The 228737-nt window shown below is 73.3% G+C and carries 198 protein-coding genes, 5 tRNA genes, 7 pseudogenes and 2 riboswitches (1 of these 212 only partly in view); of the genes and pseudogenes, 90 read left to right on the plus strand and 120 right to left on the minus strand.

The features are described 5' to 3' along the window. Window positions 1-816 precede the first annotated feature (816 nt). Window positions 817-987, minus strand: a pseudogene (locus tag CFP65_RS40465) (multiprotein-bridging factor 1 family protein); the annotation flags it as partial. Between the two features lie 317 nt (window positions 988-1304). Between CFP65_RS40465 and CFP65_RS02800 the strand changes: the two are divergent. The 5 genes from CFP65_RS02800 to CFP65_RS02820 are packed head-to-tail and all read left to right on the plus strand — an operon-like array spanning window position 1305 to window position 7195. Further along, window positions 1305-2561, plus strand: a complete 1257-nt coding sequence (locus tag CFP65_RS02800) for a helix-turn-helix domain-containing protein (protein ID WP_104814581.1) — start codon at window positions 1305-1307, stop codon at window positions 2559-2561. 57 nt (window positions 2562-2618) lie between these two features. Further along, window positions 2619-3386: a TIR domain-containing protein gene (locus tag CFP65_RS02805; protein ID WP_104814582.1), complete on the plus strand. Its 768-nt coding sequence runs from the start codon at window positions 2619-2621 to the stop codon at window positions 3384-3386. Continuing rightward, window positions 3383-5323 carry a hypothetical protein gene (locus CFP65_RS02810; RefSeq protein WP_104814583.1) on the plus strand — a complete coding sequence of 647 codons (1941 nt, stop codon included), beginning with the start codon at window positions 3383-3385 and terminating at the stop codon, window positions 5321-5323. The genes CFP65_RS02805 and CFP65_RS02810 overlap by 4 nt, the downstream gene beginning before the upstream one ends. Next, window positions 5320-6630 (plus strand): hypothetical protein, encoded by a 1311-nt coding sequence (locus CFP65_RS02815; RefSeq protein WP_158701993.1) that lies wholly within the window; start codon window positions 5320-5322, stop codon window positions 6628-6630. The genes CFP65_RS02810 and CFP65_RS02815 overlap by 4 nt, the downstream gene beginning before the upstream one ends. Window positions 6631-6634: 4 nt before the next feature. Continuing rightward, the gene (locus CFP65_RS02820) at window positions 6635-7195 is read left to right on the plus strand and encodes a zinc-ribbon domain-containing protein (protein ID WP_104814585.1); all 561 of its coding nucleotides are present in this window, start codon (window positions 6635-6637) and stop codon (window positions 7193-7195) included. Between the two features lie 101 nt (window positions 7196-7296). Here CFP65_RS02820 and CFP65_RS02825 read toward each other — a convergent pair whose 3' ends face one another. From CFP65_RS02825 to CFP65_RS02840, 4 genes are all read right to left on the minus strand, one after another. After that, window positions 7297-8934, minus strand: coding sequence for a glycoside hydrolase family 13 protein (locus CFP65_RS02825; RefSeq protein ID WP_104814586.1), 1638 nt, complete (start codon window positions 8932-8934; stop codon window positions 7297-7299). A 169-nt stretch (window positions 8935-9103) separates the two neighbouring features. Then, entirely contained in the window at window positions 9104-9994 is an 891-nt protein-coding gene (locus CFP65_RS02830) for a carbohydrate ABC transporter permease (protein WP_104814587.1), read from the minus strand. Between the two features lies 1 nt (window position 9995). Next, window positions 9996-10946, minus strand: coding sequence for a carbohydrate ABC transporter permease (locus CFP65_RS02835; RefSeq protein ID WP_104814588.1), 951 nt, complete (start codon window positions 10944-10946; stop codon window positions 9996-9998). Then, on the minus strand, window positions 10943-12382 hold the full coding sequence (locus CFP65_RS02840; RefSeq protein ID WP_104814589.1) for an ABC transporter substrate-binding protein: 1440 nt from the start codon (window positions 12380-12382) through the stop codon (window positions 10943-10945). Before CFP65_RS02840 ends, CFP65_RS02835 begins: the two co-directional genes overlap by 4 nt. A 208-nt stretch (window positions 12383-12590) precedes the next feature. Between CFP65_RS02840 and CFP65_RS02845 the strand changes: the two genes are divergently transcribed. Together CFP65_RS02845 and CFP65_RS02850 are read left to right on the plus strand one after the other, a co-directional pair. Beyond that, the gene (locus CFP65_RS02845) at window positions 12591-13604 is read left to right on the plus strand and encodes a LacI family DNA-binding transcriptional regulator (protein ID WP_104814590.1); all 1014 of its coding nucleotides are present in this window, start codon (window positions 12591-12593) and stop codon (window positions 13602-13604) included. A gap of 315 nt (window positions 13605-13919) precedes the next feature. Then, on the plus strand, window positions 13920-18236 hold the full coding sequence (locus CFP65_RS02850) for a discoidin domain-containing protein (RefSeq protein ID WP_104814591.1): 4317 nt from the start codon (window positions 13920-13922) through the stop codon (window positions 18234-18236). A gap of 62 nt (window positions 18237-18298) precedes the next feature. Here the strand turns inward: CFP65_RS02850 and CFP65_RS02855 are convergent, their stop codons facing one another. Together CFP65_RS02855 and CFP65_RS02860 are read right to left on the minus strand one after the other, a co-directional pair. Continuing rightward, on the minus strand, window positions 18299-19261 hold the full coding sequence (locus CFP65_RS02855) for an MBL fold metallo-hydrolase (protein WP_104814592.1): 963 nt from the start codon (window positions 19259-19261) through the stop codon (window positions 18299-18301). Beyond that, window positions 19261-19851, minus strand: coding sequence for a helix-turn-helix transcriptional regulator (locus CFP65_RS02860; protein WP_104814593.1), 591 nt, complete (start codon window positions 19849-19851; stop codon window positions 19261-19263). The genes CFP65_RS02855 and CFP65_RS02860 overlap by 1 nt, the downstream gene beginning before the upstream one ends. A 175-nt stretch (window positions 19852-20026) precedes the next feature. On the opposite strand from CFP65_RS02860, the gene CFP65_RS02865 reads away from it, so the two are divergent. The 9 genes from CFP65_RS02865 to CFP65_RS02905 all read left to right on the plus strand — a co-directional run bounded on the left by CFP65_RS02865 (window position 20027) and on the right by CFP65_RS02905 (window position 33259). Beyond that, the gene (locus CFP65_RS02865) at window positions 20027-23113 is read left to right on the plus strand and encodes an NACHT domain-containing protein (RefSeq protein WP_104814594.1); all 3087 of its coding nucleotides are present in this window, start codon (window positions 20027-20029) and stop codon (window positions 23111-23113) included. Then, window positions 23056-23460 carry a hypothetical protein gene (locus CFP65_RS02870; protein WP_104814595.1) on the plus strand — a complete coding sequence of 135 codons (405 nt, stop codon included), beginning with the start codon at window positions 23056-23058 and terminating at the stop codon, window positions 23458-23460. Before CFP65_RS02865 ends, CFP65_RS02870 begins: the two co-directional genes overlap by 58 nt. 76 nt (window positions 23461-23536) lie before the next feature. Further along, a complete protein-coding gene (locus tag CFP65_RS02875; RefSeq protein WP_104814596.1) occupies window positions 23537-24310 on the plus strand; it encodes a helical backbone metal receptor in 774 nt (257 codons plus the stop codon). A gap of 118 nt (window positions 24311-24428) precedes the next feature. After that, window positions 24429-25652 (plus strand): MFS transporter, encoded by a 1224-nt coding sequence (locus CFP65_RS02880; RefSeq protein WP_104814597.1) that lies wholly within the window; start codon window positions 24429-24431, stop codon window positions 25650-25652. Between the two features lie 17 nt (window positions 25653-25669). After that, complete coding sequence (locus CFP65_RS02885; RefSeq protein ID WP_104814598.1) at window positions 25670-26794, plus strand: aminotransferase class V-fold PLP-dependent enzyme; 1125 nt, start codon at window positions 25670-25672, stop codon at window positions 26792-26794. 436 nt (window positions 26795-27230) lie between these two features. Beyond that, window positions 27231-29717, plus strand: coding sequence for a hypothetical protein (locus CFP65_RS02890; RefSeq protein WP_104814599.1), 2487 nt, complete (start codon window positions 27231-27233; stop codon window positions 29715-29717). Beyond that, window positions 29714-31264: a M17 family metallopeptidase gene (locus tag CFP65_RS02895; protein WP_104814600.1), complete on the plus strand. Its 1551-nt coding sequence runs from the start codon at window positions 29714-29716 to the stop codon at window positions 31262-31264. Before CFP65_RS02890 ends, CFP65_RS02895 begins: the two co-directional genes overlap by 4 nt. A gap of 61 nt (window positions 31265-31325) precedes the next feature. Further along, window positions 31326-31994, plus strand: coding sequence for a transglycosylase SLT domain-containing protein (locus tag CFP65_RS02900; protein WP_254552191.1), 669 nt, complete (start codon window positions 31326-31328; stop codon window positions 31992-31994). Window positions 31995-32139: 145 nt separating this feature from the next. Then, a riboswitch (cyclic di-AMP (ydaO/yuaA leader) is annotated at window positions 32140-32286 on the plus strand. Between the two features lie 4 nt (window positions 32287-32290). After that, window positions 32291-33259, plus strand: a complete 969-nt coding sequence (locus CFP65_RS02905; RefSeq protein WP_104814601.1) for a transglycosylase family protein — start codon at window positions 32291-32293, stop codon at window positions 33257-33259. 9 nt (window positions 33260-33268) lie between these two features. On the opposite strand, the gene CFP65_RS02910 is transcribed toward CFP65_RS02905, so the two are convergent. Further along, the gene (locus tag CFP65_RS02910; RefSeq protein ID WP_104814602.1) at window positions 33269-35917 is read right to left on the minus strand and encodes a SpoIIE family protein phosphatase; all 2649 of its coding nucleotides are present in this window, start codon (window positions 35915-35917) and stop codon (window positions 33269-33271) included. A 198-nt stretch (window positions 35918-36115) separates the two neighbouring features. Between CFP65_RS02910 and CFP65_RS02915 the strand changes: the two genes are divergently transcribed. The 3 genes from CFP65_RS02915 to CFP65_RS02925 all read left to right on the plus strand — a co-directional run bounded on the left by CFP65_RS02915 (window position 36116) and on the right by CFP65_RS02925 (window position 40598). After that, window positions 36116-38182 (plus strand): alpha-galactosidase, encoded by a 2067-nt coding sequence (locus CFP65_RS02915; protein WP_104814603.1) that lies wholly within the window; start codon window positions 36116-36118, stop codon window positions 38180-38182. A gap of 90 nt (window positions 38183-38272) precedes the next feature. Then, window positions 38273-38349, plus strand: a tRNA-Pro gene (locus CFP65_RS02920). Further along, a complete protein-coding gene (locus CFP65_RS02925) occupies window positions 38349-40598 on the plus strand; it encodes a hypothetical protein (RefSeq protein ID WP_104820613.1) in 2250 nt (749 codons plus the stop codon). Before CFP65_RS02920 ends, CFP65_RS02925 begins: the two co-directional genes overlap by 1 nt. On the opposite strand, the gene CFP65_RS02930 is transcribed toward CFP65_RS02925, so the two are convergent. The 4 genes from CFP65_RS02930 to CFP65_RS02945 all read right to left on the minus strand — a co-directional run bounded on the left by CFP65_RS02930 (window position 40595) and on the right by CFP65_RS02945 (window position 43309). Continuing rightward, entirely contained in the window at window positions 40595-40978 is a 384-nt protein-coding gene (locus CFP65_RS02930) for a glyoxalase (RefSeq protein ID WP_104820614.1), read from the minus strand. The genes CFP65_RS02925 and CFP65_RS02930 overlap by 4 nt on opposite strands. A gap of 38 nt (window positions 40979-41016) precedes the next feature. Beyond that, window positions 41017-41502, minus strand: a complete 486-nt coding sequence (locus CFP65_RS02935) for a septum formation family protein (protein ID WP_104814604.1) — start codon at window positions 41500-41502, stop codon at window positions 41017-41019. Window positions 41503-41786: 284 nt separating this feature from the next. Further along, window positions 41787-42305 carry a DinB family protein gene (locus CFP65_RS02940; protein WP_104820615.1) on the minus strand — a complete coding sequence of 173 codons (519 nt, stop codon included), beginning with the start codon at window positions 42303-42305 and terminating at the stop codon, window positions 41787-41789. Next, a complete protein-coding gene (locus CFP65_RS02945; protein WP_104814605.1) occupies window positions 42302-43309 on the minus strand; it encodes a LacI family DNA-binding transcriptional regulator in 1008 nt (335 codons plus the stop codon). Before CFP65_RS02945 ends, CFP65_RS02940 begins: the two co-directional genes overlap by 4 nt. Before the next feature lie 236 nt (window positions 43310-43545). Between CFP65_RS02945 and CFP65_RS02950 the strand changes: the two genes are divergently transcribed. From CFP65_RS02950 to CFP65_RS02975, 6 genes and pseudogenes are all read left to right on the plus strand, one after another. Beyond that, window positions 43546-44313, plus strand: a complete 768-nt coding sequence (locus CFP65_RS02950; protein WP_104814606.1) for an ATP-binding cassette domain-containing protein — start codon at window positions 43546-43548, stop codon at window positions 44311-44313. Further along, a complete protein-coding gene (locus tag CFP65_RS02955; protein ID WP_104814607.1) occupies window positions 44310-45311 on the plus strand; it encodes an ABC transporter permease in 1002 nt (333 codons plus the stop codon). The genes CFP65_RS02950 and CFP65_RS02955 overlap by 4 nt, the downstream gene beginning before the upstream one ends. Window positions 45312-45342: 31 nt before the next feature. After that, complete coding sequence (locus CFP65_RS02960; RefSeq protein ID WP_104814608.1) at window positions 45343-46326, plus strand: ABC transporter substrate-binding protein; 984 nt, start codon at window positions 45343-45345, stop codon at window positions 46324-46326. Between the two features lie 122 nt (window positions 46327-46448). Beyond that, entirely contained in the window at window positions 46449-49907 is a 3459-nt protein-coding gene (locus CFP65_RS02965; protein WP_158701994.1) for a GH92 family glycosyl hydrolase, read from the plus strand. 64 nt (window positions 49908-49971) lie between these two features. Beyond that, window positions 49972-51678 carry a peptide-N4-asparagine amidase gene (locus tag CFP65_RS02970; protein WP_104814610.1) on the plus strand — a complete coding sequence of 569 codons (1707 nt, stop codon included), beginning with the start codon at window positions 49972-49974 and terminating at the stop codon, window positions 51676-51678. A gap of 145 nt (window positions 51679-51823) precedes the next feature. After that, window positions 51824-53052, plus strand: a pseudogene (locus CFP65_RS02975) (glycosyl hydrolase). A 38-nt stretch (window positions 53053-53090) separates the two neighbouring features. Here the strand turns inward: CFP65_RS02975 and CFP65_RS02980 are convergent. The 5 genes and pseudogenes from CFP65_RS02980 to CFP65_RS03000 all read right to left on the minus strand — a co-directional run bounded on the left by CFP65_RS02980 (window position 53091) and on the right by CFP65_RS03000 (window position 58690). Beyond that, complete coding sequence (locus CFP65_RS02980) at window positions 53091-54029, minus strand: NAD-dependent epimerase/dehydratase family protein (RefSeq protein ID WP_104814611.1); 939 nt, start codon at window positions 54027-54029, stop codon at window positions 53091-53093. 36 nt (window positions 54030-54065) lie between these two features. Beyond that, window positions 54066-55796 (minus strand): CocE/NonD family hydrolase, encoded by a 1731-nt coding sequence (locus CFP65_RS02985; protein WP_104814612.1) that lies wholly within the window; start codon window positions 55794-55796, stop codon window positions 54066-54068. Next, complete coding sequence (locus CFP65_RS02990; protein WP_104814613.1) at window positions 55786-56211, minus strand: ester cyclase; 426 nt, start codon at window positions 56209-56211, stop codon at window positions 55786-55788. Before CFP65_RS02990 ends, CFP65_RS02985 begins: the two co-directional genes overlap by 11 nt. Before the next feature lie 32 nt (window positions 56212-56243). Then, window positions 56244-57596, minus strand: a complete 1353-nt coding sequence (locus CFP65_RS02995; RefSeq protein WP_104814614.1) for an NAD(P)/FAD-dependent oxidoreductase — start codon at window positions 57594-57596, stop codon at window positions 56244-56246. 90 nt (window positions 57597-57686) lie between these two features. After that, a pseudogene (locus CFP65_RS03000) lies at window positions 57687-58690 on the minus strand (IS5 family transposase). A gap of 214 nt (window positions 58691-58904) precedes the next feature. Between CFP65_RS03000 and CFP65_RS03005 the strand changes: the two are divergent. Beyond that, the gene (locus CFP65_RS03005) at window positions 58905-60185 is read left to right on the plus strand and encodes an FAD-dependent oxidoreductase (protein WP_174805497.1); all 1281 of its coding nucleotides are present in this window, start codon (window positions 58905-58907) and stop codon (window positions 60183-60185) included. A gap of 73 nt (window positions 60186-60258) precedes the next feature. Here CFP65_RS03005 and CFP65_RS03010 read toward each other — a convergent pair whose 3' ends face one another. Next, window positions 60259-60852 (minus strand): MBL fold metallo-hydrolase, encoded by a 594-nt coding sequence (locus CFP65_RS03010; protein WP_104814616.1) that lies wholly within the window; start codon window positions 60850-60852, stop codon window positions 60259-60261. Window positions 60853-60953: 101 nt separating this feature from the next. Between CFP65_RS03010 and CFP65_RS03015 the strand changes: the two genes are divergently transcribed. Continuing rightward, window positions 60954-62027, plus strand: a complete 1074-nt coding sequence (locus CFP65_RS03015) for a GlxA family transcriptional regulator (RefSeq protein ID WP_254552192.1) — start codon at window positions 60954-60956, stop codon at window positions 62025-62027. Window positions 62028-62074: 47 nt separating this feature from the next. On the opposite strand, the pseudogene CFP65_RS03020 reads toward CFP65_RS03015, so the two are convergent. The 4 genes and pseudogenes from CFP65_RS03020 to CFP65_RS03035 all read right to left on the minus strand — a co-directional run bounded on the left by CFP65_RS03020 (window position 62075) and on the right by CFP65_RS03035 (window position 64571). After that, a pseudogene (locus tag CFP65_RS03020) lies at window positions 62075-62640 on the minus strand (transposase). Window positions 62641-62980: 340 nt separating this feature from the next. Beyond that, complete coding sequence (locus tag CFP65_RS03025) at window positions 62981-63790, minus strand: trans-aconitate 2-methyltransferase (RefSeq protein ID WP_371682350.1); 810 nt, start codon at window positions 63788-63790, stop codon at window positions 62981-62983. Continuing rightward, entirely contained in the window at window positions 63772-64083 is a 312-nt protein-coding gene (locus tag CFP65_RS03030; RefSeq protein ID WP_158701995.1) for a hypothetical protein, read from the minus strand. Before CFP65_RS03030 ends, CFP65_RS03025 begins: the two co-directional genes overlap by 19 nt. Window positions 64084-64232: 149 nt before the next feature. Beyond that, window positions 64233-64571, minus strand: coding sequence for a hypothetical protein (locus tag CFP65_RS03035; protein WP_104814620.1), 339 nt, complete (start codon window positions 64569-64571; stop codon window positions 64233-64235). Between the two features lie 64 nt (window positions 64572-64635). On the opposite strand from CFP65_RS03035, the gene CFP65_RS03040 reads away from it, so the two are divergent. Next, window positions 64636-65259, plus strand: coding sequence for a hypothetical protein (locus CFP65_RS03040; protein WP_104814621.1), 624 nt, complete (start codon window positions 64636-64638; stop codon window positions 65257-65259). Here the strand turns inward: CFP65_RS03040 and CFP65_RS03045 are convergent. From CFP65_RS03045 to CFP65_RS03055, 3 genes are all read right to left on the minus strand, one after another. After that, window positions 65253-66203, minus strand: coding sequence for a carbohydrate kinase family protein (locus CFP65_RS03045; RefSeq protein ID WP_104814622.1), 951 nt, complete (start codon window positions 66201-66203; stop codon window positions 65253-65255). The two genes, CFP65_RS03040 and CFP65_RS03045, sit on opposite strands and share 7 nt — an antisense overlap. After that, window positions 66200-67168, minus strand: coding sequence for a pseudouridine-5'-phosphate glycosidase (locus tag CFP65_RS03050; protein ID WP_104814623.1), 969 nt, complete (start codon window positions 67166-67168; stop codon window positions 66200-66202). Before CFP65_RS03050 ends, CFP65_RS03045 begins: the two co-directional genes overlap by 4 nt. Before the next feature lie 167 nt (window positions 67169-67335). Continuing rightward, window positions 67336-67971, minus strand: coding sequence for a maleylpyruvate isomerase N-terminal domain-containing protein (locus tag CFP65_RS03055; RefSeq protein ID WP_104814624.1), 636 nt, complete (start codon window positions 67969-67971; stop codon window positions 67336-67338). Window positions 67972-68609: 638 nt separating this feature from the next. Between CFP65_RS03055 and CFP65_RS03060 the strand changes: the two genes are divergently transcribed. Together CFP65_RS03060 and CFP65_RS03065 are read left to right on the plus strand one after the other, a co-directional pair. Continuing rightward, window positions 68610-69377: a transglycosylase SLT domain-containing protein gene (locus CFP65_RS03060; protein WP_104814625.1), complete on the plus strand. Its 768-nt coding sequence runs from the start codon at window positions 68610-68612 to the stop codon at window positions 69375-69377. Window positions 69378-69629: 252 nt separating this feature from the next. Then, entirely contained in the window at window positions 69630-70667 is a 1038-nt protein-coding gene (locus CFP65_RS03065) for a glycosyltransferase family A protein (protein ID WP_104814626.1), read from the plus strand. Between the two features lie 100 nt (window positions 70668-70767). On the opposite strand, the gene CFP65_RS03070 is transcribed toward CFP65_RS03065, so the two are convergent. Next, window positions 70768-71400, minus strand: a complete 633-nt coding sequence (locus CFP65_RS03070; RefSeq protein ID WP_104814627.1) for an HIT family protein — start codon at window positions 71398-71400, stop codon at window positions 70768-70770. Between the two features lie 104 nt (window positions 71401-71504). On the opposite strand from CFP65_RS03070, the gene CFP65_RS03075 reads away from it, so the two are divergent. From CFP65_RS03075 to CFP65_RS03090, 4 genes are all read left to right on the plus strand, one after another. Then, window positions 71505-74369 carry an FAD-binding and (Fe-S)-binding domain-containing protein gene (locus CFP65_RS03075; protein ID WP_104814628.1) on the plus strand — a complete coding sequence of 955 codons (2865 nt, stop codon included), beginning with the start codon at window positions 71505-71507 and terminating at the stop codon, window positions 74367-74369. 101 nt (window positions 74370-74470) lie between these two features. Continuing rightward, the gene (locus tag CFP65_RS03080) at window positions 74471-76210 is read left to right on the plus strand and encodes a penicillin-binding transpeptidase domain-containing protein (protein WP_104814629.1); all 1740 of its coding nucleotides are present in this window, start codon (window positions 74471-74473) and stop codon (window positions 76208-76210) included. Window positions 76211-76316: 106 nt separating this feature from the next. Further along, window positions 76317-77834 carry a S8 family peptidase gene (locus CFP65_RS03085; protein ID WP_104814630.1) on the plus strand — a complete coding sequence of 506 codons (1518 nt, stop codon included), beginning with the start codon at window positions 76317-76319 and terminating at the stop codon, window positions 77832-77834. A gap of 39 nt (window positions 77835-77873) precedes the next feature. Further along, window positions 77874-79127: a serine/threonine protein kinase gene (locus CFP65_RS03090; RefSeq protein ID WP_104814631.1), complete on the plus strand. Its 1254-nt coding sequence runs from the start codon at window positions 77874-77876 to the stop codon at window positions 79125-79127. A 158-nt stretch (window positions 79128-79285) separates the two neighbouring features. Here the strand turns inward: CFP65_RS03090 and CFP65_RS03095 are convergent. The 6 genes and pseudogenes from CFP65_RS03095 to CFP65_RS03120 form a co-directional block, all read right to left on the minus strand. Next, window positions 79286-80289: pseudogene (locus CFP65_RS03095) on the minus strand (IS5 family transposase). A gap of 73 nt (window positions 80290-80362) precedes the next feature. After that, the gene (locus tag CFP65_RS03100; protein ID WP_104820617.1) at window positions 80363-82201 is read right to left on the minus strand and encodes a TerD family protein; all 1839 of its coding nucleotides are present in this window, start codon (window positions 82199-82201) and stop codon (window positions 80363-80365) included. 96 nt (window positions 82202-82297) lie between these two features. Next, a complete protein-coding gene (locus CFP65_RS03105) occupies window positions 82298-83566 on the minus strand; it encodes an McrC family protein (RefSeq protein WP_254552193.1) in 1269 nt (422 codons plus the stop codon). Further along, the gene (locus CFP65_RS03110; RefSeq protein ID WP_104814632.1) at window positions 83559-85661 is read right to left on the minus strand and encodes an McrB family protein; all 2103 of its coding nucleotides are present in this window, start codon (window positions 85659-85661) and stop codon (window positions 83559-83561) included. The genes CFP65_RS03105 and CFP65_RS03110 overlap by 8 nt, the downstream gene beginning before the upstream one ends. 186 nt (window positions 85662-85847) lie before the next feature. Next, the gene (locus CFP65_RS03115; RefSeq protein WP_371682351.1) at window positions 85848-87089 is read right to left on the minus strand and encodes a cytochrome P450; all 1242 of its coding nucleotides are present in this window, start codon (window positions 87087-87089) and stop codon (window positions 85848-85850) included. A 120-nt stretch (window positions 87090-87209) separates the two neighbouring features. Next, on the minus strand, window positions 87210-87785 hold the full coding sequence (locus CFP65_RS03120; protein ID WP_254552194.1) for a DinB family protein: 576 nt from the start codon (window positions 87783-87785) through the stop codon (window positions 87210-87212). Between the two features lie 75 nt (window positions 87786-87860). Between CFP65_RS03120 and CFP65_RS03125 the strand changes: the two genes are divergently transcribed. Then, window positions 87861-88280 carry a PaaI family thioesterase gene (locus CFP65_RS03125; RefSeq protein ID WP_104814633.1) on the plus strand — a complete coding sequence of 140 codons (420 nt, stop codon included), beginning with the start codon at window positions 87861-87863 and terminating at the stop codon, window positions 88278-88280. A gap of 132 nt (window positions 88281-88412) precedes the next feature. After that, on the plus strand, window positions 88413-89300 hold the full coding sequence (locus CFP65_RS03130; protein WP_104814634.1) for an SGNH/GDSL hydrolase family protein: 888 nt from the start codon (window positions 88413-88415) through the stop codon (window positions 89298-89300). A gap of 81 nt (window positions 89301-89381) precedes the next feature. On the opposite strand, the gene CFP65_RS03135 is transcribed toward CFP65_RS03130, so the two are convergent. Both CFP65_RS03135 and CFP65_RS03140 read right to left on the minus strand, forming a co-directional pair. After that, window positions 89382-89804 carry a CBS domain-containing protein gene (locus CFP65_RS03135; protein ID WP_104814635.1) on the minus strand — a complete coding sequence of 141 codons (423 nt, stop codon included), beginning with the start codon at window positions 89802-89804 and terminating at the stop codon, window positions 89382-89384. 57 nt (window positions 89805-89861) lie between these two features. Beyond that, the gene (locus CFP65_RS03140) at window positions 89862-90815 is read right to left on the minus strand and encodes a slipin family protein (RefSeq protein ID WP_104814636.1); all 954 of its coding nucleotides are present in this window, start codon (window positions 90813-90815) and stop codon (window positions 89862-89864) included. An 81-nt stretch (window positions 90816-90896) separates the two neighbouring features. Here CFP65_RS03140 and CFP65_RS03145 point away from each other — a divergent pair, with 81 nt between their 5' ends. Further along, window positions 90897-91628: a uracil-DNA glycosylase gene (locus CFP65_RS03145; RefSeq protein WP_104814637.1), complete on the plus strand. Its 732-nt coding sequence runs from the start codon at window positions 90897-90899 to the stop codon at window positions 91626-91628. A gap of 13 nt (window positions 91629-91641) precedes the next feature. Here CFP65_RS03145 and CFP65_RS03150 read toward each other — a convergent pair whose 3' ends face one another. The 3 genes from CFP65_RS03150 to CFP65_RS39915 are packed head-to-tail and all read right to left on the minus strand — an operon-like array spanning window position 91642 to window position 93244. Further along, window positions 91642-92400 (minus strand): CHAD domain-containing protein, encoded by a 759-nt coding sequence (locus CFP65_RS03150; RefSeq protein ID WP_104814638.1) that lies wholly within the window; start codon window positions 92398-92400, stop codon window positions 91642-91644. A 53-nt stretch (window positions 92401-92453) separates the two neighbouring features. After that, entirely contained in the window at window positions 92454-92840 is a 387-nt protein-coding gene (locus CFP65_RS03155; protein ID WP_104814639.1) for a hypothetical protein, read from the minus strand. Beyond that, window positions 92837-93244 (minus strand): hypothetical protein, encoded by a 408-nt coding sequence (locus CFP65_RS39915; RefSeq protein ID WP_158701996.1) that lies wholly within the window; start codon window positions 93242-93244, stop codon window positions 92837-92839. The genes CFP65_RS03155 and CFP65_RS39915 overlap by 4 nt, the downstream gene beginning before the upstream one ends. Window positions 93245-93705: 461 nt before the next feature. Here CFP65_RS39915 and CFP65_RS03165 point away from each other — a divergent pair, with 461 nt between their 5' ends. The 7 genes from CFP65_RS03165 (at window position 93706) to CFP65_RS03195 (ending at window position 99674) form a co-directional block, all read left to right on the plus strand. Next, window positions 93706-94332 carry a hypothetical protein gene (locus CFP65_RS03165; RefSeq protein WP_254552195.1) on the plus strand — a complete coding sequence of 209 codons (627 nt, stop codon included), beginning with the start codon at window positions 93706-93708 and terminating at the stop codon, window positions 94330-94332. A 256-nt stretch (window positions 94333-94588) separates the two neighbouring features. Next, complete coding sequence (locus tag CFP65_RS03170) at window positions 94589-95419, plus strand: thioredoxin domain-containing protein (protein WP_104814641.1); 831 nt, start codon at window positions 94589-94591, stop codon at window positions 95417-95419. A 2-nt stretch (window positions 95420-95421) separates the two neighbouring features. After that, window positions 95422-96012, plus strand: coding sequence for a vitamin K epoxide reductase family protein (locus CFP65_RS03175; RefSeq protein WP_104814642.1), 591 nt, complete (start codon window positions 95422-95424; stop codon window positions 96010-96012). Window positions 96013-96127: 115 nt separating this feature from the next. Next, entirely contained in the window at window positions 96128-96388 is a 261-nt protein-coding gene (locus tag CFP65_RS03180; RefSeq protein ID WP_104814643.1) for a GlsB/YeaQ/YmgE family stress response membrane protein, read from the plus strand. 125 nt (window positions 96389-96513) lie between these two features. Next, on the plus strand, window positions 96514-98145 hold the full coding sequence (locus tag CFP65_RS03185) for a PP2C family protein-serine/threonine phosphatase (protein ID WP_158701997.1): 1632 nt from the start codon (window positions 96514-96516) through the stop codon (window positions 98143-98145). A gap of 158 nt (window positions 98146-98303) precedes the next feature. Then, window positions 98304-99428: a nucleotide disphospho-sugar-binding domain-containing protein gene (locus CFP65_RS03190; RefSeq protein WP_104814644.1), complete on the plus strand. Its 1125-nt coding sequence runs from the start codon at window positions 98304-98306 to the stop codon at window positions 99426-99428. Window positions 99429-99500: 72 nt separating this feature from the next. After that, entirely contained in the window at window positions 99501-99674 is a 174-nt protein-coding gene (locus CFP65_RS03195; RefSeq protein ID WP_104814645.1) for a CsbD family protein, read from the plus strand. Between the two features lie 20 nt (window positions 99675-99694). On the opposite strand, the gene CFP65_RS03200 is transcribed toward CFP65_RS03195, so the two are convergent. The 3 genes from CFP65_RS03200 to CFP65_RS03210 form a co-directional block, all read right to left on the minus strand. After that, window positions 99695-100819: a hypothetical protein gene (locus CFP65_RS03200; RefSeq protein ID WP_254552196.1), complete on the minus strand. Its 1125-nt coding sequence runs from the start codon at window positions 100817-100819 to the stop codon at window positions 99695-99697. A gap of 284 nt (window positions 100820-101103) precedes the next feature. Further along, on the minus strand, window positions 101104-101856 hold the full coding sequence (locus CFP65_RS03205) for a hypothetical protein (protein WP_158701998.1): 753 nt from the start codon (window positions 101854-101856) through the stop codon (window positions 101104-101106). A gap of 29 nt (window positions 101857-101885) precedes the next feature. Further along, a complete protein-coding gene (locus tag CFP65_RS03210) occupies window positions 101886-102251 on the minus strand; it encodes a PRC-barrel domain-containing protein (protein ID WP_104814647.1) in 366 nt (121 codons plus the stop codon). Between the two features lie 197 nt (window positions 102252-102448). On the opposite strand from CFP65_RS03210, the gene CFP65_RS38650 reads away from it, so the two are divergent. Further along, window positions 102449-102589, plus strand: a complete 141-nt coding sequence (locus CFP65_RS38650) for a hypothetical protein (RefSeq protein WP_158701999.1) — start codon at window positions 102449-102451, stop codon at window positions 102587-102589. Here CFP65_RS38650 and CFP65_RS03215 read toward each other — a convergent pair. The 5 genes from CFP65_RS03215 to map all read right to left on the minus strand — a co-directional run bounded on the left by CFP65_RS03215 (window position 102564) and on the right by map (window position 105944). Further along, complete coding sequence (locus CFP65_RS03215; protein WP_104814648.1) at window positions 102564-103715, minus strand: glutamate--cysteine ligase; 1152 nt, start codon at window positions 103713-103715, stop codon at window positions 102564-102566. The genes CFP65_RS38650 and CFP65_RS03215 overlap by 26 nt on opposite strands. A 61-nt stretch (window positions 103716-103776) precedes the next feature. Then, window positions 103777-104157: a hypothetical protein gene (locus tag CFP65_RS03220; protein WP_104814649.1), complete on the minus strand. Its 381-nt coding sequence runs from the start codon at window positions 104155-104157 to the stop codon at window positions 103777-103779. 146 nt (window positions 104158-104303) lie between these two features. Next, window positions 104304-104711, minus strand: coding sequence for a DoxX family membrane protein (locus CFP65_RS03225; RefSeq protein ID WP_371682352.1), 408 nt, complete (start codon window positions 104709-104711; stop codon window positions 104304-104306). 111 nt (window positions 104712-104822) lie between these two features. Beyond that, window positions 104823-105119 carry a helix-turn-helix transcriptional regulator gene (locus CFP65_RS03230; protein WP_104814651.1) on the minus strand — a complete coding sequence of 99 codons (297 nt, stop codon included), beginning with the start codon at window positions 105117-105119 and terminating at the stop codon, window positions 104823-104825. A gap of 9 nt (window positions 105120-105128) precedes the next feature. Then, window positions 105129-105944, minus strand: a complete 816-nt coding sequence (gene map, locus CFP65_RS03235) for a type I methionyl aminopeptidase (protein ID WP_104814652.1) — start codon at window positions 105942-105944, stop codon at window positions 105129-105131. 210 nt (window positions 105945-106154) lie between these two features. Between map and CFP65_RS03240 the strand changes: the two genes are divergently transcribed. Together CFP65_RS03240 and CFP65_RS03245 are read left to right on the plus strand one after the other, a co-directional pair. Further along, window positions 106155-107009 (plus strand): hypothetical protein, encoded by an 855-nt coding sequence (locus CFP65_RS03240; RefSeq protein WP_174805498.1) that lies wholly within the window; start codon window positions 106155-106157, stop codon window positions 107007-107009. After that, window positions 107006-107560 carry a caspase family protein gene (locus CFP65_RS03245; protein ID WP_104814653.1) on the plus strand — a complete coding sequence of 185 codons (555 nt, stop codon included), beginning with the start codon at window positions 107006-107008 and terminating at the stop codon, window positions 107558-107560. Before CFP65_RS03240 ends, CFP65_RS03245 begins: the two co-directional genes overlap by 4 nt. A gap of 104 nt (window positions 107561-107664) precedes the next feature. Here the strand turns inward: CFP65_RS03245 and CFP65_RS42000 are convergent, their stop codons facing one another. The 8 genes from CFP65_RS42000 to CFP65_RS03285 form a co-directional block, all read right to left on the minus strand. Further along, window positions 107665-108549, minus strand: coding sequence for a hypothetical protein (locus tag CFP65_RS42000; RefSeq protein WP_158702000.1), 885 nt, complete (start codon window positions 108547-108549; stop codon window positions 107665-107667). An 83-nt stretch (window positions 108550-108632) separates the two neighbouring features. Beyond that, window positions 108633-109814 (minus strand): DUF2306 domain-containing protein, encoded by a 1182-nt coding sequence (locus tag CFP65_RS03255; RefSeq protein WP_104814655.1) that lies wholly within the window; start codon window positions 109812-109814, stop codon window positions 108633-108635. Window positions 109815-109946: 132 nt separating this feature from the next. After that, on the minus strand, window positions 109947-110462 hold the full coding sequence (locus CFP65_RS03260) for a helix-turn-helix transcriptional regulator (protein WP_104814656.1): 516 nt from the start codon (window positions 110460-110462) through the stop codon (window positions 109947-109949). 48 nt (window positions 110463-110510) lie between these two features. Beyond that, window positions 110511-110996, minus strand: a complete 486-nt coding sequence (locus tag CFP65_RS03265; RefSeq protein WP_104814657.1) for an NUDIX domain-containing protein — start codon at window positions 110994-110996, stop codon at window positions 110511-110513. Then, a complete protein-coding gene (locus CFP65_RS03270) occupies window positions 110986-111495 on the minus strand; it encodes an NUDIX hydrolase (RefSeq protein WP_104814658.1) in 510 nt (169 codons plus the stop codon). Before CFP65_RS03270 ends, CFP65_RS03265 begins: the two co-directional genes overlap by 11 nt. Window positions 111496-111639: 144 nt before the next feature. After that, a complete protein-coding gene (locus CFP65_RS03275; protein ID WP_104814659.1) occupies window positions 111640-113517 on the minus strand; it encodes an Ig domain-containing protein in 1878 nt (625 codons plus the stop codon). Between the two features lie 366 nt (window positions 113518-113883). Beyond that, the gene (locus tag CFP65_RS03280) at window positions 113884-114372 is read right to left on the minus strand and encodes a GNAT family N-acetyltransferase (protein ID WP_104814660.1); all 489 of its coding nucleotides are present in this window, start codon (window positions 114370-114372) and stop codon (window positions 113884-113886) included. Window positions 114373-114446: 74 nt separating this feature from the next. Continuing rightward, window positions 114447-114869 (minus strand): ankyrin repeat domain-containing protein, encoded by a 423-nt coding sequence (locus tag CFP65_RS03285; protein ID WP_104814661.1) that lies wholly within the window; start codon window positions 114867-114869, stop codon window positions 114447-114449. Between the two features lie 366 nt (window positions 114870-115235). Here CFP65_RS03285 and CFP65_RS03290 point away from each other — a divergent pair, with 366 nt between their 5' ends. From CFP65_RS03290 to CFP65_RS03300, 3 genes are all read left to right on the plus strand, one after another. After that, the gene (locus tag CFP65_RS03290; RefSeq protein WP_104814662.1) at window positions 115236-115430 is read left to right on the plus strand and encodes a hypothetical protein; all 195 of its coding nucleotides are present in this window, start codon (window positions 115236-115238) and stop codon (window positions 115428-115430) included. Window positions 115431-115554: 124 nt separating this feature from the next. Continuing rightward, complete coding sequence (locus CFP65_RS03295; protein ID WP_174805499.1) at window positions 115555-117141, plus strand: hypothetical protein; 1587 nt, start codon at window positions 115555-115557, stop codon at window positions 117139-117141. 232 nt (window positions 117142-117373) lie between these two features. Continuing rightward, entirely contained in the window at window positions 117374-117748 is a 375-nt protein-coding gene (locus tag CFP65_RS03300) for an RNA polymerase-binding protein RbpA (RefSeq protein WP_104814663.1), read from the plus strand. 59 nt (window positions 117749-117807) lie between these two features. On the opposite strand, the gene fxsA is transcribed toward CFP65_RS03300, so the two are convergent. From fxsA to CFP65_RS03320, 4 genes are all read right to left on the minus strand, one after another. Then, entirely contained in the window at window positions 117808-118374 is a 567-nt protein-coding gene (gene fxsA, locus CFP65_RS03305) for an FxsA family membrane protein (protein WP_104814664.1), read from the minus strand. A gap of 41 nt (window positions 118375-118415) precedes the next feature. Then, window positions 118416-120044 carry an apolipoprotein N-acyltransferase gene (gene lnt / locus CFP65_RS03310; protein WP_104820625.1) on the minus strand — a complete coding sequence of 543 codons (1629 nt, stop codon included), beginning with the start codon at window positions 120042-120044 and terminating at the stop codon, window positions 118416-118418. Window positions 120045-120270: 226 nt separating this feature from the next. Continuing rightward, window positions 120271-121878, minus strand: coding sequence for an amidohydrolase (locus CFP65_RS03315; protein WP_104814665.1), 1608 nt, complete (start codon window positions 121876-121878; stop codon window positions 120271-120273). A 30-nt stretch (window positions 121879-121908) separates the two neighbouring features. Beyond that, window positions 121909-122349: an Lrp/AsnC family transcriptional regulator gene (locus CFP65_RS03320; protein ID WP_104814666.1), complete on the minus strand. Its 441-nt coding sequence runs from the start codon at window positions 122347-122349 to the stop codon at window positions 121909-121911. Window positions 122350-122574: 225 nt separating this feature from the next. Between CFP65_RS03320 and CFP65_RS03325 the strand changes: the two genes are divergently transcribed. Further along, entirely contained in the window at window positions 122575-122922 is a 348-nt protein-coding gene (locus CFP65_RS03325; RefSeq protein ID WP_254552198.1) for a hypothetical protein, read from the plus strand. A 197-nt stretch (window positions 122923-123119) separates the two neighbouring features. On the opposite strand, the gene CFP65_RS03330 is transcribed toward CFP65_RS03325, so the two are convergent. Next, the gene (locus CFP65_RS03330) at window positions 123120-124280 is read right to left on the minus strand and encodes an acyl-CoA dehydrogenase family protein (RefSeq protein ID WP_104814667.1); all 1161 of its coding nucleotides are present in this window, start codon (window positions 124278-124280) and stop codon (window positions 123120-123122) included. Between the two features lie 226 nt (window positions 124281-124506). Here CFP65_RS03330 and CFP65_RS03335 point away from each other — a divergent pair, with 226 nt between their 5' ends. From CFP65_RS03335 to CFP65_RS03350, 4 genes are all read left to right on the plus strand, one after another. Beyond that, window positions 124507-125112 carry a uridine kinase gene (locus tag CFP65_RS03335; RefSeq protein WP_104814668.1) on the plus strand — a complete coding sequence of 202 codons (606 nt, stop codon included), beginning with the start codon at window positions 124507-124509 and terminating at the stop codon, window positions 125110-125112. Window positions 125113-125616: 504 nt separating this feature from the next. Beyond that, entirely contained in the window at window positions 125617-127470 is a 1854-nt protein-coding gene (locus CFP65_RS03340; RefSeq protein ID WP_254552810.1) for an AAA family ATPase, read from the plus strand. Window positions 127471-127526: 56 nt separating this feature from the next. Then, window positions 127527-128306, plus strand: coding sequence for a MerR family transcriptional regulator (locus CFP65_RS03345; RefSeq protein WP_104814670.1), 780 nt, complete (start codon window positions 127527-127529; stop codon window positions 128304-128306). Beyond that, a complete protein-coding gene (locus CFP65_RS03350) occupies window positions 128303-128488 on the plus strand; it encodes a hypothetical protein (protein ID WP_104814671.1) in 186 nt (61 codons plus the stop codon). The genes CFP65_RS03345 and CFP65_RS03350 overlap by 4 nt, the downstream gene beginning before the upstream one ends. Here CFP65_RS03350 and CFP65_RS03355 read toward each other — a convergent pair. The 6 genes from CFP65_RS03355 to CFP65_RS03380 all read right to left on the minus strand — a co-directional run bounded on the left by CFP65_RS03355 (window position 128485) and on the right by CFP65_RS03380 (window position 137112). Further along, window positions 128485-129735: an alpha/beta hydrolase family protein gene (locus tag CFP65_RS03355; RefSeq protein ID WP_104814672.1), complete on the minus strand. Its 1251-nt coding sequence runs from the start codon at window positions 129733-129735 to the stop codon at window positions 128485-128487. The genes CFP65_RS03350 and CFP65_RS03355 overlap by 4 nt on opposite strands. An 83-nt stretch (window positions 129736-129818) precedes the next feature. Beyond that, the gene (locus CFP65_RS03360; RefSeq protein WP_104814673.1) at window positions 129819-130865 is read right to left on the minus strand and encodes a hemolysin family protein; all 1047 of its coding nucleotides are present in this window, start codon (window positions 130863-130865) and stop codon (window positions 129819-129821) included. Further along, window positions 130862-132253 carry a hemolysin family protein gene (locus tag CFP65_RS03365; protein ID WP_104814674.1) on the minus strand — a complete coding sequence of 464 codons (1392 nt, stop codon included), beginning with the start codon at window positions 132251-132253 and terminating at the stop codon, window positions 130862-130864. Before CFP65_RS03365 ends, CFP65_RS03360 begins: the two co-directional genes overlap by 4 nt. A gap of 236 nt (window positions 132254-132489) precedes the next feature. Continuing rightward, window positions 132490-134784 (minus strand): Geosmin synthase, encoded by a 2295-nt coding sequence (locus CFP65_RS03370; RefSeq protein ID WP_104814675.1) that lies wholly within the window; start codon window positions 134782-134784, stop codon window positions 132490-132492. An 18-nt stretch (window positions 134785-134802) separates the two neighbouring features. After that, complete coding sequence (locus CFP65_RS03375; RefSeq protein WP_104814676.1) at window positions 134803-136212, minus strand: family 2B encapsulin nanocompartment shell protein; 1410 nt, start codon at window positions 136210-136212, stop codon at window positions 134803-134805. Between the two features lie 177 nt (window positions 136213-136389). Beyond that, a complete protein-coding gene (locus tag CFP65_RS03380; RefSeq protein ID WP_104814677.1) occupies window positions 136390-137112 on the minus strand; it encodes an RICIN domain-containing protein in 723 nt (240 codons plus the stop codon). Window positions 137113-137513: 401 nt separating this feature from the next. On the opposite strand from CFP65_RS03380, the gene CFP65_RS03385 reads away from it, so the two are divergent. Next, window positions 137514-138368 carry a class I SAM-dependent methyltransferase gene (locus CFP65_RS03385; RefSeq protein ID WP_104814678.1) on the plus strand — a complete coding sequence of 285 codons (855 nt, stop codon included), beginning with the start codon at window positions 137514-137516 and terminating at the stop codon, window positions 138366-138368. 88 nt (window positions 138369-138456) lie between these two features. Then, the gene (locus CFP65_RS03390) at window positions 138457-139083 is read left to right on the plus strand and encodes a GNAT family N-acetyltransferase (RefSeq protein ID WP_104814679.1); all 627 of its coding nucleotides are present in this window, start codon (window positions 138457-138459) and stop codon (window positions 139081-139083) included. Window positions 139084-139118: 35 nt separating this feature from the next. On the opposite strand, the gene CFP65_RS40095 is transcribed toward CFP65_RS03390, so the two are convergent. From CFP65_RS40095 to CFP65_RS38655, 3 genes are read right to left on the minus strand one after another with little or no spacing between them, the layout of a single operon-like run. Next, window positions 139119-140603: a WD40 repeat domain-containing protein gene (locus CFP65_RS40095; protein WP_217368133.1), complete on the minus strand. Its 1485-nt coding sequence runs from the start codon at window positions 140601-140603 to the stop codon at window positions 139119-139121. Beyond that, complete coding sequence (locus CFP65_RS03400) at window positions 140528-143410, minus strand: serine protease (protein WP_104814680.1); 2883 nt, start codon at window positions 143408-143410, stop codon at window positions 140528-140530. Before CFP65_RS03400 ends, CFP65_RS40095 begins: the two co-directional genes overlap by 76 nt. Next, window positions 143407-143808, minus strand: a complete 402-nt coding sequence (locus CFP65_RS38655; RefSeq protein ID WP_254552199.1) for a CU044_2847 family protein — start codon at window positions 143806-143808, stop codon at window positions 143407-143409. The genes CFP65_RS03400 and CFP65_RS38655 overlap by 4 nt, the downstream gene beginning before the upstream one ends. Window positions 143809-143934: 126 nt before the next feature. Between CFP65_RS38655 and CFP65_RS03410 the strand changes: the two genes are divergently transcribed. Further along, the gene (locus CFP65_RS03410) at window positions 143935-144756 is read left to right on the plus strand and encodes a class I SAM-dependent methyltransferase (protein WP_104814681.1); all 822 of its coding nucleotides are present in this window, start codon (window positions 143935-143937) and stop codon (window positions 144754-144756) included. Window positions 144757-144875: 119 nt separating this feature from the next. On the opposite strand, the gene CFP65_RS03415 is transcribed toward CFP65_RS03410, so the two are convergent. From CFP65_RS03415 to CFP65_RS03440, 6 genes are all read right to left on the minus strand, one after another. Next, on the minus strand, window positions 144876-145883 hold the full coding sequence (locus CFP65_RS03415) for an ABC transporter ATP-binding protein (protein ID WP_104814682.1): 1008 nt from the start codon (window positions 145881-145883) through the stop codon (window positions 144876-144878). Continuing rightward, window positions 145876-146910, minus strand: coding sequence for an ABC transporter ATP-binding protein (locus tag CFP65_RS03420; RefSeq protein ID WP_104814683.1), 1035 nt, complete (start codon window positions 146908-146910; stop codon window positions 145876-145878). Before CFP65_RS03420 ends, CFP65_RS03415 begins: the two co-directional genes overlap by 8 nt. Window positions 146911-146974: 64 nt before the next feature. Further along, window positions 146975-147886 carry an ABC transporter permease gene (locus tag CFP65_RS03425; protein ID WP_104814684.1) on the minus strand — a complete coding sequence of 304 codons (912 nt, stop codon included), beginning with the start codon at window positions 147884-147886 and terminating at the stop codon, window positions 146975-146977. 12 nt (window positions 147887-147898) lie between these two features. Next, the gene (locus tag CFP65_RS03430) at window positions 147899-148828 is read right to left on the minus strand and encodes an ABC transporter permease (protein WP_104814685.1); all 930 of its coding nucleotides are present in this window, start codon (window positions 148826-148828) and stop codon (window positions 147899-147901) included. Between the two features lie 94 nt (window positions 148829-148922). Continuing rightward, a complete protein-coding gene (locus CFP65_RS03435) occupies window positions 148923-150575 on the minus strand; it encodes an ABC transporter substrate-binding protein (protein WP_104814686.1) in 1653 nt (550 codons plus the stop codon). A 339-nt stretch (window positions 150576-150914) separates the two neighbouring features. Continuing rightward, window positions 150915-152381: a hypothetical protein gene (locus CFP65_RS03440; RefSeq protein WP_104814687.1), complete on the minus strand. Its 1467-nt coding sequence runs from the start codon at window positions 152379-152381 to the stop codon at window positions 150915-150917. Window positions 152382-152743: 362 nt separating this feature from the next. On the opposite strand from CFP65_RS03440, the gene CFP65_RS03445 reads away from it, so the two are divergent. The 6 genes from CFP65_RS03445 to CFP65_RS03470 all read left to right on the plus strand — a co-directional run bounded on the left by CFP65_RS03445 (window position 152744) and on the right by CFP65_RS03470 (window position 159156). Next, window positions 152744-153802, plus strand: coding sequence for a polyprenyl synthetase family protein (locus CFP65_RS03445; protein WP_104814688.1), 1059 nt, complete (start codon window positions 152744-152746; stop codon window positions 153800-153802). 150 nt (window positions 153803-153952) lie between these two features. Beyond that, window positions 153953-154903, plus strand: a complete 951-nt coding sequence (gene ispH / locus CFP65_RS03450) for a 4-hydroxy-3-methylbut-2-enyl diphosphate reductase (RefSeq protein ID WP_104814689.1) — start codon at window positions 153953-153955, stop codon at window positions 154901-154903. Then, on the plus strand, window positions 154900-156738 hold the full coding sequence (locus tag CFP65_RS03455; RefSeq protein ID WP_104814690.1) for a 1-deoxy-D-xylulose-5-phosphate synthase: 1839 nt from the start codon (window positions 154900-154902) through the stop codon (window positions 156736-156738). Before ispH ends, CFP65_RS03455 begins: the two co-directional genes overlap by 4 nt. 29 nt (window positions 156739-156767) lie before the next feature. Next, complete coding sequence (ispG, locus tag CFP65_RS03460; RefSeq protein WP_104814691.1) at window positions 156768-157880, plus strand: flavodoxin-dependent (E)-4-hydroxy-3-methylbut-2-enyl-diphosphate synthase; 1113 nt, start codon at window positions 156768-156770, stop codon at window positions 157878-157880. A 59-nt stretch (window positions 157881-157939) separates the two neighbouring features. Continuing rightward, on the plus strand, window positions 157940-158719 hold the full coding sequence (locus CFP65_RS03465; RefSeq protein WP_174805500.1) for an NAD(P)-dependent oxidoreductase: 780 nt from the start codon (window positions 157940-157942) through the stop codon (window positions 158717-158719). Between the two features lie 32 nt (window positions 158720-158751). Continuing rightward, the gene (locus CFP65_RS03470; protein WP_104814693.1) at window positions 158752-159156 is read left to right on the plus strand and encodes a helix-turn-helix transcriptional regulator; all 405 of its coding nucleotides are present in this window, start codon (window positions 158752-158754) and stop codon (window positions 159154-159156) included. A 3-nt stretch (window positions 159157-159159) separates the two neighbouring features. Here CFP65_RS03470 and CFP65_RS03475 read toward each other — a convergent pair whose 3' ends face one another. From CFP65_RS03475 to CFP65_RS03505, 7 genes are all read right to left on the minus strand, one after another. Further along, on the minus strand, window positions 159160-159603 hold the full coding sequence (locus CFP65_RS03475) for a PH domain-containing protein (RefSeq protein WP_104814694.1): 444 nt from the start codon (window positions 159601-159603) through the stop codon (window positions 159160-159162). A gap of 80 nt (window positions 159604-159683) precedes the next feature. Further along, window positions 159684-160532 (minus strand): ATP phosphoribosyltransferase, encoded by an 849-nt coding sequence (gene hisG, locus CFP65_RS03480; protein ID WP_104814695.1) that lies wholly within the window; start codon window positions 160530-160532, stop codon window positions 159684-159686. A gap of 50 nt (window positions 160533-160582) precedes the next feature. Continuing rightward, window positions 160583-160855: a phosphoribosyl-ATP diphosphatase gene (locus CFP65_RS03485; RefSeq protein ID WP_104814696.1), complete on the minus strand. Its 273-nt coding sequence runs from the start codon at window positions 160853-160855 to the stop codon at window positions 160583-160585. Window positions 160856-160952: 97 nt separating this feature from the next. After that, complete coding sequence (gene ribH / locus CFP65_RS03490) at window positions 160953-161438, minus strand: 6,7-dimethyl-8-ribityllumazine synthase (RefSeq protein WP_104814697.1); 486 nt, start codon at window positions 161436-161438, stop codon at window positions 160953-160955. Window positions 161439-161473: 35 nt separating this feature from the next. Next, the gene (locus tag CFP65_RS03495; RefSeq protein WP_104814698.1) at window positions 161474-162760 is read right to left on the minus strand and encodes a bifunctional 3,4-dihydroxy-2-butanone-4-phosphate synthase/GTP cyclohydrolase II; all 1287 of its coding nucleotides are present in this window, start codon (window positions 162758-162760) and stop codon (window positions 161474-161476) included. Further along, window positions 162757-163404, minus strand: a complete 648-nt coding sequence (locus CFP65_RS03500) for a nicotinamide riboside transporter PnuC (protein ID WP_371682355.1) — start codon at window positions 163402-163404, stop codon at window positions 162757-162759. The genes CFP65_RS03495 and CFP65_RS03500 overlap by 4 nt, the downstream gene beginning before the upstream one ends. Continuing rightward, a complete protein-coding gene (locus tag CFP65_RS03505; protein ID WP_104814699.1) occupies window positions 163401-164090 on the minus strand; it encodes a riboflavin synthase in 690 nt (229 codons plus the stop codon). Before CFP65_RS03505 ends, CFP65_RS03500 begins: the two co-directional genes overlap by 4 nt. Window positions 164091-164308: 218 nt before the next feature. Further along, window positions 164309-164436: riboswitch (FMN riboswitch) on the minus strand. Window positions 164437-164612: 176 nt separating this feature from the next. Here CFP65_RS03505 and CFP65_RS03510 point away from each other — a divergent pair. The 3 genes from CFP65_RS03510 to CFP65_RS03520 all read left to right on the plus strand — a co-directional run bounded on the left by CFP65_RS03510 (window position 164613) and on the right by CFP65_RS03520 (window position 167252). Next, window positions 164613-165287 (plus strand): MSMEG_1061 family FMN-dependent PPOX-type flavoprotein, encoded by a 675-nt coding sequence (locus CFP65_RS03510; RefSeq protein WP_254552200.1) that lies wholly within the window; start codon window positions 164613-164615, stop codon window positions 165285-165287. 65 nt (window positions 165288-165352) lie between these two features. Continuing rightward, complete coding sequence (locus tag CFP65_RS03515; protein WP_104814700.1) at window positions 165353-166270, plus strand: helix-turn-helix domain-containing protein; 918 nt, start codon at window positions 165353-165355, stop codon at window positions 166268-166270. A 160-nt stretch (window positions 166271-166430) separates the two neighbouring features. Then, entirely contained in the window at window positions 166431-167252 is an 822-nt protein-coding gene (locus CFP65_RS03520) for a carbohydrate-binding protein (protein ID WP_104814701.1), read from the plus strand. 107 nt (window positions 167253-167359) lie between these two features. Here CFP65_RS03520 and CFP65_RS03525 read toward each other — a convergent pair whose 3' ends face one another. Then, window positions 167360-168052, minus strand: coding sequence for an HAD family phosphatase (locus CFP65_RS03525; protein ID WP_256387261.1), 693 nt, complete (start codon window positions 168050-168052; stop codon window positions 167360-167362). Between the two features lie 51 nt (window positions 168053-168103). On the opposite strand from CFP65_RS03525, the gene CFP65_RS03530 reads away from it, so the two are divergent. Both CFP65_RS03530 and CFP65_RS03535 read left to right on the plus strand, forming a co-directional pair. After that, a complete protein-coding gene (locus tag CFP65_RS03530) occupies window positions 168104-168478 on the plus strand; it encodes a VOC family protein (RefSeq protein ID WP_104814702.1) in 375 nt (124 codons plus the stop codon). A 150-nt stretch (window positions 168479-168628) separates the two neighbouring features. Continuing rightward, window positions 168629-169990: an erythromycin esterase family protein gene (locus CFP65_RS03535; protein WP_104814703.1), complete on the plus strand. Its 1362-nt coding sequence runs from the start codon at window positions 168629-168631 to the stop codon at window positions 169988-169990. 70 nt (window positions 169991-170060) lie between these two features. Here the strand turns inward: CFP65_RS03535 and CFP65_RS03540 are convergent, their stop codons facing one another. Then, window positions 170061-170405, minus strand: coding sequence for a hypothetical protein (locus CFP65_RS03540; RefSeq protein ID WP_104814704.1), 345 nt, complete (start codon window positions 170403-170405; stop codon window positions 170061-170063). Between the two features lie 39 nt (window positions 170406-170444). Next, complete coding sequence (locus CFP65_RS03545; RefSeq protein ID WP_104814705.1) at window positions 170445-172070, minus strand: FAD-dependent monooxygenase; 1626 nt, start codon at window positions 172068-172070, stop codon at window positions 170445-170447. Window positions 172071-172195: 125 nt separating this feature from the next. Between CFP65_RS03545 and CFP65_RS03550 the strand changes: the two genes are divergently transcribed. Beyond that, window positions 172196-172552 (plus strand): PadR family transcriptional regulator, encoded by a 357-nt coding sequence (locus CFP65_RS03550; RefSeq protein WP_104814706.1) that lies wholly within the window; start codon window positions 172196-172198, stop codon window positions 172550-172552. Window position 172553: 1 nt separating this feature from the next. Continuing rightward, on the plus strand, window positions 172554-173114 hold the full coding sequence (locus CFP65_RS03555; protein WP_104814707.1) for a hypothetical protein: 561 nt from the start codon (window positions 172554-172556) through the stop codon (window positions 173112-173114). A gap of 25 nt (window positions 173115-173139) precedes the next feature. On the opposite strand, the gene CFP65_RS03560 is transcribed toward CFP65_RS03555, so the two are convergent. Together CFP65_RS03560 and CFP65_RS03565 are read right to left on the minus strand one after the other, a co-directional pair. Beyond that, the gene (locus CFP65_RS03560) at window positions 173140-173952 is read right to left on the minus strand and encodes a 4'-phosphopantetheinyl transferase superfamily protein (RefSeq protein WP_104814708.1); all 813 of its coding nucleotides are present in this window, start codon (window positions 173950-173952) and stop codon (window positions 173140-173142) included. Window positions 173953-173983: 31 nt separating this feature from the next. Further along, window positions 173984-175654: an acyl-CoA dehydrogenase family protein gene (locus CFP65_RS03565; protein ID WP_104814709.1), complete on the minus strand. Its 1671-nt coding sequence runs from the start codon at window positions 175652-175654 to the stop codon at window positions 173984-173986. 266 nt (window positions 175655-175920) lie between these two features. Here CFP65_RS03565 and CFP65_RS03570 point away from each other — a divergent pair, with 266 nt between their 5' ends. Together CFP65_RS03570 and CFP65_RS03580 are read left to right on the plus strand one after the other, a co-directional pair. Further along, entirely contained in the window at window positions 175921-176634 is a 714-nt protein-coding gene (locus CFP65_RS03570; protein WP_104814710.1) for a G1 family glutamic endopeptidase, read from the plus strand. 290 nt (window positions 176635-176924) lie between these two features. Then, window positions 176925-177686, plus strand: coding sequence for a metallophosphoesterase (locus CFP65_RS03580; RefSeq protein WP_104814712.1), 762 nt, complete (start codon window positions 176925-176927; stop codon window positions 177684-177686). Between the two features lie 16 nt (window positions 177687-177702). On the opposite strand, the gene CFP65_RS03585 is transcribed toward CFP65_RS03580, so the two are convergent. From CFP65_RS03585 to mutA, 5 genes are all read right to left on the minus strand, one after another. Then, entirely contained in the window at window positions 177703-177984 is a 282-nt protein-coding gene (locus CFP65_RS03585) for a hypothetical protein (RefSeq protein ID WP_104814713.1), read from the minus strand. A gap of 6 nt (window positions 177985-177990) precedes the next feature. After that, complete coding sequence (locus CFP65_RS03590; protein ID WP_104814714.1) at window positions 177991-178353, minus strand: hypothetical protein; 363 nt, start codon at window positions 178351-178353, stop codon at window positions 177991-177993. Window positions 178354-178510: 157 nt separating this feature from the next. After that, on the minus strand, window positions 178511-179500 hold the full coding sequence (gene meaB, locus CFP65_RS03595) for a methylmalonyl Co-A mutase-associated GTPase MeaB (protein ID WP_104814715.1): 990 nt from the start codon (window positions 179498-179500) through the stop codon (window positions 178511-178513). Between the two features lie 3 nt (window positions 179501-179503). Beyond that, the gene (gene scpA / locus CFP65_RS03600) at window positions 179504-181702 is read right to left on the minus strand and encodes a methylmalonyl-CoA mutase (RefSeq protein WP_104814716.1); all 2199 of its coding nucleotides are present in this window, start codon (window positions 181700-181702) and stop codon (window positions 179504-179506) included. After that, window positions 181702-183564: a methylmalonyl-CoA mutase small subunit gene (gene mutA / locus CFP65_RS03605; RefSeq protein ID WP_104814717.1), complete on the minus strand. Its 1863-nt coding sequence runs from the start codon at window positions 183562-183564 to the stop codon at window positions 181702-181704. Before mutA ends, scpA begins: the two co-directional genes overlap by 1 nt. Before the next feature lie 432 nt (window positions 183565-183996). Between mutA and CFP65_RS42375 the strand changes: the two are divergent. Both CFP65_RS42375 and CFP65_RS40475 read left to right on the plus strand, forming a co-directional pair. Beyond that, window positions 183997-184266: pseudogene (locus CFP65_RS42375) on the plus strand (cupin domain-containing protein); the annotation flags it as partial. A 288-nt stretch (window positions 184267-184554) separates the two neighbouring features. Next, window positions 184555-185562 (plus strand): SIS domain-containing protein, encoded by a 1008-nt coding sequence (locus CFP65_RS40475; RefSeq protein WP_254552202.1) that lies wholly within the window; start codon window positions 184555-184557, stop codon window positions 185560-185562. A gap of 22 nt (window positions 185563-185584) precedes the next feature. On the opposite strand, the gene CFP65_RS03615 is transcribed toward CFP65_RS40475, so the two are convergent. Next, window positions 185585-186085 carry a hypothetical protein gene (locus CFP65_RS03615; RefSeq protein WP_104814719.1) on the minus strand — a complete coding sequence of 167 codons (501 nt, stop codon included), beginning with the start codon at window positions 186083-186085 and terminating at the stop codon, window positions 185585-185587. A gap of 206 nt (window positions 186086-186291) precedes the next feature. Here CFP65_RS03615 and CFP65_RS03620 point away from each other — a divergent pair, with 206 nt between their 5' ends. Next, window positions 186292-186615, plus strand: a complete 324-nt coding sequence (locus tag CFP65_RS03620; protein ID WP_104814720.1) for a hypothetical protein — start codon at window positions 186292-186294, stop codon at window positions 186613-186615. Here CFP65_RS03620 and CFP65_RS03625 read toward each other — a convergent pair. From CFP65_RS03625 to metG, 4 genes are all read right to left on the minus strand, one after another. Then, a complete protein-coding gene (locus CFP65_RS03625; protein WP_104820631.1) occupies window positions 186582-187091 on the minus strand; it encodes a hypothetical protein in 510 nt (169 codons plus the stop codon). The genes CFP65_RS03620 and CFP65_RS03625 overlap by 34 nt on opposite strands. Before the next feature lie 5 nt (window positions 187092-187096). Next, a complete protein-coding gene (locus tag CFP65_RS38660; RefSeq protein WP_158702001.1) occupies window positions 187097-187312 on the minus strand; it encodes a hypothetical protein in 216 nt (71 codons plus the stop codon). Then, on the minus strand, window positions 187296-188036 hold the full coding sequence (locus CFP65_RS03630) for a hypothetical protein (RefSeq protein ID WP_158702002.1): 741 nt from the start codon (window positions 188034-188036) through the stop codon (window positions 187296-187298). Before CFP65_RS03630 ends, CFP65_RS38660 begins: the two co-directional genes overlap by 17 nt. A 147-nt stretch (window positions 188037-188183) precedes the next feature. Further along, window positions 188184-189908, minus strand: a complete 1725-nt coding sequence (metG, locus tag CFP65_RS03635; protein WP_104814722.1) for a methionine--tRNA ligase — start codon at window positions 189906-189908, stop codon at window positions 188184-188186. A 142-nt stretch (window positions 189909-190050) separates the two neighbouring features. On the opposite strand from metG, the gene CFP65_RS03640 reads away from it, so the two are divergent. The 3 genes and pseudogenes from CFP65_RS03640 to CFP65_RS03650 form a co-directional block, all read left to right on the plus strand. Then, the gene (locus CFP65_RS03640; protein WP_104814723.1) at window positions 190051-191061 is read left to right on the plus strand and encodes a LacI family DNA-binding transcriptional regulator; all 1011 of its coding nucleotides are present in this window, start codon (window positions 190051-190053) and stop codon (window positions 191059-191061) included. An 86-nt stretch (window positions 191062-191147) separates the two neighbouring features. Beyond that, on the plus strand, window positions 191148-192155 hold the full coding sequence (locus CFP65_RS03645) for an endonuclease/exonuclease/phosphatase family protein (RefSeq protein WP_158702003.1): 1008 nt from the start codon (window positions 191148-191150) through the stop codon (window positions 192153-192155). 78 nt (window positions 192156-192233) lie between these two features. After that, window positions 192234-192442: pseudogene (locus tag CFP65_RS03650) on the plus strand (transposase); the annotation flags it as partial. Window positions 192443-192616: 174 nt separating this feature from the next. Here the strand turns inward: CFP65_RS03650 and CFP65_RS03655 are convergent. The 6 genes from CFP65_RS03655 to CFP65_RS03675 all read right to left on the minus strand — a co-directional run bounded on the left by CFP65_RS03655 (window position 192617) and on the right by CFP65_RS03675 (window position 194017). Next, window positions 192617-192698 (minus strand) — tRNA-Tyr (locus CFP65_RS03655). 1 nt (window position 192699) lies between these two features. Then, window positions 192700-192794: transfer RNA gene (locus CFP65_RS38665), tRNA-Ser, on the minus strand. Between the two features lie 20 nt (window positions 192795-192814). Next, window positions 192815-192899, minus strand: a tRNA-Ser gene (locus CFP65_RS03660). Between the two features lie 9 nt (window positions 192900-192908). Further along, window positions 192909-192979 (minus strand) — tRNA-Gln (locus CFP65_RS03665). Between the two features lie 358 nt (window positions 192980-193337). Continuing rightward, window positions 193338-193730: a hypothetical protein gene (locus CFP65_RS03670; protein ID WP_104814724.1), complete on the minus strand. Its 393-nt coding sequence runs from the start codon at window positions 193728-193730 to the stop codon at window positions 193338-193340. After that, a complete protein-coding gene (locus tag CFP65_RS03675; RefSeq protein WP_104814725.1) occupies window positions 193727-194017 on the minus strand; it encodes a hypothetical protein in 291 nt (96 codons plus the stop codon). The genes CFP65_RS03670 and CFP65_RS03675 overlap by 4 nt, the downstream gene beginning before the upstream one ends. 286 nt (window positions 194018-194303) lie before the next feature. On the opposite strand from CFP65_RS03675, the gene CFP65_RS03680 reads away from it, so the two are divergent. From CFP65_RS03680 to CFP65_RS03710, 6 genes are all read left to right on the plus strand, one after another. Further along, on the plus strand, window positions 194304-195695 hold the full coding sequence (locus tag CFP65_RS03680; protein WP_104814726.1) for an NADP-dependent succinic semialdehyde dehydrogenase: 1392 nt from the start codon (window positions 194304-194306) through the stop codon (window positions 195693-195695). Between the two features lie 103 nt (window positions 195696-195798). Then, entirely contained in the window at window positions 195799-196404 is a 606-nt protein-coding gene (locus CFP65_RS03685) for an HdeD family acid-resistance protein (RefSeq protein ID WP_104814727.1), read from the plus strand. Between the two features lie 151 nt (window positions 196405-196555). Then, window positions 196556-197884 (plus strand): NAD(P)/FAD-dependent oxidoreductase, encoded by a 1329-nt coding sequence (locus CFP65_RS03690; RefSeq protein ID WP_104814728.1) that lies wholly within the window; start codon window positions 196556-196558, stop codon window positions 197882-197884. A 225-nt stretch (window positions 197885-198109) separates the two neighbouring features. After that, entirely contained in the window at window positions 198110-199399 is a 1290-nt protein-coding gene (locus CFP65_RS03700) for a cyclopropane-fatty-acyl-phospholipid synthase family protein (protein WP_104814729.1), read from the plus strand. Next, the gene (locus CFP65_RS03705) at window positions 199396-200667 is read left to right on the plus strand and encodes a cyclopropane-fatty-acyl-phospholipid synthase family protein (RefSeq protein ID WP_104814730.1); all 1272 of its coding nucleotides are present in this window, start codon (window positions 199396-199398) and stop codon (window positions 200665-200667) included. Before CFP65_RS03700 ends, CFP65_RS03705 begins: the two co-directional genes overlap by 4 nt. After that, window positions 200664-201449 (plus strand): serine aminopeptidase domain-containing protein, encoded by a 786-nt coding sequence (locus tag CFP65_RS03710; protein ID WP_371682356.1) that lies wholly within the window; start codon window positions 200664-200666, stop codon window positions 201447-201449. Before CFP65_RS03705 ends, CFP65_RS03710 begins: the two co-directional genes overlap by 4 nt. Window positions 201450-201457: 8 nt before the next feature. Here the strand turns inward: CFP65_RS03710 and CFP65_RS03715 are convergent, their stop codons facing one another. From CFP65_RS03715 to CFP65_RS03735, 5 genes are all read right to left on the minus strand, one after another. Continuing rightward, window positions 201458-201691: a CsbD family protein gene (locus CFP65_RS03715; RefSeq protein ID WP_104814731.1), complete on the minus strand. Its 234-nt coding sequence runs from the start codon at window positions 201689-201691 to the stop codon at window positions 201458-201460. A gap of 193 nt (window positions 201692-201884) precedes the next feature. Continuing rightward, the gene (locus CFP65_RS03720; RefSeq protein ID WP_254552203.1) at window positions 201885-202706 is read right to left on the minus strand and encodes a ferritin-like domain-containing protein; all 822 of its coding nucleotides are present in this window, start codon (window positions 202704-202706) and stop codon (window positions 201885-201887) included. Then, on the minus strand, window positions 202703-203509 hold the full coding sequence (locus tag CFP65_RS03725) for a ferritin-like domain-containing protein (RefSeq protein ID WP_254552204.1): 807 nt from the start codon (window positions 203507-203509) through the stop codon (window positions 202703-202705). Before CFP65_RS03725 ends, CFP65_RS03720 begins: the two co-directional genes overlap by 4 nt. Window positions 203510-203657: 148 nt before the next feature. Beyond that, window positions 203658-204974, minus strand: a complete 1317-nt coding sequence (locus CFP65_RS03730; RefSeq protein WP_104820634.1) for a lipopolysaccharide assembly protein LapB — start codon at window positions 204972-204974, stop codon at window positions 203658-203660. Between the two features lie 91 nt (window positions 204975-205065). Beyond that, complete coding sequence (locus CFP65_RS03735) at window positions 205066-206448, minus strand: DUF4331 domain-containing protein (RefSeq protein WP_254552205.1); 1383 nt, start codon at window positions 206446-206448, stop codon at window positions 205066-205068. A gap of 570 nt (window positions 206449-207018) precedes the next feature. Here CFP65_RS03735 and CFP65_RS03740 point away from each other — a divergent pair. After that, complete coding sequence (locus CFP65_RS03740) at window positions 207019-208740, plus strand: high frequency lysogenization protein HflD (protein WP_254552206.1); 1722 nt, start codon at window positions 207019-207021, stop codon at window positions 208738-208740. Between the two features lie 34 nt (window positions 208741-208774). Next, a complete protein-coding gene (locus CFP65_RS03745; protein WP_104814735.1) occupies window positions 208775-209119 on the plus strand; it encodes a hypothetical protein in 345 nt (114 codons plus the stop codon). 20 nt (window positions 209120-209139) lie between these two features. Here CFP65_RS03745 and CFP65_RS03750 read toward each other — a convergent pair whose 3' ends face one another. The 6 genes from CFP65_RS03750 to CFP65_RS03775 all read right to left on the minus strand — a co-directional run bounded on the left by CFP65_RS03750 (window position 209140) and on the right by CFP65_RS03775 (window position 218726). Next, entirely contained in the window at window positions 209140-209598 is a 459-nt protein-coding gene (locus tag CFP65_RS03750) for a TIGR03618 family F420-dependent PPOX class oxidoreductase (protein WP_104814736.1), read from the minus strand. Between the two features lie 120 nt (window positions 209599-209718). After that, window positions 209719-213432, minus strand: a complete 3714-nt coding sequence (locus CFP65_RS03755; RefSeq protein ID WP_104814737.1) for a tetratricopeptide repeat protein — start codon at window positions 213430-213432, stop codon at window positions 209719-209721. A gap of 7 nt (window positions 213433-213439) precedes the next feature. After that, the gene (locus CFP65_RS03760) at window positions 213440-213826 is read right to left on the minus strand and encodes a toll/interleukin-1 receptor domain-containing protein (RefSeq protein ID WP_158702004.1); all 387 of its coding nucleotides are present in this window, start codon (window positions 213824-213826) and stop codon (window positions 213440-213442) included. A 137-nt stretch (window positions 213827-213963) separates the two neighbouring features. After that, window positions 213964-214164 (minus strand): antitoxin, encoded by a 201-nt coding sequence (locus CFP65_RS03765; protein WP_104814739.1) that lies wholly within the window; start codon window positions 214162-214164, stop codon window positions 213964-213966. Window positions 214165-214215: 51 nt separating this feature from the next. Continuing rightward, complete coding sequence (locus CFP65_RS03770; RefSeq protein WP_104814740.1) at window positions 214216-214470, minus strand: MbtH family protein; 255 nt, start codon at window positions 214468-214470, stop codon at window positions 214216-214218. Between the two features lie 158 nt (window positions 214471-214628). Further along, window positions 214629-218726 carry an amino acid adenylation domain-containing protein gene (locus tag CFP65_RS03775; protein ID WP_158702005.1) on the minus strand — a complete coding sequence of 1366 codons (4098 nt, stop codon included), beginning with the start codon at window positions 218724-218726 and terminating at the stop codon, window positions 214629-214631. A gap of 460 nt (window positions 218727-219186) precedes the next feature. Between CFP65_RS03775 and CFP65_RS03780 the strand changes: the two genes are divergently transcribed. Continuing rightward, entirely contained in the window at window positions 219187-220008 is an 822-nt protein-coding gene (locus CFP65_RS03780) for a LuxR C-terminal-related transcriptional regulator (RefSeq protein WP_158702006.1), read from the plus strand. 7 nt (window positions 220009-220015) lie between these two features. Here CFP65_RS03780 and CFP65_RS03785 read toward each other — a convergent pair whose 3' ends face one another. Further along, the gene (locus CFP65_RS03785) at window positions 220016-221260 is read right to left on the minus strand and encodes an MFS transporter (RefSeq protein ID WP_254552207.1); all 1245 of its coding nucleotides are present in this window, start codon (window positions 221258-221260) and stop codon (window positions 220016-220018) included. A gap of 108 nt (window positions 221261-221368) precedes the next feature. Here CFP65_RS03785 and CFP65_RS03790 point away from each other — a divergent pair, with 108 nt between their 5' ends. Beyond that, window positions 221369-222031 (plus strand): transcriptional regulator, encoded by a 663-nt coding sequence (locus CFP65_RS03790; protein ID WP_104814743.1) that lies wholly within the window; start codon window positions 221369-221371, stop codon window positions 222029-222031. Here CFP65_RS03790 and CFP65_RS03795 read toward each other — a convergent pair. The 5 genes from CFP65_RS03795 to CFP65_RS03815 form a co-directional block, all read right to left on the minus strand. Continuing rightward, window positions 222007-222624 carry a 4'-phosphopantetheinyl transferase superfamily protein gene (locus CFP65_RS03795; RefSeq protein WP_104814744.1) on the minus strand — a complete coding sequence of 206 codons (618 nt, stop codon included), beginning with the start codon at window positions 222622-222624 and terminating at the stop codon, window positions 222007-222009. The genes CFP65_RS03790 and CFP65_RS03795 overlap by 25 nt on opposite strands. A gap of 1 nt (window position 222625) precedes the next feature. After that, on the minus strand, window positions 222626-223741 hold the full coding sequence (locus CFP65_RS03800; RefSeq protein WP_254552208.1) for an HAD family hydrolase: 1116 nt from the start codon (window positions 223739-223741) through the stop codon (window positions 222626-222628). Beyond that, complete coding sequence (locus CFP65_RS03805; RefSeq protein ID WP_254552209.1) at window positions 223738-224871, minus strand: acyl-CoA dehydrogenase family protein; 1134 nt, start codon at window positions 224869-224871, stop codon at window positions 223738-223740. Before CFP65_RS03805 ends, CFP65_RS03800 begins: the two co-directional genes overlap by 4 nt. A gap of 3 nt (window positions 224872-224874) precedes the next feature. Further along, window positions 224875-225141: an acyl carrier protein gene (locus tag CFP65_RS03810; protein WP_104814745.1), complete on the minus strand. Its 267-nt coding sequence runs from the start codon at window positions 225139-225141 to the stop codon at window positions 224875-224877. Between the two features lie 74 nt (window positions 225142-225215). Further along, a complete protein-coding gene (locus tag CFP65_RS03815; RefSeq protein WP_104814746.1) occupies window positions 225216-225986 on the minus strand; it encodes a thioesterase II family protein in 771 nt (256 codons plus the stop codon). Window positions 225987-226130: 144 nt separating this feature from the next. Between CFP65_RS03815 and CFP65_RS03820 the strand changes: the two genes are divergently transcribed. Further along, the gene (locus CFP65_RS03820; protein WP_158702007.1) at window positions 226131-227105 is read left to right on the plus strand and encodes a 3-oxoacyl-[acyl-carrier-protein] synthase III C-terminal domain-containing protein; all 975 of its coding nucleotides are present in this window, start codon (window positions 226131-226133) and stop codon (window positions 227103-227105) included. Here the strand turns inward: CFP65_RS03820 and CFP65_RS03825 are convergent. Further along, a complete protein-coding gene (locus CFP65_RS03825; protein WP_104814748.1) occupies window positions 227049-227339 on the minus strand; it encodes an MbtH family NRPS accessory protein in 291 nt (96 codons plus the stop codon). The genes CFP65_RS03820 and CFP65_RS03825 overlap by 57 nt on opposite strands. Before the next feature lie 85 nt (window positions 227340-227424). Continuing rightward, window positions 227425-228737 carry the 3' end of a non-ribosomal peptide synthetase gene (locus CFP65_RS03830; protein WP_104814749.1) on the minus strand. Its footprint extends 6496 nt past the window's final position, so the window shows 1313 of its 7809 coding nt (coding positions 6497-7809); its start codon lies beyond the right edge, outside the window; its stop codon occupies window positions 227425-227427.

Genomic DNA, 228737 nt, shown 5'->3' on the forward strand with positions numbered 1-228737 from the left:
GCGTTCGTTCGGCGGCAGGATCAGGTCCACCGGGGCCCGGTCGGCCGTGGCCACCTCGATCCACTGGCGGGCCCAGTGGGCCTGCTGGTGAGCGGCGGGCATCGCGGCGTAGCCCTCCTCGATCTCCCGCCGGGCGGATTCGGCCCGCCCCTGGGCGAGCATCGCCACACCCCGCTGGAGCGCGAGCCAGCCCGGGGTGTACCAGTACGTGCCGACCGGGAGATCGGCGTAGTCGATCGACTGGGCGAGCCGGTCGGCTGTCAGCAACATCCGGTCCGCTTCCCGGTGTTCACCCGCGTGAGCGAGCGCGCGGGCCTGCTGGACGGTGTCGTAGGCGCGCAGCGCCGGGTGTGCGCCGGTGTCCCGCCGAGCCGCGTCGAACATGCTCGCCGCTGCCGTCGGACTCCCCCAGACCAGCTCCAACACGGCGCGGTAGCTCATCGTCCGCTCCAGCCGCTCGGCGGTCTGGGACTCGTACGCGTAGGCCACCGCCCGGTCCAGCATCTGCTCCGCCTGCGCGTACCGACCGGCCAGGAACTGGCACCACCCGAGGTAGGCGGCGCCCATCGCGGCCACCCCGACCGCTCTGGCCCGCAGCGCGTACGGGACCTCGCGCGCCGCCGCCACGATGCACTCGGTCTGCGCGGCCACCATCGGCGTGACGCCCGCCGAGGAGGAGGCATCCTCGATCCGACGCAACTCCACCAACCCCGACTCGAGTTCGACGATCGTCGCCCGGTCGACGGCCCCCGGCCGCCGAGCCCGGAACTCCGTCCGCTCCGGATCGGCCGGCGCCAGCCCGGCCAACGCCCCGCCCGCCCCGAGCGCCTCGTCCAACAGCCGGGCCAGGGTCGGATCAGGCGACCGCTCCCCCGACTCGAACCGACTGATGGTCGGCTGCGACACGAACACCTGGGCAGCCAGCGCCGGTTGGGAGATCCCCGCCCGCTGCCGCAGCAGTCTCAACGTCCGCCCGAATGAAGTCATGGCCGCCTCCGCGCTCGATCTCCCCCGATGCCGACGGTTCCTACCCAGGCGACCAGCCTCGGGAGCATACGAATCACCTCCCGCAGGGGAACTTGAACTCCCCTTCCCTCGCCTCGGCCCCACCCCGGGTGAACTTGTCGCCAACTCGGTATGTACGCATAGCCATTCGATCGGAAAAGAGGAAACGGGAAACCCGCCCGAACCCCGTTTCACCGGCTCGATCGCATGCCAAGATTCAGGCCGAAGCGAGGGGAGACCGCTTCCGGCCCACCACAAGGCAACCGCCCGGGCCGTCGGACACACCGTGGGGGTTGGCAATGGGCGCGCCCGGATCGCCGTACGAGGAGTTCGGCCCGGAGCTCCGGAGGCGTCGACTGGCCGCCGGCCTGACCCTGACCCGGCTGGCCGAGCTGCTCAGTTACAGCAAGGGCCACCTCAGCAAGATCGAACGCGGCCACAAGGCTCCCCCACCCGAGTTCGCCCGCCGCTGCGACGCCCAACTCGGCGCCGACGGTGCACTCGAACGGCTCCTCACCGCCCCGCACCCCGTCACCGCCTCTCCCTCCGGTGACCAACTCGGCTTCGGACGGCGCCGGTTGCTCACCGTCGGAGCGGGCTCCCTGCTCGGTGTCGGCCTGGCCACCACCTTGCCCCCGGCCTCCGCCACGGCCTCACCAGCAGTTACGGACTCCGCACCGGTCGAGATCTTCCGCGCGCAGTTCGACCAGATGCGGCAACTCGGCCAGGCCGGCGCCCCCGGCACCCTGCTCCCCCTGCTGGACGCCCAGACCCGCACGGTGACCGAACTCGCCGCCCAGGCCGACACCGTGAACCGCGCCCGACTGCTGGCCCTCGCCGCACGCTACGCCGAGTACGCGGGCTGGATGGCCCAGGAGGCGGGCGACGACTTGGCGGCCCTCAGCTGGACGGCCCGGGCCGTCGACCTCGCCGAGGCCGGCGGCGACCGCGACCTCGCCTCGTACGCACTGGTCCGCCGCGCCCTGATCACCTTCTACGCGGGCGACGCCACCGCCACGGTCCAACTCGTCGCCCCGGCCCGTTCCGGCCGCCTGCCACCGCGGATCCGCGGCCTCGCCGCCCAACGCGAAGCCCAGGGCCACGCCTTGGCCGGCGACCGCGACGCCTGCCTGCGCAGCCTCGACCAGGCCGCCGACCTACTGGCCCGGGCCGACCACGAGAACGACGGCGGACCAGTGCTCGGCACCACCCACCTCGCCGATCCGGCCGCCATGGTCACCGGCTGGTGCCTCTACGACCTCGGCCGCCCCCGCGAGGCCGCCGAACTCCTCTCCCGCGAATACCCCAAGATCCCCGCCCGAGCCCTGCGCAGCCGCGCCCGCTACGGCCTCCGGCTCGCCCTCGCCCAGGTCGCCGCCGGCGAACCCGAACTCGGCTGCTCACTCGCCGCCGAACTCCTGCCACTCACACCGGTGTTGCACTCCGCCACCATCCGGCAGGACATCCGGCGACTCGCCCGCCACCTGCACCGCTTCCGGACCAGCCCGGCCGCACAGGCACTCCAGCCGCTGCTCGCCCGCGCCCTACACCCGTAACCCCGCCTCCTCCGCCCGTTCCGCCCTCCACCCTCACCGCCGAAAGGTCGATCCGCCATGCCCGATATCTTCGTCAACTACCGCACCGGCGACGGCGACACCGCCGCCACCCTGATCGAACGCGAGCTCTCCGGCCGCTTCGGCAGCGAACGCGTCTTCCGCGCCAGCAAGTCCATCCGGATCGGCCGGGCCTTCCCTCAGGAGCTGATCACCGCCGTCCGGCGCAGCAGTGCCCTGCTCGCCGTCATCGGCCCGACCTGGGCGGACGCCCGCACCTCCGAGGGCCGCCGCGCCCTCGACGACCCCGAGGACTGGACCCGCCGCGAGATCCTGGAGGCCCGTGACACCAACGCCTTGGTCATCCCGATCCTCCTGGGCCACACCCGCCTCGACCGCCGCCTCCTCCCGACCGAACTCGGCTGGCTCGCCGACTGCCAGTACCGCCGCTTCGACAACCGCGACGCCGAATCCACCCTCCGCCGCATCGGCGACGACCTCGCCGAGTCCATCCCCCAACTCGCCGCCGCAGAACGTGAGATCGCCGCATCATCACGCCCCGAGGCACAGCCCGACTCCTCCCCCGGCGGCATCCGGATCCAGCACCACTACCACGACCAGCACGGTGGCGTAGGCATCGTCGGCGGCGACCTGGGCACGTTCATCAACCACGCCAGCGGCCAGGTGCACACCGGCAGCGGCGACCAGCACAACAACATCCGCAACGGCGGTGTCTCCTTCCACGGCGACGGCAACGGCTACCTCGAACGGGGCGACATCCGCAACGAGTTCGGCGACCGACGCCACCGCGAGGACGGCGGGCGGTGAACACGACCTGGATCGACGACGCCGAGGGCCAGACCCACACCGGCAGCGGCAACCAGTACAACATCAACAACAGCTACTTCTTCGACCGCAACGACCGGTTCTCCCGTGCGGGTGACCCCCTCCGGGTCGCGATCGACGAACGCCGCTGGCTGAGCGAGCGGTTCGTCCCCCCGTCGGGCTACGGCGATGCCGTCGAGCGGTTCGAGGAGGGCGGTACGGCGGTACTGCTGTCCGGCGCCCGAGGCTGTGGCCGTCGTACGGCCGCGGTGGTTCTCCTGCACCACGCCGGCAGACCGGAGGCCCCGTTCCGCGAAGCGGCATTGGACGACCCCCCGGTCAGTCAGATCGAACTCGCCCAGGGAGAGCGAGTCTTCATCGACCTGACCGCCGTGCCTGACCAGCGGTTCGCCGAGGCGCAGCAGCTCGTCCAGTCCTACCGGGAGAAGACCGAGCGCGTCGGCGGCCGACTGGCGGTGGCAGCTCCCCGGGACCGGGACCAGCTCCTGCTGCCGGCTCTACGCGCACTGTCGGTGTCGATCGACCGACCGGACGGCGCCCGGGTACTCGCGAAGCATCTGACCAAGGCCGGCCTCGGAGTCTCACCCGCCGAGCTTCGCCGATCTGCCCTCGACTGGCTCCTCGACCCCTCGCCCATGCGGGACTTGCAACGTCTGGCCGAGCTGGTGCTCCAGGCGAGATCGCGCGGCGGTGCCTTCGAGCAGTGGGCCGAGCGGGCGAGCGAAGCCCTCCAGGACCGTGGCCTGATCGCGGCCCAGAAGATCGCCGCCTTGGAGAGCGGGCACGAGCGAGCCCTGCTGTTCGCCGCAGCAATGCTGGAGGAGACCCCCGCCGACATCGCATTCCTGCTCTACAAGCGGCTACTGACCAGCCTGCGGCATCCCGAGGAGGAGGCCCCACGGCTCGACCGAGCGGACTTGAGCGCGCGCTTGACGAACCTCGGGATCAGCGTGGTGGACGGTCGGATCCGATTCGACGGTCTCGCTTTCGGGGCGGCGGTCCGCTCTCATCTCTGGCTCTATTACCCGGACTTGCGGGGCGGCTTCCGCGCTTGGGTGACCGAAACCGTCCAGACGACCACGTGGTTGGACGGGCCGGACCGAGGAAGGCTGGTGGCCCGGCTGACCGAGCAGTGCCTGCACGCCGGAGAGGTCACGGCCCTCGGCGACCTGGTGGCGGACTGGGCGAAGCACCTCAAACTGCTGCCGCTCGCCATGGCCGTGCTGGAGCAGTCGCTCAGGGACGAACAGCGTGGTGCCGAGGTCCGCGCGCAGGTCTACCTCTGGGCCACCAGCTCCAACACGGAACTCACCTTGGTGCGTGGTCTGGCCCGGGTCTGCGTGGACGTCATCGCGCCGTACCACCCGGACCAAGCCCTGGTCCGCCTCCACCAGTTGGCCCGGCGCGAGCCCGACGGCCCCCGCTACGCCCGTGCCTCGCTCTTCGAGCTGGTCGAAGGGGACCGCCGGCTCTACCGACGTCTGCTCGTCCGGCTCGCCGAAGGCATGGAGCTGGAGCGACCGTGGCGCCGGGACGCACTGATCTTCCTGGCTCTCGTCGCCACTCCCCCTCCCGAACCCTGGTACGCCGAACTGGTCCGCTGCTGGCGCGGCCCCTTCGTCCTGGCCGCCGAATGGTCGGGCGGTGTCGAGTCCTGGCTCGCGGCAGCGCGGCTGACCCCGGCCCGGAGTGACCGGTTGCTGGACGTGTTGATCGAGGCGGCCGACGGGCGCAGCGGTGTGCTCAGCCGCTGCTACCTGATCGCGGAGCGCTGGGCGCGGCAGCCCGAAGTGGAGCCGGGGCTGGTGGGGCGTCGGGAGGTGGCGCGGAGGTTCCGGCAGAAGATCGACCGCGCGCAGGGGATCGAACCGTTCGAACCGACCCCGGCCGGGGCGGCGGAAGAGGAGAGGGCGTCATGATCGTCAGAGGCAGGACCAAGGGAACGGGCAAGGGGCCGTTGGTGGCCCTGGCGCTCGCGGCCGGGGTGGCGACGGTGGTGCTCGGGGTGGCCGGCAAGTGGCCGGCCTGGCTCTGGGCGGTGCCGCTCGGGTTGGCGCTGGTGCTGGCCATGCTGCTGGCGACGGCCCGGCCGCCGGCCCAGGCGGTGGACCCGGACGACCCGCCGTGGGAGGAGACGCGGGTGATCGGGGTGGCGCTGCCGAGCCGGGTACCGGACTACGACTTCCTCTTCTCCGCGACCGTCTGGTGGCGGCCGATCCGCAACTCCACCGGGCTGCTGCACGCGGACCCGGCCGGTCTCGCCGCCGAGGCGGTGCTGGCCCGCGCCAGGGCGGTGACCGAGCGGGCGCACCCGGACCATCCCGATCTGGTACTGCACCGGCTCAACGCGGTGCTGGGCACCCAGGGCACCGACGAGTCCATGCTGGTCGAGGCGATGGGCGGCCGGGTCGAGCTCCGGCTGTCGGAGGAGGACCGGAGCCGGCTGGGTCGGCTCTCCGAGGTGCGCAAGACCGGCGAGGTCTGGGAACACGAACGGCGGCAGGAGCAGAGCAAGCGGGCCTACCTCGGGGAAGACGTGCTCCGCACCCCGGGCAGCGCCGCCGTCTGGTGGCTGGCCCGGCACGAGGACCGGATCCAGGAGACGGTCGACCTGCTCGGGCCGCTGGCCCAACTCTCCGCAGCCGCCAACGACGCTCCCGTGGACGAGCTCTACCACCACCTGGTCTACGAGCAGGAATCCACCCCGGACGGCCAGACCTCGCCGGCCCCGCCCACCCCGCCGTCGCGCGGCCCCCAGTTCATCGGCCCGGTGCGCGACCTGCTGGAGGACAGCGGCCTCGCACCCGACTCCCCGGAGTGGCAGGTGCTCGTCCGCCGGATCGCGAACGCCGCAGCGGCGGCGGGCCGCGCCGATCAGGCCCGGGCCGTCCGAGAGCACTTCCTCGGCGAAACCGACGACCCCGACGACCCGACCGGGGCCGGCTCTCCCGGAGACCCTCGTAGCCCAGGTAGCCCGGGAGGGCGGGACGCGACCGGCCCCGGCGTACGCTGGGCCAAGCCCGGCCAGGACGTGAACGGGCATCCGGCGAACGGCACCTCGCCCTACGGCGACGCACCGTACGCCGCCACAGACGGCAGCAACGCCGGCAGCACCCGCGCCCCGGACGAGCAGACTGACACCCCGTGGACCGCAGGTGGCCACGTCAACGGTGGCGCACCGTACGGTGGCCACGTACCGGACCACCCGTTCTCCTCGGAGGATTGACCGCATGAGCGCCAGCAGCCCCGCCGACCGCACCGGCATCGACCCGCCGCTCCCGGGAGAGGCGGCGCGGGTGCTCGCCCGACTGGACGAGGTGGTCGGGGCGGCCGAGGGTGGGCAGGGCGGGGCGCTCTGGCGGCTCGCGGAGAGCGGGCGGCAGCTGGACGCGAACGTGGTGCGGCTGCTGCCCGGAGCCGCAGTCGCCGAGCACGTGGAACCGGAGCTGGACGTGCTGCTCCACGTGCTCACCGGCGCCGGCCGACTGCTGGCGGACGGGGTGGCACAGGAGTTGACGCCCGGCGCGCTGGTCTGGCTGCCGCGCGGATCACGGCGCTCGGTCGCGGCGGGCGAGGCCGGGCTGCTCTATCTGACGGTGCATCGGCGCCGCCCCGGTCTGACCATCCGCCCGGCGGCGGCCCCCGGCACGACACCCGAACCCACTCAACCCGAGGGCGGCGAGGCCGCTTGCCTGCTGCACCTGGTCTGCCCCGAGTGCGGCCGACTCTCCCAGGAGCGCGACGCCCGGTTCTGCGCCCGCTGCGGCACCGAGCTCGCTCAAGCGTACTGATCCCCCATCAAACCCGAACCGGACTCCGGTTCACTCGAGCATCGAAACCTGAACCGGACTCCGTTTCAGTCTGCATCCTCAAACGAGAACCCGACTCCGGTTCAGGTTTCGATCCGCAGCCACACCGCCGTGTCCGGCGGCAGCGACCGGTCCACCCCCACCGGCCCGCTCGCGAGCAGCGGTGCCCCCTCCACCCCCACCACCACCGGCTCCGCCGACAGGTTGACCACGCACGCGAAGGCCTCACCCCGCCGGAACGCAAGCACCCCCGTCGGCACGTCCTCCACCCACTCCAACCCCGCCTCCGCCGGCAGCTCGCGCCGCAGCCGCAGCGCCGCCCGGTACAGCGAGAGCATCGACCCCGGGTCGGCCGCCTGCGCGGCCACCGTGTGCTCCTTCCAGGCGTCCGGCTGCGGGAGCCAGGGTACGGCGGTGGCCTGGTCCGGGCTGAAGCCGAAGGGCGGAGCGTCGCCGGACCAGGGCAGGGGGACGCGGCAGCCGTCCCGGCCGGGGTTGGCGGGGTTGCGGCCGCCGCGCTCCCACATCGGGTCCTGGCGGAGGGCGTCGGGGATGGTTTCGACCTCCCAGAGGCCGAGTTCCTCACCCTGGTAGAGGTAGACCGAACCCGGCAGGGCCTGGGTGAGCAGGGCTGCGGCCCGGGCCCGGCGGGTGCCGAGGGCGAGGTCGACCGGCCGGCCGTGGTGGCGGGCGTAGATGGCGAAGGAGGTGTCCGCCCGGCCGTAGCGGGTGACCACCCGGTCCACGTCGTGGTTGGAGAGCACCCAGGTGGCCGGCGCCCCGGCCGCGGTGTGCAGGCGCAGCGTGTCGTCGATCACCGTACGCAGCGGTTCGGCCTCCCAAGGACATTCCAGGTAGGGGAAGTTGAAGACGGTATGGAGCTCACCGGGCCGCAGGTAGCGAGCCAACCGCGCCGGGTCGGGGAGCCAGACCTCGCCGATCAGCACCCGGCCGCCGGAGTAGGAATCAGCTAGCCGCCGCCAGGCCCTGTAGACCTCGTGCACCTCCTCGCGGTCAGTGCGGGCCCGCTCCTCCGGGTCGTCCACCGGCAGTGCCGGGTCCTTGACCAGCAGCGCGGCCGAGTCGATCCGGAAGCCGTCGGCACCCCGGTCGAACCAGAACCGCAGCACCGCCTCGAACTCCGCCCGCACCTCCGGGTGTTCCCACTGGAAATCGGGCTGCTCGGGCGCGAACAGGTGCAGGTACCACTCCCCCGGACTGCCGTCCGGCTCGGTCACCCGCGACCAGGCGGGGCCGCCGAAGAAGCCCTGCCAGTCAGTCGGCGGCAGCTCGCCGGCCTCGCCCCGGCCGGGCCGGAACCAGAACCGCTCCCGCTCGGGCGAGCCCGATGCGGCGGCCAACGCCGCCTGGAACCAGGGGTGTTGGTCGGAGGTGTGGTTGGGCACCACGTCGATCACCACCCGGATGCCGGACTCGTGGGCACGCCGGATGAGTTCCTCCGCCTCCTCCAGGGTGCCGAACAGCGGGTCGATCCGCCGGTAGTCGGCCACGTCGTACCCGGCGTCGGCCTGCGGCGAGGCGTACCAGGGGTTGAACCAGATGGCGTCGATGCCCAGTTCGGCCAGGTACGGCAGCCGGGCGAGCACACCGGCCAGGTCGCCGACCCCGTCGCCGTCGGCGTCGGCGAAGCTGCGGGGGTAGATCTGGTAGATGGCGGCGGAGCGCCACCAGGGGAGCTCGTGCGCTCGGGACAGTGCCACGACTGGCCTGCTTTCTCCTCGACAGAGGGTCCGCGGTGAGGGGCGGGAACACGAAGGGGGAAGGTCGGGGCCGCCGCCCCGGCCCGCACCGGTCAGGGCGGCTGGGCCGGGGCGACGGCGGCATGTGAGGCGGCACCACACCAGGGGCGCCGCACGCGTGCGAGCAGCGTCAGCCCTTGAGGCTGCCCGCCGTGAGGCCGGCCATGATGTTGCGCTGGAAGACCAGGAACAGCGCGATGGTCGGCACCGAGGCGAGGAAGAGGCCCGCGATCAGGGTGTTCTGCGGCATCGAGGTGGCGGCGGTGTTGACGCCGACGTTGAGCGTCTCGTGGGCGGGCACGGTGATCAGCGGCCAGAGGAAGTCCTTCCAGACCGTGACCAGGCCGAAGATCGCCACCACCCCGAGCACCGGGCGGGAGATCGGCAGCACCACGGACCAGAGGATCCGCAGCGGCCCGGCGCCGTCGATCGCCGCCGCGTCCAGCAGCTCGTCCGGGATCGAGTCGAAGAACCGTTTGAGCAGGAAGACGTTGAAGGCGTTGGCCACCGTGGGCAGCCAGATCACCCACGGGGTGTCCTGGAGGTTCCAGTGCACCAGCGGCAGGTCGAGCACGGTCAGGTACTGCGGGATGACCAGCGCCGCCGCCGGGATCATCATCGAGGCGAGCATCAGCCCGAGGATCAACGTGCCCAGCACCGGCCGGAGTTTGGAGAGCGCGTACGCGGCGGCCACGCAGAACACCAGCTGCAGCAGCAGCGCCCCGCCAGCGTAGACCACGGTGTTGAGCAGCAGCTGCCCCATCCCCAGCCGGCTCCACGCCTCGGTGAAGGCGTGCGTGCTCGGGTGTTCGGGCACCAGGGTCGGCGGGGTGCGGACCAGCTCCTGGGCGGATTTGAACCCGCCGGTGGCCATCCAGTAGAGCGGGCCGAGGAAGGCCACCGTGGCACCGGGGAGCACCAGGGCCAGTACGGCCCGGTAGGCCAGCCGGCCGCGCGGCCGGTTCAGGGCGACCGGCGAGATCAACGTCCGCGTGGCGGAGCCGTGTTGCTGCTGGGCCATCTCACTCCTCCTGCCCGTGGCGTTCCAGCCGCAGGTAGACCGCCGAGAAGGCGCCGAGGACCAGCAGCAGGATGACCCCGAGCGCGGCGGCGGTGTTGAACTTGTCGTAGTTGAAGGCGTAGTCGTACAGCAGGTAGACCACGGTGGTGGTGGAGCCCTGCGGTCCGCCGCCGGTCAGCACGAAGGCCTCGGTGAACATCTGCATGGTGGCGACGACTTGGAGCATCAGCATCAGCGAGAGGATCAGCCGGGTCTGCGGCACGGTGACGTGCCGGATCCGCTGGAGCAGCCCGGCGCCGTCGAGTTCGGCGGCCTCGTAGAGTTCGCCGGGGATGCCCTGGAGGGCGGCCAGGTAGACCAGGGTGGCGCTGCCCATGTTGGCCCAGGTGGAGACCAGGACCAGGGCGGGCAGAGCGGTGGTCTTGGAGGTGAGCCAGGCCGAGGTGGGCAGGTGCAGGGCGTGCAGCAGCTGGTTGAAGAGGCCGTAGCCGGGATCCATGAAGGACTTGAAGAGCAGGATCCCGGCCACCGGCGGCAGCATCACGGGCAGGTAGACCAGCATTCGGAGGTAACTCCTCGCGTGCCGCAGCTCGTTGATGACGATCGCGGTGACGAACGGCACCACGAAGCCCACCACCAGCGCGATGCCGGTGTAGAGCAGGGTGTTCCGCCAGGCCGACCAGAACTCCGGATCGGCCGTGATCTGCCGGTAGTTGGCGAGCCCCACCCAGCTGGTGGTGCCGTGCCGGGTCCGCTGGAAGGACATCACGATCTCGCGGACCATCGGGTACCAGGTGAACAGCGCGAAGCAGAGCAGCGCACCGGCCAGGAAGGCGTACGCCCGCAGGTTCCGCACCACCACCCGCCGTCCGGCGCGGACCCCACGCTGCCCGCGGGCTCCGCGCCGGGCGGCCCGCCGCCGGGCGGTCCGGCCTCCGGCGGCGAGGCTCACTGGTTGGCCAGGATCTTGTTCGCCTGGGTCTCGGCGGTGGCGAGCAGGGCGCTGACGTCGGCGTTCTGGTCGGTCAGCACGGCGGACATCGCGGTGTCGAGCACCTTGTAGAGCTGCTGGGCGGCGGGCGGCTCGTTGACCGTGCTGGTCGGGTTGTTCACGTACGGCGCGTAGTTGTCCAGCGGGAGGTTGCCGTTGGCCTTGAGCGAGGTGGTGATCGCGGTCAGCTGCGGGGAGCCGTTGGCCCAGAAGTACGGCTGCGGCACCGAGATGGCCACCGGGTCCTTGCTGCTGCCGGCCAGGGTGGCCGAGCGGGCGAAGTTGAACTGGCCCGTGTCGGGGGTGAGGTACTCGAAGTCGATCCAGGCGATCTCGGCCTTGATCTGGTCCGGGGTCTGGCCCTTCTTGAAGTAGTAGAGGTCGCCGCCGCCGAGGCTGGAGCCGGGGCCGGTCGCACCGGGCATCGGACCGAGGCCGAAGGCCTTGCGGTCGGCGCCGAGCACCTCGATCAGGTGCTTGACCACGTCCGGGGCGCCGATGAACATGCCCACCTTGCCGGTGGCCAGCGGCGGGAACGCGTCCGCCCACTGGGTGAGTTGGGTGGCGCCGATGCTGTGGTCGGTCCACCGCATGTCGTGCAGCCGCTGCAGCACCCGCTTGCCCTCGGCCGAGTTGAACGCGGCCTTGGTGCCGTCGGCGCTGACCATCGTGCCGCCGAGGCTGTATAGCTCGGAGGTGAAGTGCCAGCCGCCGGTGTTGCCGCCGCTGTAGTCCTCGTAGCCGGTGATGCCGTTGCCGAGCGCGGCGATCTTCTTGGCGTCGGCCTGGAGTTCGTCCCAGGTGGTCGGCGGCTTGTCGGGGTCGAGGCCGGCCTGCTTGAACAGGTCGCGGTTGTAGATCAGGCCGGTGCTGTAGAAGTTGATCGGGAGCGCGTAGACCTTGCCGTCGGCGCCGAGGTTCTGCTTCACGCTGGGCAGCATGGTCGAGTAGCCGGGCACGGTGCCGTCGTTGAGGTACCCGCTGATGTCCACGGCGTCACCGGAGTTGAGCGTCTGCTCGCGGTCGGTGAAGTAGGCGTGGAAGGCGCCGGTCTCGTCGTGCGCCTTGTACTCGGCGGTCTGCTGGGCGGGCACCTCGCACTGGCCCACGTACGGCTTGGCATTGACCGTGACGTTCGGGTACTTGACCTTGAACAGGGCCAGGTCGTCGGCGTAGTTGGCCTTCCCCGCGGCCTGGTCGGCGCCGGGGGCGCAGTCGATCGAGATGGTGACGGCGGTGGCCGGGTCGAGCGGCTTGCCGTCGGCGCTGCCGCCGCCGGTGGCGTGGCCCGGGGAGCTGCTGCTGGAGCAGGCGGTGGCCAGGCAGAGACCGGCGGCCAGCGCGGTGGCGGCGAACTTCCGTGCTCTGTCGGTCTTCGTCGATCTGTCGGTCTTCATCCGTGTGTCCTCAGGGTGGCGAGTGGAGGAGGTGGGGAGAACGTAGGACGCGGAATGATTGATTGCAAGACTTCGACAGAAATCCGCAAACCAAGGACTCTCACGGGACCGTCCTCGCGAACGGACGCCGAACGGCCTGACCAGCGCCCTCGCCATGAGCCGTCAATTTCTTGCAGCTACTTGCGTACAGCTGCTCTACTCTTGCGACATGAAGAGCAGACTCGCCGAGGTGGCACAGAAGGTCGGCGTCAGCGAGGCCACCGTGAGCCGGGTGCTCAACGGGCGCCCCGGCGTCTCCGAGACCACCCGCAACGCGGTGCTCGCCGCCCTCGACGTGCTCGGGTACGAGCGGCCCACCCAGCTGCGCGGGGAGCGCGCCCGGCTGATCGGCCTGGTGCTGCCCGAGCTGCAGAACCCGATCTTCCCGGCGCTCGCCGAGGTGGTCGGCGGCGCGCTGGCCCAGCGCGGCTTCACCCCGGTGCTCTGCACCCGGACGGCCGGCGGGCTCTCCGAGGCCGACTACGTCAGCATGCTGCTCGAACAGCAGGTCTCCGGCGTGGTGTTCGCCGGCGGGCACTTCGCCGAGGTGGAGGCCCCGCACGAGCACTACGACCGGCTGCGCGAGCGCGGCATCCCGGTGGTGCTGTTCAACGCGGCCGTCGAGCACCTGGGCTTCCCGCAGGTCTCCACCGACGACGCCGTGGCCGTCGAGCAGGCCTTCGGCCACCTCGCGGCGCTCGGCCACGACCGGATCGGCATGATCGTCGGCCCCGCCGACCACGTGCCCTCGCAGCGCAAACTGGCCTCCTTCCGCCGCCAGTACGAGCGGCTCGGCCGCACCCCCGAGCCGGACTGGATCGCGCACGCCTTCTTCGCCCTGGAGGGCGGGCACGCCGCCGCTACCCGGATGATCCGGGCCGGGGTCACCGGCATCGTCTGCGGCAGCGACCCGCTCGCGCTCGGCGCGATCCGGGCCGCCCGCCGCGCCGGCCTGGCCGTGCCGGGCGAGGTCTCGGTGGTCGGCTTCGACGACTCGGCGTTCATGAACTGCACCGAGCCGCCGCTCACCACCGTGCGCCAGCCGATCGAGGCGCTCGGCCGGGCGGCCGTCACCCTGCTGATGAGCCAGGTCGACGGCGCGAGCGTGGCCGCCGAGGAGCTGCTGTTCGAGCCCGAGTTGGTGGTCCGCGGCTCCACCGGACCGGCGCCCAGCGCCGCCTGACGACCCGTCATCCACCAACGGCTCCCCGCCGCACCTCCGGGCGTGCCGGGGAGCCGTCGCATTCCCGTCCGTGCAGCAGCCGGCAGACCACCCACCACCCGCCCTCCGATCCGACATGTTCCGGTCGGGTTCGGCGCCTCCTGCTGCCGGAACCATTGACTCCCCGAAATCTCGCTTGTAACTTCCTGGCAAAGCTCTGGAAATCCACGTCAGTCGACCGGCAATCGGCGCGCGTGGACCACCATCGGCCGCCAGCGAGGGAGCCCGGGTCAGGGGCGGCTCGCCTCGGCATCCGCACACAGGAACCGAGGGACGATGAAGGCACTGCTCAGATCACCGCGCTCACGCCGCCTGCCGGGTCGGGCGCTCACCGCGCTCGTCGCCGTGCTGGCCCTGCTCCTGCCGGCACTCGGCGCGAGCCTCGCCCAACCGGCGGCGGCCGCCGCCACCAACCTGGCGCTCGGCAGAGCCGCCACCGTCTCCAGCGCCAACGGCCAGTACACGGCGGCCAATCTCGACGACGGCTCGCAGTCGAGCTACTGGGAGAGCGCCGGCGGCAGCTTCCCGCAGTGGGCCCAGATCGACCTCGGCGCGCCCACCGCCGTCAGCCAGGTGGTGCTCAAGCTGCCCGCCGGCTGGGGCGCCCGCACCCAGACGCTCGCCCTCCAGGGCTCCACCGACAACGCCACCTTCGCCACCGTGACGGCCTCGGCCGCGTACACCTTCGACCCGGCCTCGAACAACACCGTTTCGCTGAACTTCGGTACGGTGACGGCCCGTTACCTCCGGGTCGCCATCACCGCCAACACCGGCTGGAGCGCCGGCCAGCTCGCCGAGTTCGAGGTCTACGGCCCGGCCACCTCGGCCACCGACCTGGCCCTGCACCGCCCCACCACCGAGAGCGGCCACACCCAGGCCTACACCTCGGCCAACGCGGTGGACGGCGACCCGAGCACCTACTGGGAGAGCACCGACAACGCCCTCCCGCAGTGGCTCCAGGTCGACCTCGGCGCCTCCGTGGCCGTCGACCAGGTGGTGCTCAAGCTGCCGCCCGCCACCGCCTGGAACGCCCGGACGGAGACCATCGCCGTCCAGGGCTCCACCGACGGCACGGGCTTCACCGATCTCTCCGCCGCCGCCGGGCGCGCCTTCGACCCGGCCACCGGCAACACCGTGACCGTCACCTTCGGCCAGGCCGTCACCCGGTACGTGCGGCTGTACGTGACCGCCAACACCGCCTGGCCGGCCGCCCAGCTCGGCTCCGTCGAGGTCTACGGCCCGACCGGCGCCACCCAGCCGCCGGCCGCGCCCACCAACCTCGCCTACACCCAGGGCGCCAACGGCGCGGTCAAGTTGACCTGGACGGCCTCCAGCAGCTCGGGGGTCGCCGGGTACGACGTATACGCCAACAACGCGCTGCTCAGCTCGGTGCCCGCCACCGCGACCGGCTACACCGACACCCCGGCCGCCACCGCCACGGTCAGCTACTTCGTCCGGGCCCGGGACGCGGCGGGCAACCAGTCGGCGAACAGCAACACCGTGACCCGTACCGGCGCCACCGCCACGCCGCCCACCGCGCCGAGCAACCTCGCCTACACCCAGCCGAGTTCGGGCAAGGTGGCGCTGACCTGGTCGGCCGCCTCGGACCAGGTGGGCGTCACCGGATACACCGTGTACCGCAACGGCGGCAAGCTCGCCGCCGTCGGCGGCTCGACCCTGAGCTACACCGACAGCGTGGACGACTCGCTCACCGTCTCCTACGCCGTGACGGCCTCCAACGCGGCCGGTCTTGAATCCGCCGCCTCCAACGCCGTCACCCGCACCGGCTCCGGCGGCTCGGCCACCAACCTGGCCCTGCACAAGGCGGTGGACGGCACCGCCAACACCTACGTCTACGCCCCGGCCAACGCGGTGGACGGCGACCCGACCACCTACTTCGAGGGCGCCTCCTACCCCTCGCAGCTCACCGTGCACCTGGGCGCCGACGCCGATCTCAGCTCCGTCAAGGTGAAGGTGAACCCGGCCGCCTCCTGGTCCACCCGCACCCAGACCATCGCGGTGCTCGGCCGCGAGCAGAACGCCACCGGCCTCACCACCCTGGTGCCGGCCGCCTCCTACACCTTCGACCCCGGCGCCAACCAGAACACCGTGACCATCCCGGTCAGCGGCCGGGTGGCCGACGTGCAGCTCTCGATCACCACCAACTCCGGTGCCCCCGGCGGCCAGGTGGGCGAGCTGGAGGTCTACGGCACCCCCGCCCCCAACCCCGACCTCACCATCGCCTCCAGCTCCTGGTCGCCCGCCGCGCCCACCGAGACCGACGCGGTGACGGCCTCCGCCGTGGTGAAGAACGGCGGCACCGCCGCCTCGGTCGGCACCGACGTCAACTTCTACCTGGGCAGCACCAAGGTCGGCTCCACCACCGTGGGGGCGCTCGCCCCCGGCGCGACCCAGACCGTCTCGGCCCCGATCGGCACCCAGAACGCGGGCTCCTACCAACTCACCGTCAAGGTCGACGAGTCGAAGAAGAACTTCAACCTCACCGCTGACCAGAGCGTGACCAACCCGACCGCCCTGGTGGTCAGCCCCGTCCAGTCCGCCGACCTGGTCGGCGCGCTCAGCTGGACGCCGAGCACCCCGGCCGCCGGCAGCATCGTCACCTTCACCGCGACGGTCAAGAACCAGGGCACCATCGCCACCACCTCCGGCGCCCACGGCGTGACCCTCAAGCTGCTCGACTCCACCGGCGCCACCGTGACCACCCTCACCGGCTCGGTGAACGGCGCCATCGCGGCCGGCGCCACCGCGGCCCCGGTCAGCCTCGGCAGCTGGCCCGCGGTGAACGGCAAGTACACCGGGCACCTGGTGATCGCCGCCGATCCGAACGAACTCCCGGTCAAGCAGCCGCACTTGACCAGCGACACCCCGCTCTTCGTCGGCCAGGGCGCCAACATGCCCTACGACTCCTATAAGTCCACCGACGGCACCCTCGGCGGTGCGGCCGCCACCGTCGGCCCGAACCGCACCATCGGCGACCTCGCCGGCGAGGCCACCCAGCGCAAGGCCGTCACCCTGAACAACACCGGTGACTCGGTCAGTTGGACCTCGCGCGAGGCGACCAACACCTTCGTGCTCCGCTACTCCATCCCGGACGCCCCGGGTGGCGGCGGCACCAACGCCACCCTCGACCTCTACGCCAACGGCCAGTTGGTGCAGCCGCTCGCCCTCAGCTCGCACTACGCCTGGCTGTACGGCTCCGAGACCAGCCCCGGCAAGAGCCCGACCGCCGGCTCGCCCCGGCACGTCTACGACGAGTCCAGCTTCCTGCTCGGCCAGTCGTACCCGACCGGCACCGTCTTCACGCTGAAGAAGGACAGCGCCAACACCTCCCAGTACGCGATCGACTTCATGAACCTGGAGCAGACCGCGCCCACCGCCAACCCCGACCCGGCCCACCTGCTCGTCCCGGCCGGCTTCGGCCAGCAGGACGTGCAGAACGCCCTGGACAAGGTGCGGATGGACACCACCGGCACGTACACCGGCGTCTACCTGCCCGCCGGCCAGTACGCGGTGACCGGCCGCCTCACCATCTACGGCAAGGGCGTCAAGGTGGTCGGCGCGGGCGTCTGGTACACCCAGTTCATCGCCCCGCAGACCATGACCGACACCGACACCGGCTGGGACCTGCAGAGCGGCGCGAGCGGCTCCACCTTCACCGGCTTCGCCTGGTTCGGCAACTACAACACCCGCCAGGACGGCCCCGGCCACACCTGGGACCTGCGCAACCAGTCGAACATCACCATCGACAACGTCTGGATCGAGCACAACGTGGTCGGCGTGTGGGGCTCCTCCAACGTGCAGAACTCCACCTTCACCAACATGCGGATCCGCGACACCATGGCCGACGGCATCAACCTCACCAACGGCAGCCAGGGCAACCTGATCTCCAACGACGAGGCCCGCTCGACCGGTGACGACAGCTTCGCGCTGTTCGCCGCCCAGGACCAGAACCCGGGCAGCAAGCTCATGAACAACACCATCCAGAACGTCACCGCGATCGCGCCCTGGCGCGCGGCCGGCGTGGCGATCTACGGCGGCGGTGGCAACACGATCCAGAACTTCACCGTCTCCGACACGCTCTGCTACTCGGGCCTGACCGTCTCCTCGCTCAACTTCGGCTTCGCCTTCGAGGGCTTCGAGTCCACCCCGCAGACCGTGATCCGCAACTTCTCGCTCGCCCGGGACGGCGGCCACTTCTGGGGCAGCCAGGTCTTCGGCGCCATCTGGGCCTTCTCGGCCACCCAGCCGTTCCAGGGCATCCGGGTCAGTGACGCGACCATCACCGACCCGACCTACAGCGGCATCATGTTCCAGACCGACTACTCCGGCTCCACCGCGCTCAACCCGGTGACCGACACGGTCTTCACCAACACCACCATCACCGGCGCCCACGCCACCAACGACGCCTACGGCACCGGCAAGTCCGGCTACGGCATCTGGGCCAACCCGATGCCCGAGCCCGGCCAGGGCCCGGCCGTCGGCTCCGTCACCTTCAACCACCTGGTCGAGAACAACAACGACACCGACATCAAGAACACCACCTCGACCTTCAACATCACCGTCAACCCGTAACCCGCCGCACCACGACGGCCCCCTCCGCGAAGCGGGCGGGGGCCGTCGCCGTCTGCGCGCGCTCAGCCGAACAGACCTCGCACCGCGTACGCCGCCTTGTGCGTCAAGCCACGGGCCAGCAGCCGGAGTTGACCGGCGGTGCACTTGCCGTTGTAGAGCACGAAGAAGTCGTACCGGTGCACGCCTGGCCGGTCGGCCACCGCCCGTGCGGCAGCGCGCACCTCCCGCAGCTGATCGACCGTCAGCTCAAGCGGCAGCTCGCGCGGTTGGTACGAGGCACCGATCGGATAGTCCTTGCCGGGGCGGTCCGACATCTCGACGTGGCAGCCCAGCACATGGCTGACCGGGTGCGCCTCGGCGAACTCCACCATCCGGTCCAGGGTCGCCACGAAGGCGGGGAAGTCGGCGGCGTAGAGCCGGCCCGGGTAGACCGTGTCACCGGTCAACAGCAGCCCGGTCCAGCGGTCGTAGCAGGTGATCGCGGCCTGGTGGTGACCCGGCGAGCCGAACACGTCGAGCACCCGGCCGCCCAGGTCGAAGCCCACCGTCTGCCCGGGCCAGTCCGTGAAGCCGAAAAACTCCTGCGCCGCCTCGGCCTCCCGGGCCACCACGGTGGTCCGCGGCCGGTCGGCGAACTGGCCGTCGGCGGCCACGTGGTCGCCGTGCCCGTGGGTGTGGGCGATCACCAACTCGTAGCCCTCGCGCGGGTGCTCGGCCAGCCACCGGTCGATCAGCCCGTCCACGGTGGCCCGCAGCGGGAAGCGCTCCGGATCGGCCGTCGCGCCGGTGTCCAGCAGCAGCGCGCGCTCGTTCCCGAACAGCAGGAAGAGGAACGGGGCTTCGAAGCTCACCGTCTTGCTCTGCCGGAGCAGGTAGGTGTGCTCGTCGTACGCGTGCACCTGGATCAGCGCCTCGCCGCCGCTCTTCGGCGAGCGGAGGCCGTGCTGCCACCGCACGGCGAGATCACCGACCACCGGCGCTCCGGTCACGTAGTCCAGCTCGGTGCCGTGCTGCTGAGTATCCATCAGTTCTCCCCCTGATCGCCTTGATCATTAATGTCCGCCTGCGGCGAAGCCGCCATGAAGTACCGCACCACCCGGCGCCCGTCCGCCGACTCCCCGGCCTGCGCTGCCTGCTCGGCTTCCCGGGCCAGGTACGGCTCCAGGGCGCGGTGCCAGGCCGCCTTGATCTCGGCCGCCTCGGCGGCCGTCACCCGCACGGTGGCCGCCATACCCCGCGCGGTCTCCCGCCACGGCACCGGCTCCGCCGGCGCCCGCTCCACCCAATCCAGCACCCGCGCGAACTCCCGTTCCACCACGGCCCGGCTCAGCTCCCGGGTGACGGCCGGATCGACCTCCTCGGCCGCCCCGAGCCCGATCTGCCGATCGGCCACCCGCCAGAGCCGCTCCCGCCTGTCCTGCCCCGGCCCCGCGTCCTCCACGAAGCCGTACTTGGCCAACTGCCGCAGGTGGAACGAGCAACTGGCCTGCGACACCCCGATCGCCCGCCCGCACTGCGCCGCCGTCGCCACCCCCATCCCACCGAGTGCCTCGATCAGATCGAGTCGGACGGGATGGGCCAGCGCCCTGATCGCCTTCGGATCGCTCAACCTCATGTATCAAAGACTACTTTGGCTTTCGCAGATGTCAACGCTTTCTTTGACATCTGCCCGGACATCGCCTCGCACAGCGCCTCGACGACCACCCCCAAGGCCGAGTCGGAGACCGATCGGCACGGACTGGCGACCCCCGCGCGCCCGTGCCTAGCCTGGGAGGGAAGGACGTTGGACCATGCCCGGCACACCCGACCCCCGCCGCTCACGGCCGCGAGCCCGTCCGCCCGAGCTCCCGGCAGCGGGTGGGGTACGCCGCTTCTGGGCCACCCTGCGCCGCCCGGCCGTCACGGCCGGGCGCCGGATCCGCACCCGCTGGCTGCTGAGCCGGGGCACCGTCCACGCCAAGCACTGGTGGCCGCCGCTCGGCAGCGTCATCGGCACCGCCGTCACCTGGCTGTTCGCGCTGGCCCTGCTCTTCTGGTTCCTCCGCGCGCTGGCCGGGGTCTTCGGCCTCCAGTCGCTCAGCCACCCCTGGGGGCTCGACCCGGACCACAGCTGCGCCAAGGATTCCTACTCCTGCGGCGTGGCCAACAGCGTCGTGCTCCCCGTGCTCACCGCCGCCCTGGCCAGCGCCGTCTTCCTCACCCTCGCGATGCGCTCGGTGCGCCGCTACTACACCCGCCGGGCCCGCCACGAGCCCCGCGCGCTGGTGGAGTCGGCCGGCAGCTTCATGGGCCGGGTGGTCGGCCGCGACCAGCTCTGCACCGCCCTGATGGACAACCTCCGCGACGCCCGGGCCCGCCGCCCGCACGTGGTGGTCGGCGCGATCGGCACCGGCAAGACCGCGCTGGTGGTCCGTCTCACCGGCATGCTCGCGCGCAAGGGCGCCTTCCCGGTGCCGATCCGGCTGCGCGACGCCCAGCAGGAGCTGGACTTCGGCAAGCTCGCCTTCGAGCACTTCTCCCGCATCGTCGAGCCCCGCACCCACTCCCTGGCCGAGACCGACCGGATCTGGCGCCGGCTCCGCCGCCAGGACAAGATCGTCGTGCTGGCCGACGGCCTGGAGGAGGCACTCAGCGGCCCCGACCGCACGGCCGACCGCGACAACGTCATCCGCAAGGCGATCCGCAAGGCCGGAGAGGCCCGGCTGCCCCTGGTGATCACCTCCCGGCCGCACGACCCGCTGCGCGCGATGGAGGCCGCCGTCACCGAGCTGGAGCCGCTGAGCGAGGAATCCGCCCTCGACTACATCGCCTCCGACAGCGGCTGGCGCTCCGACCGCCGCCGCCTCGACCGGATCGTCGAGATCGCCGGCGTCACCGACGCCCCGCTCTACCTGCAGATCGCCAAGGACCTCTACGACCACGACCTGCTGGAGAGCGTCTGGGTCAGCGACGACGAGGACGGCCACGACAGCTGGGAGCTCAAGTTCGACCTCCTGGAGGCCTGGATCCAGGCCTTGATCGACGACCACCTCCACCCCGAGCTGCCGATCGACCGCGAGGACCGCCGGCTCACCGTCGACTACATGTCCGTCCTCGCCTGCATCGGCCTGCACCAGGACAGCGCGGAGGTCTGCCTCGACCGACTGGAGCCGCCGCGGGACGCCGCCCCCGGCCCGTACCAGCCGCTTCTCACCTACCTCGAGCGCGCCCGGCGCAAGCCGCACACCCCGCTGGACGTCCGCCTCGCCGCGACCTGGGCCACCCGCCTCGGGCTGGTCGAGGAGTACGGCAGGTGCATCCGCTTCCAGCACAGCATCGTGCAGGCCTACCTGGGCTCGCGGGTGATCGGCAAGGTGCTCGTCGCCCCGCCGGGCCGGGACTCCTACTTCCCGGACGCGCTGCGCAATCCGAACCGGGAGCTGCTGCTCGCCCTCGTCCTCCACAGCCGCTCCGCCACCCGGGAGGCCCGCTGCACCTGCACCGTCACGCGCAGACCCACCTGCCCCGTCGTCCGCCTCGTCGACCTGCTCACCGGCCAGGCCCTGTCGGGACTGCTCCGGCCGTCGAGCCGCGTCTCCGCCGTCGGCCAGGGCCAGGTCTCGCACGCCAAGCTGCTGGACCTCTACGGCGCCGCGCTCGACATCGACAGCGTCGACCGGCGGCCGCGCCCCGGCCCCGTCGTGGAGGCGCTCGTCAAGGCCTGGCCGCGCCTGCGCGAACGCGACCCCCGGCGGCTCCGCGCGGCAAAGCTCTCCGTCGTGCACCGGCTGGGCACCGCGGCCCGGCGGGCTGCCCCGGACGACGGCGGCGGGGCGTACGAGGCACTGTTCGGGATCGGCGCGGCGGAGCTCACCTACCGGGTCCGGATCGCCGTCGCCCAGGAGATCGGCCTCGGCGGCCGGACGGCGTACGAGGCGCTCCCGGAGCGCCTGCACCACTGGGAGGATCCCGCTCCGCAGCCCCCGTTCACCCTGGCCGCCGCTCCCCCGTCGCGGGATCCGATCCCGGGCGACGGCGAGCGCGGCAGGCGCAAGGAGCAGACCAGGCTCCGGGGCGCCCAGGCCCTGCGGGAGGCCGGCCGCGAGCGCGCCGAGGCCGCCGAGGAGCTGATGAGCTTCAACCACCACACCATCGCCGCCCGGGTGATCCCGCTGCTGGTCGACTCGGCCGCGCTCACCCAGCACCAGGGCACCCCGTACCCGGACCTGGAGCACTGGGTGCAGGGCATCGTCGCCAACAACCGCCGCACCGGCCGCGGCCAGAGCCTCCGTGGCGAGCTGCGCGGGATCGAGGTGGCACTCGCGCACGGCTTCAAGCACGCCGCCAACTGCCGCTGCCGGCCAGGCGATCGGGGGCAGGCGCGGGAGTTCCTGGCCGAACAGGCCTGGGAGCTGCTGCGGTCCACCCGGTTCTGGTTCACCCGGCTCACCCTGCTGCACGCGCTCACCCTCTGGGCCCTGCCGGACGACGTGGCCCAGGAGTACCCGATGCACGGGCACGGCGCCGACCCGGCAGGGCAGGTCCGCCGCTGGCTGCAACTCCCGGACGGGGAAAGGGAACACCGCTGGTTGCGGCGGCCGGACAGCTGGCCGTGCGGGCCCTGCAGACCAGGCGGCCGGAGCGGTTCATCTGGCTGGACGAGGCGGTGGTGGCCTCCCAGGTCGGCTCCGCGCCCAGCCTGCTCGCCGAGCCGCGCCAGCACAACCTCTGGATCGCCCCCTCCACCGGTTGGAGCACCCTGGACCCGGCGGCCCAGCAGCTGCTCGCCGACGTCACCCTGCTCATCATGCTCACCGAACGGGCCGACCGCCCGAGGGAGATGTACCGTCGGCTGGAGCGCGACCAGGCCATCCCGGCCGAGCTGCCGCCCTGCCTGACCAGGCACCGCACCGCACTGGACCCGACCCGGCGGATCACCCGCCCCGGCACGGTGCCGCCAGGCACCAACTGCGCACCCCAGTACCCCTTCGAGTTCTGTCCCTGCCCGCCGAAGATGCCCGACCTGCGGGTCGAGCTCGGTGAGGTGTTCTGCATGAACCAGCGCGGCCTGCTCGGCCGTTGGCGCCCCTGGGCCTGGCTGCACCTGCGGCTGCGCCGCAAGGCGCGCTGGCAGCGCCGCACTCCGGTCGCCGAACTGCGCCGGTTCTGGGACCAGATGGGCCGCCGCGCCCGTGACCTGCCCCCCGAGGACGTGGCGCTGCCCCGGCACCTGCCCGACCCCTGAGCCCTCCTCCGGGGCTCTCGTACTCGACCTGAACGCGTACTGACGGTCTACCCGGGCCCCGGCTACGGTGGAGCCCGTGACCACGCTTCGTACCGAACTCGACGATCTGGGCTCGCCCGTCCGGCTGGGCGCCGTCCGCCGGGTGGTGTCGCTGGTGCCCTCGCTCACCGAGGCGATCGCCGCCACCGAGCCCGAACTGCTGGTCGGCGCCACCGACTGGTGCTCGCACCCGGCCGAGCTCGCGGTGGCCCGGATCGGCGGCACCAAGAACCCCGACCCGGCCCGGATCGCCGCGCTGGCCCCGGATCTGGTGCTGGCCAACCAGGAGGAGAACCGGGCAGTGGACCTGGCCGCGCTGCGGGCGGCCGGCCTGCCGGTCTGGGTCACCGACGTGCGCTCGCTGCCGCAGGCGATCCGCTCGCTGGAGCGCCTGCTCACCACCGCCTGCCGGCTCACCCGGCCCGACTGGCTCGAGGCCGCCGCCCAGGCCTGGCAGTTCACCAGTGCGGCGGCGCCGATCCGGGCCGTGGCCCCGATCTGGCGGCGGCCCTGGATGGTGCTCGGCCGGGACACCTTCGCGGGCGACCTGCTGGCCCGGCTCGGCGTGGAGCTGATCCACGCCGACCACGCCGAGCGCTACCCCGCCATCCCGCTGCCCGAACTCCTCGCCGCCCGGCCCGAACTGGTGGTGCTGCCGGACGAGCCGTACCGCTTCACCGGCGAGGACGGCCCGGAGTCCTTCCCCGAGCTGCCCTGCGCCCTGGTGAGCGGCCGCCACCTCACCTGGTACGGGCCCTCCCTGGCCGAGGCACCCGCCGTGCTGGCCGGCCAACTGGCCGTGGCGGGCTGACCGGAGCGATACGGTCCGCTCCACCGGTTCGGCAACAGCGGGTGCCTGTCAGCATGTTGCAAATTCATGACGGCGTCACCCCCTGTCCAAGTGGATCTCCCACTGCCAACCTGAAGCGGTGAGCCGCACCGACGACCACCCCGCGACCCGAGCCGCCGCCACCCGTCGCGATCTGGCCGTCTTCCTGACCGCCAAGACCGTCTCGGACATCGGTTACGCGCTCGATTTCATCTGCCTCTCCGTCTTCGTCTGGGAGCGCAGCCACTCCGCCCTGGCCACCGGCCTGTTGAGCACCGCCCTGTACGCGGGGGCGATCGCCGGCGGCCGGCTCGGGCACCGCTACGGCGACCGCTGGGACCGGCGGCAGGTGATGATCGGCGCCGACCTGGTCCGGGCCGGGATGCTCGGGCTGCTGGCCCTGCTGCCGGACGGCGCCCAGAACTGGTGGCTGTACGCGGCGGTGGCGCTGGTCGGGGCGGGCCGGTCGGTCTTCGAGGCCACCCTCTCGGCCGCCACCCCGGTGCTGGCCGGGGAGCGCACCCAGACGGTCAACAGCGTGCTGGCCGGGCTCAAGGGCGTGGCCTTCGTGATCGGCATGGGCCTGGCCACCGTGCTGGTGCCGCTGATCGGATACCGGGGCGTTTTCGCGCTGGACGCGGGCAGTTACGTGCTCTCCGCCCTCGTGCTCACCGCCCTGCGGCTGCGGATGCGCGAGGTGGACGGCCCGGGCCGGGCCGGCCGGCAGGCCGCCGGGGCCTGGCCGCTGCTGGTCGGCGCCGGGCTTGCCGTGCTGGTGGTACTGCGCGGTCTGGACGCCTTCGGCTCCTCCTCCCAGCACGTCGGACTGCCCATCCTGGGCGGCCAGTTGCGACCGGAGTCGCCCACCGAGGTCTCCGGCGCGGTCTGGAGCTCCTGGGCCGCCGGGCTGCTGCTCGCCGGCTTCGTGCTCCGTCCGCTGGCCAAGCGGCTGATCGAGCGCAATCCTCCGGTGGTGTTCTGCCTGGCCACCATGGTGATGTCGGCCGGGTTCATCGGCGTGTTCTGGCTGGACGGCTGGTGGCCGAGGCTGGCCGCCGCCGTGCTGGCCGGCCTCGGCGACGCGCTCAGCGAGATCACCTACAAGCAGGCCATGCAGCGCCTCCCGGACGACCGCCGCGGCCGGGCCTTCGGCTTCGGCCAGATCGTGGTCAACGCCGGCTTCATGGCCGGCCTGCTCGCCACCAGTCTCGTGCTGCAGCCGAATTGGCTCCCCGAGTGGGTCCTGCTGCTGCACGGCGTCCCGCTCCTGGTGGCCGCCTGGGCCACCCTCCGCTCCCGCACCGCCGGACCGACTCCCGATTAGCCCTGCTGGAGGGCCGCATGACCGACCGCGCCTACCTCGACCACGCCGGCTTCGGCCGGCTGCGGCCGCCCGCGCTGAGCGCGATGCGGACCGCACTGGAGGAGGTGATGCCCTACGGCAGCGTCGAGTTGGGCCAGGTCTTCTGGGCCCGCAACGCGGCCCGCCGCACCATGGCCGGGCTGCTGAACCGCTCCCCGGCGGAGATCGCCTTCGTCCCGAACACCTCCACCGGCGTGCACCTGGTGGCCGACGGCCTGGACTGGCGGCCGGGCGACCGGGTGGTGCTCTTCGACCGGGACTTCCCCGCCAACGTCCGGCCCTGGCTCCGACTCGCCCGCCAGGGCGTGGAGTTCGACTGGGTGCCGATGCGCGAGGGCGGCCACCGGCTGGAGGACCTGGCGGCCGTGCTCACGCCGGCTACCCGCCTGATCGCCGTCAGCCACGTCAACTTCGCCACCGGCTTCCGGATCGACCTGGCGGCCGTCTGCGCGCTGGCCGCCGAGGTCGGCGCCCTGGTCAGCGTGGACGCCGTGCAGAGCCTCGGGGCCCTCCCGCTCGACCTCACCGCGACCCCGGTCGACTTCCTCGCGGCCGGCGCGCACAAGTGGCTCGGCGGCCCCACCGGCACCGGCGTCTTCTACTGCCGGGCCGACCGCCTGGAGCTGCTGCGCTCCACCCCGACCGGCTGGTACGGCTTCGAGGGCGCGGCCGAACTCACCAAGGGCCCGGGCCCGCTCAGCTACCAGCTGCCCGAACGGCCGGCCGCGGCCCGGGTCGAGGGCGGCATGTACGACCTGGTGGGCATGGTCGGCCTGGCCGCCACCCTGGCCGAGCTGGCCGAGCTCGGCCTCGACACGGTGGCGCCCCGGGTGCTCGCCCACGCCCAGCGGCTCCGCCAGGGCCTGGCGGAGCTCGGCCTCACCGCGGCCACCCCCTCCACCGGCCCCGACTGCCCCTCGAATTCCGGGATCGTGAGCTTCTCGTGTCCAGAAGTGGACAGTGCGGAGCTGGTGGCCGCGCTGGCACACTCCGGCGTACAGGTATCCGTTCCGGCCGGCCTGGTGCGGGTCTCCCCGCATTATTGGACGACCGACGAGGAAATAGATCTCTTCCTTCTGACGATGAAGGAAATCAAGCCTTGACGGCCCTGACGGGTTGTCATACGTTCCCCTCACCGCGCTGCCGCCGACAATCGGCGGCCGACGAATTCACCGAAGGGAGTTGCGAAATGGCGTACGAGTCCTGGGAGATGCTGACCGACGAGGTCGAGGTCACCACGGGTTCGGCCGACTGCTGGACCTGCCTGGTCGACGACGCGGCCTGATTCGCTCCGATTGTTCGCGCTTTCATCGAAAGGAGTCACACCATGGCTTACGAGTCCTGGGAATCCCTCGCCGACGAGGTCGAGATCACGACCGGTGCGGCCGACTGTTGGACCTGTCTGATGGATGACGCGGCCTGATCCGCGGCACCGCAGATGCGCCCGGCGGCTCTCCGGCCGCCGGGCGTTTCGCCAATCTCCGAGACGATGGGAATGACGCCGTGAGCCGCTGGGAGTTCAGTCACGGAAAGGTCGGGGTGAATTCCCCGAGCTGGTTGACCTTCGAGGTGCACCGGCCGTACTTCGACGGCGCCGCCTCGCCGCTGACGGTGATCCAGGCCCGCGCCGCGGTGCTCGCCGCCCGCCGGTTCGAGACCCGCTCACCGCAGGCCCTGCGGTTCGGCATGACGATGCCCGCCAGCTACCGGCGGTTGCTCGTCGAGGAGTCGCGGCTGCACGACTACCGGGCCACCACCCCGCTGGACCTCCCCGAGCACCTGGCCTCCCGCGACTGGCGGCGGATGACCGAGGCGTACCGGCACCACGCCGAGCTGGACGAGACCGAGCGCACCGGCCTGGCCCACTGGCTGGTGGCGGCCTGCCTGCTGCCCGCCGTCCTGGAGCTGCTGCCCGCCGACCTGACCGCCGAGCGCTGCCAGCAGGCCGTCCCGGCCGGCCTCCAAGCGGCCCGCGCCGTCGCGCTGTTCGGCCTGGAGGGCCTCTCCGAGCGCACCATGGCCGCGTACCGCCCGCTGGTCGAGCACCCGGCGCCCACCCTGACCCATGTGCACGCGGTGGCCGGCTGGGGCTACCTGCTGGCCCGGCACGGCGGTGACGACTCGGCCGTGCCGGAGCACCTCGACCGGGCCGCCGGGCTGCTCGCCGAGCTGGCCGACCGGCTCTCGCCCTTCGAACTCACCGTGGTCCGGGCCAGGTTGGCACTGCGCGAGGCGATGCTCGCCGAGCGCCGCCAGGACCACGCCGGGGGTGCCGAACGGCTGGCAGCCGCCTGGCAGGCCGTCTCGGCGCTCGAAGCCCCGGACGGCGACGAGGAGTTGGTACTCCTGGAGACCAGGCGGCGGCTGATCGACCGGCGGCTGGAGCTGGCGGTGCGCCTGGGCGACACCGCCACCGAACGGACCGCCCTGGCCGAGGGGGTGGCGCTCGACCCGACCTGCGTCAAGCTGCGGATGCAGTCCGCCCAGGCCCACCAGCGGGCCGGTGAGCCCGAACTCGCCCTTCGCGACTACCTGCACGCCGCCCGGCTCGGCCCCTACGGCACCGGCTTCGCCCTGCTCCGCGCGGCCGACTGCGCCGAGCAGACCGGCGAGCGGGAGTTCGCCCGGGTGCTGACCGAGCGGGCCTTCCGCGCGGCCCCGCGCGCCTCGGCCACCCGGGACGGGCTGATCGCCCGCTGCCTGGCCGAGGGCGACGAGCCGCTGGCCGAGCTGGTCCGGCTGGCCGCCGAGCGCGATCCGGAGCGCCCGTACCTCAACAACTGGCACTACCGGATGCACGCCGCCTACTTCAACCTCGGCGAATCCCACTCCCCGGGCCTGTACGCCAAGTTGCCCACCCTCGCCTTCGAGCACGCGCAGCGCGGCGAGTTCCCGGCCGTGAACTGGCAGCGCCTGATGCCGCCGGCCTTCCGCACCAACCTGATCCGCGAATCCGGCCTGACCGAATTCGCCGTGGACCACCCCGCCGAGCTCCCAGCCCGGCTGCGCACCCCGGCCTGGGACGAACTCTGTCGCTGGGTCGAGGAGTTCGAGGGCTACGACACCGAGCGCAAGCACCAGGTGGCGGTGGTGCTCTTCCGGCTCGGCTTCGCCAAGCTGGTGCTGCGGCTGCTGCCCTTCCGGCCCGCCACCGAGCTGACCACCACCGCCGAACTGCGGCTGCACCACTGGCTGGACGTGGTCCGCTGGGTCACCTCGGTGGGGCAGGGCACGGTGGTGCACCCCGCCAACTCGGCCGCGATCGCGGCGCATCCGGCCTGCTCCACCCACCTGCGGTTCGTCATCGCGGTGTTCTCGGTGATCTTCGAGGCGCGCGAGACCCGGTCGCTGGAGACCGCACTGGCCTGGCGGGAGACGGGCGAGAAGGCGATGGCCGAGCTGCTGGCCGATCCGGGCTACTCGGATTTCGAGAAGGCCATGTTGGAGAGCCGGTTCTACCGTAGCGTCAGCTACGTGCCCTTCCTCCAGCAGGACGCCGAGCGGCTCGCCGCCGACATGGACCGGGCCGAGGAGCTGGCCCGCGCGGTGCCCGCCGTCGGCGAGTACCAGGAGTTCCTGCGCCGGGAGAACCTGCGGGCCTGCGTGGAGAGCCGGTCCAAGGAGTTCTACGCCTTCGGCGCGAACGAGCGGGCGCACCGGCTGGTCGCCGAGGCGCTGGCGATCGACCCGTACGAACCGAAGACGCACATCGAGGTCGCGGAGGGCCTGATGAAGGAAGGCAACCCCGAGGAGGCGGCCCGCAGTTACCTGCGGACGGCCCGGCTCGGCCCGGTCTCCACGGCCTTCGGCTACGCGGCGGCCGGCGACTGCTTCGCCCGCGCCGGGCGCGAGTTGCTGGCCGAGGACTGCTTCTTCCAGGCCCTGCGGATCGACCCGTACGCCATCTCGGCCGCCCGGGGCTGGGCCGGCGTCGGCGCGGCGGGCGGCATGCCCGAGCTCGCCACCGCCTACCTGGCCGACCTGGAGGCCTGGGGAGCGGCCCGCCGGGCCGCGCGCACCGCATGAGCGCCCAGTGGCGGCTCGCCCCGCAGCAGCCCGCCGACGTGGACGCCGTGGTGGTGCCGGTCTTCGCCGGTGAGCTGCCCGCCGACCTGACCGCCGCCTTCCTCGCCGGCACCGGCTTCACCGGCGCCCTGGGCCAGGTGCTCCACCTCCCCGGCGAGCCGGTCCGGGTGCTCTGGGGCTGCGGCCCCCGCGCCGCCCTCGACCCCACCACCACCCGCACCGCCGCCGCCCACCTGGCCCGCGCCGTCCGCGACCACCGCCGCCTGGCCCTGCACGCCCCGGGCCCGGCCCTGCGCGAACTCGCCGAGGGCTACCTGCTCGGCGCCTACCGCTACGCCGGGCACTTCTCCACCGAGGAGGCCGTCCGCCGCACCGCCCCGGACCAGGTGATCGACCTGCTCCCGGCCGAGGCCGCCACCGAATCCGCCCACCACGCCGGGCCCACCACCGAATCCGCCCACCACGCCGGGCCCACCGCCGAAGCCGCCCACCACACCGGGTCCACCGCCGAAGCCGCCCCCGAAACCGCTCGCCACAGCGGGCCCGCCACCGAGGCGGCCCTCGCAGCCGGCCTCCGGGTCGGCGCGGCCGTCGCCCTCGCCCGGGACCTGGTCAACGAGCCCGGGGCCGAGCTGACTCCCCCGCTCTTCGCCGAGCGCGCGCTCAAGCTCGCGGCCGAGACCGGCCTGGAGTGCGAGGTCTGGGACGCCCAGCGGATCGCCCACGAGCGGCTCGGCGGGCTGCTCGGGGTGAGCCGGGGCTCGCTGGTGCCGCCCCGGCTGGTCCGGCTGCGGTACCGCCCCGCCGGCGGGTCCGAGCGGCGGATCGCGCTGGTCGGCAAGGGCGTCACCTACGACGCGGGCGGCCTGGCGCTCAAGCCGAACGCCGAACTCGCCACCATGAAGGCCGACATGGCGGGTGCGGCGGCGGTGCTGGCCGCGATGTCCGTGCTGCCGGCGCTGAGCTGCCCGGTCGCGGTGGACGGCTGGCTGCCGCTCACCGAGAACATGCCGAACGCGGACCCGATCCGGGTCGGCGACGTGCTCACCATGCGCAGCGGCACCACGGTGGAGGTCCGGCACGCCGACGCCGAGGGCCGGTTGATCATGGCGGACGCGCTGACCCTGGCCGCCGAGACCCGGCCGGACGCGATCCTCGACCTGGCCACCCTGACCGACGCCGCCGCGGTGGCCCTGGGCCGCCGGATCGCGGCGGTGATGGCCACCGACGAGGAGCTGCTGGCCCGGCTGCTGGCGGCCTCGGCCCGGGCGGGCGAGCGCTGCTGGCCGCTCCCGCTGCCACCCGACTACGGCGGGCAGCTGCACTCCCGGGTGGCCGACCTGGTCAACTACACCCTGGGCGTGCGGCACGGCACGGCGATGCTGGCCGGGCTCTTCCTCCAGCACTTCGTCCCCCCGGGCACCCCGTGGGCCCACCTGGACATCCAGGGCACGGCGCTCTCCGACGCGGACGACCCCGAGTGGGGTCTGGGCGGGACGGGGTTCGGCGTCCGCACCCTGGTGGAGCTGCTGACCGCCGGTGGCTGAGCGCTTGCTCAGCCCGTGTCGCCCATCCGGGTGAGCCGTCCTTCGCCTACCATCCCAAGACATGAGCAGGTACGGGTGGGTGGCGGCGGTCGTGGTGCTGATGGTGGGTCTGGCGGGCTGCCGGGCGGCGGACCCTTCCTCCGCCGCCGCCACTCCGCTCCCCACCACCACGAAGTCGGCCGCGCCCTCCCCGAAGCCGGCCTCGCCCTCCGCCAAGGCCACCGGGCCCACCACGGGCACCGGCTACGACCCGGCGGCCTTCGCCCCGCAGGTCCGCGCCTGGGCGGCGAAGACGGACATCAGCCCCCGGCTGCTGCTCGCGGTGCTCTACAACGAGGCGTACAAGCCGCACGATCCGGACCTGGAACGGGCCTGGCAGCGCCTCAAGCCGGATTCGGCCTTCGGGATCGCCAACATGCACCGGGCCGCCTTCGACGAGACCAAGGCCGAGCACTTCCCGAACCGGAACTGGGAGGAGCTGCCGGACGACCCGAACCTCGCGATCCAGGCCGCCGCCTGGTACCTCGCCGGGCTGGCCGACCAGCTGCCCGAGCAGCGAAGTTCTTCCTACACGAAGGAAGAACTCCTCGCCCTCGGCTACAACACCGGCCCCGGCAACATGCTCGCCTTCGCCCGCGGCGCGCACCCGGGGGCGCAGGCGCAGTCGTACCTGGACCATCTGCATGCCAACCTGCCGAAGGCCGAGCAGGCCCTCGCGAAGCAGGACTGACGACGAGGCACCCGAGACGCGTGTTGATTGTGTGATGGTCGGGTTGCCGGGTTGTTATCTGAGCGAGATCCGCTCTAGTCTCACGGCAGCCCGAACTCCACGGGCCCCGGACGCGGCCACGCCGAATCCCGCCCACCGCGCTTCCGGGACAACGACGCAGACCCCTGGGCGGGAGCGGGGGACCCACGTACCACGCCGTGCCCCACGGCTCGGGGTGAAGCCGCCCAGCGCGGCCGGGCCACTCTCCGGTCCGAACCCGACAGCTCACTTCGCAGGCGTGCGGAGAGGGACAACTGATGGTCTTCTCGGGCTCCGGACGACACCGCCGCCCCACCCAGACCGACCGCGCGGTGGCCGCCGCCTCCGTCGCCGGAGTCGGACTGGCCCTGCCGCTGCTCACCGCCGCAGGTGCGCACGCCGCGCCGGTCACCGCCTGGCAGACCGTCGCGCACTGCGCGAGCGGCGGCAACTGGGCCTCCAACGACGGCGAGGGCGGCTACGGCGGCCTCCAGATCAGCCTCAAGGACTGGAGCCGCTACGGCGGCGACCAGTACGCGGCGCAGCCCGACCACGCGACCGAGGCGCAGCAGATCGCCGTCGCCGAGCAGATCCTCACCGCCAAGGGCCCCGGCCTCTGGGACAGCTGCGGCTCCGCGCTGACCACCGCCCCGGCCACCCCCACCCCGCCGACGGCCCCGACCACCCCGGTCACGCCGACCACCCCCACGGCCCCGGCCACCGCCACCCCTGACCCGGTGGCCACCGTCCCGGGCGGCACCCCGACCACCCCCACCTCCCCGGTCACGCCGGTCACGCCGCCGACGGCGGTCACGCCTGCCGCCCCGGCGACCACGCCCACCCCGGCCCCGACCGCCACCACGCAGCCGACCACGGGCCAGCCCGCCACCGCGCAGCCGAGCACCCCGCAGCCCCCGGCCGCCCAGCCCGGCACGCCCCAGCCCACCGCCTCCCAGTCGACGGGCGACCAGCCCACCCCGGCCCCGACCGCCACCACGCAGCCGACCACCCCGACCGGCCAGACCGCCGAGGCCCCGCAGCCCGCCCCGGCCGCGCCCGCCGCCCCGGCCACGCCCGCCCCCGCCGCCCCGCAGGACTACACCGTCCTTCCCGGCGACACCCTCTCGGACATCTCGAACACCTACCACCTCGGCGGCTGGCAGCACGTCTACGACCACAACCAGACCACCGTCGGCACCGACCCGAACCTGATCCACCCCGGCCAGGTCCTCCACCTCGGCAGCTAGCGCAGCGGGCTAGTACCCCTCGGGCGGCGCGGGCTGCGCCGCCCAGATCACCTTGCCGCTCTCGGTGTACCTGGTGCCCCAGCGCTCCGAGCACTGGGCCACCAGGAAGAGCCCGCGGCCGCCCTCGTCGGTGGCCGCGGCGTACCGCAGGTGCGGCGAGGTGCCGCTGGTGTCGGAGACCTCGCAGACCAGGCCCCGGTCGTACAGCAGGCGGACCCGGATCGGTTCGGCGCCGTAGCGGATCGCGTTGGTGACCAGCTCGCTGAGAATCAGCTCGGTGGTGAAGACCAGCTCGTCCAGGCCCCAACTCTCCAGCTGCGCCGTGACGGTGGCCCGCACCCGGGAGACCGCCGCGGCCTCGGCCGGCACCGCGAACTCGACCACGTGCTCGCGCGGCAGCGCCTTGGTCCGGGCCACCAGCAGGGCCACGTCGTCGGCCGAACCGTGCGGCAGCATCGCCGCCAGCACGGCCTCGCAGGTCTCCTCCGGCTCCGGGCCGGCCTGCCGCAGTGCCTCGGCCAGCAGGTCGAGGCCGGTGTCGATGTCGCGGCTGCGGTCCTCCACCAGGCCGTCGGTGTAGAGCACCAGCCGGCTGCCCGGCTCCAGCCTGAACTCCCCGGCGGAGTACGGCATTCCGCCGACCCCGAGCGGCGGGCCGGCCGGCAGCTCGGGGTAGCTGACCGAGCCGTCGGGGGCCACCACGGCGGGCGGCGGGTGGCCGGCCCGGGCCACCGAGCAGGTCAGCGAGACCGGGTCGTAGATCGCGTAGAGGCAGCTGGCCCCGGTCACCTCCGCGACCGGTTCGCCCTCCCGCTCCTGGTCGATCATGGCCACCAACTCGTCCAGGTGGCCGAGCAGTTCGTCCGGCGGCAGGTCGAGGGTGGCGAAGTTGTGCACGGCGGTGCGCAGCCGGCCCATGGTGGCGGCGGCGTGCAGGCCATGGCCGACCACGTCGCCGACCACCAGGGCGACCCGGGTGCCGGGCAGCGGGATCACGTCGAACCAGTCGCCGCCGACGCCGGCCTGGGCGGGCAGGTAGCGGTAGGCGGCGTCCACCGCGCTCTGGCTGGGCAGGGCCCCGGGCAGCAGGCTGCGCTGGAGGGCGACGGCCATCACGTGCTCGCGGCTGTAGCGGCGGGCGTTGTCGATGCTGACGGCGGCCCGGGCGGTGAGCTCCTCGGCGAGCGAGAGGTCGTCCAGGTCGAAGGGTTCGGGCCGCTGCGAGCGCCAGAACTTGACCAGGCCCAGCTGCACGCCCCGGGCCAGGATCGGCACCCGGACCACCGAGTGGATGCCGTGTTCGAGCACCCGCCGGGCCCGGGGCGGATCCTGGGTCTGCCAGGCGGTGGCCGAGGCGAGATCGCGCTCCAGGCCGGCCTGCCCGGTGCCCAGGTTCCAGGCCTGCGGGGTGGCCGGGTGGACGGTGATCCGCTCGCCGACGGGGTAGAGCGGCATCTCCTCGGCGATGCCGCTCTTGGCGACCCGCCGCATCGGGGTGTCCGGGCCGGGCCGGGGCTCCTCGCCGCGCAGCACCGGTTCGGCCAGGTCCACGGTGACGTGGTCGGCGAAGGCGGGCACGGCCACCTCGGCCAGCTCCTCGGCCGTCCGGGTGACGTCCAGGGTGGTGCCGATGGCCAGGCTGGCCTCGTAGAGCAGGGTGAGGCGGCGGCGGGCGGCCTCGGCCTCGGCCGTGAGCACGTGCAGTTCGGTCGCGTCGCGCAGGGTGGCCACGGTGCCGGGCGGGCCGCCGGCCCGGTCGGTGGGGCGGGTGCTGACCACCAGCCGCCGGGCCCCGGCCGAGAGCACCTCGTCGCTCACCGCCCGCCCGGAGGCGAGCAGCTCGGCGGCCGGCCCGTCCAGGCCGAGCTCGGCCACCGGTCTCCCCTCGGCGTCGGGCGGCAGGTCGAGCAGCCGCCGGGCCTCGTCGTTGGCGAGCAGCAGGGTGGCGTCGGCGCGCAGGATCACCACGCCCTCCCGGACGGCGTGCAGCACGGCGTCGTGGTGCTCGTACATCCGGGTCATCTCGGCCGGGCCGAGCCCGTGGGTCTGCCGCAGCAGCCGGCGGCTGGCCAGCGCGGTGCCGACGGTGGCCAGCCCGAGCGCGACGGCCGCCGCGCCGAGCAGCAGCGGCAGCTGGCGCTGGACCACCCCGCTGACCTTGCTGATGGTGATCCCGGCCGAGACGGCGCCGACCACCGTGCCGTTCGCGTCGTGCACGGGCACCACGGCCTGCACCAGGGGGCCGATCGTGCCGTTGATCTGCTCGGTGACCACCTGCCCCTGCAGGGCGGGCTGGTAGGTGCCGACGAACTTCTTGCCGATCCGGTCGACCAGCGGGTGGGTGTACCGGATGCCGTCGGTGCCCAGCACCACCACGAAGTCGACCCCGGAGTCCTTCCGGGCCGCCTCGGCGCTCGGCTGGAGCAGGGCCGTCGGGTCCGGGGAGCGCAGCGCGGCGGCGATGCCGGGCGAGTCGGCGAAGGTCTGGGCGACGGCGACCGACCGGTTGCGGGCCTCCGTGGTGCTGTCCCGCCGGGACTGGATCACCAGCGCGAGCACGGCGGCGAGCACCAGCAGCAGCACCACGACGACCTGGAGGGCGAACACCTGCGCGGCGACGCTGCGGGAGGCGGACGGCCGTGCCGTCGTACGGGCCATGCGCCCATCGTCCCCCGGGTGACCCCGAGGTGGCCAGTGGGTGTATAAGAAGCCTCCCCGATCTTCCCGGGATGCCTCCCCGATCCCCGTGATCACTCTTGACATAACTCAACAGAAACAAATAATTCTCAACACGGCGAGGCCGGGCAAACCCTCCTCACTCGGCGCCGGCCCGCCCTACGGAAGGCTTCCCCCCACATGGCTCAGTCCCTGCGTCGCGTCACCGTGGCCGCGGCCGGCTCACTGCTGCTCGCGCTCGCCCCGCTCACCGCCACCACCGCCCACGCGGCCACCCCGCCGCTGGCCAACGGCAAGGCCCTCACCCCGCCGATGGGCTGGAACTCCTGGAACAGCCTCGGCACCGGCGTCACCCAGCAGCAGGTCAAGGACACCATCGACTACATGGTGGCCAACGGCCTGGTCGCGGCCGGCTACGACACCGTGACCATCGACGACGGCTGGTCGCTCGGCCACCGCTCCGGCCAGACCACCGACCTGGTCAAGAACTCCTACGGCGCGATGCAGCTCTACGACGCGGGCGGCCACCCGGTCGGCGGCCTGGACGGCACCGGCAACGACCCCACCACCGGCCACCTGGTGCCCGACCCGCGCAACTTCCCGAACCAGCTGGTCAACGGCCAGCCGGTGAACGGCATCCAGTACCTGAGCTGGTACGCGCACGGCAAGGGCATGAAGTTCGGCCTGTACGGGACCGACACCTACACCACCTGCCAGGGCCACCCGGGCAGCCTGGGCCACGAGGCCACCGACGCGGACGACTTCGTCAGCTGGGGCGTCGACTTCGTGAAGTACGACGACTGCCCGTACGGCGGCACCATCACCGGCCCGGACGGGCACGACTACGGCACCCAGGGCGAGGGGCGGGAGCTCACCCGCTCGATGTACGCCCGGGTGCAGGACTTCCAGCGCCAGCTGGACGCCGCCTCGGCCCGCCAGGGCAAGGGCAAGGTGACCATGAGCGTCTCCGCCCAGCCCGTGCACACCGGCGTCCCGTACCTGCTGGCCGCCGACGACCCGGCCCGCTCCGACTCGGTGGTCCAGGCCGCCGGCACCGCCCGGTACAACGCCCCCGGCTACGCGCCCACCGGCGTCTGGTGCGGCCAGGTGGCCAACCTCTGCCGGATCGGCGGCGACCGGGGCAGCGACCTCGGCGGCGTGCTCTACGACGGCCAGCTGGGCACCGCCCTCCAGTACCCGGGCAACGTGCGCCCCGGCAGCTGGAACGACCTCGACATGGCCTTCGCCGGCTGGCAGGACCCGTACGGCCAGTGGGGCGTCACCGACACCTGCACCTGCCACCAGCCGTACACCGACACCGAGTCGGCCAGCGAGCTCTCCATCCTCTCGATGCTGGCCGCCCCGCTGATCTCCGGCGCCGACCTGCGCACCGCCGCCGCCTCCCAGCACACCTCCGGCGGCGTCACCTGGTCCACCGGCCTGACCTCCTCGGCGCTCGCGCTCTACAAGAACGCCGACATGATCGCCATCGACCAGGACGGCCTCGGCAAGCCGGCCACCCTGGTCGGCGGCAACCCGAGCGGCTCGGCCCCGCTGGTGCTCAAGCGCACCCTGGCGGGCGGCGACACCGCCGTCCTGCTGCTCAACCAGAGCGCCACCGCCACCCAGACCGTCGCCACCTCGCTCCAGGCCCTCGGCCTGACCGGCTCCTACAGCGCCAAGGAGCTCTGGACTAAGGCCACCAGCACCGTCACCGGCCCGCTGAGCGCCACCCTGGCCCCGCACGCCGCCGCGCTCTACCGGCTGAGCACCGCCGCGAGCTCCGTCACCCCCGCGATCGTCGGTGACAACGCCTTCCACGGCCTCACCAACGGCGGCAGCGGCGGCCTGGCCCTGGAGGTGGCCGGCACCTGCAGCGCCCCGGCCGGCGGCGTGGCCGACCTCAACACCTGGGACGCCACCCACACCTCCGAGCAGTGGCAGTTCGCCCGCAACGCCGACGGCTCGGTCCGGATCTACGACCGCTGCTACACCGGCACCCAGATCGCCGGCACCCTGACCGCCCCGACCTCGGCCGGCGCCCCCGTCACGGTGCAGAACGCCTTCGACCCCGCCAACGCCTACCAGAAGTGGACCGTCACCCAGTCCACCAGCACCGGCGCCATCACCCTCACCAACCAGGCCACCGGCCTGGTGCTCGACACCCCGTCCACCGCGCGCACCACCACCGTGACCACCAACCCGGCCACCGGCGCGGCCACCCAGGGCTGGTCCACACTCAACTGACCCCCGCCCCGCCGCGCCCGCCCTCCCCCGGGGCGGGCGCGGCAAATCGCGTTGCCGCCCGCCGCGGCCCGCTCCTAGGATCACCGGCAACGGCGTGTAGCTCAGTCAGTCAGAGCACCGGACTCGGGATCCGGAGGGCGCGGGGGCAGCACCCGCCATGCCGGCCATGGACACCAGCGCTGAGCAGCAGCACCCGCATCCGACCGTCGCCGCCGACTACGCCCACGGGCAGGTCGCCCGGGCCTTCGTGACGGCCCGCACCCACTCCGACCCGGCCACCCGCACCCGCGCCGAGGGCCGCCTCGACGGCTGGCGCGCCGCGCTGGCCGGGATGCTGGACGGCAGCCTGCGGATCGGCAGCCGCGCCCCGGTGGCCGGCCTGCCCGGCTGGGTCACCCTGGAGGTGCTCCAGGGCGGCTTCGCCAGTGGCCGGGCCAGTGCTGAGGGCCCGCTCCAGCCGTACGAGACCGCGGCCTGCCGCGCGGCGGGCCTGCCGGCCGACCGGGCCGAGCTCTTCGCCCACTCCCTCACCGAGGCCGGCCTGGCCCGGCTCTGGGAGCTGCTGGACACCGGCCACTACCGGGTGACGGTGCCGGAGGAGGCCGCGCTGCTCACGGTGGCCTGGCTGGTCCGGGCCGGCGAGCAGCAGTCCGCCCTGGAGCTGGTGGACGCCCTGGCCCCGTACGCCCACCGGCTGCGCTTCACCCCGCCCACCGCCGACACCCCCGAGCCCGCCACCGACGCCGTGCACCGCCAGCCGCTCGCCGACACCGTCGAGGCCCTGGAGCGGCGCGGCCCCCATCACGCGATCGAGACCCAGCGCGAGGCGCTGGCCGTCTGGCTGCCGTTCTCCGACGAGCTGCTCACCCACTGGCTGGAGACCGCCGGGCCGGACGGCCGGGTGCTGCACCGCGACGCGGGCCCCGACTGGCACCGGCGCGGCGCCGAACTCCTGGATCGCTACCGGCTGTTGGCCGCCGCACACCCGCGCTGCGGCAAGCACCGGTCCACCCGGCACAACCTCGGCGTGCTGCGCTCCGCCCTGGAGACCACCGTGCAGGGCGAGCAGCTGACCCCGCGCGCCGCCGGCCTGCTGCGCCTGGCCGCCGAGTCGATGGTCCGCCGCCGCGGGCTGCCCGGCTCCGAGCGGCACACCGCGCTGCGCCGGATCCAGGCCCGCCAGGCGGCCCTGCCCTCGCACCGGGCGCTGGCCGCGCTGCTGGTGGAGCGCCTCGGCCAGTACCCGCTGCAGCACGGCCTGGCCGACCCCGACCGGGTGCTCGGCCCGACCACCCCGGCCGAGGCGGCGCAGACCGGCGGGCCGGCCGGCACGGCCATCCCCGCCCAGCTGCGCAAGCCGGTGCTGGCCGCCACCAGTGCCCCGGTCGAGACCCTGGTCGAGCTCGGCCTGGTGCCCTCGGCCGAGGTACTGGCCACGCTGGCACCGCAGTTGGCCTCGGCGGTGGCGGCGCACGGCTACCGCGACCAGGCCCTCGGCACCCTCGCCTCGGCCCACCACCGGGCCTTCGCCGCCCGGCGCTCCCTGCTGCTGCTCGACTACGCCCACCAGGTCCGGGCCGGGGAGCTGCCCTGGGTCCGCGCCACCGAGCCGCACCGCACCGCCACCGGCCAGGAGCTCGCCCTGCTGCGCCGCCTCGGCGGCCTGGCCCTCGCCGCCTTCCCCGGCACCATCCTGCCGAACCCGCTGGTGAGCGAGTTCGCCGCGCTCTCCCGCCGGGGCGCGCTGGACCTGCCCTTCGTGGAGGAGCTCGCGGCCGACATCTTCATGGGCGGCTTCACCCCGAAGTACCTCGCCGCCGCCAAGCTCGCCGCCGAGCAGCTCCAAGGCACGCTCTACGAGCGGTACTTCGGCATCGACTACGCCGCCGTCCTGGCCCTGCCACCGGGTGCCGCCCCTGGTGGCCGCACCGCCGAGGCCTTCTCGGGGCTCTGCCGCGAGCGGGCCGGCAGCCCCGGCCGCCACAGCTCGGTGGCGGCCAACGGCACGGTGATCGAGCAGGCCCAGATCCTCACCACCCACAACCTGACCACCCTGACCGGCCCCGTCGGCCTCACCCCGGCCGACGGCTGGGCACCCCTCGCCCTCGGCGCCTTCACCACCGCCGCCCGCCTCACCACCCGGGCCCGCCGCCTCCCGTACCCGCTGGCCACCGTGAAGAACGCGGCCTTCGCCTGGCGCCAGCTGGTCTTCCACCTCACCCACTGCACCCCGGCCGACCGCACGGCCGTGCTCGCCCGCATCCGAGCCGACCACCCCACCGCCCTGACCCCGGCCGTCGCCGGCCTGGCCCTCCTCGCCGCCGGCGAACACTTCACCCCCGACGGCACCACCCCGGACGGCACCGGCCGCCGCCTCCTCGGCTGGACGACCGGCCCCCACTGGCTGCTCCACTAAGCGTCAGCGGCGTAGACGACCTCCAGCTCGAAGCCCTGGCCGTCCGTCAGATGCAGGGCCTGGCCGGTGTCCGTGCGCACCGACCACCCTGCGGCGACTGCCGCCTCCAGCACCGGCTCCCGCCGCCCCCGCACCGCCAGGTGGTTGATCCCGGCCCGGAGCCGGTCATGCCCCCCTGCCCGGAGATCCGGCGACTGCTCGATCACCACGTAACTGCCCCCGCGCCGCCAACTACGCCCGTTCTCCCAGTGCTGGAACGGCTCGCACCCCAGCGCCACCAGCACGGGGCCCCACTGGCGTTCGGCCGTGGACAGGTCGTCCATCCACAGCTCGACGTGGTGGATGAACGCATCGCCTTGCCGATCCTGCTGTTCGGTCATGCGTCCCATTTAACCTATGGTTTCGGCGCAGCGGCGTCCTAGCTCCGACTTCCCGTCCAAGCGGTGGACTGGTAGACGAGGGCGCAGATCACCGTCCGGTGCGTCCGTGCCGTCAGGGTGTTGCCCAACGGCAGGAGGTAGTCGATCTGCGCCGAGGCGGGGACCCCCCGGTCACGCCGCAGGTAGTCGGCCGCCATCGCCGCGCAGGCCTTGGCCGCCCCGTCCGCACGGTCGTCCGCGCCGCCGTAGACCGCGTCGCCCATGTCCGCGAGGGCGAACACCACACCGTGGTGAAGCTGCGAGCACGGGACCGCCGTCACCTCTCGGGTCAGATGCGCCTCGGCCGGCTGGGGGCCGAAGCAGTCACCGACCTTCAGGTCGTACCCACTCACCGTCCGGGCCTGCCCGCCGTCGGACGTCCCGCTGTCGAACACCGACATCCCGACGACCGCCCACATCGCGCACAGCACCAGGCCGGTCAGCGCGGCCCAGCGGCCGCGCTGCTTCGTCCGCCGGATCCGCACCAGTGCCGGAAGGACCTGTAGGCCTCGGTCTACCCAGACCGCTCCGCGGCCGGCTCGGTGCCGCCCGGGTGCGAGGTCGACGTCTCGGCGTCGATCTCCTGTGCGTTCCGTCCGTCAGCGGACACGAGACTCTCCATGGCTGTCGCGGTCAATCGGCCGGTCGGGCCCGGGAACGATCCCTGCCGGCCACCTTGCCCGACAGGCCGCCGCACAGTTGATCACATCACGGCAGCGCCGTCGACAGACTTTCCGCCGACGGACTCCCGGTCATCGAGGTCCCCGCGCTACTCCCCCGCCACCCCGTCCGTGAGTTCCCGCACGATGTCCAGGTGCCCGGCGTGCCGCGCGTACTCCTGCAGCACGTGGAACAGGATCCACCCCAGGGTCGGCCGCGCGTCACCCTCCGCGAAGCGCCCGCCCCCGGCCGCGGAGGCCGACAGCGGAGTGCCCGTCACCACCTGCCGGGTGTGCTCACCCCCTGCCCGCAGTGCCCCCAGCAGCTCCGCCACCGTCTCCTCCAGCCGCACCAGCCACCGCGTCCTCTCCTCGTCCCAGTCCCCCCAGGGCTCCGCGACCTGCTCCCCCTGGAAGCCCCACCGGAGCCAGCGCTGCTCCATGTACACCAGGTGCTTGACGAGTTCGAGCGGGCTCCAGCCGGACGGCAGCCGGCTCGACCGCAGCTCCGCCTCCCCCATCCCCGCCACCTTGGCCGCGATCACGGCTCGGTAGTAGTCCAGATATCCCAGCAACAGCTCACTCGGGTCGGAGAGTTGCTTGTCAGGCTCGTGCACCGTAGAAGTCATGGCCCCGAGTCTGCCACCCACCCCACCGGCATCCCACTACCGCCCCGCACCACCAGCCTCGTCGGCAACACCACCCGCCGCACCGCGCCACCCTCCCCGGCGAGGCGCCGGAACAGCAGCTGCGCCGCCGTCCGCCCGAGCAGCGCCGAGTCCTGGGCCACCACGGTGACCGGCACCGCCAGCAGGTCCGCCAGTTCGAAGTCGTCGAAGCCGACCAGGGCCGGGCGCCGGGCCCGCCCGGCCAGCTCCCGCAGCACGGCCACGCTCACCCGGTTGTTGCCGCACATCAGCGCGGTGACCGGCCACCGCCCGGCCAGCATCCGGTCCAGCGCCAGCCGCACGCCCAGCGGGTCGGGCCGGCCCATCGAGACCCACTCGGGGCGGGCCTCACAGCCGGCCGCCGCCATCGCCCGCCGGTAGCCCCGCAGCCGCTCCACCGCCGTGAATATCCCCGGTGAATCACCCAAGTAACCGATCCTGCGGTGCCCTTGCCGCAGCAGGTGCTCGACCCCGGCCCGGCTGCCGCCCTCGTTGTCGCAGAGCACGGTGTCCACGGCCGGCCCGGCCAGCGGCCGATCCACGGCCACCACCACCGTGCCGGCGGCCGTCTCCCCGGCCAGGTACCCGTGGTCGGCGGCGGTGGGCACCAGGATCAGCCCGTCCACCCGCCGGGCGGTGAAGGCCAGCGCCAACTCCCTTTCGCGCTCTGGGTCCTGGGCCGAGGAGCCGGAGAAGAGCAGCGCGCCGTGCGCCCGGGCCACCTCCTCCACGGCCCTGGTCAGCGCGGAGTAGAACGGATCACCGACGTCCTCGACGATCAGGCCGACGCTGCTGGTGCGCCGCCCCTGTCTCAGCAGCCGGGCGCCGTCGTTGGGCCGGAAGCCGAGCTCCTTCACCGCCCGGCGGACCCGCTCGGCCGTCTCCTCCCGCACCCCGGCCTCGCCGTTGACCACCCGGGAGACCGTCTTGAGGCCCACCCCGGCCATCGCCGCCACGTCCTTCATCGTCGGCCTGCCCGCCACCCGATCTCCTTCCGTCCGACTCTGACAACGTTGTCGCGCCGCCCTCCGGATTTCCCTCCCACCCACGGTCAAAAACCTTGCGCAACAGCCCACTTCCACCGCAGGAGTTACGGCCGGAAGCCTTGACAGCGGTCGAGACTCCATGAGTACATGCCAACCGCGACAACGTTGTCCACCGGCTGGACTCCCTGTGTCCGGCCCCGGCGAGGAGGAGCGCGGTGCCCGAACCCCTGCTGGCCGCCCGAGGGTTGGTGAAGCGATTCGGCCAGATCCAGGCCCTGGACGGGGCCGCCTTCACGGTGCACCCCGGCGAGGTGGTGGCCCTGATCGGCGACAACGGCGCGGGCAAGTCGACCCTGGTGAAGACCCTGGTCGGCGCGATCGCCCCGGACGCCGGGGAGGTGCTGCTCGACGGCCGCCCGGTCTCCTTCGCCGGCCCGCGCGAGGCCCAGGCCGCCGGGATCGAGACCGTCTACCAGGACCTCGCCCTGGCCGCCGACCTCGACGCCGCAGCCAATCTCTTCCTCGGCCGCGAACTGCTGCGCGGCGGCCCGCTGCGCCCCTTCGGCCTGCTCGACAAGCCCGCGATGCGCCGCCGCGCGGTCGAGGCCTTCGCCGAACTCGGCGTCGAACTCAAGGAATTGGACGCGCCGGTGGCCACCCTCTCCGGCGGCCAGCGGCAGAGCGTGGCGATCGCCCGCTCGGTGGCCTGGGCCTCCCGGGTGGTCTTCATGGACGAGCCGACGGCCGCCCTCGGCGTGGTCCAGCGCGAGCGGGTGCTCGACCTGATCCGCCGGGTCCGCGACCGGGGCGTCGCCGTGGTGCTGATCAGCCACAACATGCCCGAGGTGCTCTCGGTGGCCGACCGCGTCGAGGTGCTCCGGCTCGGCCGCCGGGTGGCCCGCTTCGAGGCCGCCGACACCTCCCTGGAGGAGTTGGTCGCCGCGATGACCGGCGCGCTCGAACACGAGGAAGGCTCACCGTGAACCGACCCCCGTCCCCGCTCGCCAGGCTGCGCCGGAGCCTCGGCAGCCGGAACACCTTCTGGACCTTCCTCGTCCTGCTCGCCCTGGTGCTGGTCTTCTCGGTGCTGCGGCCCCACGCCTTCGCCACCGTCTTCGAACTCCGCAGCGTGGCCACCGAATCCTCGATCCTGGTGCTGCTCGCCGTCGGCCAGACCTTCGTCATCGTCACCGCCGGGATCGACCTCTCCGTCGGCTCGGTGCTGATCTTCTCCGGCGTGATCGCCGTCCGCGCCATGAACGCGCTGGACAGCGGCCCACAGGCCGGCTGGGGCACCATCGCCCTAGGCGCGGCGGCCGGCGCGGGCGCCGGCCTGGGCTGGGGCGTGCTCAACGGACTGCTGGTCGCCAAGGCCAAGGTGCCGCCGCTGATCGTCACCCTCGGCACCCTCGGCATGGCGCTCGGCACCGCCCAGATCCTCACCCACGGCGTCGACCAGGGCAATGTGCCCACCAGGCTGGCCGACACCTTCGGCAGCGGCAGCCTGTTCGGCATCCCCTGGCTGATCGTGATCGCCGTCCTGGTGGTGGCGGCCGCCGCCGTCACCCTCTCGCTCAGCCGGTTCGGCCGCTACACCCTCGCCGTCGGCTCCAACACCGAGGCCGCCCAACGGGTCGGCATCCGGGTCGACCGCCACCTGATCAAGGTGTACGCCCTCTCCGGCCTGCTGGCCGGCCTGGCCGGCGTGCTCAATCTCGCGCACTTCAGCAGCACCACCCTCACCAGCGGCACCCAGGACAACCTCAACGCGATCGCCGCCGTCGTGCTCGGCGGCACCAGCCTCTTCGGCGGCAGCGGCTCGGTGATCGGCACCGTGATCGGGGTGTTCATCCCGGCCGTCCTGCAGAGCGGCTTCACCATCCTCCAAGTCCAGTCGTTCTGGCAGACGGTGGCCGTCGGCGCCGTCCTGGTGCTCGCCGTCTGGTCCGACCAGCTGCGCCGCCGCCGGCGACAGCGCTGACCCCCGCTCCCCACCGGTGAAAGGACTCCCCGTGCCCGCAAGAAGCCTCCGCCCCACCGCACTTGCCGCGCTCGCCCTGCTCGCCCCCGCCCTCCTCCTCACCGCCTGCGACAGCACCGGCAACGGCAATGGCTCCGGCAGCAGCATCGCCTTCGTCGCGGGCAAGACCGGCGACCCCTTCTACATCACCATGAAGTGCGGGGCGAGCGCCGAGGCCAAGAAGCTCGGCTACTCCTTCTCCGCCACCGGCTCGGCCGACTGGAGCGTCCCCGAGCAGGTGACCGCCGTCAACAGCGTGACCGCCAACCGCCCGGGCGGCGTCCTGATCTCCCCCGTCGACCCCAACTCCCTCGCCGCGCCGGTCAAGACGCTGCAGAGCGCCGGCACCAAGGTGGCCATCGTCGACACCTCGCTCACCGACACCTCCCTCGGCGTCACCCACATCTCATCCGACAACACCCAGGGCGGCACCCAGGCCGCCGACACCATGGCCGGCCTGCTCGGCAGCTCCGGCGAGATCGTCATCCTCACCCCCGACCTCACCACGACCACCACCAACGCCCGGATCGACGGCTTCAAGCAGCAACTCGCCGCCAAGTACCCGGGCTTGAAGATCGACGACATCCGCCAGGTCGGCGACACCGCCCAGGGCGCCGCCTCCGCCGTCGGCGACGAACTCGCCGCCCACCCCACCCTCACCGGCATCTTCACCGCCAACTCCCAGACCGGCGAGGGCGTCGGCACCGGCCTCAAGAATGCCGGCCGCCAGGGCAAGATCAAGGTCGTCTCCTTCGACGCCGGCCCCCAGCAGGTCCAGGCCCTGGAGAGCGGCGCCGTCGACGCCCTGATCTCCCAGGACCCGTACGGCATCGGCCAGCAGGCCGTCGACCAGCTCGCCAACGCCCTCACCAAGAAGCCCGTCACCGACCCCATCCACACCAAACTCGCCAGCATCACCCGCGACAACCTCCACGACCCCGCCCTCGCCCACTTCCTCTACAAGGCCGATTGCTAAAACCAGGGGTGCGAGGAACCGCGCGCCCAGCCACCCACCCGCCCGCAGCCGCCCTCCTCCTTCGTTCCCCACCCAGCTCCGTACCCGCGCTCCCGGCACCCCCGTCCGGAAGGAAGCGACGCGTGTCCCGCCTCCCCATCCTCCTCCTCGCCGCCGTCCTGACCCTCACAGCAGCACCAGCGGCCCTCGCCGCTGAACCTGCGGCCGTCACCGACCCAGCCGCCCTGGTCGACCCCTTCGCCGGCACCGGCAACGGCGGCGGCACCGTCGGCCAGGTCGACACCTTCCCCGGTGCGGACCTGCCGTTCGGCATGGTCCAGTGGAGCCCCGACACCCCGGCCAAACCCCCGGGCGGCGGCTACGACATCAACGACCACACCATCACCGGGTTCAGCCTCACCCACCTCTCCGGCCCGGGCTGCGCCGTGGCCGGCGACTTCCCGTTCCTGCCGCTCACCGGCCCGCTCCCGGCCGACCCCTCCGCCGCCGGCGTGCCCTTCGACCACGCCACCGAGTCCGCCCACCCGGGCGCGTACTCCGTGACCGCCGGCGGCGTCCGCACCGAGCTCACCGTCACGCCCCGCACCGGCCTCGGCCGCTTCACCTACCCCGCCACCGACCAGGCCAGGATCCTGGTCAAGACCGGGTCGAGCCAGAACGGCGGCTCCGCCGCCCAGTTCCACCTGGTCGGCGACCGCGAGATCACCGGCTCGGTCACCAGCGGCCACTTCTGCGGCCAACCCGACACCTACACCGTGTACTTCGCGGCCCGCTTCGACCGCCCGTTCACCAGCTCCGGCAGCTGGTCGCAGGGCGGCTGGGTCGGCTTCGACACCCGCACCGACGCCTCGGTCGGCGTCCAGACCGCCGTCAGCTACGTGAGCACGGCCGGCGCCGAGGCCAACCTCGCCGCCGAGGCCCGCAGTTGGAGCGTCCCGCAGGTGGCAGCCCAGGCCCACCACCGCTGGAACGACTACCTCCGCCGCATCACCATCGCCGGCGGCACCCGCACCCAGCAGGCCACCTTCTACACCGCGCTCTACCACTGTCTGCTCCACCCCAACCTGTTCAGCGACGCCGACGGCCGCTACCCGGGCTTCGACGGCGCCGTGCACACCGTCCAGCCCGGCCACGCCCAGTACGCCAACGTCTCCGGCTGGGACATCTACCGCACCGAGGTGCCCCTGCTCGCCCTGCTCGCCCCGGACGAGACCGGCGACCTCGCCACCTCGCTGCTGAACGACGCCGACCAGGGCGGCTGGCTGCCCAAGTGGCCGGTGGCCAACGGCTACACGGGCGTGATGAACGGCGACGCCGCCGACCCGATCCTGGCCGGCGCCTACGCCTTCGGCGCCCGCGGCTTCGACGCCGCCAAGGCGCTCCGCACCATGGTGCACGGCGCCGAGGCCACCACCGGCCCGACCGGCCAGGGCTGGTACGTCGAACGCCCGCACGCCGCCGAGTACTTGGCGAACGGCTACGTGCCCAACCTCGGCTCCGACTCGATCAGCCCGGTGCCCAACGGGGCCTCCGAGACCCTCGAGTACGCGCTCGCCGACTTCTCGATCTCCCGCCTGGCCACCGCCCTCGGCCAACCCGCCGTGGCCGACCGCTTCCAGCGGCGCTCCGGCAACTGGGCCAACCTCTTCGACACCGCCACCGGCTACGTCCGCCCGCGCGACGGCGACGGCGCCTTCCCGCCCGGCGACCCGGTGGCCACCACCGGCGGCTTCGGCCAGAGCGGCTTCCAGGAGGGCAACGCCGCCCAGTACACCTGGATGGTGCCGCAGGACCTCCGCGGCCTGGTCGACGGCCTCGGCGGCGACGCGGCGGCAGCCGCCCGCCTCGACACGTACTTCTCCCAGCTCAACGCCGGCCCCGACCTGCCGTACCACTGGCAGGGCAACGAGCCGGCCTTCGGCACCCCGTGGGTGTACGACAGCCTGCACCGGCCCTGGCAGACCCAGCAGACCGTCCGGCGGATCATGGACAGCCTGTACGCGCTCGGCCCGGGCGGCGAGCCCGGCAACGACGACCTCGGCGCGATGAGCTCCTGGTACGTCTGGTCCGCCCTCGGCCTCTACCCGCAGACCCCCGGCACCCCGCTGCTCGTCCTCGGCAGCCCGCTCTTCCCGCGCGCGACCCTGCACGGGCCGCACGGAAGGGAGTTGACGGTGACCGCGAGCGGCGCCGGCCAGACCTACGTGCAGCGCCTGGCCGTGGACGGTCGCCCGTCCACCCGCACCTGGGTCGACCTCGACCACGTCCACCGGCTCGACTTCACGCTCGGCGCCACTCCCAACACGGTCTGGGGCAGCGGCCCTTCGGACGCGCCGCCCTCCTTCCCCACCGGCCGCCCGGCCTTCCCGCCGACCACCCGGGCGTTCCTGCGGGTCGACCCGGCGCAGACCAGGCTCGCGCCCGGCGGCTCCGCCACCGTCCGGGTCACCGTGGACAACTCGCTCGGCACCCAACCCGCCTCCGTCACTTGGCAGTCCACCCTCCCCACCGGCCTCACCGCCCGACCCGCCGGCGCCACCGTGACCGCCCCACCCGGTGGCAGCGCCACCACCGCGCTCACCCTCACCGCCGGTGCCGGCACCCCCACCGGCTACTACCAACTCGCCCTCACCGCCCGCACCGACACCGGCGCCACCCTCGCGCGCAATCACCTCCTGGTGACCCTGGCCGCCCCCGGTGAGACCATTCCGACCGCGTACGTCTCCAACTACAGTGACAACACCGTCACCCCGGTCGACACCCGGACGCACAACGCCGGACCGCCGATCAGCGTCGGTAGCGGGCCGGACGGCATGACCACCGCGGCCGGGCACCTGTACGTAGCGAACAACAACAGCAACGACGTCACCGTGGTCGACCTCGCCACCAACGCCGTCACCGCGACGGTCAGGACCGGTGCGGTGGCGGCCGACGTCGCCGCCACCCCGGACCAACACACCGTCTGGGTCAGCGACTTCGGTGACGGCACCGTGCATCCCATCGACACGTCGACCTTGGCCGTGGGGGCTCCGGTCAAGGTCGGCGCCCAACCGGAGCGGCTGCGCGTCAACCCGGCGGGCACCGAACTCTGGGTGGCCGACCAGGGCGACGGCACGGTCTCCGTGGTCGATCTGGCCACCCGCACGCTCCGCCGCACCGTCCCGGTCGGCGCCGCCCCGTTCGGGGTGGCCTTCGCGCCGGACGGCAGCCGCGCCTACGTGAGCGAGAACGGCTCCGGCACCGTCTCGGTGATCGACACTGCGAGCTACCGGGTGGTCGCCACCGTCCCGGTCGGCTCCGGCCCGGAGTACGTCAGCGTCGCGCCCGACGGCCGCACGGCCTACGTGGCCGTCACCGGCCCCGGCGGGGTCGTCCCGATCGACACCGCGACCGCCACCGCCCGACCCGTCATCCCGACCGGCGGCGGCACCTACGCCCTCGCCTTCTCCCCCGACGGGCGGACCCTCTGGGCGGTCGACTCCGCCACCAACGACGTCCGACCGGTCGACCCGGCCACCGGCACCCCCGGCCCCGCCGTCACCGTCGGCAACGTCCCGGACGGCATCGCCGTGACCGGCTGAACCCGACCGGGGCGCGCCCGCCAGGGCGCGCCCCGGCACCTCCACCCCCTACCCAGGAGCACCCGTGCAAGCCCCCAAGCTGATAAGGCGGTTGGCCCTCGCCACCGCCGCCCTCGCCCTCGCGCTGCCGCTCACCCCGGCCGCCGCCGAGTCACGCCCGGCCACCGCTGCGGCCGCCGGGCAGGTCGAGACCAACTACGCCGACCCGGTCACCGCGCTGCCCCCGGTCAGCCGTCCGGACACCCCGCACTGCACCGTGACGGCGATGCAGCACGACTTCGCCAACAGCTACGGCCAGCCCTTCACCTCCACCCTCACCCCGCCGCCGGACTGCCCCGGGCCATGGAACAAGGTGGTGCTCGACTGGTCCGGCTCGGTGGGCGGCCGCCAGTACGACCGGCTGGCGGGCGTCTGGATCGGCGGCGCCGAGGTGCTCCGCACCTCCACCCCCGAGCCGGACCCGGACGGCATCAAGTGGCACGTGGACACCGACATCACGGCCTTCGCCCCGCTGCTGCGCACCGCGCAGCCGGTGGTGGTCGACCTCGGCAACCTGGTCAACTCCACCTACACCGGCGTCTTCCACATGACCATGACGGTCACCTACTACCAGGCCGACCACCACCACCCGGCCGCCGCCACCGCCGACCAGGTGCTGCCGGTCTCCCAGTCCACCACCGCCCCCGGCTGGTGGAACCTCGGGAAGGGCCAGAGCGCCACCGCCACCCTCGCCTTCCCGCGCAACCTGACCCAGGCCCACCTCCAGCTCTACGCCCGGGGCGGCGGCTGCGAGGAGTTCTGGTACGCCAACGTGCCCGACTCCTACGCGGCGGCCCACGCCGACGAGGGCCTCTGCGGCGGCGGCACCTACCGGGAGATCCAGGTGCAGGTGGACGGCCGTCCGGCCGGCACCGTGCAGCCCTTCCCCGCCATCTACACCGGCGGCATCAGCCCGATGATGTGGCGGCCGATCCCGGCCATCGACGCCTTCCGCACCCTCCCCTACGACCTCGACCTCACCCCCTTCGCGGGCACCCTGACCGACGGCAGGCCGCACACCGTCACCCTGCTCCCGCCCGCCGGCATCGCCGACCTCTGGACCCTGGACGGCAGCCTCTTCCTCTCCACCGACCCGCTGCGGCAGCAGACTTCGGGCGCCGTCACCCTCGACACCGTCCAGCCCGACCCGCAGCTGACCACCACCACCGCCGCCCAGGCCGACGGCAGCGACCTGATCACCGCCACCGCCACCCGCGACTGGTCGGTCAGCGGCTACGTGGACACCTCGCGCGGCCGGATCACCACCCGCCTGGACCGCCACGGCTCGTACAGCAACCGCGACACCATCAGCAACGGCGGCCAGCAGCAGGTCAGTTCGCAGCGCGACAGCGGCTGGCTGCAGACCACCGTCAGCCACGGCCCCGGCCGGCCCGAGGGCACCCGCGCCGACTGGTCCTACCCGATCGACGTGACCAGCACCTACGTGCCCGGCGCCACCGCCGACAGCTACCTCGTCCGCGGCCAGGCCACCGTCGCCCGCCACCTGAGCACCAGCACCCAACAGGGCCACCACTGGCGCCCGGTGGACTCCACCGACGACCGCCTCACCGCCCAGGGCGTCATGGAACGCCAGTCCGGCACCCTAGTCCAGGCCGACGGCAGCGGCTCCGAGCACTACACCGGCCACTCCGCCGACGGCACGTGCTACGACCACCAACTCGCCGCCGACCACGGCTGGATCACCCTCGACCGGACCACCACCTGCGGCTGACCCCACCCGCCCGTCCGGGCCCGCGCCGACACCCGATCGGCGCGGGCCCGACCCGTTCCCGCCCGGCCGCCCCCTTACCCGCCCGCCCTGCGCAACTCCCTCAGTTCTCTCCGTCCCACCCTCCCCTCCCCCGAGAGGCCCGGCCATGCTCCGCTTCGGCGTCAACTACACGCCCACCGAAGGCTGGTTCCACCACTGGCTCGACTTCGACCTCGACTCCATCCGCCGCGACCTCGACTCGCTCTCCCCCTCGGCCTCGACCACCTCCGGGTCTTCGCCCTCTGGCCGCTCTTCCAACCCAACCGCACCCTGATCCGACCCCAGGCCCTCGACCAGCTCGGCCGACTCCTCGATGCGGCAGCGGAGTTCGGCCTGGACGTGACCGTGGACGCGCTCCAGGGCCACCTCTCCAGCTTCGACTTCCTCCCGTCCTGGCTCACCACCTGGCACCGCCGCAACCTCTTCACCGACCCCCAGGTCCGCTCGGGCCAGCGCGCCTACCTGCGCGCCCTCGCCACCGCCCTCGCCGACCGCCCCAACTTCCTCGGCCTGACCCTGGGCAACGAGGTCGACCAGTTCTCCGACGACCCCCACCCGGACCCGGACCGCTGCACCCAGGACCAGGCCGCCGACTGGCTCACCGACCTCCTCGGCGTCTGCACGGCCGCCGCCCCGCACCGCCTCCACACCCACGCCGAGTACGACGCCGTCTGGTACCAGGACGGTCACCCCTTCACCCCGGCCCACGCCACCCGCCTCGGCGCCCTCACCACCGTGCACTCCTGGGTCTTCAACGGCACCGCCCAGCGCCACGGCCACGCGGCGGCGGCCACCACGGGCCACGCCGCCTACCTGATCGAGCTCGCCCACGCCTGGGCCGCCACCCCGAGCCGTCCGGTCTGGCTCCAAGAGGTGGGCGCCCCAAGCCCGTTGGTCCCACCCGAGCAGGGCCCGGCCTTCACCGAGGCCACCGTCCGCGCGGCAGCCGACTGCACCGGCCTCTACGGCATCACCTGGTGGTGCTCCCACGACGTCTCCCGCAGCCTGGCCGACTTCCCCGAACTCGAGTACGGCCTCGGTCTGTTGACCTCCGACCGCACCCTCAAGCCCGCTGCCCGCAGCTTCGCCGCCCTGGCCACCGAACTCCGCCACGCACCCGAGCCGCCCCCGCGCACCACCGCCCTGCTCCTCGACCCGGCGGCCCCGCGCTCGGCCTGCGCCCCGGGCTCCGCCTTCCACGACACCTGGTCCGCCCTGCACGCCGCCGGCCGCCGCCCGGCCATCGTGCTCACCCCGGCCGCGGCCGACCCCAGCCACCTCGCCGCCCGCGGCATCACCGAACTCCTCTCCCCTGCACCCCCGCTGACCGCCTGATCCCGGCCACCGAAGTCGCAGGTCATCCGGCGCGGGGCTCAGGCCGGCGGCCGCTCGCGCCACCAGGTGGCCGTGGCGCGGAAGGATTCGGGCCACGGGGTGGGGTGGAGGCCGAAGGCCTCGGTGAGGGCGGTGGAGTCCAGGGTGAAGGGCTGCTCGATCTGGTAGGCGATCTCGTCCAGCTCCCGGATGCGGGCGTTGAGCAGGCCGACGGCCCGCCGGAGGCGGCGGTTCACCGTGATCAGGCGGGGCTCGGCAGCGCCCACCGTGCGGCAGAACCGGAGCGCGAACTCACGCTGGCTCAGCTCCGGATGGCCGGGGACGTGCCAGGCACGCCCCCAGGCGCTCTCCTCGGTGGCCAGCAGCGCGAGGGTGCGGGCCGCGTCCGGCGCGTAGGTTCGGGCGTGCGGGAGAGTGGGGTTGCCGTAGAGGATCCCGGGACGGCCGGCCAGCAGCCGGGGGATCAGCAGCTTGCCCGTGTGGCTCTCGGTGACCCCGGGGCCGAAGTAGTCGGCGGCTCGGGCCTCCACCGCGCGCAGCCGGCCCGATCGGTGGGCGGCCGCCGCCGCGAGCCACATCCCGGCGCGCAGCCGCCCCTTGGGGCCGCTCGCCGCCAGCGGCGACTGCTCGGTCAGCGGTGTGCTGGACGGCCCGTAGGCGTAGAGGTTGCTCATCGTGACCAGGACGGCTCCGGTGCGCTCGGCCGCCGTCAGCAGCGCGGCGGCGAGCGGGGGCCACTCGCGTGACCAGTGCTGGTAGCCGGGCGGATTGGCGCAGTTGTGGAGAGCCACCGCATCCCGGGCCAGCGCGCTGAGCAGCCCCGGCCCGGTGGCGTCGGCGGCGACCGGCTCGATCCGTCCGTGCTGCGGCGCGCGGCCGCGCCGGGTCACCACCCGCACCTCGTGCCCCTGTTCGGCGAGCAGCAGGGCGGTGGCCGACCCGACGGGGCCGGCTCCGACGATGACGTGCAGGGACATCTCCACCACCTCGGGGCAGGATTCAGGGCACCAGGCTCAGGACGGCACCGCGCTCAGGACCACCACCGAGGGCCGGTCCGGTCGGTGGTGCAGCTCCTGCTCGGCCGCTGCCTGCCGCGCCGCCGATCCGGTCGGCTCGCCGGTGCCGGGGTTGCGGGCGAAGCGGGGGTGGGCCCCGCTGGAGATCTGCAGGCGGATGCGGTGACCGGCCCGGAACCGGCAGGCGGTGGGGGCGAGTTCGAAGCGGATCCGGTGCACCTCGGCACTCCCCTGCGTGCTGATCCGGCGCAGGCCGTCGGTGATGTTCACGGACCGCCCGTCCGGGTGGACGTCGCACAGCCGGGCGAAGAAGTCGGTGTGCGGCAGGCTGGAGCGGACGTACAGCTCCACGGCCACCGGGCCGATGGCGTCCAGGTCGGCGGCGAGCGGCGTACTGGTGAAGGTAAGCACGTCGGGGCGGGCCTCCAGTCGCCGGTTGTCCCGGGGGCCCGCGCCCGGGCCCGTCCACGCGCCGCCGACGGCCGGGGTCGGGTCGGCGGGGTCGTAGCGGTAGCGCGAGGGCGGGCCGGGCGTCGGAGGCTCCAGGGCCAGACCACCGTGCGGGTGCAGGTACCAGCGCTGTTCGACCGCCTGCGGCGGCGGCCAGGCGGTGAAGCCGCGCCACCGGTCGGCGCCGAGGACGAACAGCCGCACCGGCTCGGCCAGTTCGGACGGCTCCGCCACCTCGGCCGCCTCGGACCGCTCGGACGGCTCAGCCGCCTCGGACGGGCGGCGGCCCGCGAACAGCTCGTCGAACCGGCGCAGCGAGTCGGCCATGAAGGTGGGCCACCAGCGGCCGATGGCCGTGTGCGTCCACGGCCCGACGGTGAGCCGGGGGGCCGCGCCGCTCGCGCGCAGCGCCGTGTACTGCTGCAGGGTCTGGGCGAGGAAGGCGTCGTACCAGTTGCCCTGGAGCAGGACGGGCACCGCGCTGCCCGCACCGAGCGCGCGGCTGTGGTCCGAGGCGGCCCAGTACGGGTCGTCCGGCCCGGGGTGGGCCAGCCAGGCGTCGAGGTGCGGGAGGTCCCGGCCGAGGGCGCGCCGGCAGGCCGCGGCGAGCGGGAGCTGGCCGTAGGCGGTCCGCAGCCGCCGCTGCTCGCGTAGCTGTCGGAGGTTGTCGCGCAGCGGGCCGCGCTTGGGGTGGCTGAGCATCGAGGCCCAGCCGGCCATCGTGTCCAGGGCGAACGCGCCGCCGGGCCAGGCCACTTGGGAGTACTCGTGCGGTCCCATCTGGATCACCGCGCCGCGGTGGCCCGGTGGCGGGTCGGCCAGCAGCGCCCACTGCACGTAGCCCAGGTAGCTGGCGCCGATGGTGGCGAACTCGCCGGAGTACCACGGCTGTCGGTTCAGCCACTCGACGGTGTCCAGGCCGTCCGCGGCCTCGTGCACCCAGGGGTCGAGCGTGCCGCCCGAGCCGAAGGTGCCCCGGCAGCGCTGGACGAGCACCTGGTAGCCGCGCTCGGCGTAGAGCCGGCCGTAGAGGAAGCCGATCGGCAGATCCCAGCCGTAGAGGTTGCGGACCAGCAGGGTCGGCGGACGGCCGCCGTCGGCGGGGGCGTAGTGGTCGGCGAGCAGGTCGACGCCGTCGCGCATCGGGACCCGCAGATCCCGGGTGACCCGGACGGTCCGGGTGGCGGGCGGGAGGTGGAGCAGGCGGGCCACCGCGCGGGAGAGCAGGCTCCCGGTGGTGGTACGCCCGGTCGGCCGGATGAATTGCTCAACCGGCATGGATCAGGCCCAGGGTGGCGAGCAGCGTCAGGTTCTCGGCCGCGCTCCACCACTCGACGATCCGCCCGTCCTCCGTCCTGAGGATGTCGATGCCCCGGTTGGCGACGGAGGTGCCGGGCGCGGCGGTCGCACCGGGCAGGCCGCCCCGGTAGGTGCCGGTGAACTGCCAGCCGCCGGTGACCAGGTGGCCCTCGGCGAGCGGGCCGACCTCGGTGCGGTAGTGCAGGTCGGCGATGCCCAGCACGCCGCCGATCAGGGCCAGGGCGGCGTCGCGGTCGGTGACGGCACTCGGGTCCAGCGCGTCCGAGAGCTTCGGGGAGTGCACGGTCAGCCGTTCGGCGAGGATCTCCTTGCCGACGGCGAGATCGCCGTTCCACAGCGCGATCCAGCGCTCCCACAGCAGGTGGTTGTCCATGGTGGTCTCTCCCAGTTCAGCGGGTACCGGCTTCAGCGGGTACCGGCGGGGATCGGGGTACGAGGGGCGGGGGTCTGCACCGGGCCGCCGGGCACCAGGTGGCGGCGCCGGTCCCGGAGCAGTTGGCGCAGGTAGCGGTAGACGTCCAGTTCGACGGTGAGCTTCGGCGTGGCGGAGTAGCGCCGGCGGACCCTGCGCTCGTCGGCGGCGATCTCGGCCGCCATCCGCTGCCGATCCGGCAGCCGGGTGCGGCCCTGGATCAGGTCGGCGACCCACTCGGCCTGCGCCTCGGCGACGGGGGTGATGGCGCTGAGCGTCTTGGCGAAGCCGAGGAAGTACAGCCGGTCGTGGCCGGGCATCACCACCCGGCGGAAGAGCCGCATCGGCCCGGTCATCACCGGGGTCAACTCCGGTGGCAGGAAGGGGAAGCTGAACCTGAACCCGGTGCACCAGAGGATGGTGTCCACCTCGGCCACACTGCCGTCCGTGAACCGCACCTGCCGCCCGCCCTCGAAGCGTTCGATGCCGGGCCGGACCAGGATGCGGCCGGCCTTCACGGCCGGCAGGTAGCCCTCGCAGGTGGCCGGGTGGGTACGCAGGGCCAGGTGCCCCGGCGCGGGAAGGCCGTACTTGCTGATCCGGCCCTGCATCAGCCAGAGCATCGCGGTGAGGGTGACGCTCTGCACCCCGGGCGGGACGTACTTGGCGAACGGCAGGTTGACCTGGTCCGCCGGACGGCCGAAGAAGTACTTCGGGGTGATCCAGAAGCCGCGCCGGGCGCTCGAGTACACCCGTGCCGCCACGGTGGACAGTTCGGTGGCGATGTCGCAGGCCGTGTTGCCGAAGCCGACCACCAGGACGCGCTTGCCGCGCAGCCCCTCGGCGGTCTTGTAGTCCTTGCTGTGCAGCTGGGTGCCGGTGAACTCGCCCGGGTAGCCGGGTTCGGGGAGCTTGGGGTCCCAGTGGAAGCCGTTGGCCACCAGCACGTGGGTGTAGTGGTGGCTCCCGCCGTCGCCGAGGGTGACCTGGTAGCCGCCGTCCGGCTCCTCGCGCACCTCGGCGACCTCGGTGCGGAAGCGGATGTGCGGCCGCAGGTGGAAGTGCTCGGTGTAGCGCTCCAGGTAGTCGAGCATCTGCGGGTGCCCGGGGAAGAGCGGGTACTCCCTCGGCATCGGGAACTTGGGGAAGTGACTCATGTCCCGGGAGCTGTTCAGCTCGATCGAGTCGTAGACCGCCGAGGCGCCGCTGTCGTTGCGAAAGCGCCACTGGCCCCCGATGTCGGAGCCCTTTTCGTAGACGTCGAACGGGATGCCCCGCTCCTTGAGGACCTGGGCCGCCGCCAGCCCACAGACCCCGGCCCCGATCACGCACACCCGTGCCGACATCGGCTCTCCTCCCGGCTCACCGCCGCGCCCTGCCCCACTGCCTCGACCCACCGTGCACCGTAGGCGCTTAGGGCACGTATTCGGTTGTGATCACGGGGCGGTTTTGGTGAGGTCTTTGATCCAGATCATCGCGCCGCGGAGGTGGAGGCCGGCGAGGTAGCTGCCGGGGGTCTTGTCGTATCGCGTGGCGATGCCTCGCCAGGCCTTCAGCTTGTTGATCAGGCGCTCGACGGTGTTCCGCTCCCTGTAGAGGTCGGTGTCGTGGCTGACGGGCCGGCCGCCCTTGCTGCCTTTCTTCTTCCGGTTGGCGGCCTGGTCCTTCTTCTCGGGGATGACCGCCTTGATACGGCGACCGCGCAGGTGGGCGCGGTTGGCGCGGGAGGAGTAGGCCTTGTCCCCGGCGACCGCGTCGGGCCGGGTGCGGGGGCGGCCGACGGGCCCGCGGACCCGCACCTTCTCCAGGACGGGGATGAACTGCGGGCTGTCGGCGGCCTGCCCCTCGGTCAGAATGAACGCCAGCGGGCGGCACCTGCGCTCGCCGGCGACGTGGACCTTGCTGGTCTGTCCGCCTCTGGAGCGTCCGAGCAGGGCGGCCTTCAGGCGGAGCCTTCGCCTGCGTCGGACGCGTCGGAGCTCGTCCCGTTCCGGGTCGTGTGCGGTGTCCTGTCCGTCTTGTCCCTGCGGGCCGCCCCTTTTTGCCGGGCCTTCTCCGCCTCCTCGGCGGCCTTCTCCAGGTCGGCGAGCGTGTCGGGGTCAAGGTGCATCCCGGCGGCGTCGTGGTGGGCCCGGATGGTGGTGGAATCCACGCTGACCAGCGAGAGGTCCACCTCGCCCCGTCTGGCGGCTTCCGTGATCGCGCCCTCCAGCAGGGCCTCGAACACCCTGGCGTCCCTCCACTGCCGGAAGCGGTTGTGGACGGTCGACCAGGCGCCGAACTCGCTCGGCATCTCCCGCCACTGGCCGCCCGTCCGAAACCGCCAGATCACGCCCTCGAACTGGCGGCGCAGCCGCTCGGGGTACGGGCCGTACTCGCCGATCGGCAGGTACGGCTCGATGAACTCCCACTCGGCATCGGTCAGTTGCACACGCGTCACACAACACGATCTACCGGATCAGGCACGAGCGCGAGGGCGAAACCCACAAAGTGATCACAACCCGATACGTGCCCTAAGGCCGCCTAGCGGCCGCCGCCTCGGCCCGGGCCGAAGGCTCATCCCGGACTTAAGGCATGCCGGTGACCCTCCGACTGCGTGCGAGCGGACCATCGGGTGAGCGAACCATCAGGCGAGCGGCACGAAGGGGGAGACGATGACGGGGGAACTGTCCGCACAGGTCTGTGTGGTGGGCGGCGGGCCGGCCGGCCTGACGCTCGGGCTCGAACTGGCCCGGCAGGGTGTCGAGGTGGTGGTGGTCGAGCAGAGCGACCACTTCGACCGTTCGTTCCGCGGCGAGTCGATCTCACCGGACTCGGTCTGGCTGCTCGACCGGATCGGCCTCCTCGACGGCCTGCGCGGCTCCCTCCTGGAGGTGCGCGGGATGGAGATCACCGACCGTGGCCGCACCGTGCTGACCACGGACTTCTCCCGGCTCCCGTACCCCTTCCCCTGCCCGGTGGAGCTGCCGCAGCCGGTGCTGCTGGCGGCACTCGCCGAGGCGGCGGACGAGCACGCGGGCTTCACCCTGCTACGGGGCACCCGGGTGGTGGAGCTGCTGACGGACGGGGGCACGGTGACCGGCGTCCACGGGGTTGGCCCGGCCGGGGCGGTGACGGTCCGCGCGGCGGTCACCGTCGCGGCGGACGGCCGGTTCAGCAAGGTACGTGAACTGGCCGGCCTGCGCAGCACCAGGATCCCGCTCGGCCGGGACGTCATCTGGCTCAAGCTGCCCTTCCCGCGCGAGTGGAGCAGCGACACCTACCGGGTGCGGATCGAGGGCGAACACCACGGGCTGTTCATCCCCACCTACCCGGACCAGCTGCGGGTGGGGTTGAACATCCCGCAGGGCGGGCTGCGGGCCCTGCGGGAGGCGGGGATCGGCGCCCTGCACCGCCGGCTCGACGCGCTGGCGCCGGAGTGCGCGCAGTCCGTCCGCACCGTGCTGCACGGGTGGGCCAACACCACGGTGCTGAAGATCTTCACCACCGTCGTCCCGCAGTGGTCGCGGCCCGGCCTGGTGCTGGTCGGCGACGCGGCCCACACCCTCTCACCGGTCCTGGGCCAAGGGGTCAACCACGCCGTGGTCGACGCCGTCGCCCTGGCCGGGCTCCTCGGCCCGGTGCTGGCCGGCCGGGCGCCGGGCGAGCCCGAACTGACCGCCGCACTCGCCGAGTTCCAGCGCGGCCGGGAGGCTTCGGTGGCCCGCTCACGCGACCTCCAGCTGCGCCAGGAGGAGATGTTCGCCCGCTCCCGACCCCTCGCCATGGCGGGCCGCCGCGCCCTGTACCGGATCGTGGACCACAGCCCGGCGCTCCAGCGCCGGATCCTCGCAGGCGTCTACTACCAACTCCAGGAGCAGGCCCTCAGGTCAGCTCACGGGGAGCCGGCGCGCACGGGGACCCCGTCCAGCCGACCGGTGCCCCGGGGGCATTGATCACGTACACCGCCCCTCCTCCCGCCCTGCGCCGGCGAAGGGCCGCTTTCCCGGCCCCACGGGCCGGCACCCCTCAGCGCGGGGTGGTGGCGTCGGGGGTGAAGGGGGCGCCGTGGCCGGGGACGATCAGGGTGGCGGCGGCCAGGACGCGTTCGCGCGAGGCGCGGAGCTGGTCGCGGTCGGGCGCGACCGGGTCGTCGGCGGGGCCGGCCGAGTGCCACCAGAGGTCGCCGGCGAAGGCGACCACGCCGGTGGGGGTGCCGGCCAGGAGGGTGATGTCCTCGGGGCTGTGGCCGGGGGTGCGGATCAGGCGCAGGGACGGGGTGAGCTCGTAGCCCTCGGCATCGCGGTTCTTCCACTGGTCGCCGCGGTACTCGACCTTGTGGTCGTGCACCAGAGCCCGGGGGAAGAGGCCGACGTTCATGGTGTTGTCGGGGTGGTGGTGGCTGAGCACCACGTCGGTGACGTCCTCCGGCCCGAGGCCCAGTGCGGCGAGCGGGGCGAGGATGGCCTCGGGGCTCGCCACCATGCCCGGGTCGAAGATCAGGTGACGGCCGGCGTCGGTGAGGTAGGAGACGGTGGCGGCGACTCCGGGGCCGGTGGAGCCGACGTAACCGGTGGTCAGGACCTTGAAGGCGGCGCTGCGGCCGAGCGGTGCGTCTGTCATGGCTCAAGCTTCGCGGAGCCGGCGGTGGCGGACGAGTGGCACAAGTGCCCATGATCGCAGGATTCGTGCCAGGCGGTGCCGGGTCGTGGCAGACTGCCGCCGTGCCACCGTTCAGATCTGTCGCCGCCTACGCCCCGCCCGGGGTCGGGCTGCTCGCCGCCGGCCTGGTCACCGAGGTGTTCGGCCCGCACGGCGCGGCGCTGCCCGGCTTCGACTTCGCACTCTGCGCCGACCGCCCCGGGCCGCTGCCCACGGACTGCGGCCTGCCGCTGGCCGTCCCGCACGGCCTGGAACGGCTCGCCGAGGCCGATCTGGTGCTGGCCCTGCCCGGGGCGGAGTTCCGCACTCCGCCGCCGCCCGCCGTGCTCGACGCCCTGCGGGCCGCGCACGGGCGCGGCGCGGTGGTCGCGGCCCACTGCGTCGGAAGTTTCACGCTCGCCGCCGCCGGACTGCTCGACGGCCGCCGGGCCACCACCCACTGGCGGTTCGCCGCGCTGCTCGCCGAGCGCCACCCGCAGGTCACCGTCGAGGCCGAGGCGCTCTACGTGGACGAGGGCACCGTCGTGACCGGCGCCGGAGCTGCCGCCGGGTTCGACCTGTGCCTGCACCTGCTGCGGCGGGAGTACGGCGCCGCCCTCGCCAACACCGTGGCCCGGGACATGGTGCTGCCCTCCCACCGGGACGGCGGGCAGGCCCAGTACCTGGCTGTGCCCGTGCCCGAGGACGGCGCGGACGAGCGGCTCGCCGAAGTCCTCGCCTGGGCCCGCGCGAACCTCCATCAGCCCTTGCCTGTCACGGAGTTGGCCCGGCAGGCGATGATGAGCCGACGCTCCTTCGCCCGTCGGTTCACCGCCGCCACCGGCACCACCCCGCACGCCTGGCTGCGCAGCCTGCGGCTGAGCCGAGCAGAGGAGCTCCTGGAGACCACCGACCTCCCGGTCGAGGAGATCGCCCGCCAGGTCGGCTACGGCAGCGCAGCCGTGCTACGCGAGCAGTTCGTCCGCCGACGCGGCGTACCGCCCCGCTCCTACCGCCAGGCCTTCGCCGCAGCCCAGCCGGACCGTCCCCACCTGCCCGGAACTCACCGACCGCCACCGGACCGCCACCACGGTCACCTCGAGCCTGCTCCGGATCCGGTCCTCGAAGAGGATCGCTACGTGCCGTCCCGTAATTGATCTCGGACGGATCCGGCCAGCGTGAGCCGCCCCTCGGCGGGATCTGTCTACGTGGCCTGGATGAGGTTGTGGAGGCGGGCGATGCCGAGCATGGCGTGGTGGACGCCATCGCCCTTGAGGCGGCAGTCGCGAAGGATCTTCCAGGCCTTCATCCGGGCGAAGACGTTGCTCGACGCAGGCCCGGACCCGTTCGGCCTGCCAGTCGGTGAGCTCACCGCCCTTGGGCCGGCGGTACGGGATCACGAGACCGGTGCCGGGGTAGCTGCGGTCGGCGACGGTGGCGGTCCGGCCGACGGCTGCCTTGGTGCCGGACTCGACCATGGCCTTGCAGTCGTTCCGGCTGTCCGGGAGGGGGTGCCCCACCGTGACCACCAGGCGGGTGTGGGCGTCGACGACGACCTGGTGGCGAGCTGCCGTAGCGTCAGGTTGGTCCGCCAGTAGGCCGCGACCAGAAGGCCCCCTGGTCTTCCAGCGGAAGGCTCCAAGGCCGACCCGGCCGCACGGTGTCAGCACCCTCTCGGCGGACTGTCGCCAGCTTGCGGAAGTCGCGCGGGCTCAGCCCCGCAAAGGGGGCTATCCACGGCGGTTCCGACGCCGTGATCAAACCAGCCACGCCAAGATCATGTCATCAGTGGCTACCTGGTCCGCCGGGAGACACGGGAAACCGCGCTCTCACTCCGGACGCACACGGAGCTGGGGGGTGGGGACACGGCAATATACCTCCAGACCCGAGCCAACGCCGGGGCCTGTCCGACCCACCCCCCATGGCCGCGAGTCCCTGGCGATCTCCGTCCGGCCTATCACAGCGCACCGTACCCCGAGGCACTGACAACACGGTCGCTGCCATAGGCGAAGGCCACGAGGCACCTGCATGGCAGCCAGGCATCTTGCCAAATCCCCGACCAGTAGTTATGGGGCAGCCCTTCGCCACGCACCCGGCGGCAGACTCCCCCTCAGGCCCGCCGCGCCACCGTGACCAGCTCCCCGCTCGCCGCCGTCACCGGCCCGCCCACCCAGTCCCCGTACCGCTCCGCGACCTCGAACCCGGCCTCGGCCAAGAACCCGTCCAGCCGCGCCTCGCTCAAGAACCGCAGCCGCTGCCGGTCCACCCGCAGCACCGTCCCCTCGGCGTCGGCCGTCGTCTCGGCCACCGACACCACCCCCTCCTCGACCTCCGCTGCCTCGTACCAGACCCGCAGCGCCCGCCCGGCCCCGTCCCGCACCTCCGACACCGCTGCCGGCGTCCACCCCTCCCAGGCCCGCGCCTGCGGGTGACGGGTCTCGAACGCGAACCGCCCGCCCGGCCGCAGCGCAGCCCTGATCGCGGCCAGCGAAGCCCGGATCTCCTCATCCGTCACCAGGCACTGGAACGCATGGCTGGTCATCGTCGCCAACTCGAACTCCGCCGTCCACCCCAGCCCGGCCGCCACCCCCTCCACCCACTCCACATCCCCGCGCCGCGCCCTGGCCCGCGCCAACGCCGCCCGATCCGGATCCACCCCCGCCAACCGCCCCCCATGCCCGTTCTCCCGAGCCCACCCGAGCAACGCCCCGGTGCCACACCCCACATCCAGCACCGCCCCGGCCCCCATCACCAACCGCGAATGAAACCCGTCCGCCGGCCACACCTCCGGATCCCACGGATTCAACACGTCGTACAGCGCCGCGACTTCCTCATCCGAATACATCGCACCAGTATCAGCCCGCCCCGCCTGACGCCCCGTGAATTTTCTCCCGCCCCCGCTCACCCGAAGAGCCGCCATCCGATCGCGACCATCACCGAGCCCGCACACCCTGCCATGACCGCCACCGGCAACCGGAGCGCGACCAGGGCCCACCAGTCATCGACCTGCGGCACGAGCCGCCGCCGCCACAACGGGTAGCCCCACCACAGCACCCCGGCCAGCACCTCGACGACAACCACCGCCAACTCCAACGCGCCGGTCACCCCGACGAGTCCATCGTCGATGCAGGTGCCGTCGTATCCGCACTCCTCCGACACGTTCGACGCCTCGACCCAGTCCGCGGCAATGGCAAGCAGCATCACCGCCTGCATCAGGAGGCCCCCACCGGCCGCCGCCACCCGCAAGGCATCCCGACCGAGACGCCTCACTCCTCGCCCGTCTTCTCGCATCCCCGCACGGTAGCGCCCCGACGACCGAACAACCGTTGCCCCGCCCGCCACCACCGGGCCCGGCCGCACCCTCAGTCGCCCATGAACCAGAGCGAGCTGCCCGGATGGGCGAGGCAGGCGCGGAGCATCCGCGCCAGGTCGTCCACGGCGGCCGTCTCACCGGCACCTCCGCTGCAGGCCCGCAGTTCGTCGATCTCGCCCAAGGCGGTCTGCACGTCCGCCGCGTCGAAGAAGGTGTCCCCGTACGGGTCGGCGGACCAGAGCTTGGGGGCCCGCTGCTGCTTGAGCCGGCCCAAGGCTGACGCCAGTGCCGCGCCGTGTTCGTAGGAGCCGAGGACGAGGGTGGCTCGCGTCCGCTCGTAGTCGATCCGAGCCGGCCGGGTCGTGTGCAGTTCGAGCTCGATTCCCATGATCACACTCTACGGACCGGGGCCCCCGCAAGGCCCCGCCCGTCCCCATGCGATAATCCTCCGCATGCCGACCACCGCCTCCCGGAGCCGCCGCCACCTCGCAGCGGCGCTGCTGCTCACCGCAGCCGCGACCACCCTCACGGCCTGCGGCGACGTACGGACCACCGGCGCAGGCACCCCCGCTCCGAGCACGAGCCTGAGTACGAGTACCAGCGCGAGCCCGAGGCCGGTCGGCGCTTCGCCGTACGTGGAGCCGGGCGCCGGCGACGGCGCGCCGCACAACGGCGACAACCTCGCCTACCGCCGGGCCCGCGAGATGTCGCCGGAGAGCGCCCCGGACGCACAGCGCGAGGCCGACCGGATCAAGCCCGTCCTGGAACGCCTCCGAGATCAGCACAAGTGGGACCCGGATTCCGTCCGCACCGCCCTGGTCGAACAGCTGGGGTACCGAACGGAGTCCACTGCCGCCAACGGCAACCGCTCCGAGGGCCCGCTGATCGTCAAGGCGTTCCCGCCGTACCTGTCTCCGCAGAGCACCGACTACACCTACCCGGAGGGTGCCGACATCGGCCTCCGGGTCCACGACGACGCCTGCGTGACGGCTTCGACCGGTCCCACCCGGGTGGTGGTCGAGATCACCGGCCCGTTCCCGGAGAACGGCTGCTTTCAACCGCCGTACGGTCACTGACGCCCGACCACCGCCCCGCCGCCCCTCGCCGCACCGCCCCCGCTCGCCGCACGCCCCCCGAGCGGCGGTCGGCCACCCACCACCGTCACGGCCAACGCCCCAGCGGCGCAGCCGAGTTCGGCCGCCTCCAGCGGATCTGCCCCGGCCAGCCGGGCGGCCAGGAAGGCGCCGGTGAAGGCGTCCCCGGCGCCGGTGCTGTCCACGGCCTCGACCCGTTGGCCCGGGACGCGACCGAGCACCCGCCCCTCCCGGGCGACCACCGCGCCACCGGCGCCGAGCGTGACCACCGCCTCACCGTGCACCCCGCTGAGCCGCTCGGCGGCCAGCGCCGGGTCGCCGGTGCCGGTGAGCAGCCGGGCCTCGCCGAGGTTGGGCAGCACCAGGCGAGCGCCCCGGACTGCCTCCCGGAAGGCGCCGAGCCCGAGCCGGGTGATGAAGGCCGTGGAGGCCGGATCCACGCTCACCGGCACCGGACCGGCCAGCAGCTGGGCCGCCAACTCCCGTCCGCCCGGGGAGAAGAAGAGGTAGCCGGAGAGGTGCACATGGCCGACGCCGTCCAGCAGCGCGGGCGCCCAATCGGCCGGCCCGAGCTCGGCGGCGGCCCCGAAGTCGGTGACGAAGGTGCGCTCGGCCTCCTCGTCGACCAGGCAGACCACCACCCCGGTGGCCCGCTCCGCGTCCACCACGAGCTGCGGCCGCACCCCGGCCGCGAGCAGCGAAGCCCGGTGCCACTCGGCCGAGTCGGCCCCGACCTTGGCCAGCAGCCGGACCTCCACCCCACCCCTCGCGAACTCCGAACGCGCCGCCCAGGCCGCCGCGTTGGCGGCTGCCCCGCCCGGCAGCAGCAGCGTCTGGGCAGCGGTGTCGGTGCCCGGGGCGAGCGGCCCCCGGTGCCGGGCCACCACGTCGGTGACCACCGTGCCGACCATCAGCAGCGCCGTCATGCCGGTTCACCCGCCGCACCGCCACCCGCCCAGTGCGCGGCGATCTGCGCGGCGAGCCGCACATTGCCCCGCACGGCGGCCAAGTTGGCCTCCAGCGAGGCGCCTTGGGTCTGCTCCACCAGGTGGTTGAGCAGGTACGGGGTGAGCGCCTGGCCGGTGATGCCCGCCCGTTCGGCGGCCGCCAGCGCCTCGGCCAGCACCCGGTCGTGCAGGGCCGGGTCCAACTGCTGCTCCGGCGGCACCGGGTTGGCCACGATCAGGGCGGAGTCCAGGCCGCCGAGGGCGTCCTGCGCCCGCATCACGGCGGCCACCTCGGCCGGTTCGCGGACCGTCCAGTCCACCGGGCGGCCCGAGCTGGTCAGGTAGAAGCCGGGGAACTCGGCCGTCCGGTAGCCGAGTACGCCCACCCCGAGGGTCTCCAGGCGCTCCAGCGTGGCGGGCACGTCGAGGATCGACTTCACCCCGGCGCAGACCACGGTGATCCTGGTCCGGGAGAGCAGCGCGAGGTCGGCGGATTCGTCCTGGGTGGTGGTCCACTCGCGGTGCACCCCGCCCAGGCCACCCGTGGCGAAGATCCGCACGCCGGCCCGGGCAGCCAGGAAGGCCGTGCCGGAGACGGTGGTGGCCCCGCTCGCGCCGGTGGCCAGGGCGGGGGCGAGATCGCGGAAGCCGAACTTGCGCAGGCCGGGGTCGGTGGCGATCCGCTCCAGTCCCTCCTTGCCGAGGCCCACGTGCGGCACTCCGTCGAGCACCGCCACGGTGGCCGGCACTGCACCCGAGGCGCGGACAAGCTCCTCCAACTCCCTTGCCACGGCGAGGTTCCGCGGCCGGGGAAGGCCGTGCGCGATGATCGTCGACTCCAACGCCACCACCGGCACCCCGCCCGCCAGCGCCTCCCGCACCTCCTCGGCGACCGCCAACCCCGGCACCGCCCCCGGCACTGCCCCCTGAACCGACTCCGACATCCGCTCCGACACGCCCACCCGCGAACCGTTCGTCATCCCCCTTATCTCGCCCACCACCCCCACCCCGTAAACCTCGTCCGACTCCGCAAAGCCGACCCACAGGCCGACCCACACGCCGCCCGCGCAGACCGATCCCGCAGACCGACCCCACAGACTCTGCGCCGAGCTCAGAACGCGGCGATCGACCCCGACGCCCGCTCCGCCCTGGACAGCGTCCGCAGCACCGCCGTCGCACCGTGCCGCCGCACGGCCACCTCGGCCAGTAGGTGCACCGAGGCCGTCACCGCTCCGGCGGGGTACTCGGGGGTCGGCAGGCCCACACTGACGGCCAAGTCATCGCCGTGCACGGTGAGTTCCATCATCCTGGTGACCAACAGGTCGTCCAGCGCGAGTGACCAGCCCCACCCGGGGCCCTGCACCGAGCGGTCCCCGAGCTCGGGCAGCAGCCCGGCCAGCTCGTCCAGCACCGCCTCCGTCCGGTCGGCCAGCGCGGCCGGGCCCGGCACGGCCAGCGCCTCGCCGCCCTGGCGGATCTGCACGTGGACCTCGGCGTCGAGCGGCGCCTCCACCCAGCTCGCCCGCGCGTAGTGCTCGACCAGCGGGATTCGCTCCACGGCCGGCTCGGGGCCGGCCAGCAGCTGCGGCACCAGCACCACCTGGTTGGCCAGGTGCCCGGCCAACCCGCTCACCCGGAACTCCGCCAGCGCGCTCGGCCCCTCCCAGGCCGCCGCCACCTCCGGCGCCCGCAGCAACGCCACGGCCACCCGCCCGGCCGCCAGGTAATCCGCCCGGATCCCGTTCATCCCCCGTACCCCTCTTCTGTTCTCCCCCGGCGCCGGCCGTCCCGGCCCGGGCCCTGCCCCCACCCTCCCACGGGCCACCTCCGCCCCTCCAGCTCCGCACCGGTGACCCTGCGCGACCGACCGCTGGCCCAGCGCCGAACCCGCCGCACGGTTCCTGTGAGGCCGCCCACACCGCTGCCGCACTCCACTACTCCCGATAGTGGACCGGCCGCCGGAGCCGCAACCCACCCACGCCCACCACCGCCCCGGCCGACCGTTCGAGCCCGGATCGGCCCTGGTCAGCCCGGCAACGACGGTCGATTCCAACTCATAGGTTTCCGGACTCTCGGATCGGGGTAAACCGGACCAAAACGCCTGGTTCCGCCCCGGGCGCTTCGCCGTGCCTACGACCGGCCGTAGTACCGAGGGGCGTTGCCCCCGCCGCGCGGGTCTGCCAAGAATGTCCAGGTCGCAAGGCAGCGCGGCGGCCCGGTGGGTGTGTCCACCGGCCCAGGTTCGCGCTTCTCCCGCCCGCCCCGCTCCACAGCCGGGGTGCCACGGCCGTCCGACACGGCATGCGGGCCAGTACTCCCGAACTCGCTTCGCGATACCCGTGTGCCCTGTGCGGCCCCGTCCGACGGAAGAGGTTGTCCCCCTCCATGCAGCTGCTCAAGAACCGCCGTAACGCCGTCATCACCGGTGTCGCCGCCCTCGCGGTGGCCGGCTCCGCGACCTTTGCGCTGGCCATGCCCCAGGACACCCCCTCCGCCGTGGCCGCCGTCCCGCAGTCGATCGCCGCCACCTCGCCGAGTGCCGACCCCGCCAAGCTGGCCCAGGACCAGGCCAAGGCCGCGAGCGACGCCAAGGCTGCCGCCGACGCGAAGGCCGCGGCTGACGCCAAGGCCGCCGCCGATGCCAAGGCCGCCGCGGACGCCAAGGCCGCTGCCGACGCCAAGGCCGCTGCCGACGCCAAGGCAGCCGCGGACGCGAAGGCGGCTGCGGACGCGAAGGCCGCCGCCGATGCGAAGGCTGCGGCCGACGCCAAGGCCGCCGCCGACGCGAAGGCCAAGGCGGACGCGAAGGCCGCCGCCGACGCCGCCTCCCGCTCGCAGCAGCGCGCCGCGCTGAACGCCGCCCCGACCGGCACCCCGCAGCAGATCGCCGCGCAGATCGTGCCCGCCGGCCAGCTCCAGTGCTTCAACAACATCATCCAGCACGAGAGCGGCTGGAACGTGACCGCGACCAACCCGAGCTCGGGCGCGTACGGCCTGGTGCAGGCGCTGCCCGGCAACAAGATGGCCTCGGCCGGCTCCGACTGGCGCACCAACCCGGCCACCCAGATCAAGTGGGGCCTGCAGTACATGAACGAGACCTACGGCAGCCCGTGCGCCGCCTGGGCCTTCTGGCAGGTCCACAGCGCGTACTGACCGGCGCTGATCCCCGCAGCACCGCACCACCCCGTAGGGGCGGCACCACTCCCGGTGCCGCCCCTACGGGCATCCCCGCACGTGTACGGACAACATCGGGCGCCCCGGAAATCGCTGACCAACTGTCAACATCACATACCGTGACCGCCTGGTGAAGATTTCGCGCACAACCGGGCAGCCTGCCCACTTATGCGCATTTCACGGCTTTTCGGGGCTTTGCTCGGACGTGTACACGCCTTCTAGCCTCCGGCCATGCCCTCGCACGCGACGACTCCGCCCACTCCCCCGGCCGCGAAGAAGCCGACGCCGATGATCTCGGTCGTCTTGCCCGCCTACGATGCGCAGGACCAGCTCAAGGATTGCCTGGACTCCCTGCTCGCGCAGACGTTCCGCGCCTTCGAGATCGTGCTCGTCGTCGACCGTTCCGCCGGCAGCCCGGAGCGCCTCGCCGAGGCGTACGAGATGCGCGACCCCCGGGTGCAGGTGCTGCGCCTGGACGCCGCCGTCGGCATCGGCCGGGCCCGCAACGCCGGGGCGGCCCACGCCACCGCCGAGTACCTGCTCTTCCTGGACAGCGACCACCTGCTCGACCCGGACGCCCTGCAGGCGATGGCCGACCGGCTCGGCGAGACCGGCGAGCTGGATGTGCTGCTCTTCGGCCACACCCGCGAGCACGCCGGCCGCAGCTGGCCGGGCGGCGCGGCCGGGCTGCTCACGGCCGCCGGGCCGGAGGTCCGGTCCGGGCTGGAGCGCCCGGAGCTGTTCAGCGCCCCACCGCTGGTCTGGGACCGGCTGCTCCGGCGCGGCTCCGTCCCCGCCTTCCCGGACGGGCACTACGACGAGGTCCCGGTGGTGCACCAGGCCCTGCTGGCGGCCGAGCGGGTCGCGGTGCTCGACCGCGAGTGCGTGACCATCCGGCGCCGCCACACCCTGCACCCCACCGGCTCGCCCGGCAGCAGCCACTTCGACGTGTTCGACCAGTACGAGCGCAGCTTCGAGCTGGCCCACGAGGCCGGCGCGACGGACGTGCTGCCGCACCTGTTCACCCGGATGATCCGGCAGTACCTCTTCGTCTTCGACCTCGGCGGCTGCGTGCCCCGGGCCCAGCGCCCGCAGTTCTTCAACCGCGCCGCCGAGCACTACCGCACCTACCAGCCCGCGGGCTTCCGCCGCCCGGACGGCCGCGAGGGCGTCAAGTTCTCGCTGCTGGCCAGCGGCGCCTACGCGGCCTTCGAACTCGCCAAGCTCTCCCACATCGCCCGCGGCGCCGTCGGCCGCCGCGCGGCCTGAAACACCAGTCGCCACGCGGCCTGAAACACCAGTCGCCGCGCGGCCTGAAACACCAGCCCCCGCGCGGCCCGAAGCACCAGACACGGCCTGAAGGAGCAGCTCAGCAGTGTGCGGTGCCGCCCTCGGCGGCCATCGCCAGCGCGATCCGCCGGTTGGTCTCCCGCCACTCCGCCTCCGGCAGCGGCGGCAGCACCTCGTCCCAGAGCGGCAGGCAGGTGCCGCGCATCTGCACCATGCCCTCGGGCCGGGCGATCAGCCAGAGGTGCAGGTGGGCGGCGCCGTCGCCCCAGCGGTTCACGTGCACCCGGGCGATGCCGCCGAGCGTCCGCACGGCCCGCTCCACCCGCTGGAGCATCGGCCCGATCTCGGCCGCCAGCTCGGCCGGGAGGTCGGCGAGGTCGTGGTGGTCACGGGGCTGGAGCAGCAGCGCCGCCGGGAGCCCGCTGGGCTCACCGGTGTCGCTCAGCCGCCACCGCTCGTCCGTCCAGAGGAACTCGGAGTCCGGCTTGGTGCACAGGCCACAGGTCTCGGCGCCGTCCTCACCGTGCCGTGGCGGCTCCGGCAGCACGGGCGCGGCGAGCACCTTGGCCCGGATCTCGCCCTCGAACGGGAAGACCTCCCAGGTCGGGACGGCCCCCTCGCGCAGCTCGATCCGCTCACCGATCGGCAGCCGGGAGACGTACGGGCTCGGGGCAGGAGTCTGGCCGGGCTCGGTCCTAAGATCATCTCTCATGCCCGGCAACAATGTCACACGCCACCGCGCCCCCGCACCACCGGGTACCGGCCTGCCGGGGCGTCAACGCCCCACCGCACGGCCGTTGCTGCGATGATCCCGGCATGGCCACCCTCTCCGCCGCCGACCACACCGAGCTGGCCCGCGCGCTCGGCCGCGCCGTCCGCGGCGAGGTCCGCTTCGACCCGGCCGAGCGGGCGGTGTACAGCCAGGACGCCTCCAACTACCGCCACCTGCCGCTCGGTGTGGTCAGCCCGGCCGACCGGGCCGACGTGCACGCGGCCCTCGCGGTCTGCCGGGAGCGCGGGGTGCCGGTGCTGGCGCGCGGGGCGGGCACCAGCGTGGGCGGGCAGGCGATCGCGCCGGGGGCGGTGGCGTTCGACTTCCGGCGGCACCTCGGCCGGGTGCTCGCGGTCGATCCGGCGGCCCGCACCGCCCGGGTGGAGCCGGGCGCGGTGCTGGACCGGCTGCAGGCCACCGCCCACCCGCACGGGCTGCGCTTCGGGCCCGACCCGTCCACGCACAGCCGCTGCACCCTCGGCGGCATGATCGGCAACGACTCCTGCGGCGCCCACTCGCTCGCCTGGGGCCGCACCTCGGACAACCTGCACAGCCTCGAGGTGCTGCTCGCCGACGGCACCGAGCTCACCCTGACCGGCCCCACCACCCCCGAGCAGCGCCGCGAGCTCCGCCAACGGCCGGGCCGCGAAGGCGAGTTGCACCGCAGCCTGCAAGACCTCGCGGCCGGCCACCTCCCGCTCCTGCGCACCGGCCTGCCCGACCTTCCCCGCCGCACCTCCGGCTACGCCCTGGACGCCCTGCTGCCCGAGCGCGGCTACGACCTCGCCCGCGCCTTCACCGGCACCGAGGGCACCTGCGGCCTGCTGCTCGGCGCGACCGTCCGCCTGGTCGAGGACCCGCCCGCCCGCGCCCTGCTGATCGCCGGATACCCGGACGAGACGGCCGCCGCCGACGCCGTCCCCGGCCTGCTGCCGCTGCGCCCGCTCACCGTGGAGGGCATGGCCGCCGATCTGATCGAGGCCCTGCTCGCGGCCGGCCCGCGGCCGCCGGCGCTCGGCCACCTGCCCGAGGGCGGCTGCTGGCTCTTCCTGGAGACCGGCGGCGCGACCCCGGCCGCCGCGCTGGACGCCGCCCGGGCCCTGGCCGCCACCGTCCGCCGCACCCCGCGCGCCACCACCGCCCTGGTCACCGACCCGGCCGCCCAGCGCGCCCTCTGGGCCGTCCGGGAGGCCGGGGCCGGCATCGTGACCAGGCTGCCGGACGGCCGCCAGGCCTGGCCCGGCTGGGAGGACTCGGCCGTCCCGGTGGAGCGACTCGGCTCCTACCTCCGCGAGTTGCGTTCTCTACTGAAACGGCACGGGCTGCGCGGCGTGCCGTACGGCCACTTCGGCGAGGGCTGCGTCCACCTGCGGATCGACTTCCCGCTGCCCGGTGGCCAAGGAGCGGCCGTCTTCCGGGAGTTCATGGAGCAGGCGGCCGATCTGGTGGTGGCGCACGGCGGTTCGCTCTCCGGCGAGCACGGAGACGGCCAGGCCCGGGCCGAGCTGCTGCCGCGGATGTACCGGCCCGAAGTCATCGCGCTGTTCGGCGAGTTCAAGCGCAGCTGGGATCCGGACGACACCTTCAACCCGGGCGCCCTGGTCGACCCGCGTCCGCTGGACGCCGATCTCCGCTTCCCCGGGCGGGATCTGCTGCCGCTGGCGCTCCCCTACGAGCAGGACGGCGGCAGCCTGCTGACCGCCGTGCACCGCTGCGTGGGCGTGGCCAAGTGCCTGGACACCGAGACCGGGGTGATGTGCCCCAGCTACATGGCCACCGGCGAGGAGCGGCACTCCACCCGGGGCCGGGTCCGGCTGCTCGCGGAGCTGCTGCGCGGCGAATTCCTCACCAACGGCTGGCAGTCCGAAGACGTGCGGGAGGCGCTGGACCTCTGCCTCGGCTGCAAGGGCTGCGCGAGCGACTGCCCGGTGCACGTGGACATGGCCACCTACCGCACCGAGTTCCTGCACCAGCACTACCGCCGCCGGCTGCGCCCCCGCGCGCACTACTCGCTCGGCTGGCTGCCGCTCTGGCTGCGCGCCGCCGCCCTCGCCCCGGCGCTCGCCGACCGGGCCGTCCGCTCCCCGCTGCTCCGCCGGCTCGGCGGGATCGAGCCCGAACGTCCGGTGCCCGCCCTGCCCACCGAGACCTTCGCCCGCTGGTACCGCCGCCACCGGGCCGCCAACCCCGAACTCCCGGGTGCCACACCGGTGGTGCTCTGGCCGGACACCTTCACCAACCTGCTCGACCCGGCCCCGGCCCGGGCCGCCGTCGAGGCCCTGGAGCGGCTCGGCTTCGCCGTCCGGCTGCCCACCGGCCCGGTCTGCTGCGGCCTCACCTGGATCTCCACCGGCCAGCTCGCCCCGGCCCGGGCGGCACTGCGGCGCAGCCTGCGGGCCGTACCGCCCGGCCTGCCGGTGATCGGGCTGGAACCGAGCTGCACGGCCGCACTGCGCGAGGAGGCGCCGCGACTGCTGGGTGCGGAGGCCGGTGGCCTGGCCGGGCGGGTCCGCACGCTGGCCGAGTTCCTGGAGGAGAGCGGGGTCGAGCTGCCCAGCGCCCCGAGCCGGGCGATCACCCAGGTGCACTGCCACCAGCACGCGGTGCTCGGCACCGCGGCCGACCGCCGGATCGAGGCCCGGCTCGGCATCGCCAACCAGGTGCTGGACAGCGGCTGCTGCGGCCTGGCCGGCGACTTCGGCTTCACCGCCGGCCACCACGACGTCTCGGTGGCCGCTGCCGAACGCCGCCTGCTCCCGGCCGTCCGCGCCGCCGACCCGGACACCGAGGTCCTCGCCGACGGCTTCAGCTGCCGCACCCAGATCGCCGGCCTCGCCCCCGGCCGGCGCGCCCGCCACCTCGCCGAGCTGCTCCGCGACCGCCTCCCCGACCGACCTCGAGCCACCTGACATCGAGTCCATGACGATTTCGCATCCTCCGGCCGCCGAGCGGCCCGGAGCAGCGATGATGTCCGAAACGGTTTTCGATCGAACGATCCAACGGGGGCGGCATGAGCGAGTACGAGTACGAGGACGTGGTCGAGCCTGAACACGAGGACGTGATCGGGTCCACGGACGCGGACGCCGTCGAACCGGAACCTGAGCCCGGCTCACGCAAGCGGCGGGTGATCGGCATCGGGATCGCCGTGGTCACCGCGAGCCTGCTGGCGGTGGGCGGCTGCGGTGCGTACAACCTCACCCACGCCATCATGAACGGCTCCAAGGGCGGCACCCCGACGGCCGACGGCCGGGCCGCCGCCCCGCAGCCGGCCGGCCCGCCGCCGAGCACCAAGCAGGCCACCAACGCGGCCGCCGGCTTCCTCGCCGCCTGGAGCCGGGGCGACCTGACGGCCGCCGCCGTGCTGACCGACGACCCGATCAGCACCAGTGCGGCGCTCACCGTCTTCCGTCAGGGCGCGGCCCCCAAGCAGCTGACCCTCACCCCGACCGGCCCCGGGCCCGCGGGGGCGGCGGGCACCGTCACCATGGGCTTCCACGCGCGGCTCGCCTTCGACGGCACGGACCGTGCCCTGGAGTACGACAGCGCGCTCGGTCTGGTCCGCACGGCCGACGGGCGGACGGTGGTGCACTGGACCCCGAAGGTGATCCACCCCGACCTGGTGCCGAACGGGATGCTCACGGTACGGCCGACGCCCATCCCGGCCGGCCATCTGGTGGACCGCGACGGCGCCCCCTTGACCGGCTCCGCCGTGACGGCCCTGCTGGCCGACCTGAAGGACGGCCGCCCGGTCTCCGACGGCACCCCCGGGCGGGCAGTGGTGCTGATCCGGCCGGGCCTGCCCGACAAGCAGCTGCTGGTCCTCGGCGAGGGCAGCGCGGCGCAGCGCAAGGTCACCCTGGACGCGGACCTCCAGCAGACGGCCGAGGCCGCGCTGGCCGAGCAGACCAGCGGCGGCCGGGCCGGCTCGCTGGTCGCGATCGAGCCGAGCACCGGCCGGATCCTCGCCGCGGCCAGCACCCCGGCGGGCTTCAACCGCGCCTTCGGCGGCACCCTGATGCCGGGCTCCACGCTGAAGACCGTCACGGCGGCCGCCCTGCTCGAATCCGGCCTGGGCCCGGACAGCCCCGCCCCCTGCAAGGCCACCACCACCTCCCCGCGCACCTGGCGAAACGACGAGCCCGGCGACCACCTCGGCTACACGCTGGCCGACTCCTTCGCCCACTCCTGCAACACCGCCTTCATCGACCAGGGCCTGGCCCGCCTCGCCCCCGGCGACCTGGGCAAGGTCGCCGTCGAGCAGTTCGGCCTCGGCCTGGTCTGGCACACCGGTCTGTCGAGCTTCGACGCCAAGATCCCCGTCCCCGCCTCCCGGGACGACCAGGCCGCCGAGCTGATCGGCCACGGCGGGGTGCAGGTGAACACCCTGGCGATGGCCTCGGTGGCCGCCACCGTGCAGAACGGCACCTTCCGCCAGCCGTACCTGGTCGACGGCACCGAACGCGCCGCCGCCACCGGCCGGCTGCCCGCCGCCGTGGCCCGCGACCTGCGCGCCATGATGGCCAAGGCCGCCACCGACGGCACCGCCCGCGCTCCGATGGCCGGCCTCACCGGCCAGATCGGCGCCAAGACCGGCACCGCCGACGAGGACGGCCAGGCCGACCCGGACAGCTGGTTCATCGCCTACCGCGGCGACCTCGCCGTGGCCGTCGAGATCCACGCGGGCGGCCACGGCGCCGACGCCGCCGGCCAGGTCGCCGCCCGCGTGCTCAAGGCCGGCAACGAGGGCTGATCCCCCCACCGGGGGCGGGCACCGGCCGCCCGCCCCCGAGGTGCCCCGGCACCGGTCCGGGCGCATCGTGGACAGTGAGGAGCCCACTCGGCGGAAGGCCGGTCCGATGACCTCACCCGCCCACCCGGGCGGCTTCTGCGCGGTGAGCCCCGCGCTCCGCCCCGGCGTGCCGCCCGACCGACGCGACCAGGTCGTCCGGGTCCTGCCCGACGGCCGCAGCCCGGTGCTGGTGGAGATGGACCTGGCCCGCGACCCCTCCACCGAGCAGACCCGACAGGACTTCCTCGCCGTGCACCACGAGGCCTTCCGCACGGCCGCCGACCCGCCGCCCGAACCCCGTCCGCTGGCCGCCAGCTACGTGCTCTGCGTGCTGCGCCCGGAGGAGATCCAGCAGCTGCTCGCCCAGGACCGGGGGCCGGACGGGCACGGCCCGCACACGCTGTTCCGGATCTGGCCGGACTACACCCTGCACGCGCACATCGACCGCTCGGTCTCCACCGTCAAGGCCGACGCAGTCCGCCGCGCCTACGCGGCCACCGGCGAGGGCGTGGTCTGGGGCGTACTGGACAGCGGCATCGACGCCGCCCACCCGCACTTCGCCGACGGCACCCTCACCGGCCGGGTGGCCCGGCTGCACCGCGACTTCACCGCCCTCGTCCCGCCGCTGCCCGCCCCGGGCGAGGCCGTGCCGGACGCTCCGCTCACCGACCCGGCGGGCCACGGCAGCCATGTCGCGGGGATCATCGCCGGTGCGCTGCCGCCCGAGGCCCGGCCGCTGATCGGCAGCGTGGAGACGGTGGCCGACGGGCTGCCCAGCTGGGTGGCCCGGGAGCTGGGCCCAGGAAGGGAGTTGGCCGGGATGGCGCCCCGCGCGCAGCTGGTCAGCCTGAAGGTGCTGGCCGAGCGCGGCGGTGAACTGGTCACCTCCTCCAGCGCGGTGATCGAGGCGCTGTACTACATCCGCGAGACGCTCAACACCGGCGGCCGGCTGCTGCTGGTGCACGGGGTGAACCTGAGCTTCGGCTGCCCTTGGGACCCGCGGGACTACGCCTGCGGGTTGAGCCCGCTCTGCCGCGAGGTGAACCTGCTGGCGGCCAGCGGCGTGGTGGTCGTGGTGAGCGCGGGCAACGGCGGCTTCGGCGGCGAATCGCTGCCGGGCGAGGGGAGTTCGGACGCCCGCGCGGTGCTGGCCACCATCACCGACCCGGGCAACGCGGAGGGCGCGATCACCGTCGGTTCCACCCACCGCGACCGGCCGCACGACTTCGGAGTCACCTACAGCTCCTCCAAGGGCCCGACCCTGGACGGCCGGCTCAAGCCCGACCTACTGGCCCCGGGCGAGCACATCACCTCCTGTGCGACCGGTCGGCTGCGGGCCCAACTCGCCACCCTGGCACCGCCCGACCAGGAGATCGCCGCGTACGTGGAGGAGAGCGGCACCTCGATGGCGGCCCCGCACGTCTCGGGCGCGATCGCCGCCTTCCTCTCCGCCCGGCCGGAGTTCATCGGCCGGGCGGGCGAGGTGAAGCAGCTGTTCTGCGCGAACGCGACCTCACTGGGTCGCGACCGCTACCTCGAAGGGCACGGCCTGCTCGACCTGATGCGGGTGATGTCCGCCGTCTGAACTTCCGAGAAACCAACCCGACTTCGGATGTGATGCACCATGGCCGACCCGATCGCCGGGCTGCCGTACTGGCAGGTCCGCTTCGGTAGCGAGGGCGAACTCCTCGACGACGGCGGCCTGTTGGCCGCACTGCCCACCGCCGGGCTGAGCGAGCTGTACCTGCTCTCGCACGGCTGGAACACCTCCACCGCCGGGGCCGCCGGTCTCCACCAGGACATGTTCACCGAACTCTCGCACCAGATCGACCAGTTCGCCCCCGCCCTGCGCGGCAAGGTGGGAGTGGTCGGCCTGTTCTGGCCCTCGCTGCTCTTCCCCGAGGACGACCCTTCCGGGCCCGGCACGCCCTCCACCGGTGCGCAGTTGGCGGCGGCGCTGGCCCCGGCCTTCGCGCCCGCCCAGCAGGCCGGGCTCCAGCAGGCCACCACGCTGCTCGACCAGCAGCCGGCCGACCCGGCCGCCCTCCAGCAGGCCCACGCGCTGATCGGCGGCCTGGTCACCTCGCCGCCGCTCTCCGCGGAGGACAGCGGCGAGCAGGCGGTGCTGACCGGCCCGACCGCCGAGGTCTTCGGCACCCTCTCCGGCCTGGCGAAGGCCGGCACCAGGACCCGCTCGGACGCGGAGGGGCTGCCGAACCCGTTCACCACGCTCTGGCAGGGCGCCCGCGAGGCGCTGCGCACGGCCAGCTACTACGAGATGAAGAACCGCGCCGGGGTGGTGGGCCGGGACGGGCTCGGCCCACTGCTCGGGCGGATCGGCGCGGGCGGGCCCCGGGTGCACCTGATGGGCCACAGCTTCGGGGCCCGGCTGGTCTCCTTCGCCCTGACCGGCCTGCCGGCCGAGAGCGCGCCCACCGTGGGCTCGCTCTACCTGATCCAGGGCGCCTTCTCGCACTTCGGCTTCGCCGCCCCGCTGCCGGTGGACTCCGCCCGCAACGGCTTCCTGGCCGGGTTGGGCGCCAAGGTGGCCGGGCCGTTGCTGGCCACCTTCTCGGCGGCCGACCGCGCGGTGGGCTGGTGGTACCCGGCGGCCTCGATGCTCAGCCACAGCGACTCCGAGAGCGCCACCGACCTCACCTACCGCTGGGGCGGCATGGGCCACGACGGCTTCCAGCAGGACGGCGTGACCCAGTTCGAGCTCCAGGAGGCGGGCACGCCCTACGCCTTCCAGCCGGGGCACTTCCACCGCCTGCACGCCGACGCGGTGATCGCCGCCGACCAGTCCCCGTTCTCCGGCGCGCACAGCGACATCCGCCACCCTCAGGTGCTCTGGCCCGCCCTGGCCGCCGCACTCTGATCAGCCCGTGCTCTCCTCGGCGCGTTCGGGTGAAGCCCGGTGCCTTCTGCCTCTGCGCTCTCGACCTGACGTACCACCAGATCGCCACCGGCACGGGGTTGCCCTCCCGAAACGTCCCAGACCCCGGCCCCTCGTCTAGGGCACGTATTCGGTTGTGATCACGGGGCGGTTTTGGTGAGGTCTTTGATCCAGATCATCGCGCCGCGGAGGTGGAGGCCGGCGAGGTAGCTGCCGGGGGTCTTGTCGTATCGCGTGGCGATGCCTCGCCAGGCCTTCAGCTTGTTGATCAGGCGCTCGACGGTGTTCCGCTCCCTGTAGAGGTCGGTGTCGTGGCTGACGGGCCGGCCGCCCTTGCTGCCTTTCTTCTTCCGGTTGGCGGCCTGGTCCTTCTTCTCGGGGATGACCGCCTTGATACGGCGACCGCGCAGGTGGGCGCGGTTGGCGCGGGAGGAGTAGGCCTTGTCCCCGGCGACCGCGTCGGGCCGGGTGCGGGGGCGGCCGACGGGCCCGCGGACCCGCACCTTCTCCAGGACGGGGATGAACTGCGGGCTGTCGGCGGCCTGCCCCTCGGTCAGAATGAACGCCAGCGGGCGGCACCTGCGCTCGCCGGCGACGTGGACCTTGCTGGTCTGTCCGCCTCTGGAGCGTCCGAGCAGGGCGGCCTTCAGGCGGAGCCTTCGCCTGCGTCGGACGCGTCGGAGCTCGTCCCGTTCCGGGTCGTGTGCGGTGTCCTGTCCGTCTTGTCCCTGCGGGCCGCCCCTTTTTGCCGGGCCTTCTCCGCCTCCTCGGCGGCCTTCTCCAGGTCGGCGAGCGTGTCGGGGTCAAGGTGCATCCCGGCGGCGTCGTGGTGGGCCCGGATGGTGGTGGAATCCACGCTGACCAGCGAGAGGTCCACCTCGCCCCGTCTGGCGGCTTCCGTGATCGCGCCCTCCAGCAGGGCCTCGAACACCCTGGCGTCCCTCCACTGCCGGAAGCGGTTGTGGACGGTCGACCAGGCGCCGAACTCGCTCGGCATCTCCCGCCACTGGCCGCCCGTCCGAAACCGCCAGATCACGCCCTCGAACTGGCGGCGCAGCCGCTCGGGGTACGGGCCGTACTCGCCGATCGGCAGGTACGGCTCGATGAACTCCCACTCGGCATCGGTCAGTTGCACACGCGTCACACAACACGATCTACCGGATCAGGCACGAGCGCGAGGGCGAAACCCACAAAGTGATCACAACCCGATACGTGCCCTAGTCCTCGATGTTGACGCCGTAGTCGCGAGCCAGGGTGTCGAGGCCGTGGTCGAACCCCTGGCCGACCACCCGTAGCCGCCACGACGATCCGCGGCGGTAGATCTCCGCGAGGAGCAGCGTCCGTTCGGTGGTCGCGGCGTCGAGTGTGGACTGGAGGACCGGCCGGGCGCTGATGCCCGCGGCGAGGGTGATCTCCACCGCGCCCACCTCGCCGAAGGTGGCGAAGCCGTCGATGGCAGCGGCGATGGCGATCTTGCGGACCGAGTCAGGCACCGGCGCGAGGTCGACCGTGATCGCTTGCTCCATCGGGCCGTCCGTCGACAGGTGCACGGTGCCGTCCGGGCTCTCCGGGGCCCCGTAGAAAACGAAGTCCTCGTCACGGGCGACCTGTTCGTCCTGGTCGAGGCTGAAGGCGACAACGTCGACCTCGCAGCTGGTCTGCTGGGCCCAGGACGCGCTGACCGTCCAGCTCGTCCCGTCCGTGCTGACCGGCAGATCGGCGACCCCGCCCCTGGGGAGGACCTGGGCGGCCGGCGCCGGTGCGGTGAGCGCCTCCCCCGCGCCGCTGTCGGGCTCCACGGCCGTGGTGTCGGGCCACCCCGGTCGGTGGACGGCCAGCCCGAGCGTTTCGATCCGCTCCATCCGCCGGTCCGCCTCGCCACCGCTCAGCACCACGACGTCGGTCACGGCGGCCGAGAGGTTCACGGCCGCCGCTCCCCCCAGCTCCACGACCCGCGCGCGGGTCGCCGACGCGTCGGCGTGCACTCCCCCGAGTACGAGGACACGTCGGCCCGTCAGCCGTCCGCGCGCCCTCCGTGCTGGACGGCTCCGCGTCGCAGACGGCAGGAGAAGCGGCGGTGGACCCGCGATCGGGGCCCCCTTCGGCCTCGTGCTATGGGCACCGCCGGGGACCTCGTGCGCCACCCCCCGCTGCACGTTCTCGAGCAGACGGCGGAAGTGGCCCTCGTCGACGACTGGGATGCCGTCCGCCATCGCACGCTTCGCCTTGGCCGATCCGGAGCCCAGGTCGTTGGTGACCAGCAGACTGGTGAGTCGGCTGACCGACGACATCACGTTCAGCCCGGCCGCCACCGCCTGATGGACCAACTCCTCCCGGGGCACCGTCGTCTCACCGGTGATGGCGACCTTCATCCCCTGCACCAGCGGACCGCCCTTGGCCAGCCGCCCTGGATTCCGGTAACCGCAGGGAACCTTGGGAGCCGTCGGCCCGTAGCCGAAGCCGCGGCGCGGAGGGCACGCCACCAGCGGCAGCGGCACTCCCAGCCGTGCCGCCTGCGCCAAGGAATGCCGCAGCACGCCGGCCAGTACCCGTGTGTCGTCGAGCGCGTCGTGCGCACGGTGGCGGGCGACGCCGTAGAAGGTCGCCAAGGTGTCCAGGCGCATGTCCCCGGTCGGCGTACCCAGCCGCCGATTCAGTGCCACGGTGCACAGCCGCCTGGACACCGGCAACGGCCTGCCGGCAACGGCGAACTCTCTCGCCAGGAAGTCGTAGTCGAACTGGGCGTTGTGTGCCACCATCACGCGACCCTGCAGCATCAGGCCGACCTGCCGGGTGACAAGGTCGAAGGTAGGCGCGCCACGCAGACGCTCTGCCGTCAGACCGTGGATGTGGACCGGTCCGGGATCGCACCCGGGATCGAGGAGCGTCGAGAACTCGCCGGTCCGCTCTCCTGCCGCGTCGACCGTGATCACTGCGATCGACAGCACCCGGTGCTGTCTCGGGCTCAGCCCTGAGGTCTCCACGTCGACTAGAGCCCAGTCTCCGACGTGACCTGACTCCGCGGTGGGGTCGCCGGACGGTGCAGCCGTGGTCATGAGGGCAAGGATGCACGGGTTCCAGTCCTCTTCGGTCGGATCCACACCTTCGTTTCACCCGTTCGGTTCCAGCTGTCATAGCGGTTCACCCGCATGTCAGTTGTCACATGCGAAGTCACTCAGGCACAGCTCGCGGAGATCGGAGGCGGAGTCGCTCGGGTCGGCGGCGATGTCCAGGCCGGCGACGTGGATGGTCCCCAGCCGGCCGTACGGCCCGGCCACCCGGAGCGTTCGGTGCCGTAGTCCGCCGGGACTCGGGTAGACGATCACCGAGCGAGGGTCTGCACCACGACAGTATCCGGCCATGTAGGTGAGCAGTTGGTGCACATCGGTGGAGCTGACCGGCTTCTGCCCGTACCGCTTGTACTTGGCGTCCACCGGGAGCAGCACCTGCTCGCCCGGAGGGGCCGTGGTGGGGAAGCCGAGCAGCAGATCGGGGTGGAAGCCGGGGTGGCGGGAGAGGTCACCGCTCGTGGTGATCGCCGTCCCGCCGCTGGAGGGAACGATCCGCCCGCCGAGCGGTGTGGCAGCTTCGGCGGCCAGGCGCCGCACCACTGCCTCCCAGAGCCTCGGCAGGTCGAGCAGCAGGCTGTCGGCGTGGTATTCGCCGCCGGAGAGCAGGTCGGTGACACCGCCGCCGCGCAGGAGGAGCCCGGCCCAGGTGTGGGCTGGCCGGTAGCGGATGTTCAGGCGGTGATAGCGGGCTCGGTCGAGGGAGCGCAGGGACGCGGCGGGGGTGGTGTCCCTCGGAAAGGCGGCCGCGAGGTCACGGAGTGCACGGGCGAGCTCCGGGTTGGCCGTAGTGGTGACGGCGGCGGCCAACGCGGCGCCGCAGACCCGGTTCTCCCAGATGTCCGCGTCGCGTTCGAAGGTGCGCACATGCAGCTTGTCGAGCATGCCGAAACGACGGGTGGCCTGTGCCGTGATGTCGAGTCGGCCCCGCAGGACGGGCTCGAGGCGGTCCTTGCCGAGATAGTCGCGGCGCAGCCCGTCCCGCAGGAGCGTCTGGCACTCGGTCAGCAGCCCAGCGGCGACCAGATCGGCGTAGCCGTGCCGGTCCGCGGCCCAGTGCCGCAGCGTGGTCTGATGGGGTACCGGGACGGCGAGGGCGTAGCAGAGCCAGTGGATGAGCTGGTCGCCGGTGAGAGCCATTTTCGGCTCGATGACCAGCCTGAACCGGTCGAGGACGAGTACTCCGACGGTGGCGCCGGCGGTCAGCCGCCAGCCGCGGGGGCCGGCGTCGACGGTGAACCGTCTCTGGCTCTGGAGTCCTCGGAGCCGGGTCAGGTCCCGTTCCGTCAGCTGGTTCTCCGCCAGGTCGAGGGACTCGTACTCACTGATCCGCCGCTCCGGCAGGCTACTCATCGGCTCCGGCCGAGGCCTCGGGGAACTCCGCGACCAGGGTCGTGAGGAAGTCCTTGCTGGGGATTCGGTGGGGCTGGCCGGTCTCGTCCACCAGGCGGCCGAGGATGCGCTGCAGCAGATCGGCGCGGCCGAGGCAGTGGTCTTCCAGCAAGGGGACGACGTCGTGGTGCAGGACTGCTTCGAGTTCCTCTTCGGTGGCGACCGGGCCTCCGCCCCGCAGGAAGTAGGCGTGGCCCAGCTGGTGGTCGGCGTCGAGGTGGCGGGTGATGCGCGTGTTGAGCTCGGAGAAGAACGTGCCGAGGTTCAGCGGGCCGACGAGGCCGGAGACGGCGTCGGGGTCCGGTGCTACGCGTAGGAACGCGAAGCGGCGGCGCACCGCGGCGTCGAGGTGGCTGATGCTGCGGTCCGCGGTGTTCATCGTGCCGATGATCCGGATGTTCGGCGGCACCGAGAAGCGGCGGCCGGTGATCGGCAGGTCGACGGTGAGGCTGCGCTTGTCGAGCTCCAGCAGGGTGATCAGTTCGCCGAAGATGCGCGGCAGGTCGCCGCGGTTGATCTCGTCGATGATCAGCAGGAACGTCCGCTCGGGGTCCTTCTCGGCGGCGGCGCACAGGCGGTGGAACACCCCGTCCGTGGGCTTGAGCGAGAGCCCGGTGCCGGAGGCGTCGGGGTCGGGCTTGAATCCTTCGACGAAATCCTCGTAGCCGTAGGACGGATGGAAGGTCACGAGCTTGATACTGCTGTCGTCGTGCAGTCCGCGCATGGCGCTGTCACGTTCGGCAGGTGCGGCGTCGATGGCCTCGGCCTGGCCGGCGAGCGCCAGGGCCACGCTGAGGGCCAACCGGGTCTTGCCCGTACCGGGCGGACCGTGCAGGATCACCTGACCTTTGCGGTGCAGTGCGTCCAGGACCTGCCGTACCTCGTCCGGGAGTTCGGCAGCGGTCGGTTCCGGTGCGGGACCGGTCTGGGCTCCCGCGGCCCGGGGCCGGCCGGCCCTGATCTCCTTGAGGAGCGGGCGGGACACCTTGGCGAAGGTGGACTGCCACGGCTGCTCCCGGGCAAGGCGCTGGGCGTAGGAGACGTCCCACTCCACCGAGACCAGGTGTCGGTACTCGGAGCGCCCCGGGTCGAAACGGTAGCCGTCAGTGACCGTGCCCAGCCCCAGGACCTCGGACTTGCCGCGGTTGGCGATCACCACGTCGCCGGGTTCGAGATCCCGGAAGTCCAGCAACCGCCGGGCCGCGAGAAGACTGCCACGTGGCTTCGCATCCGGAAGCCGGTCGAGCTCCGCTCGGAGGTCCTCCTCCCCCTCGTACTGGGTCAGGTCTCCGGTGCCGTCCCAGCCGACGCAGATGAACCCGCCGTCGAGGCAGTCCTGCCACAGACGGGCCTTGTCACCGGGCGCGATCTTCCAGACCGTGCGCTGACGCGGCCGCGGGTCGAAGCTCTCATAGAGGAAGGTGGCGACCTCGTCCATCGACCAGTCCTCGAACGCGGGGTGCTTCAGCACCAGGTCGCGCAGGAGCCGGTTCGCCTGCCAGGCCGGCATGTTCCGTTGCGGTACGCCGCCGAGCAGCTCGATGAACCTGCGCAGGTGGGCGGCGGAGTAGATGCGCAGGAAGTGCTCGGGGAAGTACACAGCCAGGGCCTTGGTCACCAGGGCCGGGCCGTACTGCAGGAGTTCCAGATCGTCCAGGGCATCGAAGTCGCCGCGTCCGGCGGCGTCGAAGGCTGCGGTGAACTGACTCCGCAGACGTTCCCACGCCGCTTGGTGGGTACCGGCCTGCTGGAGCGGGGCCGCGAGCCGCCATTCTCCGGAGTGATGCCGGTACATGATGTGCTTCGCGGCGCTGCCGCCCTTGATGCTGCCGAGCTTCGGCGTGCCGAACTCCAGGAGTTGGCAGAAGGACGGGCCGTCCGCAGCGGCACGGTCCAGGCCGAGCGCGTAGCGTTCCAACGGCAGTTCCGCCCAAGCCACCGGTGGGAAATCCGCCGTCACCCGCTGCCGTTCGACTTCGGCTGCCGTGGCCTGCTCGGCGACAGCCGATCGGTCGAACAGGGAGGCGAGGAGCGCTACGTCAGTCCCATCGGTCATTCGATCATCTTTGCACGCGCCTGCTTGGCCATCGTGTGCGGGTCCAGCTGATTACCGGGCGCGGAGCGGCCCCATCGTCCCCGAACCGTCACGGTGCCGCCTGCGAGTACGGACTCTCGCTCGGGCAGTCCGTGGTGCGCGCCGCGGGCGCGTCGGGCTCGGCGAGCGGCCCCAACAGCTCCTCTGCTACCGCCAACAGATACGCAGCTCCTTCAACCCGTTCTGGAAGTTGGATACGAGCCGCTTCGGCGGCGCTCCCGGAGCGAGCTCCAGGCCGGGCAGCTCGGCGACGACACGACGGATCAGGGCCGCCATCTGAACCCTGGCGAGCCGGGCGCCCACGCAGAAGTGCGGGCCGAAACCGAAACTGACGTGATCGTTCGGCGTCCGGACGATGTCGAAGCGGTCCGCGTCAGGAAAGACGGAGTCGTCTCGGTTGGCGGAGGCGTGATAGACGACCACCTTGTCGCCGGCGCGGATCGGCTGCCCGGCGAGTACCAGGTCCCGGGTGGCCGTGCGTCGGAACTCCAGTACCGGCGGCCAGAATCGGAGCATCTCCTCGATCGCCGGGGCGACCAGATCCGGCGATCGCGCCAACCGAAGGGACTGGTCGGGGTGGACGAGCAGGGAGTACAGACCGCCGGGCAGACCATTGCGCAGCGTCTCATTACCGGCGACTCCGAACAGAAAGAACATCGTCTCGAACTCGTCGGCACTCAGTCCGGCTTCCCGCATCCGGGCGACGATGCTTCCTGGGGGTGGCTGTTTGGCGAGCGCGTGGGCGTAGGCGAACATGTCGGCCAGGGCGGCGCGAGAGCGCGGGTTGACCGGGCGGCCGTCGCGGGTGGTGAGGGCGGCGGGCCGGTGGGCGAGCGCGGTGCGGCCCATGCCGGTGAGTTGGGACGGGTCGGCGGTGCTGGACCGAGCGTAGTCGGGATCCTGGTAGCCGATCACGCGGTTCGACCAGTCGACCAGCAGCTGTCGGTCCTGCTCAGGCACGCCAAGAATTCGCCCCAGGGTCCACACGGGCAGGTCAGCGGCGACCGGCACGAAGTCGACCTCGCCCAAGGACCGGATCCTCCGGATGAGTTCGGCCGCGCGCTCCTCGATGGCCGCGGTGAGCTCATGCAGCACACGCGGCGTGAAGGCGGCCGCGACGGCCCGGCGCAGCCGGGAGTGGTCGGGCGGATCCTGATTGAGCATCATCGTCCGGGCGAACTCAAGATCGGCTGTGGTGTCAGGGTCGCGGATCTGGGTCCCGCCAAGGTACGAGGAGAAGTCCTCCGGGCTCCGCAGCACCTGCTTCACGTCCGCGTGCCGCAGCACCGCCCAGTACCCGGGCCCGGCCGGCCAGGCGCCGACCGCCGGCTCCTCCACCCAGCAGACCGGCGCCGCCGCCCGGAGCTCCCGGTAGAGCCCGTACGGCACCCCCTCCGCGTAGGTCCGAGGCTCGAAGATCCCGTTCACCCGCCGCTGTTCCACGCCCATGGCCACCGACCGTACCGCCCCACGGGCCGCCCCACCGGCCGATCCGGCGGGCCGGACGCGCTACTGGCCGACCCGGCCGTCCACGCACTCGCGCAGCAGGTCGGCGTGCCCGCAGTGCCGGGCGTACTCCTCGATCCGGTGCACGATCATCTCGCGGATCGAGAGGCGCTCCCTTCCCACCCGCGCGCCGAGGTCGGCGTGTGCGGCCAACTCCTCGTCCAGCGCGGCCTGTTCCCGCTCCAGGTCGCGGAAGGCGGCCTCGACCACCGCCGGGTCGGCCACCGCGCCGTCGAAGTCCGCGTCCCGGCCCTCGTACAGCTTCGGGAGCGGCTCGCCGTCGGTGATCCAGTTCCGCCAGTCCCGCTCCACCCGGGCCAGGTGGCGGACCAGGCCGAGCAGCGACATCGTGGACGGGGGTACCGAGCGGCGGGCCAGCTGCGCCGCGTCCAGGCCCTCGCACTTCATCCGCAGCGTCAGCCGGTAGTCGTTCAGGTAGCCGACCAGGGTGGCCAACTCCCCGTCCGGGCCCGGGCCCTCGCTGTTGCGAGGGTCGTCCGCCGGGTCCACCCACATGTCGGGGTAGACCGTGGCCACCGTCCACCGCTCGGTCCGCTCGTGTTCGATCCGTTCGCTCATGGGGGCATGGTCGTCCGCAACGGCCGCCCGCGCCAGCGAGTTTCCGGGCTGCGGCCGGGTGGGCAGAATGGGCGGGTGACTCTCTCCACCGCCGAGGCGGACAAGATCCTCGCCGACAACTTCGCCCCCTGGGTCCTGGCGCTGGGGCTCAGCGTGGAACAGACGGGGGCGCAGCACGCGGTGCTGCGGCTGCCTTGGTCGGACCAACTGGCCCGGGAGGGCGGCGGCTTGAGCGGGCAGGCGATGATGGCTGCGGCGGACACGGCCTGCGTGATCGCGATCTGCTCGGCCCGGGAGGGCTTCGAGCCGATGACCACTGTCCAGCAGTCCACCACCTTCCAACGCCCGGTGGTGGGGCGGGACGTGCTGGTGACGGCCCGGATCTCCAAGCTCGGCCGCCGGATGGCCTTCCTCGACATCACCCTCGCCGAGGAGGGCGCCGACCCGGCCGCGCCGGCCGCCCACGCCACCACGGTCTACGCCTTCCCCGGCTGACCCCCGGCGACCACCGGGGTCGGCAACCACGCGGGCCGGTCCGGCGGAATTGGTCCGGTCCGACCCCTACTCCTACGCGCTACCCGGCAGTAGCCTCGCGGTGCCCAACCGTCGGACCCGCTGGAGAGTTACATGCGCACAGCCCTGCTCAGACCCGCCCTGGCCGTCGCGGCGATCGCCGCCGTCCTCGCCGCGGCCACCCCCGCCTCGGCGGCGAGCTCCGCCGCGAAGTCCGCCGCCAAGGACCACGACACGCCGAGGTACTACCTCGCCCTGGGCGACTCCCTCGCGGCGGGCTACCAGTCGCTGCCGGGCGGCGGCCACGAGGTCGGCCACGGCTACGCCCAGGACCTCGCCCGCACCCTGGGCGAGCGCGCCTCGGCCGCGCACCACTCCCTGCGGTTCACCGACCTCGGCTGCCCGGGCGAGACCACCGGCAGCATGATCAACGGCGGCTGCCCGTACCCGCACCCGTACCAGGGCTCCCAGTTGGAGGCCGCCCTGGCCTTCCTCCGCGCGCACCACGGCGACCGCACCCTGGTCACCATCGACATCGGCGCCAACGACGTGGACGGCTGCCTGACCGGCGGCAAGGTCGACCTGCCCTGCGCGCTGAACGGCGTCGGCAAGGTGGCCACCGGCCTGGACACCATCCTCGGCAAGCTCAAGGCCGCCGCCGGCCCGCACACCCGGATCGTCGGGATGAACCTCTACGACCCGTTCCTGGCCGTCTGGCTCACCGGCGAGCAGGGCCGCGCCCAGGCCGGCCTCTCCGTCCCGCTGGCCGACGTGCTCAACACCACCATCGACCTCACCGACGCCGTCCACGGCGTGCCGACCGCCGACGTGGCCAAGGCGTTCTCCACCGACGCCTTCCTCCCGCTGGTGCCGTTCGGCGGCCAGCAGGTGCCGCTCAACGTGGCACGGGTGATGCAGTGGACCAACATGGCCCGGGGCGACATCCACGCCAACGACACCGGCTACCAGGTGATCGCCGACGCCTTCCTGGCCAAGATCTGAGTCGTCGGCTCCCGGCCGGGAACCGACGCGTCGGGCGGTCCCGAAGGACCGCCCGACCGCGACTCGCCCCGCCGGCCGACGCTACTGCGCGCAGATCGCCGAGACGAACTCCGCCACCCGCTCCTGCGGCATGCCTCGCGCGATGTCGGCCTCGCTGATCATGCCGACCAGCTTGTGGTCGGGGTGGTCGATCACCGGCAGCCGGCGCACCCGGTGCTGCTCCATCACCCGCAGCACCTGCTCGGTGTCCTCGTCCGCCTCCACCACCATCGGCCGCCCGAGGGCGAGTTCGCCGGCCGTGAGCACGGCCGGGTCGCGGCCCTCGGCCACGCAGCGGAGCACGATGTCACGGTCGGTGAGGATGCCGAGCAACTTCCCGTTCTCCCCGCAGATCGGCAGCGCGCCCACGTCCCGCTCGCGCATCAACCTGGCTGCCTCGGCCAGCGTCTGGCCGGCCTCCACGCACTCGGCCCCCGGGTGCATGATCTCTTTCGCGGTGGTCATCGCCGTACCTCCTCGACGCGGAGCAGCCGACCCCTCGGTACGGAGCAGCTGGGCCCCTCACTCATCCTGAGCCGCCTCCGGGGCAGGCGCCACCGCAGTCCCGGGCAGCGGCGGCTGCGCCACCGGCCGGTCCAGCAGCTCGTCCAGCGGCGGGAGTTCCGCCGCCGCAGCCTCGGCGGCCTCCACCGCCTCCTTGGTGCCCGCCACCTCCTCGGCCGTGGCCGAAGCGGGCTCCCCGCCCTCCGCCCCGGCCACCCGCTTGGTCGCGGTGTCCAGGAAGCGCAGCAGCTCCACCGGGAAGGGCAGCACCAGGGTGGAGTTCTTCTCCGCCGCCACCTCCACCACGGTCTGCAGCAGCCGGAGTTGGAGCGCGGCCGGGGCGGCGCTCATGATGGTCGCGGCCTCGGAGAGCCGGGCCGAGGCCTGGTACTCGCCGTCGGCCGTGATGATCCGGGCCCGCCGCTCCCGCTCCGCCTCGGCCTGACGGGACATCGAGCGCTTCATCGACTCCGGCAGCGCCACGTCCTTGATCTCCACCCGGTCGATCTGCACGCCCCAGCCGAGCGCCGGGCTGTCGATCATCAGCTCCAGGCCCTGGTTGATCGGCTCCCGGTTGGCCAGCAGGTCGTCCAGTTCGCTCTTGCCGATGATCGACCGGAGCGAGGTCTGCGCCACCTGCGAGATGGCGAACTGGTAGTCCTGCACGTTGACGGTGGCCTGCACCGGGTCGACCACCTTGAAGTACACCACCGCGTCCACCCGCACGGTCACGTTGTCCCGGGTGATGCCCTCCTGGGCCGGGATCGGCAGCGTCACGATCTGCACGTTCACCCGGCGGATTCGGTCGGCCACCGGCAGCAGCATCACCAGCCCCGGCTCCCGCAGCTGCTCCCGCACCCGGCCGAACCGGAACACCACCCCGCGTTGGAACTGCTGCACCACCCGCAGGCTCAGCCCGCAGACCACCGCCACCACGCCCGCCAGTGCGAGCACCGCATCCGCCACGATCATCGCCGTCACCTCGAAGGACCGGCATCCCCCATTCCACGCTACTCCGCCCGGCCGCGACTCCATCCGCTCTACGATCACGGCATGGACCCCGCCGCCCCGCCGCCCACCCTCGCCCTGCTCGACGAGCAGGTCACCCACTGCCGGGCCTGCCCGCGGCTGGTCGAGTGGCGCGAGGAGGCGGCCCGGGTCAAGCGGAAGTCGTACCAGGACTGGGACTACTGGGCCCGGCCGATCCCCGGCTTCGGCCCGCCGGACGCCGCCCTCGTGCTGCTCGGCCTGGCCCCCGCCGCGCACGGCGGCAACCGGACCGGCCGGATCTTCACCGGCGACCCGAGCGGCGACCTGCTCTACGCGACCCTGTACGGCCTGGGCCTGGCCAACCGCCCGGAGTCGGTGCGGGCCGGGGACGGCCTTGAGCTGTACGGGGTGCGGATCACCGACCCGGTGCGCTGCGCCCCGCCCGAGAACAAGCCGACCCCGGCCGAGCGGGACACCTGCCGCCCTTGGCTGGTACGGGAGTTCGACTTCCTCCGGCCGACCGTCCGCTCGATGGTGGCGCTCGGCGGCTTCGCCTGGCAGGCGCTGCTCCCGGTGCTCGCCGCCGCCGGCTACGTGCTGCCGCGCCCGCGCCCGGCCTTCGGCCACGGTGCCCACGTCGTGCTCCCGCACAGCGACGGCGGCCCGCTGCTGCACCTCTTCGGCTGCTACCACGTCAGCCCGCGCAACACCTACACCGGCCGCCTCACCACCCCGATGCTCCGCGACCTCCTCGCCACCGCCGCCGAGACGGCGGGCCTCACCGTCCGGCGCTGACCGGCCCCGGCCGTCAGCCCGCCGGCCGCGCCCTGGCCTCCGCCGCCACCGCCAGCTGCCGCCCGTACAGCACCCCCAGCGCGAACCGGTCGGCCCCCGGCTGCCCGGCCAGCTCCCGCAGCGCGGCGCGCGCCACCACCGCGTCCTGGTACCGCCCGAGCAGCTCCTGCCGCGCCTTCATCCGGGCCGTGAACCGCTCCTTCCCGGCCACCTCGCCCAGGTACCGGGCCCGCTTGGCGGCCTTCCGCGCCCGGTGCAGCTCCTCCTCCCCCATCCCCGGCTCCACCAGCGCCTTCCGCGCGGCCTTCCGGGCCAGCCGCTTCGGCGTGTCCACCGGCTCCGCCGCCCCCGGCAGACCGTCCAACCCCGCGAGCAGCGCGGCGTACCAGTCGCTCGCGAGCGCGGCCACCACCTCGCCCCGCGCCCGGGCCGCCCGCTCGGCCAGCCGCCGCTCCAGCCAGACCGCCACCCGCTCCGGCCCGAGCTCGGCCGGCAGCTCCCGCGCCCCGCCCACCAGCAGCTCACCCACCACCTCGCAGTCCCGCGCCGGAGCCAGCGCCCGCCCCAGCCGCCGCAGCCCCTCCACCGGCTCCGCCGCCGCCGGGCCGTACGCCCGAAGCGCCACCCGCAGCCGTCGGCAGGCGATCCGCAGCTGGTGCACGGCATCGGGCTCCTCGGCCCGCACGGCGGCGTCCAGCGCGAAGACCCGCGCCCGCTGCTCGGCCACCCGGGCCGCGAACAGCCGCGCCCCCTGGTCGGCGCCGGTTGCCATAGGGAAAGGCTAAGCCGGAGTGCCGCCCGAGGGGGCGCCGAAGGCGAGCGGGGCTACGGCCGCAGCTGCACGGCCATCGAGAGCGTGTAGCCGACCAGCGCGCCGAAGCAGGCCACGGCGGTGGCGTGCCGTGCGGTGAAGGGCAGGCCGGCCAGGGCCGGGTAGAGCAGGACGGCGCAGCCGGCGGCGGCGTCGGCCGCGTACAGGCCGCTCGGCGGGACCACCTTGGTGGTGTGGGCCGCCCAGCCGGTGGCGACCAGGAAGCCGGTGAGCAGCACGAAGCCGGAGAGCAGGCCGGCGCCGATGGTGGACAGCGCGGCGTGCGGGGCGGGTGCCTCCTCGTCGGGGGCGAGGGCCGGGCGGAGCCGCTGCGAGATGGCCAGCGCACCGACGGCGATGCTGATGGCGAGGACGGCTCCGAGTACGGGCACGAGGTTCAACTACGACTCCGGGTCTGGATGGGGCCTTGGATGGCGGCGGCGATCGCCGCGGGGAGCAGGACGGTGACGAGCAGCACCACGGACCACACCACCGGGTCGAGCACCGGCGCGGCGGGCGCGGCCGGTGCCACGGCGACGGCGGTGCTCGCCACCGGGTGCGGCACCGGCGGGGTGACCACGGCGGCCACCGGCAGCGGGGCCGGCGGTGTCGGCTTGGGCGTCGGCGGTTTCGGCGCGGGCGGCTTCGGCGGCAGCACCACGGCGTGCGTGACGGTCGGGCTCGGCTTGGCGGGCGCCGGTGCGGCGGGGGTCGGCGGCGGAGTGGGCGCGGGCGGGCTGGGCGGCTCCGGCGGGTGCGGGGTCGGCGGTGCGGGCGGGGTGGGCACCGGCGGTGGGGTCGGCACCGGAGGTGGGGTGGGGACCGGGGGCGTCGGCGGCGAGGGGCAGGGGGGCTCAGGGATCGGCGGGTGCGGAGGGTGCGGTGGGTGGGGCGGATGTGGGGGGTGCGGAGGATGCGGTGGGTGCGGAGGGTGTGTCGGATGCGGCGGCTGGGGCGGTTCCGGGTGATGATTCGGATACGAAGGGCGAGCCGCACCCGAAGGCGCTCCGGTCGGCAGTGACCGGAGGCCGCCGAGCGCGTCCAGTGGGCTCCGGGGGACGTGGTCCATCAGCCGATTGTCGGATCACGCGACATGACAATCGCCACAGAGTCGGTGAATGTCGCCCACAATCGCCCATCCGGGTGATGACCCCTGAACGCCTGCGTGATTAAACGCCTTTGACTCCGGACGGACGTACGACTCGTCCCAGTCCACCCGGTCAGCCCTCTCCCGGCCGTCCGTGACGCCGTGACATACTCCGGGAGATGACTGACGACCAGCCGACCAGGGTGCTGCGGGCAGCGGTGTTCACCGCGCTCGCCGTTCCGCTGTCCGCGCTCGGCCACGTGGTCATCACCGGACGGGCCCTCCCGCTCAGCCTGGTCGCCGCCGCCACCGCGGTGGTGCTGGTGCTCGCGTACCTGGCCGCCGGCCCGCAGCGGCGCTTCCTGCACATCACGGCCGTGCTGGTGCCGGTCGAGCTGCTGCTGAACACCGCCTTCAACCTCGGCCAGGACACCTGTGCCAGCGCCGCCCCCGGCCACGGCGTGGACCTGCTGGTCTGCGGCGGCGGCTCGGTGGACGGTTCGGTGCTCGGCAGCGTCACCCCCGGCACCGCCCAGCTGCTGGTGCTCGCGGTGCACCTGGTGCTCGCCCTGGCCGCCGCCCTCTGGCTGCGGCTCGGCGAAGCGGCACTCACCGGCCTCGCCGAGGCGCTGCGAGCACTCGCCGAGCCGTTCCGGGCGCTGCTCCTGCTGCTTGCCCCGCTGCCCTGCTGCCCCGCCGCGCTCGCCCCGGCCGTGGACGCCGCCCCGGCGCTGCCCCACCCGGGCCAGGTGCTGCTCGGCCCGGCCCCCCGGCGCGGCCCGCCCGCGCTCGCCCTGGCCGCCTGACCCTCCCCGCCACGCCCGGTCCCGTACCCGCACCCGCGCACCCCGGTCAGCCGCCCGCCGCTCCCCCGGCTCCGCCGAGCCCGACGCACCCCGCCGACCTCCGGCCCCGCCCGGCTCGCCGCACCGCGCCGAGCCGTCCGCCCGCGCCACCCGCCCGGGCCACCCCAGCAGCCAGCCTTCCCGAGGCACGCCCCCCGCGCCGCCACACCGGCGCGGCCGTGCGGCCTGCCCGTCACCTCAGGAGTTGACCGACCCGATGAGCACCCAGCAGACCCCGCAGGCCCAGCCGTCCAAGGCCGCGAAGGGCCAGACCGCCCGCGAGCGCCTCGCCGAGGCCCACCAGGCCGAGCTCAAGGCCAACGCCCGCCGCCGCAAGGTGGTGATCGGAGTCTCGGTGGCCGCCGTGATCGCCGTCGCCGGCGCCACCACGCTGGCGATCAGCACCGCCGACCAGGGCTCCACCAAGTCGGTCGCCGTGGCGCCGAACCAGCCGGTGGTCACCCCCGCCAACACCTCCGGCACCGACGGCACCGTGGTCGTCTACGGCAAGGCCGACGCCCCGCACACCCTCAAGGTCTACGAGGACTTCCGCTGCCCGATCTGCAAGCTGCTGGAGTCCTCGGCCGGCCCGGCCGTCCAGGCGGGCGCGGACCAGGGCACGTACAAGATCGAGTACCACCTGGCCGCCTTCCTCGACGACGGCCTCGGCGGCAAGGGCTCGATCACGGCACTGGCCGCCGCCGGCGCCGCGCTCAACGAGGGCACCGACAAGTTCAAGCAGTTCCACGACGTGCTCTACGCCAACCAGCCCGAGGAGAAGGTGGACGGCTTCGGCGACGTCAACCACCTGCTCGACCTGGCCGCGAAGGTGCCCGGCCTGAAGACCGAGGCCTTCACCAAGGCCGTCACCGAGGGCACCTACCTGCCCTGGGCCAAGAAGGTGGCCGACGCCTTCCAGTCCAGCGGTGTCCGGGGCACCCCGACCCTGACCCTCGACGGCAAGCAGCTCCAGGTCTTCACCGGCCAGGGCAAGCCGGTCACCCCGGAGCAGTACGACGCCCTCGTCCGGCAGAGCACCGGCGGCTGACCATGGCCGCGCCCGCTCTGCGGCGTAGCCCCGCCACGGTGGCCCCCGCTCCGGGGGCCGCCCGGGCCTACGCCTGGCTCGTCCTGGTCTGCGGCGCCCTCGGGCTGGCCGCCTCCGCCGTCCTCACCCTCGACAAGCTCCGGCTGCTCGAGGACCCGGCGTACGTCCCGAGCTGCAACATCAACCCGGTGATCAGCTGCGGCTCGATCATGCGCACCGACCAGGCCAGCGCCTTCGGCTTCCCCAACTCGCTGATCGGCCTGGCCGCCTTCGGCGCCGTGCTGGCCGTCGGCGCCGGCCTGCTCGCGGGCGCGACCTACCGCCGCTGGTTCTGGCTCTGCTTCCAGCTCGGCGCCCTGCTCGGCCTCGGCTTCACCTGCTGGCTGGTCTACCAGGCCCTGTACGAGATCGGCGCCCTCTGCCCGTACTGCATGGTGGTCTGGGCCGCCGTCCTCCCCCTCGCCTGGTACACCCTCCTCCACCTCCTCGGCCGCCGCCCCCGCTACCACTGGGTCGTCCCGGCCCTCTGGTACCTCGCGATCGCCCTGCTGGTCCTCAACCGGTTCTGGTACTACTGGCGCACGCTGCTCTGACGGCCGCCCCCGTCGAACGGACCGGTCCGGGCCGGGCGTGTGCATGGACGGCGAGTCCCGGGGCACACGGAGCAAGAATCCCTGCTGGCCAGGGGCGCACGGACAAGGAGAAGACATGTCGTTCCTCTGGGCAATCCTCGCCGGCCTCGTCATCGGCGTGCTGGCGAAACTGGTCGTCCCCGGGCGTCAGCCGATCCCGCTCTGGCTGACCATCCTGCTCGGCATCGTCGGAGGTCTGATCGGCAACGCCTTGGCCGGCGTCTTCGGGGTCCGGGACACCGGCGGGATCGACTGGATCCGGCACATCTTCCAGATCGGCGCGGCGGCGGTACTGATCGCCCTCGTCTCGCCGCTCTGGAGTCGCGGTCGGGCCTGACCGCCCGTCACCGGGAGCCCGCCGTCCGGCCGGACGGCGGGCTCCCGGCCGTCCGGCCGTCACTGCGCCGCCTGGAGTCGGCACCACGGCGTCGAGCCGCCGCCCCGACGTGTCATGCTCCTCGCATGGACGCCAACGACGGCCCCCCGACCGCGCCCTCCGAGTGCCCCGACGACCGGGGTGTCTTCTCCTCGTACCGCTATCTGGCCCACCGGCCACCGGCCACGGACGTGACGGTCGGCGGGGCGGTGTCGGCCGTGCAGGAGGTGCTGGCCGGCGTGCCCGGCTCGGTGACCTTCCTCCAGCCGGTCCCCGGCCCGGACGGCCGCCTCGCCGATCTGCGCTACGCGGCCGCTTCCCCGGACGCGGTGGACATCGGGGGCCGCCGGGGGCAGGAGCTGATCGGACTACGAGTGCTCGAGACCTATCCGGGGGCGGCCGGCACCGAGCTGTGGCAGGGCTATCTCAAGGCTCTGGACACCGGCGAGCCCTACGAGGGCGAGCTGGCGTACGAGGAGGTCGCCGTCGGCATCCCGCACCGCTCCCACTACCGGGTGCGGGCCGTACCGTGCCAGGGCGGACTCGTCGTCTCCTGGACCCGCCTGGACACCGGCGAACGCGAGCGGCGGCGCCTGGGGGTCATGCAGCGGCTGGCCCGGATGGGTTGGGCGGACTGGGACCTGGTCCGCAACGTGATCTCCTGGTCCGACGAGGTCTACACGGTCTTCAACCGCGATCCCGCGCTGGGCCCGATGACCCTGGAAGAGCTGCCCACCCACGTACTCGCCGAGGACCTGCCCGCCCTCGGCACGGCGGTGCGGCACCTGCTGGGCGACGGCGAGCCGATCGACCACACCTTCCGGATCACCACCCCGGACGGCCAGGTGCGGCACCTTCGGATCGTCGCGGAGGCCGAGCTCGACGCGCACGGCGGCCCGGTGGAGGTGCACGGTTTCTTCCAGGACCTCACCGCCGCCAAGCACACCGAGCGGCAGCTCCTCGACCACCAGCAGGCCGTGCTCGCCCAGCAGAGCCAGCTGGCCGCCGAGCGCGGACTGGCCGCCCGGCTCCAGGACACCCTGCTGCCGGTGTCCCACCAGACCCTCCTCCTGGCGGGCCTGACCGTCGACGTCGCCTACCAGCCGCTCCAGGAGGGGCTCAAGCTCGGCGGTGACTGGTACAGCGCCGTCGAACTCCCCGACGGCGACGCACTGTTCGTCGTCGGGGACGTCGCCGGCCACGGACTCGACGCCGTCGCGACGATGGCTCTGCTGCGGTTCACCGCCAAGGGCATGGCCATCACGGGCACGCCGCTGCCCTCCGTGCTCGCCCGCCTCAACACCCTGCTGCTGCACTCCCCGGACCAGGGCTTCGACACCGCGACGATGGTCATGGCCCACTTCGATCCGACCGCCTCCCGGCTCACCTGGGTCCAGGCCGGCCACCCGCCGCCCCTGCTGGTGCGGGACGGCCGGAGCCGCTTCCTGGCCGGGCACCAGGGCACCCTGCTCGGCGCCGTCGACACCGCGCGCTACGAGGCGTCTACCGTCGAGCTGCGGCCCGGCGATCACCTGCTCCTCTACACCGACGGCCTGGTCGAGACCCCGGGCGAGCCGATCGATGCGGGCCTGGCCCGCCTGGCCCGCATCGCTCCGGCCCACGTGAACGACCCGCACTGCGTGGACGCACTCGTGCGCGAGACCGTCGGCCGGCGGGCTCCCCGGGACGACATCTGCGTCCTGCACATCGCCCGCTGACTCCGCCCCGGCCGCGCACGGGCCGCCAGGGCGAGCGTTCCGACCGTTCGACGGCCCGAGGGAGGCTGAATCTCTGTCAGAAAGCACAAGGGCCCTGCCCCCGGGCACCGTGACAGGCTGCCGACACTTGAGCAGTCCACGGCATCCGGAGGTCCCCTGTGCGAGTCCTGTTCACCGCGCCCGGCGCGGTCGGCCACGTCTTTCCGCTGGTCCCGACCGCGCTGGCCCTGCGGGCCGCCGGGCACGAGGTGCTGTTCGCCGGCCAGCAGCCGCTCTCGATCCTGCGGCACACCGGCCTGCCGACGGTCGAGGTAGGCGACGGCGGCGGCCTCCGGGAGGCCTTCGCCCGGGCCCTCCCGCCGGGCACCCGCTTCGCCGACCAGGACCGGACGGAGGAGGAGACCCACGAGCTCAGCGCCCTCGGCTTCGCCGAGTTCGGCCGCTCCACCGTCGAGGGCCTGCTGGCGGTCGGCCGCGGCTGGCGGCCCGACGTGATCGTGCACGAGTCCTTCCAGGGCGCCGCGCCCCTGGTGGCCGCCAAGCTCGGCATACCCGCCGTGCGGCACAACTACGGGGTCACCTCGGCCGGGGCGGCCGCCCGCCTGCGGCGGCTGCTGGCCGAGGACTACCGCATCCACGGGGCCGAGCCCACCGAGTCGGCCACCGTGATCGACGTGGTCCCGGCCTCGCTCGGCGGGGACGGCGGCGGCCTGCGGGTCCGGTACGTCCCGTACAACGGCGGCGGGACGGTGCCGCTCGACCTGCTCGGCCGCGGTGACCGCCCCCGGCTGGCCCTCACCCTGGGCACCGTCTTCACCGACTGGGAGGGCGTCGCGCCCCTCGCCCACCTGATCGACCAGGCCGGCGCCCTGGACGCCGAGGTCCTGCTGGCCGTCGGCGAGGCCGACCTCTCCCCGCTCGGCCCGCTGCCCGCCAACCTCCGCCCGCTCCCCTGGGTCCCGCTCAGCGGCCTGCTCCAGGCCGTCGACGCCGTGGTCCACCACGGCGGCTCCGGCAGCATGATGACCGCCGCCGCCCTCGGCGTCCCCCAACTGATGCTCCCCCAGGGCGCCGACAACTTCACCAACGCCGCCGCCGGCCAGGCGGCCGGCTTCGCCCTCTCCTCCACCCTGGCCGCCGTCGACACCGCCCTCCTCGACCACCTCCTCACCGACGAGGCCCTGCGCAAGTCCGCCGCCGCCACACGCGCCGAGATCGACGCCCTCCCCTCCCCGGCCGACCTGGTCACCGACTTCGAGGCCCTGGTCGGCCAGGTGCACTGATCGCGGAGGAATCTTCCGGCCGGACCGGGGCAGACGAGGTGCGGACCCAGTACCGACCGACCGGAGGACGAGATGAGTGCCAACGACAAGATCGAGAATGCCGCCGAGAAGGCGAAGGGCAAGCTCAAGGAGGGCGCCGGCAAGGCCACCGACGACAAGCGCCTCGAAGCCGAGGGCAAGGCCGACCAGGTCAAGGGCGACGTGAAGCAGGCGGGCGAGCACATCAAGGACGCCTTCAAGCACTGACCGCGAGCCCTTGAGGCGGGTCAGGACAGCGGTGGCCAGGGGCCGGCGAGCAGTCGGGCGGCCTCGGCCACGATCCTGGCGGTGATGGTCTCCAGCGAGGCCTCGAACGCGGGGATCCAGTCCTCGTACGCGACGGCCTCGTCGGAGATCGCGCGCAACGCCTCAGGGCAGTCGAGCCGCCACCAGGCCTCCCGGCGCAGGAGATCGGCGCCGGTGGCCGGGTGGACGGCACCCTCCGCGATCAGGGTGAGCCACCAACGGGCCAGTGCCCAGCGGATCTCGGTCTCCTCTGCGGGCAGACCCGCCAGGAGGCCGAGTTCCTCCATCACCTGCTCGAAGAGCTCCTCCGCCTCCGCCTCCTCGGAGCGCCCGAGGCCCGCGAGCCGGCGGAGCGCGGGCGAATCGACGTCGAGGACGAGGGCGACCAGCCCGGCCTCGATCAGCTTGTCGGCCCCGACCCGACGACCCAGGGCGCGTTCGAGGGCCAGCATCCGCAGGTCGGTGAGCGCCTCCTCGGCGCTACGGGCGTAGGGGGCGTACCTCGTCGTGTAGGTGGCCGGCTCCGGGATGCCGTTGGTCTCCCCCAGGAGGTACGACCAGAACGGGACGGTCGCGTGCGCGCGGTCGAGCTGCGCAGGTCGGCGGGTGAATTCGTGCTGGAGGTAGTCGGCGAGATCCGCCCCGCAGTAGATGACGTCGGTCTGGTGGACCGACAGGACCGGGTGCCCGACCTGCCCGGCGATGCCGGGCAGGTAGCGGTGCCCGAAGACCGGTACGAGCCAGGGGACCTCGGCCAGGAAGACCGTCGCGATCCGGACGGCGGCCTCGGTCTGCTCCGGTCGCCCGCCCCACTCCGGGTACCAGAAACCGTTGCGTCGGACGTCGAAGAGCGTTCCCTCGACCGGCCGCTCGAGGCTGTCGCGCAGCGCCGAGTCCGCACCGTCGCGCCAGTTCGGCCAGCCCTCGCCCAGCGGCAGCCCGGCGCCCAGGAAGACCCGATGGTCGGCCGCGAAGCGGAAACCGAACCGTGCCTCCACCACGTCCAACTCCTGCTCGCTCAGACCGGGCGCGAGGTCGGCACCGTGCAGGCGGTGGAGCGACCGGGCGGCGTCGACGGTGAGCGGACGGGGCTGCTGAGGAGTCACCACCGCACCCTAACCGGCCGGGCTCATCCGTTGATCAGGTTTTTCCTTCGGCAGCGGTCACTGCCGACAGAGCCGTGGCCCGGACCGCCGGCGGCGACGGTCCGGGCCGGGGCGGCCCCGGGGCGGTGGGCGGGCGCCGGGAGGGTGAGCGGCTGTCGTCGGAATGCTCGTCCTCCCGGGCCGGGAGCTGCCCCGGGGCCCGCTTGGTGGGTGGATCGCCCTCGCCGGGCCGGCCGGGCGTCCGGGCGGCCCGGGCGGGGGCTGCGATCCACTCGGTCACGGGCTCAGTCGGCTCTGCCGGGGCCGCCGGAGCTGTCAGGGCCGGAGCTCAGCGTGTGGTCCTCGAGGGCCTCGGCTGCGGCGATCCCCGGCTCGGAGACGGCGGACACGGCCTGCTCGGCCGTTCCGGCGGGCCGGCCGGGCTCGGCTGAGCCGTTGATCCGGCCGGGCTGGGCCGTTCCGGCGGCCTTCCCGGCCTCGGCTGCGCCGTTGGCCCGGCCGGGCCCGGACGTGGTCGGGGCCTGCGGGCCGTCCTCCGGGAGCGAGAGCCACACCTCGCTCGCCCGGCGGGCCCGCCGGCGCCAGACCAAGGCCCCGACCAGGCCCAGCAGGCCCGCGCCCGCGTACCCGGCGGCCCGCCGCCGGACGGCTCGGCGGCGCTGGGCCTTGGTCGGTCCGACGTACGGCGCCAGCCGGTGGTAGCCGCTCCGGAGCTGGTCACCGGTGCGGTCGGCGGCGGTCTCCAACCCGTTCGCCACCGCAGCCACCTTCGGCGCCAGGCCGTCGGCCACCGCAGTGGCCTTCTGCCCCAGGCCGTCCGCGACTTCGGCCGCCTTGTGCCCCAAGCCGTCCGCGACCGCCGCCACCTTCGGTGCCAACTCGTCTGCCGCGGCGGCCACCTTGAGCGGCAGGCTCTCCACCGCCGCCGTCACCTTCGGCACCAGGGCGTGGGCGGTCCGCGTGGCCCGGGTGGCCGCTGCGGCCAGGTTCCTGTTCGTCCTCGTTGCGGTCCGTCGGGCCGCGCGTGTGCGGTTCACGGGGGCTTCCCTCCAGGGGTGAGTGCCGGTCAGACGATCGGGCCGCCGTAGAACGGGCCGTAGTAGGAGCCGTAGCGTTCGCGGTACTCGGGGTCCTCCTCGTGGGCGCCCTGGTCGTAGTCGGGGCCGTTCTTGATCTCGTCCTTGGTGCGGTCGACGTAGATCTTCTGCTCCTCGTGGTCGACCCGCTGGACGGTGGCGGCGGGGAGCAGCACGTACTTGCCGAAGATCCACGGACCGGTGTCGACCACGAGGTAGGTGGAGCCGACCTCGTGGGAGTGCTTGTGGACCTTGCCGATGTGGCCGTCGGTGGCCTCGACGTGGAAGCCCGCCAGGTCGCTCCCGGGCACGTAACCCGTGGTCGGGCGGTAGTCCCAGATCTGCTCGCCACTCATCTGGCTTCCTCCTGTATCGAGCTGTATCGAGCCGTCCGGGCCCTTCCCGGACGGCGTTCTCCCTGCCTCGGCTGCCCCGCCTTCCGGACTTCATGCCCACCGGTCTGCGGGGTTTCCACCCGCCGGTTCACGCGTTCGAATGGCCGGAGTGGGCAGACGAAGGCGCGAACCGACCCCTCGGTCCGAGGAGATCGACCATGATCCTGCTCGCGCTGCTGCTGCCCCCGGTGCTCCTGCTCAGCCTGGTCCTGCTGGGCCGGCTGGAGGACCGGATGTTCGCCCCGCGCCGGGGGCGGCACGCCCTCGGGGCGGTCAGTCCGCCGCGGTCTCGTCGGTGATCACGGCGAGCAGGCCGGGGCGCCCGGCCTCCTCGAACCGCCGCCGCTGCCGGACGGCGCCGTTGCCCGCCAGCAGCAGCCGGTCCAGCAGCGGGGTGACGGTACGGGCGTCGCCGAACTCCTCGAGGACGGGGCGCAGGTACGCCGACAGCTCGCGCACCAACACGGCGGCCGGCCGGGCCAGCCCGCTGACCGGGTCGTGCAGCAGGTCGGCAAGGCCGTGGCGAGCCGCGTGCCACTGGGCCGCCTGCAGGCTCTCGGGCGTCCGGTCCGGAGCGGCGGTGCCGGCCGCGTGCTCCCGGAGCAGGGTGACCACCAGCGCCCGGGTCAGCCCTGCCAGCAGCACGGCCTCGTCGGCGCGCAACTGCACGTCCATGCACCGGACTTCGATGGTCGGGAAGCGCGCGGAGAGCCGGGCCTGCCAGTACACCTGGCCCCGGTCGCGGATCAGCTGCGCCTCCAGGAGGTGCTCGATCCGGCGGTCGTAGTCGGCGGCGTCGGCGAACTGCGGCGGGATCCCGCTGACCGGCCAGCGGCCGAACACCACCGTGCGCCAGCTCGCGTATCCGGTGTCACTGCCGTACCAGAGCGGGGAGTTGGCGGAGAGCGCGGTGAGCACCGGCAGCCAGCCGCGCAGCCGGTCGAGCACCGCGACCCCCGCCTCGGGATCGGGCACCGCGACGTGCACGTGCATGCCGTTGATCAGCGCCTCGTCGGCCAGCCGGGTGACCCGGCGGCTGATCGAGTGGTAGCGCGGTGCCGCGGTGATCGCCGGCGGCACCTCGCCCGCGAACGGCGCCGTGCCGCAGGCGGCCAGCCGGCAGCCGCTCTCCGCCGCGGCGGCGGCCAGCACGTGGCGCAGCCGCAGCAGGTGGCCGCCCACCTCGGCGAGCTCCGAGCAGACCGGGGTGGCGATCTCCACCTGGGCCTGCAGCAGTTCGTGCTGGAGCTCCGCATGGTCCACGGCGGGGTGCAGGCCCGCCCGCCTGCGCACTTCGTCCACCCGGGGGACCGGGAGCCCCGTGCCCGGGTCGAGCAGCAGGTACTCCTCCTCCACTCCGAGGGTGGGGCGGCCATGGTCGGTCGGTACGGGTCCGCCGGTCGGTGCTTCGTTTCGAGGTGCCATGGCTCCCGGCTACCCGGTCGCGCCCGGCGGACACCCGGCCGCCCCACCCTGGGGTGGAGCGTCAGTGGGTGAAGCGGTGGCGCCAGGACGGCCGCTTGTGCCGCGGCAGGTCGTCCACCGGCGGCGCGGCCGGTCGGCCGGTCGGGACGGCCGCGCTGCCGGCACCGGTCTGTTCCGGGGCGCCGTTGCGTGCGGCCAGCCGGGCCGCCTGCAGTTCGACGTTCCGGCGACGCGCCCGGGCTCCGCCGGTGAAGGCCAGCAGGCAGCCGAAGGCGAAGACCAGGGCGAGGCCGGCCAGGAAGACGGCCAGGCTGTTCATGGTGGCGATGTCGTTGCCGAGCACGGTGACGGTGTAGTCCGGCCCGCCGCCCAGGTTGTCGGCGATGGCCAGGCCCGTGAAGGCCCCGGCCGCGCCCAGCAGGATCAGTCCGAGCAACAGCATGTCGATGGACCCCTTCCGCGTGGATGCGTTCCAAGCAGCACTCTGTTCCGAGCAGCGCTGAGTTCCGAGCAGCACTGTGTTCCAAGCAGCGCTGCGTCTACCCCGGACCGCCCCGCTCATGCCCGCCCCGGCCGGGGCGGCGGCGCTCAGGCGGAGTGCTGGAGGCGGTGGTGCCGGGCCCGCCAGGCCAGGGACGGCCCGCTGCCCGTGTCGGCCGCCGCGATCAGCAGACCGCCGAGCATCGAGAGGTTCTTGAGGAAGTGGATCCGCTGCTGGGCGCGCTCCTGCTCGTCCTCGGCCTCCCAGAAGCGGTGCCCCGCCCAGGTGACCGGCACCAGGGTGGCGGCCAGGGCGGCTGCGGCCGGGCGCGCGAAGTGCCCGGTGGCGAGCAGGCAGGCGGCGGCCACCTGGACCCCGCCGTTGAGCCGGATCGCCGTCCGGGTGTCCCGTGGGACGCCCGGCAGTCGGTCGGCGAGACCGCGGACCACCGGTGCGGCGGCCGGCTCCAGCCGTTCGGGGCCGGCCAGCGCACTGGCACCGCCGTGCAGGAACATCGAGGCCAACATGGGCCGCGCGAGAGTTCTCATGATGGACATGCCTCGCGTATCACCGGCCCGACGCAGGTCAACCCTCCCGAGGCCACCGAGCCCCCGGCCCGAGCCCGCTCAGGCCGAGAGCCGCTCCGGGCCCTCGTCCTCCTCCGCCGAGAACCGGTCGGAGCCCGCTGCGCTGGCCCGCGCCAGTTCCTCCAGCGAGGCGCCGAGCGCCGCCGCCAGGGCCGCGACCGTGAAGAAGGAAGGGGTGGGCGCCCGGCCGGTCTCGATCTTGCGCAGGGTCTCCGGGGAGAGCCCGGCCGCCGCGGCCACCTCCACCATGCTGCGGTGGCCCCGGGCGGCGCGGAGCAGGGCCCCGAGGCGCTCGCCCCGGCGCCGCTCGGCGGGCGACAGTGGAATTCTGACCATGGCCGGATCCTAGAGGAGTGCGCCCGAACTGCCCTTGCCGTCCTGGGATTCCGTCCCGCCCGGGCGGCGGGTGAGCACCAGCGGGCCCTCCTCCGTGATGGCCACGGTGTGCTCGGAGTGGGCGGTGCGGGAGCCGTCGGCCGAGCGGATCGTCCAGCCGTCCGGGTCGTAGGTGATCTTGTCGGTGGTCCTGCAGAACCAGGGCTCGATCGCGAGGGTCAGGCCGGGGCGCAGCTTCAGCCCGCGGCCCGGGCGGCCGTCGTTGGGCACGTGCGGCTCCTCGTGCATGGTCCGGCCGAGGCCGTGCCCGCCGAACTGGAGGTTGACCGGGTACCCGTGCTCGGCGGCGACGGCGCCGATGGCCGCCGAGATGTCACCCAGCCGGTTGCCGGGCCGGGCGACCGCGATGGCGGCCTCCAGCGCGAGCTCGGTGGCCCGGACCAACCGCAGGTCCTCCTCGGCCGGGGTGCCGACCACCACCGAGTACGCGGAGTCCGCCACCCAGCCGTCGATGCCCACCGCGATGTCCATGCTCAGCAGGTCGCCGTCGCGCAGCTTGTACTTGTGCGGCAGCCCGTGCAGCACGGCGTCGTTGACCGAGAGGCAGATCACGTTCCGGAACGGGCCCTTGCCGAAGGAGGGCGCGTAGTCCCAGTAGCAGGACTCGGCCCCGCGCTCCTTGATCAGGCGCCGCGCGTGGTGCTCCAGGTCCATCAGGTCGACCCCGACCTTCGCCAGCTCACCCAGCTCTGCGAGCAACCCGCCGATGAACCGGCCGGTGACGTGCATCCGCTCGATCTGGCCGGGGGACTTGATCTCGATCACTGACGACCCTCTGCATTCCGTCTGGACATCGACCGGTCAAACTATACCGGTATAGCTATACCGGTCGACATCCCCGCCCCTCGGGCGCCACCCGGCGCCACCTGCACCGCCGGGATACCCAATTGACGCGCCATCACCACACCCACCGGCACCACGGCCACCCCGCAGTTGCTATCGTGCGGGTACCGCTGGGGTGGAGGGGGTGGCACAGTGGCCCGCGTGGTCTGCGTGCACGGGATCGGTCAGCAGCACGGGGGTGAGCACGCCCTGCACGGCGCGTGGCACCCGGCCCTGGCCGACGGGCTGAGCCGGCACGGGGCGCCGCCGCTGCGGCCCGAGGACCTGCGCTGCGTCTTCTACGGCGACCTGTTCCGCCCGCCCGGCCGGGTGCTGGCGGCCCAGGACCCGCCCTGGGACGCCACCGATCTCGACCCGTACGAGGCCGAACTCCTGCGCGAGCTCTGGGCGGAGGCCGCCCGCACCGACCCGGCCGTGGCCCCGCCGGACGCCCGCACCCTGGCCCGGGCGCCGCGCTCGGTGCAGCACGCACTGGACGCGCTCAGCCGCTCCCGGTTCTTCAGCGGGCTGGCCACCCGGGCACTGATCGCCGACCTCAAGCAGGTGCGGGCCTACCTCTGCGACCCGCAGGTGCGGCCGCTGGTGCAGCACCGGGTGGCCGAGGCCGTCACCCCGGACACCCGGGTGGTGATCGGCCACTCGCTGGGCAGCGTGGTGGCGTACGAGGCGCTCTGCTCCCACCCCGAGTGGCCGGTCCGCTCCCTACTCACCCTCGGCTCGCCGCTCGGCATCCGCCACCTGGTCTTCGAACGACTGCGCGCGACGGGCGAGTTCAAGCCCGGTGACTGGCCGGGCGGGATCTCCCGGTGGACCAACCTGGCCGACGAGGGCGACGTGGTGGCCCTGGTGAAGGACCTCCGGCCGCTCTTCGGCCCCCGGGTCGAGGGCCACCTGGTGCACAACGGTGCCCGGGCCCACGACGCGACCAGGTACCTGAACACCGCCGAGGCCGGCCGGGCCGTCGCCGCCGGGTTCGCACTGGAGTGACCCGGCACCTGATCGCCGTCGCGGTCACCCGGGTGGCCGGCCGCCCTGACCTCGACCGGCCCGAACTGGCCGAGGACGTCCAGCGGTTGGAGCGGCTCTTCGGCGCCGAGCTCGGCTACCGGCGCGCCACGCCGCTGCGCCTGGACCCGAGTCGCGAGCAACTCACCAGGGCCGTCCGCGCCTTCGCCCTCGCCCCAGAGCGAAGACCGGAGGACCACCTGGTGCTCTACCTGGCCTGCCACGGCCTGGTGCACCCCGGCAGCGGCGAGCACTACCTGCTGCTCGCCGACAGCGACGAGGACGATCTGCGCGGTACCGCCTTGCGCACCGGCGAGCTGGCACAGCAGTTGCAGCCGGTCTGCGGCAGCGGCGTCCGGGAGCTGCCGGCCGCCGACTGGCCCACGGCCGGCCCGGCCCGGCCTGGTCGCACTCAGCCGATACGGCGTCCTGGAGCACTGGGATCTCGATGCCGCCCCGGGCCCGGCCACACCCCTGTGGCGGGCCGCCTGGCACAGCACGGACCGACGCACTCGACTCGCCCGGGGCCCTGACGCAGGCGGCGGTCCCGATCTCCTGCGGTCCCGCAAGGTGACGGATGACGAACTCTCCCTGCCCGAACCCGTCCCGGGGCCGGTCGAACCTCTCAAGTACATCCTCAGGCCGCCGGCCGCGCCAGCAGCACCCGCCCGCTCAGCCCGGCCAGCAGCAGCCCCACCACCATCGCCTCCAGCGCGAGCGCGGGGCCGCTGCCCCACTGCACGTTCGACGCCCGCCCGGCCAGCAGCACGCCGACGGCGACCGCCACCCCCGGGAGGGCGACCAGGGCGGCCCGGAGCCGGCCGAGGTCGTCCTCGACCAGTGAGCCGAGCACGCCCACCCCGAGGGCGAGGGCCCAGACGCCGAGCGCCTGGGCGTCGGGCCGGCTGACGGCCCAGGGCACGAAGCCGCCCCAGAAGCCGGGCAGCACCAGCAGGCCCAGACCGATGCCGGTCCAGGCGGAGCCGAGCACGGCCAGCGCGGGCCGGCTCCAGACCGGCAGCGGGGCGGCCGTCGCCAGGTAGGGGCGGGCCGGGCGGCGGTACTGCAGGGCCAGGCAGAGCAGCGCGACCAGCGCGAGCAGGCAGGTGACCGCGACCCAGCCCAGGCTGAACAGCACCACCACGATGTTGCCGCCCTTGGCCACGTGCAGCGCACCCGCGTTGACCACGGTGACCGCGAACTGGCCGACCAGCACCACCGCGGTGGGCAGCACCAGCGCGCGGGCCTCCTCCCAGCAGCGGGCCCGGCCGACCAGGAAGAGCCCGGGGGCCACCCCGACCATCGCCGCCCCGATCACGCCCGGCCCGAGCGGCCCGGCCGAGTGCCAGGGCCCGAACGCGTGCCCGGCCAGCCCGGCCCCGGCCATCGCCGCTCCGGTGAGGATGCTGATCACCGCCACCACGGCGGCCAACAACGGCACCGCGGGCGCGAGTTCGCGCCCGCCCGGCGCAGCCGTCCCCTGTGCGGCTGCGCCCGCCCCCGCCGTACCGTCCGTACTCATACCCACACTGCCCTTCGCCGAAAAGACCCGAGCCTCGCCTCGAAGCCCCGGGCCTGCCCACGGAGGCCCGGGCCCGACCGCCGTCAGGCGGCCGGCACCACCGCGCTCCCCGCCAGTGTCACCGTCTCGGCGGCGGGCCGCCGCCGGACCACCTCCCGCGCGTACATCAGCCGCACCGCGACCACCGCCGTGGCGAAGAACGCGAGCATCCCGCAGCCGATCCCGACCCCGGCGGTCAGGGCCGTCAACTCATCGACGCCCAGAGCGTGTTGGAAGACCAGCGCCGCCCCGGCGGAGAACACCGGCGCCAAGCCCATCGCCGTCAGGTGCACGCCCCACTCCTCACGCGCCCAGGCCCGGCCCTCCCGGCCGGCCACCGCCCGGCGCCACACCATCACCAGCGCGCAGGCCACGTAGGGCACCACGTACCCGAGGAACTGCTGGCGCCCCTCCGCACCCGAGCCGACCAACTCCACGCCCAGCCACGCGATCCCGGCCACCCCGGCGAGCTGCGCCCCCACCACCACCGGCACCGGCGCCCAACTGCCCTCCGCACCGGGCACCTTGGCCCGCCGGTCGAGCGCTCGGGAGCCGAGCAGGGCGCCGAAGGCGACCAGTGAGCCGAGGTGGGTGAGGGCGATCCGGTTGATCGCCGTCATCGACTGGCCGGGGAAGAACCAGGGCAGCACCATCCACTCGATCCGCAGCAGCGGAGCGGTCATCAGGTAGCCGTAGCAGAGCAGCATCCACCGCTGGTGCGCGGCGGGCAGCCGCCCGATCGCGGCCAGCACGCCCAGGAGGGTGCTCAGCACGGTGCCGACCAGGATGGTGGCGAGCACGATCCAGAACGCCTCCCCGCCGAAGGCGTCCTTCGGAGCGGTGCGGGCCAGGTAGACGGCGGCCCCGCCCATCGAGACCAGCACGGTGAGGGCGTAGACCACGCCGAGGGCGCGGTGCAGCCGCAGCCGACGGCGGACTGCGGTGAACAGCTGGGCCGGGCCCAGCAGCATCAGCAGGCCGCCGAGCACGGTGTGCACCACCAGCGCGGCCAGGCTGTGCGCGTACGGGCCGGTACGGGTGGCCAGCGCGTCGGCCATGTACCGCGCCGAGACGGCCCGGGCGAGCAGCCACTGGCCGATCGCGGGCGCCTGCGGGTCGGCGTACGGCCAGATGTCGGTCATCGCGATCGGCGCGTAGCCCACACAGACGGCGGTGATCGTGACGGCGGCGATCCGCGTCCATCGGGCTCGACTGGGACGGTTCACGGCGGCTCCTCTCGGCCTGCCACGACGATAGTCCTTTCTGGACTATCGGGACGGTAGTGTCCGACTGTCGAGGTGGTCAAGACCCTTGCGCCGACGCACTTTCCACCGCCGGCAGTGCCACTGTGCCGGGGCTCACCCCTCGCGGCTCTCCACCCACTGCCAGAACTCGACCATCATCCGCTCGTACCGGATGCCGAACTCCAGCGCCTCGCGCTGCCCCCGGCTCAGCAGCTCGCCGACGCTCTCGGCCAGGCCCTCGTACTCGTCCAGGGTGTGCCGGTGCTCGCGGACCTGGGTCGGCGCGAGCACCCGCGGGCTGCCGCCGAACCAGAGTTTGAGCACGCTCCGCTCGCGCGCCTCCACCGGCGCGAACTCCGGGTCGGCCAGCCACTCCCGCAGCGCGGCCCGGCCGGCCTCGGTCAGCCGCAGCCGCCGGCGGTTCCGGCCGCCCTCCTGCCGCACCTCGGAGAGCAGCCCGGCCTCCACCAGCCGGTCGCACTGCGCGTACACCTGCGCGTGCGGCATCGACCAGAACGGCGCCACCGTGCGCGCGGCCTCCACCTTCACGTCGTACGGGCTGGCCTCGCCCAACTGCTCGATGAAGCCGAGCACGAGGTACGAGGGCGTGGTCAAGCGGGTGTCAGCCATGCCCCGACCGTACCGTGCAGGCCCGGGCCGTACCGCGCGCCCGCCGGCTCAACTCTCCAGGTAGGCCACGCTCCCGCTGCGCCGGGCCCGGTCGATCTCGTGCAGGCGCCGGAAGCTCTTCGGCGCCATCAGCTGCGCCCACTCGTCGACGGTCTGCACCCGCCACTCGCTGTGCTCGTCGCTGAGCTCCACCCGCGCGAGTTGCTCGGGGGTCAGGCACCCGCCGTCGAACAGGAAGCCCACGTGGGTGCGCGGCCAGTCCGGCCGCCGGGCGATGAAGTGCACGCCCAGCAGGCGGGGTTCGCCCTCGAAGACCAGCCCGGTCTCCTCCCGGGTCTCCCGCACGGCGCACTCCCACGGGGTCTCGCCGGGGTCCATGTTGCCGCCGGGCCACTGCCAGGGCTCCTGGCTGTAGCCGGCCCGCAGCTGGAACGGGCGGCCCTCCTGGTCGGTGAAGTAGAGGCAGGCGTAGGAGGTGGAGTTGGCGATGGTCCGCACGTACTCCTCCGGCGGCAGCCACCGGTCAGATGCCACGGTCGGCCTCCAGTTCGGCACGCGAGACGGTCAGCACCCTGGTCACCCCGTCGGCGCGGGCGGCCAGCGCCGCCGCCAGCCGCTCGGCCCGGATCGGTCCCAACAGGGCGGGGAATTCAGCCGGTTCGGCCCAGCGGGCGGCGTCGATCTCGGATTCCTGCAGGGTCAGCTCGGTGTCGGCGGGGATGGTGCCGAGGTCGAAGTAGAGCTGCACGCCGGGCTGGTCGATGCCCTGACCGCTCGCCGTCACCCAGGAGATGCAGAGCAGCCGGCCCGCCGTCAGCTCGAGGCCGATCTCCTCCCGGGTCTCGCGCGCCGCGCCCTCGGCCGGCCCCTCCTCGGGCTCGATCATGCCGCCCACCAACTGGTGGTACGGCCGGAAGGACTTGACCAGCAGCGCCCGCCCCCGCTCGTCGGTGATCACGGCCCCGACCGAGGTGTACGCCCTCGGCAGGCTCGCGAGCCACTGCTCGCGCTCGACGGGTGGGGTCGACGGCATCCTGCGGCCTCCAACGGGGTGCGACGGCTCCGGGCCACCCCATCTTGCCAGCCCGGGGGCGGTCGGTGCACATGCCGGTGGAGCGGGCCGGCGTACCGGCCCGCTCCACCTCACCTGACGGTGCGGTACTTCAGTGACGAGTGATCAGGAGACGGTCACGTCGTCGTAGTAGGTGTAGGTCGGGTCACCCGCGTAGTTGTCGTCCTTGCTGGTGAGGGTCAGCGTGTAGCTGTGACCGGCCGTCAGGCTGCCGCTCGCGGTCTTCCAACCGGCGCCCTGGGTGCAGGTCTTGGCGAGGACGGTGGCCGTGGTGCCGGTGGTGTTGTCCTTGAGGGTGGCCGTGGCCCAGTCGTAGGTCACGGTGTCCGGGCAGGTGACGTTGTAGGCGAAGCTGACCTTGGAGCTGCCACTCGGGGCGGTGAAGGTCTGGGCGATCGAGGAGGTGTTGCTCGGGTTCGCCGAGCCGACCAGCGCGCCGTAGCTGCCGCTGTGCGCCGCCGAGGTGCTGGCCGAGGCCGAGCCGGTGGCCGTCCAGCTGCTCAGGCTGCCGGTCTCGAAGCCGCCGTTGACGACCCCGCCGCCACCGCCGCTGGTGGAGACCGTCCAGCTGAACGAGGCGGAGCCGGAGGCGTTCGTGGTGTCCTTCGCGGTGACGGTCACCGAGGAGGTGCCGGTCGCGGTCGGGGTGCCGGAGATCAGACCGGTGGCGGAGTTGATCGAGAGCCCGGCCGGCAGGCCGGTCGCCGAGTAGGTGAGGGTCTGGCCGGAGGCCGAGTCACTCGCCCTGACCTGGAGCGAGACCGCCGTGTTGACGATGCTGCTCTGGCTGCCCGGGTTGGTCACCGTGACGGTGTTGCCCTGGCTGCCGCCCACGATCGGGTGCGAGATGGCGCAGGAGTTGGTGTCGTTCGACCAGCTGGCCTGCTCGGCGTAGGTGCCGAAGGAGCCGAAGGAGATGTTGGCCGCGCCGCCCGCCGTGCCCGGGGAGAGCCAGGCGCACTCGTCGGAGTTCTCCTGCCCCTGGTAGGAGCTGCCGGAGACGTTGTTGGTCCAACCGCCCGCCGGGTTCTGGTCCGACATCATCTCGTGCCACTCGTGACCCAGGGTCATCGTCCAACCGTCCAGCGTGCCGGGCGAGTTGACGAAGCCGACGCCGCAGCCGGCCCCGGAGTCGATGTTGTACGGCTGGTTCGAGAAGGCCACGTCGCCGTACGGGGAGGTGACGGCGCCGCCGGTGAGCGTGGTGTCACCGTTGTAGTCGTGCCAGGCGCAGTACTGGTTCTGGTAGTTGTCGGGGTTGGTGCCGTGCGGCGACAGGATCACGTAGTACGCGTCCCGGTTGGACGCCGCCGTGGTGTTGCCGAAGTGCCCGGCCGCGTTGACGGCCTCCTGGCCCAGCTGGTGGCCGCTCGCGGCGCTCGGCGAGGCGGCCGCGTTGTCGTACCAGACGCCGGCCAGCACGCCGCCGGTCTGGTACGGGATGAAGTTCGCGTTGGACGGGCAACTCGTGGCACCCGTCGCGACGTTGGGGCCGTCACACCACTGGGTGAGGTCGGCCGACCAGAGCTCGCCGTTGGTGCCGATGCCCTTGAACATCTGCTGGGTCGCGCCCGCCGCGCCGGCCGAGTCGCCGGAGAACTTGGCGTTGCCGTTGGCGTCGGTGGTCTGGGTGCCCCACTGGTTCCCGTAGAAGACCAGGTAGACCTTGGAGTGCCCGCTCTGCACGCCGATCCCGTCGATGCCGCCGCCGTAGGAGAGGGTCTCCGGGCCGGTCGCCACGTTGGGCGTGGGGTGCTGGGCCGCCCAGCTCTGCATCTTGGCGTGCTGCTGGATGGTCGGCACCACGCCGTGCCGGTAGCTGTGCTGGTACGCCGGGCTGTACGGGTTGACCACAGCGCCGCCGGTCGAGGGGGCCGGCGCCGGCGCGGAGGCGAAGGCCATCGTGGCGCCGGTGACGAGCGAGAGCGATGCGAGACCGGCCAGAGCCAGTCGGGCCGCACCGCGGGTGTGGGGGGTACCCATGTGTGGGGGGATCCTCTCTCCATTGCAGATCGCCCGTCGCCGGTCGGCCCGGGCGGTGCACTGCTGGAACAAGGCAGCGCGGCACACCACTCGTGGTGCCAACTGTGCTCACTGGCAGTCGATTTGACCGCGTGACAGCTGGTGGGCCGCGCTCACTGCGGTGAAGCAAACCAGCCTTGACCGACGACGGTCAACGGTTTTCGCAGCCGAGCACGGCCCCACGGCGACATTCAGAGGAAACTGAGAAGTTGATCCCCACCACACCCCTCGGGGAATTCAGGCAAAGCCTTTTTCAATTGCCCGCATCGGAATTCCACATTCTCATTCCGACTTGGCAACTCCCTTACCCGGGAGCAGGGTTGGCGATTACCGACCCGCTATGACGGGCAGCTCCTTGGACATGCAGACGCACTCCGGCGCATCCCGGTAGACCCCGAACCCGGCCATCGGCTGATAACCCTCGGAGGCGTAGAGCCCGAGCGCCTCCGGCTGCTCGGTGCCGCTCTCCAGCACCAGCCGGGTGCGGCCGGCCGCGCGGGCGGTCTCCTCCAGGTGGCGCAGCACGGCCCGGGCCAGCCCGCGGCCCCGGGCGGCGGGTGCCACGTACATCCGCTTGAGCTCGGCGTCGCCCTCGCGCAGGCCGTGCTCGTTGGGCTCCTTGGCCCGCCAGCCGCCGCAGGCCACCGGCCGCCCGTCCAGGTAGGCCACCACGAAGAGGCCGGCGGGCTGGTCGAAGTGGTCGGGGTGCATCACGGTCACGTCCATGTCGCCGTAGCGGCGGACGTACTCCTGCTGCACCTCTTCGGCCAGCTGCTGCGCATCCGGGTGGCCGTACCCGGTCGTACGAATGTCCATGGCCGCCACCCTACGCGGCGGCCATGGACTCCCCGGCGATCACCACCCCGCCGGAGCAGCTGCCGGGGCGGGGCTCAGCGGGCCTCGAACCGGGCGGCCAGGTCGTCCTTGCCGAACATCCGGGCCGTGTCGATCGCCGAGGGGGTGCCCGCCTTCGGGTCGGCGCCGCCGTCGAGCAGGGCGTCGATCACGCCCTGCTCGCCCTTGAAGACGGCTCCGGCAAGGGGGGTCTGGCCCTTGTCGTTGACCCGGTCGGGGTCGGCGCCGCGCTCGATCAGCAGCCGGACCGTCTCCTCGTGGCCGTGGTACGCGGCCAGCATCACCAGGGTGTCGCCCCGGTCGTTGGCCAGGTTCGCCGGGGCACCGGCGTCCAGGTAGGCGGCCAGCACGGCGGTGCCGCCGGTGCGGGCGGCGTCGAAGAGCTTGCCGGCCAGCTCGATCACGTCGGCGTCGGGGTGCTGCCCGGCGGCGGAGCCGGACGAGGCGGAATCGGTCATGGAGCGGGCCCTCCCGTTTCGTGTGGCGCGCCGTCTCCCGGGCGCGTCGTTTCCGGTGCCGTCCGGCCTGCGGCCGATCCGACGTACCGCACCGTAGCGGACGACACGCCGCCACGGTGGTAACGCATCCGTTCGGGCGAATTTCCCTGCGCGCGAAACCCCCTTCTCCGCCCCCGCTCGCCCCGCCCGGGCCGCCCCGAGGCTTCGCGCGCGTACGACCCGGTCTCCACCCCGCCGGAGAAACACCCGTTTGCCACATTCCATCATCTATTACTTTTTGTCACGATAAGGACACTTTCGGTAACACCATCGAACACACCTCTTTTTCCAGTACGTCCCTGTCCCCCCTCTCCGAGGAGCAGACGCGTGATCCTCTCCATCTCCGGCATCGTCCTGTTCGGCACCATCACCTTCCTGTTCTTCCGACGGGACGGCCTCAAGCCCTCGCATGCGATCGTCTGCGCCCTCCTCGGCTTCTACATCGCCGGCTCCTCCATCGCGCCCAGCATCCAGGCGGGCGGCGCGAGCCTGGCCAGCCTGCTCGGCGGCCTCAAGTTCTGACCGGCCCACCGGCCCACGCCGGCCCGGGTGCGGCCCCCACCGCCCCGGGCCCACTGCCGTACCCACCGGCAGCCGAACCCCCGTAGACCCTGCCCGCCCTCGACCCGCCGGGGAGACCCCAGGAATGTCCCTCAACCGCCAGCTCAGCCGGGGGCGCGACTTCGCCCGCACGGCCGGCGACCACGCCGCCGACATGTTCGCGCCGCTCACCATGATCGGCCGCGGGCTGCGCAGCCACGCCGACTGGGCCAAGGGCCGCTGGGCCGCCACCCCCAAGGAGCGCCGCGGCCCGACCCTCTTCCTCACCGCCGCCGCCCTGCTGGGCGTGGCCCTGCTGCCGCACGGCCCGCTCTTCGCGCTGATCGCGCTGATGGGCAGCGCCGCCTGGGCCGGCCGCCGCCCCAAGGCCGTGCCGCCGCCCGCCCCGGACCTGGCCGGGGCCAAGCTCGCCGCCCTCTACGCCGCGCTCACCCCCTACCTGGGCGGTTTCGACGACGCGGCTCCGCTCTACCACGCCGAAGGCGACCACAAGGACGCCTTCGACTCCTGGACCTTCGACGAGGAGGGCCGGCTCACCGCCCTGGAGCTGCGCTACCCGCTCTACTTCACCGACACCGAGCCGGGCGCCCGGGCCCGGATCGAGCAGGTGCTCCAGGGCAAGGCCGGCCGCTCCCGCGAGTACCGCTTCGACTGGGACGAGGAGCAGAACAAGCTCCGGGTCACCGCGCTCACCCCGCTGGCCACCGACATCCCGGCCCAGGTCTTCGTCACCACCCCCGGCGAGATCGTGCTGGGCTTCACCGACGCCCAGGGCAGCAGCCGCACCATCCCGGTCACCCAGGCCGGCGTCACCGTCCAGCAGCCCCCGGTGGTCTGGCGCACCGGCTCCCGGGCCGCCGAGCCGCACCTGCTGGCCCTCGGCGCGACCGGCTACGGCACCTCCTCGCTGATCCGCTCGATCGCCCTCCAGGCGCTCCCGCACGGCGATCTGGTGGTGATCGACGGCGCGGGCACCGGCGAGCACGCCTGCCTGGTCAACCGGCCCGGCGTGCACACCGTGGAGACCAGCCTGCACGGCGCCGTGGCGGCGCTGGAGTGGGCCGCCAAGGAGACCGAGCGCCGGCTCTCCGCCCTGAACGCCTCCCGTCAGTACGGCGTCCCGGCCCCGCCGGACGTGACCCGCCCGCTCTGGCTGCTGCTCGACCACCCGACCGAGCTGAGCGAGCTGGCCCAGGCCGAGGGCCGCCCGGACCCGCAGGACCTGCTGGAGGTGCCGCTGCGGCACGGCCGGGCCGCCCGGGTCACCGTGGTGATCGCCGACGGCCTGGACGCCCGGGACCGGATCTCCCCCAGCGTCCGCGCCACCACCCGGGCCCGGGTGGTGCTCGGCCCCGTCCACCCCGAGCTGGCCGCCGAGGCGCTGGGCGTGCCGTTGGACATCTGCCCCGCCTCGCACACCCCGCCCGGCCGCGGCTACGCCCGCCTGGGCACCGCCGCCCCGGTCCGCCTCCAGGTGCCGGTCACCGCCGACCCACTGGACGACGAGGCCCCCGCCGCCGACCGGGACGCCGTGATCGCCCTCCTCCCGCACCGCGACACCCGCGAGGAGGCCCCTGCCCCGACCACCGCCGTGCTGCTCGACAAGGCCGTCCTCCTCGACAAGACCGCGACGCGCCCGAACCCGGCGCACGACTACGACGTGCGCCGATAAGCTGGGGCCGCCACCGCCGCAGAATTTGATCACGCTGTGCACAATTTGTGATACTCAGGGTGATAATTACGCTCAGATGTGACAAATCGGGCGACGGTGGGTACAAACAGGGGCGGCACGACAGGCGACGCATATCCCGGGACGGGAATCTTCGTCGAAGGCCGAGCGTTGACCGAACGACGATGACAGCGACCACTAGTCCTGTGGGCCATAAGCCCGGGAGGCACGATTCATGAGCGAGCGAGCTCTCCGCGGCACGCGACTCGGGGCCACTAGCTACGAGACCGACCGTGGAATCGATCTGGCTCCCCGCCAGACCGTCGAGTACGCATGTCAGAACGGACACCGATTCGAGGTGCCCTTCTCCGTCGAGGCGGAGATTCCCTCGATTTGGGAGTGCCGCTTCTGTGGCCAGGAGGCCATGCTCCTCGACGGAGACGAGCCGGAGGAGAAGAAGACCAAGCCGACGCGCACCCATTGGGACATGCTGATGGAGCGCCGTACGCGTGAGGAGCTGGAGGAGGTGCTGGCCGAGCGGCTGGCCGTGCTCCGCTCCGGCGGGATGAACCTGGCGGTCCACCCGCGGGACACTCGCAAGAGCGCCTGACGCAGAGTGACCGAGAAGGGCCCCGGGCAGCCGCCCGGGGCCCTTCTCGTGCTACCCGCTCACTTGCTTTCGGGGTCGACCACCTTGGTGGCGGGGTCCACGACCTCGCCCTGGATCACCTTGCCGTCGGGGCGGTGGATCCGCAGCTGCTCCTGCATCCGCATCGCGTCCGCGAACGGCGCCGCCCCGGCCGGAGCGGCCGTGCGCAGCGCGGTGGCCGTCAGCCGGCGGCCCAGGGCGCGCCAGAGCGCGCGGGTGGGCGGCAGCAGCAGGGTCAGCGCCACCAGGTCGGAGAGGAAGCCCGGCAGGATCAGCAGCACCCCGGCCAGCACGGTCAGGCTGGTGCCGGTCTGCGGCTGCTGCGGCTGCGGGGCTCGGGTCTGCTCCATCGCGGCGGCGAAGGCCCGGCGGCCGGCCCGCTTGATCAGCGAACCGCCGAGGACCACGCCCGCGATCAGCAGCATCAGCACGGCGAAGCCGCCGAGGTAGCCGGCCACCACGGTGAGCAGCCAGATCTCCAGCACCAGCCAGGCGGTCAGCAGCAGGGGCAACAGCCGCCGGAGGCGGCTGCGCGGGGCGGTCGGGGCCGGGGTGACGTGCTGGCTCACGGTACGGATCCACTCCATCGCGGTGCCGCCCTCGCGCCGCCCGGCCTGCCCGGGCCGCCTTACGGCACCACTGAGGTCAACGACTCGGCCTCGGCCGGTGTTCCGCCGCTCGGCCCGTCGCCGCCGCGTCCGCGCAGCTCATCCCGGTTCCCCCGGGACCGCCGCCCGGCCAGCAGGCCCGCAGCGGCCGCCAGCAGGCCCGCGATCGCCACCACCCACTCCGGGGTCGCCCCCAGCCGGTCCGCGACCGTCTTGCCGTCCCGCAGCGGCACCGTGGCGCTCAGCTCGGCAGCCGTCAGCTCCTCCGTCCGCTGGCTGACCGTGCCGTCCGGCTCGATCACCGCGCTGATCCCGCTGGTGGCGGCGATCAGCACGGCCCGGTCGTGCTCCACCGCGCGCAGGCGCGACATCGCCAGCTGCTGCTCCGGCTGCCCGGTCTCGGCGTACGTGGCGTTGTTGGTCTGCACGACCAGCACCCGGCCGCCGTCGTTCACGGTGTCCCGGACGATCTCGTCGTAAGCCACCTCGAAGCAGATCACGTCCCCGATCCGGGCCGGCCCCAGCTGCATCACGCCGTTGCCCTGGCCGGGGTAGAAGTCCCGGGCCACCCGCTGCAGCCGGGTGATCACCTTCGACAGCTCGGCCCGGAAGGGCACGTACTCGCCGAAGGGCACCGGGTGCTGCTTGGTGTACGAGGCGCCGGGCCCCTTCACCGGGTCCCAGACGATGCCCTCGTTCTGCACGTGCTGGTTGTCCGGCCCGTCCACCAGCGCCCCGACCAGGGTCGGCACGCCGACCGCCTTCACGGCCTGGTCGATCCGGGCGTACGCGGCCGGGTCCAGGAAGGGGTTGAGGTCGGAGGAGTTCTCCGGCCAGATCACCACGTCCGGCTTGGCCACCTTGCCGGCCTTGACGTCCGCCGCCAGCCGCTCGGTGGCCGAGGCGTGGTTGTTGAGCACCATCATCGGCCGCCCAAGGAAGTCCATCCCCGGCTGCGCCACGTTGCCCTGCACCAGGGCCACCTTCACGGTGTCGTCCGCCTTGGTCGGCACCGGCACGGCGTACCCCGCGAGGATCGCGGCCGCCGCCCCCGCCCCGGCCAGCGCCGCAGCCTTCGGGGCCCGGGCGTCCGTACGGAGCCTGAGTGCGCCCCAGGCGAGCAGCGCACCCGAGAGCGCCACCGCGAAGGTCACCAGCGGAGCCCCGCCAATCGCGGCCAGCGGCGTGAACGGGCTGGCCGTGTTGGCGAACGCCAGCCGCCCCCACGGGAAGCCCCCGAACGGCAGCCGGTCCCGCGCCCACTCCTGGGCCACCCAGAGGCAGGCCGCCCAGAGCGGCCAGGCCCGCAGCCGCGAGCTCATCGCCAGCCCGGCGCCCATCAGCGCCACGAAGGCCGCCTCGATCGCCGAGAGCCCGACCGTCGCGTCCCAGCCGATCACCCGCAGCCAGCTGAGCAGCAGCAGGAAGAACGGGAACCCGAACGCGAACCCGGTCCAGGCCCCCTGCCGCCCCGTCCGCCCCTTGGTCAGGAGCGACAACGCCCCGACCCCGACCACCGAGAGCGGCCACAGGTCGTATGGCGGAAACGAGAGCCCCAGCGCCAGCCCGCCGACAACGGCCAGCCCGGTCCTCGGCAGGCCCGCCCGTATCTTGGCGAGGCGGCGGCTGACTGCGGATTCTTGCTGCATCAGCGAACCGTACAGCACCTTCTGAACCGACCGGCAGCTGCACTGTCAGGGGCGCGGGGAACGGCGCGGCCAAGCACCCCCGACCGCTGTCTTACGCCGATGCCCGGTTGCACTATCCGATGACGGTGCAACCGGCTCCCAGCGCGAGATGACTCGGTGGCTTCTCCCGAACCGCGCAGTTCCCCGCGCCCCCGATAGTGCAGCTGCCCGACGCCCCCGAAGAGATCTACCTCTGGAAAACCGTCTTCCCCCGGACGACGGTCCGCAGGCACTGCGGCAGCGGCTCCCCCGGGGTGAGGTCCGGCAGGCCGGGGGTGCCCGATCGGGGGTCGGTGGACCAGCCCGCCACTCGCGAGTCGGGGGCCTGGACGACCAGGTCATCGGCGGCCCAGATCGCGTAGCTGGCCACCGCGCCGGGGACCAGCACGCCGTCCTGGTCCCGGCCGATCGCGCGCCAGCCACCGCGGGTGTGCGCGGCGAACGCGGCCCGCACCGAGATCCGGTGCTCCAGCGTCTGGTGGAAAGCGGCGGCCCGCACGCTGCCCCACGGGTCGAGCGGGGTGACGGGGGCGTCCGAGCCGAAGGCCAGCGGGACGCCCGCGCGCAGCATCGCGGCGAACGGGTTCAGCTCCGCCGCCCGCTCGGCGCCGAGCCGCTGGACGTACATGCCCTCGGGGCCGCCCCAGGCGGCGTCGAAGGCGGGCTGGACGGAGGCGGTCAGGCCGAGCTCGGCGAAGGCGGCGACGGCCTTGTCGTCCAGGGCCTCCGCGTGCTCCACGCGGTGCCGCAGGGCCTTGACCCGGGCCAGGCCCAGCCGGTCGGCGGCGGTGCGGACGCCGTCGATGACGGCGGCGAGCGCGGCGTCGCCGATCGCGTGGAAGCCGGCCTGCAGGCCCGCCTCGGTGCAGGCGGTGACGTGGTCGGCGACCTGCTCGGCCGTCAGGTAGGAGGTGCCGGTGTGCTCGGCGTCCGAGTAGGGCGTGTGCAGGCAAGCGGTGTGCGAGCCGAGGGCGCCGTCCACGAAGAGGTCGCCACCGGCGCCGATCGCGCCCAGGCGGCGGGCGGTCTCGACCCCGCCGCGCTCGGCGAGCTCGCCCCAGTAGGCGAAGACCTCGGGGCCGTCGGTCTCGGCGGCCAGCTCCAGCAGGGCGGCGAGGTCCTGCTCGGAGGCGATCTCCGGGCCCGAGCACTCGTGCAGCGCGCCGATGCCGAGCTGGGCGGCCCGGGTGAGGGTGGCCAGCTGGGCGGCCCGCCGCTGGGCCGGGGTCAGCCGGGTCAGGGCGGCCTGCCGCACGGCGTGGTGGGCGTCCTTGGTGAGGGGACCGTCGGGGTGGTACCCGGCGGCCTCGGCCAGGCCCTCGGTCGCCGAGCGCAGGGCGCCGGAGGCCAGCGCGGAGTGCACGTCCGTGCGGGAGAGGTAGAGCGGGGCGCCGCCGCAGGCCTCGTCCAGCTCGGCCAGGGTCGGCGGGCGGCCCTCCGGCCACTTGGTCTCGTCCCAGCCGTGGCCGATCAGCACGCCCTCGGTGGCCGCCGCGAACTCCGCGATCCGCCGCAGCGCCTCGGGCAGCGAGCGGCAGTCCGTCAGATCCAGCCCGGTCAGCGCCAGCCCGGCCGAGGTCGCGTGCACGTGCGCGTCCACGAAGGCGGGGGTGACCAGTGCCCCGGCCAGCTCGATCACCTCGTCGGCGGTCGCGGCGTACGTCTCGGCGGCGCCGTCACTGCCGACCCAGGCGATCTGCTCCCCCTCCACCAGCATCGCGGTGGCGAACGGGTCGGCGGGGCTGTGGACATTGCCGCCGCGCAGCAGCACGGTCCGGTTGGTGCGTTCGGTCATGGGGACCAGTCTGCACCCCCACCAGCCGTGCTACAGACGAGGGGGGCGCGCCTCGTAGGGCGTGGAGAGGACCACCGTGGTGCGGGTGGAGACGCCGGCGGCGGAGCGGATCCGGGCCAGCAGGTCCTCCAGGTCACCGGGGGCGGAGACCCGGACCTTGAGGATGTACGCCTCCTCGCCCGCGACGCTGTGGCAGGCCTCGATCTCGGGCAGGCCGGCCAGGCGGTCGGGGGTGTCGTCGGGGGCGCTCGGGTCGAAGGGCTTGACCGAGATGAAGGCGGTCAGCGCCAGATCGACGGCGTCGGCGTCGATGATGGCGGTGTACCCGCGGATCACCCCGCGCTGTTCGAGGCGCCGCACCCGCTGGTGCACCGCCGAGGTGGACAGGCCGGTGGCCTTGCCCAGGTCCGTGTAGCTCATCCGGCCGTCTTCGAGCAGCAGCTGGACGATGCGTTGGTCGAGATCCTCCACAAGGCGCAAACCTACTGCCCCGGACGGCCCCCTGCCGACCACGCCCGTCGGAGCGCCCCTTGCACACCGGGGCGCGCGCCGTTGGCATGTGCCTGCGGAATGTGGTCAAGGACACACCGGTTGCATTTTAGTGCAACCCTTCGCAGGGTTATGACGCCCCGTCGGCGGGAAGTGCTGCTGGTGGCCGCGTCCGGACGGGTTGCGGCCCGATCCGAGGGGGATCACATGCCTGCCACTGACCAGCGCGCACGCGGCGCGGAGGACTCACTGCTCGACGCCGGGTACCCCGGGGTGGACCCGGGCGAGCCGGAGGACTGGGAGATCGTCCGGGTGCACTGCCCGTCCTGCGACCGCCCCATCGCGCTGATCGGCGACGAGGAGCGGCTCCCCCAGCACGCCGCCGTGCCGCGCCCCTTCCACCCGTTCTCCACCACCGTCTGCCCGGGCTCCGGCTCGGCGACGGACGACCTGACCGAGTGCGACGAGGCCGTCGGCCCGGACTGCCCGTCGGTGCTGCTCAGCCTCCCCAGCGCGCTCGACTGGCGCACCCAGCCGTTCTCGCACGCCAAGTAAAGCGCTCCGCGCCCACCGGACGTTGCACCATCAGCGGCGCGAGGAACTGCGCGAGGCCGGAAGAAGCCGAGTAGCAGCTCCCGCCAAGTAGCCAGTTGCACTGTCCAGGGGCGCGGGGAACTGCGCGCTGCGGAAGGCTCAAGGTCCGAGTCTTCCGAGCTCGCGCAGTTCCCCGCGCCCCTGATAGTGCAACCCCCCTACTTGGTGAGGTGACGGCCGATCACCAGGCGCTGGATCTGGTTGGTGCCCTCGACGATCTGCAGCACCTTGGCCTCGCGCATGTACCGCTCCGCCGGGTAGTCCTGGGTGTAGCCGTAGCCGCCGAGCACCTGGACGGCGTCCGTGGTGACCTTCATCGCGGCGTCGGTGCAGAAGAGCTTCGCCATCGCGGCCTCCTTCGAGAAGGAGAGCCCGGCGTCACGGCGGCGGGCGGCTGCGAGGTAGAGGGAGCGGCCTGCCTCGATCTGGGTGGCCATGTCGGCGAGCATGAAGGACAGGCCCTGGAAGTCGGCGATCCGGCGGCCGAACTGCTCCCGGGTGCCCGCGTAGTCGACCGCCAGGTCGAGCGCGGCCTGGGCCACACCGATCGCGCAGGCGGCGATGCCGAGCCGGCCCGAGTCGAGGGCCGAGAGGGCGATCTGGAAGCCCTGTCCCTCCTCGCCGATCAGGCGCTCCCGCCCCACCCGGACGCCGTCGAAGTGCAGCTGGGCGGTGGGCGAGGAGGTCATGCCCATCTTGTGCTCCGGCGGCGCCGCCGAGAAGCCCTCGGCCCCGGCCGGGACGAGCAGGCAGCTGATGCCGCGCGAGCCGTCGTCGCTGGTGCGCACCATGGAGCTGTAGAAGTCGGCGTGCCCGCCGTGGGTGATCCACGCCTTGGTGCCGCTGATCACGTACTCCTCGCCGTCCAGCTCCGCGCGGGTGCGCAGCGCGGCGGCGTCGGAGCCGGACTGCGGCTCGGAGAGGCAGTAGGCGCCGAGCTGCTCGCCGCCGAGCATGCCGGGGAGCCAGCGGTCGCGCTGCTCGTCGCTGCCGAAGGTGGCGAGGGCGTGGCAGGAGAGGGTGTGCACACTGACGCCGAGGCCGACGGCCAGCCAGCCGGCGGCCAGCTCCTCCAGGACCTGGAGGTAGACCTCGTAGGGCTGCTCGCCGCCGCCGTACTGCTCGCCGTACGGGAGCGAGAGCAGGCCGGCCTCGCCGAGGGTGCGGAAGGCGTCGCGGGGGAAGCGGCCGGCGGCCTCGTCCTCGGCGGCCCGGGGGGCGAGCTCGCGCTGGACCAGGTCGCGGGTGAGGCCGAGCAGTTCGCGGGCCTCGTCACTGGGCAGCTGGCGGTCGACAGGCTTGGCAGGAGCGGGGCTCATGAGGGCTTGGGCCTCCTCGATCGGGCACCGCGGACCTGGGGTGGCGGACGCGGCACGGGGGTGGACGCCCGACCGGCACCGGATTGCGGTGAACGGCCGTTCACAGGCGTGGCGATGCGAGTATGCCCGATCGGGGCGCCGCCGTCACGGGCCCGGGGCACACCTTCGCAGGTCGCCGCCCCTGCCGGCCCCGCTCCGGCCCCGGCCGAACACCTAGGCTGGGCGGGTGACCGCATCCGAGCTGCTCCCCCTCGCCGACCGCCTCCGGGCGCTGCCGCCCTCCTGCGGGCGGGTGCGGCTGATCGGGGTGGACGGGCACGCCGGGTCGGGGAAGACCACCTTCGCCGGGCGGCTGGCCGAGGCGTTGGGCGGGGCGCCGGTGGTGCACCTGGACGACCTGGCCACCCATGCCGAGCCCTTCGGCTGGGTCGGGCGGCTGCGCGAGCAGCTGATCGAGCCGCTGGCCCGGGGCGAGGTCGCCCGGCACGGGGTGTACGACTGGGTCGAGCGGCGGTTCGCCTCGGTGCGGGAGGTGCCGGCGGCGCCGGTGGTGCTGGTGGAGGGGGTGGGGACCGGGCGACGGGCGGTGCGGCCCTGGCTGGCCGAGCTGGTCTGGATGGAGCTGCCCGCCCCGGAGGCCCGGGCCCGGGGCGAGCTGCGGGACGGCCCCGAGCTGGCCGAGTTCTGGGTGGGCTGGGCCGCCGCCGAGGCCGCCCACTTCGCCGCCGACCCGAGCCGCCCGCACGCCGGCCTGCTGGTGGACGGCCGCACCGGCCGCCCGCTCGACACCCGCGCGGACCGAGCCACGGACCGAGCCGCGGACCGCGCCTAGACCCTTCGCGAGCGCCGCACCGACCCCACCCGTACCGGGTTCTGACGGGCTGCGCCGCAGGGCCTTGACCGCCCGGTGTGCCCGAAATAGGTTCTCCCCGTGGCGGGATGCCGGTCCGTCCCGCACCCGCAGAGCTGCGGCGTTCTCGGCTCCTTCCCCCGTGAGCCGAGGGCGCCGCACTGCTCCCGCTCGGCTCCCAGGTAGCGATCAGGTGGCGATCAGACAGCGATCAGCTCGCGACCAGCCGGGGGTCAGGATTTCCACCTGGACCCCAACCACCCAGTGGCGGCTTTGATTTGAGCCTGCGCGGCACCCTTCCGGATCAGCTCCGCGCCGGTACGATTCCTCATGACGACGCGGACGCGTCTCGGGGCGTCGCGGGTCCGGCACTGGCCACGCCCGGCACCGGCCCTCGAAACACACACCGGGGGGCGTGAGTTGACAGTGGAGAGTTCAGAGCAGCCCGGGGCGAACAGACTGGCCGACCGGGCCTGGCTCCGTGCGATGGACGCCTACGCCGCAGGCGCGTACGCGCGCGCGGAGGAGGAGTTCCGGGCGGCCGTCCGGCTCGATCCGGGGATGGCGGACGCCTGGCTCGGCCTGCACGCGCTGCGCTGCGACACCTCGGGGGCCCTGCTGGCGATGTACCGGCACCGGGAGCGCTTCGGCGAGCAGCGGGCCCGGCACCGCCGGCCGCTCAGCTCCTGGTACTGGCTGGGCTGGTGGGTGCAGCCGGTGCTGGAGGACGCCCGGGACCTGACCCTGGCGCACGCCTCGCACTGGCTGGACGGGCGCCATCTCACCGAGCTGGACCGGGCGTTGGCGGCCTGCCCGCCGGTCGACCAGGACACCTCGGTGCGCTTCCTGCACGCCTGCCGCTCCTACCTGCTCAAGGACTGGGAGCAGCTGATCCGCGACACCGACCGGCTGCTCGACGACTCGCTGCTCGGCATCGAGGCGGGCCTGTTCGGCGGCATGGCCCGCGTCCGGCTGGACATGTGCGCCCAGGCGCAGCGGCCGCTCTCCGCCTCGCTGGCCCGCTGCCGTTCGGAGCAGCCGCAGCGCAAGGAGCTGCGGTACTGGCTGGCCCGGGCCTACGAGGGGGCCGGCCGCAGCGCGGCGGCGCTGCCGCTCTACCGGGCGGTGCACCGGGCCGATCCGGCCTTCATGGACACCGCCGCCCGGCTGGCGGCGATCTCCACCGAGGACGGGCTGCTCTTCTGCGCCGACCAGGATCCGGGCGGGAGCCCGGGCGAACTCGGCCTCACCGAGCAGGAGTTCGACGGCGAGTACGGCTACGCCCCGACCGAGTACAGCGAGCCGGCCGAGCCCCCGGCCGACGCGGCGGCCGGCGAGGCCGAGCCGGCGGAGGGCCCGGCCGAGCCGCAGGCCACCCCCGAGCGGGCGACCGACTCCGCCGGGGCTCCGGGCGCCACCCTGCGCGCGGCGGGCCCGGCGGCCCGCTCGGCCCTCCAGCCGGCCGAGGCCGGGGCGGTCCGTGGCAGCCAGGGCCTGGAGGCGGCCCTCTCCGCCCTGGAGCAGATGGTCGGGCTCGACCCGGTCAAGCGCCAAGTACGGGCACTCTCGGCCCAGTTGCGGATGTCCCGGCTCCGCGCCGACCAGGGGCTGCCGGTGCAGCCGCCGAAGCGGCACTTCGTCTTCTCCGGCCCCTCTGGCACCGGCAAGACCACGGTGGCCCGCATCCTGGGCCAGGTCTTCCACGCCCTCGGGCTGCTCTCCGGCGACCACCTGGTGGAGGCCCAACGCGCCGACCTGGTCGGCGAGTTCCTCGGCCAGACGGCGGTCAAGGCGAACGAGCTGATCGACTCCGCACTGGACGGCGTGCTCTTCATAGACGAGGCGTACAGCCTCTCCAACTCCGGCTACAGCAAGGGCGACGCGTACGGCGACGAGGCCCTGCAGGTGCTGCTCAAGCGGGCCGAGGACAACCGCGACCGACTGGTGGTGATCCTGGCGGGCTACCCGGAGGGGATGAACCGCCTGCTCGCCACCAACCCCGGCCTGAACTCCCGCTTCACCACCCGGGTCGACTTCCCCAGCTACCGCCCGGCCGAACTCACCGCCATCGGCCGCACCCTGGCGGCCGGCAACCGGGACGGCTGGGATCCGGACGCGGCCGAGGAGCTGGCCAGCATCTGCGCCCACGTGGTCGGCGAGGGCTGGATAGACGAGCTGGGCAACGGCCGCTTCATCCGCACCCTGTACGAGAAGTCCTGCGCCTACCGCGACCTGCGGCTCTCCACCCTGCGCGAGCTCCCCACCCGGGAGGACCTCGCCACCCTCCGGCTGTCCGACCTGGTCCAGGCGTACGGGGAGCTGATCGACGGCAGGTCCTGACCCCGGAGCACCCGGCCCCTTGCACCTCACGCGGCGTGAGGGTGGAAGGTGGAGCCATGAACGAGCGATCGAGCTGGCGGGTGGGCGCACTCGCCGAGGCCAGCGGCCTGACCGTACGTACCTTGCACCACTGGGACGAGATCGGGCTGCTCAAGCCCTCCGGCCGCACCTCGGCCGGGCACCGCGAGTACGACGAGGCCGACCTGGTCCGGCTCTACCAGGTGCTCACCCTGCGCGGGCTCGGCCTCGGCCTGGAGTCGATCTCCACCTGCCTGGACGCCGGGGTGGACCCGGTCCGGCTGGTCGACGAGCACCTGGCCGGGGTCGAGCGGGCCATCGCCGAGGCCGGCGCCCTGCGGGACCGGCTGGCCCACGTGCAGGCGGAGTTGGCCGCGCAGCGCCGGCCCGGGGTGGACGCGCTGCTCGGGGTGCTCGGCGCGATGCGGGCCACCGCCCCGGTGGAGGTGCTCCGGCGCCACCTGGACGAGGACCAGCTCACCGCCCTGCGGGAGGGCGCGGCGGCGGTCGGGCCCGCCGCGCACTACCTGCTCCAGGTCGAGTGGCCCGAGCTCTACCGCCGGGCGGAGGCCCTGCGCACCGCCGGGGCCGCCCCGGACGACACCCGGGTGCTCCGCCTGGTCCGCCGGATGGACGAGCTCTCCGCCCTCTTCAACGGCGGCGACCGCCCGCTCTCCGGCGCCGTCCGCCAGGCCTGGCGCGCCGACCCCGCCGCCCTCTCCGGCCACCCCGAGGCCCCCGCCGACCAGTGGCGCACCCTCGCCGACTTCCTCGACGCCGCCCGCGCCACCCTCACCCCGAAGGAGCCCCGCCCGTGAACACCCCCACCCGCCTGCGCATCGCCACCCTCGGCACCCTCCCCACCCTCCTGGTCGCCCTCCTCGCCCTCCTCCCCCTCACCGCCACCGGCCTCACCCCCTGGCCCGTCCTCCCGGCCGTGGTCCTCTCCCTGGCTGTCCAGGTGGCGATCACCCACCTCCGCCTCTGCCGACGCCGCTAGGCCTTCTTCGGGCCCGGGGTGCCGAGTTGGGTGGAGAGCCAGGGGAGGGCCTCGGCGAAGGCGGTGGCGGCGAACTGCCAGGTGTGGGCGCCGGGGCCCGAGGTGACGTGGGTGGCGATGCCGTCCTTGCGGGCCGCGGCGTCGAGTTGGTGGGCCTGCTTGAGGTGGGCGGCCTCCTGGTCACCGCTCTCGAACCAGCCGGAGACGCCCTTGTAGTGGTGGCGGTGCTGGCCGAGCACGGTGAGCGGGTCGTGGGCCGCCCAGGCCGCCGCGTCGCCGCCGTAGAGCTTGTCGATGGTCTGCTGCTTGTCGCCGGTGTTGGGGCCGATGTCGCCCGAGATGTCCTCGAAGTGGGCGAAGGTCTCGGGGTGTTCGACCGCGAGGTCGACGGCGCAGGTGCCGCCCATCGACCAGCCGACCACGCCCCACTTGTGCGGGTCGGTGGCGGTGCCGAAGGTCTTCTCCACGTACGGGGGCACGTCCTTGACCAGGTGGTCCTCGGCGTGGCCGGCCGGGCCGTCCACGCACTCGGTGTCCACCCGGAACCCGCCCGTCGCGTCCGCGAAGACCAGCACCGGCGCGAAGCCGTGGTGCGCGGCGGCGAAGGCGTCCACCGTCTTGACCGCGCTGCCGGCCCGCACCCAGTTGTCGGGGGCGGAGAACTCGCCGCCGATCATCTCGATCACCGGCAGCTTGGGCCGGTGGGTGGAGCGGAACCAGGCGGGCGGCAGGTAGACCAGTTCGGGGCGGTGGGCGAAGCCGCTGGCGGTGTCGGGGATGTCCACCTGGACGATCCGGCCGGTGGTGGTGCGGCCCGTCAGGCTGCCCAGCTGGGCCAGGGTGACCTGCTGGGGCAGCGGGTCACCGGAGAGGCTGCCGACGGCGTCCGCCACGGTCGGGAAGTAGCCGGTGGAGACGTTGAGCGCGTTGGCGCCGGAGACCACCGCGAGCAGCGCGGCGACCGGGGCCAGCACCCGCCGCCACCAGCCGGCCCCGCGCCAGCCGAGGCCAAGGGCGAGCAGCGCGGCGAAGGCCGCCGCGAGCCAGCCCCAGAGCTGCCAGGGCACCGGATCGGTGACCCCGGCCAGGTGCACCCAGACCGCCGCCCCGGCGGTGAGCAGCATGGCCGCCCCGACCACCCAGGGCAGCCGCCCGCCCCGCCGCCGCCCGAGCACGCCGAGCAGCGCGAGGGCGGCGGCGGCCTGCACGCCCCAGGGGAACCAGCCGTCCAGCAGCGACACGTTCATCCGGCGAGCGTAGCCAGCCGCCGCCCGCCGGACCGAGCATTCGCACAGCTCTGCGACAGCCCTGTGACAGAGCCGCGCGGCAGCTACGAGGAGCGGGTCAGCCGGTGGTCGGGGTCGTGCATCTCGCCGACCAGCTCCTCCAGCACGTCCTCCAGGGTGACCAGGCCGAGCTGGGTGCCGTCCGGGCCGGTGACCACGGCCAGGTGGGAGGCCGCGCGCCGCATCGCGGCGAGGGCGTCGTCCAGCGGGAGGGTGCCGCGCAGCACGGTGACCGGGCGGCGCAGGCGGGCGGCCATCGGGGCGTCCGGGTCCTCGGCCTCCAGGGTGTCCTTGATGTGCAGGAAGCCGAGCACGGTGCCCTCGGGGTCGACCACCGGGAAGCGCGAGAAGCCGGTCCGCACGGCGAGCCGCTCCACGTCCCGGGCGGTGGCCGCGGCACCGACGGTGACCAGCTGTTCGGGCTTCAGCAGCACCTCGGTGACCGGCCGGTGGCCGAGTTCGAGGGCGTCCTCCAGCCGCTCCTGGCGCTGTTCGTCGAGCAGGCCGGCCTCGTGCGAGTCGCTGAGCAGGTGCAGCAGCTGCTCGGTGGTGAAGACCGACTCCACCTCGTCCTTGGGCTCCACCCGGAAGAGCTTGAGGATCCCGTTGGCGAAGGCGTTCAGCGCGCTGATCACCGGGCCGAGCAGCCGGGCCAGCCGGTCCAGCGGCGGGCCGAGCCAGAGCGCGGCCTTCTCCGGGCCGGCCAGCGCGATGTTCTTGGGCACCATCTCGCCGATCACCATGTGCAGGAAGACGACCAGCGCGAGCGCCAGCGCGTACCCGAGCGGGTGGATCAGCCCGTCCGGCAGGCCCATCGCGTGGAACGGGCCCTCCAGCAGGTGGGCGATGGTCGGCTCGGCCAGGGCGCCCAGCAGCAGCGAGCAGACGGTGATGCCCAGCTGCGCGGCGGCCAGCATCGAGGAGACGTTGGCCAGCGCGTGCAGCACGGTGCGGGCCCGCTTGTGGCCGGCCTCGGCCAGCGGCTCGATCTGGCTGCGCCGCACCGAGATCACGGCGAATTCGGCGCCGACGAAGAAGGCGTTGCCCAGCAGGAGCAGCAGCGAGGCCGCCAGCTGGAGTGCGGCGGTCATCGGGCCTGGTCCTCTTCGCTCGGGCCGGAGCCGTGGCCACGGCCGCGGTCGCGGTCGTGCTCGGAGCCGGGGACGTCGTTCTCGTTCAGGTCGCGTTCGATCAGCACCCGGGTGGTGCGGTGGCGCTCCACCCCGAGCACGGTGAACCGCCAACCGGGCAGCCCGGCCTGTTCGCCGCGCTCGGGCAGCTTGCCGAGCAGGTCGGCCAGCAGTCCGGCCAGGGTCTCGTACGGGCCCTCGGGGGCGTGCAGGCCGATGGCCTCCAGCTGGTCGGTCCGGGTGCGGCCGTCGGCCTCCCAGACCGGGTGGCCGTCCACCGGGGGCAGGGCGCGCAGGTCGGGGTTCTCGCGCGGGTCGTGCTCGTCCTGCACCTCGCCGACGATCTCCTCGACGATGTCCTCCAGGGTGGCCACCCCGGCGGTGCCGCCGTACTCGTCCACCACGATGGCCATCGGCTGCTCGTGCCGCAGCCGGTCGAGCAGCCGCTCGGCGGGCAGCGTCTCGGGCACCAGCAGCGGCGCGGCGGCCAGCTCCCGCACCCGCACGGTGGTGCGGAGTTCGGGGGCGACGGCGAGCGCGTCCTTGAGCGTGACGGTGCCGCTGACCTCGTCCAGGCTGTGGCCGTACACCGGGAAGCGGGAGAGGCCGGTGGCCCGGCAGAGGTTGAGCACGTCGGCGGCGCTGGCGTCGCGCTGCAGCGCGGCCACGTCCACCCGGGGGGTCATCACGCTCTCGGCGGTGAGCTCGCCCAGGCCCAGGGTGCGGACGAAGAGCGTCGCCGACTCCTCGTCTATGGCGCCGGCCTTGGCGGAGTGCCGGGCCAGTGCGACCAGCTCCTCGGGGGTGCGGGCGTGCGCCAGCTCCTCGGCGGGCTCCAGGCCGAGCGCCCGGACGATCCGGTCGGCGGCGCCGTTCAGGAAGGTGATCAGCGGGCGGCAGGCCGCGGAGAACAGCCGCTGCGGGCCGACCACGGCGCGGGCCACCTGGAGCGGGCGCGAGATCGCCCAGTTCTTCGGGACGAGCTCGCCGATCACCATCTGCACCACGGTGGCCAGCACCATGCCGGTCACCACACTGACCCCGGTGGCGGCCGAGGCCGGCACGCCGAGGCCGGTGAGCACCGGGTCGAGCAGCACCGAGAGCGCGGGCTCGGCGAGCATGCCGACCACCAGCGAGGTGACGGTGATGCCGAGCTGGGCGCCGGAGAGCTGGAAGGAGAGCCGCTTGAGCGCCTTGCGGACGCTCTGCGCCCGCCGGTCCCCCGCCGCGGCGGCGCGGTCGACGGCGCCGCGGTCGACCGTCACGAGGGCGAACTCGGCGGCCACGAACAGTCCGTTGGCGAGGATGAGCAGCACGGCCGCGAGGAGCAGCAACCAGGCGGTGGTCACAGGGCCGCCTGCCTTCCGTGACCGGGGAGTTCGCCTGGGGCGGCTCCGCCGGGAGGGTGCGAGACGGCGCGGGTACTACCGGATGGATCGTCCATCGAGGGGAGGTGTCACTCCTCTGGTCGCGGGTGGGCGGCGGCCGGTTCGTCCGGCGCGGCCGGGGCAGGGCCCTTTGCCCCGCCTTTACCAGCCTAGATGATAACCGCGCCGTTCCCGGGGCGCCGGGCCGCCCCGCCCCGCTACATCAACCCGCTCGGCGGACGCACCCGCAGCTGGTCGGCCAGCCGGTGCACCTGCTCGGGCAGCCGGTGCACCTGTTCGGGCAGGCGCTGCACCCGGGCCGGGCCGTCGATCGCCACCCCGCGCGGCAGCCGGCGGCCGTCCGGCGATTCCCGCAGGTCGGTGACCCGGCCCTCGGGGTAGCGTCGGCGCAGCTCCGGCTCGCGGTACCGGCCGACCTCGGCGTGCCACTTCTCGATCCCGCTCATCCAGTTCTCCAGGGTCTCCACGTACTCGGCCAGCCCGGCCCGGGCTGCGGGGTTCAACTCAGCCGCCACCAGCGGCAGTTCCTCCGCCACCAGGTGCTCGAACTGCTGCATCCGGGAGGTCATCAGATCGTTCACCACGGCCACCGCGTGCTCCTTGTCGGTGTCGAAGAAGGTGCGGATCACGGTGACCATGTTGTGCAGCTCACCCTCGTACTCGGTCTCCTTCTGGTACGAGTACAGATCGTTCATCAGCATCGCGAAGTCCATCGCGGCGGCCTCCAGCGAGCGCACGGTGGAGGTCTGGAACACCTCCGGCGGCACCACCCCCTCCCGGGCGATCTGCGCCAGCGAGGTGGTCATGTCCGCCCCGAAGGTCTTGCGCCGCATCTCCAGGTAGTCCACCGGGTCCGGCACCCGGTGCGCGACCAGGTTGCCGAACTCCCACCACCAGCTCTCGACCAGCTGGTCGCAGGCCCAGCGGAACCTGGCCCGCTGCTCCCGGGTCATCCCGGCCGTGGTGCGCCGCCAGAGGTCGTCCACCCCGCGCTCCGAGGCCCCGACCGGGGCCTCGCCGGGCTCGCCGTCCACCGGCATGAAGAGCTTCATCCGGTCGATGTAGCGCTTGAGCCCGACCGCGTCGCCGGTCTCGGCGAAGTGCGGGGAGAGGTCGTCCACGTAGGTGCCCCAGGTGAGCCAGCCGGTGGTGATCGCCAGCTCCTCGGGGGTGCCCTCGGGCTGCAGCCCGACCGAGCAGAGCGCGAAGTCGAAGTCCGCCAGGTCCTGTTCGGTCCAGTACCCGTCGTCGAAGGCCGGCCCGGGCGCGGTCAGGCCGAGCCGGCGGCTCCACTCCAGGTTCTCCGCCCGGGCCCGGGCCAGGTGGGGGCTGGTCCGCGCCGGGTAGGGCTGGTGGAAGGCCGGCAGCCGCGTCGGCCCGACCTGCTCGAACCGCCGGAAGGCGTAGGACCGTTCGCGCGGCCCGCCGCCCCAGCCGAGCCGCCGCAGCCACGCGCCGGCGCCGGGCCCGCCCGGCCCGGGCGGGAGCCGACTCGCCGCGCCCGCCTCGGGCTTCATGTACCGGCTGGAGCGCAGGTGCCACTCGTGGCCGCCGCTCTGCCAGTCGGTGAGCCCCTGCGCGTAGGCCAGCACCCGGGCCCGCTCGGCCGGGTCCAGCGCGAACTCCTCGAACATCGGCCCCAGTTCGGTCAGCGCCGTGTGCTCGAACTGCTGCATCCGCGAGGTCAGCAGGTCGTTGACCACCTCGGCGGCCCGCTGGGTGTCGTAGTCGAAGAACCTCTCCACCACCAGCACGCCGTTGCTGAGTTCACCCTCCGCCACCACCTCGCGCTGGTAGCTGAACAGGTCGTTGCGCAGGTGCACCCCGTCCGAGAACGCCTCCTTGAGCACCCGCACCGGCCGCAACTCCGACACCTGAGGCGGAAGTTCGGTGGCCAGCGAGTACTCGACCAGATCGGCCGACCAGGGCGCGCCGCCGACCTTGCGCCGCATCTCGATGTACTCCACCGGGTTGGCCACCCGGCCGGCGTCGATGTTGTACAGCTCCCACATGCACTCCTGGAGCAGGTCGTACGTGGACCGGTGGAACCGCTCCCGCCACGGCCCGGACATGGCCGGCGCCGTCCGCCGCCACAGGTCCGCGAGCCCGGCCTCCACCGGGTTGGTGGGCTCGGGCACGGCGGTGCCGTCCAGCGGCATGAAGAGCGGCAGCCGGGCCAGGTACTCCCTGGCCCCGGCCAGGTCACCGGTCTGCTTGAAGTACTTCAGGAAGTGGTCGTCGAAGAAGAACACCCACACGTACCAGTCGGTCACCGTCTCCAGGGCCTCCGGGGAGGCGTCCGGGTGGGTGTAGGCACACATCAACGGGTAGTCGTGGGCGTCCAGTTCGGCCTCGTCCCAGACCCCGGAGCCCTCCAGCATGCCCATCCGCCGGGCCCAGGGCGTGCTGTGCGCCCGGGCGCGGTCGAGGTGCGGGTTGAGGCGGGCCCGGTACGGCATGTAGAACTCGGGCAGGACGAAGGGCTGCTGCATCGCTCCGGCTCCCCCGGGTCAGGAGTCGGCCACGTGGGAGACGTTGACGTTCTCCAGGATGCCCACCGCGTCCGGCACCAGGATGGCGGCCGAGTAGTAGGCGCTGACCAGGTACGAGATCACGGCCTGGTCGTTGATGCCCATGAAGCGCACGTTCATCCCGGGCAGGTACTCGTCCGGCAGCCCGGTCTGGTGCAGGCCCACCACGCCCTCGTTCTCCTCCCCGGTGCGCAGCACCAGCACCGAGCTGGTCTGCTCCTTGGAGATCGGGATCTTGCTGCACGGAAAGATCGGCACCCCGCGCCAGCTCTGGATCTTCTGCCCCTGCACCTCCACCGGGTCCGGGTAGAGGCCGCGCCTGCTGCACTCCCGGCCGAAGGCGGCGATGGTCCGCGGGTGCGCCAGGAAGAACTGCGAGCCGCGGCGGCGGCAGAGCAGCTCGTCCATGTCGTCCGGGGTCGGCGCGCCGCTGTACGGGTGGATCCGCTGGTCGTAGTCGGTGTTGTGCAGCAGGCCGAAATCCCGGTTGTTGATCAGCTCGTCCTCCTGCCGCTCCCTCAACGCCTCGATGGTCAGCCGCAGTTGCTGCTCGGTCTGGTTCATCGGCTGGTTGTAGAGGTCGGCCACCCGGGAGTGGATCCGCAGCACCGTCTGGGCCACGCTCAGCTCGTACTCGCGCGGGTCGATCTCGTAGTCCACGTACGTGCCGGGCAGCCGGGCCTCGCCGTGGTGGCCGGCCGAGAGCGCGATCTCCAGCGCGCCGCGCCGCTCCGCCTCCAGGTACCGCTGGAAGTGCTCGGCCAGCGCCGGGGTGCGGCTCATCACCTGGTTGAACCGCTCGCGGGTGAGCGTCATCAGCACGCAGGGCACGGCGGCCCGGGTGGTCTCCTTCCAGAGGCTGTCCGGCGCGGGGTGGTGGCCGAAGTGGTCGCCGTCGGAGAGCGTGCCGAGCACCGTCAACTCCCCGTACTGGCCGACCCCGAGGCGCTGCACCCGGCCGTGCGCGATCAGGAAGATCCGGTCCACCGGGGTGCCCGCGCGGGCGATCACCGCACCGGTCTCGTACTCCACCTGGTCGAACAGCCCGGCCAGTTCGTCGAGCAGCGCACCGTCGGGGTAGTCGCGCAGCACGCCGAGCCCGCGCAGGCCCTGCGGGATCACCCGCACCTGCGAACCGGTCTTCACGAAGCCGATCCGGTCGTCGCCGTCGTCGTAGGACACCTTGCGGTTGACGCGGTAGGTACCACCCGAGATCTGCACCCACGGCAGCATCTTCACCAGCCAGCGGGCGGTGATGCCCTGCATCTGCGGCGGGGTCTTGGTGGTGGTCGCCAGGGTGCGGGCGGCGGCGGTGCTCAGGCTCTGACGGACGGCCGCCGGCTCGGCGGGCCCGGCGGGGTGAGTCGCTTCGGTGGTCTCCACGGACATGGGGCGATCCCCTCTGAGGGTCGGTGCGGGGGCCGGCTGAGCCAAGTCTTTCGTGGGCCCCCCACCCGGTCGACGCCCCACCGGGCGCGGTGTGTTGAACGCGACACCGCGTTGAACGCCGCCACCCGCGCACGGCCCGTTCCCGCTCGCCCCGGGCTGGCGGGAACGGGCTCCGGCTCAGTGCCAGTAGTGGTCCGGGTAGGTGCCGCACGGCCACTGGACCACCGGCGCGCCGGGCGCGGTGCTCGCCCCCGGCAGGGCCAGGCACTCACGGCTGTCGTAGTTCACGATCTGCATCCTCCCGGCCGGGTTGACCACGAAGGCCCAGTAGTGGTCCGCCCACCCGCCGCAGGGCCACTGGATCACCTGGGCGCCGGCGGCCGTGCTGGCCCCCGGCAGCGCCAGGCACTGGCCGCTGGTGTAGTTCTGCAGGTGGTACCAGTAGTAACCCAGGTCACTGAACTGGTAGTTCGCGGTCCAGTACTGCTCGTTGCCGGTGCCGCAGGGCGACTGGACGAGCTGCGCCCCGAGCGTGCTGCTCGCCCCCGGCAGGGTGAGGCACTGGAGACTGTTGTCGTTGGTGAGGTGGTTGTAGATGCCGTTCAGGCCCACGTTCGCCCGCACCGCACCCGCCTCGGCCGCACCCGACCCCGCCGTACCCGACCCCGCCGTGCCGGCACCCTTGGCCGCGAAGTACTGCCGCAGCTGGTCCGGAGAGAGCGAGACCGAGCCCCGGAGCGCACCGTGCGCCACCGCGCCGTGCACCACCGCGGTGGGCCCGGCCGCCACCGGCGCCTGCGCGGCGGCGGTGCCGGCGGCACCGAACCCGCAGATCAAGGCCGTGGCCACCGCCACCGCTGCGCGGACCCGACGGCCCGTCGACAGAGCGTTGGACTTCAAGACAGCTCTCCTGTCAGTGGAGGGAAAAGTGACTGTGCATCGACCGACCGTGCGCCGACGGATCGTTCGTCGGCCACGGCTCGACGGCACCCGGAAGGCCGGCCGCACGCCAGGCGCCTTCCGCCGCATTGAGCACCATGAAGTTATCGGGCGCGCCACCGAATTTCCAAGACACTTGTTCCGGCCACCGACGGCCGAATTCACCCGGCCATAATGCCGCGCATTCCCGCACCCATAACACCGGCCAATTCCGTTCCGTTACCCGCCAGTTCGAATTCCCCGGCGCCACCCCGGAAGTCCACCGGCTGCGCACCCCGCCACCACCCCGGGCTCCCGGCTCCACCCTCCCCACGGCCGGAATCCGCACCCGTGCGCCGGCCCCGTCCCCTAACCTGCTCGGCATGCCCGAACAGACCGCGCCCCTCCGCCGTGACGACAGCCCCCAGGAAGGCCACCGCCTCGACCTGCGCCGTACCTTCGACGAGGACGCCGAGCTGTACGACCGCGCCAGACCCGGCTACCCGGCCGAGCTCTACCGCGACCTCGCCGAGCTGGCCGGAGCCGTCCCGGGCAGTCGGGTGCTCGAACTCGGCTGCGGCACGGGCCAGGCCACCCTCCCGCTGGTCGCCCAGGGGTGCCGCCTCACCGCCGTCGAGGCCGGCCTGCGGATGGCCGCCGTCGCCCGTCGCCACCTCGCCGCCCAGCCCGCTCCGCCGGCGGGCCCGGCCGAGGTGGTCACCTCCGACTTCGAGAGCTGGCCGCTGCCGGCCGCACCCTTCGACGCCGTGGTCTCCGCCACCGCCTTCCACTGGATCGACCCGGCGGTCCGCGTCACCAAGTCCGCCGACGCCCTCCGGCCGGGCGGAGCCCTGGCCGTGGTCCGCACCCAGCACGTCCGGGGCGGCACCGAGGAGTTCTTCCGCGAGGTCCAGCGCTGCTACGAACGCTTCGCCCCCGCCACCCCGCCCGGCCTCCAACCTCCCGTCGCCGACTCGATCCACGGCACCGACCACGCCGAGGAGGTGGCCCGCAGCGGCCGCTTCGCCCCCACCGTCTTCCGCCGCTACGAGCGCGATCTCACCTACACCACCGCCGAGTACCTCGACCTACTGCTCACCTACTCCAACCACCGCGCCCTCCCCACCCCCGCCCGCGACGGCCTGCTCACCGCCATCGCCACCCTGATCGACACCAGGTACGAGGGCCGGGTAACCAAGCGCTACCTCACCGAGCTCGGCATCTCCCACCGCCACTGACCCGCTGCGCCCCCACGGGCGCCCCACCCCCACCCTCCACCCCGAAAATGCCCTCCCGCCCCACCACTCCCTGTGGCAGCATGCCGCCATGATCACCAACGCACCCGCCCCGGCCCCCGCCACGCCCGTCGTCCAGGACGCCGTGCCGATCGTCCTGCCCGCCGGCCGGCTGGCGGCGATGGTGCAGCCCGTCCTCCCGCTCACCGCCGAACACGTGATCCGCCCCTGGCGGGCCGAGGACGCCGCCGCCCTGGTCGCGGCCGCCACCGACCCGGCCATCCGCCAGTGGAACCGCCTGCACGCGCCCGACGAGGCCTCGGCCCGCGCCCGCATCGCCCGCATGCAGGCCCGCTGGCAGTCCGAGGAGGCCGCCATCTGGGCCATCGCCCCCGCCGACGGCCCCGCCATCGGCCTGATCGGCCTCGGCGGACTCGACCTCACCGAGGGCGGCGCCGAGCTCGTCTACTGGCTCCTCCCCGCCGCCCGCGGCCGCGGCCTGGCCCTCACCGCCCTGCGCACCCTCACCCGCTGGGCCCTCGCCGACCTCGGCCTGCACCGCCTCACCCTCTGCCACTCCACCGCCAACCCGGCCTCCTGCCGAGTCGCCGAAAAGGCCGGCTACACCGCCGAGGGCACCCTGCGCAGCGCCCTCCTCCATGCCGACGGCTGGCACGACCAGCACCTCCACGCCTTCGTCCAGGGCGACCCGATCTGACGCCCCGTCGGACGGCGCGGGCCCCGGACCAGGCGTCAGCCCTGGGGCCGCCCGGGCACCCCGCATGGCGGAGCCGCCGGGAGGCGGGTCGGGAGGCCGGCCCGCTCCTCCTCGGTGAAGTCCCGGTAGCCGATGATGCGGCAGAGTTCGGTCTGCCACAGGCTCGGATCCAGGACCAACGGGCCGCCGGGGCCGTCGGAGACCGAGTAGATGAGGGTCCGGCCGTCCCTGGTGGTGTCCATGAAACGGTAGGAGCTTCGGCTCTCGCCGGGCGGTGCGCCGAACTCGTACGAGTCCAGCGGGGCGCGCTGCCCGACCTGGTAGGTCCGGACGGTGTTGTTGGAGGCGAGCAGGTAGCGCCCGTCCTCGTCCAGGAAGGAGGCGACGAACGGGGTGCCCACACTCTCCGAGATGCTCTGCAGCGGGCCGAGTTCGCGGCGCAGCGGGTGTCGCCGCCAGAGCTCGAGGATGGAGCCGCGGCGCAGCAGCGCCATATAGCGGCCGCTGCGGTCGAACTGGACCGAGAGGACGTCGTCGGTGATGCTGATGGTCTCGGCGACCTTGCCGGTGGTGATGTCGACGATACGGACATCGCGGTCGCCCAGGACGATGAGGGCCACCTCGTTCGGCGCCGGGTAGGGGCCGAACATGACATCCAGCTTGCCGGCCGGCAGCAGCGGCATCACGTCGAACCGCGCGAGTTCTCGGCCCGTACGCGGTTCCCAGCGCTGCACCACGCTGCCCGAGACGGTGAGGATCTTCCCCTCGGTGTCGAAGAAGTCGGCGAAACTCCACTTCCAGGCCTCTGCCGGGGGGAAGAGCCGCTCCGGGTCGGCCGGTTCGGGGGCGGGCAGCGGCGGGAAGTCGGCGGCCGTGATCGCGGCGACTTCCCGCAGGGTGGCGGCTTCGCGGACGGAGACCACGTTCTTCCCCTCCTGGTCCGCGAGCAGGGTGCCGTCCCGGCTGAAGCCGGCCGGGTTGGCCTCGGTCGGCTTCCAGTACGGCTTGCGGCGCGCGGCCTCGGCGAGCAGCTTGTCGCTGTCCGCCTCGGCGGCGGGCCGCAGCTGCAGGCCGGACCCATCGGCGAGGATGCTGAGCGTTCGGGTTCCGTCGGGGGTGATCCTCTGCTGACTGACCGACAGGACGGCTGCACCAAGCGGTAGTTCGGTGTGGAAGATCGCCGCGCCGTCCCAGGCGACCTCGTAGAGGCGGCCGGCCGCCTCGGCCAGGGCATGGGTCCCGTAAGTATGGTCGTCCGCGGGGACGGTGGAGATCACCTCCCCCTTGGTCAGATCCACCACCCGGGTGGCACCCATGCCCGACAAGACCACTCGGCTACCGGTCGCGTCGACCGATTCGCTCAGGCACCTGTCCGTCTTGTACTTGCCGTCCTGCTCGGTGAACGGCCGGCCCTGCGGCGCACCGTCGGAGATCCGCAGCAGGCTCACCGTCGACGTGTCGGCGCCGCTGCGACATACGACGGCTGCGGTGCGGTCGGTGGAGAGCTCGAGGTCATCCACCCCCGTGACGACAGTGCGGGTGGCACCGGTGTCCGGTCGTAGGCGAGCAGGCCGCTGTTGTCCTTTCCCCCACCCGTACGGCGCAGTAGCAGGGTCCGGTCGTCCGCGCCGACCCACAACGGCCCGTTGTCACCGCCGCCGTCCTTGGGCGCAGGTGAGGTGCGGATCAGGGCGTCGTGGTCCAGGTCCCACCAGACCAGGTGGTCCAGCACCCGGGCCACGATCCGGGTCCCGTCCACCGACATCGACGGACGCAGGCCCTTGTCGGCTCCGACGGACGCGCCCGGTGCCGCCGGAAGGGGCCGGAGCTGCCCGACCGGCTGCCCGCCCTCGGCGTCGACGTGAAACCACACCGCCTTGCCGTCCTCCTGGAGGTAGGCAGCCCGCCGACCGTCCTCGGAGACCATCGGGTACTGCACCTGGCCGACCGAGGGCACCTGGAAGCTGCGGACGGTGCCGGTGGCGGCATGGACGAAGAGCGTCGCGCGGCCGTCGTAGGAGCTGGCCAGCACCACGTTGCCGTCGCGGCTCGTCACCACGTGGCCGACCGTGCCCAGCAGGCCCGAGACCAGCCTCCCGTCACCGGAGTAGGCGAGGTACGTGCGCAGGAGTTGGTTGCGGGCCTCCTGGGTCGGCGAGGTCCGGTAGGCCGCGATCGCCAGCATGACCGAGCGGGCGGGGTCGCTGGACGCGACGTCCACCGAGGCCTGGGCCAGCGCCCGGGAGGTGGCCATGGACTCCCGGACACTGCTCTCCCGGCGGGACGCCACCAGCAGGGTACTGCTGACCAGGGCGAGGGCGGTCAGGACGGCGACCACGGACACCACGGCTCGGCGACGGCGGGTCCGGGCGCGGCGGTGGGCCCGTACGGCAGCCAGGTGGGCGAGTTCGGCCGCGCTCAGGTCGGCGCTCCGTTCGGTCTCCCACCGCCCGGCGGGATCCGGCAGGGTGATCGCCGGCGGTGCCGTGCGGCCCGACTCCTCCCGGACGGCCAGGTCGCGGCGCAGCGATTCCAGCCATTCCAGGAAGGCACGGTCCTCCGTCACCCAGTGGGCGAGCCGCTCCCAACCGTTGATCAGCGCCTCGTGGGCGAGTTCCACCGTCTCTTCGCCCTCGGCGTTGCGCCCGGTGACCAGCAGGCGGGTGGTCGCGAGCTGCTGGGCGATCCGCCACTCCTCCTCGCCGAGTTCACCGCGCAGGGCCGTACGGCGGGTCGCGGCCGCGGCGCCGATCGGGACGCGGATCAGTCGGGTGAACAGGCGGCGGGCGGCAGCTTCGTCCGCGGCCCGGAGCTGCTCCGCCCACACCTGGTCCGCGTGCGCGCTCAATGCGCCGGTGACACCACCGAGTTCCCGGTAGGCCTGATAGCTCAGCAAGCCGCCGCGCTGGCCCTGCCAGAGCAGGTCGAGGGTGAAGCCGAGCAGTGGCAGAGCACCCGGCTCGGTGCCGGTGTCCTCCAGGATGCGGTCGACCAGGGCGGGTTCGTACCGCACTCCGGGGGTCGCGTCGATCGGGGCGGCCACCACCTCGCGAAGCCGGTCGGGGCCGAGCGGCCCGAGCGCGTGGATGCGCCGGCTGAGGAGCGGGCCCAACCGGGGGTGGGCCAGCACGAGTTCGAGGAAGTCGGCCCGCAGGGTGGTCAGGACACGGACGGTACGCGGCAGCGCCTCGTCGAACAGCACCTCGGCCAGCCCGTCGACGGCGGCGGGGGCGAGGGCCAGCAGCTCCTCGAACTGGTCCACCACCACCAGCAGCCGGTCACAGTCGCGCACCTCCAGCACCCGGGCCACCACGTCGGCCAGTCCGCCGCCGGCCAGCCGCTCCGCCAGCTCGGCGATCCAGGTCAGCCGTCGGGTCTCCGGGGCCTGTGGCAGTCCGGGGTCCAGCAACGGCAGGAGCCCGGCGGCGAGGGCGGTCAGCGGGCTGCTGCCCGAGGCGGGTCGCACCACCACCACCTCGGCACCCGTCGCCCGGAGCAGCGGGACGACCCCGGCCAGGGCCACCGACGACTTCCCGGATCCGGAGGCACCGACGATGCTCACCCACTGCTCGGCGAGCAGCGCCGAGGCCAGCTCCGCGCTCTCGGCCCGCCTGCCGTGGAACAACGCGGCGTCCGCCTCCCGGTACGCGGCCAGCCCGCGGAACGGGGAGGGCGGCAGGGCCAGCTCGCGCAACTCGGGCCAGGCCCGAAGCAGCCCGGCGGTGGGGATCAGATAGCTGACCGGTGGCAGACCCGACTCGGCGACCGCCATCATGCCGACCACGCCGACGAGTTGCTCATCCCAGGCCGGGCCACCACTGAAGCCCCGGGAGACCGGGTAGCCCCGCCCCGCGAGATCGGCCTGCACCCACCCGTGGGCCTGCTCCGCCCGCAGCACACCCGCGTGCCAGACCCCACCCGGGCGGCCGGCCGGGAAACCGAAGGCGCGGACGGGGTGCTCCCAGACCTCCTCCGCCTCGATCAGCCGCACCGGCCGGCCACCGGGCAGCGGGACCTCCAACCGCAGCACCGCCACGTCCCCACCGCCGGACACCCGGGCCGGCAGCCAGCGTTCGACGCTCGCGGCCACGCCCGCACCGTCCGCATCGGCGACAGCCCGCAACGGCAGATCCACCTCCAGCCGGGCGGCAGTCGCCGGCCGCTCCTGCGGCCGCAGCCCGAGGGCCGCCGACACCACGTGCGCACAGGTCAACGCCAGGTCCGGAGCGACCAGGAAGCCCAACCCCACCGCCTCGCCCCGACCGTCCCGCACCCGCAGCACCGCCGAGTTGAGGGCCTTCGGGCCGATCCCCTCGGCCGGGCTCATGCCGTCGGCTCCGCCTGCGCGGTGCCGGTGGCCGAGGCCGGGCTCTCATCCGACGAGGGGGGTGCCGCCGACGGGCGGTGCCAGGTGAGCGAGACCTTGAAGTTGGCCTGGGCCGCCGTGCTGGAGATGATCACGTCGGCCGCAGCCGAGAGCGACACCCCGAACTCCAGGCCGAGCTCGTCGGGCGCGTGCACCATCCCACGGAAGCCGTCGACGAAGCCCTGCGCGACCGGCCGGATCCCGGCCACCATCTCCCCGAGCGAACGGGTGGCCCGGGCCACCACCTGCCCCGGCCGCGCCACCTGGACCAGCCCGTCCTCGCCGGCCGGCGAGATCTCGACCCGCACCAAGTCCTGCGCCCCGCCGCCGACATCGACGGGCAACTCCACGTGGTACACGACGCCTCCCCCTGAGACCTCCCGGCCCTCCGCCGGGAAGGTCGCGCCCGAACGTACAGCAGCACGCGGAGCGTCGGGTACCGAACACGGAAACGCCCGGCTTGACCCGGCCGGTAGGTTGCGATCATGGACGAACAGAGCGAGCAGCACCACGAACAGGGCGGGACCGGCGCGGGTGGCCGGAGGGCCGACGGCAGTGCCGGGGACACCGACTACGGCCGGATCGGCGCCGGCTACACCGACTACCGGCAGCCGGATCCGCGGATCGCGGCGGCGATCCGGCGGGCCCTCGGGGAGGCGAAGACGGTGCTCAACGTCGGGGCCGGGGCCGGGTCGTACGAGCCCACCGACGCCGAGGTGACGGCGGTGGAGCCCTCCGCCTCGATGCGGGCGCAGCGGCCCGCCCACCTGCCGGCCGCCGTGGACGCGGTGGCGGAGCGGCTGCCGTTCGAGGACGACGCGTTCGACGCCGCGATGACCACCTTCAGCGTGCACCAGTGGAGCGATGTCCGGGCGGGGCTGCGGGAGTTGCGCCGGGTCACCCGAGGGCCAGTGGTGGTCCTGACCTGCGACCCGGCACTGGTACGGGAGTTCTGGCTGTACGAGTACGCGCCGCTGGTGCTGGACACCGAGGCCCGGCGCTACCCGGCCGTCGCCGAGCTGGCCGAGGCGCTCGGCGGGGAGGTGACGGTCGAGCCGGTGGTGATCCCGGCCGACTGCACCGACGGCTTCAACGAGGCGTACTTCGCCCGCCCCGAGCGGCTGTTGGACCCGGGTGCCCGGCAGGCCTGCTCGGCCTGGAGCTTCGTCGAGCCCCAGGTGCGGGAGGAGTACACCGAGCGCCTGGCCGAGGCGATCGCCTCCGGCGCCTGGGATGAGCGGCACGGCGCCCTCCGCGACCTCCCGGGCTACGACGGTTCGCTGGTCCTGGTCCGCGCCCTCCCCTGAGCGGGTCCGAGCCCGTGGCCGGCCCGGTCGGCCGGCCACGGCACCGCCCCGGAACGAGCCGCTCAGACCTGCGCCCGCTCCGCCGCGCTCTGTCAGATGTCGCGCTCCGCCGCGCTCTGTTAGATGTCGCGCTCCGCCGCGAAGTGGCAGGCCGAGTGGTGCAGCGCCTCCCCCGCCATCCCCTCGGGGACGGCGAGCAGCGGTTCCTCCTCGCCGCACCGCGGCTGCGCCTTCCAGCAGCGGGTCCGGAAGCGGCAGCCGGAGGGCGGGTTGGCCGGGGAGGGGAGGTCGCCGGAGAGGATGATCCGCTGCCGGTCCGCCCGGCCGACCGGGTCCGGGACGGGGACGGCGGAGAGCAGGGCCTGGGTGTAGGGGTGGGTCGGGTGCTCGTAGATCTGTTCCTCGGTGCCGATCTCGACCATCTTGCCGAGGTACATCACCCCGACCCGGTCCGAGATGTGGCGGACGATCGAGAGGTCGTGCGCTATGAAGAGGTACGAGAGGTCGAACTCGCTCTGCAGCTGGTCCAGCAGGTTGATCACCTGGGCCTGGACCGAGACGTCCAGCGCGGAGACCGGTTCGTCGCAGATAATGATCTCCGGCTTGAGCGCCAACCCCCGTGCGATGCCGATGCGTTGGCGCTGCCCGCCGGAGAACTGGTGCGGATAGCGGTTGATGTACTCGGGGTTGAGGCCGACCACCGCCAGCAGGTCCTGAACCGCCTTGCGGCGGCTCCCCTTCGGCGCCACCTCCGGATGGATCTCGAACGGTTCGCCGATGATGTCGCCGACCGTCATCCGGGGGTTGAGCGAGGTGTAGGGGTCCTGGAAGACCAGCTGGATGTTGCGGCGCACCGCTTTGAGCGCCCTGCCGCTCAGGCCGGTGATGTCCTGGCCCTTGTAATGCACCTGGCCCGCCGTCGCCCGCTCCAGGTTCATCAGCACCTTGGCGACCGTGGACTTCCCGCAGCCCGACTCGCCGACGAGGCCGAGCGTCTCGCCCCGGTGCAGGTCGAAGGAGATCCCGTCCACCGCCTGCACCGCGCCGATCCGGCGCTTGAAGACGATGCCCTGGGTCAGCGGGAAGTGCTTGACCAGGCCGTCGACCCTCAGGATGGGCTCAGCCACGGTGGGTCTCCTTCCAGAAGTGGCAGGCGCTGTGCCGCCCGGCCAGGCCGATGCCCTCCTCGTCCGACACCGCCTGGAGCAGCGGCAGTTCCTCCCGGCACCGGTCGGCGGCCTGCTCGCAGCGCGGGTTGAACGCGCAACCGGCCGGGATCTGCAGCAGGCTGGGCGGCAGCCCCTGGATGGCGTACAGGTCCTGGCCGCGCTGGTCGAGCCGGGGGATCGAACGGAGCAGGCCCTTGGTGTACGGATGCGCGGGCCGGGCGTACAGCTCGTACACCGGGGCGGTCTCGACGATCCTCCCGGCGTACATCACCGCGATCTTGTCGGCCACGTCCGCCACCACGCCGAGGTCGTGGGTGATCAGGATCAGGCCCATCCGGTACTCGGCCTGCAACTCCGCCAACAGGTCCATCACCTGGGCCTGCACGGTCACGTCGAGCGCCGTGGTGGGCTCGTCCGCGATGATCAGATCCGGCCCGAGGGCCAGCGCCATCGCGATCATGATGCGCTGGCGCATGCCGCCGGAGAACTGGTGCGGGTAGTCGCCCACCCGCTGCCGGGCCGCCGGGATCCGCACCCGGTCCATCAGCTCGACCGCCTTGGCGAGGGAGTCCCGCTTCGACATCCCCTCGTGCACGCGGAAGACCTCGCCGAGCTGCCACCCCACCGAGAAGACCGGGTTGAGCGCGGAGAGCGCGTCCTGGAAGATCATGGCGATCTTCCGGCCCCGGACGGACCGGCGCTGCTCCGCCGGCATGGCGAGCAGGTCCTCGCCCCGGTAGCGCACCTGGCCGCCGGTGATCCGCCCGGGCGGGGTGTCCAGGATGCCCATGATGGCCTGCGCGGTGACCGACTTGCCGGAGCCGGATTCGCCGAGCACCGCCAGCGTCTCGCCCGCGTCCACGCTGTAGCTGACGCCGTTGACGGCCTTGGCGATCCCGTCGCGGGTCTTGAACTCCACCTGCAGGCCGTCGACTTCGAGCAGCGGCGGCCCGGCCGCCGGAGTGTCCTGCACTGACGTGCTCATCGCCCACCCTCTTCCGCCGTCGCCGGCCCAGCCGTCGCCGCCATCACCGTCAACTCCATTCCGGTCACCGGAGCTTGGGGTCGAGGGCGTCGCGCACCCCGTCGCCGACGAAGATGAAGCCGAGCGTGGTCAGCACCACCGCGAGCGAGGGGAGCATCCACATGTAGTCGTCCACGCCGATGAACCCGCGCCCGGCCGCGAGCATGTTGCCCCACTCCGGCACCTCGGGGCTCACGCCGACGCCGAGGAAGGAGAGCGAGGCCTCCGCGACCACCGCCGTGCCGACGTTGAAGGTGCCGTAGATGATCACCGGCGCGATCGAGTTCGGCAGGATGTGCCGGACGATCACCCGCAGGTGCCCGGCCCCCAGCGCCCGCGCGGCGTGCACGTAGTCCATCTCCCGGGCGGAGAGCACCGAACTGCGCAGCAGGCGCGCGACGGTGGCCCAGCCGAAGATCGCGAGCGAGAGCACCACCGGCCAGATGCCGCGGCCGGTCACGGTGATGATGATGATCGCGCCGATCAGCAGCGGGAAGGCGAAGAAGATGTCCGCACCCCGCATCACCACGGTGTCGTAGGCCCGGCCGAAGTACCCGGCCAGCGCACCTAGCACGATGCCGATGATCAGGGTCAGCAGGATGGACACCAGGCCGACGATCACCGCGATCCGCGTCCCGTAGACCACCCGCGAGAGCTGGTCGCGCCCCAGCGCGTCGGTGCCGAACAGGTGGGCGCCGGTGGGGGCTTCGATGGTGTGCATGAGGTCCTGCTTGAGCGGGTCGTAGGGTGCTATCCAGGGCGCGAAGGCCGCCGTCACCAGCAGGGCGACCACCAGCACCAGGCCGAGCAGCGCCAGCCGGTTGGCGGCGAAGCGGTGCCAGACCTCCTGCCACTCCCGGACCACCCGGATCGCGGGCTCGCCGTCCGGTGCCCCGCTCGCCCGTCCGGGCGAGGCGGTCGTCGTCTCGTCAGTCATCTCCGCACGCCCTCAGCTCAGCCGGATTCGGGGGTCGAGCATCGCGTACATCAGGTCGACCACCAGGTTGAGCACCACGAAGATGCCGACGCCCCAGGTGGCCACCCCGACCACGACCGGATTGTTCTGCTGCTGGATCGCGGTGGACATCGCCATCCCCACGCCGTCCCAGTTGAAGATGGTCTCGGTGATGATGGCGCCGCCCAGCAGGCTGCCGAACGAGATGCCGATGTAGGTGACCACCGGGATCACCGAGTTGCGCAGCACGTGCTTGAGCAGCACCTGGCGGCGCGGCACGCCCTTGGCGATGGCGGTCTTCACGTAGTCGGCCCGCAGCACCTCCAGCATCGTGCCGCGCATCAGCCGGGCGACGAGCGCCGCGTCGATGACGGCCAGCGTGATCGCGGGCAGGATCACCTGCACCGGGTCGCTCGCGTCGCCGATCACCGGCACCCACTTGAGCTGCACGGCGAAGAGGTTGAGCAGCAGCATGCCGATCACGAAGGTGGGGAAGCCGACCAGCACGGTGGTGACGAGCGTGACGGCGGTGTCCCAGATCGAGTACCGCCGCAGGGCCGCGAGCGCACCGACCCCGGCGCCGATCAGCACGTCGAAGACGATCGCCGCGACGGCCAGTTTGGAGGTGTTGACCAGCTTCGGGCCGAGGATCTCGGAGACCGGGCGGCGCTGGATGTAGTCCTCGCCCATGTCGCCCTGGGCGAGGTGCCCGATGTACGTGACGTACTGCACGGCCAGCGGCTTGTCGAGCCCGTAGTGCTCGCGCAGCTGCTTGACCACGGCGGGGTCGCGGGCGCGCTCGCTGCCGGCCAGCGAGCCGACCGGGTCGCCCGGGATGACGAACAGGCAGGCGAAGAGGATCAGCGTCGCGCCGAGCAGCACGACGACCATCTGGCCGAGCCTTCGCAGTAGATACCTTCCCATGGTGGTGCCCTCCCTCTGGATCACGGCGAAGTGGCGGCCTCCGCCCCGGCCGCACCACAGGGGCTGCGGTGCGGCCGGGAGCTGCGGAGCAGCGCTACTTCTGCGAGACCTTGGCCAGGGTCGGGTTCTCGTTGAAGTCGTAGGTCAGATTGGCCCACTTCTCGTTGTTGGCGACGCGCTGCTGGCTGCGATTCCAGAGCGGGATGAGCGCCAGGTCGTCGCCGATCGCGATCTTCTCGGCCTGCTGGTACAGCTTGGTGCGCGCGGCCAGGTCCTTGGTGGCGGTGGCCTGGTGGAGCAGCGCGTCGAAGGCCGGGTTGCTGTAGCGGCCGCGGTTGTCGCCCTGGACCTTGTGGGTGACCGGGTCCTCGTTGATCGAGGTGGTGGCCAGCAGCGGGTTCAGGAAGTTGCCCGGGGTCGGGTAGTCGGCGCCCCAGGCGAAGCGGTAGATCCCGGTGGCGTCCGGGCTCTTCTCCTTGTCCAGCAGCTGCGCGAACGGCTTGCCGTCGATCTGCACGTCGAGGCCGAGCACGTCCTTGAGCTGCGCCGCCACGGCCTGCACCCAGGCATCGTGCCCGGCACCGGTGTTGTAGCCGAAGTAGAGCTTGGTGCCCGGGGTCAGCCCGGCCTGGGCGGCGAGCTGCTTGGCCTTCTCCTTGTCCTGCTTGGCGCAGCTGGCGCAGACCCCCTTCTGGTAGGCGTCGGTGAAGACCGGCGGTATCAGCGAGTCGGCCGCGGTGTAGAAGCCCTTGAACACGCCCTGCACGATGGCGTTGCGGTCGATCGCGTAGGAGATCGCCTCCCGCGCCTCCTTGCTCTTCATCGGCCCGTTGGCGAGCATCGGCAGCAGGTAGTTCATGCCGTTGGCGTTCCACTGGTACCAGTCACCCTTGGGGTTGTACGTGGCCTTGGCCGCCGTGAGCTGCTCGGTGGGCATCCGGGCCCAGTCGAACTGGGCCGCCTGGAAGCCCTGGTACTCCAACTGGGCGGCGTTGGTCGCGTTGAGGATGGAGATCTCGACTCGGTCCAGGTGGGCCTTGGTGAGGCCGTAGCCGTCGTTGCGGACCAGCGTGATCTTGCCGTTGTGCTGCCAGGGGCCGTCCATCTTGAACGGGCCGTTGCCGATCGGCTGGTCGTTGTACGCCTTGTTGTCGCCCGCGCCCGCCACCGTCGGCACCGGGCTGAACACGGTGTGGAACGTCCGGACGTCGAACTCGCAGTCGGGGATGGCCATCTTGACCACCAGCGTGGTGGCGTCCGGCGCCGTGAGGCCCCGGAAGCCGGTGGCGTTGCCCGTGTTGAGCTCCTTGAACCCGTCGATCTCACCCAGGTGGTAGGCCACGTCGGAGGCCGTGGCCTTGGCCGCCGCCCGGGTCCAGCCCCGCACGAAGGCCGCCGCGTCCACCGGCTCGCCGTTGCTGAAGGTGGTGCCGCCCTTGATCTTGAACGTCCACTGCGAGCAGTCCACGTTCGGCGTGCGGCTCTCGGCCAGGGCGTTGGAGATCTTGCCGTCGACGGAGACACTGGTGAGCCCGGTGAACAGGTTCTCGGTGACGAGATTGCCCTCGGACTCCTGGGAGTTGTCCGGGTCGATGGCCACGGGCTCGACGATGCCCATCCGGAACGTTCCGCCGTCCTTGGCGGCCGTGCTGGGGTTGGGCTTGGGAGCACTGCCGCCGCAGGCGGACACGGCCAGGGCGGTGGCCGCTGCCACCGCCGTCCACTGCAGCGCCTTGGTGAGCTTCATTCAGCTGCCTCGATTCAGGGCGTGGGAACGAAGTGGCAACCCCGCAGTCCGGCGTTCCGGGCACGCAGGGACGGCAACGTCAGGGCACACCCGCGGAGTTGGCGTTGTGACCGCTGGTACGCGCAGAGCCACTATCGAGCCGTCGACCCCTCCCGTGGAATCGCCCGGTGCATCTCTTTTCAGTTACGCGCATCGGCCAACCCGGGACAATGCTTCGCAAATTCCGGCATTCCGGCCGTGGAATTCGATGATCGGTTTCCCTGATCGTTTCGCGGCGCATTGTCGCTGCTCATACAAGGTGCCGGCCCAACCGGCAGGCCGGCGGCGGGGATCCGGGGCTCAGCCCACCGGCCCGGCCGCCCGGCGGAGCAGCCGGCGGGCGGCCGGCTCGCGCTGGTAGGCGCGCAGCCGCGACCTCAGCCGGCGCAGCGCTTCGTCGGCCCGGGCCGAGCGGATGTAGGGGTGGTCGTCCAGGAAGGACTCGCCACTCACGCAGGCCAACTCCACGTGACCCTGGCGGAGTTGGAGCTCGGCCAGCCGGATGGTGGTCAGCGCCCTGGCCCGTCGCTCGCCGGGCGGGCGGTGCCGCAGCGAGGCGGCCAGCGCGCCGCAGGCGCCCGGCAGGTCGCCCGCCGCCACGAGCACCTCGGCCTGCTGGTGGGCCAGCGCGGCCTCGTGGTAGCCGCCGAGCACCGGGCTGGCGGTCCGGCTCCGCTCCAACAGCCGCTGGGCCCGGGAGAGTTCGGCCAGTGCGGCCCGCCGTTCACCCACGGCGGCCAGGGCCACGGCCAGCTGCCCGGTGACGAAGGCGGCCGACTCCCCAGCCAGCGCGCCCACGCCCCGCGCGGCCGACTCGGCGAACTGCAGCGCCTGCCGGTGGTTGCCCAGGTAGTAGGCCTGCACACTCATCTGGCGCTCGATCATGGCGACCCGTCCCCGGTCCTCGGCCGCCAGTTCGGCGGCGATCCGGCAGTAGGCCTGGGCGGCGCCGTGCAACTGCGCGTCGAAGCAGAGGAACCCGGCCAGGTAGGCGAGGTCGGCCGCCGCCTCGCGCAGCCGCCGCCCGACGGTGAGCGAGGCCGGCGCCGCGAGCTGGACCGCGATGTCCGTGGCCAGGTAGGAGCTGAGCACCGGGCGCAACTCCACTCCGCCGAAGGCGTCGTCGGCCGCCGCGAACAGCCCGGTCATCAGCTGGGCCGACCGCACGTGCGCCGTCCCCGTCCGTCCCACCCGGGTCCCGCTCCCCTGCCCGGCCCGTGCCCCCTGTCGAGCACCGCTCCCCGGGCGCCCCCCGCCGTCCACCCGAGCGGCCTGTTTCACCCCGCCGACCACCCCGGGAGCGCCTCCCACCCCGGGCTCACCGCCCGACCGCTCGCCACCGTCCCCGCCACCGCCGCCCGCCCTGCCCCACACCCCGCCCCCCGCCGTGAACGGCTCGGCCACCGAGGAGTACGCGAGCAGCCGCAGCGTCCTGGCCCCCACCAGCGAGGCCGCGCCGAGGTGTTGGAGCCGCTCGTGGGCGGACTGCTCGGGGCGGGGTTCGGGCGGCCGGCCGGCCAGGCCGGCGGCCTCGGGGGTGATCTCCCGGCCGAGGGCCCGCCCCAGCACCCGGCAGACGATCTCCGCGACCTGCGGCCGGGGGCGCGAGCCGCCCAGCCAGTGGGCCACCGCCGTGCGGTCGTACCGCAGCGCGAGGGCGCAGCGGGCACCCTCGGTGTTGACGGCGCGGGCGAGCTGCTGGCCCGTCCAGGAGGTCTCGTCGAGCAGGGCGCGGAGCCGGGTGTTGGGGGCGCGGGTGGCTGTCACCGTGAACTCCCGTCGTTGCGGGCCGAACTGACTCTCCGGGTCGGCGGAGTCCGGGTGGCGCGGGGGCAGGGTGGGACTCGGGCGGGCCGGGGGTGTTCAACGCCGGCGGACATTCAACAGCAGGGGCCCGGCCTCGGGTTCCGTGGCACGGCCCCCGGCGGGCGTACTTGGAACTGTGGCCGCCCGGTCATGACCGTGGCAAGAGCCTCCGGGTGCGTGCCCAGCGGTGTGCGCCCCGGGTACGCCCGGGTGTCCCCCGGTCGCGCCCGGCAGCCGCCGCCACCCCACGGCTGGTCGTACCCGCACCACCGGCGCGCGCGAACGGCGCGCGCGAGTTCGACACAGGAGAGGGCCAGAAGGCCATGACGGTCACCGAAACCTCCCCCGGCGCACGCCGGACCGACCTGCTGCTCGCGCAGGCCCGCGGCATCGTGGACGCCCTGCTGCGCCGGAGCTTCCAGCAGCTCCCGCCCGCCATGCGGCTGGTCTGCGGCTACCAGCTCGGCTGGTGGGAGGCGGACGGGCGGCCCGCCTCCGGTGCCTCCGGCAAGGCGCTGCGGCCCGCCCTCGCGCTGGCGGCGGCCGAGGCGGCCGGCGGCCACCGGAGCGCGGCCGTCCCGGCCGGGGCGGTGGCCGAGCTGGTGCACAACTTCTCGCTGCTGCACGACGACGTGCTCGACCGGGACGAGACCCGCCGGCACCGGGCCACCGCCTGGAAGGTGTACGGCACCGCCGACGCGATCCTGGCCGGGGACGCGATGCTGGCCCTCGCCTCCCAGCTGCTCGCCACCGGCGAGTACGGCTTCGAACGCCACCCGCGCGCGCTCGGCGAGGCGCTGCGCCGGATGGGCCGGTGCGTCACCGAGCTGTGCGAGGCGCAGCACCTGGACTGCGAGTTCGAGACCCGCACGGACGTGGAGCTGGCCGAGTGCCTGGGCATGGCGGAGGGCAAGACCGGCGCGCTGCTCGGGCTCTCCTGCGCGCTGGGCGCGCTCGCGGCGGGGGCGCCCGACGGGGTGGTCCGCGCGATGGACGCCTTCGGGCGCCGGCTGGGCATGGTCTTCCAGCTGACCGACGACCTGCTGGGCATCTGGGGTGATCCGGCGGTCACCGGCAAGCCGGTGGGGGCCGACCTGCTGGTGCGCAAGAAGTCCCTCCCGGTGGTGGCCGCGCTCCACGAGCCGGGCCCGGCGGGGCGCGAACTGCGGGCCCGCTACGCCTCGGCGGAGCCGCTCGACCAGGCCGGGCTGACCCGCACCACCGAGCTGGTGGAGCTCGCGGGCGGCCGGGCCTGGGCCGTGGAGCAGGCCCGGCACTACACCGTCTCCGCCCTCGCCCTGCTCGACCACGGCCTGCCCGCCACGGCCGACACCGCCGCCCTGCGCGACCTCGCCGCCTCGATCGCCGGCCGCACCCTCTGAGCCGCCCCACCGCACGCGCCGCCGCGCCCCACCGCCACCGCGCATCCACCCGCGCCGAGTCGCATCCGCGCCGCCTTGAACCGCCCCGACCCGCACTCCACGCCGCTGCCCCACACCACACCGCACCACACGACCGCCGGAGGCCCCCGCATGCCCGCCCACCCCAGGACCGGCCTGCTCGCCGCGCCCCGCTCCTTCTGCGCGGGGGTCGAGCGCGCCATCGACGCCGTCGAGCGCCTGCTGGACGCACCCGGCCGCGCCGCGCCCGTCTACGTCCGCAAGCAGATCGTGCACAACACCCACGTGGTGGCCGACCTGGCCGCCCGGGGCACCGTCTTCGTCGAGGAGCTGACCGAGGTGCCCGAGGGCGCCACCGTGATCTTCTCGGCGCACGGCGTCTCGCCGGAGGTCCGGGCCCAGGCGGCGGCCAAGTCGCTGACCGTGGTGGACGCGACCTGCCCCCTGGTGACGAAGGTGCACTCCGAAGCGAAACGTTTCGCTGCCCGGGGTGACACCGTGGTGCTGATCGGGCACGCCGGGCACGAGGAGATCGAGGGCACCCTCGGCGAGGCCCCGGAGCAGGCCCTGCTGGTCGCCACCGCCGAGGAGGCCCGCGCCCTGACGGTGCCGGACGAGGCCCGGGTCTCGTACCTGACCCAGACCACCCTCGCCCTGGACGAGACCGAGGAGGTGGTCGGGGCGTTGCGCGAGCGCTTCCCGCTGCTCCAGGGGCCGGCCGGGGCGGACATCTGCTACGCCACCACCAACCGCCAGCTGGCCGTGGAGGCGGTGGCCGAGCGGGCCGAGCTGGTGCTGGTGGTCGGCTCGGCCAACTCCTCCAATTCCGTCCGGATGGTGGAGGTGGCCCGCCGGCACGGCGTCCCGGCCCACCTGGTCGAGGACGCCGGCGCGATCGACCCCGCCTGGCTCACCGGCGTGCGCACCGTCGGCCTCTCGGCCGGGGCCTCCGCGCCCCCGGCACTGGTGACCGAGGTGGTCGAGGCGCTGCGCCGGCTCGGCCCGGTCACGCTCGAGGAGCACACCACCACGGTCGAGTCCGTCGTCTTCGCCCCACCCGCACCGGTAAGGGACCACCCATGACAGCCCCCACCACCCACCGCCCCGCCCCGGCCGACCCGGCCGACTCGGCGCCCGGCCTGCTGGCCGGGCTCACCGGCCCCGAGCAGCTGCGGGCGCTGCCCGCCGAGCTGCTGCCGGAGCTGGCGGCCGAGCTGCGCGCGGCGCTGATCGCCCGGGTCAGCGCGGCCGGCGGTCACCTCGGCCCGAACCTCGGGGTGGTCGAGCTGACCATCGCCCTGCACCGGGTGTTCCACTCCCCGCACGACACCCTGCTCTTCGACACCGGCCACCAAGCCTACGTGCACAAGATGCTGACGGGCCGTCAGTGCGAGTTCGGCGAGCTGCGCCGCTCCGGCGGCCTGTCGGGCTACCCGTGCGCGGCCGAGTCGGCGCACGACGTGATCGAGAACAGCCACGCCTCCAGCGCGCTGGCCCACGCCGACGGGCTGGCCGAGGGGTACCACCTGACGGGGCAGCGGGACCGGGCCGTGGTCGCACTGGTGGGCGACGGCGCGCTGACCGGCGGCATGGCCTACGAGGCGCTGAACAACCTCGGGGCCGCGCCGCACCGCCGGGTGGTCGTGCTGCTGAACGACAACGGGCGGTCCTACGCCCCCACCGCCGGGGCGGTCGCCGCCCACCTGGCCGGGCTCCGCACCGGGGCTGCCGACGGCCCCAACCTGTTCGAACGGCTGGGGCTGCACTACCTCGGCCCGGTGGACGGACACGACCTGCCCGCACTGGAGTTGATGCTCGGTCAGGCCAAGGCGCTCGGCCGGCCGGTGGTGGTGCACGCCGTCACCGTCAAGGGCAAGGGCTACCCGCACGCCGAGGCCGACGAGGCGGAGAAGATGCACGCCGTCGGCGTGATCGACCCCGGCACCGGGCGGCCCGCGCAGCCGGCCACCGCCCTCACCTGGACCGACGTGTTCGCCGAGGAGCTGGCCGAACTCGGCGAGCGGCACCAGGAGTTGGTGGCCATCACGGCCGCGATGCCCGGGCCCACCGGGCTCGCCAGGTTCGGCGAGCGGTACCCGGAGCGCTGCTTCGACGTGGGCATCGCCGAGCAGCACGCGGTGGCCGGGGCGGCCGGGCTGGCCCGGGCCGGGCTGCGGCCGGTGGTGGCGGTGTACTCCACCTTCCTCAACCGGGCCTACGACCAGCTGCTGATGGACGTGGCCCTGCACCGCCTCCCGGTCACCCTGGTGCTCGACCGGGCCGGCATCACCGGCCCGGACGGGCCGAGCCACCACGGCATGTGGGACGTCTCGCTGCTGGCCAGCGTGCCCGGCCTGCGGCTGGCCGCCCCGCGCGACCCGGCCGGTCTGCGCACCCTGCTCACCGAGGCCGTCACCCACCACCACGAGGGGCCGACGGCGCTGCGCTTCCCCAAGTCGGCCGTCGGGCCCGACCTGCCCGCCCTGGACCGGACCGGGCCGGTGGAGGTGCTGCACCGCTCCGCCGGGCCGGAGGTGCTGCTGGTGGCGGTCGGTCCGCTGGCCGCGGAGTGCCTGGAGGCAGCCCGCTACCTGGCCGGCACGGGCATCGGCGTCACGGTGGCCGATCCGCGCTGGGTGCTGCCGGTGCCGCGCGAGCTGGTCAGCCTGGCGGCCCGGCACCGGCTGGTGGTCACCGTGGAGGACGGCATCCGCAGCGGCGGGGTGGGCGCGGCGCTGGCCCGCGCACTGGCCGACGGCGCCGTCACCACCCCGCTCGTGCCGCTCGGCCTGCCCGGCCGCTTCCTGCAACACGGCACCCGCGCCGAGCTGTTGGCCGCCGCCGGGCTCACCGCCAAGGGCATCGTGCACTCGGTGCTCTGCGCCCGAGCGGGCTACCCCGCCCCGTACCAGAGCTGACCCCACCCCCTGGAACCTCCGGAGTCACCATGACCGCGACGCCCCTCGACCTCGCCCCGCCCCGCCCCGCCCGCCGCCCCAGCCGCCGGATCCAGGTCGGCTCGGTGCCGGTCGGGGGCGGCGCGCCGATCTCGGTGCAGACCATGACCACCACGGTGACCGCCGACGTGGACGCCACCCTCCAGCAGATCGCCGAGGTCACCGCGGCGGGCTGCGAGATCGTCCGGGTCGCGGTGCCCTCCCAGGACGACGCCGAGGCGCTGCCCGAGATCACCCGCAAGTCGCCGATCCCGGTGATCGCCGACATCCACTTCCAACCCCGGTACGTCTTCGCGGCCATCGACGCCGGCTGCGCGGCCGTCCGGGTCAACCCGGGCAACATCAAGGCCTTCGACGACAAGGTCCGCGAGATCGCCAAGGCCGCCTCGGCGGCCGGGGTGCCGATCCGGATCGGTGTCAACGCGGGCTCACTGGACCGCCGGCTGCTCGCCAAGTACGGCCGGGCCACCCCCGAGGCGCTGGTGGAGTCGGCGCTCTGGGAGTGCTCGCTCTTCGAGGAGCACGGCTTCCGCGACCTCAAGATCGCCGTCAAGCACCACGACCCGCTGGTGATGATCGCCGCCTACCGGCAGCTCGCCGCGGCTTGCGACTACCCGCTCCACCTGGGCGTCACCGAGGCCGGCCCGGCCTTCCAGGGCGCGATCAAATCGGCCGTGGCCTTCGGCATCCTGCTGGCCGAGGGCATCGGCGACACCATCCGGGTCTCGCTCTCCGCCCCGCCGGTGGAGCAGGTCAAGGCGGGCGCGCACATCCTCCAGTCGCTCGGGCTGCGCCCGCGCCGGCTGGAGATCGTCTCCTGCCCGGGCTGCGGCCGACTCCAGGTCGACATCCATCGCCTGGCCACCCAGGTCGAGGCCGCCTTCGAGGGCTTCCCGGTGCCGCTGCGGGTGGCCGTGATGGGCTGCGTGGTCAACGGCCCCGGCGAATCCCGCGAGGCCGACCTCGGGGTCTCCTCCGGCAACGGCAAGGGCCAGATCTTCGTCAAGGGCGAGGTGGTCCGCACCGTGCCCGAACACCGCATCGTGGAGGCCCTGGTGGAGGAGGCACTGCGGCTGGCCGAGCAGACCCCGCCCGAGGAGTGACCCGCCGAGGGCCCCTCCTGCGGGTGACGGACCCGGCCCGGGTGCGGCAGAGTGACCCCATGGATCTCGGACGAGTGGTGGTCACCGGTGCGGCGGGGCGGATCGGGACGGCGGTGCGGGCCGGGCTGCGCGGCAGCGTCGAGCAGCTGGTGCTGGTCGACCGGGCCCCGCTGACGGCCGATCACCCTTCCGAGGAGGTCCGGCAGTTGGACCTGCTGGACGCCGCCGCGGTGGCCGAGGCCCTGGCCGGGGCGGAGGCCGTCCTGCACCTGGGCGGCGTCCCGGACGAGGCCCCCCTGCCCGACCTCCTCCAGGCCAACGTGCTGGGCACCCACCACGTCCTGGAGGGTGCCCGCAAGCACGGCCTGCGCCGGGTGGTGCTGGCCAGCAGCAACCGGCTGACCGGCTGCTACCCCACCGCGAAGACCGTCGGCCCGGCCGACCCGCCGCGCCCGGACGGCCTGTACGGGGTGAGCAAGGTGGCCCTGGAGGCGCTCGGCCGGCTCTACGCCGACAAGTTCGGCCTCTCGGTGGTCTGCCTGCGGATCGGCAGCTACGAGGACCGCCCGCTGGAGCGGCGCCACCTGGCCACCTGGCTCAGCCCGCGCGACTGCCTCGGCTACGTCCGGGCCGCCCTCACCACCCCCGGGGTCGGCTTCACCGCCGCGTACGCCGTCTCCGCCAACACCCGCCGCCACTGGGAGCTCCCGGCCGAGCTCGGCTACACCCCGCTGGACGACGCCGAGGCCCACCTGGCCACCCTCCCCGAGGAGCCCCCGGGCAACGGCCTGCAGGGCGGCGCCTTCGCCGAGCCGGCCTTCACCCTGCCGTACCTCTAGGACTGTCGGCCCCGGCCGGTACGGTGGCACCCATGGACCTCTCCGACCTGCGCCGGCTGCGCCAGGCCCGCGACCGGATGGACCGCGAGTACGCGGAGCCGCTGGACGTGGCCGCGCTGGCGGGCACGGCGCTGATGTCGCCGGGCCACTTCTCCCGCAGCTTCCGGGCCGCCTACGGCGAGACGCCCTACTCCTACCTGATGACCCGGCGGATCGAGCGGGCCAAGGCGCTGCTGCGCCGCGGCGACCTCTCGGTCACCGAGGTCTGCATGGCGGTGGGCTGCACCTCGCTCGGCTCGTTCAGCGCCCGCTTCACCGAGCTGGTCGGCGAGACCCCGAGCGCCTACCGCGCCCGTGACCACGGCGAGGCCGCACCCGTCCCGGCCTGCGTCGCCAAGGTCCACACCCGCCCGGTCAAGGGCCATCAGGCCACCTAAGGATTACCGCGGTGCGTCCACCAGCTGCTTGAGGGCGCGGGCCGCCGCGATGGCCTGGTCGCGGCCGCCGCCGGTCTGGATCCCGACGGCCGCCAGCGCGGTGCCGTCGGCCAGGTCGAGCACCACCCAGGGGTCGCCCTGGCGGAAGTTGACGTGCACGATCTCCGCCCAGGCCAGCCGGCGGGTGCGGACGAAGTTGACCACCGTGACGCCCTCGGCGTCGGCCACCACCTTCGGCCGGGCCAGCATCCAGCCCACTGCGGCGAATATCAGCCCGCTGGCCACCATCGCCAGCCGGTCGTTGAGCTGCCAGTTCTCCGGCAGCGCGAAGGCGACCACCGAGAGCACGGTGATCAGCAGCCCGCACAGGGTGTAGAGCACCACCCGGTTGCGGCGCGGGGCCCAGGTGACGGGCAGGCTGACCTCGGTGGCGAGGGGTGCGGACACAGCGGGTGGCTCCAGACGTACGCGAGCCCGGACCGGCGGCGGCCGGTCCGGGCGGGGTGGTTCGACAGCGGGCAAGACGGTCAGAGGCGGCAGGCGTGGATGTTGGTGACCAGGATGGCCCGGGCGCCGATGCCCCACAGGTCGTCCATGATCCGCTGCGCCTCCTTGCGGAGTACCATCGAGCGGACGGCGACCCAGCCCTCGGTGTGCAGCGGGGAGACGGTCGGCGACTCCAGGCCGGGGGTCAGCGCCACGGCGGCGCTCACGTTCTCGGCCCGGATGTCGTAGTCCATCAGCACGTAGCGGCGGGCCACCAGCACGCCCTGCAGGCGGCGCAGGAAGCCCTCCACCGCCGGGTCCTCGCCGGCGCCCTTGGGCCGGATGACCACGGCGTCGGAGACCAGGATCGGCTCGCCGAAGATCTCCAGGCCGGCGTTGCGCAGGCTGGTGCCGGTCTCCACCACGTCGGCGATCACATCGGCCACGCCGAGCTGCACGGCGGTCTCGACCGCCCCGTCCAGCTTGGTCACCGTGGCCTTGACGCCGTGCTCGGCCAGGTGCTGCTCGACCAGCCCGGTGTACGAGGTGGCGATCCGCAGGCCCTCCAGGCCCTGCACGTCCGCCACCTCCTTGCCGAGCGGCCGGGCGAACCGGAAGGTCGAGCCGCCGAAGCCGAGCGCGAGCACCTCCTCGGCGTCCGAGGCGGAGTCGAGCAGCAGGTCGCGGCCGGTGATGCCGATGTCCAGCCGGCCCGAGCCGACGTAGACCGCGATGTCGCGCGGGCGGAGGAAGAAGAACTCGACCTGGTTCTCCGGGTCGACCAGCACCAGTTCCTTGGGGTCCTTGCGCTGGCGGTAGCCGGCCTCATGGAGCATCTCCGCCGCGGGACCCGAGAGCGAACCCTTGTTGGGGACGGCGATGCGCAGCATGCGTGTGGAACCCTTCACGGTTGGGATTGTCATGAGAACGGGGGCCGGGCTCAGAGGTGGGAGTAGACGTCGTCCAGCGTCAGCCCGCGGGCGATCATCATCACCTGAAGGTGGTACAGGAGCTGGGAGATCTCCTCCGCCGTCTCGGCGTCGGACTGGTACTCGGCGGCCATCCAGACCTCGGCGGCCTCCTCGACGACCTTCTTGCCGATCGCATGGACGCCCTGCTGGACGAGCTGCGCGGTACGGGAGGACGAGGGGTCGCCGGTGGCGGCCTTCTGCTGGAGCTCGGTGAACAGCTCCTCGAATGTCTTCGAAGCCATGATGTGCTCACCTTACGGGGTACCGGCTGACGCGCGGTAAACGATTCCAGGCCGTGGACAGTCCGCTGGACAGCCGCCCGGTACGCGGCCCCCGCGCTCAGCGCCCCGGGTGGAAGAGGTCGCGCAGTGTGACGGCGGTGGCCACGGCGGCGGTGAGCGCCTCGTGGCCCTTGTCCTCGGCCGAGCCGGGCAGGCCGGCCCGGTCCAGCGCCTGCTGCTCGTTGTCGCAGGTCAGCACGCCGAAGCCGACCGGCACGCCGGTGGCCACGGTGACCTCGGTCAGGCCCAGGGTGGCGCCCTGGCAGACGTAGTCGAAGTGCGGGGTGCCGCCCCGGATGACCACGCCCAGCGCCACCACGGCGTCGTAGCCGCGCGAGGCCAGCACCTTGGCGGCCACCGGCAGCTCGAAGGTGCCCGGCACCCGGACGACGGTGGGCTCGTCGATGCCGAGCTCCTTGCAGGCGCGGTGCGCGCCGTCCAGCAGGCCGTCCATCACCTGGGTGTGCCACTGCGCGGCGACGATCGCCACCCGCAGGTCGGCGCAGTTCTTGACGGTCAGCTCGGGGGCTCCGTGGCCGCTCACGTCGGTGGTTCCTCTCGGTCGTACGTACGGGGAGTTCAGGAGTTGTTGTCGAGCCAGGGCAGCTCGTGGCCCATCCGGTCGCGCTTGGTGCGCAGGTACGCCGCGTTGTGCTCGCCGGGCTCGACGGCCACCGGGCGGCGGGCCTGGACGACCAGGCCGTGCTCGGTGAGCGCGGCGAGCTTGTCCGGGTTGTTGGTCAGCAGGGTCAGCGAGCGGACGCCCAGGTCGGTGAGCATCTGCGCGCCGATGCTGTAGTCGCGGGCGTCGGCGGGCAGGCCGAGCTCGAGGTTGGCGTCGACGGTGTCACGTCCGCGCTCCTGGAGCTCGTAGGCGCGCAGCTTGTGGGCCAGGCCGATGCCGCGTCCCTCGTGGCCGCGCAGGTAGAGCACCACGCCGCGGCCGGCGGCGGCCACCTCGGCCAGCGAGGCCTGCAGCTGCGGGCCGCAGTCGCAGCGCAGCGAGCCGAACACGTCGCCGGTCAGGCACTCGGAGTGCACCCGCACCAGCACGTCCTCGCCGACCGGCAGCTTGCCGTCCTCGTCCAGGCCGCCGGCCACCAGCGCGAGGTGCTCGACCCCGTCGATGGTGCCCTTGTAACCGACGGCGGTGAACTCGCCGTGGGCGGTGGGCAGGGCGGTGGTGGCGGCGCGGGTGACGTGCAGCTCGGTGCGGCGGCGGTAGGCGATCAGGTCCTCGATCGAGATGATCGCCAGGCCGTGCTCGCGGGCGAAGGCGACCAGCTCGGGCAGCCGGGCCATGGTGCCGTCGTCGTTGACCACCTCGGCGATCGCGCCGGCCGGGGCCAGCCCGGCCAGGCGGGCCAGGTCCACGGCGGCCTCGGTGTGGCCGGGGCGCACCAGCACGCCGCCCTCGACGGCGCGCAGCGGGAAGACGTGGCCCGGGCGGGTCAGGTCGGTCGGCTCGGTGGCCTCGGTGGCCAGCAGCCGCACGGTGCGGGCCCGGTCGGCGGCCGAGATGCCGGTGTCCACGCCCTCGCGGGCGTCCACCGAGACGGCGTAGGCGGTGCCCTTGCGGTCCTCGTTGACCTGGGTCATCGGGGGCAGCTTGAGGCGGTCCAGCTCCTCGCCGGTCATCGGCACGCAGATCACGCCGGAGGAGTAGCGGATGGTGAAGGCCATCAGCTCCGGGGTCGCGGCCGAGGCGGCGAAGACGATGTCGCCCTCGTTCTCGCGGTCCTCGTCGTCGACGACGATCACCGGGCGGCCGAGCGCGATGTCGGTGATGGCGTGCTCGACCGGGTCGAGGGCCAGCGCGTCGCCGGGGAAGCCCTCGTGGATCTCGTGAACAGGCTGGATGGTCATGCCGAGGCTCCCTGCAGGACGGTGTCGGTCGCGGGACGAGGGGTGCGGGTGCGCAGGTACCAGGCGCGCATCCCGAGCAGCACGAGGACGAAGTAGACGGCGTAGGTGAGGCCGGAGAAGGTGTAGCCGCTGTCGAAGGCGAGCGGGACGCCCACCACGTCGACGGCGATCCAGGCGAACCAGAACTCCACCCAGCCGCGGCCCTGGGCGAACATCGCGGCCAGCGTGCCGACGAAGATGTACGCGTCGGCCCAGGGGCTCCAGGAGAGCTGGGGGTAGGCCTGGAAGAGCTCGGCCAGCGCGACGGTGCCCAGGCCCGTGGCGGCCACCAGCAGCCCGCGCTCCTTCCAGGAGGCGAACCGCACCGCGATCTCACCGCTCGCCTTCTGGCTCCGGCGCCAGCGGCTCCAGCCCCAGAGGGCGGTGGCGATCACGATCAGCTGCTTGCCGATCAGGCCGGGCACGTGCCCGCCGAGGTACGCGGAGATCAGCACCGCGCCGGAGAGCAGCTGGACCGGCCAGCTGATCACCGAGCGGCGCCAGCCGAGCGCGAGGGCGGCCAGGCCCAGCAGGTTGCCGATCATGTCGGCCCACTTCACCGGCTCGCCGAAGGCGGTGAAGGCTATCCCGGTCAGCCAGCTCACTGGGCACCGCCCTGGGCCGCCTCGGCCGGGGTGGGCTGGGCGATCTCGGCGGGGATGGTGCCGGCGGCCAGCAGGCGCTCCACGTACTTGGCCAGCACGTCGACCTCCAGGTTGACCGGGTCGCCGAGCTGCTTGGCGCCGAGCGTGGTGAGGGCGAGGGTGGCAGGGATGAGGCTCACCGAGAAGCTGTCGGCGGCGGCGTCCACCACGGTCAGGCTGACGCCGTCCACGGTGATCGAGCCCTTCTCGACCAGGTAGCGGCTGATGCTCGGCGGCAGCGAGAACCGCAGCACCTCCCAGCGCGGCTTGCCCGCCGCGTCCAGGTCGCCGGGGGCCCGGCCGAGCAGGGTGCCGGTGGCGTCCACGTGGCCCTGCACGAGGTGGCCGCCGAGCCGGGCGCCGAGCGCCATGGCCCGCTCCAGGTTGACCCGGGAGCCGACGCCGAGCGCGCCGAGGCTGGACCGGTTGAGCGTCTCGGCCATCACGTCGGCAGTGAACTCGCCCTTGCCGTCAGCCAGTTCGTCGGTGCTGTCGAGCACGGTGAGGCAGACGCCGTTGACCGCGATGGAGTCGCCGTGCCGGGCGTCCGAGCTGACCAGGGGGCCACGCAGACGAATACGGGAAGACTCGCCGATCTCCTCGATGGAGACGACCTCGCCGAGCTCTTCGATGATGCCGGTGAACACCCGGGTTCTCCTCGCGCTTGGGGCGCGGACTCCGGGGTGTGGCCTGGGAAGAGAGCACGGCCAGCGAGAGGACGAAGAGGTACGCACCGGTGGGGCAACGCCCTCGACCGGGGACGGAGCGCCCTTTTCACGGGGCCCGACCGGCAAAGAGAGCTCTCCCACTGCCACGTACACCTGCGCCACGGGCTCCGGGGAGCCGTGGATACCGCTGAACCGCCCGCGCACGCCTCCCATCCGGACTTTAACCGTCGGTCCAGGAATTTCACCTGGTCAACCGGCCGCTGGCTGCGGACGGGTCGCGGACTGTAACCGCCGGTTCGGATTTTCACCGACCCCGGAGTGCGCTGAACGTCACTGCTACTGCCGTCATCATGCCACGCCACCGGGGGCTACCGGGAGGGGTGATCCTGTGTCCTGGTTCACTCCGGCGCACGGGCCCAGCGGGAATACCGGGCGGGGTACCCGAACGACCTGCACAAACTCCGTTCCCAGGCGGCCCGGGCTCGACTAGATTGCCGGGACGTGACCACAGCACCTCGTCAGATCGACGCCCCAGGCCGCCTCTTCGACTCGCTGAGCGAGGCCGCCGTCCGCACCGTCGCCGAGCTCCGCGACACCTACGAGCACCCGGGCGACAACGCCGTCCGCAAGCAGGTCGACCACATCAACGACACCGCCCGTCGGCTGATCGCCCACTCCCCGCTGGTGATGATCGCCAGCGCCGGCGCGGACGGCCGCTGCGACGTCTCCCCGCGCGGCGGCCCGGCCGGGCTGGTCAGCGTGCTCGACCCCTACACCCTGGCCGTCCCGGACGCCACCGGCAACAAGCGCCTCGACTCGCTGCACAACATCGTGGAGACCGGCCGGGTCGGCCTGCTCTTCCTGATACCCGGCCGCGACACCACCCTGCGGGTCAACGGCCGCGCCCTGGTCTCCACCGACCCGGAGCTGCTGGCCGGCCTGGTCAACGTGGGCAAGCCGCCGCGCAGCGCGATCGTGGTAAAGGTGGAGGAGGTCTACGGCCACTGCCCCAAGGCCTTCCTGCGCTCGGGCGCCTGGAAGCCGGAGAAGTGGCCCGACCTGACCGACGCGCCCAGCTCGGCCCAGGTCACCGCCGCGCACCTGGCCGACCCGGCCATCACGGTGGAGATGATCGAGCAGGACGAGCGGGACTCGATCCTCTACCGCTACGAGTAGCGGGCCCGTCGGGCCCGGTTTCGGGTGGTCTGGACCACTCCGGCCGCAGTCAGCAGACTGCTGCGATGGACGCGCAACGGACCACCCCCACACCCGACCTGCCGCTGCACCGGCTGCAGGTGCCCCTCCCCCACCTGCTCCCGTTCGCCATCGGCAGCTTCGACGCGATCGGCCCGCTCTCCCGGGCGGGCTTCCCGCACCGGCACTCCTTCTACGAGATCGCCCACGTCACCGGCGGCCGGGGCGGCCACGTCCTCGACCTGGCCCACCGGCCGCTGGCGCCACCGCAGTTGTGCGTGATCACGCCCGGCCAGGTGCACCACTGGGCGGACGCGGACGGGCTCACCGGCCACGTCGTGCTGTTCAACGAGGACTTCCTGCTCGGCAGCACCCAGGACCTGGCGGCGCTGCGCACCCTGGCCTCCCGGCCGGCCCTGCGCCTTGGCGAACAGGCCGCCCCCGTCGCCGCGTTGCTCACCGACATGGAGCAGGAGTACCGCACCCTGCCGGCCGGCTACCCCGGCGTACTGCGGGCCAGCCTGCACATCCTGATCGCCCGCGCGCTGCGCGCCGAGGACCCGGGCGACCTGCCACCGCCGACCGGCCGGGCGGCCGAACTCGCCGCCGCCTTCACCCGGTTGATCGCCGAGCCCGGCGGGGTGCACCACTCGGTGGCCTCCTGCGCCCAGCTGCTCGGCGTCTCCCCCGGCCACCTCCAGACCCTGGTCAAGCAGGCCACCGGCCTGCCGCCCGGCGCCCTGCTCCGCCGCCGCCAGACCCTGGAGGCCAAACGCCTGCTGGCCGGCACCGAACTGACGGTCCGCCAGGTCTCCCGTGAGGCCGGCTTCGCCGACCCCGCCTACTTCTGCCGCTTCTTCCGCCGCGAGACCGGCATGACCCCGGGTGAGTTCCGGGCCCGGGTCGACGGAAATCACCACGATCCCCGGATCACGTCCATCGCGGCCGACCCCGGGGCGCCGTAGTTTTTCCGCGGGGCATCGGCCACCCGCCCCGCGCGCAGACGGGTGGCCGGTCCGGCCCTTGTCATGCCCCCACCATGGCAAGGGCCGTCCCCACCTCCGCCTCCCGGGCGCTGGGCCCGGCGGCGCTCCCCCACCCCCGAAGGACCGAAGGAGAGGGCGCATGAGCCCCGACGGCATGATCAGCCGCAAGACCGTCCTGAAGGCCGCCGCCGCGCTCGGCGCCGCCCCGCTGCTGATCGGCGGCGGCGTCGCACTGGCCCGCGAGCAGGCCGGCACCGGCCGGCCCCTCGGCCTCACCCCCGCGTGCGACGACGGCGACGAGCCCACCATCGAGCAGACCGAGGGCCCGTACTTCAAGCCCAACTCCCCGCTGCGCAGCTCGCTGGCCGGCGACGGCCCCGGCACCCCGCTGACGGTGAGCGGCTACGTGTTCGGCCGGGCCTGCCTGCCCGTCTCCGGCGTCCTGCTCGACTTCTGGCAGGCCGACGACGGTGGCACCTACGACAACGTGGGCTACACCTTCCGCGGCCACCAGTTCACCGACGCGGGCGGCACCTTCCGGCTCACCACGATCGTGCCCGGCCTCTACCCCGGCCGCACCCGCCACCTGCACGTCAAGCTGCAGGCCCCCGGCCGGCCGGTCCTCACCACCCAGCTCTACTTCCCCGGCGAGCCGCGCAACAGCACCGACACCATCTTCGACGCCCGCCTGGTGATGAGCGTCCAGCAGAGCGGCCCCGGCCGGGTCGGCACCTTCGACTTCGTCCTGGACGTCCCGCAGACCCCCGGCTCCCCCAGCCCCACCCCGACCCCCACCGCCACCCCGACCGGCTCCCCGGGCACCACCTGGAAGGCCGGCACCACCTACAAGGCCGGCGACCGCGTCACCTACTCCGGCATCTCCTACGTCTGCCTCCAGGGCCACACCGCCCTGGTCGGCTGGGAGCCGCCGAACGTGCCGGCCCTCTGGCAGCGGTCGTAGGCTCCGACCGCCCTCCCCCGGAGGCGCCGGGCGCCCGGTCGACGGCAGGGGCCGGCCGGGCGCTCACCCCTGCGGCCCACCTCAAAGTGCTCAACCCTCACCCCGCCTCAGGACGCCCGGCGGACGATCTCCGTCAGCTCGCTCAAGGCCCCGATCCGATGAACGGCCCGCGAGAAGTCCTGCGACGCCGTGAACTCGTTGTGCACGACGGCGCAGTCGATGCCGGCCGCCACCGCCGAGTTCAGCCCCCGGGCCGAATCCTCCACCACCAGCGTCTCCTCCCTGGTGGCCCCCAAGCGCACCAGGCCGGTCAGGTAAGGCTCCGGGTGCGGCTTGCCGAGGCCGTAGTCCTCGCGGACGAGGACGAAGTCCATGAACGGCCGTATCCGCCGCCGCTCATGGATGAGGTCGAAGTCCCGGCGCTTCGCGCTGGTCACAATGGCCATCCGGACGTACTGCGAAAGCTCGGCCAGGGCCTCGAGGACGCCCTCGATCTCGATGGCCTCCGTCCGCAGGTACTCCTGGTAGTACTCGTCCCGCACCGCGCGTTGCCGCTCGATGGTCCGCTCGTCGACACCCGCCGCCCTGGCCTGCTCCCAGGTGCCCAGACCTTGGCCCATGTCGCGCAGGTACCGGTCCTTGTCCAGCGTCACGCCGACCTCCGCCAAGGCACGTTCACCGGCCGTGAAGTACCAGAATTCGGTGTCCACCAACACGCCGTCGTGGTCGAAGAGTATGTACCTTTTCAGCGCCTTGGTCCTTCCGTCGAAGCCCTGAGCCGTTCCTGCCGATGAATTCACCGTACCCGGGCCGTCTGCCCGGGTGACGCGACCGTTCTCGACAGGAGTGCCATGTCCACCGTCCAGCCCGTGATCCTCACCGCCCGCCTCGACACCCTGCTCGCCTTCTACCGCGAACTCCTCGGCGCCACCGAGACCTTCCGCATCCCGGAGGAAGGCCCCGCCTTCTACCGCGGCCTGCGGATCGGCGACACCGATCTCGGCCTGGTCGCCCGCGAGGACCTCGGCCCCGGGGCGGCCCCCCGCATCCTGCTCAGCATCGCCGTCGAGGACCTGACCGCGACCCTCGCCCGCGTCGAACCCCTCGGCGGCACCATCGACGGCGGCCCCACCGAAATGCCCTGGGGCCAGCGCGTCGCCCACATCAAGGACCCGGACGGCAACCCCGTCAACCTCACCCTGCCCACCCCGGTCACCGCCGGCTGACCGTACCGGACCGGGACCAGGGTCCCGACGCGACCGCAGGCCGTACTCTGCTCCCACCCACCATCTCCTCCCCAGTGTCAACGCGAAGCCATCGATTCGCAGGAGATGCTCGATCTCACCGGACATCACCCTGCTGGAGAGGACGACCACATGACAGCTCATCACCACCCCGGAGGCCGCCGCCGGGCCCTGGCCACGGTGGTCCTCGCGATCACGGCGGCCCTCGCCCCCGCCGTCGCCCAGGCAACACCCGCAGCAGCAGCGCCGGCGGGCCACGGGACGGACGCGGTGGTCCGCGCCCTTGACCGGGCCGCCCATCCGCTGCGGTCGACGGAGCCCGGGGGCGGCACGGCCGACCTGCGCGCCCTCCGGACGACGATCGGTGACGCCAAGGTGGTCGGGCTGGGCGAGGCCACCCACGGGTCCCACGAGTTCTTCGCCATGAAGGAGCGGGTCTTCCGCGACCTCGTCGAACACCAGGGCTTCACCACCTTCGCCTTGGAGGTCAGTTGGTCGGCCGGCCTCCGGATCGACGACTACCTGCAGACCGGCAAGGGCGGCGACGCCCGCACCGTCGCCAAGGCCGCCCTGGCCGGATCCCCCTGGGACCGCGAGGAGTTCGTCAGCCTCATCACCTGGATGCGGGAGTACAACCTCCACCACCGCGGCCGCACCGTCCACTTCCTCGGCGACGACCTCGGCGCACCCTCCCTGGACGACGCCTTCTTCGCCCGGATCACCGACTACGTGCAGGGCGTCGACCCGCAGGCCCGCGCCACGCTCGACACCCTCTACACCGGGCTGCGTCCGATCGACGACGCCCTCGCCTACCTGACCAAGCCGCTCGCCGAACGCCGCTCGCTGGCCGCCCGGGCCCAGCAGGCCCTCGACCTGGTCACCGGCCTGCGGGCCACCGACCGCGAGGCCGCCGCCTGGGCCCGGCAGAACGCCCGGTCCGTCGCCGAGACCACCAGCTTCCTCTCCCTGGACCCCGGTGACACCGCCGCCCTGCCCGCCTTCGAACGCTTCCGCGACGAGGTGATGGCGCGGAACGTCACCTGGTGGCAGCAGCACACCGGCGCCAAGGTGCTGCTCTCCGCCCACGACGACCACGTCGGCCGCACCGCCGGCGACCCGCAGCTCTACCCCAAGACCCAGGGCGCCTTCCTGACCGACACGATGGGCCGCGACTACCTCCCGATCGGCTTCACCTTCCACCAGGGCTCCCTCCTCTCGAAGGACACCGCCATCGGCGGTGACTGGAAGGAGTTCACCGCACCGCCCCCCGCCCCTGACACCAACGAGTACACCCTCGACCAGGTCCACCACCGCGACTTCTACCTGGACCTCCGCACCGCCCCACCCCTCGCGAAGGCCTGGCTCTCCACTCCCCGCCCCACCCGCACCTACGGCACCCAGTACCCCTACCCACCCGGCCACACCGCCCTCGCCGAGTCCTACGACGTCCTCATCCACCTCCACACCATCCACGCCGCTACCCCGACCCCGTAGGGGAACCGTTGGACGGGGCGCGCATCGGACGCCTCGGAACACTCGGGGCGACAGCCCGCTGCCGCCCCCGTCAGCGGATTTCCAGCTCCTCGGCCTTCCTCAGGAGCTCCTCGGCGATCTCGTCCCAATCCGGACCGTGCAGCCGCAGGCTCCGGGCCGCATCGCGCAGCAAGGACGGGTCGTCCGGCCGCTGGAGGAGGAGCAGCCGGTAGGCGAGGTTGCGGATCCGCACGGGAAGGTAGCCGTCGACGAGGTAGGGACAGAGCTCGCGCAGCATCGCGAGAATGGCGTCCGGCTCGGCGAAGGTGAGCTTCTCCAGGAAGAAGTGCTCGGAGTGCGGCCGTCCGCACTCCGGCGTCGGACGGTACTCGTCCCCGTAGACACATCGGGCGTACTCGGTCAGTGTGCTGTGCATGGGCCGCAGCCTACGACGCCGCGATCCCCCGGACCGTTGCTAGCCGGCGGCGGTGAAGGTGCGCCGCAGGTGCGCCACGAGCCGTTCGGGTGCTTCGACCGGGAGGCGGGCGCCGACGTACCAGTCCGGTCGGACGAGGATGGCCTCGCCGTCCCGGGCCGCGTAGGCCGTTCGGAATGCTCCCGTGCTGTCGTGGACGAACGGCAGGTCCAGCCCCTGTGGTGCGGAGCAGGGGGCGAGCACGGCGTAGACGTCGAGCAGGCCGTGCGCCGCCGACCGGGCCGCCTCGGCGGTGGCTCGGAGGTCCGCCACCGGCGTGCCCGCACCCGCGTGGAGCAGGAGGGTGTGGCGCGGGCCGCGCAGCAGGTCGAACAGGCGCAGCGGGTACGCGGCCAGCGGCCGTACGAGCCCGGTGCAGTCCGGGGCGCGGTCGCCCGGCGCGGGAGCGGGAGCGGGAGCAGGAGCGCCGGCGGCCGGCTCGGTGAGCGGGCCGGTGCGGTAGTCGACCAGGAGCTGGGCCTCGCGGAGCAGCAGGGTGGCCGGGTCCTCCGGGTCGGCCTCCAGGCCGTGCCGGGCGTGGCGGACGGTCCGTCCGACCACCTCCTCACCGATCGGGTGGCGCTCCGCGTGGTAGCTGTCCAGCAGGGTGTCGGCGGCCACGCCGCGCACCACCAGGGCGAGCTTCCAGGCCAGGTTCCAGGCGTCCTGCACACCGGTGTTCATGCCCTGCGCACCGGTGGGCGGGTGGATGTGGGCGGCGTCCCCGGCCAGCAGGACGCGGCCCTCGCGGTAGCGGTCCGCCAGCCGGTGGCTGATCCGGAAGACCGAGGCCCACCGCAGGTCGGTGGCCGTGGTGGGCTGCGGGGAGAGCCGGTCGAGCACCGCCTGGATGTGGTGCAGCTCGGGCGCCCGACCGCCCTCCAGACCGTGGGCGACCTCGGCGCCGGACGGGACGGCGGCCAGCTCGGGCGGTACGAGCATCGACATCCGGTACCGGCCCCGGCCCGGCAGCGGGATGCAGATCAGCAGATCCTCGACACTGCCGTCCGCGCCCCGCCGGCTGGAGCGGACGGCGTAGCCCGCCGGGAGGTCCCAGTCCACCCGTACGTCCCCCAGCATGTACTGCTCCGGGAAGGCGTCGCCCTCGAAGCCGATCCCGACGGCCTTGCGGACCTTGCTGTGCGCGCCGTCGCAGCCCACCACGTACCGGGCCACCACCTCCTCGGCGCCCTCGGGGGTCGCCAGGGCGGCCCGGACGTGACCGTCCTGCTGCGTCAGCCCCACCAGCTCGGTGCCGCGCTCGACCCGAGTACCCAACCCGGCGAGGTGGTCGGTCAGCAGGCGTTCCGTCGTGTACTGCGGCAGGGCGGCGAAGCGGTACGGCACCTCGGGCGGCAGCACGAGGTCGGTCCGCGGGCCGGGCGCGCCGTTCACGAACATCAGCTGGCCCAGCAGCGGCACGGCCTCGTCCAATGCCTCCCGCACCAGCCCCATGCCCTCCCACACCTCCAGCGTCCGCGGCTGGATGCCGACGGCCTTGGCGTACGGCTGCGGCGCCGCCAACCGGTCGACGATCCGGCACCCGACCCCGTGCCGGCGCAGCTCGGCAGCGGCGGTCAGCCCCACCGGGCCCGCTCCGACCACCAGCACTTCGGTGTCACCCATGGCTGCTCCTCGCTACCGGGCCCCCACCTGCCGTTCCAGCCTGCCACCGCCGCCGAACGCCCACCCCGGGGCGAAGTCGACGAAGGTACTTGACATCGCCTAGTACCAGGGACAGTCTGATAGCTGTGACCTCCAGCCATGACCCGCAACTGCTCAAAGGCGTCCTGTCACTGCTGCTGCTCCACCTCCTGGCGGAGCAGGAGTCGTACGGGTACGAGGTGGTCCAGCGCCTGCAAGGGGCCGGATTCGCCGATGTCCTGGAGGGCACGGTGTATCCCGCCCTGGCCCGGCTCGAACGGGAAGGGCGGCTGGCCTCCCGGTTGGTGGCCTCCTCCAGTGGGCCGGCGCGCAAGTACTACCGGTTGACCGACGCCGGGTACGAGGCGCTGGCAGCCGGTGCCGCCGGCTGGGCCCGGCACGTGGCCGGTGTCGAGGCCGTTCTGTCCCGTCCCCTGTACGCCGCACCGCAGAAGGGCTCCTGACATGCCGAAGACCGTGTCCTGGTACGACCGGCTGCGCATCGAGCGGGTCGTCTGGTCGCTCGACCAGCGCCTCTACGACCTGCCGAGCCGCACCCGGATCGCCCACCGGCGCGAGGTCCGCGCCAACCTGCTGACGGCCGCCGCCGGGGTCGGCGCCGGCGAGGCGCTGCGCCGGCTGGGCAGCCCCCGGGAGCTGGCCGCGCAGTACCGGGACGCCGAGTTCGGCGAGGGCCCGCGGCACTCCTGGCTCGCCGCCGCGATGTTCGCGCTCACCACCCCGCTGGTCCTCAACTTCTTCCTGAGCGAGGCGGCCAACGCCTACCAGCAGGCGATCACCACCCCGGGCACGCACGCCGACGGCAGCTACACCTGGGGCGGCGTCACCTGGCTCCAGAGCCCGCTGACCTTCGTGCTGCACCAGGGCCAGGCCACCCACGTCGGCGGGGCGTACACGCCGCTGACCTACGTCCTGCTGCTCGCCGGGGCCATCGCCTGCGGCCGCCTGTGGCGCGCCCTGCCCCGGCGCCGCACGCCGCGCCCGGCCGCCCCAGCGGTGGGCTGACCTCGGCACAACGGAGCAACTCGCCTCAGGCCGCCCGGTTGACGCTGAGGCGGGCGTGCCGGACGGCGTGCAGGATGGCCGGGTCGAGGACGGTGGCGGCGGGGTGGCCGTCGGTGGTCTCGGCGACGGCCACGCTGATCCGGTAGCCCTCGGGGACCTCGTGGGTCTCGACGTGCCAGGAGCCGCCTTGGCGGGGGCGGCCGTCGGGCCAGCAGAGCCGGGGGCGTTCGCCGTCCAGGTCGAAGCCGAACTGGGTGAAGGGGAAGCGCATGCCCTGGCCGATGGCCTTGGTGTACGCCTCCTTGAGGGTCCACAGGCGCAGCAGCGCCGGCCCCCGCTCATCCGGCGCCAACTCCCTTACGGCGGAACGCTCGTACGGGCTGCAGGTGATCGCGGCGGTGGCCTCGTGCACCTCCCGGTCGCCCCGCTCCACGTCGGTGCCGAGCTGGCCGCGCCGGGAGACGGCGACCACCAGCAGCTCCTCGGTGTGGCTCAGGCTGACCGCGAGCCGGCCGACCCCGCGCACGTGCAGGCCGCCGCTCGGCCGGTGCGCGAGCTCCAACTGCTCGGGCACCCCGCCGACGACCGCGGCGGCGGCGTGCTTGAGGAAGCGTCGGGAGGCGGCGAACCGCTCCCTCTCGGCGGGGCTGTCGAAGGCCCCGTGCCTGGCCCACTCGCGCCCGAGCAGCAACGCCAGGCTCCGCTCGGCCGGCGCCGGCGCTGCCCAGTCGGCCACCGTGCCGTAGACCACGGCGGTGCCGACCTCGCTCATCGCCCGGTGCACCGCCGCCCAGGGCCCGGCCGGCCCCGCCAGCCGGATCGGGCGCAGCTGCGCCACCGGTAGTGTCCTCGTGCCCCCCAGCACCGGCTCACCCGCCCAACGGAGTGCCGTGCAGGTCGAAGCTGCGCGGCTGGTGGAATCGGTCCATGGCCTCGGCCGCGACCAGCTCGGCGGCCTCGGTGAGCGGCAGCCGCAGCGGCCGCTCCAGCCGGGCGAGCAGCCGGGTCAACGCGAGCAGCAGCCAGGCGGGTTCGGCCAGGAAGGTGTCCTCGCCCCCGCGCGCCCGGTGCCGCCAGACCCCGAGACAGGCCGCGGCGGCCTGCAGCAGCGCGAACCGCTCGCCCAGCGCGAACGCGGCCTGCTCGCCCTCCGCCGTCTCCCGGCACTCCCGCCGGAAGTCCTGGTACTCCTCGGCCAGCGCGGCCGTCACCTGCCCGAGCGGGCCGGCGGCCGTCTCCTCCTCCGCACCGAACTCCTCGGCGGCGGACAGGAGTTCGCCGCCGATCGGGTCGCCGTCGGCGGCCAGCGCGAGCCGCTCGTAGACGAGCGGCTCCAGCGCGGCGCCGAGCCGGAAGAGCTCGGCGGGCACCTCGGGGGCCGGGGCCTGCGCGACCGGGGCCAGCTGCGGCAGGATGGTGGCCAGGCAGCAGGGGGTGCCGGGGTAGGTCGAGTGCACCAGGCGCAGGTCGCGCTGGGCCTTGCCGAACATCCCGTACGGGCCCCAGGTGCAGAAGCTCTCGGCGCCGAGCACGGCCGAGAGGTCCTGGAGCGCGTCCACCATCAGCTGCGGGGCGAGGTACTTGGCGGCGGCCGAGAGCAGGCTGGTGCGGCCGGGCAGCAGGTGCAGCGCCCGGGTCGCGGTGCTCGACAGGCAGTCGGCGGCCAGCAGATCGGCGAACGCCCAGGCCACGGCGTCCCGTCGGCGCACCTCGCCGAGCGGCTGACCGTTCCGGGCGGGGCTGTCCACGGTGAAGCCGAGCGCGGTGCGCAGCGCCGTCTCGGCGGAGCCCAGCGCCATCGCGGGCAGCGCGGCCCGGGTGATCTGCAGGCTCTCCAGCAGCAGCGTCATGCCCTGCCCGGCCGGGCCGAGATCGGCGCCCTCGACGTCCGTCTCCTCGACGTACAACCCGCCTTGGTCACCGCCCCGGTTGCCCTCGGTGAGCGTCCGGGGCAGCTTGCGCACGCCCGGGCCGCTCAGCTCGCGCGGGCCGAGCAGCAGGGCGCGCAGGGCGCCGGAGTCGGTGCGGGCGTAGACCAGCAGCGCGTCGGCGCGGGAGAGCCCGTGCACGGTGCGCTTCTTGCCGCTCAGCACGGGCTCGCCCGACTCGCCCTTGAGGATGGCGAGTTCGTCGTGCTGCTCGTCCTCGGGCGCGAAATCCGGCTCGACCTGGCCGATCCGGCCGCCGGTGAGCAGCAGGCCGGCGATCTCGGCGCGCTGAGCGGGGGTGCCGTGCGCCCAGACCGGCAGCGCGGCGGCGAAGGCGGTGGCCGCCGGGCCGAAGCCGAGCGCGAAGTCCCGTCGGAAGACCGGGCGCAGCAGCTGGACGAGCTCCTCGGTGTTCGCGTACCGGCCACCCTCGGCGACCGGCACGAACTCGGCGGCGAGGCCGAACTCGGCGAGCAAGTCCTCTCCACCGCAGGGGAGTTCGTAGCGCTCGTCGGCCTGGAGGACATCGGACGGGCCGAGGCGGTCGCCGAGCAGGTGCTCCAACTCTGCGACCCGGTTGGTGGCTGTGGGGACACGTTCCTGGATCACCATGCATCGAACCTAGGCGCCGGATCCCCCTCCGGCCGAGCCTTCGCCCACGACTGCGTCAGTTTTGGATCACCTCAAGACTTGATTGAGCCAAGTCACGAACCTCAACCACGGTCACCGACAGTGAAGTTCAACTTTTCACCAAATCTGGCCCCGGATATTGCCCTGCACATGACAGTCAGTTCACGCTGTACTGCCACCTCAACGGTCGCCCACACGGCCGTGGTTGGCGCATGAGCATTCTGTTCCTCCCCCACTTAGGAGCATCCATGCGCAACGTGCTGATCCGTGTCGCCACCCTCGCGACCGCGGCCGCCGCCCTCGTCGCCCCCTCCGCGCCGAGCGCGGCCTCGGCCGCCCAACACCTGTCGTTCCGCCCGCTCTCGTACAACACCAACGGCTACAACTGGGGTGGTTACGCGGCCACCGGCAGCGGGTTCACCTCGGTCTCGGCCAGTTGGACCGAGGCCAACGCCACCTGCAACTCCACCAACGACCTCTACGCCCCCTGGGTCGGCATCGACGGCTACGGCTCCTCCTCCGTCGAGCAGACCGGCGTGGCCACCGACTGCTCCAGCGGGCACGCGGTGCACCAGGCCTGGTACGAGATGTACCCCGCCGCCCCGGTCTACCTGAGCACCAGCTCCTACCCGGTCGCGGCCGGCGACAGGATCAGCGCCTCGGTCAACTACACCGGCAGCAACCACTACGCCCTCAAGCTCGTCAACTCCTCGCGCGGCTGGACCTACAGCACCACCAAGACCCTCTCCGCCGCCCGCACCAGCGCCGAGGTGATCATCGAGTCGCCCACCGGCGCCTACCCCAACTTCGGCACCCTCAACTTCACCTCCGCCCTGGTCAACGGCCAGGCCCTCGGCAACTTCGGCCCCACCGCCCTCGACCCCTCCAACGGCGCCTACGAGGCCCGCACCAGCGCCCTCTCCGGCGGCACCTCCTTCAGCGACACCTACCTGCGCGAGTAACAGCCCCCCACACCACCGAGGGGACCCGGCACTGCCCTCCGGGTCCCCTCGGCGCGTCCTCCGCCCCCAAGGACGGCCCTCCGCCGCCGCCGCTGTCCCGACCACTCCTGGTGGACACCCGCGAAGTCCTTCTCGATCGCCGTGGCGATCCCGGCGGCGTGTTCCGCAGCGAGGTCGCCCCAGGCGGGCGACATGACGGCTTCGAGCCGGGCCGCATCCGGGTGGAGGTCGGTCGGCGGGACGGCCCGTAGGTGTAGGTGGTGGCTCATCGGGTCACCATACTGATCGTCATGATGAATCAGGTGGCCGTGCTCTCCGACATCCATGGTGTGCTGCCGGCGTTGGAGGCCGTGCTGGCCGAACCGGACGTGCGGGGTGCCGAGCTGATCGTGGTGACGGGGGACGTCGCCTGTGGGCCGCAGCCGGTGCAGGTGCTCGATCTGTTGGGCGGTCTCGGGGGGCGAGTGGCCTGGGTGCGGGGGAATGCCGATCGGGAGTTGGTGGAGTACCGGCGAGGGTTGCGGGATGCCATTCCGGATCCGATCGCACCCTCGGCGGCGGAGCAGCTGCGGGAGGAGCAGGTCGACTTCCTGGCGGGGCTGCCCACCTCGCTGACCTTCGAGGTGCGGGGGCTGGGCGCGGTGCTGTTCTGCCACGCGACGCCTCGGGACGACGAGGAGGTGGTCCTGGTCGACTCCAGTGCGGAGCGGTGGGACGAGGTGCTGGCCGGGGTGGACCGGGCCGTCACCACCGTGGTCTGCGGGCACACCCACATGCCGTACACCCGGCTGGCCGCCGGCCGGCTGGTGGTCAACCCGGGGAGCGTCGGCATGCCGTACGGTCGGCCCGGCGCGCACTGGGCCCTGCTCGGCCCCGGTGTCCAACTCCGGTCCACCCGATTCGACGTGGCCGCCGCCACGGCCCGGATCGCGGCAGACTCCACCTTCCCGCAGGCCGCCGAGTGGGCTGACTACTGCCTCAACGCCCGCACCACCGAGCAGGACGCCTACCGGATCTTCGCCCCGAAGGACGGCCGCGCGTCGAAGCCCTGAGCCCAGCACGCCGACCCTAGAACCACTGCCACACCCCGAAGGTGTGCACGTACGCCCGCCAGGCCGCCCTTCGGGCGGGCCGCTTCGCGGCGAGCTGCCTGAGCAGGACGGCCAGGTACACCAGGCCGAACAGGCCGAGGACGATCAGCCCCGGGCGGAGGCCGGCCCACCAGGTGACGAGAGCCGAGAGCAGCACGGTGGCCGCCGCAACGACATGGGCATCGCGCTGGTCCGGGGTCACCACCTCACGGAGCAGCGAGCGCTCGCCCTCCTCGGCCACCACGGCCTCACCCTCCATCCGGCGTCAGCTCCCGGCGAGGGACAGGAGGAAGACGTAGAGCGTGACGCCGACCGCCGGGAGGGGGCGGCGTAGGCGGGTGAGGTAGGTGAGGGCGGAGCCCGCGAAGACGGCGAGGCCGGCCCAGAGCAGGCGGGGGCGCAGGGGGGCGTCGGCGAGGAGGGACGGGGCGAACAGGCCGAGGGCGGCGGCGCAGGTGAAGGCGATGGCGGACCAGGGCGGGCCGGACCAGCCGGCCCAGCCGGGGCCGGGGCGGCGGCCGAGGGCGGCCAGGAGGGAGCGGAGCAGGGCGGCGGCGATCGCCAGCACGCCGGTGGCTTCGATCAGGGTGGCGGCCAGCGGAGGGAGGCCGGCGGGGAAGTCGGACATGGCAGCTCTCGGTGGTCCGGGCCGGCGCCGGGCGGCGGCGGTCCTCGGAGAGAGTAGACCGGCCGAGGGCCGGGCCCCACCCGGAGGAAACGGTCATATGACCACCAGGTGGGGCACGGCGCCTTGGCTTTGATGAGACCGTTACTTTGCCCGGGCTTTACGCATCGTGGCGGAAGGCCCCGAGGATCCGCTCGGCCGCCAGGGTGGCGGTGAGCGTGCCCTCGCGGACCTCGCGCTCCAGGCCCGGAGCCAGCTCGCGGACCAGCGGATCGGCGTGCAGGCGGGCCAGGAGCTGGTCGTGGACCATCGACCAGAGCCAGTCCACCTGCTGGTTGCGCCGCTTCTCGGCCAGGGCGCCGGTGGCGTCCAGGAGTTGGCGGTGGGCCTGGAGGCGTTCCCAGAGGGCGTCCAGGCCGGTGCCGGAGAGGCCGGAGCAGGTGAGGACGGGCGGGGTCCAGGCGGCGTCCGGGGGTTGGAGCAGGCGCAGGGCGCCGGCCAGCTCCCGCGCGGCCTTCTGGGCGTCGAGCTCGTGCGGGCCGTCGGCCTTGTTGATCGCGACCAGGTCGGCGAGTTCGAGCACGCCCTTCTTGATGCCCTGGAGCTGGTCGCCGGTGCGGGCCAGCGAGAGCAGCAGGAAGGTGTCGACCATCTGGGCCACGGTGGTCTCGGACTGGCCGACGCCCACCGTCTCGATCAGCACCACGTCGTAGCCGGCCGCCTCCATCACCACCATGCTCTCCCGGGTCGCCTTGGCGACCCCGCCGAGCGTGCCGGAGGTGGGCGAGGGCCGCACGAAGGCGTTCTCGTCCACGGCGAGCCGCTCCATCCGGGTCTTGTCGCCCAGGATGGAGCCGCCGGTGCGGGTGGAGGTCGGGTCGACGGCGAGCACCGCGACCTTGTGGCCGAGGCCGGTGAGCAGGGTGCCGAAGGAGTCGATGAAGGTGGACTTGCCGACCCCGGGCACGCCGGTGATGCCGATCCTGACCGCGCGACCCGCATGGGGCAGCAGGGCCACCAGGAGCTGCTGGGCCTGCGCCCGGTGGTCGGGCCGGGTGGATTCGACCAGGGTGACGGCCCGCGCGATGTACGCGCGCGAGCCCGCCAACACCCCCTGGACGTAGGCGTCCAGGTCAACAGGACGAGCCATCGGCTACAGCTCGTGGCCGAGCTCGGCGGCCAGCTTGACCAGCAGGTCGTACGCCGCGTCCGGGATGACCGTGCCGGGCGGGAAGACCGCGGCGGCGCCGGCCTCGTACAGCGCGTCGAAGTCCTGCGGGGGGATGACCCCGCCGACCACGATGGTGATGTCCGGACGACCGGCCGCCGCGAGCTCCTCGCGCAGCGCCGGCACCAGCGTCAGGTGACCGGCCGCCAGCGAGGAGACGCCGACGATGTGCACGTCGGCCTCCACGGCCTGGCGGGCCACCTCGGCGGGGGTCTGGAAGAGCGGGCCCACGTCCACGGTGAAGCCGAGGTCGGCGAAGGCGGTGGCGATCACCTTCTGGCCCCGGTCGTGGCCGTCCTGGCCCATCTTGGCGACCAGGATGCGCGGGCGGCGGCCCTCCGCCTCCTCGAAGCGCTCGACCAGTTCGCGGGTGCGGGTGAGCCCCTCGGAGGGGCCGGCTTCGTCTCGGTACACACCCGAGATGGTACGGATCTGGCCGGAGTGGCGGCCGTAGACGGCCTCCAGGGCGTCCGAGATCTCGCCGACGGTGGCCTTGGCCCGGGCGGCCACGATGGCCAGCGCCAGCAGGTTGTTCTCCAGACCGGTGGAAGCACCCTCCGAAGCTGCAGCCGTGAGCGCGGCCAGCGCGGCCTGGCAGGCGGTCTCGTCGCGCTCGGCCCGCAGCCGGGCCAGCTTCTCGACCTGCTGGGCGCGGACCGAGGAGTTGTCGACCTTGAGCACCTCGATCTGCTCGTCACTGGCGACCCGGTACTTGTTGACCCCGATCACCGGCTGGCGGCCGGAGTCGATCCGCGCCTGGGTGCGGGCGGCGGCCTCCTCCACGCGCAGCTTGGGGATGCCCGCGTCGATGGCCTTGGCCATGCCGCCGGCCGCCTCCACCTCCTGGATGTGCGCCCAGGCGCGGGTGGCCAGGTCCTGGGTCAGCTTCTCCACGTAGGCGGAGCCGCCCCACGGGTCGATGACCCGGCAGGTGCCGGACTCCTGCTGCAGCAGCAGCTGGGTGTTGCGGGCGATCCGGGCCGAGAAGTCGGTCGGCAGCGCGAGCGCCTCGTCGAGGGCGTTGGTGTGCAGCGACTGGGTGTGGCCCTGGGTCGCGGCCATCGCCTCCACGCAGGTGCGGGTCACGTTGTTGAACACGTCCTGCGCGGTAAGCGACCAGCCCGAGGTCTGCGAATGGGTGCGCAGGCTGAGGGACTTGGGGCTCTTCGGGTCGAACTGCTTGACCAGCTTGGCCCAGAGCAGCCGGGCCGCGCGCAGCTTGGCGATCTCCATGAAGTAGTTCATGCCGATGGCCCAGAAGAAGGAGAGCCGCGGCGCGAAGGCGTCCACGTCCATCCCGGCCGCGATGCCGGCCCGCAGGTACTCCACGCCGTCGGCGAGGGTGTACGCGAGCTCCAGGTCGGCCGTGGCTCCGGCCTCCTGGATGTGGTAGCCGGAGATGGAGATCGAGTTGTAGCGCGGCATCTTCTGCGAGGTGTACGCGAAGATGTCGGAGATGATCCGCATCGAGGGCTGCGGTGGGTAGATGTAGGTGTTGCGGACCATGAACTCCTTGAGGATGTCGTTCTGGATGGTCCCCGCCAGCTGCTCCGGCGCCACCCCCTGCTCCTCGGCAGCCACGATGTAGAGGGCGAGCACCGGCAGCACGGCGCCGTTCATGGTCATCGACACCGACATCTTGTCCAGCGGGATGCCGTCGAAGAGCTGGCGCATGTCGTAGATCGAGTCGATCGCCACACCGGCCATGCCGACGTCGCCGGTCACGCGCGGGTGGTCGCTGTCGTAGCCCCGGTGGGTCGGCAGGTCGAAGGCGACCGAGAGGCCCTTCTGGCCGGCCGCGAGGTTGCGGCGGTAGAAGGCGTTGGACTCCTCGGCGGTGGAGAAGCCCGCGTACTGGCGGACCGTCCACGGCTGGTTCACGTACATGGTCGGGTACGGCCCGCGCAGGTACGGGGCGATGCCCGGGTAGGTGCCCAGGAAGTCCACGTCGGCCAGGTCGGCGCCGGTGTAGAGCGGCTTGACGGCGATCCCCTCGGGGGTCTCCCAGACCTGCTCGGCGACCTCCTTGCCGGTGGCCTGCTGCCAGCCGGCCTGCCACTGCTCCTCGGTGGCCCCCGCGTCCGTGGCGCTGCCGAGCTCGACCTCGGTGAAGTCGGGAATCATCACACCGCTCCGATCTGGTCGAGGGCGGCGGTCAGGACGGCGACGGCGTCGCTGCCCACGTGGACGAACGCGTCCACCCCCGCCCGCTGGTACGCCTCACGCCGCTCGCCGGGCTGACCGGCCAGCAGGACGAGCCGGGCGCCGGCCGCCTTGAGCGCGGCGGCCACGGCCTCGGCGTGCTCGGCGTACAGCTTGTCGCCGGAGCAGAGGCAGGCCACGGTCGCACCGGAGGCGGCGAACGCCTCGGCCAGCACAACGGCCTCGGTGCCCTCGGCGCCGGTGGTCTCGATGCCGCCGGCCTGCAGCAGGTTGGCGGCGAAGGTGGAGCGACCGGTGTGCACGGCCGCCGGGCCCAGCTGGGCGAGGAAGGCCTTCGGGCGGGCGCCGTGCGCGGCCAGGTACGCGTCGGACCGGCGGCGCAGCGCCTCGAACTGCTCGGCGCGGCGCACCGTGGGCAGGCCGCCGCTCGGCCGGGCCGGGGCGGGCTCGCGGACCAGCGGCTGCTCACCGAGGTTGGGGAACTCGCTGACGCCGGTGACGGGCTCGCGGCGGTGGGCCAGCTCGGCCGTCCGCTCGGCCCAGGTGCGCTCGATCCGCTCGGCCACCAGGCCCTCTTGAAGGGCAGCCCGCTGGCCGCCGGCCCGCTCGATCTCCTGGAAGAAGGTCCAGGCGGCCTGGGCCAGCTCCTCGGTGAGCTGCTCCACGTACCAGGAGCCGCCGGCCGGGTCGATCACCCGGGCCAGGTGGCTCTCCTCGAGCAGGATCGACTGGGTGTTGCGTGCCACCCGGCGGGCGAAGGCGTCGGGCAGGCCGACGGCCTCGTCGAAGGGCAGCACGGTGACGGCGTCGGCGCCGCCGAGGCCGGCGGCCAGGCAGGCGACCGTGGTGCGCAGCATGTTCACCCACGGGTCGCGCTCGGTCATCATCACCCGCGAGGTGACGGCGTGCTGGTGCTGGGCGGCCTGCGCGGGGGCGACCCCGGAGACCTCGGCCACCCGGGCCCAGACCCGGCGGGCGGCGCGCAGCTTGGCGATGGTGAGGAACTGGTCCTCGGTGGCGGCCAGCCGGAACTCCAGCTGCCCGGCGGCCTGGTCGGCGCTCAGCCCGGCGGCGGTGAGCGCGCGCAGGTAGGCGACGCCGGTGGCCAGCGCGCAGCCCAGCTCCTGGGCGGCGGAGGCACCGGCCTCGTGGTACGGCAGGGCGTCCACGGTGAGCGCGCGCAGGCCGGGGTGGTCGGCGGCGGTGCGGCGGGCCAGCTCGGTGGCGGCGGCCAGCAGGCCGTCCGTCCGGGAGTCGTCCCCGGTGCGGGCCAGCAGGCAGAGCGGGTCGGCGCCCAGGGTACCGGTGGGCTTGTCGTACAGCGCGAGCAGCTGCTCGGCGGCGGCCGGGAACTCGGCGCCCGCGTCCAGCGCGACGGCGGCCAGGTCCAGGTAGACCCCCGTCAGCACCCGGGGCAGCTCGGCGACCGGCAGGCCACCCTCGCCGCCGAGGGTCAGCCAGAGGCTGGTCACCCCGTTCTCCAGGTCGGCGAGCACGGCCTCGTTGGCGCGGCGCGGGTCCGGGTCGGCGTGCTGCTGGCGCACGTCCCAGCCGGAGAGCGCGGAGCCCTGCGGGCGGCCGCCTCGGACGAACGGGGGGAAACCGGGGTAGCCGGGCTCGGCGGCCGTGTCCGTCGCGGTGTACAGCGGACGGACCCTCAGGCCGTCCTGGAGATCGGTGGCGAGCGCGTCCTCGGCGTCGACACCACTGACGTCCTGCGCACCAGACTTGCGCAGAACGCCTTCGACAAGACGCTGCCACTGCTCTCGGGTTGCATCCGGGAACTCGGCGGCCAGGGAGAGCCCTTCGGGCGGGACCGTCATGGGGAAAGGTTAGAGCCTGTTAACCCTCCGGTTGCAGATCGAACCGGTGTGACCTTGCCCTCGCTGCACTCCACGCGCCGTGCAGTGCCGCAGCTGGGAGCCCCTCCCGCCCCCGACCGCCCCACCACCTCGGGCGGAATTCGTGGCCGTACCGAAAAGAATCCATGCCGGTCAGGGTGGCGCTTTTCCGGTGGCTTCACTGACAGGTTGACACCTTGCCAAAATGGCCCCGACGAGCCGGAATTCCTTACTCCGGAGTGGCCTTGACAGTGCGCCACGGCCCCGACGAGGATCTCCGTCGCCAACCATCGACGACGAACGGGATTGACGGGGGAATCGGACAATCCGGCGCTTTCTCGTACCAGCGGACCGGATCCGCCGAATTTCCCCGAATTCGCCGGGGGAAGGTGTGAGTCCATGCTGATCCGCCCGATGACCGAGCACGATCTGGTCGACGCGTACGGCATCCGCTACCAGCAGCTCTACCCGCACGGCGGGGAGCACCTGGCGCCCTGGGGTTTCGGGCGGGCCGTGGTCGAGCCCGGCGGGGCCACCGAGGCGCACCGGCACGAGGAGAACGAGGCCTTCGTCTTCCTGTCGGGCACCGGCGAGATCACCATCGGCGCAAAGGCCGCGGCCGTCGGGCCCGAGCTCTCCGTCTTCATCCCCGCCGGCACCCCGCACCGGCTGGTCAACACCAGCCCGGACGCCCCGCTCGTTCCCCGAGGAGCGGTTCGACCCGCTGACCAGCCGGATCACCTGGAACATCCAGGCTTTCGACCCGAGTTCGGGTACGGTCGGCCGCAGTGTCACCGCCGACTACCGCGTCTACAGCGCCCACGAGCTCACCGGCCTGCTCGCCCGCGCCGGCTTCATCGTGGACGGGCTGCGCGGCGACTACGACCTCGCCCCGTTCCACGTCCACTCGCCGCACCTGATCTGCACGGCCACCCGCACCGTCTGAGACTCCGTCCGAAAGAAGTGACCCCGATGCCCCGCACCGCCCAGGAGACCGCCCTCCACCGCATGATCCACGCCCAGGCCGAGGCCGTCGACCGCCTGGCCGACGCCGACCTGACGGCCGCCGCCGAGCGGCTGTCCGGCGCCGGCCGGGTGCTGCTGCTCGGCACCGGCACCAGCCAGCACGCCGCCGAGCTCGGCGCGATGATGCTCAACCAGGCCGGGGTGGACGCCCGCTGGTCCACCGCCGGGCAGTTCGCCCGCTGGGGCGCGGCGCTGCGCCCGGACGACGCCGTGGTGGTGCTCACCCACACCGCCGAGACCGCCTACGCGCTGCGCTGCCGCGAGCAGGCGCTCGCGGCGGGCGTGCGGACCGTCTCGATCACCGGCATCGGCACCGCCGACTGGCCGGAGGCCGTCGAGACGGTGGCCAAGGAGCAGTCCGAGACCTACACGGTCAGCTACACCGCCGCCCTCACCGTGCTCGCCAACCTCGCACACCGGCTCGGCGCCGCCCAGTACGGCCCCGAGCAGCTGCACCGGGCCGCCGAGGCGATCCGCACGGTCTGCCAGGACCCCGGCCTGGACGAGATCGCCCTGCCCGCCCGCGCCCTCGCCGTGATCGGCGCCGGCCCCTGGGGCGTCACCGCCCGCGAAGGCGCCCTGAAGATCCGCGAGGCCGCCCGCATCCTGGCCGAGGGCTACGAGTCCGAGCTCTACCTGCACGGCTCGGCCGTCCCGTTCGGCGCCGCCGACGGCCTGCTGCTGCTCCAGCCCGACGCCGACCAGGACGGCCTGACCGCCGCCCTCGGGGAGGCCGCCGCAGCCGAGGGCATCACCGTCTCCACCCTCACCGCCACCGGCCCGGCCGCCGAGCTGCCGCCGGTCCTCGCCCAACTCCCCCTCACCGTCCGCCTCCAGCTGCTGGCGAACCACTGGGCGGCGCTGCGCCACCAGAACCCGGACGTGGCCATCATCGGCGCCTGGGCCAAGACCGAACTCTGGCAGCTGGGCGCCCCGGACGGCGGCGCCGCCTGACCCACCGCGAGCCGGGCCGCTCTCACGCCTGCGGGGGGCGGCCCGCCCTCCTGGCGCCGGCCGGCCAGACCACCCGGACGGGGATGCCCGCACGTCTGGCCTCCGCGACGGCGGCGGCCGTGCCGCCGCCCAGCGCCGAGGGCTCGCCGTCCCAGACGGCCACCAGCACCTCCGCCAGGTCCACCAGCACCGCGTTCGCCGCCTCGTAGGCCGCCACGTCCGGCTCGGCGTACGGCAGCACCGTCACCTCTTCGGCGGCGGCCAGCAGCCGGTCGTACCGGGCCCGGGGCTCCCCCGGGGCCAGCACCTCCCGGTAGGCCGCGCTGGGCAGCACCACCGCGAGCCGTCCGCCGAGCGCGAGGACGGCCTCGGCGAACAGCGTGTCCGCCCCCGGCGCCAGGCAGGACACGCCGAGCAGCCCGCCCCCGCCCAGCTCCCCGAGCACCTCACGCAGCGCCTCCGCCACCAGCGTCTCGGTGACCGGCGTGAGTTCCATGTGCCCGGTCACCGCGATCGTCCGCATCAAAACTCGCCCGTCTGCCGTCCGTCACCGGCCGCCAGTCTCCCAGCCGGAGCCCCCGCGGCGCAGCTCCGGCCCCCTGGCGCCCGGGACTTCTCCCACTCCCGGCCACCCGACGGCCGACCCTGCCCCACCCGCCTGAAGCCGGGGACGGGAACTACTGTGGCCTGACTGAAATCTCTCCGCCACGCATCGGGAGCTGGTCCACGGTGAAGAAGCCCCACTGGCAGCCGTACTGGTGGCGCCTGCTCTACCGCGCCGACGGCGAGCCCGACTTCACGGCCCTGGGCCCCGACCCGCTCAGCCGCGTCCCGAACGAGGCCCTGAAGAACACGCCCCTCGAAGCCTGGGCCGACGCCCTGCTGGCGGATGCGCCCACCGAACTCGAGGACCTGCGCGGTGATCTGCTCCTCGAGTGCCACACCGAGCCCGCCCCGGCAGCAGGCACCCCACCGGTGTACTCGCGCCAGGTGCGGCTGACGGGGCCGGATCGGCCGGCTCAGAGCACGGCCGCCAGGAACCCCACCAGGTAGGCCACCGCCGCGATGACCGGGACGGCCTGCTCGGCGTAGGTGAGGCGGATGTACTTGCGCCAGTCCTTGCCCTCGCCGAGGTGGGTCCACTCGGCTTCGGAGTAGGCGAAGGCCGGCAGACGGCGTTCCATGGCGCCGATCACGGCCCACTTGGCGGCGCTGAGTTGGCGGTAGGAGCGCATCATCACGTACCAGACCAGGCACTGCGCCAGCAGGATCAGCAGGCCGGCGACCAGGGACCAGACCGGGGTGCCGGCCCAGCTGTCGGCCGAGACGGCGGCCAGGGCCGCGACCACGGCGGTGTTGAGGGTGAGGAAGAAGGTGTTGGTGAGGTTGCGGCGGGAGCTGACCCGGTCGGCCATCTCCACGCAGAGCTTGTACTGCTCGAGGACCGCGCCCTGGTACTTGTCCTGGTTGCGGGCGTAGTCGGCGGCCGTCACGGCCTCGTTCCAGAGGGCATCGTCCATACCGGTCATGGCGGTCATTCTGACGGATCATCATCCTGCACGACAGGGATTCTGCTCGGCCGCCGCCGCGGCAGCGCGGCCAACGGCGCCAGCACCGGCCGCAGTTCCCGTTCCACCAGCCGCCGCAGCGTCCACCGGCTGACCAGCCGCAGCGAGGTCGGGTCGAACCGGACGAACCGGGGCCGCCAGTGCACCCCGAAGACCACCAGCCCCTTAAGACCGACCGGCAATTGGGGGTGGGAGAAGGAGCGGCGTCCGGGCCGAGTCTGGGCGGTGCCGACGAAGGAGCCACTGCGGAGCATTGGCGACTGAGGAGAAGCCGTCCAGGCGACAGCCCGGGCGTTGCGACGCCGCCCCCCAATTGCCGGTCGGTCTAAGCACGAAATCCCACCGCAGCCGGCTCCGGCCGCCGTTCAGCCAGACGTTCCACCGCGGGCGGACCGGCCACGCCGGGGCGGGGAAGGGCGGCAGCTCCGGCAGCGGCGGCCAGGGGCCGGGCTCGGTCGCCGAACGGCGGGCGTACTCCTCGGTGACGGCGGTGCGGAAGGCGTCGTAGACCTCGGGGGCGCAGTAGACCAGCAGCACCAGCCGGGTCGGCGGCAGCCGCCGCAGGGTCTCGGTGTACTCCCAGACGGTGCCCGGGCCGGGGCCGACCGAGAGCAGCACCAGGTGGGCGTGGCCGATGAGTTCGCTCACCGTGTCCTGCCAGTCGTCCAGCGGCAGGTAGGCCCGGGAGGCGCCCGGCAGCGGCAGCGGCTCGCCCGGACGGCCGATCGCGATCACCCGGCCGAACCGCCGGAACCGGCGGACCAGCGACTCCTCGTGGGTGAGGGCGAAGACCAGCCCGCATGCTCCCTGGAGCCAGAGCGCGAGCCCGCCGCTCAGCTGAACATCACGCAGCAGCGCCCCCCGGAGCAGGACGAAGGAGGCCAGACCCGTACTCGTGCTCAGCACCCGTAGCATCCAGCCAGCAGCAGCCAACCTCCTTCCGTGGCTGAGCTGTTGAGCTGGCTCCGGTATCCCGTTGTCATCCCCCATTCCTCACACGCTACTGCCCCCGCCGCAAGCTCGCGGCGGGGGCAGCAACTCCTCAGAACATACTCAGACGGCGTCCGGGTCGCCGCCGAAGCGGGTGCGGTAGCCCTCCAGGTCCTCGTCGGTGATCTTGGCGAAGAGCACCGGCGGGACGGTGAACGGGGTGCCGGCCGTCACCAGGGAGAGCGAGGCGGCCTGCTCGGGGGTGTACCAGGTGGACTCGTCGGCCGGCAGCGCGAAGGCTCCGCGCATCGCCCGGCTGGCGGCCGGGATGAAGGGCTCGGAGAGCACGGCGTAGAGGTGGATCAGGTTCATCGCGGTGCGCAGCGTGAGCGCCGCCGCCTCCGGGTCGGTCTTGACCTGCGTCCAGGGGGCCTTCTCGTCCAGGTAGGCGTTGCCCGCGCTCCACAGCGCGCGCAGGGCCTGCACCGCCTTGCGGAAGTTGAGCGCGTCCAGCTGGCCCTCGTACTCCGCGAGCAGCTCGGCGATCTGCGCGCCGAGCCGCGCCTCCGCCTCGCCCGCCTCGGCCCCGGCCGGCACCTCGTCGCCGAACCGCTTGCGGCTGAAGGTGAGCACCCGGTTGACGAAGTTGCCGAGCACGCCGGCCAGGTCCTTGTTGACGTTGGCCGCGAACAGCTCCCAGCTGAAGCTGGAGTCGTCCGACTCGGGGGCGTTGGCCATCAGGAAGTAGCGCCAGTAGTCGGCGGGCAGCAGCTCCAGGGCGGTGTCGGTGAAGATGCCGCGCTTCTGGCTGGTGGAGAACTTGCCGCCGTAGTACGTCAGCCAGTTGAAGGCCTTGACGTAGTCGACCATCTTCCAGGGCTGGCGCGAGCCGAGGATGGTGGCGGGGAACATCACCGTGTGGAACGGGACGTTGTCCTTGGCCATGAACTCGGTGTAGCGGACGCCGTCGGCCTGGTACCACCAGGACTTCCAGTCCCGGGTCTCACCCGGCTGGGCGGCGTCCGACCACTCCTTGGTGGCACCGATGTACTCGATCGGGGCGTCGAACCAGACGTAGAACACCTTGCCCTCGGCGGCCAGTTCGGGCCACACGTCGGCGGGCACCGGCACGCCCCACTCCAGGTCGCGGGTGATCGCCCGGTCCTGCAGGCCCTCGGTCAGCCACTTGCGGGCGATCGAGGAGGCCAGCACCGGCCACTCGTCGCCGTGCGCGGCGATCCAGGCCTCGACCTCGCCGGTCAGCTTGGCCTGGAGCAGGAAGAGGTGCTTGGTCTCGCGGACCTCGAGGTCGGCGCTGCCGCTGATCGCCGAGCGGGCGTCGATCAGGTCGGTGGGGTCGAGCACCCGGGTGCAGTTCTCGCACTGGTCGCCGCGGGCCTTGTCGTAGCCGCAGTGCGGGCAGGTGCCGACGATGTAGCGGTCGGGCAGGAAGCGCTCGTCCGCGTTGGAGTACACCTGGCGGACGGACCGCTCCTCGATGAAGCCGTTGGCGTGCAGCTCGCGGGCGATCTCCTGGGTGATCTCGCGGTTCTGCGGCGAGGAGCTGCGGCCGAAGTGGTCGAAGGACAGCTCGAAGCCGTCGTAGATCGCCTTCTGCTGGTCGTGCGCGGCGGCGCAGAAGTCGGCCACCGGCAGCCCGGCCTCCTTGGCGGCCAGCTCGGCCGGGGTGCCGTGCTCGTCGGTCGCGCAGATGTAGAGCACGTCGTGGCCGCGCTGGCGCAGGTACCGGGAGTAGACGTCGGCGGGGAGCATCGAGCCCACCATGTTCCCCAGGTGCTTGATCCCGTTGATGTAGGGGAGGGCGCTGGTGATCAGGTGTCGAGCCATGCTCGGACGCTCCAATGCGGTGTCCGGCAGCGCCCCCGCAGGAGCGCCGCGACGGGGCAGCTTTCTTCTGCTGTGGGCGGGATCATCCTACCCACCCCGGCGGACCGCCCTGTCGTGTGTCCGTTCCGTGTACGCTTCCCCGATGCCCAAGGTGACGAGAAACGATGTGGCCCGCCGAGCGAACGTCTCGACGGCCGTCGTCAGCTACGTCATCAACAACGGGCCCCGGCCGGTCGCCCCCGCCACCCGGGAGCGGGTGCTCGCGGTGATCGAGGAGCTCGGCTACCGCCCCGACAGCATGGCCCAGGCGATGGCGCGCCGCCGCACCAACCTGATCGGCATGGTGCTGCCCGACGCCCGCCAGCCCTTCTTCGCCGAGCTGGCCCACGCCGTGGAGCAGGCCGCCACCGAGCACGGGCGGCTGGTGCTGATCGGCAACTCGGACTACTCGGACTTCCGCGAGGACCACTACCTGCGCGAGTTCCTCGGCATGCGGGTGGACGGCCTGATCCTGATCAGCCAGGTGCCCTCCAGCCGGGTGGCCGCCGAGATCGCCACCGACGGCACCACCCGGGTGGTGCTGCTCCACCACCGCTCCGAGGCGCCGGACAACGTCGCGGTGGTCACCGACGACACCGGCGGCGCCGAGCGGGCCGTCCGCCACCTGCTCGACCACGGCCACACCACCCTCGCCTGCCTCGGCCGCTCCCCCGGCTCGCTCGGCAGCTTCGACCCGGTCGCCGAGCGCGTCGCGGGTTGGGAGCAGGCGATGTCCGCCGCCGGCCTGCCCACCGAGGGCCTGCTGGTGGACGCGCCCTACGGCCGCTCCGGCTCGTACGGGGTCGCCCTCGAACTGCTGCGCCGCCCCGACCGCCCCACCGCGGTCTTCTGCGCCACCGACGACCAGGCCATCGGCGTGCTCCGCGCCGCCCGCGAGCTCGGCCTCGCCGTCCCGGGCGACCTGGCGGTGGCCGCCTTCGACGACATCAAGCAGTCGGCCCTCGCCGACCCGCCGCTCACCACCGTCGCCGCCGACCGCGACGCGATGGCCCGTGCGGCCGTCGCCCTGGCCCTCGGCCTGGAGCCCGAACCGGCCTCCGTGGTCACCTTCCCCGCCGAACTGGTGGTCCGCCGCTCCTGCGGCTGCGCCTGACCCTCCCCTCCTCCCCCGCCCGGGAACCGCTCCGGGCCAGGTCACGTCCGTGCTTCGTAACCGGACGGACCGACACAGGGGGACTGATGACGCAGACCGAGCAGGCACCGGCCGCGACCACCGAGGCTCCGATACCTGCGCGCCGGCCGGCCGGCTGGCGGCAGGGCCAGTGGCGGCGCGGCAGGATCCTCGCCGGGCTCGCGGTACTGGCCACCGTCCCGTTGGCGCTGCACGGGCTGTTCCCCGACCCCGGCAATCTGGCCGGGCTGCTGGAGACCTTCCTGCCCTGGTGCGGCCTGGCCGTCCCGCTGCTGCTGGTGCCCGCGCTGCTGCGGCGCTCGGCCACCGCGCTGGTCGCGCTGCTGCTGCCCACCACCGTCTGGCTGGCCTGCTTCGGCGGCGCGCTGGTGGACGGCAGCACCGGCAAGGGCGAGCTGACCGTGGTCACCCACAACGTGGCGGCGGCCAACACCGACGTGGCGGGCACGGTACGGATGCTGCTCGACTCCGGCGCCGACCTGATCGCGCTGGAGGAGCTGAGCTCGGCCCTGGAACCCCAGTACCGGCACGGCCTGGCCGCCGCCTACCCGTACCACGCGGCCGGTCACGGCAGCGACGGGCTCTGGTCGAAGTACCCGCTCACCGAGGGCACGCTCGCCACCGGCCCGGACGGCCAGACCACCACCACGGTCTTCCGCTCGGTCGCCAGCACCCCGAAGGGCGAGGTCGCGGTCTACGTCGGCCACCTGGACTCCGTCCGGGTCACCTTCGGCAAGGGCTTCGGCGCACAGTTCCGCGACCGCAGCATCAAGACCCTGGGCGCGGCGCTCAAGGCCGAGCCGCTCGACCGGGTCCTGCTGATGGGCGATCTGAACGGCAGCCTGACCGACCGCGCCTTCGCCCCGCTGACCGACCAGCTGACCGCCGCCCAGGAGGTGGCCGGCGCGGGCTTCGGGTTCACCTGGCCGAGCGCCTTCCCGGCGGTGCGGATCGACCACATCCTCAGCAAGGGCCGGCTGACGCCCACCGACTCCTGGGTCCTCCCCGCCGACGGCAGCGACCACCTCGCGGTAGCCGCCTCCTACCGGTACTGACTCACCCTCCCCCCCCAGCGACACGACGTGGTCGCGGATCCGCACCACGGCGAAGACCTCCACCACCCCGACGGCGATACCCCGGTGGCGATCGAGACCAGTCGCGGTCTGCTGGGTCGCCGTCCTGCGCACCGGAAATCGGCGGGTGTTAGCGATCAACCCGCTCGCCGCCGCCCGTTACCGGCGCCGGCACGGCGTCCCACACAAGAAGTCCGACCCGGGCGACGCCTCTGGTCCTGGCAGACGTCCTGCGTACCGACATGCCCATGCACCGCCCGCTGCCCGCTGCCCGCTGCCCGCTCAAGCGCGCCGGCCGCCAGCGCGGGGTCGACGCCGAGGCCGAGCCGGGCCGACCACGCCCGCCGCGCGTGCGGTTCACACTGCCTGGGGTCGCGGCCGGGTGCCGGTCATGGCCGTCACCGTATCGATGAGGAATTCGCTGGGACGGGAAGATCAATTATTGGTGGGCGAGGCCGGAGTCGAACCGGCACAGCGAAGCGGGGGCTTTACAGGCCCTTGGGCTCTCCATTGCCCAGCTCGCCCTTGGCGGAGGAAGTGGGGGTCGAACCCACATGGGTGCTTGCGCACCCCAACGGTTTTCAAGACCGAGGCCGGCGCCACCTGTCGGCTGGCTCCTCCAGTGAACTGCGGGTGTTGCGCGGAGAGTGCGCGGATCGAACGCGCGCGGGCTTCCACCCGACGACGGCTTAGCAAGCCGCTGCCTTACCACTCGGCCAACTCTCCAGAGCTGCGCTGCCGGACGAGGATTCGAACCCCGATTCCCTGATCCAGAGTCAGGTGTGCTGCCGTTGCACCATCCGGCACTGCGGGGTGGGCGGCACGACGAAGGCCGCCCGGACGGGGGCTCCCCCGTGGGCGGCCGGGCGCTGCTGCGCCGGTCTACCGCGAGGAGGGGTGCCCCTGGCTCTGCCGGGAACTCGAGGAACGCTGATACGACCGACTGCTGCTCATGGTGCGTTCCTCTCCACTCGGTGGTGCCGGGCTGTTGCCCATACTCTGCGGCATGCCGTGGGGAGGGGGCAAAGGGTTTTCCTCAGCCGATCCGTCGTGCCTGGGTGCGCTCCAGCGGGGTGTGGCGCGTGGAGCAGCGTCGGGCGTTTCCCGGCCCGGCCGACCCCTACGCCGAGTAGGCCGGTGGCGTCCGGAGGCAAGCAGCGGCGCCTACGGCTCCAGGCGGGGGTCGTCAATGGATACGGTGACGACCCCCGGCGGATACAGCTCCGGATCGGCCGTCAGGATCAGGTGGTGCTGCGGCCGCACCGGGGTGGGCAGACTGGCGGCGATCGCGTGGGCCAGGTCCCGGCCGCCATACCCGTCCCGGACCATGGTGGCCACCACCACGGCGGTGCTCGCGTCCAGCGGCTCGAACTCCAACGCGGGCAGCGCCAGTATCGCGTTCGCCGCGCCCTCGTCCTTGATCTCCGCCTCCACCAGGCAGAGCACCGGCACCAGCAGATGCCGGAACGGGCTGTGCAGCGCCGAGTCCACGATCCGGTGAAGCCGCGGATGCCCCTCCGCGAGCGCCCGCAGGGCGCTGGAATCCAGGATGATCACGCGCTGCGCCTGGGGGCGACCTTGGCGCGGGCGTCCTCGGCGGCGATGCCGTAGACCCGCTGCAGCAGGTCCGGGCCCTGGTCCAGCTCGGTGTCGGTGAGCGTCATCCCGAAGTGCTCCCGCAGCATCCGGCGGCCCTCGGCCACACGCTCGGCGATCTGCTCGGGGGTGGGCTGCTGCTCCACCAGCAGGGCGACCTGGGCGCCGATGGTGGTGCCTTGGGCGGCGGCGAGGGCGGCCAGGCGGTCACGTGTATCAGAGGAGACCTTGATCGTCGCATCAGCCATACCGCGATCGTACACCGCTGGTGTACCGATGGTGTACGAGCGATGGCAGGCCAGCCGACCGCGGCCCTCGACGCGATCCACCTCGACCGGGGCGCAGGTCGTCGCGCTGCTTGAGGACGGCGGCACGGGCCATCGCCTCCCTCTTCGCCAGCTCCCTCGGTTCGGGTGGCATGCACTGCGCACAGGAAACAACCGCGCGGACCCGCCGTGCGCGTTGCGCCGGGCGTCCGCGGGGTAGTCGCGGCAGGGTGGGTCAGAGCCGATCCCGACCAAGGAGTGAGAAGTCATGGCCATCGCAACCGTCAATCCGGCCACCGGGGAGACCATGGAGACCTTCGTCCCGTACGACGACGCCGCCGTCGAGCAGCGGCTGGCGCTCGCCGAGGCGGCGTTCGCGGCCTTCCGGCTCACCTCCTTCGAAGAGCGGGCGGCCCTGCTGCGGGGGGCGGCGGACCGGCTGGACGCCGAGCTGGAGGAGATCGCCCGCACCATGACCATCGAGATGGGCAAGCCGATCGGCGCCGCCCGGGCCGAGGTCGCCAAGTGCGCGAAGGCGATGCGCTGGTACGCCGACCGGGCACCGGGGCTGCTGGCCGACGAGCACCCGGAGGCGGCGGACGTCGCGGACTCCGGTGCCGCCTCCGTCCTGGTGCGCTACCGGCCGCTGGGGGTGGTCCTGGCCGTGATGCCGTGGAACTTCCCGCTCTGGCAGGTGGTGCGGTTCGCCGCCCCGGCCCTGATGGCGGGCAACGTCGGCCTGCTCAAGCACGCTTCGAACGTGCCGCGCACGGCACTGGCGCTGGAGCGGGTGTTCCGCGAGGCGGGCTACCCGCAGGGCTGCTTCCAGACGCTGCTGATCGACTCCAAGGCGGTCGAGGGCGTGATCCGGGACCGTCGGGTGGCCGCGGTGACGCTCACCGGCAGCGAGGGCGCCGGCCGTTCGGTGGCGGCCGTCGCCGGCGACGAGGTCAAGAAGTCGGTGCTCGAACTGGGCGGTAGCGACCCGTTCGTGGTGCTGCCGTCGGCAGACGTGGCGGCGGCGGTGAAGTGCGCCGTCACCGCCCGGGTGCAGAACAACGGACAGTCCTGCATCGCGGCGAAGCGGTTCATCGTCCATGCGGAGGTGTACACGGCGTTCACGGCCGCCTTCACGGACCGGATGCGGGAGCTGCGGGTCGGCGACCCGCTGCTGGAGGAGACCGAGGTCGGCCCGCTGGCGACCCGTCAGGGCCGGGCCGATCTGGAGGAGCTGGTGTCGGACGCGGTGGCCGAGGGAGCGGTGGCGGAGTGCGGCGGCAGCCGCCCCGAGGGCATGGACGACGGCTGGTTCTACCTGCCCACGGTCCTGACCGGGGTGACCCCCCAGATGCGGATCCACCACGAGGAGGCGTTCGGCCCGGTCGCCACGGTGTACCGGGTGGAGGACCTCGACGAGGCGGTGGCGCTCGCCAACGACACCCCGTTCGGCCTGAGTTCCAGCGTGTGGACGAACGACGTGCAGGAGCAGGAGCGGTGCGTCCGCGACATCGAGGCGGGCGGCGTCTTCTTCAACGGCATGACCGCCTCGCACCCGGCCTTCCCGTTCGGCGGCGTGAAGCGGTCCGGGTACGGCCGGGAGCTCTCCGACCACGGGATCCACGAGTTCTGCAACGTGACCACCGTGTGGCGCGCCCGCTGACCCGCCCGCGGATCGACCGGGTCCGCCGGTCCGGGCGCCGGGCCGCCACCCGTCCGGGGTCCGTACGGTGGCAGGGTGCCGGGGGCGCTCGAAGGATGGGCCCATGACTTCAGGACTGAACGCACCGCAGCGCCCCGACCGGTCGCCGTACGGCCCGGACCCGGCGGACCTCCTCGGGAAGATCGCGAAGAGCGCCTGGCAGGCGGTGCTCTGCGCCGGACTGGCGGCGCTGGTGCTGGGGTGCATGGTGCTGGCGTGGCCGAAGGCGACGCTGGTGGTGGCCGGCATCGTGTTCGGGCTCTACCTGGTGGTCAGCGGGGTGCTGCAGCTGGTCGCGGCGTTCGGGACGCACGTGTCGACGGCGCTGCGGGTGATGGCGTTCATCTCCGGTGTGCTGTGCGTGCTGCTCGGGCTGCTGTGCTTCCGCAGCGCGCTGGAGTCGGTGCTGCTGCTGGCACTCTGGATCGGCATCGGCTGGTTGTTCCGGGGCATCACCCAGACCGTGGCGGCGGTTTCGGACCCGCTGATGCCCGCGCGGGGCTGGCAGCTGTTCGCCGGCGTGATCAGCGTCTTCGCCGGCGTGGTGCTGATGGTCGCTCCGCTCACCTCGCTGCACGCGCTGACGGTGCTCACCGGCGTCTGGCTGCTCGCCGTCGGCGTGGTCGAGATCGTCACGGCGGTACGCATCCGCCGTCACCTCAAGGCCTAGCCTCCTCCGAGCGGCCCAGCACCAGGGGGACCGCCGCCCCGGGCCACCGGAGGGCTCGCCCACGTCCGGACCAATCCGCTGCCCCGACTGCGCCGAACGTGGAGCAGAGGGAGGGCACGTGATGGCGCCCTTCCGGGTACAGGGAGGGCACATGGTGGCAGTCACCCGGCAGACGACGGCAGGCTCTTGGCGTTACGGGCGCTCGGGGCGTGGCACGGTGGCCGTGGTCGGGGCCGGGGTGGCCGGCCTGACGGCCGCGTACCGTCTGCAGGGCGCGGGCCTGGCCGTGGAATTGTTCGAGGCGGACGACCGACTGGGCGGGCACGCGCACACCCAGCGGGCGGTGGGCGCCGACGGCCGGGAGGTGGCGCTGGACACCGGGTTCCTGGTCCACAACGAGCGGACCTACCCGCACCTGGTGGCCCTGTTCCGCGAGCTCGGGGTCTCCACCCGCGACAGCGAGATGAGCATGTCGGTGCGCTGCGACGGGTGCGGGCTGGAGTACGCGGGCGCGCGCGGCCCGGCCGGGCTGGTCGCCCAGCCCGGCGCGCTGCTGCGCGGGCGGTACCTGCGGATGCTGGCCGAGGTGCCGCGCTTCCACCGCCGGGCGCGCGCGCTGCTGGCCGACCCGGCGGCGGGCGATCCCACCCTCGGTGAGTTCCTGGCGGCCGGCGCCTTCTCCCGGTACTTCGTCGAGCACTTCATGACGCCGGTGGTGGCGGCGGTCTGGTCGTGCGCACCGGACCTGACGGGTCAGTACCCCGCGCGCTACCTGTTCGCGTTCCTGGCCAACCACGGCATGCTCTCCGTCACCGGGTCGCCGACCTGGCGCACCGTGGTGGGCGGCTCGCAGACCTACGTGGCGAGGATCGCCGAGCAGCTGACCGGGGTGCACCGCTCGGCGCCGGTGCGGGCCGTGCTCCGCCACGAGGACGGCGTCACGGTGACCACACAGGACAGCCGGAGCACCGAGGTCGACGCCGTGGTGATCGCCACCCACGCCGACCAGGCCCTGCGGCTGCTGGCCGACCCCACCCCGGCCGAGCGCGAGGTCCTGGGTGCCTTCCACTACTCCGTCAACCCGACCGTGCTGCACCGTGACGCCTCCCACCTGCCGCTGGCCGCCCGGGCCCGGGGCTCGTGGAACTACCGGACCGCGGGGTGCGGCGACAGTGCCGCGGGCGTGCGGGTCAGCTACGACCTCAACCGCCTGCTGGGCCTCGACACCCCCGAGCACTACCTGGTGACGCTCAACGAGGACCCCGACCGGCCCGTGCCGGCCGAGCACGTCGTCTCCCGCACCGTGTACGAGCACCCGATCTACACCCGGGAGAGCGTCGCCGCCCAGGCCCGGCTCCCCGGGCTGAGCACCGGGCGCACCGCGTTCGCCGGTGCGTACCACGGCTGGGGCTTCCACGAGGACGGCTGCCGCTCCGGCCTCGAGGCGGCCCAGGCCCTGCTGAAGGTCGGCGCACCGTGACCACGCGACCGACGGCCGCGACCGCGCCGCCCCCGGCGGTGCTGCCGCGGCCGTGGGGCACGGCACCCTGCTCACTCACCCCCGCTCCCCCGGTCATGCCTGCCACCCGCCGTCCACGTCCCCGGTCAGCGCCCGCATCCGCTACCGGGGCGTCCGGCCGTGGCTGCGCGGCCTGCCCGTCCACCCCCGCCCCGACCGCACGCCACGGAATAAGGACCTGCCTCCATGACCACGCACGCTGAAGCCCTCGCACCCGACGCGTTCGCGACGGCGGATCCGCAGCACTGGCCCGACGTGGCCCGCGTGCCCCGCACGCCGCTCAAGGCGGCGGTGGCCCGCGGCCTGCTGCGCCGCATCGCCCGCAGGCGGGGCCTGCGGGTCGTCCTGCCGGGCGGCCGGCTCCTCGAACCGGCCCCGGCCGAGGCACCAGCCTTGCGCCTGCACCGGCCGGACGCGTTCTTCCACCGCATCGGCGAGAGCGGGCTGATCGGCTTCGGGGAGTCCTACCAGGCCGGCGAGTGGGACTCGCCGGACCTGGTGGCGCTGCTGACCGCACTGGCGACCGCCCCCGAGACGCTGGTGCCCACCGGCGCCCAGTGGCTGCGCCGCCTGTACGTCCAGCGGCCGCCCGCCGGGGAGCTCAGCACGCCCGACAACGCGCGCACGAACATCCACCGGCACTACGACCTGTCCAACGAACTGTTCGGGCTCTTCCTCGACCCCACCCTCTCCTACTCCTCGGCCGTCTTCCCGACCGGCCGGGGCGGCGCACCGGTGGCCTCCTGGGAGAACCTCGCCGATGCCCAGCACCGCAAGATCGACCGGCTGCTTGACCTCGGCCGGGTCGGGGCCGGTACCCGGGTGCTGGAGATCGGCACCGGCTGGGGCGAGCTGGCAATCCGCGCGGCCGCGCGCGGGGCTCGGGTGGTCAGCCTCACCCTGTCCGAGGAGCAGCTGGCGCTGGCCCGGCGCCGGGTCGCCGAGGCCGGTGCGGCGGACCGGGTCGAGGTGCGGCTGTGCGACTACCGCGCCGCCGAGGGCGAGTTCGACGCGGTGGTGAGCGTGGAGATGATCGAGGCGGTCGGCCGGCCGTTCTGGCCCGCCTACTTCGCCACCATCGACCGTGTCCTGGCGCCGGGTGGCCGGGCGGCGCTGCAGGCCATCACCATGCCGCACGAACGGATGCTGGCCAGCAGCGGCACCTACACCTGGATCCTGAAGTACATCTTCCCCGGCGGCCAGATCCCCTCCACCGAAGCGATCCGCCAGGCCGCCGCACGGCACACCGGCCTGCGGGTGGCGGCTTGCGACTCCTTCGGTCCGCACTACGCCGAGACGCTCCGGCTGTGGCGCGAGCGCTTCACCGAACGGGCCGACGAGGTCGCCGCGCTCGGCTTCGACCAGGTCTTCCGGCGCATGTGGGAGCTCTACCTCGCCTACTCCGAGGCCGGGTTCCGCACCGGCTACCTCGACGTCCAGCAGCTCCTCCTCACCCGCCCGGAGTCGACCCGATGACCCCCGCCAGCCGCCTCGCCGGCCTGCTCACCGACCTGCTCGGCCGCCCGCTGCCGTTCCGCCTCAAGGCGTGGGACGGTTCGACCGCGGGCCCGGCCGACGCGCCGACCGTGGTGCTGCGCAACCGGCGCGCGCTGCGCCGTCTGCTCTGGCAGCCCGGCGAACTCGGCCTGGCCGACGCCTACATCAGCGGCGACCTCGACGTCGAAGGCGACCTCGCCCCGGCCCTCTCACAGGTACGGCGGGCCCTGGCCGGACACGGCCCAGTCCGCCCCGGCGCGCGGGACTGGCCCCGGCTGCTGGCCGACGCCGCCCGCCTGGGTGTGCTCGGCCCGCGCCCCGTACCGCCCGGCGGCCGGGCCCGGGTGCGCGGCGCCCTGCACAGCCGCGCCCGCGACCGGGCGGTGATCAGCCACCACTATGACCTCTCCAACGAGTTCTACGCCCTGCTGCTCGGCCCGGCCATGGCCTACTCCTGCGCCTACTGGACGCCCAAGAGCGACACCCTGCAGACCGCACAGGAGGCCAAGTTCGACCTGATCTGCCGCAAGCTCGCCCTGGAGCCGGGCAGCCGCCTGCTCGATGTGGGCTGCGGCTGGGGCGCGCTGGCGGTGCACGCCGCGCGTGCCTTCGGCGCGCAGGTCACCGCGGTCACCCTGTCGGCGCGTCAGCACGCCTTCGCCACCGCCGCCGTCGAGGCCGCCGGGCTCGGCGGCCAGGTGAAGGTGCTCCTGCGCGACTACCGGGAGATCGACGGCGGCTCCTACGACGCGATCAGCTGCGTCGAGATGGGCGAGCACGTCGGCGACCGGGAGTACCCCGCGTTCGCCCGCCGCCTGCACGGCCTGCTCGCCCCCCACGGCCGCCTGCTCGTCCAGCAGATGTCCCGCGGCACGGTGGCGCCCGGCGGCGGCGCGTTCATCGAGACCTACATCGCTCCCGACATGCACATGCGCCCGGTCGGCGAGACCGTGGCCCTGCTGGAATCCGCAGGGCTGGAGGTGCGCAACGTCGAGGCGCTGCGCGAGCACTACGCCCGCACCATCGACGCCTGGCACGACAACCTGCGCGAGCACCGCGGCGAGTTCACCGCCCTGGTCGGGGAGCCCACGGTCCGCCTGTGGGAGCTGTACATGGCCGGCAGCTCGCTGGCCTTCGCCGAGCGCCGGATGGGCGTGGACCACGTCCTCGCCGTCCGGCCGGACGGCGACGGGACCAGCCGGGTGCCCGCCACCCCGGCCGGCTGGTACCCGGAGGGAGGGGCGTGAAGGCCGCCGCCTCCGCGGTCGACCTCGCCGCCAGGGCCGGCCGCGGCGGCCCGGCACGAGGGCTGCTCGTCACCGTCGGCGCCGCCCGCCCAGGCACCGGAGCCGGCCGGGCCCTGCCGCCGGGGAGCCGGCTGCGGGTGCACCGCGCGCCCGAGCGCCCCTCGGCCGCCGTGCTCCTGCTGCACGGCGGCCGGGCGGACAGCCTGCAACCGGTACCCCGCCTCGCCCTGGCCAGGCTCCGCATGCACCCGTTCGCCGCGCAGATCGCCCGGCGACCGTGGGGCCGCCAGGCACTGGTCGCAGCGGTACGGTACCGCTACCGGGGCTGGAACGGCGACCAGGCCCATCCCGTCCAGGACGCGCTGCAGGCCCTTGACGAGCTGTCAGCACTGGCCCCGGGAGTCCCCGTGCTCCTGGTCGGGCACTCGATGGGCGCCCGGGCGGCCCTGGCCGTCGCCGGCGCCGACGCGGTGCGCGGGGTGGTCGCCCTGGCGCCGTGGTGCCCGCCGGGCGAACCCGTGGCCCACCTACGCGGCAGGGCCGCCGTCTTCCTGCACGACGAGAGCGACCGGATCACCTCGGCCGCACAGACCTGGGACTTCGCGCACCGGGCAGCCGCGGCGGGAGCCGACGTCCGGTGCGTCCCGATGCCGAACGGCGGGCACGCGATGATCCGCGGTGCCCGCCGCTGGCACGAGCTGGCGGCCGACCACGCCGGCGCCGTCCTCGCCCGGACCCCCGCTCCGCACCCGGGAGGCGCTGCGCCGAGCGGGCGGAGCTAGACGCCGCCTCAGTTGTCGCGCTTGAGGACGCCCTTCACCCGGTCGGCGACGTCGTGCGCGGCGCCCTTGAGGTCTTCCGCGGCCTGCCTGACCTTCGACTCGGCCTGGTCGGCCTGCCCCTCGCCCTTGAGCTCCTCGTCGCCCGTCAGGCTGCCGAGCTTCTCCTTGGCCTTGCCGGTCACTTCCTGCGCCTTGTTCGACAGGTCGCTCACGGTGGTCTCCGTCCCGATGGTGGCGGCCACGGGTCGCAGCCGCTGGTCCGTCCCACTCTGCCGGGAGACTCCCGTGCGGGCACCTCGGCAGGTCCGGACCAGCGACCCCGCGGGTCGGACTCGCCCGGGGTGTCACGACCGGGCGGGCATTCCGGAGGTCGGGGTCTGGCGGGCCGGAACGGGTGGGGGAATTCCGGTACCGGCCCGCCAGGTCTGGGGGTGCTCAGACCGTGAGCAGGGTGGGGCTGGCGGCCTTGTCGACGGGCAGGAAGTCGTCGGGGACGGGGTACTGGCCCAGGACGTAGTTGAGGATCGCCGCGTGCATCGCCTCGACGGGGGCGATGGTGGCGGCGGTGGCGATCCCGGCCGGGCTGCCGACGTTGTAGGTCGCGAAGAGGTACGTCTGGGCGGCCTGGTCCTCCAGCGACAGTGCGAGCTTGGCGACGGTACCCACGTCGGTGGCCGCGCCCAGCGCCTGGAGGGTGGCGGGCTGGTTGGAGAGCGGGACGTCACTGATGGCCGGCTTGCCGGCGCCGGTGAGCACCGCGTTCCAGGCCTTCGCGTGGTCGGCGTGCTGACCCATGGCCGTGGTGACGAAGGTGGCCACCGCCGGGGGCACGGTGCCGAGTTTGCCGGCCTTCGCCGCGTCCAGCGCGGCCTGGTACGCGCCGACCGCCTGGTTCTCCAGCGCCGTCGCCAGCGCGACCACCTTCAGGTCCCCGGTGTACAGCCCGGGGGCGGCCGAGCCGGAGGCAGCCGCCGACGGACTGCCTGAGGACGAGGAGGAGGACGAGGAGGACGTGCTGCTGGAGCAGGCCGCGAGGGTCAGCGCGGCCGCGGCGCCACCGGCTCCCAGCAGGAAACGGCGCCGACCGAGGTCACGGGGGCCGTCCGCCCGGCGGGAGCGGATCTCCGCCGCCAGCTCGACGGCGCTCGCCCGCATCGCGGGCAGCGTCGCCTGGTGCGCCTCGTGCATCTCCCTGGTCAGGCAAGCGAGTTCGCGCTCGCTGATGGGGAGTTCCCAGCCGCCCTTGGTGGTCGTCACTTCACGGCCCCTTCGCTGATCGGGGAAGCACTGTCGGTCTGGTAGAAGGCGTCGGGGAAGCCGACGCTGCCGGCCGCGGCGGGCAGCTTGGCCGGGTCGACCGGGATGGTGATCAGATCGGCGGCGTTGCCCGCGAGCAGCGCCTGCACCGCGAGGAGCGTGGCGCGGTGCTGGGCCTCCACCGGCGCCACCGAGGCGAACAGCTTGCGCAGCTCGGCGTTGGAGACCTGCGCGACGTTCTTGGTGTAGGTCTGGGCCGCCACGTCCTCCAGGGTGATGGCGAGCTTCACCACGTCGGCGGGGCCCTTGATGGTCGGCAGGGCCTGGTCGACGACCGCCTTGTACTTCGGGTCCGGGTCGTTCTGCGCCTTGCCGCCGGCCTTGGTGGCCGCGGCGTTGAACGCCTGCGCGTGCGCCTGGTGCTGCTGGGTGGTCTTGGCGATGAACGCGGCCACCGTCTTGTTGCCGTCCTTGATGAACGGCAGGCCGGCAGCGGTCTGGTAGACGCTCACCGCCAGGTTCTCGATCGAGGCGGCGGTCTGCAGCGCCATGATGTCGTCCGCCATGGAGCCTGCGGGGGAGGCGGTGTCGGCGAACGCCCGCGTGGCACCCCACAGCGCGGCCAGGCCGCCCGCGCCGGCGACCAAGCCGCCGCGCTGCCACCAGGACCGCCGGACCGGCTCGGCCGCCTGCGCGAAGTCGGCCAGGGCGGCGCGGGTGATCCGCACCGCGTCGCTGTTCAAGTCCTCGGACTGCTCGGTGAGTTCTTCGAGCAGCCGGGTGTCGATGCGCTCTGCAGGCATCATGCTCCCGTCTCAGGCCGGCGCCCGCCGTCGGCGGGCCCTTTCGTGAGTGCTTCGCGGCACTCGGGGGCCCGGATTGGTCGAACTTCCGCTTGCGCCCGAAGGGGTGAACCGCGCCGCTCGGAGTTGACCGAAGGGCGTGACCGGATCAGGACGAGCCGGTGATCGCGATCAGGTCGGCACTGGCCCGGGGGGCCTGCAGCGGATTGAAGTACGGGTCCTCGTGGAGGGCTTCGGCGAGGTCGTCACGGGCGGCGGCGTCCTGGCCCAGAGCGCGTTCGATCTCGCCGCGGTGGTAGGCGAACAGGGCGTTGCGCCAGCCGGTGTGCCGGGCCTGGCGGGCGAGCTCGAGGGCCTCCGGATCGGCGCCCTGGCGGTGCAGGGCCCAGGCGAGGGCGTCGGCGACCAGGACGTTGTGCCGCCGGTCCCATTCGGCCCGCAGCAGGCGCACCGCCTCGGCGGGGTCGCCGTGGTCGGCCTGGTACTGGCCCATGGTCAGGTCGTCGACGACGCCGTTGGCGGCGGCGAGGCGCTGTTCGGCGTCCAGCAGCCGGTACTGCTCCTGGGCCTGGTCGGGGTGGCCGAGGGCTTGGTGGAGTTCGCCGAGTTCCAGCAGGTACTGCGGCAGCGGGACCTTGGCGATGGCGCTGTCGTAGTCCCGGACGGCACCGGCGGTGTCGCCGAGGGCGGCTTCGGCCCGGGCCTGGCCGGCCAGGGCCGGGGTGTGGTCGGGGTCGTCGGCCAGGGCCTGCCGGTATCCGGCCAGGGCTTGGTCGGGGTGGCCGGCGTTGCGGTCGAGTTCGGCGATCTGGTACCGGCAGAACGCCTTGTCGGCGGGGTCGAAGGCCCCGGCCAGGGCCCGCTGGAGAGCCTGCTTGGCCTCGTCGGTGCGGCCGTGCTGTTCGAGGTCGTAGGCGGCGCGGGTGAAGGAGGCGGTGCCCGGCTGGCGGTCCAGCAGTTGCTGCACCGCTTCGGTGGCGCCGGTGTCGTCGCCGAGCTGGGTCCGGGCGTCGGCGAGGACGGCGTAGGCCTGCCAGTGCAGCGGCGCGATCGCGATGGCCTGGTCGGCGAGGTCGCGGGCCTGGGCGAACTGGTGGCGGGCGTTGGCGAGTGCGCCCAGCCCGGTGAGCGCGTCGATGTTGTCCTTGGGCGTGAGGGTGAGCGAGCGGTGCAGCGCCTCGTCGGCCTTCGGGTAGGAGGAGGGGTCGGCGGTCAGCCGGGCCTGTTCCACGTACTCCGCGCCCAGGCGTGCCCAGACCGCCGCATCCGCCGGGGCCTCGCGCAGCCGCTGCTGGTCGGCGGTGATGGCCCGGGCCAGCGAGCCGCTCGCCACCGGTCGGCTGTCACGACGGGCGTTGTCCGAGGAGGACGGCGGCCCTCCGGGGTGTTGCTGCCACAGGCCGAGGGCGGCCAGGGCGCCGCACAGCAGGGTGGTGGTGAGTACCAGCGGAAGTCGTCGTCGCATGTCCCGGTCCCGGTAGAGCCGAAGGGTCATCCTGTGTCGGGCGGGGCGGGTGCGGCGCAGGGTCCTGCGCCGCACCCGCCCCGCGCCGGCGTCAGTGCGCCTGGTTGACGGCCTTGGCGTACGGCAGGGCGACGTACGGGAAGACGGTGCCGAACGGCTTGTCGGCGTGGTCGACCTTGTCACCGGCGGCCAGCGCCGGGATCAGGTGGCCCGGGGTGGCCCCCTCCATCACCTGCAGCGCGATGTCCACGACGTCGTCGGTGAGACGGCGCCCGTTCGGGAAGCCCTGGAAGTCCCCGTTGAGGACACCGAGGCGGTCCGGCTTGGCGGTGACCGGCGTCGACATGTTCAGGCGCAGCTCCTCGGCGGGCACGAACCGGTTGGGGTCGATGTCCTGGTTCATGAGCTGGGAGTTGAGGTCGACGGCGAGCGGGCCGTTGGCCGCCTTGGCGATGCCGGTGAGGAAGATCTCCTGGAGATCGGTGCGCGGCGTGGCCGGGGCGGGGAGCCCGTAGACGGCCTGCACGAGGTGCGGGACCTCCGGGTCGAGGACCTTGGCGACGACGGCCGGCTGGTTGTGGTCCTCCGCGGGCGGCAGCGCGTTGAACGCGTCCTTCAGGCCGGCCGGGACGACGACCTCGTTGACCAGCGGGTTGCCCAGGCGGGACACCTGGACGTACTTGCCCACCGGCTCCTCCTTGCCCGGGGAGAGCTTCATGCTCTGCTTCTCGGTGCTGGACCACACGCCGATGACGGGGTTGCGGGCCGCGTCGCCCTTGTAGGCGAGCTCGCTCTTGGGGACCTGGATGGAGAGCGTGTTGACGTTGTACCCGGCGAGGGTGTTCTGCCCGACCTCGGCCAGGTTGCCGCCGTAGAGCAGGTCGAAGACCCGCAGGTCGAGGAAGAACGGGTCGGCGGCCTGCGTGGCCACGGTCTGTCCGCCGCCCGGGAGTTGGACGGTGGCCTGGTCACGCAGCTTGCCGTAGTCCGGCATCGAGGCCTTGCCGGTGTCGGAGGGTGCGGCGGTGCCGTGCGCGACCAGGGTCTTGGGCTCGCAGTCGGGGCGCAGCTCCTGGAGGGTGTAGTACTGGTGGAAGAGCAGGGTCGGGTCGGTGAGGCTGTTCACCGGCCCGTTGTTGTAGAGGAACGTGTTGGTGCCGCGCTGGTCCTCGGTGTGGAAGGTCCAGCGGTAGGTGAGGTCGGGGCGGCCGGTGCCCTGGGAGTCGACGTTGATGTCGTAGTGCGCGCCGTCGGCCCAGGGGTAGAAGTTCGGGCCGCCGTTGGGCTCCTGGAACGGCAGCCAGTTCGCGGTGAGGGTGACGGTGTCCGGCTTGTCGGGGCTGGTGAAGGCGTAGACGTCGGTGTTGTCGACCTGCGGGTCGGCGGCGATCAGGGGCGCCTCGCGGTGGCTGGAGGCCGTGCTGGTGCCGGCTCCGGCGCCGAGCAGGGCGGTGCTGCTCAGGGCCAGGCTCATGGCGGTGAGGATCGCCGCGGTGCGCGCGGTCGAGCGCGACCGGGCAGGTCGGCGGGTGACGTTCATACGGTCGGGTTCTCGCTTCCGTGAGGGGGTGGTCGCCGGGCTGGATGATGCCTTCGGCGGCAGGTCCGGCTGAACAGCCGCTCTGGGCACTGTCAGCCGGATCCGTCAGAGGTTCGTGAAGCGGCGCGACGCGGACTGCCCGGGTCACCCGGGTGGCCGGACGACTGCACCCGGACGGCCCAACTTCGGCCGGGACCCGTGACCGCGGCCGGTGTCGGCCCTCGCGCACCGGCGCTTCCGTCAGATCACGGACCGGAGCGGCCGACTCGCACAGGCCGAGCTGCGGACTGACCCCAACTGCCAACGGGCGGTGCCCAGTCGGTCCCTCGCCGAGAGGCCGTGCGGCCATCCGGGTGACTCGTGCGGGCAGGCCGTGTCGTGGGCGGAGCGGGCGGTGTTGTGCGGCGAAGGTGTCAGGGCCGTTGCCGGTACACGGTCTGCGGCGCCGCACCCGCCAGGCGCCCCGTTCAGAGCGGCCCCTGACCGATCCGCCGGAGGCAGTACGTGGCCGTCCCCCTCTCCGTCCCCCTCTCCGTCCCCCTCTCCGTCGCCCGAGCCGGTGTCCTGCTGGCCGGCACCGTCTGGCTGACCGCAGCCGCCGCGCCGCCCGCCGGCGCACACCCGCTCGGCAACTTCTCCGTCAACCACTACACCGGCCTGACCGTGCACCCCGACCGCGTCGAGGCCCTGTCCGTCACCGACACCGCCGAGATCCCCACCCTGCAGCAGAAGCCCGAGGTGGACCGCGACGGCAACGGCACGGCGGACGACGGCGAACGAACCGCCTGGGCCGACCGGCAGTGCCGTCTGAGCGCCGACCGGCTGACCGCCTCGGCGGACGGCAGCCCCCTGGCCTGGACGGTGACCTCGGCCGCCTTCGGGTACGTGCCCGGCGCCGCCGGGCTGGAGACCAGCCGCCTGGAGTGCCTGCTCCGGGCGCCGCTCGGCCTCGGCGCAGCCGGCACCAAGCTGCGGGTGGCCACCGGGAGCGACGCGACACGGGTCGGCTGGAACGAGATCACGGCCGCCGCCGACGGCGTCCACCTCGAGGGCAGCAGTGTCCCGGCGGATTCGATCTCCCACCAACTGCGGGACTACCCGAGGGATCTGCTGGACAGTCCGAGCGGCGTCGTCGACGCCGAGTTCACCGCCGTGCCCGGCACCGGAGCCGGCCCTTCCCTCGGAGCTGGCGTGGGCGACGCCCGGGGCAGCGGGCCCACCGCCTGGCTGGCCCGGCTGGACGCGAAGCTCGCCGGCCTGGGCGCGACGCGCAACCTGACCCTGCCGGTCGGCCTCCTCGCCGTTCTCCTGTCCGTCCTGCTGGGCGCCGGGCACGCGCTGCTGCCCGGACACGGCAAGACGATCATGGCGGCGTACCTGGCCGGACGGCGCGGCAGCACCCGCGACGCCTTCACGGTCGGTGCGACCGTCACCGTCACCCACACCGCGGGCGTCCTCGTCCTGGGGCTCTGCCTGACCGCCTTCTCCTCACTCGCGGGCGACCTCGTCCTCGGCTGGCTCGGCGTCACCAGCGGCGTGCTGGTCACCCTGGTCGGCGCGGGTCTGCTGCTCGACGCGTTCCGTCGTGCCCGCAACCGCACCCACGAACACGCAGCGGCACCCGCCGGCCACCCTGTCGATGCCCCTGTGCCGGTCCTGGCGGGCGCGACCGCCGACCACGCCGGGCACCACGGCCACGAGCCCGCGGCCGGCCCGGGCCACCACGCCCACCCCCACGGGCACGACCACGAGCATGAGCACACGCACGCACACGAGCATCCCCACGGGCACGACCATCCGCATCACCATGGGCACGAGCACGGACACCATCACGACCACACCCACCGGCACGGCCTCTTCGGCCATCACCACCACCACGACGAGCCCGGCCGACCGCTCGGCAAGCGCGGCCTGATCGGGCTCGGCATCGCCGGCGGCCTGGTCCCGAGCCCCTCCGCCCTCGTGGTCCTGCTCGGCGCGGTGGCCCTCGGCCGCACCCTCTTCGGGGCCGGCCTGGTGCTCGCCTACGGACTGGGCATGGCCGGCACCCTCACCGCCGCAGGGCTGCTGTTCGTCCGGCTCGGCGACTCGATCGCGGGAGCCGCCGACCGGCCCTTCCTGCGCGCGGTCAGCCGGATCACGCCGTACACCGCGCTGCTGACCGCCCTGCTCGTCGTCACCGTCGGCATCGGGCTGGTCGTCCGCAGCCTGCCGTCCACCCTCTGAGCGCACCGCTCCCCACCAACAGGAGGTCCCGCCCGTGCCCACCGCCAGACTCCGCCGAGCGCTACCGGCCCTCTTCCTCGCCGCTGCCGTCGCCTCGCTCTGCGCCGCATGCGGCAGCTCCGATACGGGCGGCTTCGACGCGCAGCCGGCCGCGCCCTCGCCCAGCTGCCTGGAGCACCAGCGACAGAACCCGGACAGCCGCTACACAGGTGGTCAGCAGGCCGACCCGACCTCGGTCCTGACGATGATGCGGTTCTACACGGCCAACGGCACAAAGACCTACTGCGACGGCAAGCCCGCGACCACGACGGACCAGCACTGGACGCAGCTCTACCGCAGCCTGGGCGGAGACCCCTCGCATGTGGCACACACCCCGTGACCTGAGGCGCACCCGACGCACTAGCCGTCGATGTCAAGCACCGTGCCGTACAGTCGGTCCACCGTCAGGCGGATGACCACCCGGCGCTCGGCAACGAGCTCTTCGAGGAACGCGAGTTCGTCCTCGGGCCGCTCGGCCTGCGGGATCATCCCGAGTAGCTCCCGCCCGACCTCGTCGCCGGGTACGGTCGTGCTCTCGGAGACCACCGCCTCGCCTTCGGCGACGGCGAACGACCACACGTCGCCGCCCGGCACGTGCAGCGCTGCCCGCGGATCGCGCCGCAGGTGCCCGGCTTTGACCCGGTCGGCCGTCGTCGAGAACCGTATGGTGCGGGATTCGGGATCCCAGCTGTACACCATGGTGGTCAGGTGGGGGTGGCCACTGCGCTTGACCGTGGCGAGCGTGCCGAACCGGTGCCGGCCGAGCAAGGCGGAGAGGGCTTCGTCGGACAGCGGGCGAGGTGCTGGTCGTTGAGTCATGAAGTGATCAACGCCTCTGGCCGCGCAGCAATTTCCGCCACACGCCCCGAAGATGGCGCGGAGCCACGCGGGATCCTCGGTGGCCGCCGGGCCTCTGATCGGACGTCAGGTGGAGCCGCGTCACGGCTGGTGCATCCGGTGGCCGATCGCCAGGTCGCCGAAGCCCGCGTTGCCCACGATGTTCGACACGCCCACGTTGATCACCACCGCACCCCGGGGGTCCTCGTGCGCCGCCGGGCTCCCGACCCCACCCTCGAACATTCGAGCGAACTCGATCAGCGCCCGGTGCCGTCCGGCTGCGCAGAGCCGCTCGACCAGCTCCTGCCACGGCGGGCCACCCGCTGACCGGAGCAGCGCGCCGTCCTTCGGTGGCTGGTCGTCGGCGATCCGGGCCAGTTCCAGGTACCGCCCGACCGAGGCGCCCTCGGGCCCGAGGGCCGCAGCGATCCGACCACGCAGCTCCGCCCAGGTGCCCGAGGCCCGGGCCCGGACGGCCGCCGTCTCCGCCGCCACCCCCAGCCAGTAGGTGAGGCTGCGCCGGGTCTCCGCCACGTCCGGGTGGCCGGGCCCGAGCACCCGCTCGCGGTCGGACAGCAGCTCGGCCAGCCCGGTGGCCGCCGCGAACGGATCGCCCGCCTCGCCGCGCCAGACCATCAGGTTGCTCCGGCTGGTCAGCGTCACGGGGTGGTCGGGGCCGAACACCCGGAGCTGATCGGCCCGCAGCTCCTCCATCGCGGTGATGGCGGCCGAGGCGTCCCCGGCCAGCCCCCGCCAGGTGGCCAGCCCGTTCCGGGTGGCCAGCGTCACCGGGTGGTCCGGGCCGAACACCCGCAGTTGGTCGACCAGCAGGGCCTCCAGTGCCACCACCGTCCCGGCCGCGTCCCCGAGGAAGCCCCGCCAGAGCGCGAGGTTGTTCCGGGTGGTCAGGGTGTCCGGGTGGTCCGGGCCGAGCACGCGGAGCTGGCGCGCCAGCACCTCGTCCAGCACCTCCACGGCGGTGGCCCGGTCACCGGCCTGGGCCAGCCAGACGGCCAGGTCGTTGCGGGTGGCCAGGGTCTGCGAGTGGTCGGCGCCGAGCACCCGCTCCTGGTCGGCCAGCAGCGCCTCCAGCGCCACCACCGCGCCCGCCGGATCGCCCGCACTCCCCCGGAACCTGGCCAGGCTGTGCCGGCTGAGCAGCGTGCGCGGGTGGTCCAGGCCGAGCGTCCTGGTCTGGTCCGCCACCACTCCGCTCAGCTCGGCCACGGCCCCCACCGGGTCACCCGCCTCGCCCCGCCCGACGGCCCAGCAGTAACGGACGAACAGCACGTCGGGGTGGTCCTCACCCAGCTGCGGGCCGACCGCCCGGAGCAGCCGGTCCCAGTACCGCAGCGCCCAACCGTCGAGCCGCGCCTCGCGGATGCTGCCGCCGTGCCGGACGAACAGCGGATGCAGACCGCCCCGCCAGAACCGCTCGTCGGCGACGGTGAGCAGCGCCTCGGTGTTCTCCCGCAGCGCCTGGACCAGCGCGAGGTCCTGGTCGTAGGGCGGCCACTCGTCGAGCAGGGCGTCGGCCGCCGCCAGCACCGCCGCCGTGTGCTCCTGCGCCGTCATCCGGTCCCGGGTGACCCGCTGCACCAGCTGGTGCACCCGGACGGTGCCCCGGCGGTCGCGCTCCAGCGTGACCAGGCTGAACCGGTTGAGCGTGGTCAGGGCCGACTCCGGCCCGCGCCCGCCCTCGCACTGCAGGTACTGCTGCGCCGCCGGGCCGGAGAGCACGGCCCGCGGGATGCCGCCGCCGGCGAGCATGGCGGCCATCCGCAGCAGGGCGCCGGCCCGCCCGCCGGTGAGCTCGTCGGCCCGGCGGACCGAGACCGTCCAGGTGTCGGCCACACTGGACCGCTGGCCGTCAGGGAGTGCGCCCGACTGAGGCAGCACCGACTCCAGGCGGCGGCGCGCGTCGGCCAGCAGCACCAGGTAGTCCGCACAGCTCATCGCCCCGTCGATCACGAAGGCCGCCGCCTGGGCGAGGGCCAGCGGCAGGTGGCCCAACTCCGCGGCCAGTCGGTGGAACACGGCCGGTGGATCGCTCAGGCCGTACTCGCCGAGCCGAGCGGTGAGGTACGCCACCGACTCCTCCGGCGTGAAGACCCCCATGTCCAGCACCACTCGCCCGCCGCCGGTGAGCTGCGCATCGCGCCGCCGGGTGGTGACGAGCAGTCGGCCGCCGGCCCGCTCGGGCGGCCAGAGGCCGATGAGGTCAGCGGGATCCGCGAGGTCGTCCAGCACCACCAGCCAGCTGACCTCGGTGGTGGCGAGCCAGTTGAGGAACCACCGGGCGGCCGACCGGGGCCCGCCGTCCCCCGTCCAGCCGAGTTCGGCCGCCACCTCGGCGTAGCAGCTGACCACGGCCTCGCGGTTGGTCGCGCTGCCCCAGACCAGCAGCTGCGCCTCACCCCGGTCGGCCGCCTGCTGGGCCAGCCAGGCCGCCAGCTGCGACTTCCCCACCCCGCCGATGCCGCTGATCACCAACGCCCGCGCCTGCGCCCGCGCCAACAGATCCGGACGGCTGCGGAAGCTCCCCGCGAGGTGCGGCACCACGCCGATCCGCACCGGGCGCGCGGTCTCCGACCGTCCGAGCCCGGCCGCCGGATCCGGCGGCTTGCGCAGGGTCACCGTGACGAACCCCTCCGCCGAACGCACCGTGGGCTGTCGGACGCCCTGCTTCGTGCAGTCGGCCAGCGCGGTGGGCAGGCCGCTGCCGTCGCCCTCGACCAGCCAGGTCCAGTACAGCATCCGGGCCAACTGGACGTTGCGCTTGACAGATTCGCCGATCAGGGTGTCCAACTCCACGGCCGGGGCGCCCGGCTCGATCGGGCGGCCGGTCCAGCTGCCGGGGCTGGCGATCTCCAGTCGGTCCTCGAAGATCCGGACGTGGACGTGCACGCCGTGCGCGGTGTAGTCGCGGTGGACCAGCGCATTGGCGATGAACTCCCGGACGGCGACCATCGGGTAGGGGTGGTAGGGCTGCGACCGCGCACCGTCCGGGGTCGGCCGCTCGCCCTGCCGGGTCTGCTCGGCCACGAAATCCCGGACGCGGTCGATGAGTTCGTGGACCCGGCCCTCCAGCAGCACCGTCTGCCGGCTGGCCGACTTGTCCAGGCCGTGGTAACGGCTGCACAGCACCACCGAGTTGAGCCCGCTGGGGGCCAGCTGGAGGGCGAAGAGCAGCGCCCCGGTGAAGGTCAGCGACCCGCCAGTCCAGAGCCCGGCGCGCTCCAGGAACTCCCGGGGCGTCAGGCTGCCCGGATACGCGGCGGCGGCCTCCGGCCGCAGGTTCTCCCGGAAGGCCCGCAGGCTCTCGTGGTCGAACTCGGTGAGGCCGCTCGGCGCGTCCAGGTGGTGCCCGTTGGGCGGGGTGGCCCCGGCCCGGGCGGGCGCGGTCAGGTCCGGCGGCGGTGGCACGGGCGGGAAGCGAACCCGTAACGCCGCCACCAACCCGTCCAGCGCGCCGGCCGGGTCCTCGAAGTACCGGGCCACCGCCGTGGCGGGAGCCAGCTTCCGTACGTCCGCGTCGCGGTCGATCTGCACCACGAAGAGCCAGCCCGTGCCCTTGATCTGAGCGGCGTTGGCCACCGAGGACGGCCAACCCTCGCGCACGGCTCCCCGGGTCGCGCAGAGCACCACCGGGCAGCCCTCCTCCAAGGCCCCGGTGGCCGCCTCCACCAGCGAACTGCCCACCAGGACCGTGGAGTCGGACACCACCTCGTACCCGGCGGCGCGCAGCGGCGCGGCCAGCAGCTCGGCCAGCCCGTCCTCGCCGGCGGCGGCCGCGATGTAGACCACCTGGTTCATCGTCCGGCTACCGCAGCGCGCGGTCCAGCTCTTCGACCCCGCGGGCCCAATCGGCCACCAGGTCGGCATACTTGAGATCGGCCAGGATGGCCGGCGGGCGGCCGCCGGTCAGCCGCGCCGGGAGCAGCTTGACCGCCTCGCCCTCCAACTGCCGGGCCAGGGTGGACATCCACTCCCGGCTCATCCAGGGCGCCAGCACCCCGGCGTCGGAGTAGCAGACCACCACATGGGTGGCCACGGTCAGGCCCTCGTCCATCCAGCCGACGACGGAGTCGCCGATCTTCACGTCCAGCACGTCGAGCTTGATCCGGTGGCCGCGCGCCACCAGCTCGGCGCCCAGCTTCTCGGCCTCCGCCGAATCCGCCCCACGGTGGCTGATGAAAACCCCTGCCAACGCCCTGCCTCCCGCCCGCCCCGTACCACTGCGCCCGCCCCCGGTGCCGGGCAGCTTACCCGCTCGGCGGACGCCGCGAAGCCCCTCGGGAGCGGGGCGCCCGAGGGGCTTCGGTGACACCTACGGCGGGGTGGGGCTCAGTTCGCCGGGGGCTGGGTCTGGTCGGGCGGCGGCTGGTTGCCGAGCTGTTCGTTGATCTTCTGCTGGGCGGTGTCCACCTGACTGGCGTACTTGCCGTCCGTCCGGGCGTCGAAGGTGTCGCCGGCCTTCTCCACGCCTTGGCGGGCGGTGTCCTCGTGGCCCTTCAGCATTTCCTTGAGCTTGTCCAGCATCGACATGGGTCGTCCTCCCTGTACGGGCTTCCGACCTCCAGGATCACCAGCCTGCGGTCATCCCGCATCCGCAGCGGCTCCGGCACCCGTCGCCGCACCCGCCTCGGCGGCCATCGCCGCCACCAGGCTCGCGGGGCGCAGGTCGGTCCAGTGCTGCTCCACGTACGCGAGGCAGTCGGCCCGGCTGGCCTCCGCCACCCGGGTCTCCCAGCCCTCGGGCACGGCGGCGAACACCGGCCAGAGCGAGTGCTGGCCCTCGGCGTTGACCAGGACGCGGAACCGGCCGCCCTCCTCGTCGAACGGGTTCGACACCTGTGTTCCCCTCCCCAGCGTGGGCGGCCCGAGCGGGCACTCCGCCCACGCTAGGAGGGGCCGCCGCCGGTCGGCAAGGGCGGACCGGCGGACGGCAGCAAGCTGCCACCCGGCTCGCCCGCCCCGCCCGCCCCGCCCGGTCAGCCCGGTCGGCCCGGTCAGCTCGGCGCCAGCAGGGCGGCCAGGGCCGGGCCGATCGTACGGAGCGCCGCCGGCGAGACCATGCCCTGGTGGGTGCAGTCGACCGGGGTCTCGGTCAGCGGCCCGGCCACGAACGGCTGCCAGAGCGCGGCGGTGGGGCCGCCCGGCGGCCGGTCCTGAGTGGCGGTGAACAGGTGCAGCGGCCCGCGGTAGATGCCGGGGCGGTACTCCCGGCGCAGCTCCCGGTGGTGCCGCAAGGCCCGGACCACACGCGGGAGTTCGTCCTCGGCGAGCCCGTCCAGACCGCCGACTTCCGCGGCGATCCGGGACACGTCCCCGTCGGCGGCGAGTGCGGCGAGCAGGCGGTCGGCCTCCTCGTCGTCACCGGGGAGGTCCAGGCGGCGACCCTCGCCGTCGAAGGCGGGGTACGCGTCGAGCAGGGCCAGCAGCTCGACCTGTTCGCCGGCCGCCTGGAGCTGGACGGCCATCGCGTGCGCGACCACCCCGCCGAAGGACCAGCCGAGCAGCCGGTACGGCCCGGTGGGCTGGACGGTCCGGATCCGGGCCAGGTAGTCGGCGGCCATCGCGTCCACGCTGTGCGGCAGCCGGGCGGCCGGCGCGAGCGCCCTGGCCTGCAGGCCGTGCAGCGGGACGGCCGGGTCCAGGTGGCGCAGCAGGGCGGTGTAGCTCCAGGCGATGCCGCCGCCGGGGTGCACGCAGAAGACCGGGGCCGGCCGGCCGCCCTGCGGCGGGGCGAGCTCCCCGGCGCGGCGGCTCCCGGCGAGGCCCGGCCCGCTGACGCCACTGCTGCCGGTAGCCCCGGTGCTGCCGGTGCTGCCGGTGCTGCCGGTGCTGCCGGTGCTGCCCGGGCCGCCTGCGTCGCCCGTGCCGCCGGCGGCGCCTGCAGCGCCTGCCCGCAGGGTGAGCAGCGGCTCGAAGCTCTCCCGGTCCCGCTCGGCCTCGAGGCGGCGGGCCAGGCCGGCCGGGGTGGGCTGTTCGAACAGGTCGCGCAGCCGCAGCTCGGTGCCGAGGGTGTCGGAGATCCGTCGGGCCAGCCGGGCGGCGAGCAGCGAGTGGCCGCCGAGCTCGAAGAAGCCCTCCTCGGGGCCGACCGAGCCGCGCCCGAGCGCCTCGGCGTACAGGCCGCAGAGCAGCTCCTCGACCGGCCCGGCCGCCGCCCGGCTCGCCGCCGTGCCGTCCGCTGTGCCGTCGGCCGGCCCGGGTGCGGGCAGGGCCGCCCGGTCGAGCTTGCCGTTCGGGGTGAGCGGCAGCGCGGGCAGCACCAGCACGGCGGCGGGCACCAGGTACCCGGGCAGCACCGCGCGGAGCCGCTCGCGCAGCGCCCCGCCCTCGGGCGTGGCGCCGGGGGCGGGCACGGCGTAGCCGACCAGGCGGCGGTCGCCCGGCCGGTCCTCGCGGAGCAGCACCACGGCCCGGGCCACGGCCGGGTCGGCGGTGAGCGCGGCCTCGATCTCGCCGGGCTCGATCCGGTGGCCCCGGAGCTTGACCTGCTGGTCGACCCGGCCCAGGTACTCCAGCTCTCCGTCGGCCCGCCGCCGGGCCAGGTCGCCGGACCGGTACATCCGGGCGCCGGGCGGCCCGTAGGGGTCGGCCAGGAACCGTTCGGCCGTCAGGCCGGGCCGCCCGAGGTAGCCCCGGGCCAGGCCGGCCCCGGCCAGGTAGAGCTCGCCGGGGACGCCCGGCGGGCAGTGGTCGAGCGCCGGGTCGAGCACGTACAGCCGGGCGTTGGCCTGCGGACGGCCGATCGGCACCGGGCCGTCGGGCAGCTCGGCCCCGGGTGGCAGCCGGTACTCGGCGCAGTTGACGGTGGACTCGGTGGGGCCGTAGACGTTCCGCACCTCGGCCTGCGGGTGCTTGAGCCGCCAGACCCGGACCGCCTCGGCGGTCAACGCCTCGCCGCCGAGCAGGAGTTGACCGGTGGGCGAGTACTCCTCGGGGGCGTCGGCCAGCAGCGGGAGGTGGCTGGGGGTGGCCTTGAGGAAGGTGCAGGGCGGCAGCGGGCGGGGGTCGGTGAGCGAGCCGAGCAGCACCCGGCCGCCGAGGGTGAGCGGGGTCCAGAGCGCGGTGACGGTGAGGTCGAAGGAGAGCGAGGAGGGCAGCAGCGCCGTCCCGGCGGCGGCCGGGTAGGCGGCGGCGCACCAGGCGAGGTAGTCGGAGAGCGCGGCGTGCTCGATCAGCACGCCCTTGGGCCGGCCGGTGGACCCGGAGGTGTGGATCACGTACGCGGGGTGCCGCGGTGCGATCCGCGCCTGGGCGGCCGGCGGGCCGCCCGGCTGCTCGGCGAGCCGGGCCACGGTCTCGGGTGCGTCCAGTCGCAGCACGGGCACGCCGCCGGGAGCCCCGAACGGAGCCTCCACCCCGGAGCCGGAGCCGGAGCCGGAACCGTCCCCGGGCCCTGCGGCCGTGAGCACGAGCACGGGCCGCGCATCCGCCACCATGAACGCCAGCCGCTCGGCCGGGTAGGCCGGATCCAGCGGGAGGTAGCCGCCGCCCGCCTTGAGTACGGCGAGCAGGGCGACCACGGCGGCGGTGGATCGCGGCAGCGCGACCGCGACCAGCGTCTCGGGGCCGACGCCGTGCTCGGTCAGCAGGTGGGCCAACCGGTCGGCCCGGTCGGTCAGTTCGGCGTAGCTGAGCTCGCCCTCCGCGTCGGCGAGCGCCGGGGCGGCCGGGGTGCGGGCGGCTGCGGCGTCGATCAGGTCGGGCAGGGTGGCGGTGGCGGGCGGGGTGACCGGGCCGGTCGAGGCGGCGGTCAGACGGTGCCGCTCCTCGGGGCCCAGCAGGTCGAGCCGGCCGATCGGCCGCTCGGGGTCGGCCACCACGGCCCGGAGCAGCCGGAGCAGCTGCCCGGCCACCCGCTCGACCGTGGCGCGGTCGAACAGGTCGGTGGCGTAGCGGAGTTCGCCGTCGAAGCCGGCCGGGGTGCCGTCCGGGCCGAACCGCTCGGCCAGGGTGAGGGTGAGATCGAACTTCGAGACGGCCGCGGCGATCGGGAGGAACTCCACGGCCAGGCTATCGAGTCGGTACTCCGGGCCCAGCGGGTCCTGCTGGAAGGCGAGCAGCACCTGGAAGAGCGGGTGGCGGGCCAGCGTGCGGGCCGGGTTGACCAGCTCCACCACCCGGTCGAAGGGCAGGTCCTGGTGGGCGAAGGCCTCCAGGGTGGAGCGCCGTACCCGGGCGAGGAGTTCGGTGAAGCCCGGGTCGCCGGAGGTGTCGACCCGCAGCACCAGGGTGTTGACGAAGAAGCCGCAGAGCTCGGCCAGCATCTCGTCGGCCCGCCCGGCGGTGGGGGTGCCGATCGGCAGGTCGGGCCCGGCGCCGAGCCGGCTGAGCAGGGCGGCCAGGGCGGCCTGGCAGACCATGAAGGTGCTGGCCTGGCCCGTCCGGGCCAACCGGGCCAGCGCCTGGTGGAGTTCGGCGTCCACGGTGAGGGCCACCGCATCGCCCTGGTGGGAGGCCACGGCCGGGCGGGGGCGGTCGGCGGGCAGGGTGAGCCGGTCGGGCAGGCCGGCGAGCCGTTCCTGCCAGTACGCGGACTGGCGGCTGAGCTCGCTCTGCGGGTCGCCCTCCGCGCCGAGCACCTCCTGCTGCCAGAGCACGTAGTCGGTGTACTGCACGGGCAGCGGCTCCCAGCCGGGGGCACGGCCGGCCCGGCGGGCGGCGTAGGCGGTGGCCAGATCGCGCAGCAGCGGGGCGGTGGAGACGCCGTCGGTGGCGATGTGGTGGATCACCCAGACCAGCACCGCCTGCTCCGGCCCAAGCTCGAGCAGCGCGGCCCGGACGGGTGGTTCGGCCGCCAGATCGAAGGGCTCGGCGGCGAATTTGGTCATGTGCTGGTCAAGACTCTCCGCCGGGACGGAAAAGGCCTCGAACGGCACCGGACCGGGGGGCAGCACTTCCTGCCACGGCACCCCGTCCGCCTCCGGGTAGCGGGTGCGCAACACCTCGTGCCGCTCGGCCAGATCAGCCAGGGCGGCCGCCAGCGCGGCCCGGTCGAGCGGGCCGGTCAGGCGCAGCGCGAGCGGCACGTGATAGGCCGTGCTGCCGCCCTCCATCCGGTCGATCAGCCAGAGTCGCTGCTGAGCGGACGACAACGGGACCACACCGACTCCCCTCCCTCGGCCGAGGCCGTCACCGGCACCGACCACCACGAATTATCTGCCACCGATACATCTCTCGATGGTCTTTACCGCACCGCCCCCGATGCACCCCGGGCGACCTCCGAAACCCCGCCCGCCACCCCCGCGACGGGCCGCTCCGGATAGCCGGAGCGAAACCATCCGAGATGCTGCCAGTCGGCGGGGTGCATCGCAAGGCTTGATTGTGGCCGCGGCGGTGCAATCGGTTTACTTCGTTTCCCGTCCGCCTTGGCCGGGCAGGCTCCTGAGGCTCCCTCAGCCGTCGTACCTGCGGCCCGATGAGGGTACGACGGCTCTCGACGGCCAGGCTGGTTCGCGCATAGTCTTCACCCGGGGACGGTTCCGCAGCTGTGTGATCCGCAGCTGTGCCCCACCAGGGAATCCCAGGCTTGGCGAACTTTTCGAGAGGTCTCCCGTGTATCACACCGTGGACGGAAATCGGATTCATCCGACCGCCGGATTTGCCAGCGACGAGGCGATAAGCCGTGCGCAGGAAATCATCGGCGAGGCGCTGAATTCGTACCGCCGGCAATCCTCGCAACTCGTCGCCACCATTGATTCCGCCACCACTCCGGCCATTCTCCGGGAGGCGATGGAGCAGCGGCCGGCGGGCCAGCTCACCCTCCACGTGGTGGGCGGCCCGGTGGTCGAGCTCACCAGTCAGGAGACGGCCGAATTCCCCGTGTTCGTCCGTCGCGAGGTGCTCGGCCGGGGCCACGCGCTGCGCGTGCTCCAGCACCGGTCGGCGGCGCTGGACTGGCGCCACCGCCAGCAGCTCGGCCGGCTCGCGGCCGAAGGTGTCGAGGTCAGGGTGGCGCCGGGGCTGCTGCCCAGCATGGTCGCGCTCGACGCCGACCTGGCCGTCCTCCAGGTCGCCGGCCAGGACGGCCGGCCGCAGTCACTGCTCGCCCGGGGCGAGGCCGCCGCGGCACTGCACCAATTCCACCGCGCCCTCTGGGACCAGGCATTGGAACTGACGAGCATTCATCGAACACCTGCCGCAGTGGTGCTCGACGAGACCCAGTCCAAGGTGCTCCACAAGCTCTGCGCGGGCATGAAGGACGAGACGGCGGCGCGCCAGCTGAACGTGTCCGTGCGGACGTACCGTAGGCATGTTGCGTCGATTCTGAAAAGCCTCTCCGTCGGCTCGCGTTTCGAGGCAGGGCTCAAGGTGGCCGAGCTCGGTCTGGTGAATTTCCGGCATATGCATGACCTTGAGACCGGCTCCGCGGGCTGACCTCCCGTCAGCTCTCCTCGCCCTCCCAGCGCGCGGCCCGCAGCGAGCGGCTGAGCGTCACCGGGACGAGGCAGCCGGCCAGCAGCACCGCGTAGAGCACCAGCACGGCGGAGGGCGAGAGGTGGTCGAGCAGCAGACCGCTGCTCATCATCCCGGCCGGCATGCCCATCATGAACGCGGTGATGGTCGCGGCGACCACCCGGCCGCGCACCTCGTCCGGCACCCGCTGGAAGATCAGCACGTCCACCATCACCTTCAGCGCCGGGATGCCGAGCGCCGAGACCAGCAGGGACAGGAAGACCGCCACCGGGCCGCCCGGCAGCAGCGGCCCGAGCAGGCAGGGCACCAGCACCCAGCTCGTCGCGAGCAGCAGCTTGCCGGGGCCCATCAACCCGTGCAGCCGGGTCACCAGGAACGCGCCGAGGATGCCGCCGACCGCCTCCCCGGAGAGGGCCAGGCCGATCCCGCCGCTGCTGGTGCCGCCGTCGCGCATCAGCACGATCACCGGCAGCAGCACCGCGGCGGCGACGATGTTGATCGCCATCGAGATCAGCAGGGTGGAGCGGAGCAGCGGGGCCGCGGCGATCAGCCGGAAGCCGTCCAGCGCACCGCCGCGCTCGCGCGTGGTGGCCGTGCCGGGCCGGCCGTCGAACCGCACGGCGCAGGCGGCCAGGAAGGAGAGCAGCGAGCCGAGCGCGGTGCCGACGAACGGGGTGATCCGGCCCACCGAGAGCAGCCAGCCGGCCAGCGGCGGGCCGAGCAGCCCGGCACCACTGGACCGTGCCTCGTCCTGGGAGAGCGCGAGGCGCAGCTGCTCCGGGGGCACCACCGAGCGGAGCGCGATCATCCGGACCGGCCCGCCGTAGGCGATCGCCCCGCCGACCGAGATGCCGGCCAGCAGGGTGTGCCAGACCGTCAGGTGGCCGAGCGCCAGCGCCGTCACCACCGAGAGCGTCACGCAGAACCGGAAGCCGTCGGCCGCCATCAGGATGTGCCGCCGGTTGCGCCGGTCGGCGACCACCCCGCCGTGCACCCCGAGCACCACCGTGGTGGCCAGCTGCGCGGTGCTGAACGCCCCGGCCACGGTGGCCGATCCGGTCATCGCGAGCAGCATCAGCGGGTACGCCGTGTCGGCGATCCGCGCCCCGAGCATCGAGGAGGCCGCCCCTCCCCAGAGCACCTGGAACCGCCAGTTCCGCCGCAGCGGCACCAGCTCCTCCGCCGCGCCCCGCTCCACCCCGACCGCAGTCACCCGCTGCCTCCCCAATCGTTCACGTCAATCGCACCATTCACGCTTTCGTGAATGGTGGCAGAATCGAGAATGTTTGCACAAGAGTTGAAGCTGTGGCTCAATGGCCCGATGGACCACCCCACCCCGCCCGCACCGGGCATCCCGGGCGCCCCTGGCGCACCGGGCGTCTCGGCCCTCCCGGCGGGAGAGCGCGAGGTCGCCGACGTCGAGACGCTCAAGGCGCTCGCCGATCCGCTCCGCCTGGCGATCCTGCGCGTCCTCACCGGGGCCGGCCCCGAGCCGCTCGCCGTCAAGGAGATCGCGGCCGCCCTCGGCGAGGCCCCCTCCAAGCTGTACCGCCACATCCGGCAATTGGAGCAGACCGGGCTGATCACGGTGGCCGCCACCCGGCTGGTCTCCGGCATCCTGGAGAGCCGGTACCTGGCCGCCCAGCGCTCGCTCCGGCTCTCCCGCGAGTTCCTCGGCCCCTCGGCCGAGCACCCCGAGGCGCTGGACGCGCTGCTCGCCGCGATCGACGCCCACCGGGCCGAGTTCCGCGCCGCCGCCCTGGCCGGCCGGATCGACCTCGGCTCGCCGGCCGCCGAGACCGCCGGGCCGACCAGCGCCTTCGCCCACGCCACGCTCAGGCTCGCGCCCGACCGGCAGCTGGAGCTGACCCGCCGACTCCGCTCCGTCCTGGCGGAGTTCCGGGCCGAGGAGGAGAGCACGAGCCCGGACGCGGTGGAGGTCACCCTGTTCAGCCTCCTCTACGCGGCCCGGGCGAAGGACTGACGGACCGTCACTTCACTCTCGTCCTCGGTCACCAGGGACGCCGTGAGGCCGGTCGGAGCCGCCAGCGGACGGGCCGACCAGCCGGCGCTCTCCGGCGGCAGCGCGCCGCCCAGGCCGAGGCCGGCCGCCTTCAGGGTGGCCTCGTACCGGGTCCAGGCCCGTAGGAAGACGGCCTCCCGCCGCTCGGGCGCCGACTGCTCCAGCGCCAGCGCGGGCAGGAACCGCCGTGCCACGGCGTTCAGTTCGCGACCCTGGCCGGCCAGCTCCAGGTCCACCCCGAGCACGGGGCCGGCCCCCACCGCGAGCACCGCCCACTCCCCCGCCGCCGAGACCGAGAACGCGGGCGCCCCGGGGACTTCGGGACGCCCGGCCGGCCCGTGGCGGAAGACCAACTCGGCCGGAGCGGCCCCGGTGTAGCCCGCCAGCACGGACCTCAGGGCACCCCGCCGGCGGCGGAAGGCGGCCCGGACGGCTGGTTCGGTGATCCGCCCGGCCCGGGCCAGCTCCGCCGCCGAGAGGGCGGCCGAGCCGAGCCAGTGCGAGCCGGGGGCGATCCACCAGAGGTCGACCGTGCCGGGCGGGGGTGGCCGCACCTCAGAGCTCCGACCGGAGTTCCAGGTGCGCGGGCACCGTCGGCGCCTTCTCCCCCCGGTGCTCCAGCACGATCAGTCCGTCCTCCTCCCGGACGGTGCGGAAGCCCGCGAACCGGTACGCCACCTGCATCGGCCGGTTGCGGTCGGTGGGCACGAACTCGCCCTGCAGGCGCACCCCTTCGGCCATCGCCCGGGCGATCACGTGCTGGAGCAGCACGGTGCCGGTGCCCCGGGACATCACCCGGCAGGAGACCAGCAGCAGCTTGAGCGTCCAGAGCCCGGCCGCCCGCTCGATCAGCACCAGGCCGATGGTGCCGTAGTCGCCGAACCGGTCGGCCAGCTCGGCCACCAGCAGCAGGTGGCTCTCGGACTCCCGCAGCTGGTCCAGCTCGGCGGCCGAGTAGGTGTACCCGGTCGCGTTCAACTGGTGGGTCCGGACAGTGAGTTCCTCGGCCCGGGCGAGGTCGCCGGGCCGGGCGTGCCGGACGGTGAGCCGCAGGCCCAGGGTGGCCAGGAACTCCTCGGGGGTGCCGGTGTGCTCCTGCTCGGCGTCGGTCCGCCGCAGGTCGGTCCGGTACTGCTGCCGCCGCCAGGAGCCGTCCGGCGCCCCGGGGGCGGCGGCCAGGTCGGGCCGGCCCAGCAGGTCGGCGGGCTCCGTGTACTCGGCGGTGCGCACCTGCGGGTGGGCGCGGCCCACCTCGGCCTGCTCGAACGGGTCGTCGTCGAGGAAGAGGAAGCTGTCCAGGCCCAGGTTGAGCGCCTCGGCGATCCGTTGCACGGAGGCCGACTTGGCGCCCCACCCGATCTGCGGCAGCAGGAAGTACTCGGCCAGCCCGAGCTCGGCCAGCCGCGCCAGCGCGGTCGCCTCGTCGTTCCGGCTGGCCACCGACTGCACCACCCCGCGCGCGTCCAACTCCCGGACGGCCTCGGCCACCCCCGCCCGCAGCGGCACCGCGCCGTCCTCCAGCAGCACCCCGTCCCAGACCGTCCGGTCCAGGTCCCAGACCACCACCTTGACCCGCTTCACGCCGTCCGCCGCCACCGCTGCCGCCCTCCCCTTCGCCTTCTCGTCCCTCATCGCCGCTCCGTGCTCGGTCACCGCTTCGTCGGCCGTCACCTCAAGCCACCGCCGGCGCCCGCGTGGCCGAACCGGCCGATCGTCGTCTGACTGATCTCGTTGCTGCCCTCGATCACTTCCATCACCTTGGCATCCCGGAAGTACCGGGCCACCGGGCTCTCCGCCGAGCAGCCGAGCGCGCCGAGCACCTGGACGGCGTCCCGGGCGGCGTTCCCGGCCGCCACCGAGGCGAAGTACTTGGCTTCGGTGGCGGCCATCGGGGCGTCCGGGCTGCCCGCGCCGATCAGCTCGCCCGCCCGCAGCGTGAGCAGCCGGCCGGCCCGGGCGGCCACCACCATGTCGGCGAGCATCCGCTGCACCAGCTGGTGGGCGATCACCCCGCGCTCGGCCGCGTGCGCGGCCGCGGCCTCCAGGCAGCCCTGGACGATGCCGATCGAGCCGGCCGCCACGCTGTACCGGCCGAGGGTGAGCGAGGAGACCGTCAGGTACGGGTGCGCCCGGCCCTCCGGGCCGACCAGCGCCTCGGCGGGCAGCCGGCAGCCCTCGAAGCACAGTTCGGCGAGCATCGCGCCCCGGGTGCCGAGCATGCCGGTGATCGGCGCCACCGTCAGCCCGGGGGTGTCCCGCTCCACCAGCAGGGCCGAGACACCACGCTGCGTCCTGGCGAACACCAGGTAGAGATCGGCCAGTTGGCCGAAGCTGATCCACTTCTTGGTGCCGGTCAGCTCCCAACCCCCCTCCACCGCCTCCGCGGTGGCGGTCACGGCCGCCGCGTCACTGCCCGCCCCGGGCTCGCTCAGCGCGAAGGCGGCCAGCCGCTCCCCCGAGGCCAGCCGGGGCAGCCAGTGCTCCCGCTGCCCGGCGCTGCCCCAGCGGCGGATCGTGTCGGCCACCATGTCGTGCACGGTGAGCAGGCTCCGGGTGGCCGAGCAGGCCCGCCCGAGCTCCTCGTGCAGCAGCCCGTAGGCAAGCGGGTCGAGCGCCTGGCCGCCGTACCGCTCGGGCAGCAGCGGCGCCAGGCACCCCTCGACGGCCAGCTTCTCGAACAGCACGCGGTCCACGCGCTCGGTGCGGTCGTGCTCGGCGGCCAGCGGGGCCACCAGCTCCTCGGCCAGCCGCCGGTAGGTCGACTGCCGCTCCGCCAGGGCGGGTTCGGGTGTCAGGCGCACGGCTTACCGTGCCCCGCCGCTTGCGGTCTTCGCGCTCACGAAGGCCGTCACCGCGTCCACCGAGCTGAAGTGGGCCAGCTCCAGCTCGTCGTTCTCCACCGTGATGCCGAACCGCTCCTCGACGAAGGTCACCAGCTGGGCGGCGAACAGGGAGTTGACCAGCCCGGCCGCGAAGATGTCCTCGTCGTCGGCGAGTTGGCGGGCCAGGCTGCTGCTGAGGTACGCGCGGGTGCGCTCACGGATCTCGTCCGGGCCGAGCACGGTGGTCATGGGGGCCTGCTTTCGGGTCACTGGGGTGATCGGTCGCTGGGTCGGGTCTCGGAGTCAGGAGGTCGGTCTCCGGGTCACTCGGTCAGTGTGGCGGCGATGCCGGTGAGCACGACCCCGGGCTGCTCGAACAGGTAGAAGTGGCCGCCGGGGTGCACCGTGATGGTCAGGTCGGGGCCCTCGTACTCGGCCCACTCCTCCAGCTCGGCCGGGCTCACCACCGGGTCGGCCCGGCCACCGAGCACGTGCAGCGGGAAGGGCAGCGGCCGCGGGGCCGGCCAGACGTGCCGCTCGACCAGCCCGAGGTCGGACCGGATGGTGGCCAGCACCCGGCCGACGTACTCGGTGTGCCGCAGCAGCTCCGCCGGCAGGCCGCCGGTGGCCCGCAGCCAGGCGGTCAACTCGGCGTCGGTCTGCGGCCGTTCGCGGGTGGCGGCCAGCTGGGGCGGCCGGGCCGCCGAGACCAGTACGGCGGCGGGCGCCGGCAGCCCCCGCCGACCTGCCTCCAGCGCGAACTCCAGGGCCAGCAGGGCGCCGAAGCTGTGGCCGAACACCGCGTAGGGCACCGCGAGTTCACCCGCCAGGGCGTCCAGCAGCCCCGCCACCAGCTCGGCCACCGAGGCGGCGTACGGCAGGCCGGCCCGGGTGCCGTGGCCCGGCAGCTCCACCGGCACCAGCTCGAACCCGGCGGGCAGCACTGGCCGCCAGGGCGCGAAGGACCCGGCCGAACCGCCCGCGTGCGGCAGGCAGAGCAGCCGCAGCCGGGGCACGCCGTTCGCCAGCCGGCCCACCACCCAGGGGTTGCCGGTGGCCTCCGGCTGCTCGGCGGGCGCGGTCCGCAGGTTCATTCGCACGGGTTCTTTCGATTCGACGGGACGGTATTCGGCAGCCGGGCATTCGTTCGCGCCGCATTCGGTCGGCCGATCCGCCGCTCTGGACGCTCGATTGACCGGCGTGCGAGGATGGCGGCCGTCCGAGGAGAGGGGTGCATTGTGGTCGGAATTTCGGAAATCGTCACGGTCCTGCCGGAGAAAAGCATCGGGTTGGCCGAGGTGGCCGAACGGGAGCAGCTGCCCGAGCTCGACCGGGAGATCCTGGCCAGGCTCGGCATCGAGACGGTGGGCGAGGCCGAAGGCCGCCCGGCCACCGAGCTCGCCGCCGAGGCGGCCCGCCGGCTGGTGGCCGGAGCGCCCGCGCCACCGGCCGCCTTCCTGCTGGTCGGCGGCCGCCACCCAGAGCTGCTCACCGCCTCCGAGGCGACCAGGGCGCAGCGCGAGGCCGGGATCAACTCCGGTCTGGCCATGGGTGTTTCGGAGCTCGGCTGCGTCTCGGTCTCGGCCGCCCTGCTGGTCGGCCGCGGGCTGCTGGCCGCCGATCCGGCGCTCTCCGAGGTGGTGCTGGCCCACGGCAACCGCCCGCCCGGCCCGCGCCGCTACCGCCGCCCGGTCACCGTGAACGGCGACGGCGCGATGGCCATGCGCCTCACCCGGGACGGCGCGCTGCGCATTCTCGACCTGACCCTGGAGACCAATGGGGATTACTGGGACCTGTTCAAGGTGGAATACCTCGACCGGCCTTTCGCCGAATGGCAGGAGACCTGCTCCGACCCGCGCCGGTACTCCTTCTCGCTCGCCGTGGAGAGCAAGAAGCGATTCGCCAGGATGAACGAGGAAATCCTGGGCAGGCAGGGGCTCGGAATGGAGGACGTCGATCATTTCGTCACCCAGAACCTCTCCCTCGGTGCCTTCGATTTCTACGAGCAGTCCTTCGACGTCTCCCTGGCCCGGGCCTGCCGGGCCAACCTGCGGGCCCACGGCCACGTCGGCTCCACCGACATCGGGCTCAACCTCCGGGCCGGGATGGCTTCGGGTGAGTTCCGGGTGGGTGACCTCGTCCTGGTGATGAACAATTCACCGGTCGCCGCCTGGAGCAGCATGCTGATCGAGGTGACCGGCCCGCTGGGCTGAGCCCGGCAGACCGGCCGCCTCCGCCTGCGCCCGCGCGGCCATCGCGCGGCGCAGGCTCAACGGCCGCATGTCCTGCCAGAGTTCGTCCACATGGGCCTGGCAGGCCTCGCGCGGGCCGGAGTAGCCGGTGGGCCGCCAGCCGGCGGGCACCTCCCTCACCTCCGGCCAGAGCGCGTACTGCTCCTCCTCGTTGACCACGACCTGGAAGTCGCGGCGCGGCGGTACGGTCTCCAACTCTCCACCCTCCACGGAATCTCGGCCCTGCTCCCGCCCAGTCCTGCACCCGGTCAGCGCTGCACTCGCCCAGCCCTGCGCCCGCTCACCCCTGCGCCCGCTCGGCGAGCGCCCGACGGTCCAACTTGCCGGTGGCGCCCACCGGCAGGCTCGGGTGCCAGACGAAGGCGGCCGGCACCATGTGGGCCGGGAGCCGGGCCGCGAGCAGGGTGCGCAGCTGGGCCTCGGTCTCCGCCGCCCGCTCGCCCACCAGGTGCGCCACCAGCCGCTGGTCGCCCGCCCGCGAGAGCTGCACCACCACCGCGGCCGCCGTGACGCCCGGGTGCTCGGTCAGCGCGGTCTCGATCTCGCCCGGCTCGATCCGGAAGCCGCGCAGCTTCACCTGGTCGTCCAGCCGGCCGAGGTACTCCACCACCCCGCCCTCGGTGACCCGGCAGCGGTCGCCGGTCCGGTAGAGCCGCGCCCCGGCCGGGCCGAACGGCGAGGCCACGAACCGGGTGGCGGTCAGGCCGGGCCGCCCCAGGTAGCCCCGGGCCAGGCCCTCACCACCCAGATACAGCTCCCCCGGCACCCCGACCGGGCAGGGCAGCAGCCGCCCGTCCAGCACGTACAGCGCGAGGTTGGCGATTGGCCGCCCGATCGGCACGGTCGGGCCCTCGTGCTCCTGGCGGCAGTCCCAGACGCTGACGTCCACCGAGGCCTCGGTCGGCCCGTACAGGTTGAGCAGGTCGGCCGGGCAGGCCGCCAGCAGCGCCGCCCTGGTCTCCGGCGGCAGCGCCTCGCCGCTGCACACCACCCGGCGCAGGCCGGTCAGCCGGCTCGCCTCCACGGCGGGCAGGAAGACCCGCAGCATCGAGGGGACGAAGTGCACGGTGGTGATCCGGGCCCGCTCGATCAGCTCGGCCAGCCGGAACGCGTCCCGCTGCACGCCGGGTGCGGCGAGCACCAGCACCGCGCCGCTGCTCAGCGGCCAGAAAAACTCCCAGACGCTCACGTCGAATCCGGCCGCCGTCTTCTGCAGCACCCGGTCCTCCGCGCCCAGCGGGTCCCGGTGCTGGGCCCAGCGGATCCGGTTGACGGCACCCCGGTGCGGCACCGTCACGCCCTTCGGCTGCCCGGTGGAGCCGGAGGTGTAGATCACGTACGCGGCGCCGTCCGGCCGGGCCGGGGTGGCGGGCGCCGGCTCTGCCACCAACTCCGTGAGCTTGAGCTCCACTTGCTCCACCTCGGCCAGCGGCACGGCCCCCGGCCCGGTGAGCACCAGGCGCGCCCCGCTGTCCGCCAGCAGGTAGGCCAGCCGGGCCGCCGGGTACTCCGGGTCCAGCGGCAGGTAGGCCGCACCCGCGTACAGTACGCCGAGCAGCCCCACCACCAGCTCCGGCGAACGCTCCGCGCAGA

Source organism: Kitasatospora sp. MMS16-BH015 (assembly GCF_002943525.1).
Taxonomy (GTDB): Bacteria; Actinomycetota; Actinomycetes; order Streptomycetales; family Streptomycetaceae; genus Kitasatospora.

Bases quoted from the DNA above. Each gene is read 5' to 3' on its own strand.
- CFP65_RS03470 (WP_104814693.1), top strand. From the start codon at position 158,752: ATGGACCTCTCCGACCTGCGCCGGCTGCGCCAGGCCCGCGACCGGATG.
- CFP65_RS03345 (WP_104814670.1), top strand. From the start codon at position 127,527: ATGAACGAGCGATCGAGCTGGCGGGTGGGCGCACTCGCCGAGGCCAGC.
- CFP65_RS03585 (WP_104814713.1), bottom strand. From the start codon at position 177,984: ATGGAGGGTGAGGCCGTGGTGGCCGAGGAGGGCGAGCGCTCGCTGCTC.
- CFP65_RS02930 (WP_104820614.1), bottom strand. From the start codon at position 40,978: ATGACCGAACAGCAGGATCGGCAAGGCGATGCGTTCATCCACCACGTC.
- CFP65_RS40475 (WP_254552202.1), top strand. From the start codon at position 184,555: ATGCCCCGCACCGCCCAGGAGACCGCCCTCCACCGCATGATCCACGCC.
- CFP65_RS03390 (WP_104814679.1), top strand. From the start codon at position 138,457: ATGATCACCAACGCACCCGCCCCGGCCCCCGCCACGCCCGTCGTCCAG.
- fxsA (WP_104814664.1), bottom strand. From the start codon at position 118,374: ATGGAGTGGATCCGTACCGTGAGCCAGCACGTCACCCCGGCCCCGACC.
- CFP65_RS03400 (WP_104814680.1), bottom strand. From the start codon at position 143,410: ATGAGCCCGGCCGAGGGGATCGGCCCGAAGGCCCTCAACTCGGCGGTG.
- CFP65_RS02800 (WP_104814581.1), top strand. From the start codon at position 1,305: ATGGGCGCGCCCGGATCGCCGTACGAGGAGTTCGGCCCGGAGCTCCGG.
- CFP65_RS38650 (WP_158701999.1), top strand. From the start codon at position 102,449: ATGATCCTGCTCGCGCTGCTGCTGCCCCCGGTGCTCCTGCTCAGCCTG.
- CFP65_RS03675 (WP_104814725.1), bottom strand. From the start codon at position 194,017: ATGGCTGATGCGACGATCAAGGTCTCCTCTGATACACGTGACCGCCTG.
- CFP65_RS42000 (WP_158702000.1), bottom strand. From the start codon at position 108,549: ATGAGTACGGACGGTACGGCGGGGGCGGGCGCAGCCGCACAGGGGACG.
- CFP65_RS03555 (WP_104814707.1), top strand. From the start codon at position 172,554: ATGCCGAAGACCGTGTCCTGGTACGACCGGCTGCGCATCGAGCGGGTC.
- CFP65_RS03465 (WP_174805500.1), top strand. From the start codon at position 157,940: ATGGATCTCGGACGAGTGGTGGTCACCGGTGCGGCGGGGCGGATCGGG.
- CFP65_RS02865 (WP_104814594.1), top strand. From the start codon at position 20,027: ATGCCCGGCACACCCGACCCCCGCCGCTCACGGCCGCGAGCCCGTCCG.
- CFP65_RS03340 (WP_254552810.1), top strand. From the start codon at position 125,617: ATGGACGCCTACGCCGCAGGCGCGTACGCGCGCGCGGAGGAGGAGTTC.
- CFP65_RS03590 (WP_104814714.1), bottom strand. From the start codon at position 178,353: ATGTCCGACTTCCCCGCCGGCCTCCCTCCGCTGGCCGCCACCCTGATC.
- ispG (WP_104814691.1), top strand. From the start codon at position 156,768: ATGACCGCGACGCCCCTCGACCTCGCCCCGCCCCGCCCCGCCCGCCGC.
- CFP65_RS03385 (WP_104814678.1), top strand. From the start codon at position 137,514: ATGCCCGAACAGACCGCGCCCCTCCGCCGTGACGACAGCCCCCAGGAA.
- CFP65_RS03330 (WP_104814667.1), bottom strand. From the start codon at position 124,280: ATGAGCCCCGCTCCTGCCAAGCCTGTCGACCGCCAGCTGCCCAGTGAC.
- ispH (WP_104814689.1), top strand. From the start codon at position 153,953: ATGCCCGCCCACCCCAGGACCGGCCTGCTCGCCGCGCCCCGCTCCTTC.
- CFP65_RS02910 (WP_104814602.1), bottom strand. From the start codon at position 35,917: ATGGCCCGTACGACGGCACGGCCGTCCGCCTCCCGCAGCGTCGCCGCG.
- CFP65_RS03150 (WP_104814638.1), bottom strand. From the start codon at position 92,400: ATGGCAACCGGCGCCGACCAGGGGGCGCGGCTGTTCGCGGCCCGGGTG.
- CFP65_RS02870 (WP_104814595.1), top strand. From the start codon at position 23,056: ATGTACCGTCGGCTGGAGCGCGACCAGGCCATCCCGGCCGAGCTGCCG.
- CFP65_RS03075 (WP_104814628.1), top strand. From the start codon at position 71,505: ATGGCCACCCTCTCCGCCGCCGACCACACCGAGCTGGCCCGCGCGCTC.
- CFP65_RS02855 (WP_104814592.1), bottom strand. From the start codon at position 19,261: ATGGATACTCAGCAGCACGGCACCGAGCTGGACTACGTGACCGGAGCG.
- CFP65_RS02980 (WP_104814611.1), bottom strand. From the start codon at position 54,029: ATGTCCCTGCACGTCATCGTCGGAGCCGGCCCCGTCGGGTCGGCCACC.
- CFP65_RS03185 (WP_158701997.1), top strand. From the start codon at position 96,514: ATGGACGCCAACGACGGCCCCCCGACCGCGCCCTCCGAGTGCCCCGAC.
- CFP65_RS03195 (WP_104814645.1), top strand. From the start codon at position 99,501: ATGAGTGCCAACGACAAGATCGAGAATGCCGCCGAGAAGGCGAAGGGC.
- CFP65_RS03120 (WP_254552194.1), bottom strand. From the start codon at position 87,785: ATGAGCGAACGGATCGAACACGAGCGGACCGAGCGGTGGACGGTGGCC.
- CFP65_RS03055 (WP_104814624.1), bottom strand. From the start codon at position 67,971: ATGAACGGGATCCGGGCGGATTACCTGGCGGCCGGGCGGGTGGCCGTG.
- CFP65_RS03570 (WP_104814710.1), top strand. From the start codon at position 175,921: ATGCGCAACGTGCTGATCCGTGTCGCCACCCTCGCGACCGCGGCCGCC.
- CFP65_RS03445 (WP_104814688.1), top strand. From the start codon at position 152,744: ATGACGGTCACCGAAACCTCCCCCGGCGCACGCCGGACCGACCTGCTG.
- CFP65_RS03025 (WP_371682350.1), bottom strand. From the start codon at position 63,790: ATGGCGGCTCTTCGGGTGAGCGGGGGCGGGAGAAAATTCACGGGGCGT.
- CFP65_RS03580 (WP_104814712.1), top strand. From the start codon at position 176,925: ATGATGAATCAGGTGGCCGTGCTCTCCGACATCCATGGTGTGCTGCCG.
- CFP65_RS03110 (WP_104814632.1), bottom strand. From the start codon at position 85,661: ATGACCGATGGGACTGACGTAGCGCTCCTCGCCTCCCTGTTCGACCGA.
- CFP65_RS02940 (WP_104820615.1), bottom strand. From the start codon at position 42,305: ATGACTTCTACGGTGCACGAGCCTGACAAGCAACTCTCCGACCCGAGT.
- CFP65_RS03175 (WP_104814642.1), top strand. From the start codon at position 95,422: ATGGCCGCGCCCGCTCTGCGGCGTAGCCCCGCCACGGTGGCCCCCGCT.
- CFP65_RS03705 (WP_104814730.1), top strand. From the start codon at position 199,396: ATGACCCCCGCCAGCCGCCTCGCCGGCCTGCTCACCGACCTGCTCGGC.
- CFP65_RS03315 (WP_104814665.1), bottom strand. From the start codon at position 121,878: ATGACCGAACGCACCAACCGGACCGTGCTGCTGCGCGGCGGCAATGTC.
- CFP65_RS03070 (WP_104814627.1), bottom strand. From the start codon at position 71,400: ATGAGAGATGATCTTAGGACCGAGCCCGGCCAGACTCCTGCCCCGAGC.
- CFP65_RS03645 (WP_158702003.1), top strand. From the start codon at position 191,148: ATGACGCAGACCGAGCAGGCACCGGCCGCGACCACCGAGGCTCCGATA.
- CFP65_RS03685 (WP_104814727.1), top strand. From the start codon at position 195,799: ATGACTTCAGGACTGAACGCACCGCAGCGCCCCGACCGGTCGCCGTAC.
- CFP65_RS03690 (WP_104814728.1), top strand. From the start codon at position 196,556: ATGGTGGCAGTCACCCGGCAGACGACGGCAGGCTCTTGGCGTTACGGG.
- CFP65_RS03515 (WP_104814700.1), top strand. From the start codon at position 165,353: ATGGACGCGCAACGGACCACCCCCACACCCGACCTGCCGCTGCACCGG.
- hisG (WP_104814695.1), bottom strand. From the start codon at position 160,532: ATGCTGCGCATCGCCGTCCCCAACAAGGGTTCGCTCTCGGGTCCCGCG.
- CFP65_RS02830 (WP_104814587.1), bottom strand. From the start codon at position 9,994: ATGGCCCAGCAGCAACACGGCTCCGCCACGCGGACGTTGATCTCGCCG.
- CFP65_RS03080 (WP_104814629.1), top strand. From the start codon at position 74,471: ATGAGCGAGTACGAGTACGAGGACGTGGTCGAGCCTGAACACGAGGAC.
- CFP65_RS02885 (WP_104814598.1), top strand. From the start codon at position 25,670: ATGACCGACCGCGCCTACCTCGACCACGCCGGCTTCGGCCGGCTGCGG.
- CFP65_RS03040 (WP_104814621.1), top strand. From the start codon at position 64,636: ATGCCGACCACCGCCTCCCGGAGCCGCCGCCACCTCGCAGCGGCGCTG.
- CFP65_RS03530 (WP_104814702.1), top strand. From the start codon at position 168,104: ATGTCCACCGTCCAGCCCGTGATCCTCACCGCCCGCCTCGACACCCTG.
- CFP65_RS03225 (WP_371682352.1), bottom strand. From the start codon at position 104,711: ATGTTCCTGCACGGCGGTGCCAGTGCGCTGGCCGGCCCCGAACGGCTG.
- CFP65_RS03230 (WP_104814651.1), bottom strand. From the start codon at position 105,119: ATGGTCAGAATTCCACTGTCGCCCGCCGAGCGGCGCCGGGGCGAGCGC.
- scpA (WP_104814716.1), bottom strand. From the start codon at position 181,702: ATGATTCCCGACTTCACCGAGGTCGAGCTCGGCAGCGCCACGGACGCG.
- CFP65_RS03540 (WP_104814704.1), bottom strand. From the start codon at position 170,405: ATGCACAGCACACTGACCGAGTACGCCCGATGTGTCTACGGGGACGAG.
- CFP65_RS03130 (WP_104814634.1), top strand. From the start codon at position 88,413: ATGCGCACAGCCCTGCTCAGACCCGCCCTGGCCGTCGCGGCGATCGCC.
- CFP65_RS03435 (WP_104814686.1), bottom strand. From the start codon at position 150,575: ATGAAGCTCACCAAGGCGCTGCAGTGGACGGCGGTGGCAGCGGCCACC.
- CFP65_RS03105 (WP_254552193.1), bottom strand. From the start codon at position 83,566: ATGAGTAGCCTGCCGGAGCGGCGGATCAGTGAGTACGAGTCCCTCGAC.
- CFP65_RS02945 (WP_104814605.1), bottom strand. From the start codon at position 43,309: ATGAAGGACGTGGCGGCGATGGCCGGGGTGGGCCTCAAGACGGTCTCC.
- CFP65_RS03170 (WP_104814641.1), top strand. From the start codon at position 94,589: ATGAGCACCCAGCAGACCCCGCAGGCCCAGCCGTCCAAGGCCGCGAAG.
- CFP65_RS03425 (WP_104814684.1), bottom strand. From the start codon at position 147,886: ATGACTGACGAGACGACGACCGCCTCGCCCGGACGGGCGAGCGGGGCA.
- CFP65_RS03410 (WP_104814681.1), top strand. From the start codon at position 143,935: ATGGACGAACAGAGCGAGCAGCACCACGAACAGGGCGGGACCGGCGCG.
- CFP65_RS03625 (WP_104820631.1), bottom strand. From the start codon at position 187,091: ATGACCGGTATGGACGATGCCCTCTGGAACGAGGCCGTGACGGCCGCC.
- CFP65_RS03300 (WP_104814663.1), top strand. From the start codon at position 117,374: ATGAGCGAGCGAGCTCTCCGCGGCACGCGACTCGGGGCCACTAGCTAC.
- CFP65_RS03005 (WP_174805497.1), top strand. From the start codon at position 58,905: ATGACGGGGGAACTGTCCGCACAGGTCTGTGTGGTGGGCGGCGGGCCG.
- CFP65_RS03790 (WP_104814743.1), top strand. From the start codon at position 221,369: ATGGACCACCCCACCCCGCCCGCACCGGGCATCCCGGGCGCCCCTGGC.
- mutA (WP_104814717.1), bottom strand. From the start codon at position 183,564: ATGACGGTCCCGCCCGAAGGGCTCTCCCTGGCCGCCGAGTTCCCGGAT.
- CFP65_RS03485 (WP_104814696.1), bottom strand. From the start codon at position 160,855: ATGGCTTCGAAGACATTCGAGGAGCTGTTCACCGAGCTCCAGCAGAAG.
- CFP65_RS03355 (WP_104814672.1), bottom strand. From the start codon at position 129,735: ATGAACGTGTCGCTGCTGGACGGCTGGTTCCCCTGGGGCGTGCAGGCC.
- CFP65_RS03495 (WP_104814698.1), bottom strand. From the start codon at position 162,760: ATGACCATCCAGCCTGTTCACGAGATCCACGAGGGCTTCCCCGGCGAC.
- CFP65_RS02905 (WP_104814601.1), top strand. From the start codon at position 32,291: ATGGTCTTCTCGGGCTCCGGACGACACCGCCGCCCCACCCAGACCGAC.
- CFP65_RS03280 (WP_104814660.1), bottom strand. From the start codon at position 114,372: ATGGACATTCGTACGACCGGGTACGGCCACCCGGATGCGCAGCAGCTG.
- CFP65_RS02805 (WP_104814582.1), top strand. From the start codon at position 2,619: ATGCCCGATATCTTCGTCAACTACCGCACCGGCGACGGCGACACCGCC.
- CFP65_RS03545 (WP_104814705.1), bottom strand. From the start codon at position 172,070: ATGGGTGACACCGAAGTGCTGGTGGTCGGAGCGGGCCCGGTGGGGCTG.
- CFP65_RS03750 (WP_104814736.1), bottom strand. From the start codon at position 209,598: ATGACTCAACGACCAGCACCTCGCCCGCTGTCCGACGAAGCCCTCTCC.
- CFP65_RS03215 (WP_104814648.1), bottom strand. From the start codon at position 103,715: ATGGCACCTCGAAACGAAGCACCGACCGGCGGACCCGTACCGACCGAC.
- CFP65_RS03270 (WP_104814658.1), bottom strand. From the start codon at position 111,495: ATGCCGTCGACCCCACCCGTCGAGCGCGAGCAGTGGCTCGCGAGCCTG.
- CFP65_RS03370 (WP_104814675.1), bottom strand. From the start codon at position 134,784: ATGCAGCAGCCCTTCGTCCTGCCCGAGTTCTACATGCCGTACCGGGCC.
- CFP65_RS03140 (WP_104814636.1), bottom strand. From the start codon at position 90,815: ATGATCGTGGCGGATGCGGTGCTCGCACTGGCGGGCGTGGTGGCGGTG.
- CFP65_RS03765 (WP_104814739.1), bottom strand. From the start codon at position 214,164: ATGTCGATGCTGGACAAGCTCAAGGAAATGCTGAAGGGCCACGAGGAC.
- CFP65_RS03360 (WP_104814673.1), bottom strand. From the start codon at position 130,865: ATGACCGCCGCACTCCAGCTGGCGGCCTCGCTGCTGCTCCTGCTGGGC.
- CFP65_RS02895 (WP_104814600.1), top strand. From the start codon at position 29,714: ATGAGCGCCCAGTGGCGGCTCGCCCCGCAGCAGCCCGCCGACGTGGAC.
- CFP65_RS03145 (WP_104814637.1), top strand. From the start codon at position 90,897: ATGGACCCCGCCGCCCCGCCGCCCACCCTCGCCCTGCTCGACGAGCAG.
- CFP65_RS02990 (WP_104814613.1), bottom strand. From the start codon at position 56,211: ATGGACAACCACCTGCTGTGGGAGCGCTGGATCGCGCTGTGGAACGGC.
- CFP65_RS03810 (WP_104814745.1), bottom strand. From the start codon at position 225,141: ATGACCACCGTGCTCGGCCCGGACGAGATCCGTGAGCGCACCCGCGCG.
- CFP65_RS03065 (WP_104814626.1), top strand. From the start codon at position 69,630: ATGCCCTCGCACGCGACGACTCCGCCCACTCCCCCGGCCGCGAAGAAG.
- CFP65_RS02860 (WP_104814593.1), bottom strand. From the start codon at position 19,851: ATGAGGTTGAGCGATCCGAAGGCGATCAGGGCGCTGGCCCATCCCGTC.
- CFP65_RS02995 (WP_104814614.1), bottom strand. From the start codon at position 57,596: ATGTCGGCACGGGTGTGCGTGATCGGGGCCGGGGTCTGTGGGCTGGCG.
- CFP65_RS03725 (WP_254552204.1), bottom strand. From the start codon at position 203,509: ATGCCTGCAGAGCGCATCGACACCCGGCTGCTCGAAGAACTCACCGAG.
- CFP65_RS02915 (WP_104814603.1), top strand. From the start codon at position 36,116: ATGGCTCAGTCCCTGCGTCGCGTCACCGTGGCCGCGGCCGGCTCACTG.
- CFP65_RS02985 (WP_104814612.1), bottom strand. From the start codon at position 55,796: ATGCCGGTTGAGCAATTCATCCGGCCGACCGGGCGTACCACCACCGGG.
- CFP65_RS03030 (WP_158701995.1), bottom strand. From the start codon at position 64,083: ATGCAGGCGGTGATGCTGCTTGCCATTGCCGCGGACTGGGTCGAGGCG.
- CFP65_RS02815 (WP_158701993.1), top strand. From the start codon at position 5,320: ATGATCGTCAGAGGCAGGACCAAGGGAACGGGCAAGGGGCCGTTGGTG.
- CFP65_RS03680 (WP_104814726.1), top strand. From the start codon at position 194,304: ATGGCCATCGCAACCGTCAATCCGGCCACCGGGGAGACCATGGAGACC.
- CFP65_RS03060 (WP_104814625.1), top strand. From the start codon at position 68,610: ATGCAGCTGCTCAAGAACCGCCGTAACGCCGTCATCACCGGTGTCGCC.
- CFP65_RS03260 (WP_104814656.1), bottom strand. From the start codon at position 110,462: ATGGCTGACACCCGCTTGACCACGCCCTCGTACCTCGTGCTCGGCTTC.
- CFP65_RS03135 (WP_104814635.1), bottom strand. From the start codon at position 89,804: ATGACCACCGCGAAAGAGATCATGCACCCGGGGGCCGAGTGCGTGGAG.
- CFP65_RS03375 (WP_104814676.1), bottom strand. From the start codon at position 136,212: ATGTCCGTGGAGACCACCGAAGCGACTCACCCCGCCGGGCCCGCCGAG.
- CFP65_RS03295 (WP_174805499.1), top strand. From the start codon at position 115,555: ATGTCCCTCAACCGCCAGCTCAGCCGGGGGCGCGACTTCGCCCGCACG.
- CFP65_RS03815 (WP_104814746.1), bottom strand. From the start codon at position 225,986: ATGAACCTGCGGACCGCGCCCGCCGAGCAGCCGGAGGCCACCGGCAAC.
- CFP65_RS03615 (WP_104814719.1), bottom strand. From the start codon at position 186,085: ATGCGGACGATCGCGGTGACCGGGCACATGGAACTCACGCCGGTCACC.
- CFP65_RS02845 (WP_104814590.1), top strand. From the start codon at position 12,591: ATGAAGAGCAGACTCGCCGAGGTGGCACAGAAGGTCGGCGTCAGCGAG.
- CFP65_RS03275 (WP_104814659.1), bottom strand. From the start codon at position 113,517: ATGGGTACCCCCCACACCCGCGGTGCGGCCCGACTGGCTCTGGCCGGT.
- CFP65_RS03210 (WP_104814647.1), bottom strand. From the start codon at position 102,251: ATGAGTGGCGAGCAGATCTGGGACTACCGCCCGACCACGGGTTACGTG.
- CFP65_RS03100 (WP_104820617.1), bottom strand. From the start codon at position 82,201: ATGACCACGGCTGCACCGTCCGGCGACCCCACCGCGGAGTCAGGTCAC.
- CFP65_RS03535 (WP_104814703.1), top strand. From the start codon at position 168,629: ATGACAGCTCATCACCACCCCGGAGGCCGCCGCCGGGCCCTGGCCACG.
- CFP65_RS03035 (WP_104814620.1), bottom strand. From the start codon at position 64,571: ATGGGAATCGAGCTCGAACTGCACACGACCCGGCCGGCTCGGATCGAC.
- CFP65_RS03730 (WP_104820634.1), bottom strand. From the start codon at position 204,974: ATGCGACGACGACTTCCGCTGGTACTCACCACCACCCTGCTGTGCGGC.
- CFP65_RS03420 (WP_104814683.1), bottom strand. From the start codon at position 146,910: ATGAGCACGTCAGTGCAGGACACTCCGGCGGCCGGGCCGCCGCTGCTC.
- CFP65_RS02925 (WP_104820613.1), top strand. From the start codon at position 38,349: ATGGACACCAGCGCTGAGCAGCAGCACCCGCATCCGACCGTCGCCGCC.
- CFP65_RS03430 (WP_104814685.1), bottom strand. From the start codon at position 148,828: ATGGGAAGGTATCTACTGCGAAGGCTCGGCCAGATGGTCGTCGTGCTG.
- CFP65_RS03045 (WP_104814622.1), bottom strand. From the start codon at position 66,203: ATGACGGCGCTGCTGATGGTCGGCACGGTGGTCACCGACGTGGTGGCC.
- CFP65_RS03755 (WP_104814737.1), bottom strand. From the start codon at position 213,432: ATGAACCAGGTGGTCTACATCGCGGCCGCCGCCGGCGAGGACGGGCTG.
- CFP65_RS03085 (WP_104814630.1), top strand. From the start codon at position 76,317: ATGACCTCACCCGCCCACCCGGGCGGCTTCTGCGCGGTGAGCCCCGCG.
- lnt (WP_104820625.1), bottom strand. From the start codon at position 120,044: ATGCAGCAAGAATCCGCAGTCAGCCGCCGCCTCGCCAAGATACGGGCG.
- CFP65_RS03285 (WP_104814661.1), bottom strand. From the start codon at position 114,869: ATGACCGATTCCGCCTCGTCCGGCTCCGCCGCCGGGCAGCACCCCGAC.
- CFP65_RS03735 (WP_254552205.1), bottom strand. From the start codon at position 206,448: ATGAGCCTGGCCCTGAGCAGCACCGCCCTGCTCGGCGCCGGAGCCGGC.
- CFP65_RS02900 (WP_254552191.1), top strand. From the start codon at position 31,326: ATGAGCAGGTACGGGTGGGTGGCGGCGGTCGTGGTGCTGATGGTGGGT.
- metG (WP_104814722.1), bottom strand. From the start codon at position 189,908: ATGGCTCGACACCTGATCACCAGCGCCCTCCCCTACATCAACGGGATC.
- CFP65_RS03220 (WP_104814649.1), bottom strand. From the start codon at position 104,157: ATGCTGTTGCTCGGACTGATCCTGCTGGGCGCGGCCGGGGCCTTCACG.
- CFP65_RS03455 (WP_104814690.1), top strand. From the start codon at position 154,900: ATGACAGCCCCCACCACCCACCGCCCCGCCCCGGCCGACCCGGCCGAC.
- CFP65_RS03010 (WP_104814616.1), bottom strand. From the start codon at position 60,852: ATGACAGACGCACCGCTCGGCCGCAGCGCCGCCTTCAAGGTCCTGACC.
- CFP65_RS03640 (WP_104814723.1), top strand. From the start codon at position 190,051: ATGCCCAAGGTGACGAGAAACGATGTGGCCCGCCGAGCGAACGTCTCG.
- CFP65_RS02820 (WP_104814585.1), top strand. From the start codon at position 6,635: ATGAGCGCCAGCAGCCCCGCCGACCGCACCGGCATCGACCCGCCGCTC.
- CFP65_RS03165 (WP_254552195.1), top strand. From the start codon at position 93,706: ATGACTGACGACCAGCCGACCAGGGTGCTGCGGGCAGCGGTGTTCACC.
- CFP65_RS02850 (WP_104814591.1), top strand. From the start codon at position 13,920: ATGAAGGCACTGCTCAGATCACCGCGCTCACGCCGCCTGCCGGGTCGG.
- CFP65_RS03180 (WP_104814643.1), top strand. From the start codon at position 96,128: ATGTCGTTCCTCTGGGCAATCCTCGCCGGCCTCGTCATCGGCGTGCTG.
- CFP65_RS03700 (WP_104814729.1), top strand. From the start codon at position 198,110: ATGACCACGCACGCTGAAGCCCTCGCACCCGACGCGTTCGCGACGGCG.
- CFP65_RS03520 (WP_104814701.1), top strand. From the start codon at position 166,431: ATGAGCCCCGACGGCATGATCAGCCGCAAGACCGTCCTGAAGGCCGCC.
- CFP65_RS02840 (WP_104814589.1), bottom strand. From the start codon at position 12,382: ATGAAGACCGACAGATCGACGAAGACCGACAGAGCACGGAAGTTCGCC.
- CFP65_RS03565 (WP_104814709.1), bottom strand. From the start codon at position 175,654: ATGGTGATCCAGGAACGTGTCCCCACAGCCACCAACCGGGTCGCAGAG.
- CFP65_RS03090 (WP_104814631.1), top strand. From the start codon at position 77,874: ATGGCCGACCCGATCGCCGGGCTGCCGTACTGGCAGGTCCGCTTCGGT.
- meaB (WP_104814715.1), bottom strand. From the start codon at position 179,500: ATGGCTCGTCCTGTTGACCTGGACGCCTACGTCCAGGGGGTGTTGGCG.
- CFP65_RS03050 (WP_104814623.1), bottom strand. From the start codon at position 67,168: ATGTCGGAGTCGGTTCAGGGGGCAGTGCCGGGGGCGGTGCCGGGGTTG.
- CFP65_RS03325 (WP_254552198.1), top strand. From the start codon at position 122,575: ATGCCTGCCACTGACCAGCGCGCACGCGGCGCGGAGGACTCACTGCTC.